206 protein-coding genes, 1 tRNA gene and 2 pseudogenes are annotated in these 229585 nt (G+C 71.5%); 103 read left to right on the forward strand and 106 right to left on the reverse strand.

The window, feature by feature from the left end; translation table 11 throughout:
* The first annotated feature begins 397 nt into the window (after positions 1 to 397).
* Genes BC793_RS16965 through BC793_RS16980 form a run of 4 tightly spaced genes read left to right on the forward strand, consistent with a single transcriptional unit; the run spans position 398 to position 5164 of the window.
* A complete protein-coding gene (locus BC793_RS16965; protein WP_109593522.1) occupies positions 398 to 1033 on the forward strand; it encodes a TetR/AcrR family transcriptional regulator in 636 nt (211 codons plus the stop codon).
* On the forward strand, positions 1030 to 2394 hold the full coding sequence (locus BC793_RS16970; RefSeq protein ID WP_109593523.1) for a patatin-like phospholipase family protein: 1365 nt from the start codon (positions 1030 to 1032) through the stop codon (positions 2392 to 2394). Before BC793_RS16965 ends, BC793_RS16970 begins: the two co-directional genes overlap by 4 nt.
* The gene (locus BC793_RS16975; protein ID WP_109593524.1) at positions 2391 to 4010 is read left to right on the forward strand and encodes an acyl-CoA dehydrogenase family protein; all 1620 of its coding nucleotides are present in this window, start codon (positions 2391 to 2393) and stop codon (positions 4008 to 4010) included. The genes BC793_RS16970 and BC793_RS16975 overlap by 4 nt, the downstream gene beginning before the upstream one ends.
* A complete protein-coding gene (locus tag BC793_RS16980; protein ID WP_239170097.1) occupies positions 4010 to 5164 on the forward strand; it encodes a barstar family protein in 1155 nt (384 codons plus the stop codon). Before BC793_RS16975 ends, BC793_RS16980 begins: the two co-directional genes overlap by 1 nt.
* A 10-nt stretch (positions 5165 to 5174) precedes the next feature.
* On the opposite strand, the gene BC793_RS16985 is transcribed toward BC793_RS16980, so the two are convergent.
* The 3 genes from BC793_RS16985 to BC793_RS16995 are packed head-to-tail and all read right to left on the reverse strand — an operon-like array spanning position 5175 to position 8670.
* Positions 5175 to 6338 (reverse strand): pyridoxal-dependent decarboxylase, encoded by a 1164-nt coding sequence (locus BC793_RS16985; RefSeq protein ID WP_109593525.1) that lies wholly within the window; start codon positions 6336 to 6338, stop codon positions 5175 to 5177.
* Complete coding sequence (locus BC793_RS16990) at positions 6335 to 7195, reverse strand: hypothetical protein (protein ID WP_109593526.1); 861 nt, start codon at positions 7193 to 7195, stop codon at positions 6335 to 6337. The genes BC793_RS16985 and BC793_RS16990 overlap by 4 nt, the downstream gene beginning before the upstream one ends.
* Positions 7192 to 8670 carry an APC family permease gene (locus tag BC793_RS16995; protein WP_146246316.1) on the reverse strand — a complete coding sequence of 493 codons (1479 nt, stop codon included), beginning with the start codon at positions 8668 to 8670 and terminating at the stop codon, positions 7192 to 7194. Before BC793_RS16995 ends, BC793_RS16990 begins: the two co-directional genes overlap by 4 nt.
* Positions 8671 to 9061: 391 nt before the next feature.
* Here BC793_RS16995 and BC793_RS17000 point away from each other — a divergent pair, with 391 nt between their 5' ends.
* From BC793_RS17000 to BC793_RS17010, 3 genes are all read left to right on the forward strand, one after another.
* A complete protein-coding gene (locus BC793_RS17000; protein ID WP_239170096.1) occupies positions 9062 to 10579 on the forward strand; it encodes a glycoside hydrolase family 5 protein in 1518 nt (505 codons plus the stop codon).
* A gap of 95 nt (positions 10580 to 10674) precedes the next feature.
* On the forward strand, positions 10675 to 11205 hold the full coding sequence (locus BC793_RS17005; protein WP_109593529.1) for a hypothetical protein: 531 nt from the start codon (positions 10675 to 10677) through the stop codon (positions 11203 to 11205).
* Positions 11206 to 11346: 141 nt separating this feature from the next.
* Entirely contained in the window at positions 11347 to 11676 is a 330-nt protein-coding gene (locus BC793_RS17010) for a hydrogenase maturation nickel metallochaperone HypA (RefSeq protein ID WP_109593530.1), read from the forward strand.
* On the opposite strand, the gene BC793_RS17015 is transcribed toward BC793_RS17010, so the two are convergent.
* The gene (locus BC793_RS17015; protein WP_109593531.1) at positions 11654 to 12328 is read right to left on the reverse strand and encodes a DUF4386 domain-containing protein; all 675 of its coding nucleotides are present in this window, start codon (positions 12326 to 12328) and stop codon (positions 11654 to 11656) included. The genes BC793_RS17010 and BC793_RS17015 overlap by 23 nt on opposite strands.
* Positions 12329 to 12371: 43 nt before the next feature.
* On the opposite strand from BC793_RS17015, the gene BC793_RS17020 reads away from it, so the two are divergent.
* The 10 genes from BC793_RS17020 (at position 12372) to BC793_RS17065 (ending at position 27978) form a co-directional block, all read left to right on the forward strand.
* Complete coding sequence (locus BC793_RS17020; RefSeq protein WP_239170095.1) at positions 12372 to 13013, forward strand: TetR/AcrR family transcriptional regulator C-terminal domain-containing protein; 642 nt, start codon at positions 12372 to 12374, stop codon at positions 13011 to 13013.
* A 37-nt stretch (positions 13014 to 13050) separates the two neighbouring features.
* Positions 13051 to 13123, forward strand: a tRNA-OTHER gene (locus BC793_RS17025).
* Positions 13124 to 13158: 35 nt separating this feature from the next.
* The gene (locus BC793_RS17030) at positions 13159 to 14253 is read left to right on the forward strand and encodes a leucine-rich repeat domain-containing protein (protein WP_109593533.1); all 1095 of its coding nucleotides are present in this window, start codon (positions 13159 to 13161) and stop codon (positions 14251 to 14253) included.
* The gene (locus BC793_RS17035) at positions 14250 to 15824 is read left to right on the forward strand and encodes an ankyrin repeat domain-containing protein (RefSeq protein ID WP_109593534.1); all 1575 of its coding nucleotides are present in this window, start codon (positions 14250 to 14252) and stop codon (positions 15822 to 15824) included. Before BC793_RS17030 ends, BC793_RS17035 begins: the two co-directional genes overlap by 4 nt.
* Positions 15825 to 15867: 43 nt before the next feature.
* Positions 15868 to 17706 carry an ankyrin repeat domain-containing protein gene (locus BC793_RS17040; protein WP_146246317.1) on the forward strand — a complete coding sequence of 613 codons (1839 nt, stop codon included), beginning with the start codon at positions 15868 to 15870 and terminating at the stop codon, positions 17704 to 17706.
* 362 nt (positions 17707 to 18068) lie between these two features.
* Positions 18069 to 19247, forward strand: coding sequence for an AAA family ATPase (locus tag BC793_RS17045; protein ID WP_109593536.1), 1179 nt, complete (start codon positions 18069 to 18071; stop codon positions 19245 to 19247).
* Between the two features lie 418 nt (positions 19248 to 19665).
* A complete protein-coding gene (locus BC793_RS17050) occupies positions 19666 to 20895 on the forward strand; it encodes a vWA domain-containing protein (RefSeq protein ID WP_239170094.1) in 1230 nt (409 codons plus the stop codon).
* 881 nt (positions 20896 to 21776) lie between these two features.
* Positions 21777 to 24107, forward strand: coding sequence for a beta-L-arabinofuranosidase domain-containing protein (locus BC793_RS17055; RefSeq protein ID WP_109593970.1), 2331 nt, complete (start codon positions 21777 to 21779; stop codon positions 24105 to 24107).
* Positions 24108 to 24142: 35 nt separating this feature from the next.
* Positions 24143 to 25558, forward strand: a complete 1416-nt coding sequence (locus BC793_RS17060) for an endo-1,4-beta-xylanase (protein WP_249037381.1) — start codon at positions 24143 to 24145, stop codon at positions 25556 to 25558.
* Positions 25559 to 25653: 95 nt separating this feature from the next.
* Positions 25654 to 27978 (forward strand): ricin-type beta-trefoil lectin domain protein, encoded by a 2325-nt coding sequence (locus BC793_RS17065; RefSeq protein ID WP_239170093.1) that lies wholly within the window; start codon positions 25654 to 25656, stop codon positions 27976 to 27978.
* Positions 27979 to 28055: 77 nt separating this feature from the next.
* Here BC793_RS17065 and BC793_RS17070 read toward each other — a convergent pair whose 3' ends face one another.
* Complete coding sequence (locus tag BC793_RS17070) at positions 28056 to 28820, reverse strand: FadR/GntR family transcriptional regulator (protein ID WP_109593539.1); 765 nt, start codon at positions 28818 to 28820, stop codon at positions 28056 to 28058.
* A gap of 60 nt (positions 28821 to 28880) precedes the next feature.
* Between BC793_RS17070 and BC793_RS17075 the strand changes: the two genes are divergently transcribed.
* The 4 genes from BC793_RS17075 to BC793_RS17090 all read left to right on the forward strand — a co-directional run bounded on the left by BC793_RS17075 (position 28881) and on the right by BC793_RS17090 (position 34532).
* The gene (locus tag BC793_RS17075) at positions 28881 to 29696 is read left to right on the forward strand and encodes an oxygenase MpaB family protein (protein ID WP_109593540.1); all 816 of its coding nucleotides are present in this window, start codon (positions 28881 to 28883) and stop codon (positions 29694 to 29696) included.
* A 115-nt stretch (positions 29697 to 29811) separates the two neighbouring features.
* Entirely contained in the window at positions 29812 to 30357 is a 546-nt protein-coding gene (locus tag BC793_RS17080; protein ID WP_109593541.1) for a PadR family transcriptional regulator, read from the forward strand.
* Between the two features lie 12 nt (positions 30358 to 30369).
* Positions 30370 to 32076: an acyl-CoA dehydrogenase family protein gene (locus BC793_RS17085; RefSeq protein WP_109593542.1), complete on the forward strand. Its 1707-nt coding sequence runs from the start codon at positions 30370 to 30372 to the stop codon at positions 32074 to 32076.
* Positions 32077 to 32207: 131 nt separating this feature from the next.
* Positions 32208 to 34532: a putative bifunctional diguanylate cyclase/phosphodiesterase gene (locus tag BC793_RS17090; RefSeq protein ID WP_109593543.1), complete on the forward strand. Its 2325-nt coding sequence runs from the start codon at positions 32208 to 32210 to the stop codon at positions 34530 to 34532.
* Positions 34533 to 34536: 4 nt separating this feature from the next.
* Here the strand turns inward: BC793_RS17090 and BC793_RS17095 are convergent, their stop codons facing one another.
* Both BC793_RS17095 and BC793_RS17100 read right to left on the reverse strand, forming a co-directional pair.
* Positions 34537 to 34905, reverse strand: coding sequence for a hypothetical protein (locus BC793_RS17095; RefSeq protein WP_109593544.1), 369 nt, complete (start codon positions 34903 to 34905; stop codon positions 34537 to 34539).
* Between the two features lie 36 nt (positions 34906 to 34941).
* Positions 34942 to 35343 carry a nuclear transport factor 2 family protein gene (locus tag BC793_RS17100; protein WP_109593545.1) on the reverse strand — a complete coding sequence of 134 codons (402 nt, stop codon included), beginning with the start codon at positions 35341 to 35343 and terminating at the stop codon, positions 34942 to 34944.
* A gap of 156 nt (positions 35344 to 35499) precedes the next feature.
* Here BC793_RS17100 and BC793_RS17105 point away from each other — a divergent pair, with 156 nt between their 5' ends.
* A complete protein-coding gene (locus BC793_RS17105) occupies positions 35500 to 36087 on the forward strand; it encodes a TetR/AcrR family transcriptional regulator (protein ID WP_109593546.1) in 588 nt (195 codons plus the stop codon).
* Here the strand turns inward: BC793_RS17105 and BC793_RS17110 are convergent.
* A complete protein-coding gene (locus tag BC793_RS17110) occupies positions 36076 to 36807 on the reverse strand; it encodes a YwiC-like family protein (protein WP_239170092.1) in 732 nt (243 codons plus the stop codon). The genes BC793_RS17105 and BC793_RS17110 overlap by 12 nt on opposite strands.
* A gap of 111 nt (positions 36808 to 36918) precedes the next feature.
* On the opposite strand from BC793_RS17110, the gene epsC reads away from it, so the two are divergent.
* Positions 36919 to 37470, forward strand: coding sequence for a serine O-acetyltransferase EpsC (gene epsC / locus BC793_RS17115; protein ID WP_109593547.1), 552 nt, complete (start codon positions 36919 to 36921; stop codon positions 37468 to 37470).
* Positions 37467 to 38387 carry a cysteine synthase A gene (gene cysK, locus BC793_RS17120; RefSeq protein ID WP_109593548.1) on the forward strand — a complete coding sequence of 307 codons (921 nt, stop codon included), beginning with the start codon at positions 37467 to 37469 and terminating at the stop codon, positions 38385 to 38387. Before epsC ends, cysK begins: the two co-directional genes overlap by 4 nt.
* A gap of 49 nt (positions 38388 to 38436) precedes the next feature.
* Here cysK and BC793_RS49625 read toward each other — a convergent pair whose 3' ends face one another.
* Positions 38437 to 38928 carry a hypothetical protein gene (locus tag BC793_RS49625; protein ID WP_158319284.1) on the reverse strand — a complete coding sequence of 164 codons (492 nt, stop codon included), beginning with the start codon at positions 38926 to 38928 and terminating at the stop codon, positions 38437 to 38439.
* A gap of 132 nt (positions 38929 to 39060) precedes the next feature.
* On the opposite strand from BC793_RS49625, the gene BC793_RS17135 reads away from it, so the two are divergent.
* From BC793_RS17135 to BC793_RS17145, 3 genes are all read left to right on the forward strand, one after another.
* The gene (locus tag BC793_RS17135) at positions 39061 to 40191 is read left to right on the forward strand and encodes a hypothetical protein (protein ID WP_146246318.1); all 1131 of its coding nucleotides are present in this window, start codon (positions 39061 to 39063) and stop codon (positions 40189 to 40191) included.
* 123 nt (positions 40192 to 40314) lie between these two features.
* Positions 40315 to 42678, forward strand: coding sequence for a putative bifunctional diguanylate cyclase/phosphodiesterase (locus BC793_RS17140; RefSeq protein WP_109593552.1), 2364 nt, complete (start codon positions 40315 to 40317; stop codon positions 42676 to 42678).
* 673 nt (positions 42679 to 43351) lie between these two features.
* The gene (locus BC793_RS17145) at positions 43352 to 43819 is read left to right on the forward strand and encodes a hypothetical protein (protein ID WP_109593974.1); all 468 of its coding nucleotides are present in this window, start codon (positions 43352 to 43354) and stop codon (positions 43817 to 43819) included.
* A gap of 117 nt (positions 43820 to 43936) precedes the next feature.
* Here the strand turns inward: BC793_RS17145 and BC793_RS48825 are convergent, their stop codons facing one another.
* Positions 43937 to 44485, reverse strand: coding sequence for a hypothetical protein (locus BC793_RS48825; protein WP_146246319.1), 549 nt, complete (start codon positions 44483 to 44485; stop codon positions 43937 to 43939).
* Between the two features lie 39 nt (positions 44486 to 44524).
* Here BC793_RS48825 and BC793_RS17155 point away from each other — a divergent pair, with 39 nt between their 5' ends.
* Positions 44525 to 45721 (forward strand): MFS transporter, encoded by a 1197-nt coding sequence (locus BC793_RS17155; RefSeq protein ID WP_109593553.1) that lies wholly within the window; start codon positions 44525 to 44527, stop codon positions 45719 to 45721.
* 172 nt (positions 45722 to 45893) lie between these two features.
* Here BC793_RS17155 and BC793_RS17160 read toward each other — a convergent pair whose 3' ends face one another.
* Positions 45894 to 47156 carry an alpha-hydroxy-acid oxidizing protein gene (locus BC793_RS17160; RefSeq protein ID WP_109593554.1) on the reverse strand — a complete coding sequence of 421 codons (1263 nt, stop codon included), beginning with the start codon at positions 47154 to 47156 and terminating at the stop codon, positions 45894 to 45896.
* 285 nt (positions 47157 to 47441) lie between these two features.
* Here BC793_RS17160 and BC793_RS17165 point away from each other — a divergent pair, with 285 nt between their 5' ends.
* Complete coding sequence (locus tag BC793_RS17165) at positions 47442 to 48053, forward strand: TetR/AcrR family transcriptional regulator (protein ID WP_109593555.1); 612 nt, start codon at positions 47442 to 47444, stop codon at positions 48051 to 48053.
* A gap of 128 nt (positions 48054 to 48181) precedes the next feature.
* Here the strand turns inward: BC793_RS17165 and BC793_RS17170 are convergent, their stop codons facing one another.
* Positions 48182 to 48817 carry a GNAT family N-acetyltransferase gene (locus tag BC793_RS17170; protein ID WP_109593556.1) on the reverse strand — a complete coding sequence of 212 codons (636 nt, stop codon included), beginning with the start codon at positions 48815 to 48817 and terminating at the stop codon, positions 48182 to 48184.
* A gap of 570 nt (positions 48818 to 49387) precedes the next feature.
* Positions 49388 to 49801: a VOC family protein gene (locus BC793_RS17175; RefSeq protein ID WP_109593557.1), complete on the reverse strand. Its 414-nt coding sequence runs from the start codon at positions 49799 to 49801 to the stop codon at positions 49388 to 49390.
* Positions 49802 to 49888: 87 nt separating this feature from the next.
* On the opposite strand from BC793_RS17175, the gene BC793_RS17180 reads away from it, so the two are divergent.
* Positions 49889 to 50872, forward strand: coding sequence for a helix-turn-helix transcriptional regulator (locus tag BC793_RS17180; protein ID WP_109593558.1), 984 nt, complete (start codon positions 49889 to 49891; stop codon positions 50870 to 50872).
* A gap of 3 nt (positions 50873 to 50875) precedes the next feature.
* Here BC793_RS17180 and BC793_RS17185 read toward each other — a convergent pair whose 3' ends face one another.
* The gene (locus BC793_RS17185; protein WP_109593559.1) at positions 50876 to 51832 is read right to left on the reverse strand and encodes a LacI family DNA-binding transcriptional regulator; all 957 of its coding nucleotides are present in this window, start codon (positions 51830 to 51832) and stop codon (positions 50876 to 50878) included.
* A 177-nt stretch (positions 51833 to 52009) separates the two neighbouring features.
* Between BC793_RS17185 and BC793_RS17190 the strand changes: the two genes are divergently transcribed.
* The 6 genes from BC793_RS17190 (at position 52010) to BC793_RS17215 (ending at position 59699) form a co-directional block, all read left to right on the forward strand.
* A complete protein-coding gene (locus BC793_RS17190) occupies positions 52010 to 55624 on the forward strand; it encodes a nitrate reductase subunit alpha (RefSeq protein WP_109593560.1) in 3615 nt (1204 codons plus the stop codon).
* Positions 55624 to 57126, forward strand: coding sequence for a nitrate reductase subunit beta (gene narH, locus BC793_RS17195; protein WP_109593561.1), 1503 nt, complete (start codon positions 55624 to 55626; stop codon positions 57124 to 57126). Before BC793_RS17190 ends, narH begins: the two co-directional genes overlap by 1 nt.
* Entirely contained in the window at positions 57126 to 57737 is a 612-nt protein-coding gene (gene narJ, locus BC793_RS17200; RefSeq protein ID WP_239170091.1) for a nitrate reductase molybdenum cofactor assembly chaperone, read from the forward strand. Before narH ends, narJ begins: the two co-directional genes overlap by 1 nt.
* Entirely contained in the window at positions 57734 to 58468 is a 735-nt protein-coding gene (gene narI, locus BC793_RS17205) for a respiratory nitrate reductase subunit gamma (RefSeq protein WP_109593976.1), read from the forward strand. Before narJ ends, narI begins: the two co-directional genes overlap by 4 nt.
* Positions 58469 to 58478: 10 nt before the next feature.
* A complete protein-coding gene (locus tag BC793_RS17210; protein ID WP_109593978.1) occupies positions 58479 to 59033 on the forward strand; it encodes a cysteine hydrolase family protein in 555 nt (184 codons plus the stop codon).
* A 69-nt stretch (positions 59034 to 59102) separates the two neighbouring features.
* A complete protein-coding gene (locus tag BC793_RS17215) occupies positions 59103 to 59699 on the forward strand; it encodes a class I SAM-dependent methyltransferase (protein ID WP_109593563.1) in 597 nt (198 codons plus the stop codon).
* Here BC793_RS17215 and BC793_RS17220 read toward each other — a convergent pair.
* Positions 59683 to 60006, reverse strand: a complete 324-nt coding sequence (locus BC793_RS17220) for a DUF6232 family protein (RefSeq protein ID WP_109593564.1) — start codon at positions 60004 to 60006, stop codon at positions 59683 to 59685. The genes BC793_RS17215 and BC793_RS17220 overlap by 17 nt on opposite strands.
* A 237-nt stretch (positions 60007 to 60243) precedes the next feature.
* On the opposite strand from BC793_RS17220, the gene BC793_RS17225 reads away from it, so the two are divergent.
* Positions 60244 to 61449: an MFS transporter gene (locus BC793_RS17225; RefSeq protein ID WP_203896272.1), complete on the forward strand. Its 1206-nt coding sequence runs from the start codon at positions 60244 to 60246 to the stop codon at positions 61447 to 61449.
* 30 nt (positions 61450 to 61479) lie between these two features.
* On the opposite strand, the gene BC793_RS17230 is transcribed toward BC793_RS17225, so the two are convergent.
* From BC793_RS17230 to BC793_RS17270, 9 genes are all read right to left on the reverse strand, one after another.
* Positions 61480 to 62346 (reverse strand): alpha/beta fold hydrolase, encoded by an 867-nt coding sequence (locus BC793_RS17230; RefSeq protein WP_109593980.1) that lies wholly within the window; start codon positions 62344 to 62346, stop codon positions 61480 to 61482.
* Between the two features lie 96 nt (positions 62347 to 62442).
* Positions 62443 to 62940 (reverse strand): hypothetical protein, encoded by a 498-nt coding sequence (locus BC793_RS17235; protein ID WP_146246320.1) that lies wholly within the window; start codon positions 62938 to 62940, stop codon positions 62443 to 62445.
* A 113-nt stretch (positions 62941 to 63053) separates the two neighbouring features.
* A complete protein-coding gene (locus tag BC793_RS17240; RefSeq protein WP_109593567.1) occupies positions 63054 to 63620 on the reverse strand; it encodes a GNAT family N-acetyltransferase in 567 nt (188 codons plus the stop codon).
* A gap of 66 nt (positions 63621 to 63686) precedes the next feature.
* On the reverse strand, positions 63687 to 64532 hold the full coding sequence (locus BC793_RS17245) for a helix-turn-helix transcriptional regulator (RefSeq protein ID WP_109593568.1): 846 nt from the start codon (positions 64530 to 64532) through the stop codon (positions 63687 to 63689).
* A gap of 55 nt (positions 64533 to 64587) precedes the next feature.
* Entirely contained in the window at positions 64588 to 65214 is a 627-nt protein-coding gene (locus BC793_RS17250) for a 4Fe-4S single cluster domain-containing protein (RefSeq protein ID WP_109593569.1), read from the reverse strand.
* Positions 65192 to 65902 carry a helix-hairpin-helix domain-containing protein gene (locus BC793_RS17255; protein ID WP_109593570.1) on the reverse strand — a complete coding sequence of 237 codons (711 nt, stop codon included), beginning with the start codon at positions 65900 to 65902 and terminating at the stop codon, positions 65192 to 65194. Before BC793_RS17255 ends, BC793_RS17250 begins: the two co-directional genes overlap by 23 nt.
* Positions 65883 to 66101, reverse strand: coding sequence for a DUF2997 domain-containing protein (locus BC793_RS17260; protein ID WP_109593571.1), 219 nt, complete (start codon positions 66099 to 66101; stop codon positions 65883 to 65885). Before BC793_RS17260 ends, BC793_RS17255 begins: the two co-directional genes overlap by 20 nt.
* Positions 66098 to 66532 (reverse strand): hypothetical protein, encoded by a 435-nt coding sequence (locus tag BC793_RS17265; RefSeq protein ID WP_239170100.1) that lies wholly within the window; start codon positions 66530 to 66532, stop codon positions 66098 to 66100. The genes BC793_RS17260 and BC793_RS17265 overlap by 4 nt, the downstream gene beginning before the upstream one ends.
* A 49-nt stretch (positions 66533 to 66581) precedes the next feature.
* A complete protein-coding gene (locus BC793_RS17270) occupies positions 66582 to 68135 on the reverse strand; it encodes an AAA family ATPase (RefSeq protein ID WP_109593573.1) in 1554 nt (517 codons plus the stop codon).
* A gap of 81 nt (positions 68136 to 68216) precedes the next feature.
* On the opposite strand from BC793_RS17270, the gene BC793_RS17275 reads away from it, so the two are divergent.
* Positions 68217 to 68591, forward strand: a complete 375-nt coding sequence (locus tag BC793_RS17275; protein ID WP_109593574.1) for a DUF2203 domain-containing protein — start codon at positions 68217 to 68219, stop codon at positions 68589 to 68591.
* Between the two features lie 432 nt (positions 68592 to 69023).
* Here BC793_RS17275 and BC793_RS51320 read toward each other — a convergent pair whose 3' ends face one another.
* Both BC793_RS51320 and BC793_RS17285 read right to left on the reverse strand, forming a co-directional pair.
* Positions 69024 to 70091, reverse strand: coding sequence for a proprotein convertase P-domain-containing protein (locus BC793_RS51320; protein WP_109593575.1), 1068 nt, complete (start codon positions 70089 to 70091; stop codon positions 69024 to 69026).
* A 65-nt stretch (positions 70092 to 70156) separates the two neighbouring features.
* A complete protein-coding gene (locus BC793_RS17285; protein WP_239170090.1) occupies positions 70157 to 70951 on the reverse strand; it encodes a carbon-nitrogen hydrolase family protein in 795 nt (264 codons plus the stop codon).
* A 39-nt stretch (positions 70952 to 70990) separates the two neighbouring features.
* On the opposite strand from BC793_RS17285, the gene BC793_RS17290 reads away from it, so the two are divergent.
* On the forward strand, positions 70991 to 73891 hold the full coding sequence (locus tag BC793_RS17290; RefSeq protein ID WP_109593577.1) for a DUF4132 domain-containing protein: 2901 nt from the start codon (positions 70991 to 70993) through the stop codon (positions 73889 to 73891).
* Positions 73892 to 73903: 12 nt separating this feature from the next.
* Positions 73904 to 76975 carry an ATP-binding protein gene (locus tag BC793_RS17295; RefSeq protein WP_109593578.1) on the forward strand — a complete coding sequence of 1024 codons (3072 nt, stop codon included), beginning with the start codon at positions 73904 to 73906 and terminating at the stop codon, positions 76973 to 76975.
* Between the two features lie 10 nt (positions 76976 to 76985).
* Here BC793_RS17295 and BC793_RS17300 read toward each other — a convergent pair whose 3' ends face one another.
* Genes BC793_RS17300 through BC793_RS17315 form a run of 4 tightly spaced genes read right to left on the reverse strand, consistent with a single transcriptional unit; the run spans position 76986 to position 80853 of the window.
* Positions 76986 to 77726 carry an ABC transporter permease gene (locus tag BC793_RS17300; RefSeq protein WP_109593579.1) on the reverse strand — a complete coding sequence of 247 codons (741 nt, stop codon included), beginning with the start codon at positions 77724 to 77726 and terminating at the stop codon, positions 76986 to 76988.
* Positions 77723 to 78646 carry an ATP-binding cassette domain-containing protein gene (locus BC793_RS17305; protein WP_109593580.1) on the reverse strand — a complete coding sequence of 308 codons (924 nt, stop codon included), beginning with the start codon at positions 78644 to 78646 and terminating at the stop codon, positions 77723 to 77725. Before BC793_RS17305 ends, BC793_RS17300 begins: the two co-directional genes overlap by 4 nt.
* A gap of 36 nt (positions 78647 to 78682) precedes the next feature.
* On the reverse strand, positions 78683 to 79702 hold the full coding sequence (locus BC793_RS17310; protein ID WP_109593581.1) for a zinc-dependent alcohol dehydrogenase: 1020 nt from the start codon (positions 79700 to 79702) through the stop codon (positions 78683 to 78685).
* Positions 79702 to 80853 carry an MFS transporter gene (locus tag BC793_RS17315; RefSeq protein WP_170167248.1) on the reverse strand — a complete coding sequence of 384 codons (1152 nt, stop codon included), beginning with the start codon at positions 80851 to 80853 and terminating at the stop codon, positions 79702 to 79704. The genes BC793_RS17310 and BC793_RS17315 overlap by 1 nt, the downstream gene beginning before the upstream one ends.
* A gap of 919 nt (positions 80854 to 81772) precedes the next feature.
* Between BC793_RS17315 and BC793_RS17320 the strand changes: the two genes are divergently transcribed.
* The gene (locus BC793_RS17320; RefSeq protein ID WP_109593984.1) at positions 81773 to 82387 is read left to right on the forward strand and encodes a phosphatase PAP2 family protein; all 615 of its coding nucleotides are present in this window, start codon (positions 81773 to 81775) and stop codon (positions 82385 to 82387) included.
* A 192-nt stretch (positions 82388 to 82579) separates the two neighbouring features.
* Here BC793_RS17320 and BC793_RS17325 read toward each other — a convergent pair whose 3' ends face one another.
* Positions 82580 to 83341: a hypothetical protein gene (locus BC793_RS17325; protein WP_109593582.1), complete on the reverse strand. Its 762-nt coding sequence runs from the start codon at positions 83339 to 83341 to the stop codon at positions 82580 to 82582.
* Positions 83342 to 83772: 431 nt separating this feature from the next.
* On the opposite strand from BC793_RS17325, the gene BC793_RS17330 reads away from it, so the two are divergent.
* Complete coding sequence (locus BC793_RS17330; protein WP_109593583.1) at positions 83773 to 84519, forward strand: SDR family NAD(P)-dependent oxidoreductase; 747 nt, start codon at positions 83773 to 83775, stop codon at positions 84517 to 84519.
* Here the strand turns inward: BC793_RS17330 and BC793_RS17335 are convergent.
* Together BC793_RS17335 and BC793_RS17340 are read right to left on the reverse strand one after the other, a co-directional pair.
* A complete protein-coding gene (locus BC793_RS17335; RefSeq protein ID WP_109593584.1) occupies positions 84500 to 85216 on the reverse strand; it encodes a hypothetical protein in 717 nt (238 codons plus the stop codon). The two genes, BC793_RS17330 and BC793_RS17335, sit on opposite strands and share 20 nt — an antisense overlap.
* 17 nt (positions 85217 to 85233) lie before the next feature.
* On the reverse strand, positions 85234 to 86394 hold the full coding sequence (locus BC793_RS17340; RefSeq protein WP_109593585.1) for an alkaline phosphatase PhoX: 1161 nt from the start codon (positions 86392 to 86394) through the stop codon (positions 85234 to 85236).
* Between the two features lie 202 nt (positions 86395 to 86596).
* Between BC793_RS17340 and BC793_RS17350 the strand changes: the two genes are divergently transcribed.
* Positions 86597 to 87478 carry an alpha/beta hydrolase family protein gene (locus BC793_RS17350; protein WP_109593586.1) on the forward strand — a complete coding sequence of 294 codons (882 nt, stop codon included), beginning with the start codon at positions 86597 to 86599 and terminating at the stop codon, positions 87476 to 87478.
* On the opposite strand, the gene BC793_RS17355 is transcribed toward BC793_RS17350, so the two are convergent.
* Together BC793_RS17355 and BC793_RS17360 are read right to left on the reverse strand one after the other, a co-directional pair.
* Entirely contained in the window at positions 87468 to 87938 is a 471-nt protein-coding gene (locus BC793_RS17355; protein ID WP_109593587.1) for a QsdR family transcriptional regulator, read from the reverse strand. The two genes, BC793_RS17350 and BC793_RS17355, sit on opposite strands and share 11 nt — an antisense overlap.
* 133 nt (positions 87939 to 88071) lie before the next feature.
* The gene (locus BC793_RS17360) at positions 88072 to 88545 is read right to left on the reverse strand and encodes a MarR family winged helix-turn-helix transcriptional regulator (protein WP_109593588.1); all 474 of its coding nucleotides are present in this window, start codon (positions 88543 to 88545) and stop codon (positions 88072 to 88074) included.
* Positions 88546 to 88617: 72 nt separating this feature from the next.
* Here BC793_RS17360 and BC793_RS17365 point away from each other — a divergent pair, with 72 nt between their 5' ends.
* Together BC793_RS17365 and BC793_RS17370 are read left to right on the forward strand one after the other, a co-directional pair.
* Positions 88618 to 89640 carry an LLM class flavin-dependent oxidoreductase gene (locus BC793_RS17365; protein WP_109593589.1) on the forward strand — a complete coding sequence of 341 codons (1023 nt, stop codon included), beginning with the start codon at positions 88618 to 88620 and terminating at the stop codon, positions 89638 to 89640.
* 89 nt (positions 89641 to 89729) lie between these two features.
* Positions 89730 to 90767, forward strand: a complete 1038-nt coding sequence (locus tag BC793_RS17370) for an LCP family protein (RefSeq protein WP_239170089.1) — start codon at positions 89730 to 89732, stop codon at positions 90765 to 90767.
* A gap of 73 nt (positions 90768 to 90840) precedes the next feature.
* On the opposite strand, the gene BC793_RS17375 is transcribed toward BC793_RS17370, so the two are convergent.
* Complete coding sequence (locus BC793_RS17375) at positions 90841 to 91896, reverse strand: hypothetical protein (protein WP_109593591.1); 1056 nt, start codon at positions 91894 to 91896, stop codon at positions 90841 to 90843.
* A gap of 126 nt (positions 91897 to 92022) precedes the next feature.
* Between BC793_RS17375 and BC793_RS17380 the strand changes: the two genes are divergently transcribed.
* Both BC793_RS17380 and BC793_RS17385 read left to right on the forward strand, forming a co-directional pair.
* Positions 92023 to 92283 (forward strand): hypothetical protein, encoded by a 261-nt coding sequence (locus BC793_RS17380; protein ID WP_109593592.1) that lies wholly within the window; start codon positions 92023 to 92025, stop codon positions 92281 to 92283.
* A 339-nt stretch (positions 92284 to 92622) separates the two neighbouring features.
* Positions 92623 to 93603 carry a LacI family DNA-binding transcriptional regulator gene (locus BC793_RS17385; protein WP_109593987.1) on the forward strand — a complete coding sequence of 327 codons (981 nt, stop codon included), beginning with the start codon at positions 92623 to 92625 and terminating at the stop codon, positions 93601 to 93603.
* Here BC793_RS17385 and BC793_RS17390 read toward each other — a convergent pair.
* Entirely contained in the window at positions 93600 to 97010 is a 3411-nt protein-coding gene (locus BC793_RS17390; protein WP_146246321.1) for a TIR domain-containing protein, read from the reverse strand. The two genes, BC793_RS17385 and BC793_RS17390, sit on opposite strands and share 4 nt — an antisense overlap.
* A 194-nt stretch (positions 97011 to 97204) precedes the next feature.
* Complete coding sequence (locus BC793_RS17395) at positions 97205 to 98740, reverse strand: UxaA family hydrolase (protein WP_109593594.1); 1536 nt, start codon at positions 98738 to 98740, stop codon at positions 97205 to 97207.
* Positions 98741 to 99197: 457 nt separating this feature from the next.
* On the opposite strand from BC793_RS17395, the gene BC793_RS17400 reads away from it, so the two are divergent.
* From BC793_RS17400 to BC793_RS17410, 3 genes are all read left to right on the forward strand, one after another.
* Positions 99198 to 99485: a tetratricopeptide repeat protein gene (locus BC793_RS17400; RefSeq protein WP_275416195.1), complete on the forward strand. Its 288-nt coding sequence runs from the start codon at positions 99198 to 99200 to the stop codon at positions 99483 to 99485.
* 155 nt (positions 99486 to 99640) lie between these two features.
* Entirely contained in the window at positions 99641 to 100567 is a 927-nt protein-coding gene (locus BC793_RS17405; protein ID WP_109593596.1) for an ATP-binding protein, read from the forward strand.
* A 117-nt stretch (positions 100568 to 100684) separates the two neighbouring features.
* The gene (locus BC793_RS17410; protein ID WP_109593597.1) at positions 100685 to 101371 is read left to right on the forward strand and encodes a hypothetical protein; all 687 of its coding nucleotides are present in this window, start codon (positions 100685 to 100687) and stop codon (positions 101369 to 101371) included.
* Positions 101372 to 101387: 16 nt separating this feature from the next.
* On the opposite strand, the gene BC793_RS17415 is transcribed toward BC793_RS17410, so the two are convergent.
* Positions 101388 to 102272 (reverse strand): NAD(+)/NADH kinase, encoded by an 885-nt coding sequence (locus BC793_RS17415; RefSeq protein WP_109593598.1) that lies wholly within the window; start codon positions 102270 to 102272, stop codon positions 101388 to 101390.
* Positions 102269 to 103327, reverse strand: coding sequence for an SPFH domain-containing protein (locus BC793_RS17420; RefSeq protein ID WP_109593989.1), 1059 nt, complete (start codon positions 103325 to 103327; stop codon positions 102269 to 102271). The genes BC793_RS17415 and BC793_RS17420 overlap by 4 nt, the downstream gene beginning before the upstream one ends.
* A gap of 60 nt (positions 103328 to 103387) precedes the next feature.
* Here BC793_RS17420 and BC793_RS17425 point away from each other — a divergent pair, with 60 nt between their 5' ends.
* From BC793_RS17425 to BC793_RS17435, 3 genes are all read left to right on the forward strand, one after another.
* Positions 103388 to 104065 (forward strand): NUDIX hydrolase, encoded by a 678-nt coding sequence (locus BC793_RS17425; protein ID WP_109593599.1) that lies wholly within the window; start codon positions 103388 to 103390, stop codon positions 104063 to 104065.
* Between the two features lie 140 nt (positions 104066 to 104205).
* Entirely contained in the window at positions 104206 to 105768 is a 1563-nt protein-coding gene (locus BC793_RS17430; RefSeq protein ID WP_109593991.1) for a methyl-accepting chemotaxis protein, read from the forward strand.
* Between the two features lie 175 nt (positions 105769 to 105943).
* Complete coding sequence (locus BC793_RS17435; RefSeq protein ID WP_109593600.1) at positions 105944 to 106561, forward strand: DivIVA domain-containing protein; 618 nt, start codon at positions 105944 to 105946, stop codon at positions 106559 to 106561.
* Here the strand turns inward: BC793_RS17435 and BC793_RS17440 are convergent.
* Positions 106497 to 106949 (reverse strand): MarR family winged helix-turn-helix transcriptional regulator, encoded by a 453-nt coding sequence (locus BC793_RS17440; RefSeq protein WP_158319286.1) that lies wholly within the window; start codon positions 106947 to 106949, stop codon positions 106497 to 106499. The genes BC793_RS17435 and BC793_RS17440 overlap by 65 nt on opposite strands.
* Before the next feature lie 100 nt (positions 106950 to 107049).
* Here BC793_RS17440 and BC793_RS17445 point away from each other — a divergent pair, with 100 nt between their 5' ends.
* Positions 107050 to 108117: an alkene reductase gene (locus BC793_RS17445; RefSeq protein ID WP_109593602.1), complete on the forward strand. Its 1068-nt coding sequence runs from the start codon at positions 107050 to 107052 to the stop codon at positions 108115 to 108117.
* On the opposite strand, the gene BC793_RS17450 is transcribed toward BC793_RS17445, so the two are convergent.
* The 3 genes from BC793_RS17450 to BC793_RS17465 form a co-directional block, all read right to left on the reverse strand.
* Positions 108041 to 108577 (reverse strand): MarR family transcriptional regulator, encoded by a 537-nt coding sequence (locus BC793_RS17450; RefSeq protein WP_109593603.1) that lies wholly within the window; start codon positions 108575 to 108577, stop codon positions 108041 to 108043. The two genes, BC793_RS17445 and BC793_RS17450, sit on opposite strands and share 77 nt — an antisense overlap.
* A 282-nt stretch (positions 108578 to 108859) precedes the next feature.
* Positions 108860 to 109354 carry an RICIN domain-containing protein gene (locus tag BC793_RS17460; RefSeq protein ID WP_158319287.1) on the reverse strand — a complete coding sequence of 165 codons (495 nt, stop codon included), beginning with the start codon at positions 109352 to 109354 and terminating at the stop codon, positions 108860 to 108862.
* Between the two features lie 242 nt (positions 109355 to 109596).
* Positions 109597 to 110625: a LacI family DNA-binding transcriptional regulator gene (locus tag BC793_RS17465; protein ID WP_203896271.1), complete on the reverse strand. Its 1029-nt coding sequence runs from the start codon at positions 110623 to 110625 to the stop codon at positions 109597 to 109599.
* Positions 110626 to 110732: 107 nt separating this feature from the next.
* Here BC793_RS17465 and BC793_RS17470 point away from each other — a divergent pair, with 107 nt between their 5' ends.
* The 8 genes from BC793_RS17470 (at position 110733) to BC793_RS17505 (ending at position 119117) form a co-directional block, all read left to right on the forward strand.
* Positions 110733 to 111764 carry a LacI family DNA-binding transcriptional regulator gene (locus BC793_RS17470; protein ID WP_109593605.1) on the forward strand — a complete coding sequence of 344 codons (1032 nt, stop codon included), beginning with the start codon at positions 110733 to 110735 and terminating at the stop codon, positions 111762 to 111764.
* Positions 111765 to 111867: 103 nt separating this feature from the next.
* On the forward strand, positions 111868 to 112794 hold the full coding sequence (locus tag BC793_RS17475) for a carbohydrate ABC transporter permease (RefSeq protein ID WP_109593606.1): 927 nt from the start codon (positions 111868 to 111870) through the stop codon (positions 112792 to 112794).
* Positions 112787 to 113680 (forward strand): carbohydrate ABC transporter permease, encoded by an 894-nt coding sequence (locus tag BC793_RS17480; protein ID WP_109593607.1) that lies wholly within the window; start codon positions 112787 to 112789, stop codon positions 113678 to 113680. The genes BC793_RS17475 and BC793_RS17480 overlap by 8 nt, the downstream gene beginning before the upstream one ends.
* A gap of 23 nt (positions 113681 to 113703) precedes the next feature.
* The gene (locus BC793_RS17485) at positions 113704 to 114984 is read left to right on the forward strand and encodes an ABC transporter substrate-binding protein (protein WP_109593608.1); all 1281 of its coding nucleotides are present in this window, start codon (positions 113704 to 113706) and stop codon (positions 114982 to 114984) included.
* Positions 114985 to 115181: 197 nt separating this feature from the next.
* The gene (locus BC793_RS17490; RefSeq protein ID WP_109593609.1) at positions 115182 to 116249 is read left to right on the forward strand and encodes a Gfo/Idh/MocA family protein; all 1068 of its coding nucleotides are present in this window, start codon (positions 115182 to 115184) and stop codon (positions 116247 to 116249) included.
* Positions 116246 to 117139, forward strand: a complete 894-nt coding sequence (locus BC793_RS17495) for a DUF6807 domain-containing protein (protein WP_109593610.1) — start codon at positions 116246 to 116248, stop codon at positions 117137 to 117139. Before BC793_RS17490 ends, BC793_RS17495 begins: the two co-directional genes overlap by 4 nt.
* Positions 117136 to 117828 (forward strand): cupin domain-containing protein, encoded by a 693-nt coding sequence (locus BC793_RS17500; protein ID WP_109593611.1) that lies wholly within the window; start codon positions 117136 to 117138, stop codon positions 117826 to 117828. The genes BC793_RS17495 and BC793_RS17500 overlap by 4 nt, the downstream gene beginning before the upstream one ends.
* A complete protein-coding gene (locus BC793_RS17505) occupies positions 117825 to 119117 on the forward strand; it encodes a Gfo/Idh/MocA family protein (protein ID WP_109593612.1) in 1293 nt (430 codons plus the stop codon). Before BC793_RS17500 ends, BC793_RS17505 begins: the two co-directional genes overlap by 4 nt.
* Before the next feature lie 27 nt (positions 119118 to 119144).
* Here the strand turns inward: BC793_RS17505 and BC793_RS17510 are convergent, their stop codons facing one another.
* Both BC793_RS17510 and BC793_RS17515 read right to left on the reverse strand, forming a co-directional pair.
* Entirely contained in the window at positions 119145 to 120158 is a 1014-nt protein-coding gene (locus BC793_RS17510) for an LLM class F420-dependent oxidoreductase (protein WP_109593613.1), read from the reverse strand.
* Positions 120159 to 120412: 254 nt separating this feature from the next.
* Complete coding sequence (locus tag BC793_RS17515) at positions 120413 to 120811, reverse strand: tyrosinase family oxidase copper chaperone (RefSeq protein ID WP_109593614.1); 399 nt, start codon at positions 120809 to 120811, stop codon at positions 120413 to 120415.
* A gap of 346 nt (positions 120812 to 121157) precedes the next feature.
* On the opposite strand from BC793_RS17515, the gene BC793_RS17520 reads away from it, so the two are divergent.
* Together BC793_RS17520 and BC793_RS17525 are read left to right on the forward strand one after the other, a co-directional pair.
* A complete protein-coding gene (locus BC793_RS17520; protein WP_109593615.1) occupies positions 121158 to 121601 on the forward strand; it encodes a tyrosinase family oxidase copper chaperone in 444 nt (147 codons plus the stop codon).
* An 89-nt stretch (positions 121602 to 121690) separates the two neighbouring features.
* The gene (locus BC793_RS17525; RefSeq protein WP_239170088.1) at positions 121691 to 122470 is read left to right on the forward strand and encodes a tyrosinase family protein; all 780 of its coding nucleotides are present in this window, start codon (positions 121691 to 121693) and stop codon (positions 122468 to 122470) included.
* 341 nt (positions 122471 to 122811) lie between these two features.
* Here BC793_RS17525 and BC793_RS17530 read toward each other — a convergent pair whose 3' ends face one another.
* The gene (locus BC793_RS17530; protein WP_109593617.1) at positions 122812 to 123273 is read right to left on the reverse strand and encodes a hypothetical protein; all 462 of its coding nucleotides are present in this window, start codon (positions 123271 to 123273) and stop codon (positions 122812 to 122814) included.
* A 78-nt stretch (positions 123274 to 123351) separates the two neighbouring features.
* Positions 123352 to 123549, reverse strand: a pseudogene (locus tag BC793_RS17535) (transposase); the annotation flags it as partial.
* Between the two features lie 146 nt (positions 123550 to 123695).
* Here BC793_RS17535 and BC793_RS51325 point away from each other — a divergent pair.
* The gene (locus BC793_RS51325) at positions 123696 to 123869 is read left to right on the forward strand and encodes a hypothetical protein (protein WP_239170103.1); all 174 of its coding nucleotides are present in this window, start codon (positions 123696 to 123698) and stop codon (positions 123867 to 123869) included.
* An 88-nt stretch (positions 123870 to 123957) separates the two neighbouring features.
* Here the strand turns inward: BC793_RS51325 and BC793_RS52275 are convergent.
* Both BC793_RS52275 and BC793_RS17545 read right to left on the reverse strand, forming a co-directional pair.
* Positions 123958 to 124110 (reverse strand): annotated as a pseudogene (locus BC793_RS52275) (winged helix-turn-helix domain-containing protein); the annotation flags it as partial.
* Positions 124107 to 124691, reverse strand: coding sequence for a TetR/AcrR family transcriptional regulator (locus BC793_RS17545; RefSeq protein WP_109593618.1), 585 nt, complete (start codon positions 124689 to 124691; stop codon positions 124107 to 124109). The gene BC793_RS17545 and the pseudogene BC793_RS52275, both read right to left, overlap by 4 nt.
* A gap of 66 nt (positions 124692 to 124757) precedes the next feature.
* On the opposite strand from BC793_RS17545, the gene BC793_RS17550 reads away from it, so the two are divergent.
* Positions 124758 to 125240 carry an LIC_13387 family protein gene (locus tag BC793_RS17550; RefSeq protein WP_109593619.1) on the forward strand — a complete coding sequence of 161 codons (483 nt, stop codon included), beginning with the start codon at positions 124758 to 124760 and terminating at the stop codon, positions 125238 to 125240.
* Between the two features lie 228 nt (positions 125241 to 125468).
* On the opposite strand, the gene BC793_RS17555 is transcribed toward BC793_RS17550, so the two are convergent.
* Together BC793_RS17555 and BC793_RS17560 are read right to left on the reverse strand one after the other, a co-directional pair.
* Positions 125469 to 126095, reverse strand: coding sequence for an NAD(P)-dependent oxidoreductase (locus BC793_RS17555; RefSeq protein WP_109593620.1), 627 nt, complete (start codon positions 126093 to 126095; stop codon positions 125469 to 125471).
* Positions 126092 to 126979, reverse strand: coding sequence for an EamA family transporter (locus tag BC793_RS17560; protein WP_203896269.1), 888 nt, complete (start codon positions 126977 to 126979; stop codon positions 126092 to 126094). The genes BC793_RS17555 and BC793_RS17560 overlap by 4 nt, the downstream gene beginning before the upstream one ends.
* Positions 126980 to 127057: 78 nt before the next feature.
* Here BC793_RS17560 and BC793_RS17565 point away from each other — a divergent pair, with 78 nt between their 5' ends.
* A complete protein-coding gene (locus BC793_RS17565; RefSeq protein WP_109593621.1) occupies positions 127058 to 127972 on the forward strand; it encodes a LysR family transcriptional regulator in 915 nt (304 codons plus the stop codon).
* Positions 127973 to 128218: 246 nt separating this feature from the next.
* Here BC793_RS17565 and BC793_RS17570 read toward each other — a convergent pair whose 3' ends face one another.
* The 5 genes from BC793_RS17570 to BC793_RS17590 form a co-directional block, all read right to left on the reverse strand.
* Complete coding sequence (locus BC793_RS17570; RefSeq protein ID WP_146246322.1) at positions 128219 to 128875, reverse strand: thioredoxin domain-containing protein; 657 nt, start codon at positions 128873 to 128875, stop codon at positions 128219 to 128221.
* Positions 128876 to 128888: 13 nt separating this feature from the next.
* Entirely contained in the window at positions 128889 to 130118 is a 1230-nt protein-coding gene (locus tag BC793_RS17575; protein WP_158319290.1) for a cation:proton antiporter, read from the reverse strand.
* The gene (locus BC793_RS17580) at positions 130115 to 130660 is read right to left on the reverse strand and encodes a DUF6218 family protein (RefSeq protein ID WP_109593624.1); all 546 of its coding nucleotides are present in this window, start codon (positions 130658 to 130660) and stop codon (positions 130115 to 130117) included. The genes BC793_RS17575 and BC793_RS17580 overlap by 4 nt, the downstream gene beginning before the upstream one ends.
* 196 nt (positions 130661 to 130856) lie before the next feature.
* Complete coding sequence (locus BC793_RS17585; protein ID WP_109593625.1) at positions 130857 to 132608, reverse strand: AfsR/SARP family transcriptional regulator; 1752 nt, start codon at positions 132606 to 132608, stop codon at positions 130857 to 130859.
* A gap of 293 nt (positions 132609 to 132901) precedes the next feature.
* Positions 132902 to 133468, reverse strand: a complete 567-nt coding sequence (locus BC793_RS17590) for a helix-turn-helix domain-containing protein (protein WP_239170087.1) — start codon at positions 133466 to 133468, stop codon at positions 132902 to 132904.
* A gap of 100 nt (positions 133469 to 133568) precedes the next feature.
* On the opposite strand from BC793_RS17590, the gene BC793_RS17595 reads away from it, so the two are divergent.
* Positions 133569 to 134810 carry a benzoate/H(+) symporter BenE family transporter gene (locus BC793_RS17595; protein ID WP_109593626.1) on the forward strand — a complete coding sequence of 414 codons (1242 nt, stop codon included), beginning with the start codon at positions 133569 to 133571 and terminating at the stop codon, positions 134808 to 134810.
* Positions 134811 to 134826: 16 nt separating this feature from the next.
* Here the strand turns inward: BC793_RS17595 and BC793_RS17600 are convergent, their stop codons facing one another.
* The 15 genes from BC793_RS17600 to BC793_RS17670 all read right to left on the reverse strand — a co-directional run bounded on the left by BC793_RS17600 (position 134827) and on the right by BC793_RS17670 (position 150567).
* Entirely contained in the window at positions 134827 to 135942 is a 1116-nt protein-coding gene (locus tag BC793_RS17600; protein WP_109593627.1) for an acyl-CoA dehydrogenase family protein, read from the reverse strand.
* Complete coding sequence (locus BC793_RS17605) at positions 135939 to 137510, reverse strand: amino acid adenylation domain-containing protein (protein ID WP_109593628.1); 1572 nt, start codon at positions 137508 to 137510, stop codon at positions 135939 to 135941. The genes BC793_RS17600 and BC793_RS17605 overlap by 4 nt, the downstream gene beginning before the upstream one ends.
* Positions 137503 to 138258 (reverse strand): thioesterase II family protein, encoded by a 756-nt coding sequence (locus BC793_RS17610; protein WP_109593629.1) that lies wholly within the window; start codon positions 138256 to 138258, stop codon positions 137503 to 137505. The genes BC793_RS17605 and BC793_RS17610 overlap by 8 nt, the downstream gene beginning before the upstream one ends.
* Before the next feature lie 4 nt (positions 138259 to 138262).
* Positions 138263 to 138547 carry an acyl carrier protein gene (locus BC793_RS17615; RefSeq protein WP_109593630.1) on the reverse strand — a complete coding sequence of 95 codons (285 nt, stop codon included), beginning with the start codon at positions 138545 to 138547 and terminating at the stop codon, positions 138263 to 138265.
* Complete coding sequence (locus BC793_RS17620) at positions 138544 to 139515, reverse strand: chlorinating enzyme (RefSeq protein WP_109593631.1); 972 nt, start codon at positions 139513 to 139515, stop codon at positions 138544 to 138546. Before BC793_RS17620 ends, BC793_RS17615 begins: the two co-directional genes overlap by 4 nt.
* 104 nt (positions 139516 to 139619) lie before the next feature.
* Positions 139620 to 140768: a hypothetical protein gene (locus tag BC793_RS17625; RefSeq protein WP_109593632.1), complete on the reverse strand. Its 1149-nt coding sequence runs from the start codon at positions 140766 to 140768 to the stop codon at positions 139620 to 139622.
* Positions 140761 to 141726 carry a pyridoxal-phosphate dependent enzyme gene (locus tag BC793_RS17630; RefSeq protein ID WP_109593633.1) on the reverse strand — a complete coding sequence of 322 codons (966 nt, stop codon included), beginning with the start codon at positions 141724 to 141726 and terminating at the stop codon, positions 140761 to 140763. Before BC793_RS17630 ends, BC793_RS17625 begins: the two co-directional genes overlap by 8 nt.
* A 17-nt stretch (positions 141727 to 141743) precedes the next feature.
* Positions 141744 to 142553, reverse strand: a complete 810-nt coding sequence (locus tag BC793_RS17635; protein ID WP_109593634.1) for an HAD-IA family hydrolase — start codon at positions 142551 to 142553, stop codon at positions 141744 to 141746.
* A complete protein-coding gene (locus BC793_RS17640) occupies positions 142550 to 143383 on the reverse strand; it encodes a class II fructose-bisphosphate aldolase (protein ID WP_109593635.1) in 834 nt (277 codons plus the stop codon). Before BC793_RS17640 ends, BC793_RS17635 begins: the two co-directional genes overlap by 4 nt.
* Complete coding sequence (locus tag BC793_RS17645; protein ID WP_109593636.1) at positions 143383 to 144306, reverse strand: EamA family transporter; 924 nt, start codon at positions 144304 to 144306, stop codon at positions 143383 to 143385. The genes BC793_RS17640 and BC793_RS17645 overlap by 1 nt, the downstream gene beginning before the upstream one ends.
* A complete protein-coding gene (locus tag BC793_RS17650) occupies positions 144303 to 145532 on the reverse strand; it encodes an ATP-grasp domain-containing protein (protein WP_109593637.1) in 1230 nt (409 codons plus the stop codon). The genes BC793_RS17645 and BC793_RS17650 overlap by 4 nt, the downstream gene beginning before the upstream one ends.
* Positions 145529 to 146986 carry an FAD/NAD(P)-binding protein gene (locus BC793_RS17655; RefSeq protein WP_158319291.1) on the reverse strand — a complete coding sequence of 486 codons (1458 nt, stop codon included), beginning with the start codon at positions 146984 to 146986 and terminating at the stop codon, positions 145529 to 145531. The genes BC793_RS17650 and BC793_RS17655 overlap by 4 nt, the downstream gene beginning before the upstream one ends.
* A 247-nt stretch (positions 146987 to 147233) precedes the next feature.
* On the reverse strand, positions 147234 to 148052 hold the full coding sequence (locus BC793_RS17660) for a transglutaminase-like domain-containing protein (RefSeq protein ID WP_109593639.1): 819 nt from the start codon (positions 148050 to 148052) through the stop codon (positions 147234 to 147236).
* Between the two features lie 396 nt (positions 148053 to 148448).
* A complete protein-coding gene (locus BC793_RS17665) occupies positions 148449 to 149342 on the reverse strand; it encodes a sulfotransferase domain-containing protein (RefSeq protein WP_109593640.1) in 894 nt (297 codons plus the stop codon).
* 250 nt (positions 149343 to 149592) lie between these two features.
* The gene (locus BC793_RS17670) at positions 149593 to 150567 is read right to left on the reverse strand and encodes a GlxA family transcriptional regulator (RefSeq protein WP_109593641.1); all 975 of its coding nucleotides are present in this window, start codon (positions 150565 to 150567) and stop codon (positions 149593 to 149595) included.
* Between the two features lie 71 nt (positions 150568 to 150638).
* Here BC793_RS17670 and BC793_RS17675 point away from each other — a divergent pair, with 71 nt between their 5' ends.
* From BC793_RS17675 to BC793_RS17695, 4 genes are all read left to right on the forward strand, one after another.
* Positions 150639 to 151583 (forward strand): saccharopine dehydrogenase family protein, encoded by a 945-nt coding sequence (locus tag BC793_RS17675; protein WP_109594001.1) that lies wholly within the window; start codon positions 150639 to 150641, stop codon positions 151581 to 151583.
* A gap of 205 nt (positions 151584 to 151788) precedes the next feature.
* A complete protein-coding gene (locus BC793_RS17680; protein WP_109593642.1) occupies positions 151789 to 153870 on the forward strand; it encodes a serine/threonine protein kinase in 2082 nt (693 codons plus the stop codon).
* A 113-nt stretch (positions 153871 to 153983) separates the two neighbouring features.
* A complete protein-coding gene (locus BC793_RS17685; protein WP_109593643.1) occupies positions 153984 to 154661 on the forward strand; it encodes an enhanced serine sensitivity protein SseB C-terminal domain-containing protein in 678 nt (225 codons plus the stop codon).
* A gap of 699 nt (positions 154662 to 155360) precedes the next feature.
* Entirely contained in the window at positions 155361 to 156014 is a 654-nt protein-coding gene (locus tag BC793_RS17695; protein WP_109593645.1) for a hypothetical protein, read from the forward strand.
* Positions 156015 to 156387: 373 nt separating this feature from the next.
* On the opposite strand, the gene BC793_RS17700 is transcribed toward BC793_RS17695, so the two are convergent.
* Both BC793_RS17700 and BC793_RS17705 read right to left on the reverse strand, forming a co-directional pair.
* Positions 156388 to 157389: a LacI family DNA-binding transcriptional regulator gene (locus tag BC793_RS17700; protein WP_109593646.1), complete on the reverse strand. Its 1002-nt coding sequence runs from the start codon at positions 157387 to 157389 to the stop codon at positions 156388 to 156390.
* Positions 157390 to 157484: 95 nt separating this feature from the next.
* A complete protein-coding gene (locus BC793_RS17705) occupies positions 157485 to 158534 on the reverse strand; it encodes a serine hydrolase domain-containing protein (protein ID WP_109593647.1) in 1050 nt (349 codons plus the stop codon).
* Positions 158535 to 158617: 83 nt separating this feature from the next.
* Here BC793_RS17705 and BC793_RS17710 point away from each other — a divergent pair, with 83 nt between their 5' ends.
* A complete protein-coding gene (locus tag BC793_RS17710) occupies positions 158618 to 159640 on the forward strand; it encodes a BUD32 family EKC/KEOPS complex subunit (RefSeq protein WP_203896268.1) in 1023 nt (340 codons plus the stop codon).
* On the opposite strand, the gene BC793_RS17715 is transcribed toward BC793_RS17710, so the two are convergent.
* Positions 159630 to 159968, reverse strand: a complete 339-nt coding sequence (locus BC793_RS17715) for an STAS domain-containing protein (protein WP_109593648.1) — start codon at positions 159966 to 159968, stop codon at positions 159630 to 159632. The two genes, BC793_RS17710 and BC793_RS17715, sit on opposite strands and share 11 nt — an antisense overlap.
* Before the next feature lie 153 nt (positions 159969 to 160121).
* Between BC793_RS17715 and BC793_RS17720 the strand changes: the two genes are divergently transcribed.
* On the forward strand, positions 160122 to 160913 hold the full coding sequence (locus BC793_RS17720) for a DUF6807 domain-containing protein (protein WP_109593649.1): 792 nt from the start codon (positions 160122 to 160124) through the stop codon (positions 160911 to 160913).
* Positions 160914 to 161028: 115 nt separating this feature from the next.
* Here BC793_RS17720 and BC793_RS17725 read toward each other — a convergent pair whose 3' ends face one another.
* On the reverse strand, positions 161029 to 161598 hold the full coding sequence (locus BC793_RS17725) for a barstar family protein (protein WP_109593650.1): 570 nt from the start codon (positions 161596 to 161598) through the stop codon (positions 161029 to 161031).
* Positions 161599 to 162090: 492 nt separating this feature from the next.
* Here BC793_RS17725 and mptB point away from each other — a divergent pair, with 492 nt between their 5' ends.
* The 3 genes from mptB to BC793_RS17740 are packed head-to-tail and all read left to right on the forward strand — an operon-like array spanning position 162091 to position 166014.
* The gene (gene mptB, locus BC793_RS17730; protein WP_109593651.1) at positions 162091 to 163665 is read left to right on the forward strand and encodes a polyprenol phosphomannose-dependent alpha 1,6 mannosyltransferase MptB; all 1575 of its coding nucleotides are present in this window, start codon (positions 162091 to 162093) and stop codon (positions 163663 to 163665) included.
* A 36-nt stretch (positions 163666 to 163701) separates the two neighbouring features.
* Positions 163702 to 165060 (forward strand): CotH kinase family protein, encoded by a 1359-nt coding sequence (locus BC793_RS17735; protein WP_158319292.1) that lies wholly within the window; start codon positions 163702 to 163704, stop codon positions 165058 to 165060.
* A gap of 60 nt (positions 165061 to 165120) precedes the next feature.
* Positions 165121 to 166014 (forward strand): NAD(P)-dependent oxidoreductase, encoded by an 894-nt coding sequence (locus tag BC793_RS17740; RefSeq protein ID WP_275416194.1) that lies wholly within the window; start codon positions 165121 to 165123, stop codon positions 166012 to 166014.
* Here BC793_RS17740 and BC793_RS17745 read toward each other — a convergent pair.
* Positions 165954 to 166844: a DMT family transporter gene (locus BC793_RS17745; protein ID WP_109593653.1), complete on the reverse strand. Its 891-nt coding sequence runs from the start codon at positions 166842 to 166844 to the stop codon at positions 165954 to 165956. The two genes, BC793_RS17740 and BC793_RS17745, sit on opposite strands and share 61 nt — an antisense overlap.
* Before the next feature lie 73 nt (positions 166845 to 166917).
* Between BC793_RS17745 and BC793_RS17750 the strand changes: the two genes are divergently transcribed.
* The gene (locus BC793_RS17750; protein WP_109593654.1) at positions 166918 to 167805 is read left to right on the forward strand and encodes a LysR family transcriptional regulator; all 888 of its coding nucleotides are present in this window, start codon (positions 166918 to 166920) and stop codon (positions 167803 to 167805) included.
* Between the two features lie 167 nt (positions 167806 to 167972).
* On the opposite strand, the gene BC793_RS17755 is transcribed toward BC793_RS17750, so the two are convergent.
* Positions 167973 to 168491: a MarR family winged helix-turn-helix transcriptional regulator gene (locus BC793_RS17755; protein WP_109593655.1), complete on the reverse strand. Its 519-nt coding sequence runs from the start codon at positions 168489 to 168491 to the stop codon at positions 167973 to 167975.
* Between the two features lie 116 nt (positions 168492 to 168607).
* Here BC793_RS17755 and BC793_RS17760 point away from each other — a divergent pair, with 116 nt between their 5' ends.
* Positions 168608 to 169231 (forward strand): FMN-dependent NADH-azoreductase, encoded by a 624-nt coding sequence (locus tag BC793_RS17760; protein ID WP_109593656.1) that lies wholly within the window; start codon positions 168608 to 168610, stop codon positions 169229 to 169231.
* A gap of 153 nt (positions 169232 to 169384) precedes the next feature.
* On the opposite strand, the gene BC793_RS17765 is transcribed toward BC793_RS17760, so the two are convergent.
* On the reverse strand, positions 169385 to 170254 hold the full coding sequence (locus BC793_RS17765; protein WP_109593657.1) for a LysR family transcriptional regulator: 870 nt from the start codon (positions 170252 to 170254) through the stop codon (positions 169385 to 169387).
* A gap of 70 nt (positions 170255 to 170324) precedes the next feature.
* Here BC793_RS17765 and BC793_RS17770 point away from each other — a divergent pair, with 70 nt between their 5' ends.
* Entirely contained in the window at positions 170325 to 171194 is an 870-nt protein-coding gene (locus BC793_RS17770; protein WP_109594007.1) for a dihydrodipicolinate synthase family protein, read from the forward strand.
* Here BC793_RS17770 and BC793_RS17775 read toward each other — a convergent pair.
* Positions 171087 to 172049: a LysR family transcriptional regulator gene (locus BC793_RS17775; protein WP_109593658.1), complete on the reverse strand. Its 963-nt coding sequence runs from the start codon at positions 172047 to 172049 to the stop codon at positions 171087 to 171089. The two genes, BC793_RS17770 and BC793_RS17775, sit on opposite strands and share 108 nt — an antisense overlap.
* Before the next feature lie 72 nt (positions 172050 to 172121).
* On the opposite strand from BC793_RS17775, the gene BC793_RS17780 reads away from it, so the two are divergent.
* Positions 172122 to 173117: a DMT family transporter gene (locus tag BC793_RS17780; protein WP_109593659.1), complete on the forward strand. Its 996-nt coding sequence runs from the start codon at positions 172122 to 172124 to the stop codon at positions 173115 to 173117.
* Between the two features lie 164 nt (positions 173118 to 173281).
* Complete coding sequence (locus BC793_RS17785; protein ID WP_109593660.1) at positions 173282 to 174031, forward strand: WD40 repeat domain-containing protein; 750 nt, start codon at positions 173282 to 173284, stop codon at positions 174029 to 174031.
* 253 nt (positions 174032 to 174284) lie between these two features.
* Here the strand turns inward: BC793_RS17785 and BC793_RS17790 are convergent, their stop codons facing one another.
* Complete coding sequence (locus tag BC793_RS17790; RefSeq protein ID WP_239170086.1) at positions 174285 to 176066, reverse strand: ABC transporter ATP-binding protein; 1782 nt, start codon at positions 176064 to 176066, stop codon at positions 174285 to 174287.
* An 88-nt stretch (positions 176067 to 176154) separates the two neighbouring features.
* On the opposite strand from BC793_RS17790, the gene BC793_RS17795 reads away from it, so the two are divergent.
* The gene (locus BC793_RS17795; protein WP_109593662.1) at positions 176155 to 176709 is read left to right on the forward strand and encodes a TetR/AcrR family transcriptional regulator; all 555 of its coding nucleotides are present in this window, start codon (positions 176155 to 176157) and stop codon (positions 176707 to 176709) included.
* Between the two features lie 18 nt (positions 176710 to 176727).
* Positions 176728 to 177594 (forward strand): hypothetical protein, encoded by an 867-nt coding sequence (locus BC793_RS17800; RefSeq protein ID WP_109593663.1) that lies wholly within the window; start codon positions 176728 to 176730, stop codon positions 177592 to 177594.
* Between the two features lie 4 nt (positions 177595 to 177598).
* On the opposite strand, the gene BC793_RS17805 is transcribed toward BC793_RS17800, so the two are convergent.
* The 7 genes from BC793_RS17805 to BC793_RS17835 all read right to left on the reverse strand — a co-directional run bounded on the left by BC793_RS17805 (position 177599) and on the right by BC793_RS17835 (position 186158).
* A complete protein-coding gene (locus BC793_RS17805; RefSeq protein ID WP_146246325.1) occupies positions 177599 to 179050 on the reverse strand; it encodes a GGDEF domain-containing protein in 1452 nt (483 codons plus the stop codon).
* 30 nt (positions 179051 to 179080) lie between these two features.
* Positions 179081 to 180511, reverse strand: coding sequence for a PH domain-containing protein (locus tag BC793_RS17810; RefSeq protein WP_109593665.1), 1431 nt, complete (start codon positions 180509 to 180511; stop codon positions 179081 to 179083).
* The gene (locus tag BC793_RS17815) at positions 180508 to 181005 is read right to left on the reverse strand and encodes a PH domain-containing protein (RefSeq protein WP_109593666.1); all 498 of its coding nucleotides are present in this window, start codon (positions 181003 to 181005) and stop codon (positions 180508 to 180510) included. Before BC793_RS17815 ends, BC793_RS17810 begins: the two co-directional genes overlap by 4 nt.
* 23 nt (positions 181006 to 181028) lie before the next feature.
* Complete coding sequence (locus BC793_RS17820) at positions 181029 to 182588, reverse strand: FMN-binding glutamate synthase family protein (protein WP_109593667.1); 1560 nt, start codon at positions 182586 to 182588, stop codon at positions 181029 to 181031.
* A 71-nt stretch (positions 182589 to 182659) separates the two neighbouring features.
* Positions 182660 to 184717, reverse strand: a complete 2058-nt coding sequence (locus BC793_RS17825; protein ID WP_109593668.1) for a xanthine dehydrogenase family protein molybdopterin-binding subunit — start codon at positions 184715 to 184717, stop codon at positions 182660 to 182662.
* Positions 184714 to 185691: an FAD binding domain-containing protein gene (locus tag BC793_RS17830; RefSeq protein ID WP_109593669.1), complete on the reverse strand. Its 978-nt coding sequence runs from the start codon at positions 185689 to 185691 to the stop codon at positions 184714 to 184716. The genes BC793_RS17825 and BC793_RS17830 overlap by 4 nt, the downstream gene beginning before the upstream one ends.
* Entirely contained in the window at positions 185688 to 186158 is a 471-nt protein-coding gene (locus BC793_RS17835) for a 2Fe-2S iron-sulfur cluster-binding protein (RefSeq protein WP_109593670.1), read from the reverse strand. The genes BC793_RS17830 and BC793_RS17835 overlap by 4 nt, the downstream gene beginning before the upstream one ends.
* Positions 186159 to 186244: 86 nt before the next feature.
* On the opposite strand from BC793_RS17835, the gene BC793_RS17840 reads away from it, so the two are divergent.
* Positions 186245 to 186862 carry a M23 family metallopeptidase gene (locus BC793_RS17840; RefSeq protein ID WP_239170085.1) on the forward strand — a complete coding sequence of 206 codons (618 nt, stop codon included), beginning with the start codon at positions 186245 to 186247 and terminating at the stop codon, positions 186860 to 186862.
* A gap of 26 nt (positions 186863 to 186888) precedes the next feature.
* Here BC793_RS17840 and BC793_RS17845 read toward each other — a convergent pair whose 3' ends face one another.
* On the reverse strand, positions 186889 to 187530 hold the full coding sequence (locus BC793_RS17845) for a TetR/AcrR family transcriptional regulator (protein WP_109593671.1): 642 nt from the start codon (positions 187528 to 187530) through the stop codon (positions 186889 to 186891).
* A 59-nt stretch (positions 187531 to 187589) separates the two neighbouring features.
* On the opposite strand from BC793_RS17845, the gene BC793_RS17850 reads away from it, so the two are divergent.
* The 3 genes from BC793_RS17850 to BC793_RS17860 are packed head-to-tail and all read left to right on the forward strand — an operon-like array spanning position 187590 to position 190147.
* Positions 187590 to 187844: a hypothetical protein gene (locus tag BC793_RS17850; protein ID WP_170167249.1), complete on the forward strand. Its 255-nt coding sequence runs from the start codon at positions 187590 to 187592 to the stop codon at positions 187842 to 187844.
* A gap of 37 nt (positions 187845 to 187881) precedes the next feature.
* The gene (locus BC793_RS17855; protein ID WP_109593672.1) at positions 187882 to 188862 is read left to right on the forward strand and encodes a hypothetical protein; all 981 of its coding nucleotides are present in this window, start codon (positions 187882 to 187884) and stop codon (positions 188860 to 188862) included.
* A gap of 34 nt (positions 188863 to 188896) precedes the next feature.
* On the forward strand, positions 188897 to 190147 hold the full coding sequence (locus tag BC793_RS17860; protein ID WP_109593673.1) for an exo-beta-N-acetylmuramidase NamZ family protein: 1251 nt from the start codon (positions 188897 to 188899) through the stop codon (positions 190145 to 190147).
* Here BC793_RS17860 and BC793_RS17865 read toward each other — a convergent pair.
* A complete protein-coding gene (locus BC793_RS17865; protein ID WP_158319293.1) occupies positions 190132 to 190749 on the reverse strand; it encodes a TetR/AcrR family transcriptional regulator in 618 nt (205 codons plus the stop codon). The genes BC793_RS17860 and BC793_RS17865 overlap by 16 nt on opposite strands.
* Before the next feature lie 90 nt (positions 190750 to 190839).
* Between BC793_RS17865 and BC793_RS17870 the strand changes: the two genes are divergently transcribed.
* From BC793_RS17870 to BC793_RS17885, 4 genes are all read left to right on the forward strand, one after another.
* A complete protein-coding gene (locus tag BC793_RS17870) occupies positions 190840 to 191760 on the forward strand; it encodes a nitrilase-related carbon-nitrogen hydrolase (RefSeq protein ID WP_239170084.1) in 921 nt (306 codons plus the stop codon).
* The gene (locus BC793_RS17875; RefSeq protein ID WP_109593675.1) at positions 191757 to 192752 is read left to right on the forward strand and encodes an agmatine deiminase family protein; all 996 of its coding nucleotides are present in this window, start codon (positions 191757 to 191759) and stop codon (positions 192750 to 192752) included. The genes BC793_RS17870 and BC793_RS17875 overlap by 4 nt, the downstream gene beginning before the upstream one ends.
* A complete protein-coding gene (locus tag BC793_RS17880; RefSeq protein WP_109593676.1) occupies positions 192749 to 194101 on the forward strand; it encodes a flavin monoamine oxidase family protein in 1353 nt (450 codons plus the stop codon). The genes BC793_RS17875 and BC793_RS17880 overlap by 4 nt, the downstream gene beginning before the upstream one ends.
* 92 nt (positions 194102 to 194193) lie before the next feature.
* Positions 194194 to 195273, forward strand: a complete 1080-nt coding sequence (locus BC793_RS17885) for a hypothetical protein (protein ID WP_109593677.1) — start codon at positions 194194 to 194196, stop codon at positions 195271 to 195273.
* Here BC793_RS17885 and BC793_RS17890 read toward each other — a convergent pair.
* From BC793_RS17890 to BC793_RS50610, 3 genes are all read right to left on the reverse strand, one after another.
* Positions 195264 to 196733 carry a multicopper oxidase family protein gene (locus BC793_RS17890; RefSeq protein WP_203896266.1) on the reverse strand — a complete coding sequence of 490 codons (1470 nt, stop codon included), beginning with the start codon at positions 196731 to 196733 and terminating at the stop codon, positions 195264 to 195266. The two genes, BC793_RS17885 and BC793_RS17890, sit on opposite strands and share 10 nt — an antisense overlap.
* A 268-nt stretch (positions 196734 to 197001) precedes the next feature.
* Entirely contained in the window at positions 197002 to 197664 is a 663-nt protein-coding gene (locus BC793_RS17895; RefSeq protein ID WP_109593678.1) for a response regulator, read from the reverse strand.
* Positions 197657 to 199339, reverse strand: a complete 1683-nt coding sequence (locus BC793_RS50610) for a sensor histidine kinase (protein WP_203896265.1) — start codon at positions 199337 to 199339, stop codon at positions 197657 to 197659. Before BC793_RS50610 ends, BC793_RS17895 begins: the two co-directional genes overlap by 8 nt.
* Before the next feature lie 312 nt (positions 199340 to 199651).
* On the opposite strand from BC793_RS50610, the gene BC793_RS17905 reads away from it, so the two are divergent.
* Positions 199652 to 200290, forward strand: a complete 639-nt coding sequence (locus BC793_RS17905; RefSeq protein ID WP_109593679.1) for a TetR/AcrR family transcriptional regulator — start codon at positions 199652 to 199654, stop codon at positions 200288 to 200290.
* Between the two features lie 138 nt (positions 200291 to 200428).
* On the forward strand, positions 200429 to 200707 hold the full coding sequence (locus tag BC793_RS17910) for a hypothetical protein (RefSeq protein ID WP_109593680.1): 279 nt from the start codon (positions 200429 to 200431) through the stop codon (positions 200705 to 200707).
* Here BC793_RS17910 and BC793_RS17915 read toward each other — a convergent pair.
* From BC793_RS17915 to BC793_RS17925, 3 genes are all read right to left on the reverse strand, one after another.
* Positions 200696 to 201775 (reverse strand): hemolysin family protein, encoded by a 1080-nt coding sequence (locus BC793_RS17915; RefSeq protein WP_109593681.1) that lies wholly within the window; start codon positions 201773 to 201775, stop codon positions 200696 to 200698. The two genes, BC793_RS17910 and BC793_RS17915, sit on opposite strands and share 12 nt — an antisense overlap.
* Positions 201772 to 203112 (reverse strand): hemolysin family protein, encoded by a 1341-nt coding sequence (locus BC793_RS17920; protein WP_109593682.1) that lies wholly within the window; start codon positions 203110 to 203112, stop codon positions 201772 to 201774. Before BC793_RS17920 ends, BC793_RS17915 begins: the two co-directional genes overlap by 4 nt.
* A gap of 718 nt (positions 203113 to 203830) precedes the next feature.
* A complete protein-coding gene (locus tag BC793_RS17925; protein WP_203896263.1) occupies positions 203831 to 204466 on the reverse strand; it encodes an FMN-dependent NADH-azoreductase in 636 nt (211 codons plus the stop codon).
* A gap of 90 nt (positions 204467 to 204556) precedes the next feature.
* Here BC793_RS17925 and BC793_RS17930 point away from each other — a divergent pair, with 90 nt between their 5' ends.
* From BC793_RS17930 to BC793_RS17950, 5 genes are all read left to right on the forward strand, one after another.
* Positions 204557 to 204988 (forward strand): MarR family winged helix-turn-helix transcriptional regulator, encoded by a 432-nt coding sequence (locus BC793_RS17930; protein ID WP_109593684.1) that lies wholly within the window; start codon positions 204557 to 204559, stop codon positions 204986 to 204988.
* Positions 204985 to 206181 carry an MFS transporter gene (locus BC793_RS17935; RefSeq protein ID WP_109593685.1) on the forward strand — a complete coding sequence of 399 codons (1197 nt, stop codon included), beginning with the start codon at positions 204985 to 204987 and terminating at the stop codon, positions 206179 to 206181. Before BC793_RS17930 ends, BC793_RS17935 begins: the two co-directional genes overlap by 4 nt.
* A gap of 771 nt (positions 206182 to 206952) precedes the next feature.
* Complete coding sequence (locus BC793_RS17940; RefSeq protein ID WP_239170079.1) at positions 206953 to 207915, forward strand: LacI family DNA-binding transcriptional regulator; 963 nt, start codon at positions 206953 to 206955, stop codon at positions 207913 to 207915.
* A 547-nt stretch (positions 207916 to 208462) separates the two neighbouring features.
* Positions 208463 to 211261 carry an AfsR/SARP family transcriptional regulator gene (locus BC793_RS17945; RefSeq protein ID WP_109593687.1) on the forward strand — a complete coding sequence of 933 codons (2799 nt, stop codon included), beginning with the start codon at positions 208463 to 208465 and terminating at the stop codon, positions 211259 to 211261.
* A gap of 23 nt (positions 211262 to 211284) precedes the next feature.
* Positions 211285 to 213531 carry a hypothetical protein gene (locus BC793_RS17950; RefSeq protein ID WP_109593688.1) on the forward strand — a complete coding sequence of 749 codons (2247 nt, stop codon included), beginning with the start codon at positions 211285 to 211287 and terminating at the stop codon, positions 213529 to 213531.
* Between the two features lie 16 nt (positions 213532 to 213547).
* Here BC793_RS17950 and BC793_RS17955 read toward each other — a convergent pair whose 3' ends face one another.
* The gene (locus tag BC793_RS17955; RefSeq protein ID WP_109593689.1) at positions 213548 to 214963 is read right to left on the reverse strand and encodes an MFS transporter; all 1416 of its coding nucleotides are present in this window, start codon (positions 214961 to 214963) and stop codon (positions 213548 to 213550) included.
* Between the two features lie 48 nt (positions 214964 to 215011).
* Between BC793_RS17955 and BC793_RS17960 the strand changes: the two genes are divergently transcribed.
* Positions 215012 to 215572 carry a TetR/AcrR family transcriptional regulator gene (locus BC793_RS17960; RefSeq protein WP_109593690.1) on the forward strand — a complete coding sequence of 187 codons (561 nt, stop codon included), beginning with the start codon at positions 215012 to 215014 and terminating at the stop codon, positions 215570 to 215572.
* 204 nt (positions 215573 to 215776) lie between these two features.
* On the opposite strand, the gene BC793_RS17965 is transcribed toward BC793_RS17960, so the two are convergent.
* From BC793_RS17965 to BC793_RS51335, 5 genes are all read right to left on the reverse strand, one after another.
* On the reverse strand, positions 215777 to 216886 hold the full coding sequence (locus tag BC793_RS17965) for a substrate-binding domain-containing protein (protein ID WP_109593691.1): 1110 nt from the start codon (positions 216884 to 216886) through the stop codon (positions 215777 to 215779).
* A gap of 8 nt (positions 216887 to 216894) precedes the next feature.
* On the reverse strand, positions 216895 to 218190 hold the full coding sequence (gene mmsB / locus BC793_RS17970; protein ID WP_109593692.1) for a multiple monosaccharide ABC transporter permease: 1296 nt from the start codon (positions 218188 to 218190) through the stop codon (positions 216895 to 216897).
* A complete protein-coding gene (gene mmsA, locus BC793_RS17975) occupies positions 218187 to 219701 on the reverse strand; it encodes a multiple monosaccharide ABC transporter ATP-binding protein (protein ID WP_109594017.1) in 1515 nt (504 codons plus the stop codon). Before mmsA ends, mmsB begins: the two co-directional genes overlap by 4 nt.
* Before the next feature lie 241 nt (positions 219702 to 219942).
* A complete protein-coding gene (locus BC793_RS17980; RefSeq protein ID WP_109593693.1) occupies positions 219943 to 220503 on the reverse strand; it encodes a SigE family RNA polymerase sigma factor in 561 nt (186 codons plus the stop codon).
* Positions 220500 to 221123 carry a permease-like cell division protein FtsX gene (locus BC793_RS51335; protein ID WP_109593694.1) on the reverse strand — a complete coding sequence of 208 codons (624 nt, stop codon included), beginning with the start codon at positions 221121 to 221123 and terminating at the stop codon, positions 220500 to 220502. The genes BC793_RS17980 and BC793_RS51335 overlap by 4 nt, the downstream gene beginning before the upstream one ends.
* A gap of 140 nt (positions 221124 to 221263) precedes the next feature.
* On the opposite strand from BC793_RS51335, the gene BC793_RS17990 reads away from it, so the two are divergent.
* Positions 221264 to 222442, forward strand: a complete 1179-nt coding sequence (locus BC793_RS17990) for a cytochrome P450 (protein WP_239170078.1) — start codon at positions 221264 to 221266, stop codon at positions 222440 to 222442.
* On the opposite strand, the gene BC793_RS17995 is transcribed toward BC793_RS17990, so the two are convergent.
* Positions 222396 to 223226 carry an alpha/beta fold hydrolase gene (locus BC793_RS17995; RefSeq protein WP_109593695.1) on the reverse strand — a complete coding sequence of 277 codons (831 nt, stop codon included), beginning with the start codon at positions 223224 to 223226 and terminating at the stop codon, positions 222396 to 222398. The genes BC793_RS17990 and BC793_RS17995 overlap by 47 nt on opposite strands.
* A gap of 100 nt (positions 223227 to 223326) precedes the next feature.
* Here BC793_RS17995 and BC793_RS18000 point away from each other — a divergent pair, with 100 nt between their 5' ends.
* Positions 223327 to 224490, forward strand: a complete 1164-nt coding sequence (locus BC793_RS18000) for a TetR/AcrR family transcriptional regulator (protein ID WP_109593696.1) — start codon at positions 223327 to 223329, stop codon at positions 224488 to 224490.
* 18 nt (positions 224491 to 224508) lie between these two features.
* Here BC793_RS18000 and BC793_RS18005 read toward each other — a convergent pair whose 3' ends face one another.
* Together BC793_RS18005 and BC793_RS18010 are read right to left on the reverse strand one after the other, a co-directional pair.
* Positions 224509 to 225723 (reverse strand): oxygenase MpaB family protein, encoded by a 1215-nt coding sequence (locus BC793_RS18005; protein WP_109593697.1) that lies wholly within the window; start codon positions 225721 to 225723, stop codon positions 224509 to 224511.
* Between the two features lie 329 nt (positions 225724 to 226052).
* Positions 226053 to 227222, reverse strand: a complete 1170-nt coding sequence (locus BC793_RS18010; protein WP_109593698.1) for an MFS transporter — start codon at positions 227220 to 227222, stop codon at positions 226053 to 226055.
* Positions 227223 to 227306: 84 nt separating this feature from the next.
* On the opposite strand from BC793_RS18010, the gene BC793_RS18015 reads away from it, so the two are divergent.
* Positions 227307 to 227864, forward strand: coding sequence for a TetR/AcrR family transcriptional regulator (locus tag BC793_RS18015; protein ID WP_109593699.1), 558 nt, complete (start codon positions 227307 to 227309; stop codon positions 227862 to 227864).
* A gap of 6 nt (positions 227865 to 227870) precedes the next feature.
* Here the strand turns inward: BC793_RS18015 and BC793_RS18020 are convergent, their stop codons facing one another.
* Positions 227871 to 229577: a polysaccharide deacetylase family protein gene (locus tag BC793_RS18020; RefSeq protein WP_170167250.1), complete on the reverse strand. Its 1707-nt coding sequence runs from the start codon at positions 229575 to 229577 to the stop codon at positions 227871 to 227873.
* Positions 229578 to 229585: the final 8 nt, after the last annotated feature.

Raw genomic sequence — 229585 nt, forward strand, 5'->3', positions numbered from 1 at the left:
GGGACGTGAACGCGGCCCGCAACATTCTGGCCGCCGGGCTGGCGGTGACGGCCTGTGGAGCTGATGCAAGACCTCAACGGGGAACCACCTCCCGGGCGGGCGATCGGCGATGAAGCAGGAACGACTCTGGGGCGACCCAGTGGAATCCCCGTCCCTTCAGGGCGGGGAGATGTCAAGTGGGTGATCCATGCCCGGTTCGGGGTGGGGTCAATCGGATCGCCTCGGCCCGGCGGTCGCGCCGCGGCCGGGACGTGGCACTCTGCTCGCGGGGTGGCCCGGGGGCGGGGTGGCTGCGGTCGATGGGGTGTGGCTCGTACCCCGGTTGCGATGTTGATTTGAATCGTGCTTCACTCCTTTCCTTCAGTTGAATCCGGATTCAGAGTTTGGGGGTCTCCGGATGCCATACCGGCCGACCGCGTTGACCAGGCAGAACGCGCTGGACAAGCGAGACGGGTTCCTGCGTGCGGCCCGAGGGCTGGTGGCCGCCGACGGCTTCAAGGCCGCCACCGTCGCCGCGATCGCCGCCCGGTGCCAGGCCAGCGTCGGCTCGGTCTACTCGTATTTCGACAGCCGCGACCGCCTGCTCGCCGAAGTGTTCCGCAGTGCCGCAACTCACGAGATCGACCTGGTCCGCGCGGCCGTGTCGGACGCCGGGCAGCAGGCCTCGGAGCGGATCGGCGAGCTGATCCGGATCTTCAGCGGGCGGGCGCTGCACGGCCGGCGGATGGCCTGGGCGCTGCTGTTCGAGCCGGTCAGCCCGGTCGTCGAGGCGGAGCGGCTGGTCTATCGCAGCTCCTACACCGACATCGGCGAGCAGATCATCCGGGACGGGCTGGCCAGCGGGGCGTTCGTGCCGCAGGACGCCCGGCTCGCGTCGTCGGCGGTGATGGGTGCGGTGTCCGAGGCCCTGGTCGGGTGGATCCGGCCGGACAGCCCGGAGCCGTCCGCCGGTGAGCTGGAGAGCGTGATCGAGGGGATCCGGTCGTTCTGCTTCCGGGCCCTCGGAGTGTCGTCTACGGGGGGAATCCGATGACCGTGTCGCCGACCTTGGCCACCGCACAACAGGTGCTCGCCGACCAGTCCGTCACCCGGATGCTGGGGACCCGTCTCGTCGCCTTCGGCCGGGGCAGCGCCGTCGTCGAACTCGACATCCGGCCGGACATCAGCAACCACCACGGCGCCGTGCACGGCGGCATCGTCGCCTACGCCGCGGACACCGCGATCGCGTTCGCCGGCGGGGCGGCCCTCGGGCCCGACGTCGTCACGTCCGGTCTGACGATCGACTATCTCGGGCCGGCGCGGGGCCGGACCTTGCGGGCGACCGGCACGGTTCTGCAGGCCGAAGGGCGGCGGGCCGCCTGCCGGTGCGAGCTGCACGCGGTCGCCGAGGACGGCAGCACGACCCTGGTGGCCGTGGCGCAGGGCACGATCATCGCGCCCGTCGCATCCGCCGTCGTCCGGGCGCCGGTGACCCGGGGCCGTCGCGGGCCCACCGTCCAGGAGGTGCTCACCGCACGCCGGCGCACCGGGAGCAACGACGACGGCGCCACCGTCGCGCTGGTCATCGAGGGTGGCGGCATGCGCGGCATCGTGTCCGCCGCGATGGCCGCGGCGATCGAGGAGGAGGGCTTCCTCGACGCGGTGGACCTGATCGTCGGCACCTCGGCGGGCGCGGTCAACGCCACCGCGGTGGCGGTCGGCGCGGCCGGCCCGATGGCCGACTCGTACGCCGAGATCTTCTCCTCACCCGAGTTCATCGACATGCGCCGGTTCGTCCGCGGGCGGCCGGTGATCGACGGGCCTCTGCTGGTGCAGCGGGTCGATGAACTGTTCGGCTTCGGGTCGCTGGCCGGCACCGCCCAGGCCGAGAGACTCGTCATGGTGGCCACCGACGTGGCGACCGGCCGGGCCGAGGCACTCACCGACTTCACCGACCGGGACGACCTGGTCGGCTGCCTGCACGCGTCCGGCCTGCTGCCGCTGCTCGCCGGTGACCCGGTCGAGCTGCGCGGCCGCCGCTGGCTCGACGGCGGCATCGTCGAGGCGGTACCGGTCCTCACCGCGGCGGCGCGCGGCGCCACCCACGCGATCGTGCTGGCCACCCGGCCGCCCGGCACCCAGCCGGTCTACGGTGCCGCCGACGTGGTGGTCGAACGCTACCTGCGCCGGCTCAACCCGGAGCTGGCCGCCGCCTACCGGGGCCGGCCGCACCGCTACCGGGAGACGTTGCAGCAGGTCCGCGACGGCTGGTCACACGGGCTGAGCACCCTGTGCCTGGCCCCGCGCATCGACGACCCGCTGCCGGGCCGGCTGGAACGCGACCAGACCGCACTGCGTGCCGCCCGGGACGCTGCGGCCGCCGTCGCCCGTACCGTCCTGAAGGAGCTGCGGTGACCCACGACGTCGTCAACCAGGCACCGCCCCGGACCGGCCTGAACGAGTACCTGATCAACCCGGCGCTGACCGAGGCGGTCCAGCGCTACGGCGCATCGTGGGCGGTGCCGTCGCTGACCGGCGTCGGTGACCTGGTCGGGCGCGCGGACTTCCAGCGCGACGCGGAACTCGCGAACATCCACCCGCCCGTCCTCGCCGTACACGACCGCTGGGGCCATCGGGTCGACGCGATCGACTTCCACCCCGGTTATCACCGGGTCATCGGTGCGGCCATCGAGCACGGCGCGCACACCGGCTGCTGGTCGGCGCCGCAACCGGGCGCCCACGTGGCCCGGGCCGCGACCTTCATGCTGTTCGCGCAGATCGAGCCCGGCCACGCCTGCCCGGTGAGCATGACCCACGCGGTGGTGCCGTCGCTGCGCTTCACCCCCGCGCTCGCCGACGAGTGGCTGCCCAAGGTCTATTCGCGGGTCTACGACCCGGCGTTGCAGGACCCCGCGGTGAAGACGTCGGCGATCTTCGGCATGGCCATGACCGAGAAACAGGGCGGATCAGATGTACGGGCCAACTCGACCCGCGCCGAACCACTCCGTGACGGAACGTGGCATCTGACCGGGCACAAGTGGTTCTGCTCGGCGCCACAGTCGGACGCGTTCCTCGTCCTCGCGCAAGCCCCCGGCGGGCTGTCCTGCTTCCTCGTCCCCCGGGTGCTGCCCGGCGGCGACCGCAACGTCTTCCGCATCCAGCGGCTCAAGGACAAACTCGGCAACAGGTCCAACGCGTCCAGCGAGATCGAACTCGACGCGACCGTCGGATGGCTGCTCGGCGAGGAGGGCCGCGGCGTCCGCACGATCATCGAGATGGTCGCGCAGACCCGGCTCGACTGTGTACTCGGCAGCGCGGCCGGGATGCGCCAGTCCGTCGCCGAGGCGGCCTGGCACGTGCGGCACCGCAGCGCGTTCGGGGCGGTGCTGATCGACCAGCCGGCCATGACGTCGGTGATCGCCGACCTCCAGTTGGAGGCCGAGGCCGCCACCTGGACCGCCCTGCGGCTCGCCGCCGCCTACGACCAGGACGACGACGAGTCGGTGGCCTTCCGGCGGCTGGCCACGGCGGTCGGCAAATACTGGGTGTGCAAGCGCGGGCCGAACCACGCGTACGAGGCGCTGGAATGCCTGGGCGGCAACGGGTACACGGAGAGTTTCCCACTCGCCCGCCGCTACCGGGAACAGCCGGTGATGGCCGTGTGGGAGGGCTCCGGCAACGTCATCGCGCTCGACGTGCTGCGGGCCATGTCCCGCGAGCCCGCGTCGGTGGAGGCGGTCGACCGGGAGCTGTCGTCGGCCCTCGGCGTGCATGCGGCGTACGACTACCACGTCGCCGCCACCCGCAAGCTGATCGCCGGCGTCGCCGCGGACCCCGCCACGGCGGCCGGCTCGGCCCGCCGGGTCGTCGAGGCCCTCGCCCTCGGCCTGCAGGGCGCCGTGCTGATCCGCCAGGCCCCGGCCGCCGTCGCCGACGCCTTCGTGGCCGGCCGCCTCGGACCGGACCGCAGCCTGGAGTACGGTGCCCTCGACCCCCGCCTGGCACTGTCCACCATCGCGGGCCGCGCCTGATGGCGGATCGGTGGCTGCTGCGCGGCACCGTCGGCGGCGGCGGCGATGATGACGACGGCGAGGTGCCGATCGCCGAGTGCAGGGAGATCGACGGCCTGTTCGTCGACCTCCCACCCCGCCCGCGAGAGTCGTTCACCCTGATCGGGTGCATGCCTGAGGGAACGCTCGCGACCTGCTCCGACGGCGACCGGCTCGGCAACATCTGGCTGGCGGCCGGCCCGATCGACGGCGAGGAACTCTGCGACGTCGTCGTCCGCGGCCGGCGGCCGGGCGGCACGGTTCCGGATGCGGTGGACATCGACCTCGACGGGTTCGTCGACGTCTACGACCGCACGGCCGCGGTCCATCGGCCCCGAGACGTCACCGAGTTCCTGCTGACCGGCCCGGATGACATGGCTTACGGGCGATGCGCGGACGTCGTCGGGGTGTTCCGGGCGGCCGGGCCGTCGCTGGTTCCGGAGGTACGGCTGCTCGGCTGCCGGCCGGAACCCGTGCTCTCCGCCGCACTCGAAACGATCGGGCGCGCCAGCAAGACGGCGACCCACCGTCGCATGATCCACTCCGAGGTCGAGTGGATCGGGGCCGACGGCACCACCCACCCCGTCATTCTCGGCGGTGTCGTCGGGACCGTCAGCGCTGTCGAGCCGTCGCCGTTCGGTGAGGGCCTGGTCGACGTTACCGTCGACAGCAGTGCCGGTGACCCACTACCGACCGGCTACCTCGACATCCTGCGGCACTGGGAGGCCGGCCGGCCCACCGAGAAGAACCTCTGGGCGGGGTACGGCCGGGAGTTGCGATACCACTGGTGTGGCGTCGCGCTGGCCAACCGCGCCAGCCGGCCGGATCGGCCGCCTGGTGGTACGTACCATTTGGACGGCCGGTTCGTCACCGATGTAGAGGGTTTCTACGCGGCGCTCGGCGAGGCGGTCAACGGTCCCGGCGGGTACTTCGGCTGGAACCTTGACGCCGTAGACGACTGTTGCTGCGGCGGGTTCGGTGCCACCACCCCGTTCCGGGTCGTGTGGCACGACTCGGCGGTGGCCCGATCCCATCTGGTCGCCGGCTACGACCACCGGCGGTTACGCGCTGCCGTCACCCTCGACTACCTTCTCGACCTGCTGACCCGGCGAAGGGTCGAGGTCGAACTGCGCTGATGCCGCCGGCTCAGGTGGCCGCCCTCTCCGGCCGGGCCCCGTGGCTGTCGTGGCGCGGGACCGGGATGTGGATCCGGCCGTGGAGCCGGGCGTCCAGGTCGGCGACGAGTTCGTCGATCCAGGCCCGGTCGACGCCGGGCATGCAGATGATCCGGCCGGTGCGCTCGTCGCCGCCGAGCACCCACGGCCGCGGCAGCAGGTCCGGCTGGGCGAGGGTGATCGTGAACGCGTCCGGCAGCCGCCGGGTGGGCCAGCCGATCCGGCGTAACGCGCCGTGGGCGTACGCCGCCAGGTCGCGGGATCGCTGGGCCCGGCGCCGGTGCCCGTCGCGGCCCTGCCCGAGCAGTGAAGCGGCGAGCAGCAGCGGGGTGTGCCCGGAACGCGAACCGCTGATCGTCGTGTCGGCGGAACCGATGTAGGGGATCTGCTCCTGGTCCTGTACCGACGGACGGCGCGGATAGAGGATCACCGCACACGGTGTCAGGGTGGACAGGAACTTGTGCCCGCTGACGACCAGGCTGGTCGCGCCGGCGTCGAAGCCGAAACCGGGCTTCGCGCCGTCGGACAGCAGCGCCCGGGGTACGCCGGCCAGCGCCGCGTCGACGTGGATACGCCGGCGGGTGATCCGCAGGTCGTCGCAGAGCCCGGCGATACCGGCGACGTCGTCGACCGCCTCCCGTTCGGTCGTGCCGACCGTGGCGACGATCATCGCGGCCCGGCCGGTGTCGGCCAGCAGCCGCTCGCGCAGGTCGTCCAGGCTCATCCGGTCGTGCTCGTCGGTGGCGACCCGGACCAGGGGTGCACGGACCAGGCGGGCGGCCTTGGCGATCGAGTAGTGGGCGGCGGCCGAGGCGTAGACCGTCACATCGGGATGGGCGGTGGCGGCTTCGTCGACGGCGTGCAGGGTCCCCTCGGTGGCGCCGCTGGTCACGTACCCCCAGACGTCCGGACCGGCATCGAACAGGTCGCCGAGCCAGCGCACCACCTGGACCTCGGCGTCCTTGGTGTGGTTGTGGCCGTGCCCGTGCTGAAAGGGGTCGCCGACGTTGTTGAGCAGCCGGCCGGTGACGAGTTCGGCCAGGTACGGGTAGGTGAGATCGGTGGCGCCGGGGAATGCCAGCTCGTAGCGGCGGTCCCCGAAGTCCGGCCCGCGGGCCGCTGTCCGCATCGTCATCGGTCGCCTCGCCGCTCGGCCGCCGAGGTCCGCCGTTGCTCGTCCGCGGCGTGGATCTCACGGTCGAGTTCGGTCATCACCTGAAGCACCCGGCCGTACCCGGAACGCTCGTACAGCAGCGAGAGGGCCACCCGGGTGTACGGCCACCGGGAGAGGATGACCGGTGTGCTGAGCGCCTCGTGACTGGAGATGGTCAGGGCGTTGTGGCCGTCGGCGCCGCGCCGGTCGGCGACCAGCGCCCGCTGTCCACCCGGCATCGCCGGATCATCGGCGAGGTAGAGGATGGTCCCGGGGATCTGGAGTTCCGAGCGGGCGTCCGCGCAGGCCTGGGCGAAGGTGCCGGTGCGGGTGTCGAGGCTGGAGAACGCCAGGCCGGTGTAGACGGCCTGATCCGGCACGTCGTGGCGGTTGGCGATGGCCGTCCGGACGTCCCACGGCCGCCGCGGATCGCGTGCGCGGGCCAGATCGACGAGCGCGGACAGCAGGTCCACCGGATCGGACGGGTCCGGCCCGGCCAGCCACAACCGGGTGGCCGCGGTGACCACCATGGCGTTGCCGTCGCCGGCGCGCTGCCGGAACAGGGCCGCCAGGGCGTACGGGACGAGTGGACGGTGGAAGCGGCGTTCCCACGCGGCCGACGCGTGCCGGGCGCTCAGGGCGTGCGCGCGCTCGAACAACGCCCACTCCAGGTTCTGCCGGACGAGAGTCTCGGCGTCGGCCGCTTCACGCGCCCGGTTCTGTTCGGCCGGCGGCTGCCAGCCGATCGCCGCCGCCGGGGAGCGGTAGGGGGTACGGGGTTGCGGGATCCCGTGGTGCGGCTGATGAGCCCCGGATTGAGGCTCGGCCAGGGCGGTCATACCTGAATGTCCTCCAGTGCCGGGTCGAGCACCGTGCGCCCGTCCGGGATGCCACGGCCGATGCCCTGATAGACGTGCGGACGGGTCCGTCGTAGGTAGAGTCCGGCGAGCGTCGCGGTCAGTGCGCCCGCGCCGATCACCGCGGCGACCAGCCACGGCAGCGACGAGCCGGGTTCGGTGCCCAGCAGCGTGCCGATGCTGCCGGCCATGAAGAACAGGGCCAGCACGCCGAAGGTCCCGCCGGCCACCGGGCACACCCGCCGGATGAACGCGCTCTCACCGCCGCCGAGCCCCTTCTCGAAGAAGGTGAACGCCGACCAGGACGTGGCCGTCAGCAGCGCGAGTACGCACACCGCGCCGATGGTCGACAGCCACGGGAAGATGGTGGCCATCGGATCGGCGCCCGCGAGCGCCATCGTGGTCAGCACCACCGCCGAGGTGACGGCCTGCACGGCGGTCCCGCCCAGTGGGGCGCCGCCCTTGGCGCCCGGGCTGACCTTCTGCCATGCGGCGGGGAGCACGCCTTCGCGGGCCAGCGCGAACACGTTGCGGGCGATGGCGGCACCGAACGAGGACTGCGCGGCCAGGATGCTGGTGACCAGCAGGAGGGTGGACAGTTCGGCGATCCCGGAGCCGTACACCTCGTCGAGCAGCGCCAGCGGCTGCCGGGCGGCGTCGGTGGCTCCGGCCCGCACGTCGGCGAAGCCGATCCACGCGCCGTACGCCCAGGACGCGACGCAGTACAGGAGTCCTCCGCCGCCGATCGCGACGGCCGAACCGACCGCCATCGCGCGGTGCGAGGTCGCCTCCTCGGCGTAGGTCATCGCCGTCTCGGTGCCGGCGAACGCGGCGGCCGCGTACACCAGCAGGGTCGAGGTCGCGCCCGCGACGATCAGGCTGGACGGGGCGAACGCGAGACCGGCGCCCGCCGCGGTGCCGGAGCCGGGCGCCGGGTGGGTGAAACCGGCGAGGATGAACAGCAGGACCACCGCGATCTCCAGGGCCAGCAGCACCCCGAGCACCCGCGCCCCGACCGCACCGGGGTACTGGCCGAGCAGCAGCACGATCAGCCAGGCGGCCAGCGCCCACATCCACCAGGCGCCGGCTCCGACCAGGTCGGCGACCGTGGCGCCCAGCAGGGGATACAGGCTGGCCTGGAGCGCGCAGTAACCGATGAGGGTCACCGCGGCCCCGATCAGGCCCCCGACCGGGCTGCCGCCCCGGGCCAGTTGTGCGTAGAACGGGGCGCCGTGCGGCACGTACCGGCCGACCGCCACGTAGGGGACGGCCAGGATCGCCATCACCGACATGATCACCAGGAACGACAGCGGCACACCGGCGGCACCGGTCACCGCGTAGGTCGCCGGGATGCCGCCGTTGAGCACCGTCTGCGGCGAGGACGCCACGATCGCCGCTCCGGCCAGCGCCGCCGGGCCCATCGAGTAGCGGGCGAGCACCGTCATCGCGGGTTTCACCGGCTCACCGCCATGGCGTCGAAGCGGTGTTGCGCACCAAACGATCCGCGCATGGCGGAGCCTCCCGAGAGGTTGAATGCAGGAAGAACGAACCGGGACCTGTACGCGGGTCCACCGTGCGTCGGCGTCGGCATCGGCGGAGCCGCGGGGGTTCGTCGAGTACGCCTTGGGCCCTCATCACCGGGCCGTACGCAACACTTCCACACCGGGTATCACCAACACCCGCAACGTCACGACATCGAGCGACGACGTAACCGTCCAAAGACCCCGAAACGCCTTGCAGCTATCGAAACCGGCAAAAGCGTCTTTCGGCGTACGGCACAAGCCGTTGATCCGATATGGGAGCGCTCCCGTATAGCCGGGCGTACCGCAGGCTCAGGGGAGGCTCCCAATGTACAGATCGCGTTTCGACATGTCCCGTCTCCGGTCGCGCCGGTGGCAGCTCGGCGCGGTGGCCGGTGTCACCGTCATCGGTCTCGGTGTCGGACTGGGTGTCGCCTCCGCCGGTGAGGCCACCCCCACGGTCAGCTGCCCGGCCGTCCGGATCGGTGTCGCCGTGCCCGCTCAGCAGCGCGCCGACGTGCAGCGCAACCTGGAGCTGCTCAACACCCAGATCGACGAGGCCAACAAGCGGATCGTCAGCACCCGGGGGCAGGGCGGCCCGAACTTCGTCCAGAACGCCATCCTGGGCCCGCTGAAGGACAAGCGCTTCGCCACCATCGAACGCATCGAGACGGCGATCGCCCGCAACGCGAAACGCCCCGACCTGAACGCCGACGGCCTGGCACCCTGCACGCTCGACACGAAGGGCGGCACGCCCGCGAAGCAGCCGACCGCGGTTCCGGCCACCGCCGCCCCGGCCGCGACCACGAAGCCGCCGGCCGCCCCCACCAAGGCGCCCACCAAGGCTCCCACCAAGCCGTCCGCCACCACCGCGCCCACCGCCGCACCCACCACGGCCGCCCCGGCGACCGGCACGCCGGTCGCCGTCAACGGCCGGCTGCGGGTCTGCGGGGTGAACCTCTGCAACCAGGCCGGCCAGCCGATCCAGCTGCGCGGCATGAGCAGCCACGGCCTCCAGTTCTTCCCGAACTGCGTGAACCCCGGCTCCCTGAACGCGCTGCGCAACGACTGGAAGGCCGACTTCATCCGGCTCAGCATGTACGTCCAGGAGGGCGGCCTGGAGACCGACCCGGCCGGCTTCACCGCCAAGGTCAACGGGCTGGTCAACGAGGCCACCAGACTCGGGCTGTACGTGATCGTCGACTTCCACACCCTCACGCCCGGCGACCCGAACGTGAACACCGCCCTGGCCAAGAAGTTCTTCGCCGACGTGACCGCCGCGCACCGCGCCAAGAACAACGTGATCTACGAGATCGCCAACGAGCCCAACGGCGTCAGCTGGGACGGCATCCTCAACTACGCCAACCAGGTGATCCCGGTGATCCGGCAGAACGCGCCGGACAGCGTGGTGCTCGTCGGCACCCGCGGCTTCTCGTCGCTCGGCCTCACCGACGGCAGCGACGAGACCGAGATCCTCAACGACCCGGTCGAGTTCGCGAACATCATGTACACGTTCCACTTCTATGCCGCATCGCACGGCGCCGACCGGCGGGCCGTCGTGGCCCGGGCCGCGAAGAAGCTGCCCCTGTTCGTCAGCGAGTTCGGCACCCAGACCTTCACCGGCGACGGCGGCAACGACTTCGCCAGCACCGACGCCTGGCTCGACCTGCTGAAGGCGAACAGGATCGGGTACGGCATGTGGAGCCTCTCCGACGGCCGCGAGACCAACTCGGCCTTCAAGCAGGGCACCTGCGCGGGCTCCACCTTCGCCGGCACCGGCGTCCTGACCGAGGCGGGCCGCTACATCCGCAGCCGCATCCTCACCGGCGCCGGCAGCCCCCGCTAGGGACCGGCCTGGCGAAGAGCCGCCGGGATGCTGCTGTCCGGAGCATCCCGGCGGTCGTCCGTCCGGGCTGGACGGGTGCGCCTAGCCTGTGACGAATGCGGGAGTCCCTGGGGTGGCGTGGTGCGGCGGGACTGGTGGCTCTGTCGATGCTCGCCGGCTGTGCCGGCCGGCCGGCCGCCGGGCCCGTGTTCCCCGCGCCGGAGCCCTCGGTGACGGTGTCCGCGTCAGCGCCGGTGGATCCCCGGCCGCCCGGTGACGGCCCGCCCCACTACACCGACAACAGCAACTGGAAACAGCGTCACGAGTTGACGGCCGCCGAGCGGAAGGAAGGCGACCGGCTCGCCGGCCGAATCCGGCCGGCTCTGGCCGAGCTGCGTGCGGCCGGGGACTTCGCCCCCGAATCCACCCGCCGGGCGCTGCTCGGGCTCGGCCTGGCGGCGGACCGGGTCGGCGTCACCGCGATGCGGAAACCGTCCTGGTCGGACGAGGTGCCGGTGGGCGCGGTGTTCGAGGTCCGGTTCGGCACGGCCGGGTGTGTCACCGGTGACGTACGCCCGGAGCGCCTCCTGGTCGACGTGAGCGGCGCGGCCGCTGAGTTCGGGTGCCTGGAGCCGTACACCCATTGAGAAGCGGGTCGCGGTCGCGCCCATCGCGACCGCGACCCACCGATGTCCCTTTGGTGTGACGCCGGTAACAGGGTTCTCGCAGGCGTGGGAGACTGTCAATCCGCGCCACCTGACCGGGGTACACAGCCGGGGAGGGTTCCCATGCACGAGCTGGCGATTGCCGAGAACATCGTCGACACGGTCTGCACCCGGGCCGCGGGCCGGCCGGTCCGGCGGGTCATCCTGCGGATCGGGGCCCTGACCGCGGTGCTGCCGGACCACATGCGGTTCTGTTTCGAGCTGGCCGCCACCGGGACGGCCGCGCACGGTGCCGCCCTCGACCTGGACCTGCGCCCGGCAGTGGTGTTCTGCCGGACGTGCCGGATCGAGCAGCGGCTACCGGACCGGATCCCGCTGTGCCCGTGCGGCAGCGCCGACGTCACCGTCACCACCGGCCGGGAGCTGGACATCATCGCAATGGAGACGGCCTGACCTCGGCGGTCTTACGGACGCCGACGAACAGCAGGTAGCCGATCATCCAGAACTCGCCGATCGACGCCGCGATCGTCAGCGGGGCGAAGTGGACGAACGCGTTGAGCACGTAGCCGACGCCACCCACGATCAGCACCCAGCCGAGCGCACGGGGCATCCAGCCGGTACGCAGCACGGCCGTGCCCATCGGGATCAGCCACAACCCGAAGAAGACCGCCCCGGCCGTCCACAGCTCGCCGCTGGTCAGGAACAGCAGCTGGACGGTGTTCGCCGCGTCGCCGAACGGCGCCGAGGCGATGGTGTCCGCGGCTGACAGCAGTGCCGCGCTGACCAGGATGACAGCGGCGTTGACCAGGCCGAACGCACCGATGCCGAGAGCCGACACCGGGTCGCCGGGCCGGAACAGGCGGTAGAACCAGGCCGCGGCCAGCGCCTGGGTGAGAACGATGAGCAGCTCGAACACCACCAGCGCGGCGGCCAGACCCGGCTGATGGGTCAGGTTGCTCAGGGTGGCACCGGGATCGCCGCTGTCGAACAGCCGGGGGCGGGTGACCAGGAACCCGAGCATGCCGGCGACGGCCAGGCCCAGGTAGAGCGATCCGGTGATGCGGGCGGTCCGGACTAGGTGCGATCTATCGGTTTGGTGCGGCATGTCTGCTCCTGACTGGGCTACCTTACGATGTAAGGTAGCTCCTGTGCGCAAGGCAGAGAGGGAGCCGCTGAACCGCGAGCGGGTGCTCACCACCGCGGTCACGATTGCCGACCGGGACGGGATCGCCGCGGTCACCATGCGCCGGCTCGGCGCCGAGCTGGGCGTCGAGGCGATGTCGCTCTACTACCACCTGCGGGGCAAGGACGCGCTGCTCGACGGCGTCGCCGAGACGCTGATCGAGGAGGTCCTCGCGGCGGTCGCCCGGGCCGGCGGCGAGGGGGAGTGGCGTGCCGTCCTGCGGGCGCGGTTCCTCGCGGCGCGGGAGGTGATGCTGCGGCACCGATGGGGGCCGGGCGTACTCAACTCGCGCACCACGGTGCCGCTCGGCGTCCTGCGGTATTACGACTCGATCATCGCCGTGATGCGGGACGCCGGGTTCTCGTACCGGATCGCCCACCGTGCGCTGCACGCCTTCGGCAGCATGCCGCTCGGTTTCGTCCAGGAGGTCTTCAGCCCGTCCGCCGACGAGGGCACCGACATGAGCGCCGTCGCCGACCTGGTGCCCCACCTCGTCGCGATGGTCACCAGCGAGGCACACGATGCCGATCTCGGCTGGTGCGACAGCCAGGTCGAGTTCGAGTTCACTCTGGACCTGCTGCTGGACGGCCTTGATCGGGCACGCTGAAGAAATGTCGGTGGGCTCGCGTAAGCTCCGGCGCGGCGAGGTCGTAGCGCAGAGGTCGTCGCGCCTTGGCATCGAGCAGGAGGACGCCGGTTCGAATCCGGCCGGTCTCGCCGCCCTACTTCGCGAGCCCGGGGGAGGCGGCGACATGCAGGTGCGGTGCCCGGCCATCACCGACCCGGACCGTGGGCTGGCCGACCCGGCCGACTTCGACGGCATCCTCGGCCGGCTCGCCACACCCGGCCCGGTCACCGCCACCGAGGAGTTCGCGCGGGGCCTGCTGCGCCCCGACGGCCGCGTCGACCTGTGCAAACAGGGCCTCGGCCCGGTCCAGGCAGCCCGGGTCGTCGAGGTCGCGGCCGGCTCACCACACGCCACTCATCTGCTGCTCGGCACCAACGGCCTCGGCACCGAGGGGGCCCGCGCGGTTGCCGGCGCCCTGCCACCCGGGCACCGCATCAGCACCGTCTACCTGGGATGCAACCGGATCGACGCGGCCGGCGCCGGGGCGCTCGCCGACCGGCTGGCCGGCGACGACGCCGTCCGGGCACTCTGGCTCAAGCGCAATCCGATCGGGAACGAGGGAGTGGCCCGGCTGGCGTCCGCGCTGCCGGGCAACCGTGCTCTGCGTACCCTCGATCTGGTCAACACCGGCCTCACCGCCGCCGGCCTGGAACCGCTCGCCGACGCCCTCGCCGCCCGCCCGGCCGGGCTGGAGCGTCTCTTCCTCGGCGGCAACGGCCTGCGGCCGGACGCCGTCCCGGTCCTCGCCCGGCTCGTCCGCGAGGGCGGGGTCCGCGAGCTCTACCTGGCCGTCAACCACCTGGGCGACACCGGCCTCGCGGCCCTCGCCGACCACCTCGGGGGGTATGCGATGACCCTCGGCCTGGGCGGCAACGGCATCACCGACGTCACCCCGCTGGCCGCGAACCTCCACGAGTGGACCGCTCTCGACCTGTCCCGCCCGCCCTCCGAGCGGGCCCTCGGCGGCCGGCCCAACCTGCTCGGCGACACCGGGGCCGCCCTGCTCGCCGACGCCCTGCCGGGCAGTGCGCTGCGCCGCCTCGACGTGCGGTTCACCGGCATCGGCGGGCGTGGCGCCAAGCTGCTGCTCGCGGCCGGGGCCGGCCTCGAGCACCTGGGCATCAACGGCGGCGTGCCCCGCCGCATGCGGCGACTCGCCCCGCGATCGGCGGCCGCGCCCCACGAGGACATCACGGCCATCGTGAGCGTGTACCGGTGAGGCGTTCCCTGTTCCTGTCCGACTGGCGGCAGATCCGCAGGTACGCGGTGCCGGCCCGGATGATCGCCGAGTGCACCGCGGCACGCGGGCGCGGCGACTGGCGGGCCGCCTGCGCGGCCGCCCGCATCGACGTCGACATCGACCCCGCTCTGGCCGCCGAGGCTCCGCTCGCGCACCTCGCACCCGACCTGCTGCGCTGGCACCTGCCGCGGGCCCTGCACGGCTCCACCGGATTCGCCGCCGGGCACCTCTACCTGCTGATCCCCGACGAGCCGGTCCGGCCGGACACGGTGCTGCTCACCGTGCGGTCACCCGACACCCCGGAGGGACGGCAGCGGCTCCGGCTCGGCGCCGTGCGGGGAGCGGCCGGGCTGCACGACGGCCGGGCGGCGCCGGTTCCGGCGTACCTCTGGGATGTCCGGCACGCCGCCGGGCTGCGCACCGCGCTCGGCGGCTCACCGCAGCGCCTGCCGCTGCTCACCCCGGCCGGGGAGCCCCGGCCGGAGGACGCCCTCGGCGCCGGTGACGACCTGCCGGCCCGCGCCGAACGGGTGTGGCGGGCGCCCCGGCGGCGGCAGGCGTTCGTCGAGGCCGGCTTCCAGCCGGCCGCCGGGCAGGACCAGCAGTGGTCGACCGCCGACCACAGCTGGCCGCTGGAGCCGCTCGACCCGCTGCGGCTCGCCCACGACGTCCGCTGGCTGGTGGCCCGCCTCGGCGAGCCGGCCTGGACGCTGCTCGGCAACTCCTACCGGCAATGCGAGGTGACCATGGACGGCGACGCGATGCGGGTCTCCTGGACCACCGGATCCGACCGGACCGCGAGCACCCGGATCGACCTGGTCCGGTATTGCGCCGACCTCGAACTGATCCGGCAGGGCCGGCTCGCACCGGGCGCCCTGCACCCGCTCGTGCGCGACGTTCTCTTCCCCGGGGCTCCGGCGGCCCCGTTCGTGCCCACCGACGGCGAGCTGGTCCGGGTCCGCTGCGGTGGCGTCTGGCACGAGATCGAGGCACGGCTCGGGCGGCTCGATCCACTCGCGCACACCGTCGACGAACGGCTGCGGGAACGCGCGGTGCGCGCCTTCGGCGGACCGGTCACCGGCTGTTTCGCGGTCGAGCATCTGTGGTACGGCGCGCTCGGCCGGCTACCACGTCGGCTGCGCGCCTACCGGGCCGACCTGTGGCAGCACCTGTTCCACGGCGGTACCCGTACCCTGCTCGAACTCCTCGACACCGGTCTCGACCCGCAGCTGCGCGACGGCGCCGGCGGCACCCTCATCCACCGGATCGCGGCGTTCGACCACCGGGAGCTGCTGCCCCGCCTGCTCGCCGCCGGCATCGACATCGACACCGCCGACAAGGAGGGCAACACCGCCCTGCACCGCATCGTCCTCCAGCACGGGCCGGCCGACGTGATCACCACCCTGCTCGACGCCGGTGCCGACCCCCGGATCCGCAACCGCAACGGTGAGACGGTGCTCGACTACGCGAAGAAGACGCTGAGGTATAGCAGCCGCCTGCGCCCCGACTTCCAGGAGGCGCTGGAGCAGCTGCGCAAACAGGCGCGGTGACGGACGGTTCGCGTATGCTCCGGTCGGTTCGGAAGGGGTTGTGGTGAGCGGTCACGATCCACTCGCGCTCGCCGAGTGGCAGCGCATCCGCCGCTATGCCGTACCGCAGCGGATGATCACCGAATGTGCCGCGGCCCGGCAGCGCGGTGACCAGCGGGCCGCCTGGACGGCCGGCCGGATCGACGTGACCGACGCCTTCGCGGAACTGACCACCCACCTCGCGCCCGACCTGCTGCGCTGGCACCTGCCGCGGGCCCTCGGCGGGTACACCACGCTCGCCGTCGACCAGCGCTACGTACTCGTCCCGGCCGGCGCGGTGATCGACCCGGAAACCGAGGTGCCCGTCCTGGACGCGCTCTCGTCGATGTTCGGTTCCCAGCGGCTCAGCCTCGGCACCGCCCGCTGGGGAGAGCTGAACCCGGCAGAGGTGTCACTGCTGCCCGCCCACCTGTGGGACGCCCGCCACGCCGATGAGCTGCGGACCGCGATCGGTGGCTCCGCCGAGCGGGCGCCCGGGTTCACCGCCGACGGTGTCCCGCTGCCGGCTGAGGCGCTCGGGCGCGGGAACGACCCGGCGTCGCGGGCCGAGCGGGTGCGCCTCGCGCCCACCCTCTCCGCAGCGTTCGCCGAAGCCGGGTTCGTCATCGGTGACGAACCCGGGGTGCCCTGGCCCGGCTATCCGGACGAGACGACCATGCGGTCCGTCGACCCGACACGGCTGGCCGATCACGTACGGCGGTTCGCCCGGCAGTTCGGCATGAACACCTGGATGCTCTGGCTCGGCTATCCCGCGTACCTGCGATGCGACGTGGACGGCGACACCGTGCGGGTCACGCCGCAGACCGCCGGCGGCCATCGCTACTCGGCTACGCGGGGCCTACCCCGCCTCCTGCCGGACCTGGTCCGCTATCAGGTCGACCTCGACCTGATCCGGGCCGGCCGGATCACCCCGGCTGAGGTGCATCCGATCGTCCGTGCCGCGTTGTTCCCCGGCGTTCCCGGGTCGGCGGTCGTTCCGGCTCCCGTGACCGGTCTGGCATCGGCGGTGGATCGGGCTTCCGTGGCTGGCCCGGCGTCGGCGGTGGTTCGGGATTCCGCGGCCGGTCTGGCGTCGGCGGTCGTTCCGGCTTCCGTGGCTGGTCCGGCGTCCGCGGTGGTCGGGGATTCCGTGGTTGGTGGTTCGGTGCCGTCGGGGGTCTGGGGTTCCGTGGCCGCCGGTTCGGTCTCGGCCGGCGCTTCGGATCTCGTCGCCGAACCGGTGCCGGTGGTCGTTGTCGGGGCCGTCCGGGTCCGGTGCCGCGGCGAATGGCACGAGATCGGAGTCCGGCTCGGGCGGCTCGACCTGGTAACGCACACCGACACCGAGCGGCAGCGCGAACGTGCGCTCAGCGCCTTCGGCGGCACCGTCAGCGGATGCTTCGCCGCCGAGCAGGCGTGGCACGGCGCACCCGGCCGCCTACCCCGTCGGCTCCGCGCACACCGCGAGGACCTGTGGCAGCTCATGATCCACGGCGGTACCCGGACCGTGCTCGAACTCCTCGACGCCGGCATGGACCCGCACCTGCGTGACAGCCGGGGACGGACGCTGATGCACCGGATCCGCTCCTTCGACCATTCCCGTCTGCTACCGCGCCTGCTCGCCGAGGGCCTCGACATCAACGCCCGCGACAAGGAGGGCAGCACACCGCTCTACCTCGCCGTGGTCCACCAGTGGCCGGCCGGCCTGATCATCGCCCTGACCGAAGCCGGCGCCGACCCACACCTGCCCAACCAGGACGACATGTCGGTGATCGACCACTGCGACGAGATCCTCAACTACCACGAAGACCTCGACCCCGACTTCGAGGCCGCCGTGGCTCACCTGCGGAAACGCTCAGCCTGAGCCGGTCCACCGCCCGGCGCGAAATCGTGGCCGGAAATGTCGGTGGGCTCGCGTATGCTCCCGGCCACCGCCTACCTCCGGGGATCTTGTCGATGTTCTTTCCAGAGAGAGTGCATGACCGCCGGGCTCGTTCCTGGGAGTCTGCAGGATCGCCGGGCTCCTTCCTGGGAGTCCGCATGCCTGGCGGGCTGATTCCTGGGAGTCCGCATGCCTGCGGGGCTCAATCCCGGGAGTCCGCAGGACCGCTGCGCTTGTTCCAGGGGCCGTGTGACCGGCCGCGTTCATTTCAGGAGACGTGCGTGACTGCCGGGCTCATTTCAGGGGAGAGCACATGACCGCCGGAATCGACCCAGGGAGTGTGCATGACCGCCGGGCTTGAGGCCGCCGACGTTCTGCTGCGCCGGATCCGGGTCACCCGGACCGAGCCGGTCACCGACCACCGGGCCGCCGCCCTGTCGCTGTGCGTAGCCGCCAACCTGCCGGTGCTGCTCTGGGGCGAACCGGGCATCGGCAAATCGGCGACCCTGGCACAGCTCGCCGACGGTCTCGGCCTGCCGTTGGAGACGGTGATCGCCAGCGTGCACGAGCCGTCCGACTTCGCCGGCCTGCCCATCGTCGGCGACGACCCGGCCGTCCAGGGCGTCCCGATGGCCCCACCCGACTGGGCGGTCCGGCTCGCCCGACACGGCCGTGGCCTGCTCTTCTTCGACGAGCTGTCGTCCGCACCGCCCGCCGTGCAGGCCGCCCTGCTCCGCGTCGTCCTGGAGCGCCGGGTCGGTAGCCTCACCCTCCCCGACGAGGTCCGGATCGTCGCCGCCGCCAACCCGCCGTCCTCCGCCGCCGACGGTTGGCACCTGAGCCCACCCCTGGCCAACCGTTTCGTCCACCTGCACTGGATCCACGACCCGCGCGTCGTCGCCCGCGGCCTGGCCGGGGTGTGGCCGCGTATCGACGTGCCGACCGTCGACCCGGACCGGGCCGCCGGCGCGCTCGCCCGGGCCCGTGGCGTGATCGCCGGCTTCCTCACCGCCCGGCCCGGCCTCACCCACCACCTGCCCACCGACGCCGAGGCCCGCGGGGGAGCCTGGCCGTCCCCGCGCACCTGGGACATGGCGTTGCGCCTGCTCGTCTTCCACTTCTGCGCCGGCACCAGCCGGGAGGCACTGGCCACCGCCGTCATCGGCGCCGTCGGCGACGGCGCCGGCCTGGAACTCACCACCTACCTCGACGAGGTCGACCTGCCCGATCCCGAGCGCGTCCTCGCCAACCCGGCGGCCTTCGCCCTTCCCGATCGCGGCGACCGTCAGCTGGCGTTCCTCACCGCGGTGATCGCCGCCATCGAAGCGCGGGTGACGCGCGAACGCTGGGAAGCCGGCTGGACGGTCCTGGCCAAGGCCGTCGACGCCGGTGTTCCCGACGTGGCCGCCCGGGCAGCCTTCGACCTGGCCCGCATGCGCGACCCGTCCTGGCCGGTCCCGGCGTCGATCGACGCGTTCCTCGAGGTGCTCACCGCTTCCGGATTGCTGACCGGTGGCTCCTGACCCGCCCCCACCCATCCCGGCCGACTCCGGCCCGGGGGCCCGGCCACACCCGGTACCGCCTCGACGTGATTCCCCTGACGGGCCGACCGTCCCGCTGTCTTCCGCCGCCCCGGACGGCCCGGGTGGCCCGGCCGCGGTGGCCTCCCCGGGCAGCCCGCCGGAGCCGGCGACAGCTCGAGGTGCGTCCCAGGTGGGGCCCGTGCCGCCGCTTCAGCGGGCTTCTTCCCAAGTGGGGCCGGTGGTGCCGTCTCGGCCGGCTTCTTTACCGGTGGAGCCGGTCGTGCCGTCCCAACGAGCCTCTTCGCCGAGGGTGCCGGTCGTGCCGTCTCGGCGGGCTTCTGTACCGGTGGTGCCGTCTCCGCAGGATTCTGCCCCGGTGGAGCTGGATTCGCCGTCGCTTGAACGGGCTTCGTCCCGGGTGGAGCCTGGAGTACCGGCTGAGGCCCGGGCCGAGCGGCCGGCCGACGCCGGCCGGGTTCTGGACCGGACGAAACTGCTGGCCGCGCGTCTGAAAGCGGCCGGCTCCCAGCCCTACCTGGCGTCCGCCCTCTACAGCCTGACCGTGGTGCCCAGTTACGGAGTGCCGAGCATGGGCGTTGACCGGCACTGGCGCTGCTACGTGAATCCGGCGTTCGTCGATGCCACACCGGTGTTCGAGCTGGCCGCGGTCTGGGTGCACGAGGTCGCTCACCTGCTGCGCGACCATCACGGCCGGGCCGGCCTGCTGGCGCCGGAGCTGCGCCACGATCACCATCGGATCAACATCGCGCAGGACTGCGAGATCAACGACGACATCTCGGCACTGCCGTCGAACGCGTTGCGCCCGAGCATGTTCGATCTGCCGGACGGGCGGATGTTCGAGCAGTACCTGCCGGGTATCCCACCGTCCCGGCACCAGCCGGAGTGCGGTTCGGGGGCGCACGGCCACCGGATGCCGTGGGAGGTGTCCGACGCGGCCCGGGTCAGCCCGGTCGAGGCGGCGGCGATCCGGCGCCAGACCGCCAACGAGATGCGTGCCCACGCCAAGGCCCGGGGACGGATCCCGGCCGGTTGGCGCCGCTGGGCCGACGAGATCCTGGAACCCACCGTCGACTGGCGACGGGCTCTCACCGGTGCTGTCCGGGAGGCCGCGTCCTGGGCTTCCGGGGCGGTCGACTACACCTATCAGCGTCCGTCACGGCGCGGGTCGGCCGTACCCCGTGTGGTCTTTCCGAGCCTGCGCCGCCCGATGCCGAGGGTGGCCGTCGTCGTCGACACGTCCGGTTCGATGGGTGACGGCGAGTTGCGCGCTGTTCTCGGTGAGGTCGCGGGCGTGCTGCGTACCGTTGGCATCGGCCGTAATCGGGTCACCGTCCTGTCCTGTGACGCCGACGTCCACGCCGTGCGCCGTGCGAACACGGTCGGTGACGTGGTCCTGGAGGGTGGCGGCGGCACCGACATGCGGGTCGGCATCGAGCAGGCGATGCGTACGCAGGAGCGCCCGCACATCATCATCGTCCTGACCGACGGTTACACCCCGTGGCCGGAGTCCCGTCCCGGCAACGTTCGCGTGATCGCAGGCGTGGTCGGCGAAGGCGCCGACCCCCCACCGTCCTGGATAGAGACCGTCACCATCCCCCTCGACCAGGTGTCCGCCGGCCAGCATTAGGGCGGCTCGCCCCCTTTCCGGCACATGCCGACGGCCGCCGATCCAGCTCGGCTGGTCCTCACCGTCCTCTCAACGGCCTTGAGACAGCGGTGGGGTCCAGCCGGCAGGGTTCGGCTGGTTGTCACCGTTGTCTCGGTGGCCTTGAGGCAGCGGTGGGGTCCAGCTGGGAGGGTTCGGCTGGTTGTCACCGTTGTCTCGGTGGCCTTGAGGCAGCGGTGGGGTCCAGCCGGGAGGATGCGGCTGGCTGTCACCGTTGTCTCGGCGGCCTTGAGGCAGCGGTGGGGTCCAGCCGGGGGTGACCCAACGGTGCGCCGGACGGGGCCTCGTGCGGCCGGTGCGGGGCGGGTGCGGGTGCCGTCGCCGGGGTTGCCGCCGCCACAGGTTCGCATGATCGCGGGGTGCCGTGAGCGTCGAGGCTGGGGTCGGCGTGGGTGACGGCGCCGTCGGGGTTGAGGTCGCCGGCGTGTCGGCTGTCCGTGGTGACGGGGCGCCGGAGGGGTCCACGGGCTACAGGCGCCGTCCTGTCCTGTGGTCGACACGGCCAGCATGGAAGCGTGCATTGCCCATTGTCAACGCGACTATTCCGAACGCGCCGGCGTGACAGATTTTCGGACATCATCTTGTTCACATTCCGCATTCATTGATCGACCGCCTTCGCTTGACATGGTGGAAACGCCGCCTTAACGTCGGCCGAGCAAAGGTCATACGTCATACGCAGGCAGGACGGCCCCGCCGGCCCGTCCCGCGATCCCCACTGCGCTGACGCCGCCCCCACGTCGAGCGGATCGATCTCCAACCGGCCCGACCACGTCGCCGACGTGTCCGAACCGGTGACGAGCCGATCGGACGCCGACGTCATCCCCCCTGCGCTGGAGTTCCCCATGTCCTCATCCCTGAGCCGCCGTCGCCTGCTGCAAGCCGCCGGTCTCGGTGCGGCTTCCGCCGCCGGTGGTGCCGGTGTCCTCGGGACCGGGCCGGCCGCCGCGGCGGTCGTCCCACCCGTCCGGTCCGACATCGGCGTTTCGGCGTATCCGTTCGAGCTGGGCCAGGTCCGGCTCACGGCCGGCCGGTTCATGGACAACCAGAGCCGCACCCTGAACTATCTGCGATTCGTCGACGTCAATCGCCTGTTGTACGTGTTCCGCGCCAACCACCGGCTGTCCACCAACGGCGCCGCCGCCAACGGCGGGTGGGACGCACCGAACTTCCCGTTCCGCAGTCACATGCAGGGTCACTTCCTGACCGCCTGGGCGCAGGCGTACGCGGTGCTGGGCGACACCACGTGCCGGGACAAGGCCGCCCTCATGGTCGCCGAGCTGGCCAAGTGCCAGGCCAACAACGCGGCCGCCGGATTCAACGCCGGTTACCTGTCGGGGTTCCCGGAGTCCGATCTCAACGCGGTCGAGGCCGGCACGCCGGTCGCGGTGTCGTACTACTGCATCCACAAGACGCTGGCCGGGCTGCTCGACGTCTGGCGTTACACCGGCAACACCCAGGCCCGCGATGTCCTGCTCCGATTCGCCGGCTGGGTCGACTGGCGTACCGCCCGGCTGAGCTACAACCAGATGCAGACCGTCCTGAGGACCGAGTTCGGCGGGATGAACGAGGTGCTCACCGATCTGTACCAGCAGACCGGCGACACCCGCTGGCTCGACACGGCCAAGCGTTTCGACCACGCGGCGATCTTCGACCCGCTGGCCGCCAACCAGGATCAACTCAACGGCAAACACGCCAACACGACCATTCCGAAGCTGGTCGGCGCCGCGCGGGAGTACAAGGCCACCGGCACCACCCGCTATCGCGACATCGCCGGCAACTCCTGGAACATGATCACCGGCGCCCACACGTACGTCATCGGCGGCAACAGTCAGGCCGAGCACTTCCGGCCGCCGAACGCGATCGCCGGGTATCTCACCAACGACACCTGCGAGCACTGCAACACGTACAACATGTTGAAGTTGACCCGCGAGTTGTGGCTGCTGGATCCGAACCGGACCGACTACTTCGACTACTACGAGCGGGCGCTGCTCAACCATCTGATCGGCGCGCAGAACCCGGCCGACAGTCACGGCCACATCACCTACTTCACCCCGCTGCGGCCGGGCGGGCGCAGGGGCGTGGGACCCGCGTGGGGCGGCGGTACCTGGTCCACCGACTACAACAGTTTCTGGTGCTGTCAGGGCACCGGCATCGAGACCAACACCAAGCTGATGGACTCGATCTACTTCCACAACGGCACCACGCTAACGGTGAACCTGTACGTGCCGTCGGTGCTGAACTGGACCCAGCGCGGCATCACGCTCACCCAGGCCACGACCTACCCGGTCAGTGACACCACCACGCTGACGCTGTCCGGCTCGATGAGCGGCTCGTGGAGCATCCGGCTGCGCATCCCGTCCTGGACCGCGAGCCCGGTGATCAGTGTCAACGGCACCGTGCAGAACGTCACCGCGACACCGGGCAGCTACGCGACCGTCACCCGGACCTGGGCGGCCGGCGACACCGTGACGCTGCGCCTGCCGATGCGCGTGATCATGAGCGCGGCCAACGACAACGCCAACCTCCAGGCCGTCACCTACGGTCCCGCGGTGCTGTGCGGAAACTACGGCAACACGGCGCTGTCCACGGCGCCGTCGCTGACCGTCTCGTCGATCACCCGGACCGGCACCGGCAGCCTCGCGTTCGCCGCGACCGCCAACGGCACGACGGTGAACCTCGGCCCCTTCCACGACGCCCAGGGCTTCAACTACGTCGTCTACTGGAACGCCAACAGTACCGGCGGCGGCGACGGGCCCACCTACAAGCTGGTCAACGTGGGCACCGGTCTGGTCCTCGGCGTGCAGAACATGTCCACCGCCGACGGCGGCCTGGCCGTGGTCTGGGGTGACACCGGCACCGCCGACCACCGCTGGGTCAGGATCACCGACGGCTCCGCGGTCCGGTTCCGCAACGTCAACAGCGGCAAGGTGCTCGGCGTCGAGAACATGTCGACCGCCGACAACGCCCGCGTCCTGCAATGGGGCGACACCGGCACCGCCGACCACCGCTGGACGCTGGTGGCCAACAGCGACGGCTCGTACCGCATCCGCAACGTCAACAGCGGCAAGGTCCTGGCCGTCCTCAACGCCTCGAGCACCTGGGGTACCCAGGTCGTCCAGGAATCCGACAACGGCGGCGCCGACAACAACTGGCGACTGGTCCAGGTCGGCTGAGCGCCGACCACCTCCGGATGGAAGGGAGCGAACAGGTGAACGAGATCTCCGTACGCGTGCGGCGCCGCACCCCCGGTCGCGGCCGGCTGCTCGCCGGTGTGCTGACCGTGGCGACCGTGATCGCGTCGCTGGCGGTGACCACCCTGGCGCGGGCCGAGCCCAGTGGGCCGCCGGGAACCACGCTGAAGGCGGCGGCCGAGCGCAGCGGCCGGTATTTCGGCGCCGCCATGGGCCGCGACCGGCTCAGCGACACCGGTTTCCTGGCGATCGCGAACCGCGAGTTCGACATGATGACCGCCGTCAACGAGATGAAACCCGACGCGACACAGCCCAACCGGGGCCAGTTCGACTTCCGGGCCGGTGACGCGATCTACAACTGGGCGGTCCAGCGCGGCATGCGGGTTCGCGGGCACACGCTGGCCTGGCACGCACAGCAGCCGCGATTCTGGGCGACCCTCAGCGGCGGCGCCCTGCGCACCGCGATGATCGATCACATCAACGGCGTGATGACCCACTACCGGGGCAAGCTCGCCGCCTGGGACGTGGTCAACGAGGCCTTCGCCGAGAACGGCAGCCGCCGGTCGTCCAATCTGCAGTCCACCGGCAACGACTGGATCGAGGTGGCGTTCCGCACCGCGCGCAACGCCGACCCGTCGGTCAAGCTCTGTTACAACGACTACAACATCGAGAATTGGACGTACGCCAAGACGCAGGGCGTCTACAACATGATCCGGGACTTCAAGGCCCGGGGCGTGCCGATCGACTGTGTGGGCCTGCAGACGCACTTCACCGGGGGCAGCTCGCTGCCGGGCAACTTCCAGACCACGCTGTCCAGCTTCGCGGCGCTCGGCGTCGACGTGGCGCTGACCGAGGCGGACGTCACCAACGCCTCGGCGAGCCAGTATCAGGGACTCACGCAGGCCTGCATGAACGTCCCCCGGTGCATCGGCATCACGACCTGGGGCATCCGGGACAGCGACTCCTGGCGTGGTAACGAGAATCCGCTGCTGTTCGACCGCAACAGCAACCCCAAGGCCGCGTACACCTCGGTGCTCAACGCTCTCAACGCCGCCTCGACGACGGTGCCCGGCACCACGCCGAGTTCTCCCGGCCCCTCGTCGAGCACGCCGCCGGCCAGCGAGCCGTCCGGCCCGTGCACGGCGACGTACCGCATGACCAACAGCTGGGGCGGCGGTTTCCAAGGTGAGGTGATCGTCACCAACACCGGATCGGGCACCCGCAACGGCTGGACCGTGACCCTGACGCTGCCCGGCGGGCAGACCCTGGTCAACGTCTGGAACGCCGTCAACACCGGTACCAGCGGCACGGTCACCTTCCGCAACGCCGCCCACAACGGCTCTCTCGGCGCGAACGCCTCGACCAGCTTCGGGTTCGTGGCCAACGGAAGCGGCGGCACCGCGCCCGGCAACCTCGGCTGCACCAGCCCCTGACCCCCGCCGTGCCCGTCAGCCCACGCCGTCCTTCCACCAGACAGGGGACCCCGGTGTACGTACCGTCATCGTCAGCACTCAAGAAAAGGTGGGTCGTGGCCGCGGCGGCGGCCCTGACCGTCGCCGGCACCACCGTCGTCGCGGGTCCCGCGTTCGCGGCCACCACCACCCTCTACGCCGCCCCGTCCGGGACCGGTACGAGCTGCACCGCGGCCCAGCCGTGCTCGCTGACCGGGGCACAGACGGCGGTGCGATCGCTGGCCGGTTCGATGTCCGGCGACATCGTCGTCCAGCTGGCCGACGGGGTCTACCGGCAGTCCGCGCCGTTACGGCTGACCGCCGCCGACTCCGGCACCAACGGCTACCGCGTGGTGTGGCAGGCGGCGCCGTCGGCGCGTCCGGTGATCAGTGGCGCGCGGGCGGTGACCGGGTGGTCGCTGGCCGACTCCGGCCGCAACATCTGGCGGGCGAATGCGGGCGCCGGGATCGACAGCCGGCAGCTGTACGTCAACGGCGCGGTCGCCACCCGGGCCCGCACGCAGGTCAACCGCGCGGACTTCACCGCCGACAGCACCGGTATGCGCTTCACCAACGGCGCGCTGTCCTATCTCAACAATCTGGCCAACCAGAGCCGGATCCAGCTGGAGAGCGTGGGCTCCTTCACCGACCGGTACGTCTCGGTGCAGCGGATCAGCGGCAATCAGATCACCATGCAGCAGCCGGGCTGGGGCAACAACAACTTCGGGTTCGACACGTTCGCCCGGCCGCACCGGGCCGGGCCGCTCTACCTGACCAACGCGTACGAGTTCCTCGACGCGCCGGGGGAGTGGTACCTCGACCCGTCGACCGGTGCGCTGTCGTACATCCCGCTCGCCGGCCAGAACATGGCCAGTACCGCCGTGGAACTGCCGACGCTGCCGTCACTGGTTCAGGTCGGCGGCACCTACGACGCGCCGGCGCACCACGTCACCTTCAGCGGCATCACCTTCACCGGTACGAGCTGGCTCGGCCCGAGCAGCAACCAGGGGTACGCCGACCAGCAGACCGGCGCGTACATCACCGGTGACTGGAGCCGGCCCGCCTTCGACTCCTGTCACCAGGGCTGCCCCCAGTTCGAGGCCACCCGGCCGAACTGGCTCCAGTCGCCCGCCGCCGTGCAGGTCTCCGCCGCGAACAACATCACCTTCACCGACTCCCAGTTCGTCAACCTGGGACAGACCGCGATCGGCATCGGCAACGACGTCTCCGCCCATGGCAGCGGTGTCGGGCTGGGCGCTAGTGGCATCACGGTGACCCGCTCGGAGATCGCCCGCAACGTGGCCGGCGGCATCATCGTCGGCGGTGTCCGGGCCGACGCCCACCATCCGGGCGATACGCGCATGGTCAACCGGAACATCACGATCAGCAACAACCGCCTGCACGACCTGGGTCTGGAGCACCGCGGCATCGTGTCGGTGCTGACCACGTACGTCACCGGCGCCACCGTGTCGCACAACGAGGTCTACAACCTGCCGTACACCGGCATGTCGATCGGCTACGGCTGGGGTTCCAACGACGCCGGGGGCAGCAACCACTACGCCGACCGGGGGCTGTACAACTACCAGCCGCGCTACTCGACGGCCACCACCGCCTCCGGTAACCAGCTGACCGGCAACTTCATCCACGACGTCATGCAGCAGATGACCGACGGTGGATGCATCTACACCCTCTCGGCGAACCCGGGCGCGCTGATCAACGACAACTACTGCCTGCGCAGCAACGGGTTCGGGCTCTACTTCGACGAGGGCTCGCGGTATTACACCGCCCGCAACAACGTCTTCTCGTCCACCGGCACCTGGGCCACGGCCAACTACTGGTACGCCGAGAACATGGGCAACTTCACCGTCACCGGCAACTGGTCGACCAACGGCAGCACCAACGTCACCAACGGCGACCGGGGCAACGTGGTGTCGGGCAACGTGACGGTGACCAACGGCAACTGGCCCGCGGGCGCCCAGGCCGTGATGGCGGCCGCCGGCCCGCAGTCCACCGGGACCGAACAGCCCGTGCAGCTGAAGGGTGTCCAGTCCGGCCGCTGCATCGAGGTCGCCTCCGCCACCAACGGGGCCCAGGCACAGCTGGGCGACTGCGGAACCGGTGCCAACCAGCGGTGGACCTACACCACCGGGAAGCAGCTGCGGTCGAGTGGCAACAAGTGCCTCGACGCCTCCGGCCAGGGCACCGCGAACGGTACCGCGGTGATCGTCTGGGACTGCAGCGGACAGGCCAACCAGCAGTGGAACCTCAACGCGAACGGCACCGTCACCGGTGTTCAGTCGGGTCTGTGCCTGGACGCCGTCGGCAACGGCACCGCGCCCGGTACCAGGATCAACCTGTGGGCCTGCCACGGCGGTGCCAACCAGCAGTGGACCAGGTCCTGACACCCTGCTGACGACCGCCTCCGGGCGGTGCGGTGGTCCGGGGCCGGACGTTCGGACGGGGAACGTCCGGCCCCCGATCAGCCGGCCGGCCGGCTGTCCGCCCCGGGCCGGGAGGGTTCGAACCGGCGCTGCTGCCAGGACCCGATGATGTGCGTGCGCATCGCCTGCTCCGCCGCGGCGACGTCCTGGCGCGCGATCGCGTCGACGACCACGGCGTGCTGGTCGAGGGTGGAACCGAACGCTCCCTCGTACATCATCCCGTGGTATCGGTTGCTCTCGAGTGCGCGGCGGTAGAGGCGCTTGGTGATGTTCTCGGCGAGGCGGATCCGGGAGAGCTCCATCACCGTGAGGTGGAAGACCACGTCCGCCTGACGGAAGGAGTCGCTCTCGTGCTGCATCTCGCGCATGACCTGCAACGCGTGCTCGATGCGGGTCAGTTCCTCCGCGGTGCGGTGCGCGGCGACGGCACCGGCCATCGCGGCCTCCAGGTTTCCCCGGACCACGGTCAGCTCGTCGAGCACACCCAGTGACTCGTCGTTGTCGATGAGCGCGGACAGCACGACCGGGTCGAGCATGTTCCACGAACCGGACTGGGCCACCTGGGTACCCCGGCCCTGGCTGATGATCAGCAGCCCCTTCTCCTCCAGTCGCTTGGCCGCCTCGCGGATCACGGTCCGGCTGACGCCGAAGTGCTCGCTGAGTGGTCCCTCGGGCGGCAACAGCGTCCCCTCGGCCAGCTGACCGGTGACGATCAGCTCGACCAGTTCGGACACGACGGCGACACTCAACCGCTCGGCACGCCGGCGGGGAGGCAGCTTGAAGGCGTCGGGGTAGGCCGTCATGGCTGGTACCTTACTCAGCGCTCCGGAGGCGCCGGTGAGGTCGTGGTCTACCGTCGCGACATGGATGAAGGTCTCTTCGACGACGGCGCGGTGATTCGGCGCGTGGCCCGCGAGGGGCTCCTGCTGGCCGGGGGCGGCCGGGCCACCCTGCTCCAGATCGCCCACCCGCGGGTCGCTCAGGGCGTCTACCACCACAGCGACTTCACCGAACGTCCTCTCGACCGGCTGCGGACGACGTTGAGTTACGTGTTCGGCGTGCTCTTCGGCACCGTGGAGGAGGGCCGCGCGATCAGCCGCGCCGTCGCCGCGATGCACCGGAAGGTGACCGGGCCGGGTTACTCCGCCGACGACCCGGACCTGCAGGTCTGGGTCAACGCCACCCTCTACGACACCGCTGTCCTGCTCTATCAGCGGGTGTTCGGCCCGCTGTCGCCGACCGAACTCGACGAGTGTTTCCGGCAGTACGGCGTGCTCGCCACCTCGATCGGCTGCCCGCCGGACGCCTGGCCGGCCGACCGGGCCACGTTCGGTGCCTACTGGGAGGACACCGTCCGCACGCTGCGGGTCGGCGACGAGGGCCGGGAGATCGCGGCCGCGCTGATGCGGCCGGAGAACATCCCGCTGGTGATGCACCCGGCCAAGCCGCTGAACCGGCTGGTCACCGTCGGCCTGCTGCCGAAGCCGATCCGGGCGCAGTTCGGCCTCCCCTGGTCCCCGCGGCATCAGCGGCTGTTCGACGGCTTCTTCGGCGTGACGAAGCTGGTCTACCCGCGCCTGCCGGGGAGGCTGCGCGACGCGGTGAAGGACCACTACCTCGACGACCTGCGCCGGCGGCTGGCCCGGCGGCGCAACCCGCTCAGCACCGACGGCGGCTAGCAGGACTTTCGCCGTCCCGCCGCACGGCCCCGCCGCGGACGGCATCCTGGGACGAGAAGACGCTGGGAATATGCAATTAGTTGCACAGCAACGAGGTGCATAGCATGATGCGAGGATGGCGCTGGAGCACGCGATCCTGGTCTCCCTGCTGGAGCGGCCCGGATCCGGATACGAGCTGGCCCGGCGTTTCGAGCGCTCGATCGGCCGCTTCTGGACCGCCACCCACCAGCAGATCTACCGCGTCCTCAGACGCATGGAGGCGGACGGCTGGGTGACCGCCGAGGAGATCGGCCAGGACGGGCGGCCCGACAAGCGCAGCTTCTCCGTGGCGGGGGAGGGCCTCGCCGTGCTGGCCGAGTGGCTGCGCGCGCCGGTGCAGGCGGAGGCGGTGCGGCACGAGCTGGCCGTGAAGATCCGCGGGGCGGCGTTCACCGACGACGCCGGGCGGGCCGCGCTGATCGGCGAGGTCGAACGTTACCGGGCCGACCACGAGACCCTGCTTTCCACGTACCTCAATGGTGAGAAAAGGGATTTTCCTGATCTTGATGGCCGGGACGCCGGGCAGCGGCTCCAGCACGTGGTGCTGCGCGGCGGCATCGCCTACGAGCGGATGCTGCTCGACTGGCTCGACGACGTCCTCGACACGCTCCGAGCACTCTGAAAGGACCGTTCCGTGCTCTTCAACCCGAACACCTACGACCCCGCGCACCTCGACGACGAGAGCCGCCGGCTGCTGCGGGCGCTCGTCGCCTTCTTCGAGGAACGGGGTAAGAACGCGCTCGTCAAGAGCTACATCGACCGCGCCTGGTACGACGACTTCCTCGCGTTCTCCGCCAAGGAGGGCCTGTTCGCGACGTTCCTGACGCCGGCCGCCGACGGTAGCGGGGACAAGCGCTGGGACACCGCCCGCAACGCCGCCCTCAGCGAGATCCTCGGCTTCTACGGACTCGACTACTGGTACACGTGGCAGGTGACCGTCCTGGGCCTCGGGCCGGTCTGGCAGAGCGCCAACGAGCGGCAACGACAGCGGGCCGCGGAGTTGCTCGACGAGGGCCACGTGATGGCCTTCGCGCTGTCCGAGCGCAGCCACGGCGCCGACATCTACGCCACCGACATGATCCTCACGCCCACCGGCGACGGCGGCTTCACCGCGAGCGGCACCAAGTACTACATCGGCAACGGCAACGTGGCCGGTCTGGTGTCGGTGTTCGGCCGCCGGGCCGACGTCGAGGGCCCCGACGGCTACGTGTTCTTCGCCGCCGACAGCCGGCACGAGAACTACCATCTGATCAAGAACGTCGTGAACAAGCAGATGTACGTGAGCACGTTCGAGCTGCGCGACTACCCGGTGCGCGAGCAGGACGTCCTGCACACCGGCAAGGCCGCCTTCGACGCCGCGCTGAACACGGTCAACGTCGGCAAGTTCAACCTGTGCACGGCCGCGATCGGCATCTGCGAGCACGCCATGTACGAGGCCGTCACCCACGCCCACCAGCGCATCCTCTACGGCAAGCCGGTCACCGCGTTCCCGCATGTGCGGCGTGAACTGACCGACGCGTACGCCCGGCTCGTCGCCATGAAACTGTTCAGCGACCGCGCCGTCGACTACTTCCGCAGCGCCGGCCCCGACGACCGCCGTTATCTGCTGTTCAACCCGATGACGAAGATGAAGGTCACCACCGAGGGCGAGAAGGTCGTCGACCTGATGTGGGACGTGATCGCGGCCAAGGGCTTCGAGGCGGACACCTACTTCGACAAGGCCGCCATGGACATCCGCGGCCTGCCGAAGCTGGAGGGCACGGTGCACGTCAACCTGGCCCTGATCCTCAAGTTCATGCCGAACTACCTGTTCAACCCCACGACGGAGTACGCGCCGGTGCCGACCCGGCACGACCCGGCCGACGACGCGTTCCTGTTCCGGCAGGGGCCGGCCCGCGGGCTCGGGGCCATCCGGTTCCACGACTGGCGCACCGCGTACGACACCCACGCGACCGTGCCGAACGTGGCCCGCCTCCGGGAACAGGCCGACGCCTTCTGCACCCTGCTCCAGAAGCACGCCCCCACCGGGGAACAGCAGAAGGACCTGGACTTCCTGCTGTCGGTCGGGCACCTGTTCGCGCTGATCGTCTACGGGCAGCTGATCCTGGAGCAGGCCGCGCTCACCGGCGTCGGCCGGCCGCTGCTCGACGAGATCTTCGCGATCCTGGTGCGCGACTTCTCCGCGTACGTCACCGAGCTGCACGGCAAGGCCGCCACCACGCCGGAGCAGGCGGAGTGGGCGCTCGCCGCCATCCGCCGCCCGGTCGTCGACGAGTCCCGCGACACCGCCGTGTGGGAGCAGGTCCTCGCGCTGGCCGGCGCCTACGAGATGCGTCCCTGAGCACCCGTGCGACGGCCACCCCGCCCCATGGCGGGCGGGGTGGCCGTTATCAGCTGTTCACCTGCGGAGTCCTCGGGATCCCGGTCCCGTCGTCCGATACAGCGGGGACGCACCCAGGGAGAGGACCATCGGTGACCCAGACGCAACCCGCCGGGCGGCCGATCGAGCACCTGCGCCGGGACCCGGTGCTGCGGGGGCTGATCGGGTTCACGCTGCTCGGCTGCGTGCTGTTCGTCCTGCTCGACGGGCAGCCGATGCGGCAGGTCCAGGTCTTCTGGCTGGTGCAGGTACCGCTCGACGCGGCACTCGCGCTCGGCGGATGGCGACTGCGGCGGCTCGCCCACGTGCGCTACCGCCGCTTCTGGTCGATGATCGGCTTCGCCGGGGCGTCGTTCACGGTCGGCGACGCGTACCACGCCCTCGAGGTCCTGATCCGGCCCGGTGAGCCGTCGCTCACCGGGGGAACCGTGCAGACGGTGTTCTTCGCCATCGGCATGAGCAGCAACGTCATCGCCTGCCTGATCTTCCCGCAGGGTCTGCGGACCGCCCGCGAACGGTTCGTCTTCTGGCTCGACGCGACCACCGTGCTCGTCGGCGGCGGAGTGGTGGCCTGGTGTTTCGCGTTCAACCCGCTCGACGGCGGCACCGACCGGGTCAACGCGAGCGTCACCGCGGCGCTGGTGCTGGTCGCGACGTTCTCCGCGACCAAGGTCGCGCTCATCCGCAACCCCCCGATGGCGCGGGTGGCGGCCTGGCCGATGGTCTCCGCCGCGATGGTCCAGGGCGTCAGCACCCTGCTGCCCGGCGACTTCCAGAGCCTCGATCACGCGTACGTGTACGCGATCCGCCTGCTGCCGAGCGTCCTCATCGCCGTCGGGCCGTGGATCCAGGTCATCGTCGTGCGCGCCGGCGACCCACGGCACACCGTCAAACGCCGCCCCTACAGCCTGCTGCCGTACGGGATGATCGCCGTCACCTTCGTGGTGTTCTTCCTGATGCTGCCGGACACCGCGTCCTCGCAGCTGGTCGGGGCCACGGCCGGCGTCGTGGTGATCACCTGCCTGGTCGCCGGCCGGCAGCTCATCGCGTTCCACGACAACATGAACCTGATCACCCGCCTCGACGTGGCCCTCGGTGACCTGCGCGACCAGGAGGTGCAGCTGCGCGAGCAGGCATCCTTCGACGGGCTGACCGGGCTGGCGAACCGCACCCACTTCAGCGCCGAGATGACCCGCCTGCTGTCCGCCGATTCGTCGCTGCTGCTCATCGACCTGGACGACTTCAAGACGGTCAACGACACGATGGGCCACGCGGCCGGCGACGCGCTGCTGGTGATCGTGGCGTCCCGGCTGCGCGACGCGGTCCGCGGCGGCGACCTGGTGTGCCGGCTGGGCGGCGACGAGTTCGCGGTGCTGCTGCCGGACACCGGCCCGGCCGGTGCCGAGGTGGTCGCCGAGCAGATCCTGCGCCGCCTCGCCGCGCCGATCGTGCTGCTCCAGCACACCCTGGTCACCCGGGCCAGCATCGGCCTGACCGGCGCCCGCCCCGGCGAGGACCCCTCGACACTGCTCGCCAACGCCGACATCGCCATGTACGAGGCGAAGCGCCGCGGCAAGGGGATGTGGATCGCGTACGCCGACGAGATGGGTGCCCGGATCGGCGCCGAGGCGGTCCTGATCCGCCAGCTGGACGTGGCCGTCGAGCAGGACCAGTTCACCCTGCTCTACCAGCCGATCGTGCGGCTCTCCGACGGCCGGCTGGTCGGCGTCGAGTCCCTGATCCGCTGGAACCACCCGGTCCGTGGCCTGGTGCCACCGGTCGACTTCATCCCGGTCGCCGAGCGCACCGGCCAGATCGTGGCGATCGGCCACTGGGTGCTGCGGCAGGCCTGCCGGCAGGGTGCCGCCTGGCTCGCCGAGTTCCCCGGCGAGGTCCCGCTGCAGGTCGGCGTCAACGTGGCCGGCCCGCAGCTGCGCGACCCGGGCCTGGTCGCCGACGTCGCCGCGGTCCTCGCCGAGACCGGCCTGCCCGCCGGAAGCCTGGTCATCGAGGTCACCGAGACCGCGGTCCTGGACGACGAGCAGTCGCACGCCACGATGATCGCGTTGCGGGCCCTCGGCGTGAAACTCGCCCTCGACGACTTCGGCACCGCCGCGTCGTCGCTGGGCCTGCTGCTCACCTGCCCGGTCAGCTCCCTGAAACTGGACCGCTCGTTCGTCGAGTCGATCACCACCGTCAGCCGGCAGGCCGCGGTGGCGACCGCCGTCAGCCAGATGGCGGCGGCCCTGGAGTTCGGGTCGGTGGCCGAGGGCATCGAGACCGAGGAGCAGCGTGATCTGGTCCGCGAACTCGGCTACGAGCACGGCCAGGGCTACCTCTGGTCACGGCCGGTCCCGCCGGAGCGGATCAGCGAACTGCGCACGCACGACCTGACGCCGCTGACCGTCGCACCGTAGCCGGTCACCTTTCGGGCGGGACGTAGCCGCGCCCGCCGGGCTGGGTCTCTTTCCACTGAGTGATGAGCGCCCCGCCGAGAATCGTCACCGGGACGACCGAGCTGCCGACGACCAGGGCCATGCCGAGCGCCGCCGCCGTCCAGGCCCGGCCGGTGCTGCGGGCCCGCCGGGCCCGGACCCACAACCAGACCGCCAGCGGGTACGCGATCAGCGCCGGCAGCCCGAGCACCAGAACGTAGGGGTGGATCGACTCCGCGTTGACGGCGAGCATGGCGAAGAACAGGGCGGACGGCAGCCCGCAGACGCCGATCACGCCGACGGCCGTGATCAGGAGCGCACCGGGCAGTCGTGACGGCCGGACATCAGGATCCACGCGGCGACCGTAACGGCCGCCCGCAATGTCCCTGCGTCATGCGGCCGGGCTGTCGAACTCCCAGTACGCCCGGAGTGCGGCGATCCGGCCGGCGCCGTCGGTGCGGTACGTGAAGACGCCGTGCACCTGCGTGGCGTGGCCGCCGGGCATGGTGAGGTGGATGGTGCCGACGTCGGCGACCTCGTCGCCGCACAGGTAGGAGCGTTCGATCGCGAAGTGCATCCGGTCGACCTGGCCGATCACGGTGTCGTAGAAGCCGGCGATGGCCTCGGCGCCGTGATGACCGCGGCCGTCGGGGCAGAGCGGGGACGGACCGACCGGATCCTCCACCACCGCGTCCTCGGCGAACAGGGCGAGCCAGGACTCGCGGTCCTTCGCCCCGGCCGCCGCCTGGGATCGGCGGGCCAGGTCGCGGGCGGTCGGAACGGTGGACTCCATGACGCCGAGACTAGAACACGTTCTAGTTGGGGGCAATCCGTTCCGGTGCCGTGCCGCCTCCGCCCGAGAGGCGCCCTGGTGGGCCGCACGGCCCGCCTGCGTCGCGGTGTGGCCACGGTGCTTCGGGTGGCCGTACGAAATGATTAGGGTTTCGGGGTGCCCCGCGTCTCCGAAGCCCACCTCGCCGCCCGCCGCCGGCAGATCCTCGACGCCGCCGGGCGGTGTTTCGTGCGCAACGGGTTCCACCAGACGTCCATGCAGGACGTCATCAAGGAGGCCGGGCTGTCGGTCGGCGCCTTCTACCGGTATTTCAAGAGCAAGAACGAGCTGATCACCGCGATCGCGAGCGAGAAGATCACCGCGGTCACCGGCGTGCTCGACGGACTGCTCGCCCTCGATCCGATGCCGTCGATCCCGGAGATCCTCGAACGGCTGCTCGAACGCGTCGATGTGGCCGTCGTCGAGGACGGCACCGTGCGCATCGCCGTGCAGGTGTGGGGCGAGGCGGTGCACGACCCGGAGGTGGCCGCGGTGGTCGCCGAGATCTACGGGCGGGTCCGGGACCGGGCGGTGCACACCGCGGAACGCGCCCAGGCCGCCGGGCAGATCCCGCCGGACGCCGACCCGGCCGGCATCGGAGCGGCGTTCTTCGGCCTGGTCCAGGGCTACATCCTCCAGCGGATCCTGCTCGGCGGCACCGACCGGCAGACCTACATGAACGGCGTCCGCGCGCTAATGGGCTAGCGCCGCCGCGGCCAACACCAGCACACTGGCGCCGATCTCCACCAGACCCACCTGCTTCGGCGTCATCGGGCGGCCGGGCAGCAGCCAGGCCCGGGCCAGCAGAGCGCCGGAGACCACCGCGGCGAAGGCGCCGATCAGCGTCGCCGCGGCGAGTGCGGCCAGGTGATACCCGATCGAGGCCCGGCGGTACGCGACGGAGCCCCGCTCCCGGATCATCGTCTTGACGAACAGCACCGTGCCGGTGAAATAGAGCAGAACCACGGCGAACGGCTGCCAGCGCGGCGTGACCTCGGCGACCACCGCCACCACGGGGACCATGAGGCAGCCCTGCACCACCGACGCGAGATCGTTGAGCAGGGCACGCTCGCGGCGCCGCCACGCGAACCAGGCGTTGACCGCGAGCAGCACGGCGTAGGCGGGGGCGAACCACAGCACCGCGGGGCGGGTCACCACGACCGGCACGGCCAGGGCCACGGTGATCGGCGCGTACAGCAGGATCTGCGGCCGGAACCGGGTGAACCGTCCCGTCTTGATCGCCTGGAGCAGGTAGTACGACAGCAGATACCCGCCCACCCAGGCGCCCAGCAGCGGGGCCGCCGGCCAGGCGAACCCGGAGACCAGCAGCCCGGCCAGGTAGGGCAGCAGCAGCATCGCCCACGCACCGTGCTGCGGCGGGACGAACTGCCGCACGGTCCGGCGGCGGGCGGTCGCGGTGGTCACGGCATCGACGTTAGGCGCCCGGACGGCGGCGGTGACAGGGCGAAAGGCCCCTGAACGGCCGGCGCATGATCGGATAGCCTGGCCACTCCCCGCTCTCTCGAGGAAAGCTCCGTGCTGGAAGACATCCGCGCCTACTGCCGGCGCGACCCCGCCCTGTACGGGATCAAGGTGGCCGAGGTGCTGCTCTATCCCGGGCTCTGGGCGCTCTGGGGTCACCGGGCCGCCCACCTGCTGCACCGGGCCCGCATCCCGTTCCTGCCGCGCCTGCTCTCCCAGCTGATGCGGTTCTTCACCGGCATCGAGATCCACCCGGGCGCGGAGATCGGCCGGCGGCTGTTCATCGACCACGGGGCCGGAGTGGTGATCGGCGAGACCGCCCGCATCGGCGACGACGTCACCATGTACCACCAGGTCACCCTCGGCGGACGGGGCTGGCAGCGCGACACCAAGGGCAGCCGCCGTCACCCGCAGGTGGGAGATCGGGTCACCCTGGGGGTGGGCGCCACCGTCCTCGGCCCGGTCAGTATCGGCGACGACGCCGAGATCGGCGCTCTCGCGCTGGTCGTGGCGGACATTCCGGCCGGGGCCCGGGTGCGCGCCCCGGCTGCCGAGACTGTTGCATCAACACCGAACGCCGGCATCAACCCAGGAGCGAGGAAATGATCTACAACGACGTCACCGAGCTGATCGGCCGAACTCCGATGGTGCGGCTGACCCGTTTCGAGCCCGGCCTGCCGGCCAAACTGATCGCCAAGCTCGAGTCCGCCAACCCGGGCGGCAGCGTCAAGGACCGGATCGCCCTCGCCATGATCGAGGCGGCCGAGGCCACCGAGGAACTGCGCCCCGGTTCGGCGATCGTCGAGGCCACCAGCGGCAACACCGGCATCGGCCTGGCCCTGGTGGCGGCCGCGCGAGGCTACCGCCTCACCCTGACCATGCCGGACAGCATGAGCGCGGAGCGGCGGGCACTTCTTCTGGCGTACGGGGCGAAGCTGGTCCTGACCCCCGCCGCCGAGGGCATGAAGGGCGCCGTCGCCAAGGCCCTGGAGATCGCCGAGGAGCAGCGGGCCTGGCTGCCGATGCAGTTCGACAACCCGGCCAACCCGGACGTGCACCGCCGCACCACCGCACTGGAGATCTGGAACGACACCGACGGCGAGGTGGACCTGTTCATCGGCGGTGTCGGCACCGGCGGCACCCTCACCGGTGTCGGTCAGATCCTCAAGGAGAAGCAGCCCGACCTGCGGGTCTACGCGGTCGAGCCGGAGGAGTCACCGGTGCTGTCCGGTGGTGTGTCGGGACCGCACGGCATCCAGGGCATCGGTGCCGGATTCGTACCGGAGGTCCTCGACCCGACCATCTACGACGAGGTCTTCCGGGTGACCGTGGAGCAGGCGCGCGACGCGGGGCGGCAGCTGGCCCGTACCGAGGGCATCCTCGCCGGGGTGTCGAGCGGCGCCACCCTGCACGCCGCGCGGGAACTGGCCTGGCGGGCCGAGAACGTCGGCAAGACCATCGTGGTCGTGCTCCCCGACACCGGCGAGCGTTACCTGAGCACCCCGCTGTTCTCCACACCCTGACCGCGCGATGACGACCCGGCGTGCGATCCACGCCGGGCCGTACGGCGCATCAGTACCGGGTGGTGACGCCGGCCTTCTTGCACGCGGCGTTGACGGCCTTGCCGGACTTCTCCGACTCCGGGGTGTCCAGTGCGGTCGTCGGGTCCTTGGCCGCGGCCGCCTCGGTCGCCTGCGAGGAGATGAGCCGCACGGCCTTCGCCACCGCGGTGTCGCTGCCCTCGGCGGCCTTGTCCAGCTGCTTGGCCAGGTCGGTCAGCATCGCCTTCTGGTCGGCGGCCGAGATGTCGCCGGTGGTCTGGAAGAGGGTCGTCATGGCCTTCTTCAGCGACTCGTTCGCCTTGTTCGCGGCCTCGCAGATCTCCTTGTCGGAGGCGCCGGCGGCGGCCGGCGGGGTGGTCGCCTCGGCGGTGGCCGCGGGAGCCGCGGCGGTGGTGGCGGCGGGCGGCTGGGCGGAGGTGGCGGGCGCCTCCTCCGAACAGGCGGCGAGGGACAGAACGGAGACGCCGGCAAGCACGGCGGTGAGGATTCGCGTGGTGATCACCGCGAGAAGCTAGTTGATCAACTTCCGGAGAATCAACCCCATAGGCAACGCCTTGGTCACGACAGCCCGCCCGTCCTGGTCGCCGATACGGTCATGGAGCACGATCGATCACACGAACGGTACGGGGGTGTCGTGCGCAAGAAATGGTCGATGCTCGTCACGGTGCTCGCCGGGCTCCTGCTCGCCGGGTGCCCGGCCGGTTCCACCGAGCCGCTGGAATACCGGATCGGCGTCGCCCGGATCGGCGACGACTACCACCTGTTCGCGCCGGTCTGCCCCGGCGACGCACTCGCCGGGGTGCGCGTCAGCGACACGGAGGGCGACCTGTCCGGCGCCGACGACCCGTCCCTGCCCGACGCCTCGGTCACCTGGTGGGCCGCCGGCGGCCCGAAGGACCCGGCCGGCCGGCCGCACGAATTCGTGCGACTCGGTGACGACGGCCCGTTCCACCACATCGCGGTGGCCGCCGGCGGCCACCAGCGGATGCCCGGCGACTTCCGGGCCACCACCACCTACACCGACGGCCACGGGGGAGAGCTCGACAAGTCGATCACCCTGCGACTGTCCGCGGTGCCCACCTATCCGGCCGGAACCGACCCACGGCAGGTGCTCTACCTGACCCGGCCGCTCGGCGACATGGGCGACCTGGCCCGCCCGGAACAGATCCGCAGCCACTCCGACTGTGCGGACCCCACCGAGACCCCGCTCCGGCAGACGGCCGGCTCGCTGCGATCCGAGGCACCCGGCCGGGTCGACGGCGCGATGCTCGAATCCGGCGCCGTCAGCTGGCTGGTGCCCGTCGCGCCCAGGGCGGCTCCCGCCGAGGACGTCGCCGGGCACCTCTGCGGCAACGGACCGGGATTCGGGGCGCTGGTGGCCGCGTTCGGGCGCGAACAGGTCTGGCGCGAGCCGGAATTCGACGTGGAGACCGGCGCGGAGGTCCGGCAGTTCGCCGGGGCGTACGGGCGGATCACCGCAGCCGAGGCGATCGACCAGGTCGACGGCCGGTTCGGGTGCACCCGCTACACCGACGGCACGACCGGCTACACCGGGACGCACCGGATCGGCCTGCCCGCACTGCCGGGTGCCGACCGGCACCTGCTCTACTGCGAGGAGTCGGAGCACGGCGCGGGCCGCTGCACCCTGCTGCTGGCCCGCGGTGACATCCTCAGCCGGCTCGTCGTGCACGCCGCCACCGGCGAGCTGGCGCAGACCTCGGCGCGGGCGCTCGCCGACGACGCGGCCGCCGCACTCGCCGGCTAGGGCCCGTTTCGTCGGGGAAGTCGAGCTGCCCCTACGGGAACGGGCCCTGGCGTCATCACCTCAGCCGGGCCCGATTCCGGCCGATCTGGGTCCCGGAAGGTGCCGACGGGCGAGAGGCCGACGATGCGTGGATCCGACGACACCCCGGGTCCGCCACCCCGGGACCGGGTGCTGGCCGTACTCCTGAGCGTGGGTCTCGCCGTCCTGGCGGGCGTGCTCGGCTGGCTCGCCTGGCGCGACCCGCGGGACGTGCTCCTCGGTAACGCCTTCGGCACCGTGATCGCGGCGTGCGCCGCCGCCGCGTGCTACCGGGTCAGCCGGCTCGCCACCGACCGCGCGGTCCGCTCGTTCTGGTGGCTCTGGGCCGGATCGGCGGCCGCCCTGCTGGTCAGCACGCTCTCCTCCACGGTCGCGGCGATCCGCGGCGACGCCGACATGCCGCCCTACGAGGCCGCGTCGAACGTGCTCAGCCTGGTCCTCGGAATGATCGCGTTCCGGCACGTGCCGATCACCTCCCGGACCCGTCTCGACTGGGTGCGGCTGCTGCTCGACGGGGCCGCGGTGATCGTCGCCGGCTCGGTCTTCTTCGGGTACGTCGTGCTGCGGACCGTCCCCGACGGGACCCCACTGGCCACCCGTGCCGCGGCCGGCGTGGTCGGCATCTGCTGCCTGCTCGGCCTGGTGATCTTCAGTCGCGCGGCGATCATCCCCGCCGGGCGCGTCGACCCGCTCGCGCTCGGCATCCTGGCCTTCGCACCGGTCGTCGGCCTGGCCACGGTGCTCGCGTTCCTGATCGGCAACGACCTGAGCGTGACCCTGGTGTCCTACCTCGGATACCCGCTCGTCGGCCTCGGCATGTCACTGGGCGCCTACCGCCAGGGCCGGGTCGTCAACCTGCCGCCACGGCACCTGCGCTGGTCGTTCGCCGACCCGCTCCAGTTCCTCTCGGTCGCCGTCACCGCCGTACTCGTCATCATGGTGTCCGCCCGCGACCTCGACCTCCGCGGCCGCGCCGTGATCGTCGGCGCGGTCCTGATCGCCGCGATCATCGTGGCCCGGCAGCTGCTCAGCCTCCGCGAGAACAACCGCGCCCTCCGCGGCATCCGCCGCCAGCAGGCCGAACTCGAACGCCTCGCCCTCACCGACAACCTCACCGGCCTCGCCAACCGCACCGGCTTCCTCGTCGAACTCACCGAACGCCTCGACGCCGGCCGGCCGGCCACCGCCATGTTCCTCGACATCGACGACTTCAAGATGGTCAACGACACCCTCGGCCCAGCCGCCGCCGACCAGCTGCTGCGCCAGATCGCCCAGCGCCTCCAGGACAGCGTCGGCGGCGACGAGTGCGTGGCCCGGCTCGGCGGCGACGAATTCGCGGTCCTGCTGCCGACCGACCGCCCCACCGTCGCCGAGGCCGCCGCCACCCGGTTCCAGACCACCGTCGGCCGGCCCGTACACACCGCGGAACAGCAGTTCCTCCTGCACGCCAGCGTCGGCATCGCCGTCGCCGAGACCGGCGAGACCGCCGACGAGGTGCTCCGCAACGCCGACATCGCCCTCTACGCGGCCAAGGAGTCCGGCAAGGCATCCTGGGTACGGTTCGAACCCCGCATGCGCCAGGACATGACCGCCCACGCCCGTCTCGCCGGCGAACTCCACGACGCCATCCTCGGCGGGCAGCTACGGTTGCTCTACCAGCCCGTGTACGACCTGGTCACCGGCCGGATGCACGGCTGCGAGGCGCTGGTCCGGTGGCAGCATCCCGAACGCGGGTTCATCTCACCCGCCGACTTCATCCCCGTCGCCGAACGCTCCGGGCTCATCGTCCCCCTCGGCGCGTGGGTGCTCCGGGAAGCCTGCGCGCAACTCGCCGAATGGCGCGCCACCCTCGGCGCCGACGCCGTCGAAGCGGTCAACGTCAACGTCGCCGTCCGGCAGCTCCGGGAGAGCGGATTCGTCGACGAGGTCGCGGCCGTCCTCAGCGACACCGGCCTCCGACCACGCCATCTGATCATCGAGGTGACGGAGTCGTCGGTCGCCGACGGGCCCCAGGTCACCGAGGCGCTGGAAGCCCTCCACGAGATGGGCGTACGGTTGGCCCTCGACGACTTCGGCACCGGACAGTCCTCCCTCAGCCTGCTCCGCGCCTTCCCCGTCGACGTCCTAAAACTGGACAAGTCCTTCGTCGACGGCATCGCCGACGGCGCCGACCGGGGCCGCCTCGCCGTCGCTGCCGCGGTCGCACAGCTGGTGGAGTATCTGCAGCTCAAGGCGGTGGCCGAAGGTATCGAAAGCCAGGCCCAGCTGGAACGGCTCCGGGACATGGGCTACCGGTACGGCCAGGGCTACTTCATGGCCAAACCGCTGCCGCCGGCGGAGTGCGGCACGCGGATGGCCGACGCTATCTGGTACGGACCACCGAACGGCCCCGTGCCGGTCCCCGCGACCGTCTCCCCAGCCCGGACCGAAACGCGGCCGCCAGGCTGACCCCGCCGTGCGGGGCGCATCTATCTGTCCCTTCGGCCGGATACCCGGCTTGCTGTCCTCGGCCGGATACCCGGCTTCGTTCTCCAGCGGTCGGGCGGGCGATGCGGTACCCGCACCACAGCCGGAGCTGCGGTCGGAGGTCTTGTTGATCGCCCGGCTGTGGGCGAGGAACGCTAAAACGGCTGGGAGACAGCCATATCGCATACCCCACTGATCAGAAGGGCCCCGAAACAGGGCCGACCTGTGGCTTATCGCTGTTATCAACGGACGCGCACCGCTGGCGATGGCCACGCCGCTCGTAGATCCGGTTCGGTGGCGCGACGACGACGGTGTGGGAGGCGTTGTCGTCATCGACCGGATGCCGATGGCGTGGCGTGTGTGGGACCGGCCCGAATCCCGACCGAGGAAGTTCCGGCGCCGAGGTCTGCAGCCCATACCGCGATCTTGCGGAGTCCCGCGATGACGGTGCGCCGGAAATCAATGGGACCGCGGGCGTGGACCCCGTAGTCGAAGGTCTTCGGGAGTGGGACTCATCGCGCCCGCTATTCGTGCTCCAGATCCGGTGTCTCGCATCCTTCGTCGGTGGATGCACTCCTACTTCGCCCGGCCGAAAGTGTCAGAGGGTGTCGGTAGCCTCGCCCCGACCGATAGCCGACGACCGGTGGTGGCCCTGATGTCCGATGTTCCCACGACCGATGATCGCGATCCTGCCGCCGTGGTGACCGGCATGATCAACCAGGTGCTCGACCTGGCGTCCACCTGGACCGCCTGGGACGGGAAGCCGATCCCGATCGACGACCGTGTCTACACCCCGCACAAGGCTCTACGCCGGGTCACCGACCACCTGATCGACCACCTGGCTGAGATCGAGGCCCGCGTGGCCGGTGCCCCGACCATCCCCGATCACTGGCAGGCTTCGGCGAGCACCACGGCCGCCGACCTGGCACCCTTCACCACCGAGGACCTCGACGAGGCCCGCAGCCGACTGGGCCGTCTGGCGCAGATCTTCGAACTACGCCTCGGCAAGCTGACCGTTCCCGAGCTGGACCTTCGCGAAGGCGACGCATGGTCCGTGCGCCAGATCGCCTTCCACCTGGAGATCTCGCTCTACTACGCCACCGCTGTCGGTCGCCTTTCCTGACCTGGCAGAGGAGGCGCTGAAACTCGTCGCCGAGGGTCACCCGTCGAAAGAGATCGCCGACCTGCTGATGATCAGCGTCAAGTACGGGGCGCATCCCGCGGTCAGGGCCGGAGGACCTCAGCCGCCGGGCCGGCTGCACGGTGCGCCGATCGACAGCTCGGCCGTGGCGTCGCCGCCGGTGGCCGTGGTGATCCGGATCGGGACGCAGTCGGCCTCGGCCACCCAGGTACCACCGGCGAAGACCGACCAACCGGCGCCGTCCCGGCACGCGGTCACCCGGACCGCGGCGGCCGGCCCGGCATCGGTGTCTCCCCAGCCCAACCGGGCCCGATCGGCCCAGCCCGGTAGCAGGCTGACATCGACTACCGCACCGGCGCGAACCAGCAGCCCCCATTTGGCGAACAGACGGGTCGGGCCCTCACCCGAGGTCTGAGGGGCCGGTTCCAGCACCCGGTCGGCCGCGGGAACCGCCACCACGTCGGCGACCACCTGATACGTGTCGCGGGGAGCGTCCTCCTGACCGATCGCGTCCGGGCAGCCGACGACCGGGCCGGCCGTGACGAGCCCGCCCGACGGCGCCGGTGGGTCCGGGATGCCGGGATCGTCACCGCAGCCGGCGGCGCCGGCCACCATGAGCAGGGCGATCACCTTCCGTACGATCGGCATGCCCCGATTTTGTCAGAGGGTCCGTCTAATGTGCCCGGCATGGACCCCGCGCGCCGTGGCCGGATCGCCACCTCCCTCGTCTTCCTGATGTTCGGCGCCGCTCTCGGCGTGTGGACGGCCCGGATCCCGGCGGTCAAGGAGAGTCTCGGCCTCAGCGACGGCCGGCTGAGCGTCGCGCTGCTCGCGTTCGCCGCGGGCTGCATCACCGGGATGGCACTGATCGGTCGTCTCACCGACCGTTTCGGCAGCTCACGGGTTCTCGTCCCGGCCGCCCTGCTGGAGGGCCTGCTGTTGATCCCACCGGCGTTCGCGGGCGGGCTGGTGACGCTCAGCCTGGCCCTGTTCGTGTTCGGCGCCGTCCACGGCACGCTCAACATCGCGATGAACGCCAACGCCGCCGAGGTCGAGCGGGCGCACGGGCGGCCGATCATGGCCTCGTTCCACGCCCTCTACAGCATCGGCGGGTTCCTCGGCGCGATCGCCGGCAGCCTGTTCGCCCACGCCGGGCTCTCCGTGGCGACGACCCTGATCAGCGTCGGGCTGCCGGCATTCGTGCTGGCCGCCGGAGCGTCACGGTGGGTGCTGCGGTCGCCGGCGGCCGAGGCGAACCTGACCGATTCCGACGAGCGGGGTGCGGCAGCAGCGCGCCGCCCTCTGCTCGTCCTCTTCGGGATCGTGGTGCTCTGCACGCTGGTCGGCGAGGGTGCCGCCGCCGACTGGAGCGCGGTCTACCTGCGCGACGATCTCGGTGCTTCCGAGGGCTTCGCGGCGTACGGCTACGCCGCCTTCGCGATCATGATGACCGCCGGGCGGCTCGTGGGGGACCGGATCGCCGGCCGATTCGGGTCACCCGCGCTGATCCGGGCCAGCGGCCTCGTCGCGGCCGCCGGGCTCGGGCTCGGTCTGCTGATCGACCACCCGCTGGCCGGGGTCGCCGGCTTCGGGCTGCTCGGGCTCGGGCTGTCGTGTGTCGCCCCGCAGTTCTTCTCGGCGGCCGCCGCCGTCGACCCACGCCGGGCCGGGCAGGCGCTCTCGACCGTGGTGAGTATCGGCTACCTCGGCTTCCTGCTCGGGCCGATCGCGATCGGCGCCGCCGCCACCGTGGTCGGGCTGACCACGGCGCTGTGGATCCCGGTGGCGCTGGCCGTCTTCGTCGCACTGAGCGCCGGCAGCATCCGGTCCGCGATCCGGCCGTCCGCCGCCCACAGCGGCGAGCGACCAGCCACGGCTTCCTGATCCACAGCCGAGTGGGCGGCGGGTGGCGGCTGCACTGGCTAGCGGCCGGGTGGGCGACGGCGGCCTGAACTGCGGGCCGCACGCCGCCATCCGGTCGCGGTTGGGGTCAGGCGTGGCCGGGCGGCTGTTGCGGTTGGGGTCAGGCGTGGCCGGGCGGCTGTTGCGGTCGGGATCAGGCAGTGGTCAGCAGGCTCCGGGTGATCGCGGCGACGTCGCGGGCGCCGGCCAGGGCCATCGTCAGGTCCAGTTCGGCGATCACGTTGCGGATCACGTCCTCGACACCGGTCTGACCGGCGAGAGCCAGGCCGTACATGTAGGGGCGGCCCAGCAGCACGGCGTTCGCGCCGAGGGCCAGCGCGGTGAAGACGTCGGCGCCGGTGCGGATGCCGCTGTCCAGCAGCACCGTCGGGTCCGGGCCGAGTTCGGAACGAATGGCGACCAGCGCGTCGAGGGAGGCGATGGCATTGTCGATCTGGCGGCCACCGTGGTTCGACACGACGATCGCGTCGGCGCCCAGGCCGAAAGCGCGACGGGCGTCGTCCGGGTGCAGGATGCCCTTGAGGACGATCGGCAGGCGGGTCCGGCTCCGGAGCGTGGCCAGATGATCCCAGCTCAGGCCGGGGTTGGAGTAGATGTCGAGGAACGTCTCCACCGACGCCTTCGGCAGCGGCGAACGCAGGTTCGCCCAGAAGCGGCCCGGATGGTTGCGGGTCATCGCCAGCAGTGTCCGGACGGCCCCGAGCGTCACCTCCGGCTTCGGCGACGGCTGCCCGGCCCGTTCGGCGGCGATCTGCTGAAAGCGGGGATCCGAGGTGTACTGCGCGATGCCCTCACCACGGCTGAACGGCAACGAGCCCAGATTGAGATCCTGTGGGCGCCAGCCGAGCACCGTCGTGTCCAGGGTGACGACCAGCGCGCCCGCCCCGATCGCCTCGGCCCGGGCGATCAGGCTGTCGACGAGTTGCTCGTCCTTGCTCCAGTACAACTGGAACCACCGGGCGGCGTCACCCATCGCCGCCGCGCAGTCCTCCATCGGATTGCAGCCCTGATTGGAGAAGACGTAGGCGGTGCCGGTGGCGGCCGCGGCGCGGGCGATCTTCAGGTCGCTGTCGGCGGCCATCAGCGCGCCGGCCCCGACCGGCGCGAGCAGCAGTGGGGTCGTGTGGCGGGCGCCGAGGAGATCCACCGAGAGGTCGCGGTCCACGGCACCCGACGCCATCCGCGGCACGATCGCCCGGCGGTCGAAGGCCTCCCGGTTGCGGCGCATGGTCCGCCCCTCACCGGCGCCGCCGGCCACGTAGCCCCAGGCGCGGGTGCTGCTGGCCCGGCGGGCACGGCGCTCCAGCTCGGCGAAGTCCGCCGGAACGACGGGCCGGCGACCGAGGACGCCCTGACGGTAGATCGTGCTCAGGCGGGCAAGGCCGGCTCCGGACATCGGCTCCTCCGAGAAGGTTGTTCAGGTGCTGCTGGTTCAAGGCTGAAACGAGACCCACGGCGATGGCCGGCGATCCGGGAACGGCGCCCAGGGGATTTGCCGGCAGAACGGGACCCGGGGGACTGCCGGAAGAACGGGATCTGGGGATTGCGGGCAGAACGGGGAACAGGCTGCACGGGTTGGTGGAAGGGATGGTGGCGGCGGGCACCGTGGGGCGTGGCTGACACGCTAAACCAAGTCATCTGACTTGAGAAGTCAGCTGACCGGGAAAGTTAGGATCGAGGGGTGACACAGGGTGGCGGGGTTCGGGCGGCGCGGCGTGAGCAGGCGGTCGAGGCCCTACTCGACGCGGCCCTGGAGAGTCTCGTCACCGTCGGGTTCGCCGCCACGACGACCCGCGGTGTGGCTCAGCTGGCGGGCGTCAGCCAGGGCCTCCAGCAGCACTACTTCCCGACGAAGGCGGCACTCATCGACGCCGCGATCAACCGCCTGGCCACCAGACTCCTCGAGGAGGCATCCCGGCCGGTCGAGGGCGCCACCGAGCGGCAGCGGGCCGAGCTGTTGCTGCGGCGGTTGTGGGACAGCTTCAGCTCGCCGGTGCTCACCGTCGTGGCGGAACTGCTCGTTCTGGCGCGCATCCACCCGGACACCGCCGAGAAGACGGCTGCCACGCTGGTGGCGGTCACCGATCGGGTGGTCGCCGTCGCCGAGGAGGCACTGCCGACCTACGCCCGCCGGCCGGGATTCCGGGATGCGCTGCTGCTCGCGCTGAGCGCCATCCGCGACACCACCACCGTGGCCCGCATCCCCGGCACCGAACGCGCCCTCCCCACCTGCGAGACGATCACCGCCGGTTTCCTCAGCGCGTTCAACGAGAAGCCCCACCGGCGGCGTTGACGGCGGCGCGTTCAGCAAGAACTTCACCAGCGGGTTGCGGTGGGACGTTCAGTGAGAAGTTGCACCGGCGGCGTTGACGGCGGCGCGTTCAACGAGAGGCCCCACCGGCGGCGTTGACGGCAGGGCGCTCAGCGAGAAGCTCCATCGGTGGCGGTGCCCTTCCGGCCGGCGGGGGTCCGGATGCCCAGGTAGGTGAGGGGACCGGGGTCCGGGACGGGGAGGACGGTGAAACCGAGCCGATCGTAGAAGCCGCGTGCCTTGACGTTCGCGGTGAGCATGCCCAGATGAACGCCAGGCGCGTCGACCGTCGTCAGGAAGCGGTCGATGAGGCGGCGGCCGAAACCGCGCCCCTGGTATGCGGGCAGCAGGTCGATGTGCAGGTGCGCCGGGTAGCCGTCCAGCCCGTCGACGAGCATGCGTTCCGGGTCGTAGTGCAGGGCGACCATGTCCTGCTCCAAGGTGCGCGGTGGCGGTGGCGGCTCCGGGTACCTGTCACCGACCAGCGGAATCCACTCGGCGCGGTAGCGGCGGACGAATCCGGCGGTGTCAGCCGTGCCGACGACGTAGCCGACCACCTCGCCGCCGTCCTCGACCACGAACGCCAGATGCGGGTCCAGCCAGGCGTAAGGGCCGGCGAACAGGTCACCCATCAGGTCGTCGCTGGAATACCGTCCGCGGGCGTCGCCGCCGGCATCGGCGGTGCGGACACAGATGTCGTAGAGGGCGGCGCGGTCGGCGGGCCGGTACAGGCGAATCTCAGGCACGCCGCACGGTATGCGGTGAAAGCGCTTGCACCGCAACCCCGCCCGAGAATGAGCGATCGGTGAGGCCGTGACCCGCGGCCCGAAGACGTGGGCGATTCGACGGCGGCCGGGCGGCTGCGGCCCGGAGGCGTTGCGATTCGACGGTGGCCCGGGGGCTGCGGCCAGGAGAGGTGGGCGATTCGATGGTGGCCGGGCGGCTGCGGCGCGGAGGCGTTGCGATTCGACGGTGGCCCGGGGGCTGCGGCCAGGAGAGGTGAGCGATTCGATGGCGGCCGGGCGGCCGGGTGGCTGCGGCCCGGAGGCGTGGGCGATTCGATCGTGGCCGGGGCTGCGGCGGGGAGACGCGAGGGCAAGAGCGAAGGCCCTGACCGAGAGGCGGGCAGGTGCGGTGCCGCCGCGATGTGCGGCGGTGCGATGTGCGGTGCCGCGATGCGGTCGGCTTCCCGTGCGTTGTCGGCCATTTCAACCCTTGCCGGTACGAGCCAGGCCGCCCCCGACCGCAACCATTCGTCCCGTCGGCTTCCTCGGCGACGGGGCTGCCTGGTGGCGGCCGGAGCGGCGGCGCCGGGCTCATGAGCCGGGCGAGGCGAGGACCTCCAGGTAGTGCTGGTTGTACATGACGCCGAGGATGTTGCCGAACGGGTCGGTGACGGAGGCCGTGATGAAGCCGGGACCGCGTTCGGTCGGCTTGTCGTGGGTGGTCGCGCCGAGGTCCAGCAACCGCCGGTAGGCGGCCTCGACGTCGTCGACGGCCCAGTAGATGATCGCCCCGGACGGGCGCCCGGCCGGCTGGTGTGGCGCGAACCTGCTGTTGAGCACGCCGAACTCGTGCTGGTAGTCACCGGCTCGCCATTCCAGGTAGGCGTGTTCGGGGCCGGCGTCCCGGACGAAGTAGGGCTCTGCCTCGAAGACCTCGGTGTACCAGGCGCGGGCCGAGGCCATGTCGTCGGCGAAGAACGTGACGGTGGTGAATCCGCGGAGCATGTCGGTGTCCTCTCGTGTCGCTGTCGAGGACCATCTTTCCGGGTTAAGTGCTCACCTTCTGAGCACTTTCTCTGCGAACCTGACGGCATGCGTGCGGACCGGCTCGTCGCCACCCTCCTGTTCATGCAGACCCGTGGGCGGGTGACCGCCGCCGAGGTCGCCGCCGAACTGGAGGTGTCGGTCGCGACCGCCCGTCGCGATCTGGAGGCGCTGTCCACGGCCGGGGTGCCGGTCTATCCCCAGCCCGGCCGGCACGGCGGATGGTCGCTGGTCGGCGGCGCACGGACCGATCTCAGTGGGCTGTCAGCGGCCGAGGCGCGGGCGTTGTTCCTGCTGGCCGGCCCGACCGCGGTGTCCGCCGAGGCGAAGGCGGCGCTGCGCAAACTGCTGCAGGCGCTGCCCGCTCCGTTCCGGACCGAGGCGGAGGCCGCCGCCGGGGCGACCCTCGTCGACCCGGCCGGCTGGGGGGAACGGGCGAAGCAGCCACCCGAGGTGGTGGGCCTGCTCCAGGAGGCGGTGGTGCGCCGCCACCGGATCCGGTTCACCTACCGGAGCCCCGGCCGCGGAGACCGGGGTGCGGCCGGGGCGACCGGCGGGGATGACGAGCGGGTGGCGGACCCGTGGGGCGTGGTCGACAAGGGGGACGTGTACTACCTGGTCGCGGGCACGGCGAAGGGCCGGCGGACCTTCCGGGTGGACCGGATGTCGGCGGTGACGGCGACCGGGGAGACGTTCGGGCGCCCGGCTGACTTCGACCTGGACACGGCCTGGGGCCAGGTGGTCGGCGAGGTCGAGGGGATGCGCTCCCGGACCTGGGCGACACTGCTGATCGCCGACCGTTTCGTCTGGGTGCTGCGCGACCACTTCGGCCGGCACTGCGAGGTGCTGGAGACCCTCGCCGACGGCCGGGCCCGGGTGCGGGTGGGCGCTCCGGAGGCCCGGGACATCGCCCGTACCCTCTCGGGCTGGGGTGCCGCCGTGGAGGTCCTCGACCCGCCGTCGGTCCGTGCCGAACTCGGTCGCATCGGCGCCGAACTGGTCCACCTCTACCCGGCTGCGCCGCCGGCCTGACGGTCAGGCGGTGGCCCGCAGGACCGGCCGGCTCGGGAACAGGCGGTCGCGGGGTGCGGCGCCCAGGGCGGCTTGCGCGGCGGCAGCGGCGATCAGTTCGACCGGGTGGGTGGCAGTGGACAGGGCGGGGACGGCGCAGGCCGCGAACGGGACGTCGTCGAAGCCGGTGACGGCCACGTCGTGGGGGACCCGCACACCGGTCTCGGCCAGGGTCTGGAGGACACCGAGTGCGGTGGCGTCGCTGACCGTGGCGATGGCGTCGGTGTCCGGCCAGCGGCGCAGGACGGTTCGGGCGGCGGTACGGCCCCGGGCGGTGGTGAAGTCGCCCGGAACCACCCGGATCGGCAGGCCGGCCTCCCGCATCAGCCCGGTGTAGGTGTGCAGCGGGGCGCGGGCGGCGGCGAGCCACGGCGGGCCCCCGATCAGCGCGATCCGTCGCCGGCCGGTGGTGTGCAGATGCCGCAACAGGGCGCCGATGCCGGCCGTGCTGTCCACGTCCAGCCCGCCGGCGCCGATCGCGGCGAAACGGCCGCGCAGGCCGGTGGGCAGATGGTCGAGCAGGTCGCCGTCGTGACCGGCCAGCACCACGGCGGCGACACTGCGGTCGGCGGCGATCCGGTCCAGCTCGGCGGCCGCGTCCAGGGGCAGGCGGCGCAGGCAGACGCCCAGCCCGTCCGGGTCGGTGGCGGCGGCCATCGCGGTGGCCGCCCGGGTGACGAACGGGTCGGAGAGGATGTCGGTGCGGCGGTCCCGGACCGCGAAGAGGAGCCGGGTCCCGGTGCCGCGGGCCAGGCGGCTGGCCACCGGATGCGGCACGTAGCCGAGGTCGGCGGCGGCCCGGAGGACGGCGGCCCGGCTGTCCGCGGAGGCCGGCCCGCGCCCGGACAGCACACGGGACGCGGTCGCGGCGGACACTCCGGCGAGCCTGGCCACCTCAGCGAGTACCGGACTGCTGCTCATGCGGCAAATATGCAGGATCCGTGGATGCCCGGCAATCACGCCCGAGGGGGCCGGAGGCGGGACTTTGGTCCCGGGCAGAGGGGGACCGCGGCTCAGGCGGCCCGGCACGTCTTCGGACAGATTTGAGGAGCGCCGGGCAGCCGCCCGGCCGATCGTCCACCGGCGAAGGAAACCACCGTGTCCCTGGACCCCGGAACCGCCCCTCTCCTGGGCGCACGCCGCTTCCTCACCCGCGAGACGGTCGGTGACCACGGGCGCACCCTGCACCGGGTCGACGACAGTGAATGGGACGCGTTCTACCGGGACCGCTGGCGCTACGACAAGGTCGTCCGGTCGACCCACGGCGTCAACTGCACCGGCTCCTGCTCGTGGAACGTGTTCGTCAAGGACGGGCTGATCACCTGGGAGCACCAGGCCACCGACTATCCGACGACCGGGCCGGACACACCCGACTACGAGCCGCGGGGCTGTCCCCGCGGTGCGAGCTTCTCCTGGTACGAATACTCGCCGTCGCGCGTGCGTCACCCGTACCTCCGTGGTGTTCTGGCCGAGATGTTCCGTGAGGCGCGGCAGCGTCTCGGTGACCCGGTCGCCGCGTGGGCGGAGATCGTCGAGACGCCGTTGAAGGCGCGGGCCTACAAGGCTCAGCGTGGGCGTGGCGGGTTCGTGCGGGCCTCCTGGGACGAGGCGATCGAGCTGATGGCGGCGGCGCACGTCTACACCGTGAAGGCGTACGGCCCGGACCGGGTCGTCGGTTTCTCGCCGATCCCGGCGATGTCGATGGCGTCGTTCGCGGCCGGCACCCGCTATCACGCGCTGCTCGGCGGCACCCTGCTGAGTTTCTACGACTGGTACGCGGACCTGCCGATCGCGTCGCCGCAGATCTGGGGTGACCAGACCGACGTGCCGGAGGCGGGCGACTGGTGGAACTCGACCTACCTGATGATGTGGGGGTCCAACATCCCGGTGACGCGTACGCCGGACGCGCACTTCCTCACCGAGGCCCGGTACAAGGGCACCAAGGTCGTCGCGGTGAGCCCGGACTACGCGGACAACGTGAAGTTCGCCGACGACTGGCTGGCCCCGCACCCGGGCACCGACGGCGCGCTGGCGATGGCGATGGGCCACGTGATCCTGACCGAGTTCTTCCGCGACCGCGAGGTCCCGTACTTCACCGACTATGTTCGTCGATATACGGACCTGCCGTTCCTGGTGACGATCGTGGACGGCAAAGCGGACCGCTTCCTCACCGCCGCCGACCTCGGCCACGAGGACGGTGAGCACAAGACCGTGCTCATCGATCAGGCCGGGGACCTGCGAGTCCCCCACGGCTCCCTCGGATACCGCTACTCCGAGCCGGGGCAGTGGAACCTCGACCTCGGCGACGTCGTTCCCGCACTGGGTATCGACAGCGACGAGGCCATCGAGATCGAGATGGCACGGTTCGACATCGGCGACACCGAGGGCGGCACCACGATCCGCCGCGGCGTCCCGGTCCGCCGGGTCGGCGAGCACCTGGTCACCACCGTCTTCGACCTGGTCATGGCCCAGTACGGCGTCCGCCGCGGCGATCTCCCCGGTGACTGGCCGGCCGGCTACGACGACGCGGACTCCCCGAACACCCCCGCCTGGCAGGAGAGGATCACCGGCGTCGACGCCAAGCTGGCGGCCCGGATCGGCCGCGAGTTCGCCCGTAACGCCGAACGCAGCAACGGCCGCTCGATGATCGTCCTGGGTGCCGGCGCGAACCAGTGGTTCCACTCCGACATGACCTACCGCGCGTTCATCTCCCTGGTCACGCTGACCGGCTGCCAGGGTGTGAACGGCGGCGGCTGGGCGCACTATGTCGGCCAGGAGAAGGCCCGCCCGATCACCGGCCAGCAGCACATGAGCTTCGCCTTCGACTGGCAGCGGCCGATGCGCCACCAGGCGTCGACACCGTTCTGGTACCTGCACACCGACCAGTGGCGCTACGAGCGTGTCCCGGCCGACGAACTGGCGTCCCCGCTGGGCAGTGGCCGGTTCAAGGGAATGGCGTTCGCCGACACGGTCGCGGCCGCGCAGCGGATGGGCTGGAGCCCGGGCCACCCGTTTTTCAACCGCAACCCGCTCGACCTGGCGGCCGAGGCTGCCGAGGCCGGTAAACCGGTGCAGCAGTACGTCGTCGAGTCGCTCAGGGACGGCTCGTTGACACCGGTGGCCGAGGATCCGGACGACCCGGCCAACTTCCCGCGCTGCCTGACCCTGTGGCGGGCCAACCTGCTCGGCTCCTCGGGCAAGGGCAACGAGTACTTCATGCGGCACCTGCTCGGTGTCGAGGGCACTGCGACCGCCACCGAATGCGGCGCCGGCGAGCGCCCCCGCGACGTGACCTGGCGCGACGAGGCGCCGGTCGGCAAGCTCGACCTGCTCACCACCATGGACTTCCGGATGACCAACACCGGTCTGCACTCCGACCTGGTCCTGCCCGCCGCCACCTGGTACGAGAAGCACGACATCTCGACCACCGACATGCACCCGTTCGTGCACGCGTTCAGCCCCGCGGTCCCGCCGCCCGGTGACGCGCACACCGACTACGACACGTTCCTGGCCCTGGCCGACAAGGTCAGCGAACTGGCGGTCGTCCACCTGGGCACCCGTACCGACGTGCTGGCCGCGCCCCTGCAGCACGACACCCCGGACGAACTGGCCATGCCCGGCGGACGGGTGCGTGACTGGAAGTTCGGCGAGTGCGAGCCGGTGCCCGGCAGGACCATGCCGAAACTGATCGAGATCGAGCGGGACTACACCCTGATCGGCAGGAAGATGCGTACGGTCGGCCCGCTCATGGAGAAGCTCGGCACCACCACGAAGGCGATCACCGTCGACGTGAAGGCCGAGGTCGCCTACCTGAAGCACCAGAACGGGGTGATCGACGGCCGGCCGTCGCTGGCCACCGCCGACCGGATGTGCGAGGCGATTCTCAGCTTCTCCGGGACCACGAATGGGCGGGTCGCGCGAGCCGGCTTCGAGGAACTGGAGAAACGCACCGGCCGGCGGTTCACCGACCTGATCGAGGGACACGAGACCGACCGGGTCACCTTCCAGCAGACCCAGGAGGCGCCGCAGCCCGTCTTCACCAGCCCGGAGTGGTCCGGCTCGGAGAAGGGCGGCCGCCGCTACTCGCCGTTCACGATCAACGTCGAGCGCCTCAAGCCGTGGCACACCGTCACCGGCCGCCAGCACTTCTTCGTCGAACACGACTGGGTGGCCGAACTCGGCGAGCAGCTGCCGGCCTTCCGGCCGCCGCTCAACATGGCCCGGCACTTCGGCCGGCCCGGCGACGCGGTCGACGGGGGAGTGACGGTACGGTTCCTGACCCCGCACGCCAAGTGGTCGATCCACTCGATGTACCACGACAACGAGCTGATGCTGGCCCTGTCCCGGGGCGGTCCGGTGATCTGGATGAGCGTCCCGGACGCCGCGAAGATCGGGGTCCGCGACAACGAGTGGATCGAGGCCCACAACCGCAACGGCGTCGTCGTGGCCCGTGCCGTGGTCTCCCACCGGATGCCCGAGGGCACCGTCTTCCAGTACCACTCGCCGGAGCGCACGGTGAACGTCCCCAAGGCCGAGAAGTCCGGCAGGCGGGGCGGCTACCACAACTCGATGACCCGGCTGCTGATCAAGCCGACCCACCTGGCCGGCGGGCACGCCCAGCTCACCTATGCCTTCAACTACTACGGCCCGATCGGCAGCCAGCGCGACGAGATCACCGTGATCCGCCGCCGCACCCAGGAGGTGGAGTACTGATGCGCATTCGAGCGCAGGTCGCCATGGTGATGAACCTGGACAAGTGCATCGGCTGCCACACCTGCTCGGTCACCTGCAAGCAGACGTGGACCAACCGCGAGGGCACCGAGTACGTCTGGTTCAACAACGTCGAGACGAAGCCGGGCATCGGCTACCCGAAACACTACGAGGACCAGGACCGCTGGAAGGGCGGCTGGAAGCTCGACGGCAAGGGCCGGCTGGTGCTGCGCGGCGGCGGCCGGGTCAAGCGCCTGAGCCGGATCTTCGCCAACCCCGACCTGCCGAGCATCGACGACTACTACGAGCCGGCCACCTTCGACAAGGACATCCTGGTCAACGCACCGGCCGGGCTGAAGGACACCCCGGTCAAGCAGCCCTACTCGGCGCTCACCGGCGAGCCGATGGCCATCACCTGGGGCGCCAACTGGGAGGACTCCCTCGGCGGCGACACCTTCGACCAGGACCCGAACCTGAAGAACCTGACCGAGAAGGTCACATTCGAGTTCGAGAAGACCTTCATGTTCCACCTGCCGCGGATCTGCGAACACTGCCTCAACCCGGCGTGCGTCTCGGCCTGCCCGTCCGGCGCCATGTACAAACGCGAGGAGGACGGCATCGTCCTGGTCGACCAGGACCGCTGCCGCGGCTGGCGGATGTGCGTGTCGGCGTGCCCGTACAAGAAGGTCTACGTCAACCACGCCACCGGCAAGGCCGAGAAGTGCACCCTCTGCTTCCCGCGGATCGAGGCCGGGCAACCCACGATCTGCAGCGAGACGTGCGTCGGCCGCCTCCGCTACCTGGGCATTCTCTGGTACGACGAGGACGCCGTCCTCGCCGCGGCATCGGTCGGGGACGAGGACCTGCTGGACGCCCAGCGCGCCGTCTTCCTGGACCCCTTCGACGAGACCGTGCAGCGGGCCGCCCGCGACGCCGGCCACCCGCAGGAGTGGATCGAGGCCGCGCAGGCGTCCCCGGTGTGGAGACTGATCAGCGAGTACCGGATCGCGCTGCCGTTGCACCCGGAGTACCGGACCCTGCCGATGGTCTGGTACGTGCCGCCCCTGTCGCCGGTCCTGGACGCCGCGGGCGCCGCCGGCCGTGACGACACGAACGCCGACGACATCTTCCACACCATCGACGACCTGCGGATCCCCGTCGAATACCTGGCGTCGCTGTTCACCGCCGGCGACACCGCGGCGGCCGGTGGCGTGCTGATGAAACTGGCCGCGATGCGCGCCTACATGCGGGCCCGCACCCTGGACGGCACCGTCGCGCAGGAGTTGCTCGACGGCATCGGCATGACCGGCGAGCAGGTCGAGGCCATGTACCGGCTGCTGGCGATCGCCAAGTACGACGAGCGCTACGTCATCCCCGCCGCGCACCGGGCCCAGGCCGCGGCGCTCGACGGACTCGGCGGCTGCTCCCTCGACGGCGAGGGCGGGCCCGGCATGGGCGGCAGCGGCGCGGTCCCGGTCACCATCACCACCGGACGGAGCCGATGATGGACCGCTCCCGCCTCTTCCAGCTGGCGTCGCTGCTGCTCACCTACCCCGACGAGGAACTGCGGGCGGCCGGCGGCGAGTTGCGCGCGGCCGCGGCCGGTGTCGGCGAGTTCGAGCGGTTCGTCGAGTGGCTGCTCACCGGCACCCTGACCGAGGTGCAGCGGCACTACGTCGAGACGTTCGACCTGCGCCGCCGGTCCGGGCTCTACCTCACCTACTACCTGCACGGCGACACCCGCCGGCGGGGGATGGCGCTGCTCATGCTCCAGCAGCGGTACCGGGTGCACGGGCTGCGCGTGGCCGACGGGGAACTGCCCGACCTGCTGCCGATCGTGCTGGAGTTCGCCGCCACGGCCGGGCCCGGCGACGGGGAGGCCCCGCTGCGCCAGCACCGGCAGGGCATCGAACTGCTGCGGGCGGCATTGCACGACGCTCGTACGCCGTACGCGCTGATCCTCGATGTCGTCTGTGCCGCCCTGCCGCGACTGACCGAAGAAGATCTCACCGCGCTGACGTCCCTGGCCGTCGACGGGCCACCCGTCGAGACCGTCGGCCTCGCCGAGGTGGGCCTCGGGCCCGACCTCGCCCCCTACCCGGAGGTGTGCCGATGAGCACCCTGGTCTGGATCGTGCTGCCCTACACCTGCCTGGTGGTCTTCGTGGCCGGGCACGTGTGGCGGTGGCGGCACGACCAGTTCGGCTGGACCACCCACACCAGTCAGCTGCTGGAGAACCGGCTGCTGCGGCTCGGCTCGCCACTGTTCCACCTGGGCGCCTTCGGGGTGATCGGCGGGCACGCGATGGGCCTGCTGATCCCCGCCTCCTGGACGGCGTTGCTCGGCATCTCCGGGCACACCTACCACCTGGTGTCGGTCACCGGCGGCACGATCACCGGAATCATGCTGGTGGTCGGCCTGGCGCTGCTGATCGCCCGCCGTTTCATCAGCGGCCGGATCCGGCGGGTCACCACGACCATGGACCGCATCCTGTACGCCGCACTGACGGTCATGGTCGCGCTCGGCATGAGCGGCACCGTGGCCGTCAACCTGCTCGGCGAGGGCTACGACTACCGGGAGACCATCGCCGTCTGGTTCCGTGGCATCTTCTGGTTGCAGCCCGACCCGTCCCTGATGAGCGGCGCCCCGCTGGTCTTCCGGCTGCACGCGATCGGTGGATTCCTGTTCCTGGCGCTCTGGCCGTTCACCCGGCTCGTGCACGTGTGGTCGGCACCGCTGGCCTACCTGTGGCGCCCGTACGTCGTCTACCGCCGCCGTCGCACACCCGCACCGCAGCCGCAGCCGGCTCCGGCGGCGGCCCGGAAAGTTGTCACACCCTCGTCCTAGGGTGGGAACCATGACGACTCTGACCGATCGGCCCCGCACCGCCCTGCTCGTCATCGACGTCCAGGTCGGTGTGGTGGCCGGCGCGCCCCGCCGCGACGACGTGATCGCCAACATCAACACCCTGGTCGACAAGGCCCGCTCCGAGGACGTCCCGGTCATCTGGGTGCAGCACTCCGACGACGGCCTCGCCCGCGACAGCGACTCCTGGCAGTATGTTCCGGAGCTCAGCCGCCGCGACGACGAGCCACTGGTCCACAAGAACTACGGTGACTCCTTCGAGGCCACCGGCCTGGAGGCGCTGCTCGCCGAGCGCGGCGTCGGCCGGCTGATCGTCACCGGTGCGCAGAGTGACGCCTGCATCCGCTCCACCCTGCACGGCGGGTTCGTCCGGGGCTACGACGTCACACTCGTCTCCGACGCGCACACCACGGAGGATCTGTCGGCCCATGGTGCACCCGCCCCCGAGCAGGTCATCGCCCACACCAACCTCTACTGGCAGTTCCAGAGCGCTCCCGGGCGCACCGCCGGCACCGTCGAAACCGGGAAGGTCGAGTTCACCGCGTGACCACCGTGAGGGCATGATCGGGATGCATGTCGCCGCACCCGGCTGGACGGAAGAGGTAACCACCGCACCATGAGCACCACCGACAACCTCTGGCTACAGAAGATCGCCGCCGACCCGAACCACTCCCGGTGGTATATCGACCGGTTCCGTCAGATGGCCGCCCGCGGCGAGGACCTGGCCGGCGAGGCCCGCATGATCGACGCCATGGTGCCGCGCGGCGCCCGGATCCTGGACGCCGGCTGCGGCACCGGGCGGGTCGGCGGCCATCTCGCCGCGGCCGGCCACGAGGTCACCGGGGTCGACCTCGACCCCGAGCTGATCGCCGAGGCCCGGTCCCAGCATCCCGGGGCGACATGGCAGGTCGGCGATCTCAGCGTCCTGGACCTGCCGGCCCGGTTCGACGTGATCGTCTGCGCGGGCAACGTGATGGCGTTCGCCGGGCCCTCCACCCGCGGCGAGATCCTGTGCCGGTTCCGGGCACACCTCGCCGACGGCGGCCGGGCCGTGGTCGGGTTCGGGTCGGGCCGCGGTTACGAGTTCGACGCCTTCCTCGCCGACGCCGCCGCGGCCGACCTCACGCCCGACCTGCTGCTCGACACCTGGGACCTGCGGCCACGCACCCCCGGCGCCGACTTCCTCGTCGCCGTCCTCAGCCCCACGGCCTGAACGGGGTGCCCCCGGCCTGCGGCGGCCGGGGTCGCTCGTCCAGGGCCCTGCGCAGAGCACGGGTCACCATGTTGAAGACGCGTGGTTCCCGGCTCTCGTAGAGGGTGACCGTACGTCCCTGGTAGCGGGCCTGCAGCACCCAGACCTGCTTGGTACGCCACGGCTCCCACCAGTTGCGCTCGACGACCTCGACGGTGACGTCCCCGATGTCGGCGATCGCATACGTCTCCGGCGTCCCGCCGGTCTCCCGGATGAACGCCTCACTGGTGACCTCGGCGTCGTAGCTGCGGTAGTAGACCCTCCTCAACCAGGACTCCTCTCGGAACGCTTCCCGAGGTCAATGTCCCACGGGTGTCGACGCACCTCAATCCGTCAGACGCCCCACCCCACCCCCGCCGCGCCGTTCCCCCGAACTCGATGCCATCGCGACGCGGGACGGGGGCCATGCGGGAAGGGGTCCAACGTCCCTGTCGGCGTGGGCGGGACGGCGGCGAGGCTGGTGACGACCCGCAGACCGGGCCACCACCGGACGATGGAGTGGAACATGAGCACACCGCAGACCCCGACCGCCCGCACCGGAGGCCGGGCCGGACTGATGCTCGCCCTGGCAACCCTCGGCTTCGCGGTCAACTTCTGGGCATGGGCCCTGCTCAGTCCGCTCGCCACCAGGTTCCAGACCGCTCTGCACCTGACACCGTTCCAGCAGGCGCTGCTCGTCGCCGTGCCGGTCGTCGTCGGCTCGGTCGGCCGGATCCCGGTCGGCGCCCTCACCGACCGCTACGGCGGCCGCGTCATGTTCCCGCTGATCTCACTCACCACCATCGTGCCGGTCCTCTACCTCGGCCTGTTCGGCCACGACGCCCTCACCGCACTGCTGGTCGGCGGATTCTTCCTCGGCATCGGCGGCACCGCGTTCGCGGTCGGTGTCCCGTTCGTCAACGCCTGGTTCCCGCCGGAGCGGCGCGGACTCGCCGTCGGCGTCTTCGGCGTCGGCATGGGCGGCACCGCGATCAGCGCCCTGACCACCGTCAAGCTCGTCGACGCCGGCGGGACCGCCACCCCGTTCCTGATCACCGCGGGGGTGCTGGCCGCGTACGCCGCCCTCTCCTGGCTCGTCCTCCGGGACGCGCCCGGCCGTTCCGTGCCCACCGCACCGCTCGCGCGGCGGCTCGCCGCCGTCCTCCGCCTGCGGATCACATGGCACGCGTCCGCGCTGTACGCCGTCGCCTTCGGCGGATACGTCGCCTTCTCCGTCTACCTGCCCGCCTACCTGAAGACCGCCTACGGCCTCACCCAGGCCGACGCCGCCAACCGGATGGCCGGATTCGTGCTGCTGGCCGTGGTCATGCGCCCCGTCGGCGGCTGGCTCTCCGACCGGTACGCCGCCGGCCGCGTCCTGGCCGTCGCTCTCGGCGTCGTCGTCCTCGGCGCCGTCGCACAGTCCTTCACCCCGGGCCTGGCCCCGGTCGGCACGATCGCCTTCCTCGCCATGGCCGCCGCCCTCGGCACCGCCAGCGGCGCCACCTTCGCCCTCGTGGCGCAGACCGCCCCCGGCGACCAGGTCGGCGCGGTCACCGGGATCGTCGGCGCGGCGGGCGGCCTCGGCGGGTTCATTCCGCCGCTGGTGATGGGCGCCATCTACGGGCGGTTCCAGTCGTACGCCCTCGGCCTGGCCCTCCTCGGGGTCGTCGCCCTGGCCGCCCTCCTGCTCGACGTCCTCTCCGTCAGCCGCCGCCGGGTGACCGCCTGAGCCGCGGCCCCGGTGCGCGGCCGGTGAGGGTCAGGCGGCGGCCAGGAACTCCCGGATGGCGGTGGCGACCGGGATGGGCGCCTCCTCGGCCTGGTGATGACCGCTCCTGATCACGACGTGGCGCAGCGGGACGGTGAGCCAGGGAGCCCAGATGGATGCCGGGTCGCCGTGGATGTCCAGGTCGTCGTCGGCCGACTCCAGCAGCATCGTGGGGCACTGGACCCGGCGGCCCGCCGCGCGGTCCTCCTCGTCGTGGCGGCGGTCGATGCGCAGGTTGGCCCGGTAGTCCTCGCACATGCCGTGCACCACGGCGGGATCGCGCAGCGCCGCCCGCACGTCCTCGTGATTGCCCTCGCCCATCTCGGCGGGGGACGCCAGGCGGTACCACGCGTCCGGATCGGCGTTGATCACCCGCTCGGCGGGCTTGTCGGTCTGGCCCAGGAACCACCAGTGCCACCAGGCCAGCGCGAACGTGGCGTCGGTGCGCTCGAGATGTTCGACCGCGGGCAGGCCGTCCATCACCACCAGATGCGACACCCGCTCCGGGTGGTCCATCGCGGTACGGAACGCGGCCACTGAACCGCGGTCGTGGCCGACGACCGCGAACCGGTCGTGACCCAGGTGGGACATCAGGCGGACCACGTCCAAGGCCATGGCCCGTTTGCTCGACTGGGCGTGGTCGGGCTGGTCCGGTGGGAGCGTCGACTGCCCGTACCCTCGAAGGTCGGGTGTCACCACGAAATGGTGCGTGGCCAGGCGGGGAGCGACGTCGTGCCAGGTGGTGTGGGTGCGGGGATGACCGTGCAGCAGCACCACCGGGCTACCCGCGCCCCCGTGCCTGACCCGCAGCGTCACGTCGCCGACGGTGACGTGTTCCAGCTGAAATCCGTCGAACATCGGCACCACGCTACCCCGTTCCCGGACGGGATCGCCGGCCTCCACGGGCAGGCCATGTTCGATACGGCGCCCTCGGGGAGATCGGGTGAGCGGGCGTCAGACGTTCCCGCCGGGACCGGATCCGATCACCAGGAACGTGTTGTCCGGCCACGGCTGCTCGGGGTCGGGCTCCGACGGCGGGCGGAGGAACACGATGCGGACTTGACGGGGCCACCATTCCACCGGCTCCGTCCACGTGCACCAGAGCCGTCGGCGGCCGTTGTCGAGGCAGTCGCCGGCCTGGTCCCAGCCGCTGAGCTGGGCGGCCACCGCCGACTGCACCTGCTCCCACGTCGTGCCGGGCGGCATGGCGTAGGTGCGCACGTCGGCCCGGCCCCGATCGCTGCCGAGGTCCTGGTGCAGCTCGCTGAAGCGGAGGTCGACGACCGGTTCGTAGGCGCCTTCCGGCAGCGTCTCGGTGGCCCCGGGTGGCGCGGTGACGGTGACCGGCTCACCGGCGGTCAGCCATCGCGCGCCACTGACAATCGCCGCGGCGAGGACGATGATGGCCACGGTGGCGATGACTGCGGCACGTATTCGTCGATCGATCTGCACGCCCGCAGTCTAGGAAGGGCGGACGACATGCGGCGCGACCCGATTCGGATGGTGGTATACCGGCCGGAGTGGGCCGCCGAGTTCGAGCGCGAACGGGCCCGGACGGCTGCCGCTCATTCAGGCCGTGCTGGCGCGGGCCACTCGGGAGCGAGGATCGACATGACCGTGGCGTCGATCCAGTCGTCGCCGGCCCGCAGCGCCTGCCGCAGCACGCCCTCGGCGACGAAGCCGACCTTCTCGTAGACGCGGCGGGCGCGGGGGTTGTGCGCGTACACCTCGAGCGAGATCCGGTGCAGGGCCAGCCGCTCGAAGCCGTAGCCGACGATCAGGCGTACCGCTTCGGTGCCGAGCCCCCGGTTGCGGCCGGCCGCCACGAACAGCGTCCGGAAGTTGCAGCTGCGGTTGTACGGGTCCCACTCGTTGAGGACCACCTCGCCGACGCACGCGCCGCTCGCCCGGTCGACGACGGCCAGATCCAGGCGGTCGTCCCGGCTGTTGCGGCTGCCGTACCAGGCCCGGGTCCGGTCCTCGTCGGGCGCGTCCCCCGGCGGGCTGCCGGTCAACCGGGCCACCTCGGGGTCGGCGATCGCCTCCAGGAACACCGGGACGTCCTCGTCGACGAACGGCCGGAGGATCACCTGGTCGCCGGTGAGCACCGGCTTGATCGAGAAGTCGGACATCCGCTGATCCTCCGGCCGCCGGGTGGAGCCGTCAAAGGAAATAGCCACGGCGGTTGCGGGCAGCGGTCAGGACGGGGTCAGGCTCTGGGTGCCGATCACGGTGAGCAACTTGAGCCGGTCGGCGGCGTCGCTGCCGACCGGCGCCGAGTAGGCGACCATCTTCACGTCGCTGCCCGGCGCGGTCAGCACATCACAGTCGACCACGAACATGCCCACCTCGGGATGGTGCACCGTCTTGCTGTTCGACTCGTGGACACCGACGACACCGCTGTCCCAGAGCCGCACGAACTCGGGACTCGCCGACCGCAGGCCGGCCACCAGGTCCCGGAGCCCGGGATCGGCGGGATACCGGGCGGTCGCCGCCCGCAGATCGGTGACCAGCGTCGCCCGGAACAGCGCGTTGTGCTCGGGGCTGCACCGGATCCGGCTCGGCATGCCGGTGAACTCCCGCCACGCGACGTTGCGCTCCCGCCCGCGGAACATCGACAGATCACCGATCAGGGCCGCGGCCAGCGGGTTCCACTCGATCATGTTCCACGCCGCGTCACAGACGGTGAGCGCGACACCGTCGAGCTGGTCCATCAGGCGGCGCACCCCGGGCGGGAGATCGACCGGGATCCGGCCCGCGCCGGGCGCCGTCTGGCCGGCGAGAACGAACAGGTGCTCCCGCTCGGCGGTGGACAGCCGCAGGGCCCGGGCCAGCGCCGACAGCACCTGCACGGACGGCGACGTCGCCCGGCCCTGCTCCAGCCGCACCACGTAGTCGACCGACAGCCCGGCCAGTTGAGCCAGTTCCTCGCGCCGCAGCCCGGCGGCCCGCCGCACCCCGCCGGCGGGGACGCCCGCCGCCTGCGGTGTCGTGCGGTCACGCCAGCCCCGTAGTGCCCTGCCCAGTTCCCGCGATCCACTCACCCGTCGAGTATCCCCGGGCCCGGCCCCGACAGCCTGGTACTGCCGGTACCACCGATCAGCGGGCCCGGCGGACCGGAAGACCGTCCAGCAGGGCGTCCAGCGTCTCCGGATCGGCCCAGCCGTTGAGGGCCACGTCACCGGACGAGGTCACCGTCACCTCGAGCCGGTCCGGTGCGCTCACGTCACGCAGACGGTCGGTGAGGTGCACGAACTCCTGGTTCGTGGAGCCCGCCCACGGACGGGCGTGATCCAGCAGATCCTGACGGAACGGGCCGGCGACCAGCAGATCCGTGGCCTCCAGCAGGGCGGCCACGGGACGGTCGCCGGCGCCCGCCCGGTCGAGGAGATCGGCGTACCCGTACCCACTGAAGGTCATGACCGTGAGACCCGCCCGGCGCACACCGGAGGCGACCACGGCGAGGCCCGCCGCCTGGTCGAAGGGTTCGCCGCCGAGCAGGGTGACGCCGTCCGTGCCGGCCGCGACGATCCGGGCGACCAGCTCGTCCGCGCCGACCGGCGTGCCGCCGCGGGTGGTGAACAGGTGCGGGTTGAAACAGCCGGGACAGCGGATCGAGCAGCCCTGCACCCAGACCGCGGTGCGAACGCCCGGCCCCTCGGCCACGGTCCGGTCGAGGAACCGGGCCACCCGGACCGTCGGCTCAGATGTCGACGATGCGGCCATACGGATGCTCCCGTTCGGACAGCCGCTCGGGCTCGGGCGCCGGCGGCCGGCAGGTCAGGCGGTCCCGGACGGCCGTGAACTGATGCGGTGCCAGCTCGGCGGCGGCCGCGAACTCGGCGACGGTGGCGAAGCCGTTGCGCTCCCTGCGGGCCGCTACGGCCCGGGCGGCCCGTTCCGGCCCGATCGACGGCAGGGCGGCGAGCTCGTCCAGGCCCGCGGCATTGACGTCGAGCAGCAGCGGTACGGCCGGAGGCGGCACCTGGAGCGCCTGCTGAACCGGCGCCGGCAGCGGAGGCGTCGGCGGTGGCGCCTTCCACGGCTGCGGCTCCTGCGGGTAGGCACTACCCCGCCGCTGCCGCACCAGCCACCGCAGCCACGACGAATTGATGGCGACCGCGTGACCCACCGACACCACCCACGTCAGCACCCAGAGCAGCGCGGTCAGTGACGCGAGATCCGAGTCCTTCGGCAGGCTGTCGCTGATGAAGAGCAACGCCATCGCCGCCACGCTGTAGACGATGCCCGCGATCCACCAGGCCGGCCGGCGCGCCCGCAGACCGACGTAGAGGAACCCGCCCACACTGCCGCAGCCGAACGTCAGGAACGGCGCGAGCAGCCACGCGCTGTGGCCCAGCTTCCAGGCGAGTCCCGGACGGTACGGGACGGGCTCAGGCGGGGTCCACGTCACGGTTCACCTGCTGTTGCCACGCGGTCTGCTGCTCACGCGTGTAGTCCGTCGTATAGGCGCTGTCCTCGACCCGGCCGTCGACCAGGTCCTCCAGCACGGCGATCCAGTCGAGGCAGCGGTCCCCGACGATGTCCAGCGTCTCGGCGGTGACGGTGCCGTCGGGATGGACGGTCACCTCGATGCGCGGCCGCTCACTCATGCCCGCTCCCGCTCCACCTCGAACACCAGCCGCACCGAGGCGTCCTCACCGACCGACTCCGACTCCAGCCGCAACCCGGCCGCCGGCGCCTGACCGCGCAGGCGCTCCAGCACCGCCCGCTGCACCTGCCGTCCATACGCGGCGTCCACCGACGACACCTTCTCGACCGCGCCGGTCTCACCCGTACCACTGAAATGGGCTGACCAGAGGCCGTCGGCCTCGCGGGCGAAGGTGGCCGTGACACCGTCCGTCCAGCGGGCCGTCACGCTGTCGTCCGCAAGACGGACGTCGGCGCCGGTGTCGCGCAGCGCGTCGCCGAGCATGCCGGCGTCGCGCATGCGGGTGGCGACCCGGCAGACACCGTCGGCACGCCGGTCGGCGGCGGCCTTGAACGCGGCGGCACCGGCCATCGCCAGCGGCACCAGAAGCATCGTCACACTCACCGTGAACCCCCGTCCCCGTGTGTGGGTGGGTCACACCCTATCGTTCGGTGAGATCCCAGTCGTCGTTGCCGGTCGCCGAGACCGCACGGTTACGCGCCCACTCCCGCAGCGCGCCGATCCGCTCGGCCTGCGTGACACTGAGCGGGACGATACTCATCACCGCGCGGACCAGATCGTCGCGGCGCACCGGCCGCCGCTCGGAGAACGCGTCGAACAGCGCGGCCGTCACCGCCTGCTCGATCTCGGCGCCGGAGTACCCGTCGGTGAGCCCGGACAACTCGGCCAGCAGATCCTCGGCGAACAGCAGATCCCCGGCGGCGCGCGGATGGGACAGCGCCCGCCGCAGATGCACCCGCCAGACCGCGGCCCGTTCGGAGCGGGTCGGCAGATCGACGAAGAACGTCTCGTCGAACCGTCCCTTGCGGAGCAACTCGGACGGCAGCCCGTGGTAGTCGTTGGCGGTCGCGGTCACGAACACCGGCAGCCGCTTCTCCTGCAACCAGGTGAGGAACGTGCCGAACACCCGCGCGCCGGTGCCGGAATCGCCGGCCGCCGACCCGGCGAAACCCTTCTCGATCTCGTCGATCCACAGCACGCACGGCGCCAGGGCCTCGGCGGTCCGCAGCGCGGTGCGCATGTTGTGCTCGCTGGACCCGACCAGCCCGGCGAAGACCCGGCCGATGTCGAACCGCAGCAGCGGCAGACTCCAGGCGGCGGCCATCGCCTTCGCGGTCAGCGACTTGCCACAGCCCGGAACCCCGGTGATCAGCACGCCGCGCGGCGCCGGCAGCCCGTAGTCGGCGGCGTCGGCCAGCCAGGATCCGTTGCGTTTGAGCAGCCAGTATTTCAGCTTCTCCAGGCCACCGACCTCGTCCAGGGGGATCTGCGCGGAGACGAATTCCAGAAGACCCGACTTGCGTACGGTCTGCCGCTTCTCGTCGTGGATGACGTCCAGCGCGCCGTCGTCCAGGACCGGGCCGCTCACCATGGCCCGCGCGTACGCGTTCTCCGCCTCCTGCATGGTCAGCCCGGCCGCCGCCGTGGCGAACCGCTCCCGGCCGGCCTCGTCGAGATCGACCCGCAGCCGCCCGTTCGCCGTGTTCGACCGGATCATCGCGTCCAGCAGGGCACGCCGCTCGGCCGCACCCGGCAGCGGGAAATCCACGATCGTGACGTCCTTGGTCAGCTCCGGCGGCAACTCCAGCACCGGCGACATCAGAATCAGCGTGCGCGGATGGCGACCGGTGCGGAACGCCTCGGCGACGTCGCGCAACAGCCGGACCGTCTCGGCGTCCGGGAAGTTCGGGTGCAGGTCACGGAAGACGAGGACGGCCGGCTCGTCGATCCGCTGCACCGCCCGCAGCGCGTCAGTGGCCCGCTCGGTGCCGGCGCGGACCTCCCCACCGGGCTGGACCAGGCCGGCGGTCCTCGTCCACGACCAGACCGGGCGCGGCACCCGGACGAGATCCGGGTTCCCGGCCACCGCGCCGATCTTGTGCAGGGCCCGCTGCTCCTCGTACGTCTCCAGGTAGAGCAGGGGGAAGCGGGCCTTGAGCAGTTGCGCCAGCGTCTCCGGGAACGACCTCTCCATCGGGCTGAGGGTAGTGGGAGGCGCAAGGTGACCCGGACGCTCCTCGTACCCCGCCCGACCGCGTTTGACAGACTCTGCGGTATGGGGTTGTTCACGCTGACCGAAGCCCGCGCCGAGTTGACCCGCCTCCGGCCGGTCCTCGACGAGATCGTCACCATCCGGGCCGACCTGGTGGAACTCTCCGCGGCCCTGACACCGGGCGGCGCACCCACCCCGCTCGGCGGCCTCCCGGAACGCAAGGCCGCCGAGGCCCGCCTCAACGAGCTGATGGCGACGGTCCAGGAGACCGGCGCCGACCTGAAGGGCGTGGCCCCGCTGCTGGTCGACTTCCCGGCCACTCTCGACGACGTCCCGGTCCTGCTCTGCTGGCTCGAAGGTGACCCGGACATCACCTGGTATCACCGGGCCGACCTCGGCTTCGCCGGCCGCCGCCCCCTCCCGGCCGAACCCCGGTAGACCCACCGCCCCGCCAAGCCACCGTTCTGCGGTGGTCACCGCCCGAACCGCAGCGCCCAGAACCACCAGCCGGCTCGTGCATCCCGGCCCCCGCCCACCAAACCGGCTGGTCCCCACCGCTGTCTCACGGCTTTCGAGACAGCGGTGACGACCAGCCGGGGACGTTCGGCTGGCTGTCAGCGTTGTCTCGCGGCGCTTGAGACAGCGGTGGGGACCAGCCGGGGACGTTCGGCTGGCTGTCAGCGTTGTCTCGGAGTGCTTGAGGCAGCGGTGGGGGCCAGCCCGGGGTGGGCCGGTGTTGTGCGGGCGGTCGCTGATGTTTGTGGCGGTGAGGGACGGATTCGGCCCGGCGGTCGCGGGGCGGCCGGGACGGGCCGCCTGGCTTGCGGGGTAGGCGCGGTGCTTCGAGTGGCCGTACCGCATGGGTGTGTTTCAGACCGTCAGGGTCCAGGTGTCGAGGTAGCCGGTGTCGCCGGAGTAGTCGTCCCGGATGCTCAGGCGCCAGGCGCCGTTCGTGGTCTCCGCGGACAGGTTCGCGGTGAACGTGGTCCTGACGTCGGCGGCGCTGTCGGTGCTGTTCGTGGCCTTGAGGACGTAGTAGGTGTTGTCCGGGGCGTAGAGGTAGACCGATACGTCACCGCGGAACGGGTGGACGATGTCGACGTAGATCGCCGACGTGCTGGACGGGGTGGCCCGGGAGCAGCCGGAGATGGTGATCGTGCTGGTCACGGCGGCGCCGGCGTCGGGGATGGTGACGTTCGTGCCGTTGGTGCCGGTGCAGGTCCCGCCCGGAGGGGTGGGCGACGTCGTCGGGGGTGTGGTGCCGCCGCCGAGCACCGTCTCCACCGTCACCGTGCTGTTGGTGCAGGCCGCGGCATAGGTGGTGAGGGCGTTCTTCTCGGCCGTGTCGACGGTCAGGCCCCAGCGGGTCTTCACCGCCGTCCACTCGGTGATGTAGCGGCAGCGCACGCCCGCCACCGACGGGATCCACTCGGCCGGGTCCCGGTCGCCCTTCGACTGATTGACGTTGTCGGTCACCGCGGCCAGGGCGCGGGCGTCGCCGAGATCGTTGGCGTACGCCTCGCGCTGCGCCGACGTCCAGGTGCGGGAACCCGAGTCCCACGACTCGGCCAGCGGCACCAGGTGGTCGATGTCCAGGTCGGCAGGGTCGGTCCAGGTGGCGCCGTCGAAGTAGGAAAGCCAGCGGCCGCCGCTGAGGGCGCATCCGGAGCCGACGCCGGGGGCCGTGGTCGCCTCGGTGATCAGGACCTCGTAGCGGGTGTTGCAGCCGTCGCCGTCGGTGTCGATCCAGTGGTTGAACAGGTCACGGTCGTAGCCGGTGCGGACCTCGGTGGCGACCGGCAGGTTGGCGACCATCGTGCGCAGCGGCTGGGACACCGTCGCCGCCCGGGCCGGCCCGGCGGTGGTCACCACGGCGATCAGACCGCCGGCCAGGGCTGTCGTGGCCGCGACGGCGAGTGTCATGCGTTTCCGGATCATGGGGGTCTCCGGGTTCTTCGGGGAGTTTCTGAGATTCTCGGCGCCCCGGAGCCTCCGGATCACATTTATGAATGCCAATGTTGCATGCCAGCTGGGTAATCGGCGCGGTGGTATGCCAGGCCGACCACGTCCTGCCGGCGCTGGTCGAGGTACCAGCTGCCGGACTCCGTCAGATCGATCGTGTGCCGCAGGATCCCCGGGCGGTCCATCGGCAGTTCGGCGAGGACCTCTCCGCGCGGGGAGACGATCATGCTCGGGCAGTGCTGGTACGGGTCGGGGATGTTCGCGGCGAGGACGAACCGCTGGTTCTCGGCGGCCCGGCTGATCAGGTGACTGCGCCAGACGCCCGCCGGCTCGCGCGGGTTCGCGGCGTTGGTCAGGTAGGCGAAGAACGCGGCTCCCTCGGCGGCCAGGTGCTGCCACTGCTCGGGGAAGCGGATCTCGCGGCAGAGCTGCACGCCCGCGGTCCGGCCGTCGACGTCGAACGTGGGCAGGTGATCGCCCGGCTCCAGGTGGGCCCGTTCGTTCACGGCCAGGTTGATCTTGCGGTAGATCCGGGGCTCGCGGCCGGGGGAGAGCAGGACGGCGGCGTTGCACCAGCCGGTCGCCGTCGGGAGAAGGGAACCGAGGAAGACCTGCGCCCGGTTGCCGGCGGACAGGGCGGCCACCGCGGCGCGCAACCGGTCCGGATCCACCGTCCGCAAGGGTGTGAGGTCCTCGGCGTAACCGGAGAGCATGCCCTCCGGGAAGATCACCACATCGCCGGGGTGGGTGCTGTCGAGGACCTCGCGCACGGCGGCCAGATTGGTGTCGACGTCCCACACCGCGGGGATCTGGGCGATCACGACCGAGAGCTGCACGGGCGCCATTCTGTCGTACCCCGTGACTAGGGTGTCGGCATGCTCATCGACGAGGATGCCTGGGGGTTCCCGGACGACTGGTGGCACGGCGTCCATCCGCGACGCGGTGGCCGCCGGGTGCCGCCGCCGGCCGAGAGTGACCCGGAGCAACGACTGCGGGAGCATCTGGCGGGTGACCGGGGCCGGACCCGCCGGGAGCGGATCATGGGCCGCCTCATCGAGTATGACCGGGGGCTGCTCGCCGTCGGTGACGACACTCCGGTCGGTGCCGCGGTGATCGCCCTGACCACCGGTGCGGAGCCCTTGGTCGACGCGTGGGTCGCCCGGTTCGGGGTGCCGTTCGCCGTCAGCGCCGTCGGGGAGGCGTTCCGATTGGTCGACTCGGGCGCGCTCTGGCGTTCCCGCGATGGTGGGTTCGAGCGGTTGTGGCGTTCCGAGGACTTCGGGCGGGCCTGGGCGGTGGCCCGTCAGGTGCGGCGTCATCTCGCGGCGGCGCCCGATGACGTCGACGCGATCCTCGCCGGGTTCCGGACCTGGCCGGCCGGGCGGATCCTCACCTCCTATCTGATGCCGACCCGGGTCGACTGGGTCGACGAGGACTGCGCGGCCGCCGCCGGCTGGGACGAGGGCCCGGAGGAGTGGCAGTGGGCTGATCACCGCCATCTGCGGAGCGCGCTCGTGCTCGCGGCGGGCCACACCGGGCATCTGGAGCTGTTGCGCGACGCGATCACCGACGCGATGCTCGGCTACCGGGACCTGGGCGCCGTGGCCACCGTGCTCGACGGGGTCGGGCCGTCCGCCGTCGAGTATCTTGCCGAGCCCTTCTACCTGCGGTTGTTCCGGTTGCTGGACGACGGGTCGGACAACCGCGAGCGGCTCGGGGAGCCCGCGATCCGGATCATGGCGGCGACGCCGGATGACGACGCCATGCGGATCCTGCTGCGTCACACCCTCGACGGGGAACGACCCCGGCCGGGGCAACTGCTCAGGTCCGGTGCGATGAGACGCTATCCGGCTCGGGCGCTGCGGGTGCTCGCCGAACGCGACGACGCGGTTTCCCGTGACCTGGCCGGTGCCATCGTGCTCGACCGGCCGGAGCTCGCCCCGGCCCTTGCGGAGCCGGTGCGTGCCGGGCTCGGCAGCGGCTGGGCCGCCCTCCTCGACGCGAACGCCCGGCACCGTCCCCTCGACAGCGCCGACGACGTGAAACGGGCGGTCGGTGCCCTGGCCGCGATCCCGACCGAGGAGGCGTTCGGCCTGGTTTTGGACCGGGTGGAGCGCAAATACTTCCGGCAGGCGCTGCTGGCCGCGGCCAAACGTGCCCCGGATCGCGCCGTTCGGGTGCTCGCGGCCCGCGACACCGATCCGGCGGTCTCGGAGCTGTTGCGCGACCATGTGCTCCGATATCCGGCGTCACTGGCCGCCCTCGACGAGACCGACCGCGCCCGGGTCCGGGCCCGCATCGGCGTTCCGGCTCGCACCGCCGTGGCCGGTGCCGTCCCGTCCCCCGGTGGGGTCACGTCCGCGGGCCGGGTCCCGGCCGTGCTCGCGCCCGCCTCCCGGGCCGGCGGCCTGCCGGAGTGGCTGGTGCCGGCCCGGCTTCCGGCTGTCACGCTGCGCGACGGCGGCGAGGTGCTGGCTCCCGAGGCGGTGCGCCGGCTGTGTCAACTGCTGGCCGCCTCCCGGATCGGGCGGATGAAACCCGAGATCGACCAGGTTCGGCAGCTCGGGGACTTCGCGGCGTTCGCGTGGGAGATCTTCGAGCAGTGGCGGGCCGCGGACTGTCCGCCGAAGACCACCCTCGCCATGACCGCGCTGGCGGCGTTCGGTGACGACACCACCGTCCGGGACCTGATCGCCCTGCTGCCCGGCTGGTCGTCGGTCAGCAGCCGGGTGCGCGCCGGCATGGACGTGCTCGCCGCCATCGGCACCGACGCCGCTCTCACCCAGCTCGACCGGCTCAGCCGTACCGCACGGACCGCGGGGTTCCGGCGGGCCGCCACGGTCCGTCTGACCGCCGCCGCCGAGGGCCGCGGTCTCCGGCCCGAGCAGCTCGCCGACCGGATCCTGCCGGACTTCGGCCTCGACGCCGACGGGCGGACCACACTGGACTACGGGTCACGCCGGTTCACCGTCGGCTTCGACGAGCAGTTGCAGCCGTGGATCGCCGACGCGACCGGGCGGCGGCTGACGCGGCTGCCCCGGCCCACCGACGACGTCTCCACGGCCGCCCACAAGCGGTTCGCCGAGATGAAGAAGGAGGCGAAGACGGTCGGCGCCGACCGCGTCCGGGCGATGGAGGCGGCCATGGTCACCGGGCGCCGCTGGACCCCGGAGGAATTCCGCCGCCACCTGATCGGGCACCCACTGGCCTGGCAGCTGACACACCGGCTGCTGTGGGCGGCGTTCGACGGCGACACCATGGTTGTCGATGCCGGTGCGGCTTTTCAGGGCGGCCGCGCGGGGGTCACGGTCTTCCGGATCGCCGAGGACCGGACGCTCGCCGACCTCGACGACAAACAGTGGACTCTGCCGGAGGGCGCCACCGTCGGTGTCGCGCATCCGTGGCACTTCGCCGGGGACCGGGCCGTGTGGGCGTCACTCTTCGCCGACTACGCGATCATTCAGCCGTTCCCGCAGGTCGGCCGGGAGCTGACCGGCCGGTCCGAGGCCGACGTGCCGGCGTTCACCGGCCGGCCGGTGCAGGGCCGCCGGCTGTTCGTGCTGAGCGCGCGGGGCTGGCAGTTCTCCGACGGCCACCACTCGCTGCTGCGTGACTTCCCGGGCGGGCACACTGTGGAGATCGGGTACTCGCCCGGATACCACTGGCAGGAGCCGGATCTGCCGAAGCAGTTCGACGGTGTGACCGGTCTGGACGATCTCGGCCCGATCGCGTTCTCCGAGGTGATCCGGGACATCCGGTACCTGACGGGCCCGTGACAAAATCGGCGCGTGCAGATCGGGATATTGGGGCCGTTCGAGGTCCGGACAGACGGCGGTACCCTCGCCGACGTGCCCGGCGCCCGACTGCGCGGGCTGCTGACCGCGCTCGCTCTCGAGCCCGGCCGGGTGGTCTCGAAAGCGATGCTCGTCGACCGGATCTGGGGTTCGGCTCCACCCGCCGACGCCACGAACGCGCTGCACCGCCTGGTCTCCCGGCTGCGTAAGACCCTGCCGGACGGCACGATCGAGGGCCTGGCCGACGGTTACCGGCTGGCCGTGGAGCCGGGCGCGGTCGACGCCGTCCGGTTCGAGCGTCTGCTCACCGCGGGCCGAGCGCGTCCCGGCGACGACCCGGAGCGGGTGCGGCTGCTGCGCGAGGCCCTCAACCTGTGGCGGGGCGCCGCCCTTCAGGATGTGGATCCGCCCGACCATGCGGCCGTCGCCCGCCTGGAGGAGATGCGCCTGGCCGCCCTGGAGGAGCGGTTCGAAGCCGAGATCCGCCTCTGCCCGGCCGGCGACCAGGCCGCCCTCATCGCCGAACTGACCGGCCTGGTCACCGAGCATCCGCTGCGGGAACGGCTGGCCGCCGCCCTGATGCGGGCTCTCGCGACGGCCGGGCGCGGCAACGAGGCGCTGCAGGTCTACCAGCGCACCCGGGAGGCTCTGGCCGGCGCGCTCGGCGTCGACCCGTCCCCGGAGCTGGCCGCCCTGCACGTCACGCTGCTGCGCGGCGACGGGGACGGCCGGGCGCCGGCCCGCCGGACCAATCTGCGGGCCGAGCTGACCAGCTATGTCGGCAAGAGCGCCGACATCGCGGCGGTCCGCGAGCTGGTCACCGGGCATCGGCTCATCACGCTGATCGGGCCGGGTGGAACGGGGAAGACCCGGTTGGCCGTCGAGTCCGGGCGTACCCTCGTCGACGATGTCGCCGACGGCGTCTGGCTGGTGGAGCTGGCGCCGCTCGGCGCCGGTGGCGACGTGGCGCAGGCGACCATCGCCGGGCTGGGTCTGCGCGACGCACTGCTCGGCGCCGCACCGAACGCCGACCTGACCGACCGGATCGTCGCCGCCGTCCGCGACCGCGAGATGCTGCTGATCCTGGACAACTGCGAGCACCTGATCGACCAGGCGGCGGCGTTCGCGCACCGGATGCTCGGCGAGTGCGCCCGGCTGCGGATCCTGGCGACGAGCCGCGAGCCGCTCGGCATCACCGGTGAGACCCTGTGGCAGGTCGAACCGCTCGACATGGGGTCGGCGGTCCGGCTGCTGCGCGACCGGGCGGCCGCCGTCGGCCGGCCCGGTGACGACGACACGGCGACGCCGGCCCGGGTCTGCCGGGCCCTGGACGGCATGCCGCTGGCGATCGAACTGGCCGCCGCCCGGCTGCGCACGATGACCCTCGACCAGCTCGCGCACCGCCTCGACGACCGGTTCCGTCTTCTCACCGGTGGCAGCCGCACCGCCCTGCCCCGGCACCGCACGCTGCGTGCCGTCGTCGACTGGAGCTGGGACCTGCTCACCGACGACGAGCGGACCGCCCTGTGCCGGCTGTCGGTGTTCGCCGGCGGCGCGAGCCTGGAGGCGGCCGAACGGGTCGGCGCCGACCTCGACCTGCTCACCTCGCTCGCCGAGAAATCGCTGCTGGTCACCGTGGGCGGCGACGCGCCGCGTTACCGGATGCTCGGCACCATCAGGGAGTACGCCGCGCAGCGTCTCGCCGAGGCCGGGCAGTCCGAGCCGGCCCGGCTGGCGCATCTGGCGTACTTCACCGAGCTGGCCGAGACCGCGGAACCCCGTCTGCGCCGCGCCGACCAACTGGAGTGGCTGGCCCGGCTGGAGGCCGACCACGACGACCTCGGGGCGGCGATGCGGGGCGCGCTGGCCGCCGGGGAGACGGTGGCGGCGATGCGTCTCGCGGCAGCCGCCGGCTGGTACTGGTGGCTCAGCGGCCGCAAGACCGAGGGCAGCGAGTTGCTCCGCGCGGCCCTGTCGATGCCCGGCGAGGTACCCGACCGGATCCGCGCCACCGTGTACGCGCTGATGAGCATGTACGTGAACTCGGGCATGGGCGACGAGCACCAGGCCGCCGAGTGGATCCGCCAGGCGTACCGGTTCAGTCGTGGCGTCGACGGCGGGCACCCGCTGATCGGGTTCGTGGTGCCGCTGGAACGGATGCTGCGGGAGCCGGGCGTCGCCCTGTCCGCCTTCGAGCCGCTGCTGCACGACGACGACCCGTGGGCCCGTGCCCTGGCCCGGCTGCACCTGGGGAAGATGCGGATCGTGCTGGGGCACGACGGGCCGGACACCGACGTGCACCTGAAGACCGCGCTGGCCGAGTTCCGGGCGCTGGGGGAGCGGTTCGGGATCTCGTTCGCCCTCGGTGAGCTGGCCGAGCGGCTCGCCGGGCAGGGTGAGTTCGCCGAAGCGTGCGGTCACTACGAGCAGGCCGTCGAGGTGGTCACCCAGGTCGGCTCCACCGAGGACGTGATCCGGCTGCGGGCCCGGCAGGCGCAGCTGTACTGGCTGATGGGCGACCGGGACACCAGCGCGGCCGCCCTCGCCGAGGCGCAGCGGCTCGCCGAGCAGGTCACCTGGCCGGGAGCGCTGGCCGTGCTGGCGTTCGGCAAGGCGGAGCTGGCCCGCTGGAGTGGGGACCGGGCGGAGGCGTACCGGCAGGTCGACGCCGGGACCGCGCTGCTCGGCGACGAGGCGCAGTGGCCGAACATCCGCGCGGGCACCCACGACCTGCTCGGCTACCTCGCCGAGGATCCGGCCGGGGCGCGGGCCGAGCGGGTGGTGGCGTACCGGTCGGCGGTCGAGGCGGGACATGCGACGTTGATCGCGCAGGTGCTCGTCGGAGTCGCCGACCTGGCACTGCGCGACGGTGATCACGCGCAGGCGGCCCGGCTGCTGGCGGCCGCTGTGGCCGTACGCGGCCGGCCGGACCGCTCCCATCCGGAAGCCGGGAGAATCGAGGAGACCGCACGCCGCCGCCTCGGCGAACCGGGGTTCGCCGAGGCGACCGAGGAGGGCGCGGCGGCCGACTGGCGCCGACTGGCCGAGGCCACCCTCGCCGGATGACGGTGCGGGGTCAGGCTCGCCGGTTGAAGGTGCGGATCGCCCACACGTAGCCGAGCAGGGCGATCCCCGCGCACCAGGCCACCGACGTGATCAGCGCGGTGGTGTCCGGTGTTCCGGCCAGCAGCGACCGCAGCGCCTCGATGATCGGTGTGAACGGCTGGTACTCGGCGAACTGTGCGACGCCGGTGCCCACCTTCTCGGCCGGCACGATCGCGCTGCTGAAGAACGGCAGCATGACCAGCGGCACCGAGCCCAGCCCCGCGGTCTCCGGTGACTTCGCGGACAGGCCGAGAGCGACCGTGAACCAGCTGACCGAGAAGCTGAGCAGCAGGGCGAGACCGATCACGCCGAGCCAGCCGGTGAGCCCGGCCGGCGAGCGGAAGCCCAGCAGCAACGCCACCCCGATGATCGCCGCGACCGCGATCACGTTGTTCAGCATGCTCGCGACGACGTGCCCGGTCAGGACCGCGCCCCGGGAGACGTCCATGACCTTGAACCGGTTGATGATGCCCTTGGTCATGTCCGAGTTCACGGCCGTCGCGGTGGCGCTGAGCCCGTAACAGACGGCCAGCAGGATCATCCCCGGCGTCGCGTAGTCCACGTAGTCGACGCCGACGTCGAACGCCCCGCCCATCACGTAGACGAACATGACCATGATGACGACCGGGAACAGGACCGAATTGAACACCGCGGCCGGGTTGCGCAGTGTGTGCTTGAAGTTGCGTCGCAGCATGATCGTCGAGTCGCTCATCGGGTGCTCACCTCTCGCCCGGTCAGGGCCAGGAAGACGTCGTCGAGGTCGGGGGTGTGTACGGACAGTTCCTCGGCATGGGCCCCGTGGTCGTCGAGCCGGTTCAGCAGGTCCCGCAGCGACGCGGTGCCGCCGTCACCGGGAACCCGCAGCGTCACGCCGTCCTCGTCACGGGTCGCGCCGGGGAGGAGCCCTGCCGCCGCCTCGGCTTCGGGCGCCGCGCTGAACCGGAGCCGGACGTGACTGCCCGGAATCTGCCGCTTCAACTGGGCCGGGGTGCCCTGGGCGACCAGGCGACCCTGGTCGAGGACTGCGATCCGGTCGGCGAGCTGGTCGGCCTCCTCCAGATACTGGGTGGTGAGGAAGATCGTCACCCCACCGGCCACCAGGTCACGGATGATGTCCCACATCGTGCGCCGGCTGCGCGGGTCCAGACCGGTGGTCGGCTCGTCGAGGAAGATGATCCGCGGACCGCCGACGAGCGTCATCGCCAGGTCCAGCTTGCGGCGCATGCCCCCGGAATAGGTGGCGACCGGCTTCCGCGCCGCCCCGGTCAGGTCGAACCGCTCCAGCAGCCCGGGTATCACGGCGCTGTCGGCGCGCTTCAGATCCACCATCAGTTGCAGGTTCTCCTGCCCGGTCAACAGGTCGTCCACCGCGGCGAACTGGCCCGTCACGCCGATGTGTGCCCGTACCCCCTTGGCGTCTCTGATCACGTCCCGGCCCGCCACCCGGACCGAACCGCCGTCGGCCTGGATCAGGGTGGTGAGGATGTTGACCGTGGTGGTCTTGCCAGCCCCGTTCGGGCCGAGAAGGGAGAAGACCGTGCCGGCCGGGACCTGCAGATCGATGCCGTCGAGCACGACCCTGGTCCCGAAGGCCTTACGCAGGCCGGACACCTCAATCGCCGAATCACTCATGCGAGAAGATTCGAGGCCCGCGCTGACAGCCCCCTGTCACGCCTCTGACACGGCGCCCACGGGATCGATCAGCACCTTGGGACCCGCTCCCGCCGACGAGGGGCGCCACCCGGACAGCACACCGGCGGCCTCGTCGAGGGAGACCGTCGCGGCCACCAGCGGCCGCGGATCCACCGCCCCGGACGCGAACGCGGCGATCGCCGGCGCCAGCCCCGCCGACGCGCCGAGGATCCCGACGGCGGTCACGTCCTTGAGCACCACGTCGCGGGTGTCGATCGTGCTCGGTGTGCCGGACAGACCGATGTAGACCAGCCGCCGGCCGGGTTCGACCAGCTGGACCGCCAGCCCCGGCAGGGACGCGGCGTTGGTGGCGTCGACGACCGCGTCCCACGGCAGCGACGGCAACGAGTCCCGCGTCCACACGTCGCCGAACCCGAGCGACCGGGCGAACGTCAGCTCCTGCCCGAGCAGATGCACCTCGATGCCGCGGGCCCGGGCCAGCATCGCGGTGAGCAGCCCGATCGTGCCGGTACCCAGGACCAGCAGCCGTTCCCCGGTGGACAGTGCGGCCGCGTCCACACATCGCTGCGCGTTGCCGGCCGGCTCGACCAGAGCACCGGCGACGGCGTCCACCCCGTCCGGCAGGGCGTGCAGGTAGGCCGCCGGAAACGCCAGCCGCTCGGCCAGCGCACCGGCGAGCCCGTCCCGGATGCCCAGCTCGTGCCGTTCCGGGCAGACGTGGTGCCGCCCACCGGTGCACCGCCGGCAGTGACCGCAACCGATCATCGTGTCACCGGTGACGCGCCGGCCCAGCCACGAAGCGTCCACCCCGGCGCCGACCTCCCGGACGGTGCCCGACCACTCGTGGCCGGGGCGCAGCGGATACGACGAGACGCCGCTGTGCAGGTAGCTCATCTCGCCGGTGAACAGTTCCACATCGGTGCCGCAGACCCCGGCACGCGCCACGTCGACGACCACCTGCCCCGGCCCGGCGACCGGTGCCGGAACCTGCCTGACCTCGGCCCTTCCGGGGCCGGTCAGCACCAGTGCGCGCATCAGGATCCCTTCCGCCCGGCCGCCGCGCCCGCCGCCGTCTGGAGCACGCCGAGCCCGATGATCATGACGAGGGTAGCCTCCCAGGCGCCGGTGCGTTCGGCCAGCACACCGGCCGCCACCGGGCCCGCCGCGGCCAGCAGGTAGCCGAGCGACTGCGCCATCCCGGACAGCCGGGTCGTCTCCGAGGCCGTACGCCCACCGAGACTGATCAGGGTCAGCGCCGCCACCAGCGAAGCACCCTGCCCCAGCCCGGCGATCGCCGCCCACAGCACCGCCAGCCCCGGCGCGGCCAGCAGCCCACCCATCGCCACCACCACCGGCAGGCTCGCCGCGATCGCGCCGAGGGCCCGCGTCGCCGGGTCCCGCAGCAGCAGGGGAACCGCGAGCCCGCCCAGGATCCCCATGCCCTGAATCAGGAACAGGTGCAATCCCGCGGTCCGCTCGGACACCCCGTGACTGATCTCGATCGTCGGCAGCCAGGTCACCAGCACGTAGAAGCAGGTGCTCTGCAAGCCCATGAACGCGGTGATCAGCCACGCCCTCGGCTGCCGCCACACCGGTGCGCCGGCACCCGGCACGCTCACGTCGGCGACCGGCTCCGGCTTCGCCCGCGGCGCCCACACTGCCGCCACGACCAGCGTCGGGATCGCCCACAAGGCCAGCGACAGCCGCCAGTCCACGGCATCCGCGACCGGAACGGCCACCGCCGACGCGGTACTCGCCGCCAGCGTGATGAACGCCGTGCAGAACCCGGTGGCCCGCGACACGTTCGCCGCGAAGTCGCGCTTCACGATCGCCGGCACCAGCACGTTCCCGACCGCTATCGCACACCCGATCACGGCGGTGCCGGCCCACAGCCCCGCCGTGCCCGTGTAGGACCGCGCCACCGAACCCGCGGCCAGCACCAGCAGCGCCAGCAGCACCGCCCGCTCCATCCCGAACCGCCCGGAAAGCCGGTGCACCTGCGGCGACACGAACGCGAACGCCAGCAACGGCAGCGCACCGAGCAGGCCCTGCGCCGCCTCCCCGAGCCCGGCATCCGCGCTGATCTGCGGAAGCAGCGGCCCCACCGCGGTGATCGCGGGCCGCAGACAGAGGGCGACGAGAAAGACCGTCGCAGCCGCGGACGCGGCCGGCAGTAGGCGCTTCACGTCCGCGAGCCTCTTACGGTCCGCTCCCCACGGTCAAGATCCCCTCTCCGGTACGAACCACCCGCCCCCACCCCACGCAAGAGGCCCCTCCCGCGCCCCCGCCGCACAAACCTCCCGCCCTCCGGCGCCCGGCCCCGCCACTGCCGCCGACAGCAGCGGCTCACGCCCGCCAGCTGGTCCTCACCGCTGTCTCAAACGCCCCGAGACAGCGGTGACAGCCAGCCGGTCCTCCCCGGCTGGTCCTGGCCGCTGTCTCAAACGCGCTGAGGCAGCGGTGGCAGCCAGCCGGTTCTTTCGGGCTGGTTCTGGGCGCTGTCTCAGACGCGCTGAGGCAGCGGTGGGAGCCAGCCGGTTCTTCCTGGCTGGTCCTGGGCGCTGTCTCAGACGCGCTGAGGCAGCGGTGGGAGCCAGCCGGTTCTTCCTGGCTGGTCCTGGGCGCTGTCTCAGACGCGCTGAGGCAGCGGTGGGAGCCAGCCGGTTCTTCCTGGCTGGTCCTGGGCGCTGTCTCAGACGCGCTGAGGCAGCGGTGGGAGCCAGCCGGTTCTTCCTGGCTGGTCCTGGGCGCTGTCTCAGACGCGCTGAGGCAGCGGTGGGAGCCAGCTGGCTCTTCCGGGCTGGTCCGGGGCGCTGTTTCGGGGGTCGTGAGGCAGCGGTGGTGGCCAGCTGGGCGAGATCGGCGGCGCCGGAAGGCGGACACGAGCCGCAGCCGCCCGCGGTCCTGTGGGGCTTCGGCGCGCCGGTGTCGCGGAACTTCACGGGATCGGGGTGCGGAGAAGGTCATTAGCACCTGGTGGGTGGTGTGTCTCCGGATCGACGGAAACGGGGAGAGTGGCCGCCCGGTTGGGGAAGGTGGAGTGGTCGGGAGACGGACGGGAGCCGTGCCGGGGGCCGGGATCGGGGATTTGCGATGATCGACGTCATGGCGACGTCAGGCACCGAGCAGGCCGTGGTGGCGGACCGGGTGGCGCGGCTGTTCACCGAGATCCTGTCGCCGGCGGTGCTGGTGGCCACGGTGCTGTTCGCGGTGGCCTGGGCGTCTGCTGATTCCCCGATGTCCGCGCTGGTCACCGGCGTGATCGCAGCCGCCGCGGCCAGTTTCCTGCCGATCGCCTACATTCTGCACGGTGTGCGCCGTGGCTCCTGGACCGACCGGCACGTCGGCGTCCGCGCCCAGCGAACGCTGCCGATGCTGGTCTGTCTGGGTTCCACCGCCTCCGGCACCCTGGCCCTGGCCGCCGCCGGTGCGCCCCGCGACCTGCTGGCCCTGATCGCCTGCATGGCCGCGGCCCTGGTGGTGGCCACCCCGATCACGTTGCTGGCCCGCTGGAAGATCTCCATCCATTCGCTGGTGGCTGCCGGGACCGCGGTGACCTTCACGGTCGTCTTCGGGTGGGTCCTGCTGTTCACCTGGCCGCTGGCCGCAGCCGTCGGCTGGTCCCGGGTCCACCTCCGTGACCACACCATCGCGCAGGTCCTGGCCGGAGCCCTGGTGGGAGCCTGCGCCACAGGCCTCCTCTACCCGACCCTGCGCTGACGCCCGGCTCCGCACGCGCTGGCAGGCCGGGCAGGTTGTCAGCGTGGGGCCGGGTTGGCAGGCGGGCGGAGGCGGGCTGGGCCAGCGGGCGGGTGAGCGGGCGAGCGGGTTGACCTGGCACGCGGCCTCGGACCGGTCGGCGTATCGGTGACGGGGCGGGGAACGGGCGGCGACTCGACGGGCGGGCGCGGTTCAGCCGGGCAGGGTGAGCAGGTAGATGGCTGAGGGGACGGCCAGGAGCAGGCCGATCGCGGTGAGCCAGACGACCGCCGTTCCGCCGATGCGGACGTCCTCCCGGCGGGTGGTGATGGTCGTGGCACGGGAGTCGGTGGTGAAGACGGTCAGGCCGGTCCGGTTGGGGAGCAGGCCCCGTGTGGTGACCCGGCCCATGGCGAAGACCGTCCGACCACGGGGGACCCGGATCTCGGTGAGGTGGAGACGTTCGGACTTGCGGAGGCCGTCGATGACGTCGGTGGGAACGATCGCCGGCAGCGGGACCGGCTTGGCATGGCTGTGTTCCAGCTCGGTGACCGTGTAGGCGGGTGTCCCGCTCATGATCGGGTCGTAGAGGGCCCGGCTCGGGGAGACCAGCCGCGGGTCGACCGGGATCCTCCGGCTGTGGTCGGTGAGGGCGGGCCAGGACGGTGACTCGGCTTCCAGGATCACGTCGTGGTCGGGGCCGTCGCCGGTGGAGAAGGCGCGGCTGGGTTCACGCAGCAGGAGCACCCGGTACCAGGTGCAGTCCTCGCCGGTGACCGGGGCGATCTGACGGCCGGCGGCGCCGTATTCGGTGGTTCCCTCCAGGGCGACCCGGCCGCGGGTGCCGATGGGGGACGGGCGGAGGCGCAGCAGGATCCAGAGAGCCCGCAGATCGCCGAGGATCAGCAGCACGAAGATTCCGGCGCCGGCCACGAGGAGAATGCCGAGGCAGAGCGTCACAGTCGCGACGGTCATCACGGTGTCACCATACGAGGCCTCGGCGAGCGTCGATGTCGGGCGAGGCGGCCAAGGCCAGCGAAGCAGGTGAGGCCAGCGCGGCGCGGCGAGGCGGGCAAGGCCAGCGAAGCAGGTGAGGCCAGCGCGGCGCGGCGAGGCGGGCAAGGCCAGCGAGGCGGCGGGGCGGGCCGTGGCGTACAGGATCCGTATTCACGGCGGCGGAGGCGCGCACCATCACCCGGCCTGATCGCTGCCATGTCGACGAGTGATTTCCGGGATGGTCCCGGCTTTGGTTGGCTCCTTCTCAGCCGGTGACGGCGCTCATATCACTGTTGATCCGAAGGAGCCGTCCATGTTCCGGGGAGCCCCGACCCGTCCCCGACGGGTGCCTGCGCTGCGCAGAAAGACCGCCGTCCGATGAAGCTCGATCACCACCCGAGGGAGGCGCCGTGAGGTGCTCGGGCAAGATCGTGGTGATCACCGGGGCGGCCCGGGGTCAGGGGTACGCGGAGGCCGCCGCCCTGCGGGCCGAAGGGGCGACCGTGATCGCCACGGACGTGCTGGCGGGTGACGACGTCCGCCCGCTGGACGTGCGGTCGCTGTCGCAGTGGACCCGGCTGGCCGACGAGCTGCGTTCCAGCTACGGCCGGGTCGACGCGGTGATCAACAACGCCGGCGTCACCGGTCGCGACCGGCTGCCCGACATCGACCTGGCCGCCTGGGAGAACACCCTGGCCGTCAACCTGACCGGTCCGATGCTGTCGATGAAGACGCTGGTCCCGCTGATGCCGCCGGGTTCGTCGATCGTCAACGTCTGCTCGGTCGCCGCGGTCTCCGGGCACGCGGCCGCCGCGTACACGGCCAGCAAGTGGGCGCTGCGCGGCCTGACCCGTAGTGCCTCCCTGGAGCTCGGCGTCCGCGGCATCCGGGTGAACGCCGTGATGCCCGGCCTCATCGACACCCCGCTCATGGAGTCCGCGCCGCGGGCGTTCTTCGACGCGGCTCTGCCGGAGATCCCGCTGGGCCGGATCGGTACCCCCGCCGACGTGGCCCCGCTGATGGTCTACCTGGTCTCCGACGAGTCCGCCTATGTCAACGGCGCCGAGATCGTGGTCGACGGCGGCCTCACCGCCCACGTCTCGCACAAGGCGATCGCCGACGCCACCCGGCCGGGCGTCAGTGCACCGCCGGGGTGAGCAGGTACTCGACCGGCGCCTGACCGGGCAGGTGCAGCATCCGCCGGGGGCCGGTTCCGCGGATCATCGGCAGCGGGTGCGCCGGGCCGAAGTCCTCGATCAGGCCCCACTGGGAGTGGACGGTCTCCAGGAGCCGCCGGTTGGCCGGGGCGCAGTCCTCCGGGAAGGTCCACACGTCGACGGGATCCCAGCTTTCCGGGCCGGGCCGGGGATCCGTGACGTGCCGGACCGTGCCGTCGCGGCGGAACTGGAGTGCGCCACCGCGGGGCAGGGTGTCCCAGGCCTCGGTGGCCGCCGCATACTCGGGTGTCTCGAGCTGGACGAGGATGTCGCCGGTGCCGACCCAGGTGAGCGACTCCGTGCCCGGGACGAGCATGATCCCGTGCTCGGCCGGGACGTCGCCCAGGTCGATCAGCGGGTGCCGCAGCCAGCGGTCGAGGTGTTCGCGTTCCGGTGGGCGGGGCACCCACGGGTGGATCCACTGGCGGGCGTTCCGGCGTACCTCCTCGTCGGGGTCCGTGTCGGCGATCTCGGTGATCCGGGCGACGTCGGCCGGGTCGGCGACCGCCTCCTCCGCGATGCGGGTGAGGCGGTCGACCAGGGCGTTCCACTTGCGCGGACCGGGACTCGCGGTCCAGTCGTGCCGCCAGGCGGCCAGTTGCCGCCAGCCGTCCAGCAGTTCCGTGACCCGGTCCATCCGCCGAGCATATGCGGTTATGTCCGGAACGGTCCGGTGATGCAGTAGGTGATGCCGCCTGACGTCGAACCGCTCGTTCCCCGCTGCGACGAGAAATAGAGGCGGTTGCCGGCCGGGGTGAACGCCGGCCCGCACAGTTCCGACGAGCCCTGCCCGGTGACCCGCAGGAACACCGAGATCCGGTCGTCCGGCGTGATCATGCAGATCTCCATGTTGCCGCCGTCCTCGGCGACATAGAGATCGCCGTACGACGACCCGGTCACGTTGTCGACCCCGGTGAGCGGCGCGCTCCCGGGCGTGACCAGGTTGTCGTCGTAGGCCAGCTCGTACGTACCGGTCAGCAGGTTGACCTGCCACACCCGGTTGTCGCCCTTGGTGGTGAACCACACCGTGTCGTTGGCGTAGTGGCAGCCCTCGCCACCGTTGAACGACTTCGAGCCGGAGACCTGGCTGCGGGTCCGGGTCGGCGAGCCGTCCGGGTCGGGCACGGTCGCCCAGGTGTACGAGCCGGAGGTGCCGGATCCGGCGACGAACACCTGGAGCGTGCCGGAGGACAGGTCGCCCCAGGTGGTGGGCACGAACCGGTAGAACCGGCCGTTCGTCTCGTCCTCGGTGAGGTAGATGACCTTGCGGACCGGGTCGGCGGCGGCCGCCTCGTGCTTGAACCGGCCCATCGCCGGGCGGGCCACCGCGGTCCCGCCGAGCGGGTAGGTCTCCCAGACCCGGCCGAGGTCGATCTCCTCGCAGCTCAGCCAGGTGTTCCAGGGGGTCCGGCCGCCCGCGCAGTTCTGGTTGGTTCCGGAGAGGATGCGGGACGCGCCGACGATCGTGCCCGCGGAGTCGAACAGGATCCGGGACGCGCCGCCGCCGGCCGACGAGCTGACCTCGGAGTTGGAGACGTAGATCCAGCCGGACCCGTTCGGGATCACCGTGCCGCCGTCGGGGGCGTCGTGCCAGACGTACGACGTGTTCGGCACGGTCTGCCGGGAGCGGGCGATCACCGTGCTGGTGAAGCCGGCGGGCAGCTGGATGCCGTTGGCGTCGGCGGCCTGGAGCGCGCCGTACGGTCCGGTGGCGTTCTGGGCCGGCGCGGCGTAGGCGGCCGACCAGGCGGTGAAGGGCAGGGCCAGGCCACCAGCGCCGGCCACAGTGGTACGCAGAAGAGTTCGCCGATCCATGGGCGCCGACCGTATTCGCGCATTGAAGACAGTCGCTGAACAGCAGGCGTCGAATCGCTGACCATCAATCTTCGTCCGTTTCGGGCAATTTGCTGCCGGATGCCCGGACCCCCGTCTCACGTATCGCCGAACCATTGTCGGCGCCTCCCCGGCGATTCAAGAATCGATCGCAGATAACGTTTCATCCAGTGGGGAGAAAGAAATGGGCAAGGTCATCCCGAAGTTATTCGGAATCGCGGCGGCGGTTGCTCTCGGTGGTGCCGGAATCACGCTGATCCCGGATGCCGACGCGGCCACCGCGTCGTTCGCGAAGGGCCCGGCGCCGAGCAACAGCAGCATCGAGGCGGTCCGCGGTCCGTTCGCGATCGCCGAGTCCACGGTGTCCCGGGCGTCGGTGTCCGGCTTCGGCGGCGGCGACATCTACGCCCCGACCGACACCGGCGCCGGCACCTTCGGCGCGGTGGTCATCGCACCCGGCTTCACCGCCCGCAAGTCGAGCATGGCCTGGCTGGCACCGCGGCTCGCCTCGCAGGGCTTCGTGGTCTTCAACATCGACACGCTGACCACCTCCGACCAGCCGGCCAGCCGTGGCCGCCAGCTGCTCGCGGCCGCCGACTTCCTGACCCAGCGCAGCAGCGTACGGGCACGGGTCGACCCGAACCGGGTGGCGGTGGTCGGGCACTCGATGGGCGGCGGCGGCACCCTGGAGGCCGCGCAGAGCCGGCCCGCGTTGCAGGCCGCGATCCCGTTGACGCCGTGGAACCTGAGCAAGTCGTTCAGCCGGGTGACCGTGCCGACGCTGGTGATCGGCGCCGAAGCCGACACCATCGCGCCGGTACGCAGCCACTCCCGGCCGTTCTTCCAGAGCCTGCCGGCCGCGCCCGGCAAGGCGTTCCTGGAGCTCAACGGCGCCAGCCACTTCGCACCGAACACGCCGAACACCACGATCGCGAAGTTCAGCATCTCCTGGCTGAAGCTCTTCGTCGACGACGACACCCGCTACCGGCAGTTCGTCTGCCCGGGACCGGGCACCGGCGCGGCGGTGCAGGAGTACCGCGCGACCTGTGACCAGATCAGTCAGTGAGCAACGCCCGCAGGGCCGGCTCCGCCGACTCGAAGGCGATCGGCCCGCTGCCCAGCAGCGGACCGTAGAGAACACCCTCCAGGGTCCGTAGGTAGAGGGCGGCGCGGCGGCGCAGGTCCGCCGGGTCGCCCTTGATCCCCGACTCCACGAAGATCCGCAGCTGGGCGTCGATGGCGTGCTGTCGCAGCTCGGCGGCCGCGGTGAACAGCACCCGGGCCGCGGTCTGCGGCTCCGCGGCGACGAACTGCCGCATCTGCTGGGCCGAGTCGAGCAGCTCGGAGAAGACCCGGGACACCTGGATCACCCGGTCCGGCCCGGTGCCGCCGGCCTCCCCGGCCGCCTCCGCGATCAGGACCTTGGCGATCGCCCAGAACACCTCGCCGAGCAGCGCGTCCCGGCTGCCGACGGCGCGGTAGAGCGTCGCCCGGCTGATCGCCAGCTCCCCGGCGAGAATATCCATGTCTATCGTCGAATGCCGCAGATAATGGTATGCCGCGCCCCGTAGAAGAACCTCCGGGGCGATGACGCGCCGCGCGGTGGGAATGGCTGTTCTCCTCCCCCGAGAAATGCATCCTGGCCGTAGTGGATACGTTTCAGAGGGCGCCGCGGTTCAACGTTTCCGGAAGTTGGTCCCGAAGTGCCGCGGTAATCTCCGCCACGGCGCCGAGTTGTTCCGGGGTGAGCGCGTCGACGAACAACTCGCGAACGACCGTCAGGTGCGGCACGGTCGCGGAGTGGAACGCCGTCGAGCCGGCCTCCGCCAGGACCACGGAGGCGCCCCGGCTGTCGCCGCTGAACCCCTCCCGCCGGATCAGGCCGCGCCGCTCCATCCGGCCCAGGTGGTGCGACAGGCGGCTGCGTTCCCATCCGATCGCGACGGCCAGGTCGGATGGGCGCAGCCGGGTCTGCGGGGCCTCGCTGAGGGCGAGCAGCACCACGTAGTCGCCGGGGGAGAGGCCGGTCTCGGCCTGGAGGCGTGCGGCGACGACGCCCCGCAGCGCCTCGACCGTCTCGATGAAGTCCCGCCAGATCCGCAGCTCGGCGGATGTCGGAAGTCTCCTGGGCATAAACCTCGACCCTCCACTGTTTGACGTGTCGATCAGCCTAGTTGACACGTCAATCAGTATGGAGGAAGCGCCATGATCCTCGGCCTCGACACCTTCGGTGACGTCCCGGTCGACGACGCCGGGCAGCCGATCTCACAGGCGGCCGCCATCCGGCAGGTCGTCGACGAGGCGGTCCTCGCCGACCAGCTCGGCGTCGACGCGATCGCGCTCGGCGAGCACCACCGCCCGGAGTACTCGATCTCCACCCCGGAGACCGTCCTCGCCGGCATCGCGGGCCGCACCGGGCGCATCAAGCTCGGCTCCGGCGTCACCGTCCTCAGCTCCGACGACCCGGTCCGGGTCTTCCAGCGGTTCGCCACCGTCGACGCGCTGTCCAGCGGCCGCGCCGAGGTGATCCTCGGGCGGGGCTCGTTCACCGAGTCGTTCCCGCTGTTCGGCTACGACATGGCCGACTACGCCGTGCTCTTCGAGGAGAAGCTCGACCTGTTCGTGCAGCTGCTCGACGAGAAGCCGGTCACCTGGTCCGGGACGACCCGCGCCGCGCTCACCGACGCCGACGTCCACCCCAAGACCGAGTCCGGCCGGCTGGCCACCTGGGTCGGCGTCGGCGGCTCCCCGGAGTCGGTGGTCCGCACCGCCCGGTACGGCCTGCCGCTGATGCTCGCCATCATCGGCGGCCCGGCAGCCCGGTTCGCGCCCTACATCGACCTCTACCGGCGGGCGACCGAGCAGCTCGGCACCGCGGCCCACCCGGTCGGCATGCACTCGCCCGGATTCGTGGCCGACACCGACGAGCAGGCCAAGGAGCTGTTCTACCCCGCGTACAAGATCCAGCGGGACCGGATCGGGGCGCTGCGTGGCTGGCCGCCGCTCACCCGCGCCGAGTTCGACCGCGAGGTCGAGTCCGGCTCGTTGTACATCGGCGCCCCGGAGACGGTGGCCCGCAAGATGGCCGGTGCGATCCGCACCCTGGGCGTGGGCCGATTCGACCTGATCTACACCGCCGGAGCGCAGTCGGTCAGCGCCCGTACCCGCGCGGTCGAACTGTTCGGGGCGAAGGTCGCCCCGATGGTCCGCGACCTGCTGGCCTCCTGAGGATTTCCGGAATAAAGCCCTCATACCACCTCATAACGTGCAACCATCCCCTTCGGTTCATCAACGGGAGGTATGAGGTGGCCCAGTCCGTGCAACGCCGTGCGCCGTGGTGGGCCCGGCTCGCCATCGCCGTAGGGATCCTGCTGCTGGTGCCCGCCGCGGTCACCGTGCCGTCCGTGGCGGGCGTGCCGCGAGCCGTGCCGGCCGGGCCGCTCAACATCCTGCTGGCCGGCATCGACCCGCGCGGCACCCACGTCCGGCCGCTCGCCGACACGATCATCGTGGCGCACGTACCGGCCGACCGCAGCGGCGTCTACCTGTTCTCGCTGCCCCGCGACCTGGTCGTGTGGATCCCGCCGTTCACCCCCACCAGAACCGCCGGCCGGTACGCGAAGGTCAACGCGGCGATGGCGCTGGGCAGCGAGGTCGGCGTGAACCGCTACGACCCGGCCCAGGGCTACGAGCTGCTCGCCACCACGGTCGGCCAGGTCACCGGCCTCCGGTTCGACGCCGGAGCGGTGATCAACTTCGGCGGATTCAAGCGGATGGTCGCGGCCCTCGGCGGCGTCCGGCTGACCGTCGACCAGGACGTCGTCTCCGAGCACCTCAAACCCGACGGCACCCGCCGCGACCTGCTGCCCGGCTGCCGGACCGGGGGCGACTGCCTGCGGCCGTACACCGGGCCGCAGAAGACGTACCCGAAGAGCACGACGCCGGTGCGCCTGCGCCCGTGGGAGGCGCTCGATTTCGTCCGGCAGCGCTACGGACTCCCGCGCAGCGACTACGACCGGCAACGCCACCAGCGGCAGTTGCTGCGGGCCGTCGCCGCGCAGATCACCGACCCGGCCCGGCTGATGCGGGTGCTGACCGCCATCGGCGACGACCTCACCTTCGACGGCGGCGGCCACGACATCACCGACTGGCTGATCGCGCTGAAGGACGTCGACACCACGACCGTCACCACCATCACCCTGCCCGGCGGCCCGCTCTTCGACGGCGACCGCTACCTCGGGGAACGCTTCGACGCCGGCGTCACCGACTTCTTCGCCGCCGTCAAGGAGGACCGGGTGGCCCGCTACCTCCTCGGCCACCCCACGCTGGTCGACCCCGTCGGCCGTAGCCGGTGACCCTTGGTGCCCGCCCTGACACGGTGGAACGACACGCTCGGATCAGCCCGGCGCGGCGGGACCGAAGGGCGGCTCAGCGGGACCGGCGGCGGCGGGCGATGACCAGCCCGAGCAGCAGGGCCGCGGCGATCAGTGCGCCGCCGGCGGCCAGCGCCCCCACCGGGAGACCGCCCTCGCCGGCCGCCTCCGCCGCGCTGGTCCGGTTCTTCTTCGTCCCGGCTCCCGGCGACGTCGACGACGCGGCGACCGCCGCCGGGGCGTCCGGCAACGGGTAGCGCAGCATGTCCACGTCGTCGGCGCCGTCGGTCATCTCGGAGATGCTCAGCAGGGCCGTGCCGTCGGCCGAGTAGGCGATCGACTCGCCCTGCGGCTCGTCCGGCAGGGCGATCCTGCGAGCCGATCCGGCACCGATCGCGCGGACGACGGCGTCCGCGGTCCCGCCCGGTTCGACATCGAATTCAAACGCGTCGGCGTACGTCCGGAGCGCCACCTTGCTGCCGTCGGGGCTGGCGGCGGCACCCGTGACCACGAACCGGCCCTTCAACCCGTACGGATTGTCGGTGTTCGTCACCGGGATCCGGAAGTCCCCGGCCCGGCGCAGCGGCACCGTCGCCGACGCGTTCAGCGGCTTCGCCGGCACATACACCCCCGCGGCCAGCGGGTCCTTCGTGACCACGATCGGTGTGCCGTCGCCCGCCACGAGCAACGCCTCCGCGTCGTGCGCGCCGTCGGGGTAGGACAGCCGGAACAGGGTCGGCGACTTCGCGCCCGGCGCCAGCCGCCACACCCCCACGGTCTCCCGGTTGCGGTCGTTGTCGCCGATGTCGCCGATCCACAGGGTCCCGTCGGCGCCGCGGGCCATGTCCTCGGTGTCCTGTGGCTGCGACGGGAACGACACCGTACGGGTCACCTTGCACTTGCCGGACAGGTAGAAGATCTTGCGCCCGGACTCCTTGTCGGCCCCGTCGTTGACGGCCACGTAACCGTCGCCGTCGGTGACCAGCCCGGAGATCTCCACGAGCCGGTCGTCCTTCACCCGGCAGAGTGTCTCCGGCGCCGCGACCACCGGCACACCGGTCATCGGAACCATCACGGCGATCAGCGCCGCGCCAGCGGACAGCATCGTCATCTCACTCCCAGCGTCGGCACCGGATCCCACCCTGTCATGACGCCGCCATCACGGCTCGACAGCAATCCCACAGGACGCTCATGGGATGGACAGAAACTGGCAGGTCAGGCTCGTTTCATGACTCAGATGACGTTCCCCGTCGCATTTCCGACCATCCGCGGCGCCGCGATCACCGCGCCCGCCGGGCAGCCCCGCCTGCTGCTGCGTGGCGCCGAGTTCGCGGCCGCACTCGCCGTCCACCTGGGCACCGGTCCGACGGCCGTGCCCGCTCGCGCCGACCGCGGCGTCATCGCCGCCGGCCCGCGTGTACCGGCGACCGCGGCCCGCTCATGGATCGCCTCGTGGAAGATGTCACAGCTCCCGCATCGTGGTCGGCCGGGCCGCTGATCACCGGGTCGGAGCAGCGATCGGGGGCATGGCGCGGACCCGGGCCCACGGGCACGCAGGGGACGGCTGGTGGCGTCCACGGCCGCGGTCAGCCGGAACCGGCTGGGATCGGCCCGGAGCGGCTCTTCGCGCTGAGCCTGCTCGCCTTCGGCGTGGTCAGCGCGCTGACCTGGAACGCGTCGCGGCCGGCGCCGCCTGGGCGCTGCTGGTGTCCCGGCGTTCCGCCGCGGGCCGGTAGCCGTCGCCTATCGGTCCCTCCTGCGCGGCCCCTGCGGTGACGATACTCAGCGGCGACTTATGCTGGCGCGGCAACAGGACACAGCGTGAGGAGCCGGGTTGGTGCGCACGACCGTGCAGGATGTCGCGCGTGCGGCCGGGGTCTCCGTGTCGACCGTGTCCCGTGCCCTGACCGGCGGCAGTGTCAGCCCGTCCACCCGCGAGGCGGTGATGGCGGTCGCGCACCGGCTGGGCTACCAGCCCAACCGGGCGGCGCGGGGGCTCATCACCGGGCGTACCGGAAATCTGGGGTTGATCGTCCCCGACCTGCGTAATCCGTTCTTCGCCGACGTCGCCAAGGGGGTGACGGCACGGGCCCGCGCGGTGGACTGCGGCGTGTTCATCAGCGACACCGACGAGGACCCGGTCGCCGAGCTGGAGGCGATCGCGACGCTGCGGCACAACACCGACGGGATCCTGCTGTGCTCGCCGCGCTCCCGGGACGCCGAGCTGCTGGCCGCCGCGGACCCGCAGAACACGGTACTGCTGCACCGGCGGGTGCCGGGCCTGTCGTCGGTGGTCGCGGACATCGTCGACGGCACCCGGCAGGCGATCCGGCATCTGCGTGCCCTCGGGCACCGGCGGATCGCGTACGTCTCCGGGCCGGAGGACTCCTGGGCGACCCGGCAGCGGCTGGCCGGGCTCGCCGAGTTCGGGTCCGACGCCGGCCTGGAGATCCTGTCGGTCGGCTCGGTCGCGCCGACGTTCGACGGCGGTGTGCTCGCCGGTGACCTGGTGCTGGCCGGTCCGGCGACCGCGGTCCTCGCCTACAACGACCTGGTCGCGACAGGGCTGCTGCACCGGCTGGCGGCCCGCGGCGCGGTCGTTCCGGAGCGGATGAGCGTGGTCGGCTACGACGACATCAGCCTCGCGGCGATGAGCCATCCGCCACTGACCAGCGTCGCCGTGCCCAAGGACCGGGCCGGCGCGATCGGGCTCGACCTTCTGCTGGGCCGGGCGGGCAGCATGACGGCCGCCCAGGGCGCCGAGGTCATCCTCCCCACCACCCTGGTCGTCCGCGCGTCCTCCGGCGCGAGACACTAGCGGCGAGCCGTCAAGCCGGTGCAGGTACGCCGGTACGGAACCTCGGGAATGTAGCGGGCCCATTCGTCGGCACGGAGGCCGCGGCCGGTGATGGCGCAGGCGTATGCGGCCGGGTCAGCGCGGAGCTTGTTCAGCTTCGCGTAGTCCCACAGCGTGACGGTCGCGCGTTGGCGGGCGGAATGGGCGGCGACGGCAAGGGTGCGCCCGTCGCCCTTGAACAGCACCGCCTGCGCCCTGCCACCGAGGCCGAGCATCGAGACGAGCCGGATCGGCCCGGCCGGGTTGGCGGTGTCCCACAGGAACAACTCGGAGCCCCCGTCCCCGGTTGCCAGGGTGCGCCCGTCGGGGCTGAAGGCCACCGTGGTGACCGTGTCATAGTGGCCGTTCAGCGTGGCGAGCCGGAGTGGACGGGCCCGGTCGGTGATGTCCCACAGTATCGCCAGGGTGTCGGAGCCCCCGCTCGCCACGGTGTGCCCGTCCGGGCTGAAGGCCACCGTGGTCACCGTCTCGTTGTGGCCGGCCATCGTGCCGAGTCGTACGGGGGCGGTGCGGTCGGTCACGTCCCACAGCACCAGGCCGCGCTCGCCGACGCCGGTGGCCAGCGTGCGCCCGTCGGGGCTGAAGGCCACCGTCGCCCCGAAGGTCTCGCCGCTCAGCGTGGCCAGCAGGGCGGGGCGGGTCCGGTCGGCCACGTTCCACAGCAGCAGTCGGTTGGGGCCGGCAACGACGGCGAGGGTACGCCCGTCCGGGCTGAACACCATCGCGTTGGTCCCTGCCACGGCCTCGGTCAGGCCCGGGAGCACGACCGGCTGGTCCGGGCGCGTCACATCCGTCAGCGTCAACTGCCCGTCCTGGCGCCCGACGGCCGCCGCCGTACGGCCGTCGGGACTGAACGCCACCGCCCGCACCTCCGCGCCGCGGATGGGCAGGTCGGCACCCTGGACGGGCCGGGCGGGGTCGGTCACGTTCCAGGAGTTCGCCGTGCCGCCGGGGCCGGCGGCGACCAGGGAACGTCCGTCCGGCCGGAACGCCGCCGCCTGAATCCGCCCACCCTGGACGGGGAGCGAGGCGAACTGGTCCGGAGTCCCGACGGGCCTGACGTTCCAGAGCGTCGCCGTCTCCGAACTGTCGGCGGTGACCAGTGTTTCCGCGTCCGGGTCGAAGGAGACGGTATTGATCGCGCCGTTGGCCCGCACGGTGATGACCCGCCCGGGGCCCTCCACGTACCTCATGTCCCACACCATCGCTGTGCCCTGATCGCCACCGGCGGCCAGATAGTGCCCGTTCGCGCTGTAGGCGATCGCGTCGACTGCACCAGCAAGGCCGTCCATGCGGTCGAACGGATCGGTGCCCGGTTCGTCCGTCGGCAGGGGCGGCGGCGGGCTCCGGTCCGGCTCGCCATCGGGGGTGTCCGGTCCGTCCGGCGGCAGGGGCGGCGGCGGAGTCGGGTTCGGCTCGCCATCGGCGGTGTCCGGTCCGTCCGGCGGCAGGGGCGGCGGCGCCATCCGGTCCTGCTCGCCATCGGCGGTGGCCGTACGCCTCATGTCGTAGAGACTCACCAAGCCGCCGAAGTCCCCTACGGCCAGTGTTGATCCGGTCGGATCGAACACCGCCGACGCCATCTCGAAGCTGGGCAACCCGCGGAGGAAGACGGGATCGGTCCGATCGCTCAGGTCGAAGGCCCCTGCGAATCGGATCTTGTTCACGACCAGGGTGGCGCCGTCCGGGCTGAACGCCAGACCGACCACCGGATACGGGGACCAGTCGTCCATCGTGGCGAGCTGTTGGGGCCGGGATCGGTCGGCCATGTCCCACAGGGTCGTGATCCCGCCGCCGCCGCCCGTGGCGAGGGTCCTCCCGTCTGCGCTGAATGCCACCGCTTGTACGAAGCCGGCCGGCGCCACCGTGGCGAGCCGGACGGGGCGGGGCGGGTCGGTCACATCCCACAGGACCGCGTCGCCCGCCCCGTCGACAACCACCAGGGTCCGTCCGTCCGGGCTGAACGTCAGGGGTGTGTCGTCCGTGACCGGGTCGCGGAGTGTGGTGATCCGGGCCGGATTCGTCCGGTCGGTCGTGTTCCACAGCGACACCTTGCCGTCGGTGCCGAGGGCCGCCAAGACGCCGTTCGACCCGTAGACGGCCGATGTCACGTCGTTGATCGTGCCGGCGTAGCTCGTCGCTGTGACGACACCGGTGACTTCGCTGCGCGTCGCGGCGTCGGGCAGCAGCTCCTGGGCTGCGGCCCCCAGCATCAGGGCCGTCTTCGGATCGCTGCCGACCGTCGCCTTGCCCTGCGTCGTCAGCCGTCGACTGATCGCGATCCGCTGCTGGTGGTCCGCTTTGGCCTGTTGCCTGGCGGCTTCGGCGGTCGCCTCTTCGGCCTCCTGCTGCTTCTCCTCGGCGATGTTCGTCAACCGCCGCGCCTCCGCCTCGAGTTGCTGCGCCTCCTGCTCCAACTGCTGCGTCCGCTGGCCGGCCTTCTCCGACAGCCGCTGCAGTTTCCGGGTCCGCTTCGCCGCCTGATCGGCGATCCGCTGCTGCCGCCGGGCCTCGGCGGTCGCCTGGTCCGCCAGCCATTGCTGTTCCTGCGCCGACTGCTCCGACCGCTGCGCCTCAGCCGCCGCGGACACGGCCAGGGCCTGCTGCTCCTTCGCCACCTCCTGCTGCCGGGTCGCCTCCTGCGCGAACCGCTCGGCGCTGCCGCGTTGCACCTCCGCCACCTGCTGCTGATGCAACGCGTCGGCTGCCGCGGCCGTCGCCCGGTCGGCGTTACGCACCGACGACACGCTGGTCAGCACCGCCCACATGGTCAGTACCACCAGCATCACCAACGCCCCGGACCCGAGCCGGCGCGCCCGGCGATGGTGCCGGACGTCCTCACCCTCCAGTTCGTCCTTGCTCACCCCGTGCATCGGGGCGGCCAGTTGGGCGATCGCGTCCCGGAAGCGGGAATGCTGCAGGCTGAGATGTTCGCTGTCCCGCGCCCACCGCAGATCCAGGAACAGTGGCTCCTCGGTGAACACCCCCCGCAGCGCCGCGGGCACCGCCGTCGAGTCCTCGGTGAAGTCGTGACGCTCCTGGTCCCACGTCCACTCCCCGTCGGTCACCACGGGCAGGATCCGATTCGCCGCCTTGGTGGCGATCCAGTGCTCGATCTCCCGGTTCACCCACCGCGATTGCGCGGCCTCGGGCGAGGCGAGCAGCACGAAGTACTCCGAGCCGTCCAACGCGGTCTGGATGGAGGACCACAGCCCCGGGGTCACCGCCAGTCCGGTCTGATCCCGGAAGATCCACAGGGCGCGCCGGCGATGCCAGGGTTTGGCCAGGCGGTGCAGGCCCCGCTGCACGGCGGGAGCCAGCCGGCCGTCCGCGGCATGACTGTACGAGATAAAACCGTTGAAGGTCACTACGGGTCCCCCGGCGATCAAAGACGTTCGGCGACCACAGATTGTCGCCTGTCTTTGCCCTATCAGGAAGGCGGAAGATCATTGGGTCACAGTGCCGCCCGACCGTGACGGGCGCTGTCGCAGGGAGCGATCGGGTGCTTTGATGCCGGTGGGCCAGGTGACCGGGCACTGTCGACCAACGCCCCGGCGACCGCTCAGGTCACCGCGCCGAGCTGCCACGGGATGAACTCGTCGCGGCCCAGGTCGAGGTCCTCGCTGCAGGTGACCCGGCCCGACGCGACCGCCAGGATCGCCTCGAAGATCTGCTCGCCGGCCCCGGTGATGGTGAGGGAACCGGTGACGATGCCGCCGGTGTCGATGTCCATGTCCTCGCGCATCCGCTGATAGGTCTCCGAGTTGGTGGCGACCTTCAGCACCGGTGCCGGTTTGCCGCCGAGGACCGATCCGCGGCCGGTGGTGAAGACGACGACCGTGGCGCCGCCCGCGACCAGGCCGGTCACCGACACCGGGTCGTAGCCGGGCGTGTCCATGAACGTGAAACCGGCGTCGGTGATCTTCTCCGCGTACTCGTAGACCGCGGTCAACGGTGCCGAACCGCCCTTCGCGACGGCGCCGAGCGACTTCTCCAGGATCGTGGTGAGCCCGCCGGCCTTGTTACCGGGGGAGGGGTTGTTGTCCAGGGTGCCGCCGCCCGCCTCGACATACCGGTGCCACCAGGCGATCCGGTCCAGCAGCTTCTGGCCCACCTCCTTGCTGACCGCCCGCCGGGTCAGCAGATGCTCGGCGCCGAACACCTCGGGTGTCTCGGCGAGCACGGTCGTCGCGCCCTGCGCCACGAGCAGGTCGGAGGCGTGGCCGAGCGCGGGGTTGGCGGTGATCCCGGAGTAGCCGTCGGAGCCGCCGCAGTTCAGGCCGACCACCAGTTTCGAGGCGGGGAAGGTCTCGCGGCGGCGCTCGTTCAGACGCTCCAGGAGGGTACGGACCACGTCCGCGCCGGCCCGCACGGTCGCCCGCACGCCGCCGGTGTCCTGGATGGTGAGCCGCTCCACGAGGGTGTCCGAGTCGTCCGGCAGGCCGGCGAGCAGCGTGTCGACGCCGATCATCTCGCAGCCCAGCCCGAGGACGAGGATCCCGCCGATGTTCGGGTGACTCGCGTAGCCGCGCAGGGTCCGCAGCAGGATCTGCCCGCCCTCGCTGGCCGGCACCATGCCGCAGCCGGAGTCGTGGGCGAGCGCGACCACCCCGTCCACGTTCGGATAGACGTCCATGATGGGGCCGCGGAACTGGTCGGCGATCATCCGGGCCGTCGACGCCGAACAGTTGACCGAGGTGACGATGCCGACGAAGTTGCGGGTGCCGACCGAGCCGTCGGCGCGCCGGTACCCCTGGAAGGTGCGCCCGTACTCGGCCCGCGGGATCTCGGTGATCGCGGTGCCGAACTCGTATTCGTGATCGACCGCGGCCATGCCCAGGTTGTGCGCGTGCACGTGGTCACCGGCCGGCACGTCCACGGTGGTCCGGCCGATGACCTGGCCGTACTTGTGGATCGGCGTGCCGGCCGCCAGCTCCCGCAACGCGATCTTGTGCCCGCGCGGTACGGGGTTCACCACGGTCAGCTCCCGGCCGTCGTGCCGCAGCTCCTCCCCGGCGGCGAGGTCCCGGGTCGCCACGGCGACGTCGTCGTGCTCGCGCAGCAGCAGTGCCACTTCGCGCAGGTCGGATTGCGGCATGGGGCTTCCTTGACGTTTTGTGGGAACGTTTGCATAACATCCTGACACGCCCGCCGCACCGGGTCGAGACCGCGAGTCCCGCCGCCCCGGCACATCCGGCTGGCTCCCACCGCTGTCTCAGCGCCGCTGAGACAGCGCTGAAAGCCAGCCGGTCCGCTCTGGCTGGTTCCCACCGCTGTCTCAGCGCCGCTGAGGCAGCGGTGAGAGCCAGCTGGTCGGTTCTGGCTGGTTCCTGCCGCTGTTTCAGCGCCGCTGAAACAGCGGTGGAGACCAGCCGGAGTTGATCTACGCCCCGTTACCCAGCCGAGGCCATTTGTCGTCGCGGATGCCGGGGGTCCCGTCGATGATGGACCGATGTGGACTCGGCGGTGGGTGATCATCGGTACGGGGACGGTGGCGGTGGCCGCGCTGGTCACGGCGGCGGCAGCGGGTCCTGGGCGAGCTGCATCCGGGCACGCTGCGGACCGCGGGGTCGCTGGCGCGGGCGTACTGGGCGGTGGGCGCCGTGGACCGGGCCGTCCCGTTCGGTGCGCAGGTGCTGGCCCGGCAGCGCGCGGTGCTGGGCGACGACCATCCGGACACGCTGACGTCGATCGGCAACCTGGCGCTCTATCACGCGCACACGGGTGACCGGGCCGGCGCGGTGCGGCTGTTGTCGGAGGCCCTCGAGGCGCGCCGGCGGGTCCTCGGGGACGAGCATCCGGCGACCCGGGCCACGGCCGCCAACCTGGAGTCGTTGCGGTGACCATGGCCCGCGGGGGCGGGTGAAGTGACCGCGGCCACCGCATACAGCCCGGCGGTCGCGCTGTCGGCCGGGACCGGCCGCCCGCGTCGCGGTGTAGCCCGGGTACCCGGCGTGGCTCGTACCGAATGAAGGCCTTTACCCTTATCTTCATGCAAATGAAAATCGCTTTCACTGGCAAGGGCGGTAGTGGGAAGAGCACCCTGGCGGCGCTGTTCGTGCAGCATCTGCGGGCGGCCGGGCACCGGGTCCTCGCCGTCGACGCCGACGTCAACGTGCACCTCGCGCCGCTGCTGGGGGTGACGGCCCGCGCCGAGGACGCGCTGTCGCACCCGGAGAACACCCGGCGGGTGCGCACCCATCTGCTCGGTGACAACACCCGGATCGCCGGGGTCGAGCACTTCGTGGCGACGACCCCGCCGGGGCCGGGCTCGCGGCTGGTGACGCTGGACGCCGGTGACCCGGTGCTGGCCGGGCACGCGACCGCCCTGGACGAGCGCTCTCACGTCATGCACGTCGGCACCTACGAGGTCAAGGACATCGGATCCGGCTGCTACCACGGGCACCTGGCGATCCTGGAGAACCTGCTGTCCCACCTGGACCCCGCCGACGACGGCTGGGTGGTCTGCGACATGGTGGCCGGGACCGACGCGTTCGCCAACTCGCTGCACGCCCAGTTCGACACGATCGTGGTGGTGGCCGAGCCGACCCCCGAGTCGGTCTCGGTGGCCCGCCGCTACCGGGAGCTGGCCGCGGCCGCCGGTGTGCTGGACGCGGTCGCGATCGTCGGCAACAAGGTCGCCGACGCCGCCGACCTGGAGTATCTGGAGCGGGAGCTGGGGGTGGCGCCGATCGCGGTGCTCGGCGCGCAGACCGGGCTGCGCCGGGCCCGGCAGGCGGGTGTGCCGCCACGGCCGGAGGATCTGGACGACGCTTCCGCGCTGACGCGCGTCGCCGAGCACGCCGCGGTCCGGTCACTGTCCGCCGAGGACCGGGCGGCCCTCATGCGTACGCTGCACCTGCGCCTGTCCGGCAAGGGCTGGGTACGGGCCGCGCACGGCGACGTGTCGACCCAGCTGGTGTGACCGCCGCGCCGCGCCGCGCCCCGCTCGGTCGCCGGCCGCGGTGCACGCCGTGCGGTGCCGTTATCGGCGACGCATTACCATTTGCCGCGATCTTCTTGGCGGCTGAGACGAGGCGACATGCGGTGGTTCCGGTTCGGGGCGGGTAGGCGACAGGCCGAGCGGGACCCCGGTCGCCAACAGGAAATCTATCGTGAGCTGCGGCAACGGTTCGGTGGCCATGTGCCGGGCCGGTTCGCCGACCAGGCCGCGGAGGCCACCCGGCTTCTCGACGGCGACGACGGGATCGTCGTCGCGGCGCATCTGCTGCGCGAGTTCGCCGACGCCGCCTTCGCGGCCACCGCGGGACAGGGCTTCCAGGCGGATCGCCGCAACTACCGATGGACCTGGCAGGGTGCCGGGCCGCGGCTCCGGTCACCGCTGGCCGGTGGCCCGGGTTTCTCGCTTCATCCGTACGTCCATGTCGCGGCCGCCGCGGCGGTGGTCGCCGGCCGGGCCGGGCAACTGGTCAAGGTGACCGCCGCCGAACCGGTCCTGACCCACGTCCTGGAGATCCTCGACCTGATCACGGCCGGTTGGGAGTACGGCGGTGTCGCCCCGGACGCCGACGCGGCGAACCTGGCCTCGGCGCTGATCGCGGCGGCCAGGGAGTTGCGGGCCGCGATGCCGGACGCGCCGCCGCTGCCGTCCGGCATCCGGGACCAGATGCGCCGCAACAACACCGTCGACGTGTGGGACCCGGCCGCCAACCGGATCGTCGGCGGCTTCAACCCCGGCCGGGCGATGCGTGAGGCACTGCTCGCCTGACCGGGTCGCGGCCCGCCTAACCGAGTCGCAGCTTCCTGGCCGCCACGCCGATCCGGATCCGCTGGCCCCAGGACAGTTCCAGGGCGTCCGACTCCAGGCCGTCGGCGAACACCACCAGGCGCTCCGACTCGCTGGTCAGCTCCAGCTCGGCGCCGCCGGTGAGCAGCCCGGACGTACGGGTGACACCGGTCGCGGGGGAGGGCCACGCCTCCCGGACGAACCAGCACAGCGCCGGGTCGTCCGGGGCCGGCAGCGCGGGTACGGTGGCCCGTTCCCGGGCGATCGACGCGCACCAGCCGGTCGCCCCGGTGCCGGTGCCGATGATCAGGCCGGACGACGACTGCCGCTCCCGGGCGCCGTCGGGGGTGGTCAGCACGTAGCGGGCCGACTGGTGGCCGGCGTGGCCGATGTAGACCTCGTTCAGGCCGTACAGCTCCTGGCCGTCGTCCAGCCGTGCCACCACCATGGTCCGTTCCTGGCTGTGCTGCCGCGGGTCCCGCAGCCGGGCCGCGACCCCGCCGGCCCGGTGCCGGGCCAGCACCCCCGGATTGCGGCCCGGCTCCGGGTCGACCCCGATCACCGGCTGGCCGTCCAGATACTTCGCCACGTTCGCCACCAGGCCGTCCTGGCCGACCGCGACCACCACGTCCTCCGGCGCGAACAGGAACCGCGGCAGGTCGCCGCGTTCGACGTGACCGCGCCGCCAGTCGGCCGGGACGGCCGCACCCACCTCGGTGAGCGCGGCCTTCAACGCCTCGTGCCGGGCCGTCACCTCGTCCAGGTCGCGGCCCCGCTGGCGCAGGAAGTACGCCGCGGCGCCGAGCGTGCCGTGCCGGGCGAGCAGCTCGTCGAGCTCGCTGCGCCGCGACACGATCACGATCCTCGGGGTGAGGGTGCTCATTGCCCGAGCCGCCCGACCAGTTTAGTGAGCACGTCCGGGGTGATGGTGAGCTCGTTGACCGACGGCAGGTTGCCGGCCAGTTCCTTGAGCGCCAGCGCCTGGAGGACGGCCGGCGGCAGGTCCTGGTAGGCGGCCAGGCGCGCGGCCTCGGCCTCCGCCTCGGCCAGGCCGACGATCCGGGTGCCGGCCGCGCGGGCCTCGTCGCGGACCCGGGTGCCCTCGGCCTCGCTCGCCGCGATGCGCTTCGCCCGCTCGGCGGCCGCGATGCTCGCCACCTCCTTGCGGCCGGCCTCCGCCTTCGCCGCGACCAGCTGTGTCTCGGCGTCGAGCTCGGCCTCCCGGCGGGTGTTGGCGCCGTGCTGCTCGACCAGCTCCTGCTGCCGGCGGGCCAGCTCGATCTTGGACTGCAGCTCGTTCTCGGCGATCTGCCGCTCCTGCTGGACGGCGTGGGCGCGGCGGGCGTACGTCGCCTTGTCGGCGTCCTGCTGCACCTGCTCGCGGGTCGGCGTCTGGAGGGCCCGCTCCAGATCGGGCTCCGGGCGGATCGCGACCACCCGGGCGCTCACCACCGACACGCCCGTCTCGATCAGCCGCGGATCGGTCGCCAGCGCGTCGGCCACCGACTGCCGGATGCCGGCGATACCGGTGGTCAGCGCCTCGGCCAGCGGAACCCGGGCCAGCAGGTCCAGGGCCGGCTGCTGGGCCAGCTCGGCCAGGAGCGTGGCCACCTGGTCGAGCGGCTGGCCGCGCCACCGCCCCCGGTACGGGTCGATGGAGAAGTCGAGGCGTCCCGCGGCCGCCGCCGGGTCACTGATCCGGTAGGTGACCGTCGCCTGCACGGTCACGTCGGCGAAGTCCTCGGTGCGGGCGTGGAAGAGCAGTGGCAGCTCCCGGTCGTCGACCGGCACCTCGGAGAGGACCGCGGTCAACGGCCGGTACCAGAACGAGAGCCCGGTGCCCGAGCGCTTCTGCCGGCCCTTGACGGTGTGGCTGACCCAGCTCGTCGGAGCGCCGCGCAGGTGCCGCAGGTGGAGGCGTCGCGTCACGTCAGCCATGGTGGATCCCTTCATTTTGTCGTCACCATGACGATAAAGGAGGTGGGTATTATCGTCAACATGACGACAAGCGTGGTGTCGGTCACCGTGGACCTGGTGCTCCTGACCATCCGGCACGGGGCGCTCCAGGTCCTCCTCATCCGGCGCGGCATCGAGCCGTACCTCGGCAGATGGGCCCTGCCCGGTGGTTTCGTCCTGGCCGACGAGAGCCTCGAGGAGGCGGCCGCCCGGGAGCTGCGCGAGGAGACCGGCCTCGACCCGCGCGCCGGGCACCTCGAACAACTCGCCACCTACGGCGCCCCCGGTCGCGACCCCCGCGGCCGGGTGATCACCGTCGCCTACCTCGCCCTGCTGCCCGACCTGCCGTCACCGGTCGCCGGCAGCGACGCGGCGAGCGCCTCCTGGCATCCGGTCGACGACGTCGAGCTCGCCTTCGACCACGACCGGATCCTCGCCGACGGCATCGAACGCGCCCGGGCCAAGCTGGAGTACACCCCGCTGGCCACCGCGTTCTGCCCGCCCGAGTTCACCGTCGCCGAGCTGCGGGCGGTCTACGAGACGGTGTGGCGTACCCGCCTCGACCCCCGCAACTTCCATCGCAAGGTCACCGGCGCGGAGGGCTTCGTCGAGCCCACCGGGGGCACGGTGATCCGTGACCGCGGCCGGCCGGCACAGCTCTTCCGCCGCGGGCCCGCCACCCTGCTGCACCCGCCGCTGTTGCGCTCCGCCGCCGGGTGATCATCGTGCCGGTCGGGCCGGGGTCCGATGGTGCCCGGGTGGTGGCCGGGGCCGGCGGGATGAACGTTGCCCCTCAGTCCGGGCGGTTTCGGGCCGATGCGGGTAGTGAAGGCCCGATTCCACCTGCCCGGGAAGTGTTCATGCCTCGTCTCGCGGATCTCAGTGTCGCCCAGCGGCTGTCGTCGATCGTGGTGACCGGTGTGCTCGTCGCCGGTGCGCTGACCGGCATCGGCCTCTGGTCCCAGGAGGAGCTGAGCGACAAGCAGGAGGGCCTCAACAGCTTCACGGTCACCAAGGCCGCGCTCAACCACCTGGACACCCGCGAGGCGGAACTGAAGGTGGACGCCTACCGGTCGACGCACGGTGACGACGTGATCGGGGACGCGGCCGACGACGTGGTGTCGGCGAACGAGGCTCTGGCGGCGGCGAGTGCCCAGGAGATCGGCGCGATCAGCGACGCGATCGATGCGCTGGGCAGCAAGGTCGAGGCGTTCAACGTCTTCGTCACCGACTTCGTGGCCGCCGCGGCCAAGGATCCGCGCAGCGTGACGGCGGAGGAGTACGAATCGATCGCCGAGCAGAACGGGGTCGTGGACGACGCGATCGGCGCGATCCACGAGACCCTGGACGCCCAGATCCTGGAGCGGCAGGCCGAGATGGAGTCGACCAAGAGCTCGGCGATGTGGTGGATGCTCGCGGTCGCCGCGGCCGGCCTGGTGATGCTGGTGGCGCTGTCGGTGCCGCTGGTCCGGTCGATCCTGGGCCCGGTACGGCGGGTCGCCTCGGTGGTCGGTTCCCTCGCGCAGGGTGACCTGACCCAGCGGACCGGGATCGTGGCCAAGGACGAGCTGGGTGTGATGGCGGCGGAGCTGGACGCGGCGGTGGACAGCATCAACGCGACGATGCAGCGGATCGCGGAGAACGCCGGGACGCTGGCCGGCGCCGCCACCGAACTGGCCGCCACGAGCCAGGAGATCGCCGGCGCGGCCGACCAGACCGGCCGGCAGACCTCGACGGCGTCGACCGAGGCGGAGGAGATCTCCCGCAACGTGCAGACGGTCGCCGCGGGCAGCGAGGAGATGGGCGTCTCGATCCGGGAGATCTCGGAGAACACCAACCGGGCCGCGCAGATCGCCGGGGAGGCGGTGTCCGAGGCGGCGCTGGCCACGAAGCAGATCGAGCAACTGGGCGCGTCGTCGGTGGAGATCGGCAACGTGGTCAAGCTGATCACCCAGATCGCCGAGCAGACGAACCTGCTGGCCCTGAACGCCACGATCGAGGCGGCCCGCGCCGGTGAGATGGGCAAGGGCTTCGCGGTGGTGGCCAGCGAGGTCAAGGACCTGGCCCAGGAGACCGCCCGGGCGACCGAGGACATCAGCAGCCGGGTCGCGGCGATCCAGCAGGAGACCGGCGGCGTGGTCGAGGTGATCAGCCGGATCAGCGAGGTCATCGCGAAGATCAACGACTACCAGACGACGATCGCGAGCGCGGTCGAGGAGCAGACCGCGACGACGGCGGAGATGAGCCGGAGCATCAGCGAGGTGGCGGCGGGCAGTGGCCGGATCGCGGTCAGCATCGCCGAGGTGGCGCAGGCCAGTTCGATCTCGGTGGCCGGCACGAGCCAGACGAACCTGGCGAGTTCCGAGGTGGCCCGGACGGCGGAGGAGCTCAGGGCCCTGGTGAGTTCGTTCCGGCTCGCCTGATTACTGTCGGCCGTCGCGCCCGTAGCGCGATGTTGACATTGAACGGGCGTTCGCGTCTACTTCCTGACGTCGATCGGACCGCACTTCACCAGGCCCGTCTGCCGGCTCCCCAGGTGCGATGGGAACGTGCACGGTCCGCCCGTCCGAGCCGCCCGGGAAGGTAGTAGGTAACGCGATGTCTCTCACCGCAGCGCAGGTCGGCAGCATCGCGTTCCGGGAGCCGCCCGAGGGCGGGCACGGTTACCACGACGCGGAGGTCGACGCCTTCGTGGTCGAGGCGGCCGGTGAGATGCACCGGCTGGAGGCGGAGAACCAGGCACTGGCCGAACAGTTGCGACAGGCCGACCCGGCCGAACACCTGCGCAGTCTGGAGCAGGACCGGGACCGGGCGCTGGAGCGCGTCGAGATGCTGCGGGCGGAGCTGGAGAAGGCCAGGGCCCGGACGCCGTCGACGCCCGGTGAGGCGCCTCGTCTGCTGGAACTCGCCGAGCAGACCGCCGAGCAGCACATGACCGAGGCCCGCGGGGTGGCGGAGGAACTGCTGCGCAAGGCCTCCACCGAGGCCGCCCGCCTCACCAGCGACGCCGAACTGCGGGCGTCGACGGTGGTGGCCGACGCCCGGCACGCGCACGCCGAGCGGATCTCCGGCCTGGTCACCCGGCGCAGCGAGGCCCTGGCCAGGATCGACTCCCTGTGCCAGGAGGCCCGTGAGCTCCGGGCCGCGCTGATCACCGAGCTGGAGCATCGTCTCCGCGGCATGGACCCGAAACCGTCTCGCCGGTCACCGCGGTGACCAGCTCCTGAAAGAGCTGCCGGTCGGCGGGTGACAGGTGGTCGACGATGCCGGGCAGCCGGGCGGCCACGTCGGCGTAGAGCGCGTCACCGATCTCCTTGCCCAGCGGGGTGCTGGAGACGGTGCAGGCGCGCCGGTCGTGCTCGGAGGCTCCCCGCCGGACCAGGCCGCGCCGCTCGGTGCGATCGACCAGGCCGCTCATGCCGGGTTTGGCCAGGCTCAGCAGGTGGCCCAGCTCGGACATGCCGCGCGGCTGGTCCTTGACCAGGCACAGCAGCTGCGCCTGGGCGGTGGTCAGGTCGTGGTCGGCGCAGATCTGCAGGTAGCGCCGCTGGATCAGCACGGACAGGCACACCAGGGTGTTGCCGAATCCCGGGCCCTCTGTCATGGACGTCATCCTACCTTGCATAAGTTCGTGCCGCGAACTAGTTTAGTTCGTGTCGCGAACTTACGTTTCGTGCCGCGAACTCCATGGAGGGGCATTTCTGATGGCTGACGCCTTCGACTCGTACGACCTGGCCGGCATCAAGCTGGCCAACCGCATCGTGATGGCGCCGATGACCCGCAGCCGCGCGTACGGTGCGGGCAACAGTCCCACCGAGCTGACGGCGACCTACTACGCCCAGCGCGCCTCGGCCGGCCTGATCGTCACCGAGGGTGTGCAGCCGTGCGTCGTCGGCCAGGGCTACACCAACACGCCCGGCCTGCACTCCGCCGAGCAGGTCGAGGCCTGGCGCAAGGTCACCGACGCCGTGCACGCTGAAGGCGGCGTGATCTTCGCCCAGCTGATGCACAGTGGCCGGATCGGCCACCCCAGCCTGCTGCCGGACGGCCTGATCCCGGTCGCGCCGTCCAGCGTCAAGGCGGCCGGGCAGGTGCACACCCACGACGGGATGCAGGACCTCGTCGAGCCCAAGGAACTCACCGACGAGGAGATCCGGGCCACCGTCGCCGACTTCGCCGCCGCCGCCCGGAACGCGATCGCCGCCGGCTTCGACGGTGTCGAGATCCACGGGGCCAACGGCTACCTGGTCCACCAGTTCCTGTCCGACAACGTCAACCGGCGCACCGACGCCTGGGGCGGCTCGGTCGACGGCCGGATCCGGTTCGCCGTCGAGGTGGCCACCGCGATCGCCGCGGCGATCGGCGCGGAGCGCACCGGCATCCGGCTCTCCCCGGCGAACCCGTACAACGACATCACCGAGACCAGCGCCGAGGAGGTCTACCCGGCCCTGGTCGCGGCACTGGCCCCGCTCGGCCTGGCCTATCTGCACCTGGTCGAGGGCGACCGGGAGCTCACCAGGAAGCTGCGCGCCGCCTGGCCGGGCACCTTCATCCTCAACCCGGCCACCCACCCGCAGCCGACCGGCCCGGACGCGCTCGCCCTGATCGAGGACGGCACCACCGACCTGGTCTCCTACGGTGCGCTCTTCCTGGCCAACCCGGACCTGCCGGCCCGCCTGGCCGCCGGCGGCCCGTTCAACACCCCGGACTTCGCCGCGGCCTTCGGCGGCGACCACCGCGGCTACACCGACTATCCGACCCTGGCCGCCTGAGGCCGGCGCCCGCGGCGGTCGCCGGCGACAACCCGGCGGCCGCACCGGTCTCTTGGCCGGACCTAGGCTCCCGAGCCGCCTGAGTCGAGCGGTGCGGCCGCTTTGAGCAGCAGTCTGTAGAGGACCTCCCGCTCGTCGGCGTCGAGCCGCCCGAGGGACTCGGTGGGACGCCGTCGACCGCCTCGCCGCCGGCTTTCCGGAGTTCCTCGCCGGTCGCGGTGAGCTCGTGCTGGACTTTGCGGCCCGCTCCCTCGACTCGTTCGAGGAGCCCGCGGTCGACCATCCGCTTGGCGAGTTCACCCATGGACTGGCCGGTCTGGAAGGTCAGCTCGGCCAGTCGGTGCAGCGAGGCGCCGGGGTTGGCGTGCAGGTGGCGCAAGGTGTCCCACTGCACCAGCGACAGTCCCTCGAACTCACCGTCGCCGAGCGCGGGCAGGGCCACCCCGTCCTGCTGCTGCACGGTGGCGGAGGCCCGCTCACCGTCACCGCCTGGGCCGACCCCGGATCGGCGACCCCGACTTCGGCCGGGCCTTCGCCGCCGCGATCCCCGGCGCGGAGTTCACGATGCTTGCCGGAGCCGGGCACCTGCCCCAGGTCGAGACCCCCGACGCGCTCATCGGGACCATTTGGGCCTTCGCCGACGCGCACGCCGCCAGGAGGCCCGCACACCCTTCGGTGTAGACCCGCGGTGACCGCCTCCGTGCCGACGGGTGATCAGTCGGACCTTCAAGGCGTCAAGGAATCAGACCGACTGGAAGTCCCAGCGCTGGTTCGCGGCCCCCTCGTCCTTGCACTTCCACAGTCCGATGGCGTCACCCGCGCCCAGGTCGAGGCAGAAGCCGCGGACGTCGATCGGCTGCAATTCGAACACGTCCTCCTCCTCGTCGGTCCAGACCCAGGTCCAGTGGTTGGACACGCCGGTCAGGTTGCACGCGGCGACGTGCACGGGCTGGCCGTCCGTGTCGCCGAACACGGTCAGGCACCGTTTCGTGGCCGCGTTGACGAATCGCTGGTCCTCGTGTTCGCCGTCGAAGTCCCACTGTTGCCGGCGGTCACGCGGGTCGCAGGTGGCCTGGGTGGCCCGGTGGTCGGGCCCGCCCGCGTCGGTCAGGCACTTCCGCGACTGCTGGTTGATGATCATATCGAAGTCGGTGCCGGCCCGGGCGGGTGTGGCCCAGAAGGCGCTGGTGAGAAGCCCTGAGGCCACGACGGCACGGGCGAGTAGGTGTTTACGCACGGCTTCATGCTCAGCGACGGACCGGGTGATGTTGGTGTTTCCTGGGAACCGCCGTCCGCAAGCGGTGGAGCGGAATACGGTTTCCCTACGGCGCGGTCGCGCGGTCGCTGTGGTTCCCTGTACCGCTGTCGACCATTTTCCCTGCAAGCGGGCCTTATCAGACAGGAAGCACATAGGCGAACGCAAATGAATCGAGCGACCGAGCCTGCCTGAAGCGTTTCACGGTTGTAGCCGTGCGCTGATCAGCGGGGCGGAGTGCTGTCCCGCAACACCACCTCGACCGGCACGTCGACGGCACCGGGCTCGCCGGTCAGGGCCAGCTCCACCGCCCGCCGGCCCAGATCGCGCAGCGGCACCCGGACCGAGGTCAGCGTCGGGGTGACGTCGCGGGCCGCGTCGATGTCGTCGAACCCGGCGACCGCCACGTCGCGGCCCGGCCGCAAGCCCGCCTCCCGGATCGCGGTCATCGCGCCGATCGCCATCACGTCGTTCACCGCGAAGATCGCCTCCAGATCGCGGGCACCTCCACTGAGCAGGGCGGCGGCGGCCCGGTGGCCACCGTCGCGGTGAAGGTCGGTGGCGATCACGTGGCGATCGTCGAGAAGGATGCCGGCCTGGCGCAGCCCGTCGGTGAAACCACGGCCGCGGTCGTGCGACATCCGGATCCGGTCGTCGCCGTGCAGCAGCGCGAACCGCCGGTAGCCGAGCCCGGCGAGTGCCTGCGCCAGGCGGAACGCGCCACCGTGGTGATCCACGGTCAGGGTCGGGAAGTCCAGGTCGTTGCGGCTCAGCAGCGCCACCCGGCCGCCGGCCCGCCGGTACTGGTCCAGTTCCTCGGCCAGGGCGGCGTAGACCCCGTCGTCGTCGACCCGGCTGCCGGCGATCAGGATCACCCGCGGGCGGCGGCCGCGCAGGGTTCGTACGATATGCAGGCCCATGTCGGGGGAGCGGTCGGTGACCGCCGCGGTCAGGGTGAGGCCGGCTGTGGCCGCGCCCTCGGCGACACCGTCCGCGATCGAGGCGAAGTAGGGATCGTCGACCGCGCCGACGACCAGCGCGACCGTGTTGCTGGAGCCGCGCGCGATGGCCTGCGCCGACACGTGCGGCATGTAGCCGAGCCTTGCCGCGGCGGCCCGCACCCGGGCCACGTTCTCCGCGCGCACGCTGCGGTCGCTGCCGTTGAGCGCCCGGGACGCGGTCGCGTAGGAGACCCCGGCCTCCCGGGCCACGTCGTGCAGCGTCACGGCCGCCGTCCGCTTCTGGTCGGTCACGCCGTGATTCTGGCACGACGGGATACGGTTTCCGTCGCCCGCGTTATCCTTTCGGCTCACGAACCCCTCACGCGGCGTGCCCGTCGCAGTCGGAGAGGACGCCCGGATTGCCGCACCGCGCCAGGGATACCGTCACGCTTCGTGACGTCGCCGCGGAGGCGGGGGTCTCGTTGGCGACGGCGTCGCGGGCCCTCGGCGGCGGCCGGTCGGTCGCCCCGGAGAACGCCCGCAAGGTTCTGGAGGCGGCCACCCGGCTGCGTTACACGGTGGACGCCTCGGCCCGGGCGATGAACCGGGGCAGTGACGCGATCGCCCTGATCGCCGACGACCTGGCCACCCCCGCGGTGGCGGCGGTGGTGGCCGCGATGGAGCGCCGGGCCCGCACGGTCGACGCGTTCGTGACCGTCTCGTCCACCCGGGGTCTGCCCGAGTTGCAGGCCGCGACCATCCGCAACCTGGCCGGGTTCCGCCCGCGGGCGCTGGTGCTGACCAGCACCCGGATCAGCCAGGATCCGGCGGAGACGCGGGTGCTCGACGAGCTGCTGGCCTTCGAGCGCAACGGCGGCCGGGTGATCCTCTACGGCAGCGGCAGCGTGCACCTGCCGTTCGACGCGATCGCCGTCGACGACCGCGGCTCGGCCCGGCTGATGGGCGAGCACCTCGCCCGGACCGGGCACCGGCGGGTGATCATCCTGGCCGGGACGCGGGAGCGGGCGTACGCCGCCGCGCGCACCTCAGGCTACGTGGAGGGCCTGCTCGCCGCGGGCGCCGACGTGCAGGACATCCGGATCGTGAACTGCGAGGTCAGCCGGCAGGGCGGGTTCGACGCGACGGCCCAGCTGATCCGCGAGGGCCTGGGCGGTACGGACGTGCTCGTGGCGATCAACGACACGGTGGCGATCGGGGTGCTGTCCGCCTGCCGGGCGGCCGGGATCGACGTGCCCGGCCAGGTGTCGGTGACCGGGTTCGACGACGTGCCGCTGGCCCGTGACCTGATGCCGGGACTGACCACGATCGCGTTGCCGTTCACCGACATCGGCGTCCGTGCGATCGAGATGGCGATGCGGGAGCGTCCCGCCGAGCCGGCCCGGGAGACCTTCCGGGGCACGCTCACGGTCCGTGGCAGCACCTCGGGGTAAGCGCTTTCCTGCTGGGTGAATTCATCGACCCGAAACACTTGACCGTCCCGTCGTAACGCCGCAGACTCCGGAATACGGTTTCCAAGCCACGAAGGGGGGTCGGGTGAGCGCCATCGGCGAACTCCAACGGCTCAACACCTCCACCGGCGGCCCGCCGCGTAAGCGGGACACCAAAGCCGCCCTGCTGTTCCTCCTGCCCTGGTTCGCCGGGATTCTGCTGATCACCGCCGGCCCCGTCGCGGCGTCGTTCGTCCTGGGCTTCACCGACTACAACCTGATCCAGCCGCCGGAGTTCAACGGCCTGGAGAACATTCAGCGCATGCTCACCGACGAGCGGCTGCACCACTCGCTCGGCGTCACCTTCACGTACGTCTTCGTCTCCGTCCCGCTGCAACTCGCCGCGGCGCTGGGGCTGGCGATGCTGCTCGACCGGGGGATGCGCGGCCTGCCGTTCTACCGGTCGGCCTTCTACCTGCCGTCGCTGCTGGGCTCGAGCGTCGCGATCGCGGTGCTGTGGCGGCAGATCTTCGGTGCCGAGGGCCTGATCAACCAGATGCTCGGCTTCTTCGGCATCGAGGGCACCGGCTGGATCTCCGACCCGGACACCGCACTGTCGACCCTGATCGTGCTGAACGTGTGGACCTTCGGCGCCCCGATGGTGATCTTCCTGGCCGGGCTCCGGCAGATCCCGGTCATGTATTACGAGGCGGCGCAGATCGACGGCGCCGGCCGGTGGACCCAGTTCCGGCGGATCACCGTGCCCCTGCTGTCGCCGATCATCTTCTTCAACCTGGTGCTCCAGATCATCCACGCCTTCCAGTCGTTCACCCAGGCGTTCGTGGTCTCCGGCGGCACCGGCGGTCCGTCCGACTCGACCATGTTCTACACGCTCTACCTCTACCAGCGCGGATTCCACAGCTTCGACATGGGTTACGCCTCGGCACTGGCCTGGCTGCTCCTGCTGATCATCGCCGCGTTCACCGCGGTCAATTTCTGGGCCGCCAAGCGATGGGTCTTCTACGATGACTGACCTGCGAGAGCGCACTCATGAGTTGCCGGCGCCCGTTCCGGAGAAGGCGGTCAAGCTGCCCGGCGCCGGTCGCAGCATCGCCAAGCACACCGGCCTGATCCTGCTCACCCTGGTGATGCTCTACCCGGTGATCTGGATGGTGGTCAGCTCCCTGCGCCCCAACGAGGAGATCTTCCGCTCCCCGGGTGTGCTGCCCGACAGCTTCCGGTTCGAGAACTACAGCGAGGGCTGGACCGCGCTGGCCTCGCCGTTCGGCCACTACCTGATCAACTCGGCGATCGTGGTCCTCGGCTGCATCCTGGGCAACCTGGTCTCCTGCTCGATGGCCGCGTACGCCTTCGCCCGCCTGGAGTTCACCGGCAAGAAGCTGTGGTTCGCGATCATGCTCGGCACCATCATGCTGCCGATCCACGTGATCATCGTGCCGCAGTACGTGATGTTCTCCCAGTTCGGCTGGATCAACACGTTCCTGCCGCTGATCGTGCCGAAGCTGCTGGCCACCGACGCGTTCTTCGTGTTCCTGATGGTCCAGTTCATCCGCGGCCTGCCCCGTGAGCTGGACGAGGCGGCCCGCATCGACGGCGCCGGTCACCCGCGGATCTTCCTCCAGGTCATCCTGCCGCTGATGCTGCCCGCCCTGGCCACCACCACGATCTTCACGTTCATCTGGACGTGGAACGACTTCTTCAGCCAGCTCATCTATCTCACCGACCCGGAGATGTACACCGTTCCGGTCGCCCTGCGCTCCTATGTCGACGCCACCGTCTCGACGTCGTGGGGATCGATGTTCGCCATGAGCGTCGTGTCGTTGCTGCCGATCTTCCTCGCCTTCCTGGTCGGCCAGCGCTTCCTGATCAAGGGCATCGCGACCACAGGTATCAAGTGACACCTCACCCCCGGAGGAATGACATGAGAAAAGTCCTTGTAGGAGCATTGGCCGCACTCCTGCTCGCCGGCTGCGGCGGCAGTGGCGGCGGTGCGGCCGACGGCGACCTGACCAGCGACAAGATCGAGCTGCGCTTCACCTGGTGGGGCTCGGACGCCCGCCACCAGCGCACCCAGCAGGTCATCGACCTGTGGCAGAAGGACCACCCGAACATCACCGTCAAAGGCGAGTTCAAGGAGTGGAACGGCTACTGGGACAGCCTGGCCACGACGGTCGCCGCCAACGACGCGCCGGACGTCATCCAGATGGACGAGCTCTACCTCGCGTCGTACGCCGAGCGCGGCGCCCTGCTCGACCTCGGAACCGCCGGCAAGAACCTGGCCATCACCGACTTCGACGCCAAGGCGCTGGCCACCGGCGCCATCGACGGCAAGCAGTACGGTCTGCCCACCGGCGTCACCACGTACTCCCTGATCGCCAACACCGACCTGCTCGCCAAGTACAACGTCACGCTCCCGGACGACGCGACCTGGACCTGGGACGACCTCAAGAGCGTCGGTGACAGGATCTCCAAGGCCAGCGGCGGCGAGGTCACCGGCCTCCAGTCGTGGGGCTTCGACATCGGCGGCGTGAACATCTGGGCCCGGCAGAACGGCGCGTCCCTCTACGCGCCGGACGGCAAGGTGGCCATCCCGGCCGACATCCTCGCCAAGTACTGGCAGTACCTGCTCGACATCTCCAAGCAGGGCATCGCCCCGCCCGCGTCGGTCAGCGTCGAGCGCGCCGGCGCCGGCCTCGACCAGTCCGGCACCGCCACCAACAAGTCGGCCATCGGCACCTGGTGGAACAGCCAGCTCACCTCCCTGGCCAAGGCCTCCGGCCAGAACCTCAAACTTCTCCGGATCCCCGGCGAGGGTACGGCCACCGGCGCGTACTACAAGCCGTCGATGTTCTGGTCGATCTCGTCGCGGTCCAAGCACCCGGCCGAGGCCGCCGCGTTCGTGAACTTCCTGGCCAACAGCCAGGAGGCCGCCGACATCATGCTGACCGACCGGGGCATCCCGGCCAACACCAAGATCCGTGCCGCGCTGACCGGCAAGCTGGAGGGCACCGACAAGGCCGCCGCCGAGTTCCTCGACTCGGTCAAGGTCGGCGAGGCCCCGCGGGTCACCCCGAACGGCGCCAGCGACGTCGAGGCCATCCTCAAGCGCCACACCGAGTCGGTCCTCTTCGAGCGCGAGACCCCGCAGCAGGCCGCCGAGGCCTTCATCTCCGAGCTCCAGGCCGGCATCGACGCCGCCTGACCCCGGCCCCATCCCCGGCTGGTCGCCTCCGCTGTCTCACAGCGGGTGAGACAGCGGTGAGAGCCAGCCGGTTCTCGTCACCCCGGGGCGGGAGCCAGCCGGTCCTCGTTACCCCCGGCTGGTCGCCACCGCTGTCTCACGGGACGTGAGACAGCGGTGGGAGCCAGCCGGGTTTTCGACTCCAGGAACAGGGAGCCATGTCTCAACCTCGTTACCGCGCGGCGATCGTGGGCGCCGGAGCCATCGCCACCGCGCATGCGCAGGCTCTGCACCACCACGCCGACCGCGTCGCCCTCACCGCCGTCGTCGACGTCGACCCCGACCTGGCCCGGCACTTCGCCGCGAAGTGGAACATCCCCCGCGCCCACTCCGACCTGGACGCCCTGGAGCGGGTCGACCTCGTCCACCTGTGCACCCCGCCGGCCACCCACGCCCCGCTCGCGCTGAAATGCCTCGAGGCCGGCGCGAACGTCCTGGTGGAGAAGCCGCCGACGCTGTCGCTCGCGGAACTCGACAGCCTCGCCGCCGCCTCCGCACGGACCGGTGCGCACGTCGCCACCGTCTTCCAGCACCGGTTCGGCACCGGCGCCCACCGGCTGCGCGACATGATCGCCGCCGGCGACCTCGGCCGCCCCCTGCTGGCCACCTGCGAGACCCAGTGGTACCGCGACGACGACTACTTCCGGGTCCCGTGGCGCGGCCGGTGGGAGACCGAGGGTGGCGGCCCCACCATGGGACACGGCATCCACCAGTTCGACCTGATGCTCTCCATCCTGGGCCCGTGGCAGCAGGTCACCGCGGTCACCGCCCGCCGCGCCCGGGACGTGGAGACCGAGGACGTGTCGATGGCCCTGGTCACGTTCGCCGACGGCACCCTCGCCTCCGTGGTCAACTCGGTCGTCTCACCCCGGCAGACCTCCTCGTTGCGGTTCGACTTCGAGCGCGCCACCGTCGAACTGTCCCACCTGTACGGCTACCGCGACGCCGACTGGACGATCACCCCGGTCCCCGGCCACGAGGACCTGACCACCCGCTGGAACCGGGGCCGCTCGGACTCGGTCAGCGGGCACACCGACCAGCTCGCCGCCGTCCTCGACGCCCTCGACGCGGGCGCCGCGCCGCCGGTGTCGCTGCCGGACACCCGTACCACCATGGAGTTCATCGCCGCCCTCTACGCCTCGGCGGCCACCGGCCGGCCGGTCCGCCGCGGTGAGATCGACCCCGGGCATCCCTTCGCGGGTGCCATGAACGGAGCCGCCCGATGAGGACCCAGGTCGATCACCGGCTGGGCGGTTCGGTCACCGTCTCCGCCGGGCCGGTCACCCTCTTCACGTACGTCTACCGGCCCGGCACCCCGCAGCGGGAGTCGCCGAAGCCGTACCTGCATCCGATCCGCACGCTGTCCGGCGACCTGGTGTCGCTGTACCGCCCGCACGACCACGTCTGGCACAAGGGCATCGCCTGGTCGCTGCCGCACGTCGGCGAGCACAACTTCTGGGGCGGCCCGACCTACGTGCACGGCCGGTCGTACGTGCAGCTGCCCAACAACGGCAGCGCCCTGCACCGCTGCGTCGACACGCTCACCGGCACCGAGTTCGGTCACACCCTGGACTGGGTCTCCGAGCAGGGCGATCCGGTCATCACCGAGCGGCGCACGCTCACCTGGGCGATCGCCGGCGACGTCAGCTGGATCCTCACCTTCACCACCACGATGACCAACGTGTCCGGGGCGACGCTGGCGTTCGGCTCACCGACCACGAAGGGACGGGAGAACGCCGGATACGGCGGGCTGTTCTGGCGGGGGCCGCGGTCGTTCACCGACGGGCTGCTCCAGTCGCCGGCCGGGACCGGGGGCGACGAGTTGCGGGGGAGCCGGGGGCCGTGGTTCGCGTTCCGCGGGCGGCACGACGGCGTGGACCGGGCGTCGACCGTCGTGATCGTGGACGACACCGCCAATCCGCACCATCCGCCGCAGTGGTTCGCCCGTACCGAGGAATTCGCCTGCCTCAACCCCGCGCCCTTCTTCAGCGCGGAGCTGGACCTCGCGGCGGGGGAGTCCGTCACGTTCCGCTATGCCGTCGTGATCGCGGACGGTGACCACGGCGACGCCGGCACCGAGCGACTCGCCGCGCTCGGCGCGGAGGCCCTGACATGACGACCTTTCCCGGCGGTACGTCGGTGAGCCGGCTGGCCGTCTACGCCGACGGGGGCACCCCGCACCTGCACACCGTCTCGACCGAGGCCTACGTGGTGACCGGTGGCACCGGAACCCTGCTGACGCTGGACACCAACGGGCTGCGCGAGACGCCGCTGGCCGCCGGCTCGACGGTCTGGTTCACCCCGGGCACCATCCACCGGGCGGTCAACCACGACGACCTGCGGGTTCTCGTGATCATGTCGAACGCGGGGCTGCCCGAGGCCGGGGACGCGGTGATGACCTTCCCGACGGAGATCGTCGCCGATCCGGATCGCTACCGGGCGGCGGCGCGACTGGACGGCGACCCCGCGGAGGCCGTACGCCGTCGCCGGGACCTGGCCGTCGAAGGGTTCCAGCGGCTGGCCGCGGCGGCCGAGAAGGGCGACCCGCAGCCGTTGGAGGAGTTCTACGACGCGGCGGCCGCGCTGGTCCGGCCGCTGATCGACGGCTGGCGGCGGACCGTCGACGCCACCACCCGGCGGGCCACCGGCATGCTCGACGCCCTCGGCTCCGGCGACGGGGGCCACCTGCGCACCTCGGCCGTGTTCGGTTCACCGCCCGCCGATCCGCCGCGCTGGGGTATGTGCGGCCGGCTCGGCGCCCACGACGTCCACCACCCGATCGTTCTCTCGGAGGGAAATCGATGACCCGTCGCCACGCCGTCGTCGGCCTCGGCCACCGCGCGCAGCTCTACATCGACGCGTTGCTGGGGGAGTGGAGCGACACCGGGGAGATCGTCGCGTTCTGTGACCCCAATCAGACCCGGATGGCGTACCACAACGACCGGATCGCCGCGGCCGGCCGCGCCCCGGTGCCCACCTTCCACCCCGACCGGTACGCCGAGGTACTCGCTCTCGCCGACGCGGTGATCATCACGACGGTCGACGCCCGGCACGCCGACCACGTGTGCGCCGCCCTCGACGCCGGGGTCGACGTGATCGTCGAGAAGCCGCTCACCGTCGACGCCGAGAGCTGCGCCCGGATCGCCGCCGCGGCCGAGCGCAGCGCCGCCCGCCTGATCGTCACGTTCAACTACCGCTACTCGCCGCGCAACAGCGCCGTACGGCGACTGCTCGCCGAGGGCCGCATCGGCCGGGTCACGTCGGTGCACTTCGAGTGGCTGCTGGACACCATCCACGGTGCTGACTACTTCCGGCGCTGGCACCGGGTGAAGGCGAACTCCGGCGGCCTGCTCGTGCACAAGTCCACCCACCACTTCGACCTGGTCAACTGGTGGCTGGGCAGCAGCCCGGAGACGGTGTTCGCGCAGACCGGGCTGCGGTTCTACGGGCCGTCCGGAGCCGGAGCCGGAGCGGGGGTGGCGGCGGCCGGGCTGCCGCGGTCGGCGCGAGCCCACGGCGCGCCCGGTCTGGGCACCGACCCGTTCCTGCTCGACATCACGGCCGACCCGCGGCTCAAGGCGCTCTACCTCGACGCCGAGCACGAGGACGGGTACCTCCGTGACCGGGACGTCTTCAGCGAGGGGATCGACATCGACGACACCATGTCGGTGCTGATCCGCTACGCCGACCGGACGACGCTGACCTACTCGCTCACCGCGTACTCGCCCTGGGAGGGTTACCGGGTCGCGTTCAACGGAACCCGCGGCCGCCTCGAATTGGAGGTGTGCGAGCGGGCATGGACGCCGGCGCACGGGGCGATCGACCCGAGCGCGCTCGACGACACCGGAGGCTTCGAACGACTCACCGTGCAGGAGCACTGGCAGAAGGCCGAGGAGGTGCCGATCGTCAACGGGGCCGGTGGGCACGGCGGAGGCGACAAGCTCCTGCTCGACGACGTCTTCCGTGGAGCAGGCGATGATCCGCTGGCCCGGCAGGCCGGCTATCGCGATGGCATCCGGAGCGTGCTGACCGGAGTGGCGGCAGACCGGTCCGCGCGGACCGGCCTGCCGGTTTCACTGTCCGAGCTGATGTGACGCTCTACTCGGTCGGTGGCTCCGGCCCTACTTGACCAGCGGCTTGAGGGCCGCACCCACCGAGGCGACCACGCCGGGGCGGTGGCCGTTACGGATCAGGTTGATGGTGATGCCGCCGATACCGGCACCGAGCACCCGCTCCTGGATCTGATCGGCCACCTGCTCCGGCGTACCGATGAAGGCCCGGTTGCGGCGATCCTCCGGGATCGTCTCGCCGAGCTCCGCGGCCTCCTTCTCGTTCTCGCCGACCATGCCCATCACCAGGTAGCTGGTGGCCAGCGTGGCCGGGTCGCGGCCGATCTCCTCGCACCGCTCGCGCAGCACCGACACCTTGCGGGCCAGGTCGTCGATGTCGCAGATGATGTTCATGTGGTCGGCGAAGCGGGCCGCCAGCCGGAACGTCTTCTGCTCGCCCTGACCGCCCAGCATCACCGGGACGTGCGGGCGCAGCCGCGGGTTGTTCATCGCCGACCGGGCGGTGTACCACTTACCGTCCAGGCTGGCCGGCTCGCCCTTGAGCATCGGGGTGATGATCTTCAGCGCCTCCTCGAGGCGCTCGAACCGCTGCCCGAAGCTGCCGAACTCGAAGCCGTAGGCGTCGTGCTCCAGCTCGAACCAGCCGGCCCCGATGCCGAGGATCGCCCGGCCCTTGGAGACCACGTCCAGCGTGGTCACCGTCTTGGCCAGAAGAGCGGGATTGCGGTACGTGTTACCGGTGACCAGCGTCGACAGCTGGATCGTGGAGGTCGCCGACGCCAGCGCGCCCAGCGTCGTGTAGGCCTCCAGCATCGCGTTCTCCGCGGGGCCGATGCCCGGCAGTTGATAGAGGTGGTCCATCACGAGCACGGTGTCGAAACCGTTGGCCTCGGCCTCGCGGGCCTGCGCGGCGACCGTGTCGAACAGGTTCTCGACGCCGATGCCGGGGTAGGTGAAGTTCGGGATCTGGTACCCCAGCTTGATGACCGAATCGTGTTTCGGCTGGCCGGAAGGCCCTTCCGCCTCAGTTCGATCTTGTCGCTGGTTTTCGTTCAGGGACACCATGGGTGCACCGTACCCCCATCGAAAGGCCGGTAACGACTCTCACCGCCCTACCGCGATCGCCCTCGACACCGCCGACGAATACACCATGGGCGGACGAGGCGCGGTCGACGGCCCGTCGCGGCGGTGGTGCGCGAGACGGGGAGAAGTCCACGATGATGCATGCCCGGGGTGAACCGGTCTGCCGGATGATTCGAGCCTGCGTCCGTTCATCCGGCCGGCCCGGCCGCGCACGAGTACGGCATGCACTGCGTCAGTCAGCGACCTCCGGCGGCGGTCACGAATTCGGGACAGTGCGGGACCGGGTCCGCCGGAGGGACGATGTCGAAATCGCCGAGTACGCGCACCGAAGCCTCGGTGATCGCTCGGACACCGCGCTCCTCCTTGAATGCCTGGAGAGCGCTCAGGTACCGATCGGTGCCGAGGGGGTAGAGCACCAGCTGCACGCCGTCGATGTAGGCGCAGGCCCGGTCGTCACGGCCCCATCCCATGATGTGGTGGCCCCGATAGTGCGTGACGAAAGCGCCGGTGCGGTGGGACCCGGCTGTTGTCACGTCGGCCCGCGCGGCCGGGTGGGTTGCCGCACCGGCCGGAACGGCGGTACTCATCAGGCAGGCGGTGGTGGCCGCCGCGGCCAGCGTGACGATGACTCGCATGACTTCTCCTCATCCGTGCCGGGCCCCGCGCCTGCGCGGTGCTCTGCCCCATCGTGCCCGAAGCAAGTTACATCCGTCGATGCCTTGTTCGTGCCGACCCGGCATTCCGGCTCCGACACATTGATCGTGGCGAACGGTGCGGAACATTCCCCGGAACCGTCAGTGCGAGCGGCGAGGCACTTACTCCACTGTTCTCGGCATCGCAACAGCTACGGCGGTCGGTCATTGCACAGCACTGTCATGTAGTGACCATGTCGCGGCTTGGCTACCGTCGAATGGAACCGCCGTGGCCGACATCGGGAGCCACGAAACGGTGCCGTACCGCCTCCGTTAGAAAAGGACATTCATGGCCATCACAAGTCGTCGTGACGTCTTGCGCTACAGTGCGGCAGGGGTCGTGACCGCAGCGACCGCAGCAGTCGGCGTGCAAGGCGTGACCAGCGCTGATTCCGCGGCCGCGCCACAATCTGCCGCAGCCGACCCCCGCGACTTCGACGAAACCTACAAACGCAAGAAGATCAAGGGCAAGCACAACGCCGGCGGCAAGCACGAGTTGCAGATCAACAACAGGAAGCTCGCGTTGACGAGCATCAGCACGCTGTTCTTCCCGGAGGACGGGTCAGCCCCGCACGTGGGGGTCGGCTACATCAGCGCCGTCAACCATTACGACCCTGTGGAGATCGACGAGACGGCTAATCGCGACGGTCTCAAGAAGCTGGCCAAGAAGATTGTCGACATCCTGGGAGACGCCGAGTTGAGCGATGAGGCCGCGCAGGAGCACCGCCACTGATCCCCGCGCCGGCCCGCCCTCCTTCCATTCCACTCCCTCGCATGTGAAGGGTTTCATCAATGGCTGTCGTGCGCAAAAGTGTCGCCGCTATGACCACGGCGGAGAAGACGGCGTTCATCAACGCTCTCCGCCAATTCAAGACCACGTCCGTCAGTGGGCGTAGCTACAACGCGTACATCGATCTGCACATCACCTTCTTCGCGCGGACCTCCGACGGCATCAGTCACGCCCACCAGTCGGCGTCGTTCCTGCCGTGGCATCGCGCATTCCTGACCATGCTGGAACTGGACCTGCAGACCGTCAGCGGCAATCCCGACATCTTCATCCCGTACTGGGACTGGACCGGCGGCGCCAGCCCGTTCACCGCCGACTTCCTCGGGTCCATCACCAACGGCAGCGTTTCCAGCGGCAACTTCAGTCCCTCCTGGGGGTGGTCGATCTATCGCAGCAGCATCGCCACCAGCTTCCTGCAACGCCGGCTCGGCATGAACGCCTCCAGCCCGAGCGCCGCCACCGTGACCACGGTCCAGGGCGTGACGGTGTACGACCAGTCGCCATGGGACCCGACCGTGTTCAACAGCTACCGCAACCGCAACGAGATCGAGCTGCACAACCGGGTGCACAACTACGTCGGCGGCCACATGGGCACCCGTGAGGCACCCAACGACCCGGTCTTCTGGCTGCACCACTGCAACATCGACCGGCTGTGGTGGCAGTGGCAGGCGACTCGCGGCATCGACACCTACCAGCCGCGGACCGGCTTCACGTCGGGCGTCATCGACAACACCGAAACGATGCGCCCGTTCAGCACCGCGACAACGCCGTCGGCGGTGCGCGACATCAGCAACCTGGACTACAGCTACGCCTGAAGTCCGGCGTCGCGGCGACCCACACCTCTGCGGGGGAACTCCGGCCGCCGGCGGTGAGGACGGCTGCCGTACCGCGCCTTCAGGTCCTCAGCGTCGGCGGCTGCAACGGCCGGTCGGTGGTGTTGTCCCCTGGTCCAGGCGGTGACGTGCCTCGGGGGTCTGCTCGTCGCAGATCCGAGAGCGGCGCCGCGCCTGGCCTCACTCCGAATCGGCTTGCCCGGAGGCGCAGGCGTTGCGGTCGGCAACACGTTCCCGCCAGTGGGCCAGTGGTTTTGTTCGCGAGTTCGGGGCTCTGGCGCGAAAATGGTGAAGTCGGCCGCGCGGTTGAGCGCAAGGAGCGCCTATGGGCGTTCGCTCCGTAGCAGGGCCAGTTCCTGGCTTGGGAACGACATGTTTCGCCACGCCTGTTTGTAGCCGGTCTCGCCGTACTGATCGAGCACTGCTTGGGCCATGTTCGCCGCGGCTGTGAGGAAGGCGTGGACCGGAATCCGGGCAGCCCATCGGCGCTTCGCGCCGATCCAGGGGTCCTCCGCGTACTCGTCAGGCAGGAGAAGGATCTGGACGTAGACGTGTTCGGCAGCACCGGTGAAGACAAAGACATGGGCATGGGGCTCGTCGGACAGCCAGGCGAGCGAGGACCCGGATCCGAGGTGGAGATCGACTGCGGTCCGAAGGAGGTCCTGAAGCCCGTGGCCGGTGTAAGACGTGATCACTTGCAGCTCGTCGTCGTCAGCGATCCAGGTCAGCTTGGCCCAGCCGGAACCGACGATCTCCCAGCGCATGTCGAATGAGGTGACGTCCACGAGCAGTACTTATACCGGAACTGGATCCGGCCATCGCCAGGGCCGGCCTCTCGAGCGTGCGAGGTCCTGGCATGGGAATCATGACAGGAGTATTCGCTTCCTGAGCAGATCGAATCCGGCTCGGCCGTACATCTGTCGTTTGATCATCTTGATGCGGTTGACGTTGCCTTCGACGGGGCCGGAGCTGAAGGGCAGGCTCAGCCCGGCGCTGACCGCGGCGATGTCGGCGTTCAGGCCGGTGGCGAAGCGGCAGATTCCGGGCAGTCCGGCCGTCCGGGCCGTCGGGGCCCGCCTCGCGGTGGCCACCGCAACGGGGGCCGATTACGCACTCCGGCATCCACGCGCTGCGCCGTTTACGGCTAGATCAGGGGCATGAGCTGTGATGATGCAGGTTTCAAAGAGTTGCGGGAAAGGAGCGGGTCATGACTACGCAGGAGCCGATCTCGGACGAGGACGACGACGGCCAGCGAGTCGGCGAGTCGGCGGCGCCGCAGGCCACAGGGGAGTGGGGAAGCATCCTCGACGAGGATCTTCCGCCGGTCGTGCCGGACGCGGAGGTGGAGGTGCCGAAAGGTGTGATAACGACCCCTGAGTGAGTGCGGCGCTGTTGCATTGAGCGATCGTTGCTGTGATGCCGGCGGGCCGGGTGAACCGATTTAGCGCCGGCCACCGGTGCCAGTGGGCAATTGCGTCCTCGTCACGTTCGATCGCCCGGTGCACCGGCATCTGGGCGGTGTAGCCCTGCCGCTGCATCGCCTGCCACGCCATGGTCACGCTGACCCACAGACGGAACAGGGCCGCGATTGACCACCACCCTGTGGGACCAGTGCTCTTCAGCCGTCGCCGGGGTTGGCGAGCGCCGCGCCGACGAGGGCTGCCGCGAAGGCGCGTAGGTCGGCTCGGGACATCCGACGCCGAGCCGGACCGGTGAGCTGGTCGAGCACCACACCATCGATACAGCTGACGAACCAGACGGCGGTGGATGCCGGCTGGGCGCAGTTTTGAGCGTCGAGCATGGCGGCGATGGCAACCCTCAGCCTGTCTCCGGCGTCGACCAGTTCCGCCGCCAGCTCCGGGCGCCGGCGCGAGTGCAGCAGCAGTTCATAGCGGGCGAGATGGCGGTGGGCGTCAACGGTGATCCAGTGCCACATCAGGTCGGCGCCCATGTCCGCGAGCTGGTCGGCGGTCATCACACGCCCGGCGATGCCGGTAGCCGCGATCTCGAGCAGATCGATCTCGACCAGGCGCCGCACGCACGCGGTCACGAGGTCGTCGCGCTTGCGGAAGTAGTAGCTGGTCGACCCGGCAGGCAACCCGACCTCGACATCGACCGCCCGGTGCGTCAGGCCACGGAGCCCTTCTCGCGCGATCAACCGCAGTCCCGCGTCGGCGATCGCTGACAGTCGCTCAGTTGACATGGCGTCACTCTACAAGAGTAGAGTTGACTCTACTGATGTAGAGTCTCATGGCGGGAGGGCGACCCGATGACTGTTCAAGACAAGGTGCGTCGCGAGAGGATGGCGGCGCGCGTCGGCGGGTGGGCCTTCGCGCTGACCGGGGCCGGCCACCTCACCCTTGCGAGCCTCATGCCGGCCACGGATGACATGCTTGCCGTCGAGCGTCAGATGGAGCAGGCACGCTTCCCGATGACGCCGAGCCACAGCGTCGCCGATCTGATGCAGGGCTTCAGCCTCGTGATGGCCGTCCTGCTGGTGGCCTGCGGCATTTCGGTCTTGCTCATGACGCGCCATGGCCGGGCCCCGGAGCGGGCACAGGTCGCTCTCATGCTGGCGCTGTCGCTTGCTCTTCTGGGCATCGCGCTGCTGCTGCTGCCTGCTCCTCCGATTGTCCTCATGACGGTTGCGTGCGCAGCGTTCGCAGTGGCGCTGCACGCATCGCTTCGTACGGTCACGCCAGCGAGCACGGCGAGTTCTTCCGATGCCAGCCCGACGGCGGCAGGACGCTAGATCAACCGGGCTGGCCGCCACGGGGTGTGTTTTGGCTGTTGGGGAGGCACTCGGTCGGTCGGTTTGTGTTGTTCTGACTCCTGCACCTGTCGACGCATTGATCAGGTTCGGGTGAGGGAAGAGTGCCAACGCTGCGTGCCGTGCCCATGCGGCTGCCATCGGATCTTGAGCCGTAGCGAAGCCCACATTCACGGCGGGGCAAGAAGGCAGCATCGGACAGTGTTGCTGTCAATAGCCGACAGAGAAGTGCCGTTCTTCCGCCGGTTGTTCCAGTTCGTCGAGCACGGCGACGGCGAGGTCCTCCGCCGAGACGCGTGACGTACCGTCCGGTGCCACTACCAGAGACGTGCCGCCGCGCCGGTAGTGGCCGGTCCGGACGCCGGGCTCGAAGAGGGCTGCCGGGCTGACGTAGGCCCAGTCGGCGGTATGCGGGCGGCAGGCGGCCAGTTGCGCAATGCTCGCGGCGGCGATGGTGCGCCAGGCCGGCGGTACATATTCGGGAGTGTCGAATACCAGTCCGCCGCCGGGCGCCAGCAGCGGCGCGGACCCGCCGATGAACAAGATCCGTGTCTTTGCCGCGGCGGAGGCGTCAAGCAAGGCGGTGGTGACTGCGGTGACGGTGTGTTCCGCGCCAGGCGCAGGCCGGGTGGCGCCTACGACCGCGTCGGCGTCGGCGAACACCTTGGTCATGAGTTCGACGTCGGTGGCGTCACCGCGTACGTCGGTGACCTCGAGAGGCAGGGTGTCCGGGCGGGGACCGGGCAGGACGGCGGTGACGTGGTGTCCTCGACGGCGGGCCTCGGCGACGATGCGTGATCCGGCCATCCCGGCGGCACCGACAACAGTGATCTTCAACGGTTGATCCTTTCCAAGGAGGGTTGGGGGTTCATATTGCGAGGGGTGAGCTGGGCCGCGACGATCGCTGCGAGAGCCAGGGCGAAGCCGAGCAGTTGTACCGGACGCAGCAACTGGCCGAGCAGCACCGCGCCCAGCAACGCGGCCACCATCGGCGACAGCAGGCCCAGTACGGCGACGGAGGTGACCGGCAGCGTGGTGATGCCGCGGAACCACAGGATGTAGGCGATCAGGCCGCCCGGCAGTCCCAGCCACAGATGGCCGAGCGCGGCAGGTCCGTCGATCGCGGGCGGGGCGCCCTCGAATATCCAGGTCAGCGGCAGCAGAAACAGCCCGCCTGCGGTGAGTTGCCAGCCCGCGTACGCCGTCGGGCCGACCCCGGCCGGGCGGCCCCAGCGCTTGGTGAGGATCACGCCGAGCGCCATCGCGCTCGTCCCGGCGAGACCGGCCGCGATACCGATCGGGTCGAAGCCCGCGGCCGGTCCGATCACCACCAAGCCGACACCGGCCATGCCCACGATCCCCCAGGCGAAGTGCCACGCCGACGGGCTCTGTCGCAGCACCGCCACCGCCAGGACCGCCACCAGCAGCGGCTGCGCGGCGCCCAAGGTCGCGGCCACACCACCGGGAAGCCGTTCGGCGCTGACGAACAGCAGGGGCAGGAACACTCCGATGTTGAGGAGCCCCAGCATGGCGGCCTTCAGCCACCAGTTTCCCCGCGGCGGCGTACGGGTGAGAGCGATCGCGATCAGCCCGGCCGGCAACGACCGTACGAGCGCGGCGAACAGCGGATGGCCCGGCGGCAGCAGTTCGGTGGTTACGACGTACGTCGTTCCCCACACCAGGGGTGCGAGGGCGGTCACCGAGGTAACCAGGATCTTCATGCGTTCAGCCTCGCCGCACGGCAGCGATGAGTCCAACACATCGTTGTCACGCCAGCCATCGTGAATCACGATGAATCAATGGAACTTCAGCAGATGCGGTACGTGGTCGCCGTCGCGCAGACGAACAGCTTCACGCGGGCCGCCGAACGGTGCCTCGTCGTGCAGTCCGCCCTCAGCCACCAGATCGCCCGCTTGGAACGCGAACTTGGCACCCGGCTTTTCGAACGCACCAGCCGACGGGTCCGGCTGACCCTCGCGGGCCAGGCCTTTCTGCCGGTGGCGCAGCAATGCCTTGACGCTGCCGAGCGTGCCGTCGCCGAGGTCGCCGCCGCCGTCGGCGAGGTCCGGGGGCGGCTCACCGTCGGCCTGATCCCCACTGTCGCGGCGGTCGACATCCCATCCGCGCTACACGCCTTCCACCAGAAGCACCCGCAGGTCCGAATCGGCCTACGCGTCGGCAGTAGCGAGCAGCTCATCGAACAGGTCAAGGCCGGTGCGATCGACCTCGCCTTCCTCGGCCTGCCCGTGACCATCCGACCCGAAGGAGTCGCCAGCAGACAGCTGGCCGAAGACCGGCTGGTCGCCGTGGTGGCCCCCGATCACCCCCTCGCCGCGGAAACCGAGATCGAATTGGCCCGGCTGGCTACGGAAGCATTCGTGGACCTCCCCGCGGGAACAGCCGGACGAGCCCAGTCCGATCTCGCTTTCGCCGCCGCAGGAGTGCACCGGCAGGTCGCATTCGAAGTCACCACCGTCGACATCCTGATGCTCCGACTGATCCGGCAGAACCTCGCCGTCGCCCTGCTCGCCTCGATGTACACCCCACACCTGACCGGCGTGGTCACCGTTGACGTCCGCGACGCTCCCACCCGAATCGAGCACCTGGTCTGGAACCGCTCCTCTCTCGCCCCGGCAGCGAGAGCATTTCTCACCGAACTGGCTCTCTCCGTCGACGACGCGGGGCCTCAACCGCTGTTCACGCCAGGCCCGTGATGCGGCCAGGCTCGCCAACGTCTCATCGACACCATCGAGAGCTCCGGCCGCCTGACTCCTGGTGTCTCACGAGACCCCGGGATTCTGGAGACGACGGCTGGCGCGCCGCGGCAGCGCTGGAGGCCGGTCCGAGGAGAAGTTCGGGATCTGGTACCCCAGCTTGATGACCGAATCGTGTGCCGATCGGTCCTGTTGCTGGTTCTCGTTCGAGGACACCATGATTCACCGTACCTCCGTCGAGATGGATCAAGCGGGCTCTGGAAGTTCTGCGCCCGGTTGCGCGCAGGAACCCGGTCGCCGGCAGTCCCCGGCGAGCGGCGCGAGTGCGGACCGGCCACGGCCGGCCGCCTCGACCAGGGCGACGGCCGCGGCCGGGCTGATGCCCCGATGGAAGACACCGGACGGCAGGCACACCAGATTGGCGGCGAAGCGGCACCCGCCGACGTGGGTGGTCTCCCACGTGTGCCGCCCGGCGACGGCGGCCACGGCCCGCGCGACGGCCCGGCCCTGCCCGCCGCAGACCGGGCTGCGCACCTCGTTGGTGCACACCAGATACATCGGCTCGGCGACCGGCGTGGCCAGCCCGGACGGCCGCCCGGCGGCGACCGCCTCGGCGACGGCGGCGAACCGGTCGGCGACCCGGACCGCCGGCAGCTGTTCGAGCAGCTGCCGGCCACCGGCCGCCGACGAGACGAAACAGCGTTCGCGACCCGGCCGGGGCGACCGCCGATACTGCCGGATGAGATTGATCCGGAAGCCCAGCGCGGCCGCCGCCGCCCGGACGTCGGCGGGCAGTCCCGGAATGTCGGCGCCGGCCGAGAACCCCCACGGACCGGGATGTTCGATCAGCAGCCAGCCGCGGATCGGCGGTACCTCGACCCGGGTGGGCGGTGATGATGTCATCGCGGCCGCCCGTTCAGCGCCGGGCTTCGGCGCGGGGCCGGACGGCGGTGGCCGCGGAGACCGCACCGGAGCGGGACAGCAGGCGCAGCAACGGCGCGGCCATCGCCGTGGTCACCAGCGCCATGATCACGAGTACGGTGAACAGCCTGGTGTCGATGACGCCCAGTTGCAGGCCGACGCTCAGGATGACGATCTCGGTCAGCCCGCGGGTGTTCATCAGGACGCCGATCGACAGGGCGGCCGGCCAGCGTTCGCGTACCAGCCGGGCGCCCAGGGTGGCGCCACCCAGTTTGCCGGCGATCGCCACGGCCGTGGCCAGCGCCACCACCCCTGCCGACTGCCAGGAGTCGAGCTGGTCGAGGTGCGTCGACATGCCGACGACCACGAAGAACATCGGCAGCGCGAAGTCGTCGACGACGCCGGTCAGGCGTACCCGGACCTGTTCCTGCCACTCCGGCCGGCGCGGCATCACCAGCCCGGCCAGGAAGGCGCCGAAGATCGCGTGGATGCCGATGACCTCGGTTGCCCAGGCACTCAGGAACGCCACCACGAGCGTCACCCAGAACGGTAGATGCGGCACCCGGGCCAGCAGCGGCCGGACCACCTTCACCATGAACAGCACGAACACGACCGTGCCGGCGATGTGGCCGGCGACCTCCGCCGGCCCGGCGGCACCGGCCGCCGCGACCACGACGGCGAGCAGGCACCAGGCGATGACGTCGTTGATCGCCGCGCACGCGATCGTGATCGCGCCGACCCGGGTGTGGTACAGCCCCGTCTCCTGGAGGATCCGCACCAGCACCGGGAACGCCGTGATCGAGACTGCGGCGCCGATGAACAGGCAGAAGGCGGTCTGGTCGTGCCCGTTGCCGAACTGCGGGTAGAGCAGAAGGCCCAGCCCCAGGCCGAGTCCGAACGGGACGGTCACCGACGCCAGGCTGATCACCGCGGACCGGCGGCCCTCCCCGCGCAGCAGCCGGCTGTCCAGTTCCATGCCGACCAGCAGCATGAACAGGACCAGGCCGAACTGGGCGAGCACCTGGAATCCGGCGATCACCCCGGGCGGGAACAGCAGCTCCCGGGCCGACGGCCAGACCAGTCCCAGGACGCTCGGCCCGAGCAGGATGCCGGCGACGATCTCGCCGATCACCCGTGGCTGGCCGAGCCGGGCCACCAGCCAGCCGGCCAGGCGTACCACGACGATGACCAGCCCGGCGGCAAGCAGCACCTGCGCGGTGCTCATGAGAGCCCCGCCGGGACGGGCGCCTGCCGCAGCCACTGCGCCACCGGGGAGGGGCCGGGCTCCGGCGCCGCGGCCCATGCCCGTGTGGCCCAGCCGACGAGGTCACACGTGGCGAGCAGTTCGGTCACCACCGGGCAGCGGCGCGACCCGTCGGTGTCCCGCGGCGCGGGGGTCCTGCCGGTGCGGCGCCGGACACCGGCCACCAGATCGTCGACGTCCAGCACGGCGGTTGCCGGCCGGACGTGGCCGGTGGCGTCGGCGAGGCGGGCCAGCAGGGCCCATCCGGTGCCGTCGCGCCGCTGTGCCGCCCGGCCGTAGGTGGCGGCGAGCAGCAGCCGCCCGGCCACGCGGGGGTCGCGCTCGGCGCGTTCCTCGGGGAACAGCCAGCCCGCTTTCGGCTCGCCGGACAGGTCGGTCCACCACAGCGCCACCGACGGTGTGCCGGTCTCGTCCGGGCCTGTGGCGCACAGCACAAGTCGGTCACGGGCGCCGGGCAGGAGCGGCGCCGCCAGGACGGTGCCGACCGGGGACTCCCTTTTCACCGATTCGGCCCGGCCAGGCTCGGAAAGGCTTGGCACAACGGACATCTCGCCTCCACAATGTGGTTCCGGGGAAGTGCCGGCAGTGGCGGCACGAAATCACCGTGGAAACTGTGCGCCACGACGTCCTCGGATGGTCCTCAGCGAGTCCTCGGACCAATTATTCAGGCTTGGGAAATCTATTCCGAATGATTATCCGCTACACGAGCTGGAGCGAATATGCGTGAACCAGCTCATTCATCCGGTATCGTCCCGGCCCGGTGGCCAGGAGCATGTGGGAGTCGACGAGACCCTCCAGCAGCCGTGCGGTGTGGTGCACCGGGAGGCCGGCCAGCGCGGCGGCCCGGTCGGCGTCGATGTCATGGGCGGCGATGCTGCTCAGCAGCCGGAACAGCCGCTGATGCTCGGGGTCGAGCCGGTTGAAGGACATGTCGAAGGCCTCGGCCAGGCCCGTGCTGTCCGTGCTCAGCTCGGCGAGCCGGGACCGGCCGTCGGCCAGCCGCGAGGCCAGGTAGGACACACTCCAGGCGCTGCGGTGGCGCAGTCGTACCGCGGCGCTGCGGATGGCCAGCGGCAACTGCCCGCAGTGCCGCAGGATCTCGTCCACGGCCGCCGACTCGGCCTGCGGCCGGCCGTCGCCGACCACACTGCCGAACAGGTCCCGGCCGGCCGCGATGCTGAACTCCGACAGCGACAGTTGAAAGGTCGAGTGCAGGCTGGACAGCCGCCGTCGGCTGGTCACCACGGTGAGGCAGCCCGGCGCGTGCGGCAGCAGCGGCGCTACGTGGGCGGCGGCCGCCGCATCGTCGAGGATGATCAGGACCCGCCTGCCGGCCAGCCGGTGGTGCCACGTCGCGCGCCGGCCCTCCAGATCCGCGGGCATCGACCCGGCCGGCAGGCCCGCCGCGCGCAGGAGCAGCGCGAGCGCGGCCGACGCGTCGAGCCGGGGGCCGGCGAGGCCGTGGGCGCGCAGATCCACGTAGAGCTGGCCGTCCGGATAGGCGTGCGCCAGTTGACGTCCCAGATGCAGCGCGAACGCGGTCTTGCCGACCCCGGCCATGCCGTCGACGGCCACCACCGCCGGGGTGGCGCCGGGCCCGTCGGCATGCCCGCGCAGCGCCCGCCGGACCAGCTCCTGCTCGCTGTCGCGACCGGTCAGGGGCGCGGCGTCGCCGGGCAGGTTGTTCCAGGGCAGCTCACTGTCTCCGACGGCGTCGGGCCGGGTGCCGGCGAGGATGCGCAGGTGCAGGTCGCGCAGTGCGGGTTCGGGGTCCACGCCGAGCTCGTCGCGCAGCCGGCGCCGGGTGTCGTCGAAGACCTTGAGCGCCTGGGCCCGCGATCCGGAGCGGCACAGCGCCGTCATCAACTGGGCCACGAACCGTTCCCGGAAGGGGTGCTCGGCGACCGCGGCGGTCAGCTCGCCGATCAGTGAGGCGTGCATCCCGAGTTCCAGCTCCAGCTCGACGCGCTGTTCCAGGGCGGCCAGCCGCAGTTCCTCGATGCCGGCCAGTTGTGAGCGCAGCGCGGGGTTGGTCAGCCCCGCCAGCGGGCGGCCGCGCCACAGGGACAGGGCGGACCGCAGCGCCTCGGCCTTGTCGGCCGGGTCGCTCTTGAACGCGGCCAGCTCGGCACGGCGGGTGAACTCGTCCAGGTCGAGGGCCGACCCGGCGCGGTCGAGGCGGTATCCGTCGCCGCTGGCCAGGATGGACACGCCGGTGTGTGCCAGCGCGTGCCGTAGGTCGGAGACGGCGTTGCGGATCTGCTTGGTCGCCGTGGACGGGGCCGGGCCGTCCCACACCGCGTCGATCAGACGCGGCAGTGCCACCGGCTTCCCGCCGGCCAGCAACAGTATCGCCAGCACGGTCTGCTGTTTGGCACCCCGGATTCGCACCGGGGTGCCGTGCGCCTGGCATTTGAGTGGTCCGAGCAGATGAAAACTGATTTTCGACATCGGTTACCCCCGTAGCTGCGAATGGTCACCGGCGGTCTGCGCGACAGCGTCGTCGACAATTTCCGAAAATGGTCGGCGCGGCAAAGCGGCCGGCGCCGCAGCGGCTACGTTAGGTCAGCCCATCGGCCGCCGTCAACGCAATCCGTCACATTCCAGAGTGTTGTCGACACGGAGAGTGACAAAATCGCGTGCAAGTTGCAGGTCGGCGGCGCGCTGGAGTTCACCGTCTGTGCGACAAGCCGGCCCCTCGATCCGGTTTTCACAGGCTTCTGTCTCAACATCTGAGAAGTGCTTCAGGATGGCGTGCCGGTGCGCGGCGAGCGGATCAGCAGCACCGCCGCGGCCTCGTCGGCACCCAGTGCCTCGTAGACGTGCGCGGTGTCGGCCCGCCAGGAATGGTGCTCGCCGGGGTGCAGGAGCACCGGCGCCGTGGCCGGGCCGACGCGCAGGACGCCGCGGGTGACGGTGAGATGCTCGGTCACCCCCGGCGCGTGGGCCGGGGAGTGCTGGAGCACGCCCGGGCGCACCAGGATGGTCAGCAGCTCGAACGTCACCTGCGGCTCGTGGAACACCTCGATCAGGCTGGGAGTGACCGCCGACCCGTGCACGTCGGCCATCTGGGTGGGCGGGGCGCCCGGCTCCAGCACCAGCGCCGTGATCGGCACGCCGAGGACGCCGGCCACCGCGTGCAGAGTCTCCAGAGTGGCGTTGCGGGTGCCGTGCTCCAGGCCGGACAGGGTCGCCTTGCCGATGCCGGCGGCCCGGGCCAGCGCCGACAGTGAGGTGCCCTGGGCCATGCGCAACCGCCGTACACGCTGTCCGACCGCCAGTCCGGCCTCGCTTGTCTGGTCCGCGCTCACCCGGCTAGTCTGGCATTCGTCGATCGTTCCGTTTACGGAACGGTTGATCTGAGGGACAACGGTTGATCTGGGGACGATGTTCCGGCGGAGAGGCGACGTGATGGGCAAGCCACGATGGGACACGGCCCAGCCGGCGCTGGCCGGCCTGGTCAGTGCGGTGGTCGGCTACGCCAGCTCGTTCGCCGTCGTGCTGGCCGGGTTGCAGGCCGTCGGCGCGAGTGCCGGCCAGGCGGCGTCCGGGCTGCTCGTGCTCTGCACCGGCATCGCGGTGCTGGCCATCGGCCTGAGCCTGCGCCACCGGATGCCGATCAGCATCGCCTGGTCCACTCCCGGCGCCGCGCTCCTGGTCGCCACCGGCACCGTCCCGGGCGGCTTCCCGGCCGCCGTCGGCGCCTTCCTGATCTGCGGTGTCCTCATCGTGCTCGCCGGGCTGCTGCCCTGGCTGGCCCGTGCGATCGACGCCATTCCCCGCCCGATCGCCGGCGCGATGCTCGCCGGGGTGATCCTCAGCCTGTGCACCGCACCCGTGCGCGCCGTCATCGACGTGCCCGCACTGGCCATCCCGGTGGTGCTCACCTGGGCGCTGCTGATGCGCTTCGCACGGCAGTGGGCGGTGCCCGGCGCGCTGGCGGCCGCGATCGTGGCGATCGCCGTCCGCGGCGTCGACGGTGGGCTGTCCCAGGCGTCGCTGCGCCCGGACCTGGTGTTCACCATGCCCGAGTTCAATCTGTCCGCCCTGATCAGCCTGGCGGTGCCGCTGTTCCTGGTCACCATGGCGGCGCAGAACGTGCCCGGCATGGCCGTCATGGCGACGTACGGATACGTGGTCCCCCTGCGTACCGTGCTGGTGACCAGCGGCGCGGCCACCGTGGTGGCCGCCCCGTTCGGCGGGCACGCGCTGAACCTGGCGGCGATCACCGCCGCCCTCACCGCCGGCCCGGACACCCATCCCGACCCGGGCCGCCGCTGGACGGCCACCGTGGCCCTGGGTCTGGGCCAGCTCACCCTCGGCCTCGGCGCCGGCCTCGCCACCGCCCTGGTGCTGCTCTCGCCGCCGGTCCTGGTCATCGCCGTCGCCGGGCTGGCGCTGATCCCGGCGCTCGGCTCGTCGCTGGCCAGTGCCGTGACCGAGCCCGACGGCCGGGAGGCCGCCGTGGTCACCTTCGTGGTGACCGCCTCCGGCATGACGATCCTCGGCGTCGGATCGGCCTTCTGGGGCCTGGTGGCCGGAGCCTTGACCGCCCTGGTGCTGTATCGCCGCCCCGCCCAGGCGCGACAGCCCGCCGCCGGCACCGCCACGACCGCCGAGCCGGTCGTGGCGGTGTCGCGCAGCGATTCCTGACCCGCTTCCGGCACGGTCATCCCTCGAAGATCATTTCACGCATCAGCTCACTGGCCCCGGCGGCGATCGTCCCGGCCATCGCATCGCGGTAGAGCCGGGCCGCCGCCGAGTCCTCCCGGTATCCCCGCGCCCCGTGAAACTGCACGCACGTCTGCGCGGCGCTGACGGCCAGCTCGGTGGCCTGCAACTTCAGCACCGACGCGGTCCGGACGTCCAGTTCACCCCGGCTGTGTGATCGGGCGGCGTGATACCCGTACTGCCGGACCAGGTCCAGCTGGGCGCGAAGGTCGGCGATGCGATGGCGCACACTCTGGTTGGCGCTCAACGGCGCGTCCTTGATCTGGTGCGAGCGGGCGAACCGGTCGACGAGATCGACGCAGTGCATCACCCCGCCGACCGCGAGCAGCCCGGCGACCATCCGTTCCATGTTCAGCGCCTGCATCAGGTAGAGCAGGGTGCGCTCCGGCCGGCCGATCAGCCGGTTCCCGGCCACCGGGACATCGGTGAGACCGATCCGGCACACGTCGGCCGCGTGCCAGCCGATCATCGGCTCCGGTTCCCGGGTCACCCCGGGCAGGCCGGCGTCGACCAGCAACAGCGCCGCACCGGTCAGGCCGCTGCCGGCGACCGGTTCACCGATCCGGGCCAGCACCACGAACAGGCCCGCCCGGGACCCGTTCGCGACGTGACGTTTGACGCCGGTGACCCGGTAGCCGCCGGTGCCGTCCGGGGTGGCGACGGTGCTCAGCCGGCGCAGGTCCGAGCCGGCCGCGTCCTCACTGATGGCCAGCGCCGCAACCGTCGTGCCGGCCAGCATGCCCGGCCGGTACGCCGCCCGCTGCTCCGGCGAACCGAACATCTCCAGATAGGAGGCCGCCATGTAGGCGTGCACCCCGACGGCCGCGCGGATCCCGGCGTAGCCGGTGTTCCCGAGTTCCTCCAGCAGCACCGCGCTGTCGAGGAAACCGGGGCCGGTGTGCGGATGGCTGAACAGCCCGGCGCGGCCCATGTCCCGCCAGCCAGTGGCGCTGATGTGCCGTTGTCGTTCCCACTGCCCGGCGTACGGCAGCACGTCGCGCGCCAGCACCTCCCGGATCCGCGCCCGGACGTCCACGGCGGTCGGGGCGCTCACCGCGACTGCGCCCCGGCCGTGGCGAGCAGCGCCCGCCGGTCCACCTTGCCGGTCGGCGACAGGGGCAGCTCCGCACAGAACCGGATCTGGCCGGGCACCATGTAGCCGGGCAGCAGCTCGCTCAGATAGTCGCGCAGCCCGGCCGGCGTGCACTGCGGCCCCTCGGCCACGACGAACGCCGCCAGCGACTTCTCACCCGCCGCGGTCTCCACCACCGTCACGTAGTTCTGCCGCACGTCACGGTGCCGGCCCAGGTGGTAGGAGATCTCACCCAGTTCGATCCGGTAGCCGTTGATCTTCACCTGGTCGTCGACCCGGCCGTGGAACATCAGCACACCGTCCTCGCGCAGCGCACCCCGGTCCCCGGTCCGGTACAACCGCTCGGGTACGCCGTCGACGTCACGGACGATGAACCGGTCCCGGTTGAGTTCCGGCGCCGCCAGATATCCCGGCGACAGTCCCGGCCCGGCGAGCAGGATCTCCCCGGCCCGGCCCGGGGCACACAGTTCGTCACCGTCGACCACGTACACCCGGGTGTTCTGAATGGGCAGCCCGATGGGCAGCGACTCCTCCCCGGGGCCGAGTGCGTCGACCGGGTGGAACGTCGCGAAGGTCGTGCACTCGGTCGGGCCGTAGACGCTGACCAGCCGGCCGGGGCCGTACCGGGCCAGGGCCGCGCCGATGTGCCGCAGCGAGTGGGCCTCCCCGCCGGTCAGGACGGTACGCACACTGTCCAGCGTGTCCGGCGCCTCGTCGAGGATCGTGTTGAACAGCGCGGTGGTCAGGAACACCACCGTCACGCCGTGCCCGGCCAGCACCGTGCGCAGCTCCGAGCAGCGCAGACGCTCCGACGGGTAGAGCACGCAGACCCCGCCGTGCAGCAGCGGCCCCCAGATCTCGAACGTCGCCGCGTCGAACGTCACCGGTGCCATGTGCAGCACCACCGCCCCGGAGTCGAGGTCGGCGTACCGGGCCCCGAACACCAGCCGGGTGACGCCCCGGTGCGCGATCGGCACACCCTTGGGACGGCCGGTCGACCCGGAGGTGAAGTTGACGTAGGCCAGGGCGCCGGGATCGATCCCGATCCCGGGGTCGGGGGCGTCGTCGCCGGGCGCCGTAGCGACCGCGACGACTTTCGCCGGGGGGAACCGGCCGGTCAGCTCCTCGACCCGATCGGTCAGCAGCACGCCGACCCCGGCCTGCTCGAACAGGCCGGTCAACCGCCCGTCCGGCCAGGACGCCTCGAACGGAACGTAGTGGGCGCCGCACTTGAGCACCGCCAGCAGTGCCACGACCAGGTCGGTCGACCGGCGCACACACACTCCGACCGGGTCGCCGGGCCGGGTCCCGTGCGCGGCCAGCCGGGCGGCCACCACGTTGGCCGCCCGGTCGAGCTCGCGATAGGTCAGGCGGTCCCGCCCGTGCACCACCGCCGTGGACTCCGGCGACCGGGCCACCTGCCGGGCGAACAGAGCCGGCACGCTCTGGTCCGCCGGGTACGGCGCCGTCGTCCGGTTGATCCGCCGATGCGCCTCGCGTGCCGCGTCGCCGGCGTGCAACCTATCCATCGTCTTCCTCCAACCGGGTGTTGATGATGTGCACGAGCTCCGGGCCGTGGCTCGTCATGAAGAAATGCCCGCCGGCCAGTTCGACGACCTCGCCGCGGCCACGGCTGAACCGGGGCCAGTGGCGCATCTCGCGGTGGCTGTCGATCGGGTCGTCGCGCCCGTAGACGGCCGTGATCGGGGCGAGCACCCCGCCGGGATGCCAGTCCTGCCACATCTCGGCGAGCCGGATCTCGCCGCGGATCGTCGGCAGCAGCATCGCCATCAGCAGGTCGTTGCGCAGCACCTCGGCCGGGCTGCCGCCCATCTGCTCCAGCGCGGCCCGGAAGTCCGCATCCGTCCGGGTGTGCAGCAGCGGCGTCTGCTGCGGGACGTCCGGGCTGCGGCAACCCCCGACGAACAATCGCCGGGTACGGTCCGGAAAGCGCGTCTCGGCCAGGTGGGTCAGCTCGTACGCCAGCCGGCCGCCGAAACTGTGACCGTAGAAGGCGTGCGGCTCCCGGAGGTAGGGCTCCAGCGCGGCGAACGTGTCGTCCAGCAGCGGCTTCCAGTCCTCGTACAACGGATGCCGCAGCCGCGCGCCGCGCCCCGGCAACTGGACCGCGAGCAGCTCCACGTCCGGGGCCAGGCCGGATGACCAGGCCCGGAACGCTTCGGGACTGCCCCCGGCGTACGGAATGCAGATCAGCCGTACGCGCGGGGACGTCTCCGCCCCGCGTAGCCGCAGGACCCACCTGTCCGTGACGGTCACGCGATCACGCCCGGGATTCGCCCGGTGTTCCGGTGACGGTCGCGTTGCGGCCGATCGACGCCGCGATGCCGTGCATGCTGCTCTGGGTGAACAGGTCGTCGGGCGGCAGCGCGCCGTCGCCGTACCGCTCCTCGGCCTTGGCGATCAGTTTGATCGCGGTCAGCGAGGTGCCGCCGGTCTCGAAGAAGTCGTCGTCGGGCCCGGTGGCCCGTAGGCCGAGGTCCCGGCACGTGCCGAGCAGCCATTCCTGGATCGCTGCCAGATCGGGCCTGGTCACCTGGTCGGTCATCGCTGCGCCTCCCCGTCACGCGTCGGGAACCGGAAGCCGTTGACGGTCCGGTCGACGAACCGGTTGTGCTGGTAGGTGTCGGTGCCGGAGACCAGCACGTTGCCGAACTTCTCCAGGCTCGCTCCGCCGCCGAACTCCTCCAGCGAGTCCGAGTACGGGTACACCCGTACCGACGTCGGCAGGTAGCGGGCCGCGAACCCGAGCCGCATCTGGTCGGTGAGGCCGGCGTGCGGGTGCGACGCGTGCATCAGCGTCGACCAGAAGATGATGAACTGTCCCTGCCGCATCACCTGCGACACGGCCTTCGACTCGTCCGGGCTCCAGTTCGGGTCCTTCTGCAGCTGGCGGTAGTCGTAGCCGAAGAATCCGCGGCGTACGCCGTCCTTCTCCACCTGGTTGACCGAGTCGGCGTCGTAGGTCATCGTCTTCGACTCGTCGTAGTTCATCGTCTTGTGCGAGCCGGGAATGAACTGCAGGCAGCCCATGTCCTCGGTGGCCGGGGTGAACGCCGTCCACACGGTGATGGTGCCGCCGAAGTCGGCGTCCTCGGGCCAGACGATCTGCGGGTGCTTGGAACCGGCGACGTTGGAGAAGTTGTCGGCCTGGTGCCAGTCGGTGCCCTCGTCGCCCGGGTACTTCGGGAAGAACTCGGTGCGCCAGCACAGGGTGTCCGGACCGAGGATGCTGGACACCCGGTCGACGATCTCCGGCCGGGTGATGTGCTCGGCCAGGAAGTCGACGTCGAGGTGCCGGTCGTAGTTGGCCAGGTTGGTGACACCCGAGACCGCCTTGCCACCGCTGTAGATGGCGGACCTGGTGTCGATCAGCTTGGGACGCAGGGCCTGGAGGTCACGCTGCATCTCGTCCGCGTCGTACAGGTCGAACGGGCCGATGTAGCCCTGCTTGTGGAACAACTCCAGTTCGCTGCTCGTGAGGGAGAACCGGGTCTGCTGTTGCTGCGTCGTCACGTCACTACCGCCTCATGGTCGATGTCCGTCGGAAAGCCGGCCGAGAAGGAACAGCGAGGTGGGCCGGAGGGGCGCGGGTACGCCGCGGCGTGCGGCGGCCGGTGTCAGGCATGGCGACTCGCGAACTCGCGGTAGCGGGCGCCCAGTTCGGCGGCGTGGTCGGCGGCCTCGGACAGCTTCATCGTGCGGCAGTGGTAGCCGAGCATCCGTTGCATGATCGCCATCTCCGGCTCGGCGAACGTCACCGTCCCGGTGGTGGCGTCGATGTGCTCGATGCCGTCGGCCAGCAGCCCCGCCTCGTTGACACCGATCGCCTCCGCCACCGTCACACCGGCCGGAAGGTCCAGCTCGACGCCGCGCGCGCCGACCCGGACCGGATAACCACCGGGCAGGCCGCCGGGCGCGGGGGCGTGCACCAGCCGTCCGGTGTCACCGGCGACGGCCGCCAGCACACTCATCGCCGACGAGGCGGTCAGCAACTGGCCCTCCACCCCGCCGAGCCGTTTCAGCTGGCCGGTGAGCATCGCGAACAGCTCGTCGGCCTCGACCGCCACCGGACGGTCCCCGTCGACGGTCGTCGCCGAGAGCCGGTAGGTGTCCGGCCGGCCCGTCCCGAAACGGGGCACGAAGTGGCTGAAGTAGTGCTGCGCCACGAGCCGGACCCGCACGTCGGCCGGCGACAGCCCGGCCTGCGCCGCGGCCGCGAAGGTCAGCGCCGGGACGATGTTGGCGACGTTGCCGATGCCGAGGTCGGGCGCCAGGCCGACGGCCTTCAGCACCGGGCCGACGGCGTCCGGGAAGGCCGCGTTCACCGTCGTCGCGGTGATCCCGGACTCGCGGACCGCCTGCATCAGCAGGTGGTTCAGCGTCAGGTGCATGGGCAGCCAGGGACCCAGCTGCGCCTCGTCGAGTGCGGCGAAGACGTCGGCCGGCAATCCGGTGATCACCCGCCAGGACTGCAGGGAGGCGCCCATGAAGATGATGTCGGGCCGGATCGACGCCAGCGTCGCGGCGGTCCGGGCCACGTCGGTCAGGTCCACCTCGGCCGTGTCGACACCGGCCACCACACCCAGGTTGGCGGCGGTGAACCGGGCCAGGTTGGCGCGCAGGCGCAGCGCGGCGGCGTCCCGGCCGGCGAGCACCACACGGGACGTCCGCTCGCCGGCCAGCAGCATGGTCAGCAGCCGGGCCGACAGGTCGCCGTTGCCGATGACCATGATCAGGGGCTGGTCTGCCGGGTTCTTGTCAGTCACGGGCTCTGCCTTCCGGTCGGCGCGTCTCCGGCCCGGCGGGCGCGAAGATGTCGTGCAGGTGACGGTCGCCCCGGTCCGGCAGCACAGCGGCCACCCGTACCGGGCGGGGGAGCAGCGGCAGGATCCGGTCCAGGGCCGCGACCACGGCACCGGAGGCCGGGCCGGCCAGGATCGCCTCGGTCTGCAGCAGCCGGCGGCAACCGGCGATCGTCTGCGCCTCGGTGACGTGCACGACCCGGTCGATCTCGGCCGGCTCCAGCAGTTCCGGCCGGGGACCGCAGCCCGCCGTACGCCACCGGTTGACTCCCGGCGGGCCGCCGAACAGCGTCGAGCCGACCATGTCCACCGCGACCACGGCCAGCGACGGGAACTCCGCGCGCAGCCGGCGGGCCGCTCCGATGAGGGTGCCGCCGGTGCGTACCGCGGCGACCAGCACGTCGAGCCGGCCGCCGACCGCGTCGGCGATCTCCCGCGCCGTGGTCCGGAAGTGGGCGTCCGCGTTGAGCGCGTTCGCCGTCTGATTGATCCACCGGCTGCGCGGATCGGCGCGCAGGATCTCCTGCACCCGTTCGACGCGGCGGCGGGCGGTCACCGCCGGATCGTCGCCGGCCGCGACCGTGTCCACCGTGGCGCCCAGCAGCCGCATGATCGCCACGTCGGCGGCCGGGACGGTGGTGTCCACCACGGCCGTCAGCGGCAGCCCGCAGATCCGGGCCACCATCGCCAGGCCGGCGCCGGTATCCCCGCAGACACTCTCCACCAGATGGGTGTCCGCGGTGAACACCCCGTCACGCAGGCCCTGCTCGATGATGTGCCGCGCGGCCCGGTCCGTGCCGTTGCCGCTCGGATTGAGCGCCTCCAGTTTGGCGATCACCTCGACGCCGGGGCCGGGGAACAGGCGGGCGAGCCGAACCAGGGGAGTAGCGCCGACGCAGTCGACGACCGAATCGCGGATCATGACGTCTCTCCTCACCGCTAGCGGCCCACGGTCTCGGGCAACCGGAATCCGGAACCGGCGCCGGTGAGGGCCGCGAGGTCGTCGAGGCTCAGGTACGGGCGAGCGCCGGGCCAGCAACGGCCACCGATCACCACCTCGGGCGGGCCGCCGGGGTCCCCGAGACCGGTCACGACCAGGGCCGCCGCGTCGAAGTCGTCGTGGAACGTCAACCAGGTCGGGGTGATCACACAGGTCATCCCGGCGGCCACCGCGGCGCGCATGCCGTTGCGGGTGTCCTCGACCACGACACAGTCCGCCGGGTTGACGCCCATCCGTCGTGCCGCCAGTTCGTAGACCTCCGGCGCCGGTTTCTTGGCGCTCACGTCCTCGCCGGTGACCAGCGACAGGGCGGCTGTCATGTCCGGGCCGACGGCACACCGCAACACGGCCAGTACCGAGGTGCGGGCGCCGGCGGACGCCACCCCCACCTGCCATCCGGCGGCCAGGGCTTCGGCGGCCAGGCGCCGCACCCCGGAACGGGCCGTCACGCCGGTACGCACCAGGGCGGCGTAGATCTCCGTCTTGCGGGCGTGCCATCCGGCGACCGTGGCGGCCCACACCCGTGGATCCGACGGCACCTCGTAGACGGCCCGGAACGCCGGATCGTCGCGCAGTGCCGCCAGCCGTTCCCGGCCACCGGAGATCGCCAGCGCACGGGCGTACTGCTGCTCGCTCCACTGCCAGCCGACGCCGTGCTCACGCCACATCTGGTTGAACGCCCGCCGATGCCGGACCGTCTCCAGATCGACGATCACACCGTCGCAGTCGAAGATCAGCGCGCGGGTCATGCCTGCCTCCCCTGGCTGCCCGAGCGGCGGATGTACGTGCCGCAGACCGCACCGACCCGGGCCCGCAGTGCCCGCGGCAGGTCCAGCGGCTCACCGGCCGACCCGGCGACATCCCGGACCGTCGCCAGGTACTCGGACTTCACCGCCGACGAGAAGTTGATTTTCGACACCCCGGCGGCGACCGCGCCCGCCAGCGCGGGCGCCGACAGCCCACTGCCGCCGTGCAGCACCACCGGCACGCTCGCGGCCAGCCGCCGCGCCAGCTCCAGGCGGATCTGCGGGTCCGCGTCGTAACAGCCGTGCCGGGTTCCCAGATCCGGGCTCAGGCAGGCCACTCCCGTCGCCGACACGAACTCTCGAGACCGCTCGAACGACGACGTGGCACCCGACGGCGGCGCCTCGCCGATCGCCGCGATCCGCTCGAACTCGCCCTCGATCTCCGCGCCGTACCGGGCGGCCTCCACGACCACCCGCCGGGTCGCCGCCACCGCCTCCACGAACGGCCGGTCCGACGCGTCGAACAGCGCCGACTCCCAGCCCGCCCGCACACAGTCGAGCACCTGGCCGGCATCCGCACAGTGGTCCAGGTGCAGCACCGCGGCCACCCCCGACGAGGCCCGGCGGGCCTCGAACACGGCCCGCAGCGCGGTCGCGCCCCAGAACGCGGCGGTACGGGCCGAGGTCTGCACCACCACCGGCGATCCCATCGCGGCCGCCGTGTCCAGCACCGCCGCCATCGTCGCCTCGTCCACCACGTTGAACGCCGGGACCGCGTATCCCCCGGCCCGGGCTCGCCGCAGCAGCGCCCCCAGAGTGTGACCCGACGTCATCAGTCCCGTCCCTTCGCCGACGGCCCGGCGGCGGCCGGCACCGGCGCGACCCGGCGCGGCACCCGGGCGTACCCGACGGCGATCACGGTGATCACCACGGTCAGCGCCAGCGCCCACGGGTCGAAAGCGGCGCCGAACAGCACCTGGGCCAGATAGGTCAGGCCCGGCATCGTCGTGATCAGCGTCATCGCGCTCAACGGCTCGGCACGCTGGAGGCCGACCTGGAGCAGGTAGAGCGGCACCACCACGGCCACCACACCCACCAGCACCAGCAGCGGCACCAGGGAGCCGACCTGCTCGACTGCCGGCGGATCCAGCGCCAGCAGCACCAGCGCCGACAGATAGGTCAGATGGAACCGGTTGGCCGTCACCGTCACCGGATCCACCGCCAGCCCGCCCAGCCGTTTCGAGAGCAGGGCCAGCCCCGCCGCGCCGACGCCCGCCAGCAACGCCAGGCCGACACCGGTGGCCAGCGTCCCCACCGGGATCGCGCCCGCCGCGTCGCCGGACAACCGCCAGGCCAGAGCGCCGGAACAGGCGATCAGAGCCCAGCCGACCAGATGGTCACCGGTCCGCGCCGCCCGCCCCGCCGCCACGGCGATCACCAGCGGCCCGATCGCCGTCTCGATCGACACCGCCAGCGCGGCCGGAACGTACACCAGACTCAGATAGAAGCCGATGAAGGTGACGGCGGTCAGCACGTTCGCCGCCACCATCAGCCGCCCGTGAGCCCGTAACACCCCGGGGCCCCGCCCGCGGCCGCGGCGCGCCCGGTCGATCACCGTGAAGACCAGCGTGGCCAGGGCGAAGGCGATGGTCGAGAACAGCAGGCTCTGCGAGCCGTCCAGCCGACCGGACAGAAAACCGCTGCTACCGGCCTGCAACATCACGGCCACGCCGATCAGAACCAGTGGCGCGTTCATCCGTCCACCGGTTCCAGCTCGTAGAACTGCCCGGCGTCCTCCAGCTCGTGCAGCACCCGCAGCGCGTTCTCGATCGTCGCCGGGTCCTCGTGCACGAAGAACGCGATGCCGGACGCGCCGGTGGTCAACAGCCGGTCCGGGACGGGCCGGCCGATCTCGGCCAGCCGCGCCACACTGTGGAACCCCGGCAGGCGCCGCAGCAGATCCAGCCCCGGCACCGCGCGGACCACCCCCTCCCGGTGCGCCCGCAGGAACACCTTCGCCACATGCCGGTCCGGGCCGTACCCGGAGGCGTCGCGCAGCGCGAACACGGCCGGATCCACCAGGCTCTCCACCACCAGATGCTGGTGGGAGTAGCCGAACGCGGCGAAATAGGCGTCCGGCGCCAGGCACGGGCCCATCACCCGCGCGTTCACCTCCACCAGGCACGGGCCGTCCGGAGTCCGGCGTACCTCGGTGTGCGCGGCACCCTCGGACACCCCGAGCGCGTCGAGGCAGTCGAAGACGTACCCGACCAGCTCCTTGTCCGGCCCGTCCAGCGTCCGCACCGAGGTCATGTGCCGGAACACCGGCGCCCCGCCGGCCTGACGGTCGATGCGCGCCGAGTACAGCTCGCCGAGTGTGTGCCGGCCGCCGGCGCTGACCGTGTTGACGATGAACTGCGGACCGTCGAGATACTCCTGTACCAGCACCGCGTCGTTGGTGCGCCCCATCAGGTTGCGCTCGTGGATCACCTGGGCGAACGCCGCCCGCGCCTGCTCCGGGCCGGAACACACCCGGCAGCCGTCACTGCCGGCGCTGTCCCGCGGCTTCACCACCAGCGGAAACGGGAAGCCGGCCAGCGCCTGCTCCAGCTCCTGCTCGGTCCGTACGATCGCGGTCCGGGTCGCCCGCAGGCCCCGCTGCCGCAGCTGCTCCATCATCAGCGACTTGTCGCGGCGCGCCTCCGACAACGCATAGGCGTTGCCCGGCAGTCCCAGCCGGTGCGCCAGCTCGTCGGCCGGCAGCACACCGAACTCGCTGGCCGCGACCACAGCCGACACGCCCAGCGCGCGGAGTTCCCGCTCGACCACCGCGACGTCCGAGTAGGAGATCACCGGTACCCCCGCCGGGCGCGCCCCGACCGGCACGCCGGGACTGTACACATGGACACAGGCGGTTCCCCGCTCGTGGAAGGCGCGGGCCAGTTCGGCGCCGCTGGACACGGGATTCACGAGGGCGATCACACCGGTGCTCCGACCTGGTCGAGGAAGTTGACGAAAACCGTGCCGGCCTGCCCGGCGGCGGCATGCAGATAGTTCGTGATCGGGTTGCGGGCATGCGTCGTCGGCCCCACCAGCCAGATCCGCTCCCGCACCGGCGGCCGGATCATCACCCGCAGGTCCTCCGCCGGCCGCAGGGGCCCGGCGACCGACGTGCCGTCCAGGTGCAGCGCATCCCCGTCCACGTGCAGTGTCAGCCGGTGGTTGCCGGCCGCCGCCACGACCGCGTCGAAGTGCCGGGACGAGTCCTCCCACGTCGCCGTCCAGCCGCCGGCCACGGTCGGTTCGATGCCCGCCGGATACGTGCGCACCCGCAGGCGCCCCCGGTCGATCGCATCCAGCAGCCGCCGCGCGCTGTCCAGCGGGATCGCCGACACGTACCGGCCGATCAGCGACCGGTGCCGTTTCATGAACGCCGCGGCCCGGTCCGGGCCGGCCAGCGGCAGCCACTCGTTCAGCCCGTCGATCACCCCGGCCACCACGTCCTGCCACGGTGCGTCGTCGGCCTCCGCCAGAGCCGTCTCCCGCCGCAGCCGATCATGCGGATCGCCGTCACCGACGATCTGCCGCCGCAACGCCAGCGGCTTGACCCGCCGGATCGCCCGGATCAGCAGGCGGGCCGCCTCACGATCCATCGCCGCATCCGGCAGGTCCCCGGGGAGCCCGCCCAACTGCGCCGCCAGCAGCGCCGCGGGACCGGTCCGGGCCAGCCGCGTCCGCACCGCCGGCAGCTCGCCGGACGGTGAACTGATCACCACCCGCCGCCCCGAATCGATCAGCACCAGCGCCGTCTCGATCGCCGACAACCGGCTGCCCAGCACCAGCACGTCTCCGCCCGGTTCCACCGCCCGCAACATCGACGCCGCCGGGTACGGGGTGGGCACGAACGTCGGATGCCCCACGTACGGGGTCATCAGCATCGGGACGATCGGCTCGCCGAGGCCGACACAGACCAGCACCTCCGACGCGGGCAGCGTGCCACCGGAGGCCAGATGGACCAGATAGCCGCCGTCCGGGCCGACCGCCACCCGCAGCGCCCGCTCCCGCACGTGCCGGGTGGTGATGCCGCGCGCCTGTGCCATCCGACGGTGTTCCAGGAACCGGGTCCTGGCGTACTGGGCGGCCTGGAAGCGCGGCACGAACGCGGCACGGTCGTGCGGCCAGCCCCGGCCGCGCAGGTAGTCACACAGGTCGTCGGGCTGGTCGGGCAGCAGCGAGGTGTCGCCGGCGGGCGTGTTGCACAGGGCATGCACGTGCGCCGAACCGAACGCCGGCCCGAAACCCGGCTCGTGCGGATCGACCAGCGTGACACCGCGGACGCCGCCGTGCCGGACCAGCTGGAGGTAGGCGCTCACACCGGTCATCCCACAGCCGATGATCACCACCTGCTCGCCGGGCGTGGTCGATGACAGTCTCACTGGCCGCTGCTCCCGTGTCGTCATGGCGGTGCGGCGCCCACCGGGCGCCGCCGTTGCTGCCATGACTCTCGCGGGGGTCGTCCTTGTCGCGTCCTTGCCGAGTCCTCAGGGCCGCGCGCGCCCTGGAAAGCGGCCGAGACCTCCTCTTACGCCGGCTCGCCTCCCTGGACGGCAAGGGGGACTGACCGAGCGAACGCCCGGCGTCCGCGCGGCGGTGCCCCCGGCCGTGCTCGCTGATCGGCGCGGGTCAGGCGATCAGGGCGGATGGCACCCGCAACTCCTCGGACTCGTAGAGGGCGGCCACCTCGGCCGGACCGCCGGCGGCGCACACCGAGGCCACGGTGTCGAGCAGGGCGTCGTAGTCGGCGCCGGTCCGGCCCTGGTAGGAGGCCTCCATACGGCCCCACTCGTCCCAGGGGAGGGTCTCGACGCGGTTGAGGGAGGCCAGGTCACGGATGGCGTTGCCGCGGATCTCGGCCGGCCCGAAATTCTCGGTGCCCCGCACCCCGAACTTCGCCGGGTCGAGGCGACCGGCCCGGAACTCGGCCCACGCCTCGCCGCCGGTCAGGAACTGCCCCGGGACGAGCGCCTCGGGAGTGGGCAGAACGGGCAGGCCCATCGCCTCGGGGTCGGCCCGGACCCACGACCCGTCGGACGAGAACTCGACCACCCAGTGATCGAGGCCGAGGCCGGGCTGGAAGTAGGTGGCGAACCCGCAGCGGGCGCGGGCCGCGATGCCGCGGTGGCGCAGCAGGGCGCAGGCCAGGACGGCGAAGTGCCGGCAGGTGCCGATCACCCGGCGCTCGGGTGGCCGTGGCACGGTCAGCGGGGACGGGTCGAGGGTGAGGAGCGTGCCGACCAGGCGGGCGGCGGGCCGGATCTGGTTTTCCCCGAAGCGGCCCGGTGGCAACTCGACGCGCTCGGCGTCATGTGGCTGGATGACCAGCTTGTGCACGAGCCGGCAGATGGCGACCGGATCCTCCGGAAGATCGACGAACGCGCCGGAGCTGATCGTGGAGAGGTCGGTCAGGGGCCCGCCTGCCGTGTAATCGATCGTCGCCGTCATGCCTCGCATCGTAGGGGCCGGGTCCGACATTTTCCGGCCCGCCGGAGGCGCGTGCGGGTGGGCCGCCTCCGTGGAGCCGTGCGGGGCCGCCGGTGCTCCCGGCGGCCCCGCACGGTCACTTCTTCTTGTCCTTCTTGGACTTCTTGTCCTTCTTCGACTTCTTCGACTTCTTGGCCATGTCGAGCTCCCTCCGCTCCTGGAACCTCCGGCGGTCCAAGCCCCCGCCATAACCCTCCGGGCACGCTGCGTGAGCGTCAGGTTCACCGAGCGTTCACTTTAGTGGCTTCGGCGAAGACCCGGCCTCCTCATCCGCGGATGAATCGGCCGCCTCGCGGAGCTCCGAGACAGCCGTGCCGGAACCTGAGAGCCGGTGCGGGCGGCGGGAAGGGCCCGCTCCTACCTGGTCGACGGGCCCGTGGACCGGGTGCGCGCGGTCGCCGGCTCCGCATAGCCGAGGATGTCCAGCAGATTTCCGGTGGCGTTGCGGAAGGCCTGCTCGATGTCGTCGTCGAAGTGGTTGCGCCAGTCGCCGGACTTACCCTTGCGATAGTGCGAGATCTCGCCGGCCTTCTTGCGTTCGTTCATCCGCGAGAAGCTGTACTTGTCGAGCAGGGTGGTGAGTTCCTCCGGCGGGATGGCGATTCCACAATGCCGCATCAGCGCGTCCATCTCGGCGAACTGCCGCTCACCGGTGAGGTCCTCGTAGCGGACCAGCCGGATCGTCTCCGAGGGCGGCGCCTCGACCCACGACCGGACCGCGTTGAACATGCCTTTGCGGGTGAGATGCTCGATCAGGTAGAGCATTCCGTCCTTCGGCGACCGCTCCCGCAGGGCGGACCGGACCTCCAGCACGTCACCCATCGGCGTGTGCGAGTCCCGGGTCGAGAAGTAGCTGGAGACCAGCAGGTCACGCGGGTCGCGGTAGATGAAGAAGGTTCGGTGCTCCGCCGGTTTCGGCATTTTCAGGTAACGCTTGTACGGAAAGTACAGCGAGAGCCCGATCCGCTGCGGCGGGCACACCCGCGGGTCCTTCCAGCCGTAGTAGCGGGGGTCGTAGGTGACCAGCCCGGAACGGCGGTAGACGATCGGGTCGCTGAACACCGATTTCACCCACTGGCTGGCGGTCTTGCGAACCGCGCAGTGGTAGACGTTGACGAATGGGCTCCGGTCCTCGACCGGCACGGTCACCCGGAGTTTCGCGTTGTGTGCCTCGAGCAGGGCGCGGCGCGCGAGCACGCGCACGGAATCGGGCGTGTGCTGTTTCGCGAACATCACGGTGCGATTGAGCATCGTCAAAGTCCAATTCCTTGCCAGGCGGAACGGCACGCCGACGTCGCGCACGCCGTCGTGCGTTTGGGGGGCACTTTACAAGAACATTGACTCCGTTACGAGAGTGTCTCGCCTCGGTCACGATCCCCGGACTGTGAGATCGCTGGGAGGGCGCTGTGCCAGATCGTCGCCGGGTCCAGCGCAAGCGCTTCTCACCTGCACAAACGATCGACAGCCCGGTCCGTCACGTCCAGCCGGAACCTGAATGAACTCACAGCTTGACCTGTTGCGGCGGTGTCAACACCGGTCCGGGTGCCCGAAAGGTCCGGCGGTATGTCTCCGGCGGCACACCCAGCTGCTGACTGAAGTGGCGCCGCAGCGTGGTGGCCGTACCCATGCCCGTTCTGGTGGCGATCTGCTCGATGCTCAGGTCGGACAGCTCCAACAGCTCCTGCGCACGCCGGACCCGCTGGTCGTGCAGCCAGCGCAGCGGGCTGCCGCCGGTGACGGCATGGAAGTGCCGGGCCAGATTGCGGGAGCTCATACCCGCCTCGCGGGCCAGATCGCGCACCGACAGCGGCTCGCCGAGCCGGGCCAGCGCCCACGCCATCACGCCGCTCAGGACGGGGTTGCGCCCGTGCCCGACCGCCGCCGGGATGAACTGGGCCTGCCCGCCCGGCCGGTGCGGGGGCACCACGAGGGTACGGGCCAGCGCGTTCGCCACCGCCGTACCGTGATCCAGACGCACCAGGTGCAGGCACAGGTCCATGCCGGCGGCCTTCCCGGCGGAGGTCAGCACGTCACCGTCGTCGATGTAGAGCACACCCGGGTCGACGGTCACCGACGGATAGCGGGCCTGCAGCAGATCGGTGTGCGCCCAGTGGGTGGTCGCCCGCCGCCCGTCCAGCAGCCCGGCCTCGGCCAGCGTGAACGCGCCCGTGCACAGCGACGCCACCCGGGCCCCCCGCGCGTGCGCGGCGCGAACGGCCTCGACCAGGGCCGGCGCCGGCGGTTCCTCGGGGTCACGGCAGGACGTGACGATCACGGTGTCGGCGGTCGCGAGCGCGTCCAGCCCGTACCGGATCCCGGCGGTCAGCCAGCCTCCGACCGCCGCACCGTCCTCGCCGCAGATGACCAGCTCATACCACCGATCGGCGAGCCCCCGGTCGGCGCCGAAGACCTCACACGCGGCGGCCAGCTCATAGAGCGGGGTGCCGTCGCTGACCGGCAGGGCGACGCGATGCATGTCCGAAACTGTACGGGGTGTGTCACTGCGGACACTGTCCCGCCGGAACGCGGAACCACAGGATGGACGACATGAACAAGCGCATCGCGGTCCTCGGGGCCGCCGGGCACACCGGCCGTTTCGTCGTCGCCGAACTGGAGCGCCGCGGCCTCACCCCGATCCCGTGCGGCCGCGGCACTGATCTCGGCCAAGCCCTCCGCGACGCCGACGCGGTGATCAACTGTGCCGGGCCGTTCCACACGACGGCCGGGCCGGCGATCGAGGCGGCGATCCGGGCCGGGATCCCCTACCTGGACGTCACCGCCGAGGTCGAGGTGGTCGGCGACACCCTCACCGCCTTCGCCGGCGCCGGCATCCCGATCGTGCCGGCGGCCGCCTTCTTCGGCGGCCTCGGCGACCTGCTGGCCGCCGCGGCCACCGCACGGTTCCCGTCAGTCGACGAGCTGACCATCGCGTACGCCCTGAGCAGCTGGCATCCCACGAGCGGCACCCGCCGTACCGGCAAGGTCTCGGCATCGCGCCGCGACGGCAACCGGATCGCCTTCGTCGACCACCGCCTGCGGATCCGTGACGGCGAGGCGCCCCGCGCCGAGTGGGAGTTCCCCGCCCCGATCGGCCGCCGCGCGGTCGTCGGCGAGTTCGTGACCGCGGACAGCGCCACCATCCCGACGCACATCGCCACCCCGGTGATCCACTCGTTCATGACCGCGAACGCCGTCGCCGACCTGCGCTCCCCGGACGCCCCGGAGCCGGTCGCGACGGACGGGGCGGGCCGGTCCGCGCAGACCTTCCTGGTCGAGGTGGTGGCCCGCTCCGGTGATCAGGAGCGCCGGGTGACGGCGAGCGGCCGGGACATCTACGCGATCACCGCGCCCCTGGTCGTCGAGGCGGCCGTCCGCATCCTCGCCGGTGAGGGCGCGATCACCGGCGTCGCCACCCTCGGTGCCCGTTTCGACCCGGCCGGCTTCCTGGCCGCGCTCGGCCCGGACACGCTGGAGGTCAGGGAATCCCGATGACCGGCCGGCCCGGCGTCTCGTCCGTCCGCCCGAACAGGTTCGGGTCCTGGCGGTCCACCGGGTGTTTACGGCGGGCACTCCACGGTGGATGGTCCGGACGGGCGGCGCGGCACGGAGGAGGTGCTGGTTCGCCACGGCTTACCACCTGGACCGGCCGTGAGCATCGGGAGCGGGCGGTGCGTGGGGGGCCGCTATCCTGCCCCGTGTGACCCATCCCATGATGCCGAACGATCCACGGTGGCTCGGTCAGTATGAGCTGCTCGGTCGTCTCGGCGAAGGCGGTATGGGCACCGTCTTTCTCGGACGGTCGCCGGACGGCCGGCTGGTGGCGGTCAAGATGTTGCGGGCCGAGCACGCCTGGGACACCGAGTTCCGGGGGCGGTTCCGCAGCGAGGTCAACCGGGCCCGTGAGGTGCCCGGCTTCTGTACGGCGGCGGTGCTCGACGCCGACCCGGATCACCAGACGCCGTATCTGGTGGTCGAGTACGTCGACGGGCCGAGCCTCTCCGAGGTGATCCGGGAGCGGGGGCCGCTGGACGGCGGCACCCTGCACAGTGTGGCGGTCGGGGTGGCCACGGCGCTGGCGGCGATCCACGGCGTGGGGGTCATCCACCGGGACCTGAAGCCGCAGAACGTGCTGTTCTCGCTGGGCACACCCAAGGTGATCGACTTCGGGATCGCGCGGGCGCTCGAGGTGACCAGCCGGCACACCAGGACCGACCAGATGGTCGGCACGGTGGCGTACATGGCGCCGGAGCGGTTCGACAACGACGCCGATCGTACGGTGGGCCCGGCGGCGGACGTGTTCGCGTGGGGTGTGGTGGTGGCCTACGCGGCGACCGGGCGTACCCCGTTCCGGGCGGATTCGCCGGCCGCCACGGCGGCTCGCATCCTGACCCAGCCACCCGACCTGACCGGGCTCGACGGGCCGTTGCGTGACCTGGTGGGCCGCACGCTGGCCAAGGATCCGGGCGAGCGGCCGACCGCCTATCAGCTGCTCGACCTGCTGCTGGAGGCGGAGACCGGGGGAGCGCTCGCCCACCGGCCGGAGCTGCTCAAGGCCGCCGAGGCGGCACAGCACACCGGCCGGGTGCGGCCTTCCGTCGTACGCGAATCGGCCGCTCCCGTTCGTCGGCGGGTGAGGCGCCTGGTGGCCGTGGCCGCGGTGGCGACCGTCGTGTGTGCCGGCGTCGGCTTCGCCCTGTCGCGTCACCGGCTGGATGAGGCGCTGGCGTCGTTCGCGCCCGGCACGTCGCCGTCGGATGCCGTGGCGTCGGCCGCACTCCCGTCGACGGAAGCCGTCCCGGGCGAGCCGCGGATCCAAGGGCCGCGGATCGCCGACCAGCTCGACCGGCGCGGCCTGTGGAAGGCGGACCGGGTCTCCGACAGCGCCGCCGGGTGGTGCACCTTCGACCGGCGGATGCTGGCCACGACCCACATGTCCACCCTCCATCGGTGCAAGGGGCCGCAGGACTCGTTCGCCGGCGACCAGGCGATCGCGGTCGACGTCGGCATCGTCACCGAGGGCGCCTGCGCGGTGATCTGGTTCCGGTCGGTCGACCAGCGCGGTTACGTAGCGTCGTTCTGCGAGAACGAGGTCCGGCTGGGGATCGACGAGAGCGCGGGGAACGGCTTCAACTCGGAGCAGCGGGTCGCCGTGAGCGCGTTCCAGGTCGGGCAGACCCACCGGGCCGGCATCACCGTGCGCAACGGCACCGCCCAGGTGACGGTCGACGGCACGCCCGTTCTGAGCATGCCGGTCACCGACCCGCAGCTGGTCGCGGGCCGCGTCGTGCTCGGCGCGCTCAACGAGGCGAGCGAGGAGGACGCCACCGTGGCCTTCGCGAACGTCGATCTCCGGTCGCCGGTCGTGGGCCGGCCGGCGCACTTCACCGACCCGACGACCGGCTCCAGCCAATCGGTGGTGGAGCTCTACTCGTACGATCCGGTCGCGCATTCCGCGGTGGCCCAGCCGATTCTCCTGATGGACAGTGCGGAGTACTGCAGGCAGTTCAAGATCGACCCGGACGACATCAGGTGCAGCGACCCGTTCCAGATCGTCGAGAGCCACACGAAGGTGACGATCCCGGTCCGGTCCGCGCCGAAGCTGACGTCGTGGCAGACCCCCGGCAACTGGGACGGCATCGTCGCGGTGCGCGCCGGCGACGGCAAAGCCATCTCCGCGTCGAAGTTCACCAAGTGGCTCGCCGGGAAGGAAGGTGGCCTGGTAGCGGTCGCCACCACCGACGGCGAGGTCACCACCCTGACCAGGATCGACAACTTCTGACCCGGTGGCGTCCGCCGGCCGGAACATGCTTCACGGCGCCATCTGAAAACGTGAACCCTCCGGTCCTGTGCCGCGTACCTCCTGGTGGGGATGCCGACAGGACGGAGTCGACCATGTTTCCCACGAACACTCTGGAAACCACGCTCCTGCACGTCCGGCGGGGCCAGTCTCCACCCGAGGCGCTGCTGAGCGCCCTCGCCGACCAGCCCGTCTGGGTTCCGCTGCCGGCCGGCGGCCCACTGCCGTTGACCACGATCGGCGGCCATCCGTACGTGACCGTCTACACCTCCGCCGAACAACTGGCCCGAGCCGGAGCCGGAAACCGCCGGCAGATCCGCCTGACCGGCCGCCAGTTGGCCGAACGCCTCCCCGTCGACCTGGGTTTCGCCGTGAACCCCGGTTCCGCCTCCAGCCTGCCGGTGACCGCCGAGAGCATCGCCCGCATCCGTGACCATCACACTCCCGCCGATGCCCGTGTCCTGCTCGGCGTCCCGCACCCCGAGCCGTACCACCTGCTGCAGGCCCTGGCCGGCGGTTTCCAGGCGGTCCCCGGAGTCCTGGAGGCGCGCCGGGCGCTGCGCCGCATAGACGACGGCCCGGAAACCCTGATGATCGGCATCCGCCCCGACCGTCACGTCCCCACGTGGCCGCGAGAGGTGCGAGCCGCCGTCGAACAGGCCGCCCGCCTGACTCCGATCGCCCACGACATCGAGATAGTCCTGCTGGACGAGCAGTCCTCGACGGCGAACTGGATGCTGACCCGGACCGCCCCCTTCTACGCCCGCCACTGACCCGCCGCCGAACGCGGTGCTCCTCGACGGGCGACCCCGGCCACGTGAAGTTCCGCGATGACGGCGTGCCGCAATGCCACAAGTCGTACGCGAGCAAGCTTGTTCACCGCCGTACCACCGTGGCTGTGAACTGCGGTTTTGTCTTGATCGTCCGAGTCACTCCCGGGCTGGGGTCGGCGGATACGGGAACCGCCCGCGCGCCCGGGGCCTGGGCATGCCGGCGCCGACAGCGTGGCCCGCTTTCAACGGGCTGCGGGACGGGACCGAACAGCCTGCCGAACCGACCCGCGCCCGCCCGAGCGACAACGCCATCACACGCAACGCGATCGTGTGACGGGGCCGTCGTGATGGCGATGACGGACGCTCACGAACACCTGATCGTGCGACCCCAGCAGGGCGATAGCAAAGGCCAGCCTTCACGATCACGGATTGTGCGCCGCCATCGTCGCCCATGCGCCCGCTAGACCCCGGCCGAACGTCTGTAGAGAACCTCCGAATCAGGTGCTGCGAAGTTCCGCAACGGTGTGCCGCAAAATCCCACAAGGCCGCTTATGGATCCGTCTCCGAAAGGCCGTTGAGCGGACTTGTGGCAGCGGTGCGGGCCGTAGGCTTCGTCGCCGGCAACCGACCGGCACGGCAGCCCACCGGTGACCGCGGCCTCGATCAGGCGGCGTGCCAACGTGGTGGCATTGATCGATTATGGTCCATTACATGTTGATCAACAGGCTTAGTGCCGCGCTCCTCTCCACAATGGCCGCGACAGCCGTTGTCGCGGGGACCAGCACGCCGGCTCTCGCGGATCCAAGCTTGGACGTGCCCCTGGTCGTCTCGGCCGAGCTGCTGTCGACGGCGGGTGACGGATGTAGCCAGCCCGCCATTCACCTGGGCGACAACTGGCTCGACGTCCAGGCACAGACTGGCGGGGACGCGTCTCTACTGCTCAGCGCGTACACCGCCGTCGGCCAGCGGAGTGTTGCCACCGAATGCGAGCTGCGAGTGCGCCTCCAGCTCGACCAGCCGGCCGAGCTGAAGCCGGCCCAGTACCTGATGAGTGGATGGCTCACCACCGCGGCTGGGACGAAGGCCGGCCGCTACTTCGAGAGCTCATTCGACGGAACAGACTGGTACGGCCAGCGGACCGGCCACTCGGCCGGCGCTACCGGCCCGTTCTACCAGGGCGGCGGAAGCCGCTTCGACCCCCGGTCGGCCTGCTCGACCGAGATCGATCTGTCCTTCCGGGTCGGTCTGTCCCTGACCTCGACGGATGGTTTGGCGGTCGGCGATGCCATCGGTCTCGATGGCACCAGCGGTGCCGGCGTCGAGTTGAACACCGCGTTCGGCCCCTGCGCCTGACGTGGGCACGGGGCTGGGCGGGCCAGGCGGCCCGCCCAGCCCTCTATGCACCACCACAGCGGCGACCGCGGGGCGGCTGCGCGAGCAGATCACCCTGCCGCAGACGAAACTCACCCGCATCGACCGTGAGCGGGTTGACCTGGCCACCACCGACACCAGGCCGCAGCACCTCGCCGCGACCGAGTTCACCGCCGACGACCCACCATCGTCAGTTCCGCCTACCAGCGGATCCTCACCAACCGGTCGGGTCTGGCTGGTTGTGGCCGCTGCCAAAAGGCACGTGAGACAGCGGTGGGAGCCAGCCGGGCGGGTCGGGCTTGCTGTCCAGCGGTGGGTCCGTGCTGACGGCGCCGCCAAGGCCTGCGCTGACTGCTCAGCGCAGCGGCGCGGTGGACTCGCGGGTGATCAGGCGTACCGGGAAGGTCTCGACCCCGGAGGTGGGCGTGCCCTCCATGGCGGCGGACAGACGCTGCGCCGCTATCCGGCCGAGATGTTCCAGGTTGAGGTCGATGGTGGTCAGCGGCGGCCGGGAGTTGACGGCCAGGACGCTCCAGTTGTCGAAACCGATGACGGCGACCCGGGACGGTACGTCGATGCGTTCCTCGTGGAGGACGTCGAGGACACCGCGGGCGATCTCGTCGGAGCCGGCGAAGATGGCGTCGACGTCGGGGCAGCGGTCGAGGAGCATGCGGGTCGCGCCGCGGCCCCACGCCTCCGACCACATGCCGAACCAGACTTCGCCGCCGGCCAGGGTCAGGCCCTCTTCGGTGAGGCGGTCGACGGCTCCGCGGGCACGGTCCTGTGCGGCGCTGTAGCTGGGATCGCCGGTGATGTGGGCGATGCGGCGCCGTCCACAGCGGATCAGATGGTCGACGGCGGTGCGGCCGCCGCCGGTGTTGTCGGTGATCAGGGACAGGTCGGCCGGGTCGTCGGACGGCGCGTACGCATACACGACCGGCACCGGCAGGTCGCCGAGGGACGTGCGGGTGTCGGGACGGGCACCGACCACTATCAACCCGTCGACCCGGCGGGACAGCAGCGCCCGGAGATGATGTTTCTCCCGGATGGTGTCGCCGCGCGCGTCGCAGAGGAACACCGAGGTCTGATCGGAGCCGAACGCGTCCTCGGCGCCCATCAGGATCGGGATGGAGAACCGTCCCTCCAGGTCGGACGTCAGCAGCCCGACGGTGCCGCTGCGCTGGGTGATGAGACCCTGGGCGAGCGTGTTCGGGGAGAAGGAGAGCTGTTCGGCGGCGCGGACGACGCGTTCGCGGGTCTCGGCGCGGACCTGCGGCTGGCCGTTGAGCGCTTTGGAGGCGGTCGCGACCGAGACGCCGGCGAGTTTGGCGACGTCGCGCAGAGTGGCCCTTGACAAGAATTATCTCCCGCATGACGTACGTGAAAACCTTTTCGGCCCGCTGACCGTCAGGTCAGACTAGCTCAGCGGCTTCAAGTCCGAAACATGCGTTCTCAGCACAGCGCCCCTTCGACGAGCGTGTCGGCCGCCTGCTGTTGCCGGAGGTGATCGTCCGGCGCGTCACCGAGCACGCTGTTGACCGACAGCACCACACTGCGCCGGCCGTCGGGGGTGACGCCGTTGTCGGTGATGTACCCGCCCCAGCCGCCGGGATGACTCCAGTACGTGCCACCGCAGGGTAGGGGACGCTGGAAGATGCCCAGGCCGTACCGTGCGCCGGGCATGCCCGGCACGTCGACCGGGACGGTACGGGTCATCTCGGCGAACTCTGCCGGCCGCAGCAGCCGCCCACCGAACAGCGCCCGCAGGAAGATGGTGACGTCCCGCGTGGTGGAGACGATCGCCGACCCGGTGTCGGCCGGTGCCTGATCGGTGACGTCGACGGCGAGCCGGTACGCGCGGGCGTGCGGCCGCGGCATCACCGGTGAGCCGCCCGGCCAGGACGTTCCGGTGAGCCCGAGCGGCCGGACGATCCGGCGTTCCACCTCGTCGTACCAGGGCCGCCCGGTGACCCGCTCGATGATCATGTCGAGCAGGATGTACCCGGTGTTGGAGTAGCTCCAGGCGGTACCGGGCGGGGCGTCCGGCCGGTGCGTCATCGCCCGCCGTACCAGCTCCTCCGGGGTGAAGGTGCCGTGGTCCGGGATGTCGTCGTGGAGGCCGCTGGTGTGCTGGAGCAGCTGGCGTACGGTGATGCGCCGCCCGTCGTTGCCGTTGCCCCGCACCATGCCGGGCAGCCGGCGCTCCACCGGCTCGTCCAGACTCAGGCGTCCCTCGCCGGCGAGTTGCAGGATCACGGTGGCGGTGAACATCTTGCCGGTGCTCGCGATGCGGAAACGTCCGTCCGGTGGCACCGGGAGCCCGGTGCGCAGATCGCCGGTACCGCTGGTGGCCACGTGGCCGCGGCCGTCCCCGGCGACGAAACGGGCCTGCGCGCCGACGATGCCGAGCGCGTGGACGGCGTCGGTATGCCGCTGCAACTCGGCGGACGGCACCGGCGTCCCGGTCACGGCCAGGAGTGCGGAGATCAGGAGTGAACGCATGACGACACGCTAGGCCGGGTCAAGGGGCCGGCTCGATCCTGCTGACCACCGGAGAGAGGGTAGGGCTGGCTAGAGTGTGGACAGTGGAAGACGATCTCGAACGGGTCGGCCGGCACCGTGCGCTGTCGGCGCGGTTGGCCGCCCTGGACGACGCCGGCATCACGGCGCTGCTGGGGGAGACGACGGCCGGTTTCGGCGGGCGGACCGCGACGACGACCGTCGACGGTGTTCCGGTCTTCGTCAAACTGGTGCCGTTGACCGACCTGGAGCGGCGCCCGGAGAACGTCGGCTCGACGGCGAACCTGTTCGGCCTCCCGCCGTTCTACCAGTACGGCATCGGCTCGGTCGGGTTCGGCGCCTGGCGGGAGCTCGCCGTGCACACCATGACGACCGCGTGGGTGCTGGAGGGCCGGTACGCCGGTTTCCCGCTCGTCCACCACTGGCGTGTGCTGCCGCAACCGCCGAACCCGGCCGGCCCCGGTGAGGTGGAGCAATGGGTGCGGCACTGGGAGGGCGACGAGACGATCCGTGCCCGGCTGGAGGCGATCGACGCGGCCACGGCCGCCGTGGTCCTGTTCATGGAGCACATTCCGCTGACCGTCGACGCGTGGCTGACCGGGCGGGTCGCGGCCGGCGACCAGGAGGCGTACGCCGTCGTCGACCGCGCCGTTCAGGAGGGTGTGGCGTTCCTGGGTTCGCAGGGCCTGACCCATTTCGACGCGCACTTCCTCAACCTGCTGACCGACGGGCGCCGCGTCTACTTCGCCGATTTCGGGCTGGCCGCCCACACCGGGTTCGACTTCGACGCCGCCGAGGCGGACTTCCACCGGCGGCACCGCGACTACGACCGTGCCTACACGGCGGCCCACCTCGCCCGGTGGCTGATCAGCAAGCTACTGGAGGTGCCCTGGCCGGAGGTCCTGGATCGGCTCCGCGCGTTCGCCGCGGATCCGGCCGGCCTGGGCCTCCCCGGGCCGGCCGCCCGCATGGTCCGCTGTCACCTGCCGGCCGCGCTGGTGATGGGCGAGTTCTTCGAGGAGCTGTGGCACGTCAGCAAGCGCACGCCGTTTCCCGCCGAGATGCTCGCCGCGGCGCTCAGGCGCTGACGGCGCCCTTCTCCACGGACAGTATCCCGGCGACGCCGGCGGCCCGGAGCGTGTCCCGGACGATGCCCTGCGCGTTGGCCACGCTGAGGGCCCGGCCGTGCCGTAGCGCCACCTGCCGGCCGGTGAGCAGGCATCGCACACCCGCCGCGCCGAGGAACGGCACTGCCGCGAGGTCGACCACCACGTGGCGGACCCCGGTCTGCTCGGCGGCGTTGATCAGGATGAGGCTGAGCGCCTCACCGACGTCATGGTCGATCTCGCCGCTGACCATGATCCGCACGACGCCGTCACCGTCGTCGTGTTTGCACACCGTGAACGGGCCGGTCATTTCACTTCCCCTCCGTCGAAGCCCTGATTCTCCGGCACCGTGGCCGGTTCCGGGCCCGGATCACCTGGTTGGTGGAGAACTTCTCTCGCTTGCCCGTTCGCGGTCGGGGCCACTAGGCTGCTGGAAAGCGCTTTCCTGGAGGTGGGGGATCGGATGACCGAGCTGCACGTGGACGGAACCCGGGTGGCCACCTATGTGGACGCCCCCGAACTCGACATCCGTCTCGCGCCCCGCCCCTACCTGCACCCGGTGCGCACCCTGGGCGGCACGGTCGTCACCGCCGAACTCCCGGAGGACCACCCCTGGCATCTCGGGGTGTCGGTCACCATGCAGGACGTCGACGGTATCAACGTCTGGGGCGGCCGCACCTACGTGCGCGATCAAGGCTACATCTGGCGCGACGACCACGGCCGCGTCCTCTCCGAGGGCCGCACGCCGCTTCCCGGCGGCTTCACCGAGAACCTGCGATGGGTCGACGCGGGCGGCCGGCTCCTGCTTCGCGAGCAGCGTTCGGTCACCGCCCGCCCGGGCCCGCGCGGTTGGCGGCTTTTCTTCCGGTACGCGCTAGGGGCCCCCGCCCAGTCAGAGGTGACGATCGGGAGCCCGGCGACGAACGGGCGCACCGGGGGAGCGGGCTACGGCGGCTTCTTCTGGCGCGCCACCGAGGGCGCCGCGGTGGCGTTCACCCCGTCCGGTGGTGAACCGCACGGTTCCACCGACCCCTGGTTGGCACTGTCCGTCGAGGATGCGTACACCCTGGTCTTCACCGGTCTGGACGGCGACGACCGCTGGTTCGCCCGCACCGGCGACTACAACGGTGTCTGCGCCGCCCTGGCCTGGGAGGACCCGCTCACCATCAAGCCGGGCATCCCCCTGACCCGCGAGATCACCGTCCTGATCGCCGACGGCCGCCTGACCCGCGACGAGGTAGCCGCCGCCGTGTAGCCGCCCGCCCGCCCGGTGGCCGCCGGCTCAGTGGCGGGCCGGCTCAGTGGCCGCTCGTCCCGTGGCCGCCGGCCCGGAACGGCCGGTGTGCTCAGGGTCCGCGAACCCTGACCGCTCACCGTTCCCTGGGCGCGGCCGGCCACTCCTCGCCCGTGTTGCTCGCGGTGAGCCGCCCGTCCACCAGCTCCACCCAGACGTCCTCGTCGGTGGCCGCCGGCCCGGCGAACTCCGCCGGGTCCGTCTCGTCCAGCAGGAACACGACGTGCAGGGCGTTCCGCTCGTTGTAGTCGACGTCGAGAGACCCGTCGCCGTCGATCCGCAGGTTCGCCTGCCAGGCCCCCTGACACAGAACCGCCACGAACAACCCTAGATGATCGGCGCCCAGCAACGGGTCCGCGTGCTCGATCAGAATCGCCAGATCAGACGTCGCCGCCGTATGACTGTGCCGCTCGTGCAGACTGGCGGCGAGCGAGTCCCAGTTGTGGCTGAAATACGCCGGCAGATCCACCTCCCGCGCGAACGCCGCCATCAGCGAGCCCGGCTCCAGCAGCTCCCGCCCGTCGAGCCGCACCACCGCCCCACCCGCGTCCCTCAGCCGCTGTGCCTCGCCGTCGACCCAGGGATCATCGGCCCGGGTGAAGATCACCCAAGGCTCCCGGCACTCGGTCAGTGATGGTTCCGTCATGCCGCCGATCTTCGCAGGCCCCCATCTCGGCCCTCATCGGGTTCCATGATGACGGCGTGCCAGACCTCGACACGAGCACGAGTGAACAGACCGTTGTGAGACCGGGACAGCGGTCGCGGCTCTCGACTTTCGCCGGACGGCAGCGCCGGCGACGTCGATCAGCGCCCACGATCGCTCAACGTGGGCTACCGCTTCGTTCTGGCACGGATGAACGCACACGATGGCCGGATCGTGTGCGTGGAACCACGTCATGGCAACGACCAGAGCCCACACAACTCTTGTGTGCGTCCCTGCCCTCGCTCGCACCCCGACCCCACACGGAACGAGACCGTGACCGCGAAAGCTCTCCAAGATGGCCGTGCGCCCGCCGACCATCCGAGACACCTGACCCGAGGTGATCACGCCGAGATCGGTCAGCCCACCACGGCCGCAACACCTTCGGCCCGACCCTGGTGCACCGCGCCGCCCCCCGATGCGCGAAGCTCGACGGCTATGGGGCTGAGTATTCTCCGGTGGCTGGGGCTGGCCGGTTCATTGATGCTGGCGGGCGCCGGATGGCTCGGCGGCGCACTACCGGGCGCCGATCTGGAGGCCACCCCGCTCAGCGTCGCCCGCAGTACCTACGGGCCGGTCATTCTCGGACTCTGGCTCGTCGGGACAGCCCTGGCCGCCTACGCCTGGTGGTCCGCGCGCGACCGGGTTCCGTCGCTGCGGTGGGCGATTGGGACAGTCTTCCTCTGGCTGCTGCCGTTCCTGTTCGTGCCGCCGATGGGCAGCCGCGACGTGTACTCCTATGCCTGCCAGGGTGAGATGTTCACGCACGGGCTGGACCCGTACCGGCTGGGCGTCTCGGCGCTGCCGTGCACCTGGCTGGACACGGTGGCGGAGATCTGGCGGGACACCGTCACCCCGTACGGCCCCCTGTTTCTCCTGATCGCCGGCGCCGCGGTCGCGGTGGGCCAGTCGCTGACCGGCACCATCGTCGTCTTCCGCCTGGTCACCCTGGCCGCGATCGTCGTGGTCGCCGCCTGCCTGCCGGCGCTGGCGCGCCGGTGCGGCATCGCGCCGGAACGCGCCGTCTGGGTCGCGCTCGCCGGGCCGCTGATCGGCGCCCACATGCTGGCCGCGCCACACAACGACGCGGTCATGATCGCGTTGCTGGTGGCCGCTCTCTTCCTGATCGTACGAGCGGACGCCCGCCCGATCCCGCTGCTCACCGGTGGTGTCCTGCTCGGATTCGCGGTCGCCGTGAAAGCGACCGCGATCGTGGTGATCCCGTTCGCGGTCGTGATCGCGATGCGCCGCCTGACCACTCCGGATCGGCCCGACCCGCTGTCATCCGCGACCGTTCCGGATCACCCGGACCCGCTGTCGTCCGCGACCGTTCCGGATCACCCGGACCCGCTGAACTCCGCGGCCGGCCCGGGTCGGCCGGACCGCTGGCGGGGCCTGCGCGCCGAGATCGGCCCGCTGGCCAGGGCGGCAGCGCTGGTCGGCGGATCATCGGTGGCAGCGCTGCTGGCGGTGACCGTGGCGAGCGGCCTCGGCTTCGGCTGGGTGCCCGCGATGCGGGGCAGCACCACGATCATCCAGTTCACCTCACCCCCGACCGCGATCGGCATGACCCTCACCTACGCCGGCCAGGCGCTGTTCCCCGGGTTCGACGCGGTGCCGCCGGTGCGGGCGCTGGCGCTGGTGGCGCTCACGACCGTACTCGTCATGCTCTTCGTCGCCGCGCTGCGTGCCGCGGACCGGGTCACGGCCGCCCTGCGGGGAGCCGCCTTCGGGATGGCCGCCCTGGTCCTGCTGTCGCCGGTCTTCCACCCCTGGTATCTGATGTGGCCGCTCACCCTGCTCGCCGCCGTCACCGTGCGGACCAGCGCGTTCATGTGGATCACCATGGTGGCGGCGTTCTCGGTGCTGCCGGACGGTGGCGGCCTGCCCCGCTTCGTGAAGTTCCCGGGTGCGCCGCTCATGACGATCCTGCTGATCGTGCTGGCGGTCCGGTTTATCAGGCGGCGCACAGCCGTGCCACAAGCAGATCCTCAGGAGGCGACCTTTCCTTGAGTCGTCCAGCTCCCGTGGCGACGAAGGATGGCCCGCATGCCCGCTCACACCCTGTCCCGCCGGTCCTTCGGCGCGGCCCTGCTCGGGGCGGTCGGCCTGGCCGTCGCCGGCGGTTGCTCGCCCGGTTCGAGCGGTGCCGCCGGAAGCACGGCAGCCACCGCGGGCAGTGGGCTCTTCGACGCCACCCAGGTGCATGACATCGAGTTGACCTTCGATCAGGACGCCTACGACAAGGTGATCGACGCCTACCTCGCCGATCAGTCCAAGGAGTGGCTGGAGGCGACCGTCACCATCGACGGGACGACGTTCGAGAAGGCCGGTCTGCGGCTCAAGGGCAACTCGACCCTGCGCGGGCTCACCCGGTCGGGTGCGAGTGCGAGCACCGGCAACCGGGGTGGCGGCGGCCCGGGCGGCAGCATCTCGGCGGACGATCCCCAGGATCTGCCGTGGCTGGTGCGGCTCGACAAGTACACCGACGGCCAGGAGCTGGGCGGATACACCGAGTTCGTGGTCCGTTCCAACAACACCGACAGCGCCCTCAACGAGGCCGTCGCCCTGGAGCTGCTCGCCGTCGCCGGACTGGCCACCCAGAAGTCGGCGTCCACCCGGCTCAGCGTCAACGGCGGCAGCGAGGTGCTGCGGCTCGTCATCGAGAACCCGGCCGACAAATGGGACGCCGACAACTTCGCCTCCGCCGGCATCCTCTACAAGGCGGAGAGCGGCGGCGACTACTCGTACCGCGGCGACGACGCGGACAGCTACCAGGACGTCTTCGACCAGGAGACCGACACCGACCATCCGAACGTGGCCCCGCTCGCGGCGTTCCTCAAGTTCATCAACGAGTCCGACGACGCCACCTTCGCCGCCGAACTCTCCCGGCACCTCGACGTCGCCGCGTTCGCCCGGTACCTGGCATTCCAGGAGCTGGTCAAGAACACCGACGACATCGACGGGCCGGGCAACAACTCCTACCTGCGATACACGACCGGCAAGGATCAGTTCACGGTGGTCGCCTGGGACCACAACCTGGCGTTCGGCGGCATGGGCGGCGGTGGCGGCAACCGCGGCGGCGGCGCACCGGCCGACGGCCAGACCCCGAGCCGGCCGCCGGGCGACGGGCAGGCTCCGGCGGGCGGCGGCCAGGAACGGCGCGGCGCGGGCGGTGGTCCCGGCGGGCGCAGCAACATCCTGGTCACCCGGTTCAACGCCGACAAGACCTTCAAGGCGTCGTACGACAAAGCGCTCACCGACCTCAAGGCCACCCTCTACACCAGCGGGAAGGCGGCGTCGATCCTGCAGACCCGGGCAGCCGTCCTGACCGCCGGGGCCGGCGACCTGATCAGCGCCGAGACCGTGAGCACCGAGTCCGACGCCATCAAGGGTCACTTCGTCTGACAGCCGAACCCGGGCCGGCCCCGCCGACGGTGGCCAGGAGGTGCGGATTGGACTGCGGTGGTGCCGGCCGGCGGCCGTAACGTCGGGGGCGTGACCGTGGGATTCGTCGGACTCGGGGTGATGGGCCAGCCGATGGCGCTCAATCTCGCCCGCGCCGGTACCGAGTTGATCGTGTGGAATCGGAGCCCGGAGCGGGCCGGGCCGCTGCGGGAGGCCGGCGCGGCGGTGGCCGGCGATCCGGCGGAGGTCTTCGCCACGGCCGGGACCGTCATCCTGATGCTGGCCAACGACCGGGTGATCGACGACGTGCTGGGCCGGGGAACCGATACGTTCGGGAAACTGGTGGCCGGCCGGACGGTCGTGCACATGGGCACCACCGCCCCGGCATACTCGGCCGGGCTCGGCGCCGAGGTGATCGGGGCCGGTGGGGCGTACGTCGAAGCTCCGGTCTCGGGGTCCCGCGGCCCGGCGGAGACCGGTGACCTGGTGGTGATGATCGCCGGAGGGGATCCGCGGATCGAGGATCTGCTGCGGCCGATGTGCCGGGAGATCGTGCGCTGCGGCGACGTGCCGGGGGCGCTGCTGATGAAGCTGGCCGTCAACACGTTCCTGATCAGCATGGTCACCGGGCTGGCGGAGGCGTTCCACTTCGCCGAACGGCACGGGCTCGACCCGGCGACGCTGTCGGCGGCACTCGACGCCGGCCCCATGGCCAGCACGGTGTCCCGGGTCAAGGCCGGCAAACTGCGGGACCGCGACTTCGAGGTGCAAGCCGCGATCCGCGACGTGCTCTACAACAACGAACTCGTCGTGGGCGCCGCCCGGCAGGCGGGCTTCGCGACACCGCTGCTGGACGTGTGCCGGGCGCTCTACACCGAGACCGACCGCGCCGGCTACGGAGGCGAGGACATGGCGGCGGTGATCCGCGCGTTGGAGGCCCGGTCCGCGAGCTGAGTGGTGCGGTGCCGGCGTTCGACCCGCTGGCCCCAGTAGGTTCCGGCCAGGACCAGGGCGATGCCGAGACCCGCGAGGACCGTCAGGTGCTCACCACCGAGACTGATTCCGATCAGCACCGCCCAGACCGGTTCGGTGCCGAGCAGGAGACTCGCGCGGGCCGGTGACGTCCGGCGGATCGCCCACAGCTGGACCACGAACGCGAAGACGCTACAGCCCAGCGCCAGGTAGAGGACGCCGAGCCACTCACCGGTTCCGAGGCCCCCGGTGGCCAGCGGCCACGCCGCGACGGTGAACACCACCGCGCCGACCACCGTCTGCAACGTCGTGAGGGTCACCGTGTCGAAGGACGGCCGGGCCAGTCGCGCGGAGAGGTTCACGTGCACGGCGCGGACCACCGCGGCGGCCAGCATCAACAGATCACCGACCGAGGGGGTACGCAACCCCGGCCCCGCCACCAGCAGGATCACCCCCGCGGTCGCAACCGCCGCGGCCAGCAGGAACCGTGCCGGCAACCCGCCCTGCATCAGCGGCGTGAGCAGGATGGTCAGGCTGATCAGCACCCCGGCGTTGGTGGCGCTGGTCAGCGACACCCCGTAGGTCTCCAGCACCAGCACCGACGCCTGCGTGCAGCCGAGCAGGACCCCGACGGCGAGTTCCCGCCGCTGCACCCGCCGGCCGATCATCAGCGGCAGCATCGCGAGCATCGACACCAGGTAGCGCAGGGCCAGGATGACGAGCACGCCGGCCGCCGCCACCAGCGTCTTGGCGGCGAGATAGCTGCTGCCCCAGACGGCGGCGACGGCCAGTAGAAGAAGGTCTCCGGTCACAGCAGGAAGCCTGCGGCCCGCCGATACGGTAGACAAGAGGCCAACCGGTGAACCGACGATGTAGCGAGGCCTTATGGATCCGCATCACCTGAGGCTGTTACGGGAACTCGGCGAGCGCGGCAGCGTCGCCGCGGTCGCCCGTGCGATGCACATCACCCCCTCCGCGGTGTCCCAGCAGCTGAACACGCTGCAGCGCTCGGCCCGGGTCCCGCTCACCGAGCGCCGCGGCCGCCGGTTGGCCCTCACCGGAGCCGGCCGGGCCCTCGCCGCGGCCGCGGTCGACGTGATGACCGCCCTGGACCGGGCCGCACGGGCGGTCGGCGACCATCTCGACGCGCCGGGTGACCCGGTCAGCGTGGCCGCCTTCCACAGCGCCGGGCTGAGCTGGTTCGCGCCGCTGATCACCCGGCTGGCCGAGATCGGCGGCCCGCCGGTGCGGTGCGCCGACGAGGACGTGGCGCACGCCGACTTCCCCGCGCTGGTCGGGGACTACGACCTGCTGGTGGCGCACCGGTTGGCGTACAGCCCGCCCTGGCCGGCCGACCGGCTCACGGTGATCCCGTTGATCGAGGAGCCGCTGTACGTCGCGATGTCCGCGGACCATCCCCTCGCCGCGCGGGACCGGCTCGCCGCCGCCGACGTCGCAGGGTGGCCGTGGATCAGCGTGCACGAGGGGTTTCCGCTCGCCGAGGTGCTGACGGCGATCGCCGCGGCGGCCGGGCGGCCGCTGGAGATCCGGCACCGGATCAACGAGTTCACGGTCGCCGCCTCGGTGGTCGCGGCCGGCGAGGTGCTGGCGCTGCTGCCGGGCCGTACGACCAGCCCGGACCCGCGATTGGCGTTGCGGCCGCTCGCCGGCATACCCGCCGCCCGGCACATCGACGTCCTGGCCCGGCCGGAGACACTGCACCGGGCGGCGGTCCGCACGGTCCTCGACACCCTGACGTCGATCGCCACTTGACGGTCTGGCCCGGTCTGGCCCGGTCTGGCCCGGCCCGGTCTGGCCCGGCCCGGTCTGGCCCGGCCCGGTCTGGCCCGGCCCGGTCTGGCCCGGCCCGGTCTGGCCCGGGCCGGCCCGGCTTGGCTCGGCCTGATCTTGGGTGAGCAGAGCGCGGTGCCGGCGGCTGGTCAGCAGGCCGCGGACGGGGTGGTTTCGTCGCCCATGCAGGCGGTCAGGTGCGGGGCCGCGGCGCCCAGGAGCTGCCGCCCGATCTTGGCGAGCTGGGTGACCTGATCCTCGGTGAGGACGTCGAAGACCAGGCGGCGGGCCTCGCGCACGTGCCGCGGTGCGGCGGCGGCGACCGCGTCCCAGCCGGCGTCGGTGAGGACCGCCTCGATGCAGCGGGTCTCGTTGGCGTCGATCGAGACCCGACGGGCGACCCAGCCGTGTTTCTCCAGGCGGGAGACGGCGTGCGAGAGGCGCGAGGGTGATCCGGCGGCCAGGTGGGCGAGGTTTCCCATGCGTACGGCACGACCCGGCGCCTGCGACAGCGACGACAGGATCGTGTACTCGAAGAAGTTGATCCCGGCGTCCCGTTTGAGCTGCGCGTCGATGGCGGGCGGCAGGCTGGTGAGCACCATCGTGAGCGCGATCCAGGCGCTCGTCTCGTGGTCGGAGAGCCAGGGGACGGGTGTGGGGTCGCTCACGGTTCAGAAGAATACGCGACGAACCCCTTGAACGTTCAACACTTGCGGTGTCATGCTTCGCCTTGAACGTTCAAGTTCAACACATTCGGACTTGACACCGAAATTTGGAGAATTCGATGGCCGTTCTGCGTGTCGACGCCAGCATCCTGGGCCCGAACTCCGCGAGCACCGAGCTCGCCGACCTCGTCGAGCAGGAACTCGGCGGTGCTCCGATCGTCCGCCGCCACATCGGTGCCAGCCCGCTGCCCGCCGACGCCTGGGCCACCGCCATCCAGGCCGCCTATGTTCCCGCCGAGCACCGCAGCGAGGCCCACCACAGCGCCGTCGCCCTGGCCGGCGAGCTGGCCGACGAGCTGCGTGCCGCCGACGCCGCGATCCTGGCCCTGCCGTTCTACAACTACGGTGTCTCCCAGCACGTCAAGACCTGGTTCGACCTGGCCATGGCCGGCGGCGAGAACGGCGAGAAGTTCCTCGACGGCAAGCCCGTCGTCGTCCTGACCACCCGCGGCGGCTCGTACGGCCCCGGCACGCCCCGCGACGGCTGGGACCACAACACCGACTACCTGCGCCGCGTCGTCGGCGACATCTGGGGCGCCGACCTCACCCTGGTCGAGCGCGAGTTCACCCTGGTCGGCGTCAACCCGGCCCTCGACGCCTTCACCGAGACGGCCGCGGTCATGCGCAAGTCCGCCCACGAGGCCGCCATCGAGGCCGGCCGCACCCTCGCCGCCCGCGTCTGAACCCGCCGCCACGGGGCGCGGTCCGCGAGCCGGTGAGACGCCCGCGGCGCGACGGTGCCCGGGCTGGTCAGGCGGCCGGGCCGGGGCGGCGCCCGGGTTGGTCAGGCAGCCGGTTGGGGACGGCGTCCGCGCGGCGCGAGTCGTTCGTGCAGCTCAGATCAGTGACGGGAGCGCCGCGATGAAGGCGGCGACGGCCGGATGGCCGGCGGCGCCCTGCCGGAACGCGACCCGGGTGCGGCGGCGGGTCGGCAGGGGCAGCAGTCGTACGCCGGGCGGCAACCGGTCGGTGGCCAACTGCGGAACGAGCGCGACACCCTGACCGGCGGCGACCAGGGCCAGGACGGTGCCGAAGTCGTCGACCCGATGCCGGGCCCGTGGCGTGAACCCGGCCGCCGTACAGAGAGTCAGCGTCGCGGTGTGACAGAGCGTGCCGGGGCTCGCCAGGATCCACCCGGCCCGGCTGACGTCGCGCAGCCCGCTCACCTCCGGCCCGGCGGCGAGGGCCAGATGGACCGTCTCGTCGAGCAGCGGGACGCTGTCCAGGCCGGGGCCGGTCTCCATCGGCACCACGTCGTAGTCCTGGATGAGGCCCACGTCGAGGCGGCGGTCCCGCAGTGCGGCCGGGACCTCGGCCGGATCCAGCTCGGTGAGTTGCAGGTCGAGTTCGGCGTGCCGGTCGCCGAGCGTGATCAGCGCCGGGGTGAGCAGGGCACGGATCGCCGACGGGAAGGCGCCGATGCGCAACTCGCCGGAGAGGCCGGTCCGGGCGGCGGCCAGTGCGGCATCGGTCTGCTCCAGCGCGGCCAGGATCGTCTCGGCGTGCTGGACGAGCAGCCGGCCGGCGGCGGTGAGGGCGACCCGGCGGCCGGTGCGTTCGAGCAGGGGGAGACCGGCTTCGCGTTCCAGTGCGGACAGCTGCTGGGAGACGGCCGACGGGGTGTACGTGTGGGCGGTCGCGACGGCGGCGATCGTGCCGAGGCGGGCCAGATCGCACAGGAGACGGAGCCGGCGCACGTCGAGCATCAGTTCAGCTTACGCATCACCTCAGAAAGGTGAACTGGACCTGATGCTCGAGCAGGTGGAGGCTTTCGGCATGGAACTGCACGGGATCTTCGTACCCCTGATCACGCCCTTCGCCCCTGATGGTGCGGTGGCCCTTGACGTGCTGGAACGGCTGGCCCATCAGGTCCTCGACGACGGCGCGGCCGGCCTGGTCGCGCTCGGGACGACCGGGGAGCCGGGGTCGCTGAGCGCCGCGGAGCAGGAGGCGGTCGTCGACGTCACCGTCCGGGTGGCCCGAGAACGCGGGGTGCCGCTGATCGTCGGGGCGCGGCCCGACCTGGCCGCGCGGCCGGGAGTGACGGCGGCGCTGAGCCTGGTGCCGCCGTTCGTGCGGCCGGGCGAGGCCGGGGTGGTCGCGCACTTCGAGGCGCTGGCCGGCGACGTGCCGCTGGTGATCTACCACGTGCCGTACCGGACCGGGCAGGAGCTGTCGATCACGAGTATCCGGCGGTTGGCCGCGATTCCCGGGGTGGTCGGGATGAAGTACACGACCGGGACCGTCGAGGTGATCGACGAGCTGCCGCCGGGGTTCTCGCTGCTCGGCGGGGACGATCCGCTGATCTCGCCGATGCTCGCGATCGGTGCGCACGGCGGGATCCTCGCGTCCGCGCACGTGGCGACGCGGTCGTTCGTGGAAATGGCGGCGGCCTGGCGCGACGGCGACGTGCAGCGGGCCCGGAGTCTCGGCGGGCGGCTCGCGGAGCTGTCGCGGGCGCTGTTCGCCGAGCCCAACCCGACGGTGATCAAGGGGATGCTGTGCGCGCAGGGCCGCATTCCGACCGCATCGGTACGCCTACCGCTGCTCCCCGCCACGCGGGAGAGTGTCGACGCGGCCCTGGCCGGAGGCGAGGCGGCCGACCTGGTCGGTCACCACGCGCAGGAAGGCGGTCAGCGCCGGTGACATCGGCCGGTCGCGGGTCACGGTGAACAGGCGGCGGCCCAGGTCGGTCTCCGCCACCGGGCGGTAGGCCAGGGTGGGGTCCTCCGGCGGCAGATTGAGCAGGGGCAGCAGGGCGACCGCCGCCGCCTGCCGGACCACCGCCAGCTGCACGTCCGCGTCGTTGGAGTGGTGCCGTACGTCCGGCTCGTAACCGCCGATCGACCGGCAGTTGCCGACGATCATCGCGTGGTGGCCGGTGGTCTCGTCGGAGGACACCCACACCATGTCCCGCAGGTCGGCCAGCGCCACCGGCCCGCCCGGCGCGGCGAGCGGATGGGCCGCCGGAAGCACGATGAACAGCCGCTCGGACAGCAGCGGCTCGAACCGCATGCCGGCCGGCCGGGGACGGGGATGGCCGTCGTAGTCGTCGCTGATCACCAGGTCGACCGAACCCAGTCGCAGACCGGGCAGCGCCTGCTCCAGCTCCAGCTCGGACACCTCCACCCGGACCAGCGGATGATCCGACGTCATCCGGGCCAGCGACGGGACCAGCAGATGGCGGGCGGCCGACTGGACGCCGCCGGCCCGGACCGTACCCCGGACCTCCTCGCCCAGTGCCGCCAGGTCGGACATCGCCGCTTCCGCCGCGGCGAGCAGCACCCGGGCGTGCCGGGCCAGCAGCCGCCCCGCGTCGGTGAGCCGCACGCCACGGCCGGCCCGCTCCAGCAACGGCGTGCCGACCTCCTTCTCCAGGACGGTCAACTGCTGGGAGACGGCGGACGGGCTGTACCCGAGGGCGGTCGCGACCGCGCCGAGAGTGCCGCGTTCCTCGAACTCCCGCAGGAAGCGGAGACGGCGCAGATCCAGCGTGACCATGCACGAATCCTAATCATTCAACTCCAGTAATCATCACTGGACCTGCATGGTTGCAGGCTCGATGCTTTCCCTATGGGTCCCCTGCTCTGCCTGCTCTCCGCTGCCGGCTTCGGCGCCATGTCGATCTTCGGGAAGTTCGCGTACGACGCCGGAGTCTCCCCGTCCGCGCTGCTCCTGGTGCGGTTCGCCCTGGCCGCACTGATCCTCGCCGGGTTCCTGGCGATCCGGCCCGCCCCGCGGATCGGCGCCCGGATCGTGGTCACCGCGCTCGCCCTCGGGGCGGTCGGGTTCGCCACCCAGGCGACGCTCTTCTTCGAGGCGCTGCGGGTCATGGACGCGTCGCTGCTGTCACTGATCCTCTACACGTACCCGTTGATGGTCACCGTCGCCGCGGTGCTGCTGCGCCGGGACCGGATGACCCGCAACCGCGCGACCGCCCTGACCGTCGCCTCGGCCGGAACCCTGCTCGTCCTGCTCGGAGCAGGTACCGGCACGATCGACCCGGTCGGCGCGGCCCTCGGCTTCGGGGCCGCCCTGACCTACACCGTCTACATCCTCGTCTCGGACCGTGTGCTGCGCAGCGCGTCCCCGGTGCTGCTGTCCACTCTGGTGATGACCGGCGCGGCGGTCGCCCTAGCCGGGAAGTCGGTGGTCACCGGGGGAGTGGACCTCGGGTTCGGTGCGGTCGGCTGGTTCTGGGTGGCATGCATCGCGGTCGTCTCCACGGTGCTGGCGTCCCTCACGTTCTTCGCCGGCCTGCGCCGCACCGGCCCCTCGACGGCCGCCATCCTCTCCACCGTCGAGCCGGTCGTCACCACCGCCCTGGCCGCCGTCACACTCGGCGAGTTCCTGACACCCGCCCAGCTCGCGGGTGGGGTGCTGGTGCTCGCCTCGGTCGCCGTCGTCCAGCTTCGCCCCCGCCGCTCCACCGTCCCGTCCCGCACCGCAATCCCGGCCCCGGCGGCGATCCCGGCCGCGGACCCGGCCCCAACCCCGACTTCGGTCGTGAACCGCCGCGCGACGCCGGACCTGGCGAACCCGGCCGGATCACCTGTGGACAGTCGCTGATCGGCGGCCGGGCGGGTCTACGATGGGGCTCGTCACTTCACCGGGGAAGGGCGGCACCGTTGCGGCAGACGCTGGTCAAGGATTCCCCCGAGGCGGTCTCGAGCCCGCCCACATGCTGGCGGCAGGCCTGGAGCACCGGCCCCCGACCACCCGCGGACGGTTTCGTGACGGCGATCGCCTGCGCGCCGGGAGCCGACGTGATGGCGGTCGGGGACCGGAGCGGATGCCTGCGCCTCTACCGGCGCAGCGGTGAGCTGCTGGCATCGCGGCACACCGACCGCACGGCCGACCTGATGGAGATGGCGTTCGGCCACCATGCGGGCCGGCTCTACCTGGCCTCGATCGACCGCGGCAACGTGCTGCGACTCTGGGATGCCGTCGACGGTTCGCCGTTGTCCTCGGTGGCGCTGACCGGCCGCCGCGGCTCCCACCTGGGCCTCTTCTCGATCGGCGGCCGTCTGGTGGCCTCCCTGACCGGAGACCCGTGGCGGGGCGTTCTGATCGACCTGGTCTCCGGCCGGAAGACCGCCAAGGACGAGTTCGGCGAGCACCCGACGGCCTACCTCAACGGTCGCCCGGTGACCGTGACGGCAGACCGGGCCGGCGATCTCCAGGTGACCGCCACCCCGGGTGCCCCCACCCCGAGCGTTGCCGCACCGGGTGTCGCCGCACCGGGTGTTGCCGAGTCGGCACCGGAGCGGCCGGTGGTCTGCTTCCACTCGGGCGATCGCCTGCTGGCCGGAGTGATCCACACGCATGAGGTGGCGATCTGGGACGTCGCCGAGCACCGGATCGTCGACGTGCTGTCGGCGCGGAGTCAGGTGGCAGACCTGGCGGCCACCACCGACGGCGACCTGTTCCTTCTTGCCGGCGGTGAGGCCGGCTTCCTGGAGCACCGGCCGCCACCGGGCTAGGGAGCCGCCCCAACCGAGGGCCGGGCCACGGAGCGGTCCTCGACCGAGGGCCGGGCTACGGAGCGGTCCTCGACCGAGGGCCGGGCCACGGAGCGGTCCTCGACCGAGGGCCGGGCCACGGAGCGGTCCTCGATGGGGGCCGGACCAGGGAGCCGGCCCCCATCGAGGGCCCGGCCGTAGCTGACGCTGCGCGATCGGGCCGCCGCCGCCGACGACGGCGAGGGTGACGGCCACGGCGACGGCGCGGTGCGACTCAGACGTATGAGGAGGTGTCGGCGGAGATCCGGAGGGCCTCGACCAGGCGGCGGTACAGGTCGTCGGAGTGGTACAGGTCGGTGTGGGTGCCCTGGGCCCGGACCCGGCCGTCCTCCAGGACGATGATGCGGTCGGCGTCCAGGACGGTGGACAGGCGGTGGGCGATCGTCACCACCGCGCCGGTCGCCGCCCGGGACCGGATGCAATCCTGCACGGCGGCCTCGGTCAATCCGTCCACCTGGGCGGTCGCCTCGTCCAGCAGGAGGATGTCGGGGGTGCGCAGCAGCGCACGGGCCAGGGCGATCCGCTGCCGCTGGCCGCCGGACACGTCGGTGGCACCGAGGGCGGGGTCGATGCCTTCGAGTCGAACGGCGGACAACACCGTTCGTACCTCATCGTCGGTGGCGTCGGGATGGGTGAACCGCAGGTTGTCCGCAATCGTGCCCGGCAGCACCGGGGTCTCCTGCTCGACGTAGGCGAGCCTGCCCCGGACGTCGGAGTGGCTCCACTCGGAGTAGGGCCGGCCGTTCAGCAGGATCCGGCCGGCTTCCGGCTCGAGGAAGCGCAGCAGCAGCGAGAACAGGGTGGTCTTGCCGGCACCGGACGGCCCGACGATGGCGGTGTGGCCGTGCCGGGGGATCTCCAGGTCGATGCCGCGGACCGCGGGCGGCACGTCCGGCCCGTAGCGGGCGGTGACACCCTGTAGGACCAGAATCGGCCCCGCGGGTGAATCCGCCGGCGGCTCCGAGCGCGGGGACGGGAACGCCGAGGCGGTCACCGGCAGCGGGGTCGGCCCGGCGGTCGAGGGCGACGAGGGCGACGCCGGGTGCGGGCCGGCAGACGGGGCCGGGTGCGGGTCGTCGGGTTCCAGGCCGATCGTGTCGAGTTCGTTGATGCGGCCGGCGGCGGCCATGCCGGACTGCAGGGCGGTGAGGTTCTGGGTCAGCTCGCTGATCGGGCCCATCAGCTGGAAGACGTAGAGCAGGAACGCCACCAGCGTGGAGACCTCCAGCAGGCCCTGGCCGGCGCGCCAGGCGCCGATGGCGAGGATCAGCATCACCGAGAGCTGGACGCCGGACCACGAGATGGTCCAGACGACGGCGGAGACCCGGGCGGCGCGGACGCTGTGGGTGGCGGCGTCGCGGGCGTTGCCGATGATCTCCTCGCTCTGGCGGGTCTCGGCGCGGCTCGCCTTGACGGTGCGGATGGCCCGCAGTGACCCCTCCAGGTTGGCGCCGAGCCGGCCCACCGACTCCTGCGCGGCCGTCTGCGCGGCGCCGATGCGGGGCAGCAGGCGGCTCATCAGCAGGCCGACCACGACGACCGCGGCGAGCGTGCATCCGAGCAGAGGCAGGTCGAGCACGGCCATCAGGATCAGGGTGCCGACCAGGCCGACACCCGCATTGATCAGCCCGACGAGGCTGCCGGACGCGGCGTGCAGCAGGGCGGTGTCGGAAGTGACCCGGGTGACCAGCTCGCCGGTCGGGCGACGCTGCAGGTCGAGGACCCGGGCCCGGAAGTAGCGCCGGATGACCGACGTGCGGGCGTCCAGCACGATCTGCTCGGCGAGGGTGCCCATCAGGATCCACTGCCAGAGGCCGATGGCCGCGCCGATGACGACGAGGCAGGCCAGGACGGCGACCGGGCGGGCCAGGTCGACGCCGCCGGAGAAGCTGTCGAGCACCCATTTGGTGACCATCGGTGTCGCGAGCCCGGCGGCGTTGGCGGCCAGGCCGAGGGCGAGGCCGAGCAGCATGGTGCGGCGATGTGGGCGGAGCACGGTGAGGAGTGTTCTCAGTCGCGTGGAATCCGGCATTCCCATAGTGGAACACTGCTGTTCCGTTCTGGGCAAGTGCTATTCTGCGCCGGTGACGAGCGTCCACACCGGCAGCCGGGCACGGACCCGGCAGGCGATCCTCGACGCGGCGATCGAGGTGCTGGCCCGCAACCCGGCCGCGTCCCTCGGTGACGTCGCGGAGGCGGCCGACGTCGGGCGCACCACGCTGCACCGCTACTTCCCGGAGCGCGGCGAGTTGCTCACCGCCCTGCGTGCCGAGGCCACCGCCCGTCTCGACCGGGCCGCCGTCCGCGCCCGGATCGACGAGGGCCCCGGCGCCACCGCCCTGGCCCGCCTCTGCCAGGAGTATTTCGATCTCGGTGACGTGCTCTCGTTGCTCTTCCTCGAGCAGGTGACGTTCGAGGGCGAGGAGGGTGGCTGTGACGAGGGGTTCGACGCCATGGTGCGGCGCGGGCACGCCGACGGCAGCATCGACCCGGAGCTGCCGCCGGTCTGGGTGCAGAATCTGCTCTGGTCGCAGCTCTATGCCGGGTGGAACTATCTGGCCGAGCACGGCGCGTCCCGGCACGACACGCTACGGCTGGTGCTGCGGTGCGTGTCCGGCGCTGTGCGCCCGCATCCCTGACCGGGCAGGATCAGGGGCATGAGTTTCGATCTCGACCGCGCGGCCAGGTTCGTCGCGATGAACGGCCGTGCCCTCGACTGGCGCCGCATGCGTCACCTGCTCGGCGGGGCCACCTCCGAGCAGGTGCTGACGGCGCTGGACGCCTACCGCAACCCCGACGGCGGCTACGGCTGGGCGCTGGAGCCCGATCTGCGGTCGGTGACCAGCCAGCCGGTCGCCGCCATGCACGCTCTCGAGGTGCTGGCCGAGGTCGGTGACACGAGTTCGCGTACACCGCGGCTGTTCGACTGGCTGGCCGAGCACTCGCTCAGCGACGGCGGCATCCCGTTCGCGCTGCCGTTCGCCGACATCGAGGGCAGCGCCCCGCACTGGACGACCGCCGACCCGGACGCCTCGTCGTTGCAGATGACCACCCAGCTCGCCGCCCAGGCGCACCGGCTGGCCCGGGACCGTCCCGACCTGGCCGAGCATCCGTGGCTGACCGGCGCCACCTCCTGGTGCCTGGGGGTGATCGACGGGCTGACCGGGGCGCCCAGTGCGTACTCGTTGATGTTCGTCATGCAGTTCCTGGACGCCGTCCCCGACCCCGGCCCGCTGCTGGAACGTGTCGCCGGGCACGTGCGGACCGACGGTCCCACGCCGGTCGGCGGTACGGACGGTGAGGTGCTGCACCCGCTCTCCTTCACCCCGTACGCCGACGGACCGTCCCGGGCGCTGTTCAGCAAGGAGGCCGTCGCCGCCGACCTGGACCGGCTCGCCACGAGCCAGCAACCGGACGGCGGCTGGACCGTCGACTTCCCGGCCTACAGCCCGGCGGCCGCCCTCGAGTGGCGAGGGTACGCCACCGTCGGCTCGGTCCGGATCCTGCGCGCCGAACCCCGGTGAGGGGTCAGGCCGCGAGCGCCACGCGGTCGCGGCCGGCCCCCTTGGCCTCGTAGAGTGCGGCGTCCGCGCGGGCGAAGAGCCCTTCCGAGGACTCCTGGCCGTCCCACACGGCGATACCGGCGGAGAACGTCTGCCCGGACGGGGTCAGCGGGCGGAGCCGGTCCAGCAGGTCGCCGGCCAGCGCGGCCCCGCCGTCCGGGATGATCAGGGCGAACTCCTCCCCGCCGTAGCGGGCCAGCAGGTCGCCGGATCGCAGGCCGCCCGCCCACGCCGCGGCGGCCTCCTTGAGCAGCCGGTCGCCGGCCTGATGGCCGTACTCGTCGTTGAACCGCTTGAAATGGTCGAGATCGAGAACCGCCAGGGCCAGGAGGTTCCCGTCGCGGCGGGCGTGGTCCAGGGCCAGCGGCACCGACTGCTCCCACGCCCGCCGGTTGGGCAGACCGGTCAGGGTGTCCCGCTGGGCCAGCTCGGTCAGTTCCTCGGCCTGGCTCTCCAGCACCGACGCCTGCCGCTCGACCTGCCGGATCAGCACCGTCATCCGTGCCACCACCAGCAGGAACATCCCGACGCACCCGGCCGCGATCGCCTGGGCGTCGGGCACGTGGTTGTCGGCGAACCACGCCTGCTCGACGAGCAGCGCCGGTGCGATCATCGTCGCCGTGGTGAGGAGCCCGAGCCGCCATCGGGAGAAGCGGCGGTCGGTCAGCCGGACCGGTTCGGCCAGGTCGCGGATGCCCGGGTGCAGGCCGGCCGCGCCGTACAGGCCGAAGGCGAGCAGGTAGCCGGCGTCCATCAGGTGGCTGGCGAAGGTGCCCGCCTCGAACTGGAAGTGGTCGGTGAAGGCCCAGGCGTAGTCGGCCGCCAGGTAGCAGGTCATGCCGCAGGCGAGCAGCCGGAACGCGCCGTTGCGGGCGCCGCCGCCGACCAGCATGCGGGCCAGCAGCGTCAGCAGCAGCAGGTCCACGACCGGGTAGCCGATGGCGACCAGCCGGCCGGCGGCGGTGAGCTCGTCGTCCTGGGTGACCGGTTTCATCAGATACACCCACGCGATCAGGGCGCACGAGCCGGTGAGGATGACGGCCTCGATGATGCCGGCCGCGTCCCGTTCGGGCAGCCGCCGCCGCAGGATCCGGACCAGGACCACCACCTCCAGGGCGCCGGCGAGCAGATAGAACCCGTCGGCGGGCCCGGGGTAGGGGGACAGGTGCAGGTGCCGCGCGTACCAGGCGTACGTGAAGTCGCCGCAGATCGCGAGCAGCTGGCAGCCGGCGAACATCATCCACAGCCGGGCGGCCGGGGCCCGGTTGCGCCGGACTCCGATCACCATGGCGACGACACCGGACAGCGCGATCGTGTCGTAGACGATGGTCTGCAGCCAGGTGTCGGGTGTCCAGAAATACCCGGTGACCGCCAGCGCCAGGATCAGCACGTACCAGCCCCACAGTGGTGGCCTCACCGCGTCATTCAAGCAGCCCGGGGTGGCCGCTCAGGGGGATTCGGGCCCGAGGGCTCCGGCCGTCTCGGTGAGGAACGTGACCGCCTGCCGCACGCTCATGTCCGGTGCCTCGTAGTGGCGGGCGCCGGCCCCGGTCGGGATTCCGACGGTCATCCGGCCGCCCCAGCGCTGGAAGATCGACTGGGAGGCCGTCCATCCGATCACCGCCCGCCGTTGCAGGGCGACCGTGCGGCGGTGGAAGACCCCGGTGCGCACGACCACGTAGTCCCCGGACACGGTGTGCCCCAGCGACCGGTACGCCACCACGGCCAGCGGGACCGTGACCGGGATCAGCGCCAGCGGCAGCAGCCACCACCGGCCGGGGATCGCGCCGCTGAGGGTGAACAGCAGCCCCGCGCCGGAGGCCAGCGCCGGCCCGTAGAGGGCCAGGCCGAGCCGGCGTGTCAGCGCGCCCCGGGGATGCCGGCGCAACACCGCCTCCAGGGGCCGGGCGCCGTCCGGCAGGATCCGGGGCGCCAGCTCCCGGGCCTCGGCGAGCCGGGTGCGCGGCAGGATGTCGGACACGGCGGCCTCACCGCCGGCGCCCTGCCCGGTGGAGAGCACCCGGGTGCGGGTGAGCTGCAGCCAGCGCCACAGCAGCGGCTCGTCCAGGGCGATGCCGCGGATGCGCCGGTCGGCGCGCTGCACGGTACGGGTGGTGAGCAGCCCACGGCGGGTCACCAGGGCGCCGCCGTCGCGCAGCAGCGTGAAGCCCCAGTTCTCGACGATGAACGCCCCGGCGCGGACCGCGGTCCCGGCCAGGTACGCGACGACCAGCGCGACGGCGACCGCCCATCCCGGAAGCGGCCCGCCGAGCAGCCCACGCGCCGCCCCGAACAGGTCGACACCGAACGGCCGTAGTGCCCAGTGCAGGGCGAACACCGGGCCGGCGACCGCGAACACCGACCACGGTGAGATCACGTTCAGCGGGATCCAGGCGTGCCGGAAGCGGGCGATGGCCGTACCCTCGCCGGGGTCGCGGTCCGGGGTGGCGCCCGGCATCAGTTCGAGCTGGAGCCCGGCCGCCTGCCGCTCCCGCAGGCCGTTGAGGTCGAACGAGGCGCCGGGGTCGCCGGAGCCGATGTGCACGGTCCGCAGCCGGAGCACCCGTTGCAGGAGGCGGGCCGACACGTCCACGGTCCGGATCCGGTCCCGGGCGACGATGCGATGCCGGCGGGCGAGCCAGCCGGTGTGCATCTCCACCTGCTCGCCGGTGATCCGGAACCGGGTGGTCCGCCAGGTGACGAGGGTGGACAGCGCGCCGAGCACGCCCGCGCACGAGCCGGCGACCAGTGGCCAGACCGGATCGTCGCCGACGGTGACGCCGACGACGCCGAGCGGCAGGGACAGCGCCACCCGGATCAGGGCCTGGTAGACGAGCCGGACGTCGAGGCGCTGCCACGGCTCGCCGGCGGTGGTCATGTGGCGTCGCCGGCGGTCGCCGCGGTGATCCGCCGGAGCCGGTCGACGGCCTCCTCGGCGGTGGCCGTGCCCACCCCCTCGATGGTGATCTTCCCTTCCGAGGAGGCGGTGGTGACGCTGATCGTGGCGAGCCCGAGCCGCCGCTGGAGCGGGCCGATCTCGGTGTCGATGCTCTGGATCCGGGAGACCGGGACCACCTGCCACCGGCGGGTGAGCCAGCCGGTCAGCGCGTAGACGGCGTCGTCGGTGGCCTCCCAGCGGTGCACCCGGTACCGCCACGTCGGCATGATCGTGATGTTGACCGCGTAGAGCACACCGGCGACCAGCAGGACCGGCCCGATCCACGGGCGGGTCACCTCGGCGTACCCGTAGATCGCGGTGAGCACGCCCAGCACCCCGGCGCCCCAGAGGATCGCCTGGATCGTGCGCCAGAGCACGAAACGGCGATCCAGCCGGTGGCGCGGTGGCCGGAGCGGGAGGGTGGTGACGGGCATGCCGCCATGGTGACCGAGTGCCGCTACCTCGACGGCGGTGCGCTGCCGCCCTGGGGTTCGTCGAGCATCAGCGCGATGACGGCCTCCTGGTCGGCCTTCGACGGCAGGCCCCAACCGGGCTCGTAGTCGTAGACCCGGTCGAGGGGGGTCGCCGCGGTGCGCCCGTCGAGGATCTCCACCGACGACGTCTCGATCAGGCCCGGGTGCTCGACGCCGCACGCCTCGGCGACCTTGAGCAGGTCACGGCGCAGCGTCTGGACGTAGTTGGCGGCCCGCACCGACTTCAGGGCCGGGTCCAGGCCACGGGTCAGCCACCTGTTCTGGGTGGCGACGCCGGTGGGGCAGGTGTCGGTGTGACATTTCTGGGCCTGGATGCAGCCGATCGCCAGCATCGCCTCGCGGGCCACGTTGACCATGTCGCAGCCGAGCGCGAACGCGACGATCGCGTTGTCCGGCAGTCCGAGTTTGCCGGCGCCGATGAAGACCACCTGCTCGTGCAGGCCGCGTTCGGCGAACAGCCGGTAGATCCGGGCGAACCCGATCTGGAACGGCAGCGACACGGAATCCGAGAAGATCAGCGGTGCGGCTCCGGTGCCGCCCTCACCACCGTCGATGGTCACGAAGTCGACGCCCCGGCCGGTGGTCGCCATCAGGGTGGTCAGCTCGTCCCAGAAGTCCAGGTCGCCGACGGCCGACTTGATGCCGACCGGCAGCCCGGTCTCGGCGGCCAGCAGCTCCACCCAGTCGAGGAGACTGTCGGTGTCGGAGAACTCGGCGTGCCGGGACGGGCTCACACAGTCGACACCCTCCGGGATGCCCCGGGTCGCGGCGATCTCCGCGGACACCTTCGCCCCGGGCAGCAGCCCGCCGAGGCTCGGTTTGGCGCCCTGACTGAGTTTGATCTCCAGGGCCCGGACCGGGTTCGCCGCGACCAGGTCCTTGAGTCGTTGCATGTCGAACCGGCCCTGCTCGTCGCGGCACCCGAAATACGAGGTGCCGATCTGGAAGACCAGCTCACCGCCGTGCCGGTGGTGCGGCGAGAGCGCGCCCTCGCCGGTGTTCTGCAGGCAGCCGGCGATCGCGGCGCCCCGGTTCAGCGCCTCCACGGCCGCGCCGGACAACGATCCGAAACTCATCCCGGAGATGTTGACGATCGAACCCGGCCGGAACGCCTTCGCCCGCCCGCGCGCGGCCCCCAGCACCTTCGCGCACGGCACCGACGCCTCATACCCGGCCTCCGGATGCGATCGCGGCACCGCCCGCCCGAACGTGCGGTGCTTGATGATCGGATACCCGGCGGTGAACTCCATGTCGTTGTCGGTGCCGAACCCGAAGTAGTTGTTCTCCTTCTTCGCCGACGCGTACACCCATCGCCGCTGGTCACGCGTGAAAGGCCGCTCCTCGTCGTTGGCGGCCACCACGTACTGCCGAAGCTCCGGCCCGATCGCCTCGATCAGGTAGCGGCCGTGCCCGATCACCGGGAAGTTGCGCAGCAGCGCATGCCGGCGTTGTGTCAGATCCCGCACGGCAACGGCCGCCACCGCTGCGGCGGCGGCCCCGGCCGCCCAGAAACCCCGTCTCATGGTCGAACAGTTTGCCTCCGGCACCGACGTCAAAACCTTCCGGGGGTACGGTCCACCCGCCCCGTCCGCGCTCAAGAGGCCGGCAGCCCGTCGAGGATCTTGTCGAGGCGCACCGGCAGATCCCGAATCCGGATGCCCGTCGCGTGCCACACGGCGTTCACGATCGCCGCCGGGGACCCGACGATCCCGATCTCGCCGATGCCCTTGGACCCCATCGGGTTGATCCGGTCGTCGGTCTCGTCCAGCCACGCCGCCTCGATCGACTCGACGTCCGCGTGCACCGGGACGTGATAGCCGGCCAGGTCGTGGTTGACCCATTCACCCATCGCCGGATCGAGGACGCCCTCCTCGTGCAGGGCCATCCCCATCCCCATGATCATGCCGCCGAGGAACTGGCCGCGGGCGGTCCGCGCGTTCAGGATCCGGCCGGCCGCGTACATCCCGAACAGGCGGGACACCCGGACCTCACCGGTGACGGCGTCCACGCGTACCTCCGCGAAATGCGCGCCGTAGGCGTGTCGCCCCTCGGTCTCCTGCCGCTGCACCAGCTCGGTGCTGTCGAAGGTGACCTCGTCACGCCCGGTGTCGCGCAGGGAACGGCACGCCCCGGTGACCGCCCAGCCCCACGACGCGCTGCCGGAGGAGCCGCCCGCGACGGACGCCCGCGGCAGGGTGCTGTCGCCGATCCGGATCCGCACCCGCTCCGGCGCCACGTCCAGGGCGTCGGCGGCGATCTGCACGAGGATCGTGCGGGCACCGGTCCCCAGGTCGGTCGCGCCGATCGCCACCTCGAACGTCCCGTCCGGCAGCGCCCGCACCCGGGCGGTCGACGGCTGCGCCATCGTCGGGTACGTCGCGCCGGCCACCCCGGTGCCGATCCACCAGTCGCCCTCGCGCCGCCGCGCCGGCCGGGGATCGCGGCCGGACCAGCCGAAACGCTCCGCCCCCCGGCGCAGGCACTCGACGTAGTGCCGGCTGGTGAACGCGACGCCGGACTCCGGCTCGGCGGACGGCTCGTTACGGATCCGCAGCTCGATCGGGTCCATGCCCAGCTTCTCGGCCAGCTCGTCGATCGCGCACTCCAACGCCAGCATGCCGGGCGCCTCACCGGGGGCACGCATCCACCGCGGCGTCGGCATGTCGAGTCGCAGCAGGTGGTGGCCGGTACGGCGGTGCGGGGCGGCGTACATGTGCCGGGTCACGACGGCGGTCTGCTCGGCGAACTCGTAGAGGCGGCTCGTCTGGCTGTACGCCTGATGGTCGATCCCCGACAGTGTGCCGTCCCGCCCGGCCGCCAGCCGGACCCGCTGGAGGGTCGGGGTCCGGTGCCCGACCATGCTGAACATCGCCTGCCTCGGCAGCACCACCTTGACCGGCCGTCCGGTCACCCGGGCCGCCAGAGCGGCGAGGACCGCGTTGGGCCGGGCCGTGCCCTTCGATCCGAATCCGCCGCCGACGTGCTCGGTGATCACGTGCACCCGGTCCACGCCGAAGATCTCACCCACGGTCGCGGCGACCCCGGACGGATGCTGGTTGGAGTCGTACAGGGTCAGGTCGTCGCCGTCCCAGCGGGCGATCGTGGCGTGCGGCTCCATCGGGTTGTTGTGCAGCGCCGGCGTCGAGTAGGTGACGTCCACCGTCACGTCGGCAGTGGCCAGCGCCGTCTCGACGTCACCGTGCACCGTCGCGGCCGGATATCCGGGATTGACCGTCTCCGGTTCGTAGACGCCGGGATGGTCGGCGCGCAGGACGGTCTCGTGCTCCTCGGCCTCGATCTCCAGGTGCAGGACCTGGGCGGCGCGCCGGGCCGCTTCCAGGGTGTCCGCCACGACCAGCGCGATCGGCTGCCCGCGGTAGCTGATCCGGTCGGACTGGAGCACCGCCAGCTCCGGATCGTCGACGGCGGCCAGCGACGGGGCGTTGCCGTGCCACAGCACCGCCATCGTGTCCCCGGTCGGGTCGGCCACCACCGCCGTCAGCCGGCCCCGCGGCACCGGCGACGGCACGATCCACCCGTGGGCCACGCCGTCCACCGGATACTCGGCGGCGTATCTCGCCCGCCCGGACACCTTCTCCGGACCCTCGATGCGGGCCAGCGGCGCACCGACGGCCTTCGTGGTCGTGGTCATCGGCGCGCACCCTCCGCGAGTCGCTCCAGCACCGCGGTGGTCATCCGCCGCAGCAGATTGATCTTGTACGCGTTGTCGCGCAACGGTTCGGCGGCGGCCAGTTCCACGTCCGCGGCCGCGGTGAACTCCGCACGGGTCGCCGGCCGTCCGCGCAGCCGTTCCTCGGCGGCGAACGCACGCCACGGCCGGTGCGCGACCGCGCCCCAGGCCAGCCGCACGTCCCGGACCACGCCGTCGTGGACGTCCAGGGCGGCGGCGACCGAGCCGACCGCGAACGCGTACGACGCCCGGTCCCGGGCCTTGCGATAGGTGGACCGGTGCGCGAACGGCAGGGGCGGCACCTCCACCGCGGTGATCAGCTCCCCGTGCTCGAGGACGGTGTCGCGTTCCGGGGTGTCACCGGGCAGCCGGTGCAGCCCGGTGACCGGGATGACGCGTCGCCCGGCCGGGCCGTCCACCCGTACGGTCGCGCCGAGGGCGGCGAGCGCCACCGCCATGTCCGACGGGTGGGTCGCCACGCACGACGCGGAGGCGCCGAGGATCGCCAGGTCGCGGTGGTCGCCGTCGCGGGCCGGGCAACCCGAGCCCGGGGTGTGCTTGTTGCACGGCTTCGAGGCGTCCATGAAGTACCGGCAGCGGGTGCGCTGAAGCAGATTCCCGCCGGTGGTGGCCACGTTGCGCAACTGGCCGGAGGCGCCCGCCAGCAGTGCCTCGCTGAGCACCGGGAAGTCCCGGCGCACCCGCGGGTCGGCGGCCACGTCGCTGTTGCGGGCGCCGGCGCCGATCCGCAGTCCGCCGCCGGGCAGGTCGGCGATCTCGTCGAGCGGGAGCTTGTTCACGTCGACGAGCACATCCGGGGTGGCGACGCCGAGTTTCATGAGATCGACCAGGTTGGTGCCGCCGGCCAGGAACACCGCACCCGGCTCCAGTCCGTCGGCGGGCGTGACGGCTGTACGGTAGGCGAAGGTCTTCATCGGCCGGCCGCCTGCCGGATCGCCGGAACCATGTGGGGATAGGCGCCGCACCGGCACAGGTTGCCGCTCATCCGCTCCCGGATCTCCGCGTCGCTGAGGGGATCGTCGTCGGCGGCCGCGCTCGGCCAGCCCCGGTCCACCTCGTCGAGCATGCCGACCGCCGAGCAGATCTGTCCCGGCGTGCAGTAGCCGCACTGGAAGCCGTCGTGCTCCAGGAAACCCCGCTGCACCGGATGCCCGTCGAGCCCCTCGATCGTGGTCACGTGGGAGTCCTGGTGCGCGATCGCGAGCAGCAGACAGCTGTTGACCCGGCGGCCGTCCAGCAGGACCGTGCAGGCCCCGCACTGGCCGTGGTCGCAGCCCTTCTTGGCACCGGTCAGGCCGAGATGTTCGCGCAGCGCGTCCAGCAGGGTGGTCCGGGGATCGAGGTCGAGCACGTGCTCGGTTCCGTTGACGGTGAGACGCATGAGCGCCCGTTACCCCTTGCGCCGCCGGTCAACCACCGCAGGTGGCGGCGTGGCCGATGTTGCCACGCTCTGCCAGGATCGGCCGGGTGACCGACCGCCCCACCCGGACCCGAGCCGGACTCCTCGTGGCCGTCGCCACCCTCGCCCTCGTCGCTCTCATCGTCGTGCTCGTGCCCCGGCTGCGCACCCCCGGCCCGCGTCCCGCCTTCCAGTTGCCGGTGGCCTGCGGCGAGACGTGGATCCTCGGCACCTACCCCGGCCACGACGACTTCGACATCGACTTCTTCCCGTCCTCCGGCAGCGCGTGGGGCCGCCCGATCCACGCCTCCTTCGCGGGCACGGTCGTGGCGGCCGGCGTCAACGGGACGCTGGGCTCCCGTACCCCGGACAACCCGAAGGGCCCGCACGGCACCGGCGCCGGGTACTGGGTGAAACTCGACCACGGCGGCCTGTGGGAGACCCAGTACCTGCACATGCTCGAACCGCCCCTGGTCGCCGAGGGGGACCGCGTGGAGCAGGGGCGGCAACTGGGCCGGATCGGCAGCACCGGCAAGTCGGGTGCGCCGCACCTGCACTACGAGCAGCGGGCGGCCGGCCGCAAGATGGAGGCGCATTTCGCCGGCGAGCCCTCCGGCATCACCACCGACGACCGGGAGTACTCGGTCCGTCGTGTGAGCCGCAACTGCCTGCCGCCGGCCGCCTGACCTGACACCCGCCGCCTGTCCGGCCGTCACCCGGCGGCGGCGAGGATCGCGTCCAGGCCGCGGGTGAAGAGGAGGTCGTCCGGCCAGCGGGACGTGTCCAGATGGCCGGAGCCGACCAGGTGCGGATAGGCGCCCGGATCGGCGGTGATCCGCAGCCGGGCGCCGTCGCCGTCCGGCTGCCGGGTGGCCTCGGTGACCGCCGCCCCGATGACGAAGTTGGCGATCAGCCGGGTGGTGACCGCGAGGTCCTCGCCGGTGAGGCCGCCGCGCACCAGGGCGGCCTGGAGGAACTCGGTGCGGGCCAGCACGTTCGGCCCGATCAGGGGCCGGCCGATCAGCGCCGGTGTCCACGGGTGGGCGAGCATCGCCGCGCGCCAGCCGTGGACCAGCGTGCGCACGTCGGCTGCCCAGTCGGCGGTCGGGCCGGGCAGCGGCACCTCACCGAAGACCTCGTCGACGGCCAGGTCCAAGACGTCGTCCTTGCTGCGGACGTGCCAGTACAGAGCGGTCGAGGTCACCGCGAGTCGCTCGGCCAGGCGGCGCATGGTCAGGGTCTCCACGCCGGAGCCGTCGAGCAGCTCCACGGCCGCCGCGACGATGCGCTCCCTGGTCAGTTGCGGGGAGCGGCGGGGCCGGTCCGGTTCGGTGCGCAGCCAGATCGAGGTCACCGGACCATCTTAGGTTAACGTTGGTAAGTCAGCTTACCGGTGTTCAAGGAGGTGGCCCGGTGCCGGTGTTCCGCGTCCAGCTGGACAGTGATCGCAGGACCGCCCATAAGGTGATGGAGCTGCATCTCGCCGGCCGGGCGCATCGGGCGTCGGTGGACGCCGCGCGGGAGGAGGTCTGGCGCCGTGGCCGGACCCCGGCCGCCGATCCGGTCTTCGTCGGCGTCACCAACGGCGCCCCCGTCCGCCTGCTCTACGACGTCGAGGTGCACCTCGACACGGATGACGGCAACCGTCGGGGCGTTCGTTGCGTCTGAGCGGGAGACCTGGTGGTTACACGACGGGAGAAGACTCATGCGCGTACACGCGACGGTGGCGACCGTAGCCCTGTTCGCCGTCCTTGCCGGCGGGTGTGCCCGCACCGGCGTCGATTCCGGCGCGGTCCCCGGCCCGGTGCGGAGCGGGCCGATCGCCGAGGTGCACGAGCGCTGGGAGTCCTGTGACGCGGCGGCACCGGCCAAGACGAACGAGTGGTATGACAACGCGCAGGACGCTCTCGGCCTGCCGCGACTCGACGGCACGTTCCAGCCGGTCGCCGCGCTGATCTGCCGTAACGGCATCCAGGAGCGCCCGGGCGGCGGCACCGAGATGACCGCCGAGGAGGCCCGCGCCGACGACCTGAGCGCACTGCTGCCCGCGTTGCTCCTGCCCGACGAGGCGGCGACCGCGCAGGCCTGCACCGCCGATCTGCCCGGGGTGCCGTGGCTGGCGCTCGTCGACCGGGACGGCCGCTGGGTGCGCCCCGGCATCCCGATCGACTCCTGCTCCAAGCCGCGCACCGAGTTCCGTCAGGCCTACGAGAAGCTGGTGACGGTGACCGTGAAGAGCCGGGTGCTCCGGCAGATGGAGTCCGACGAGGCCGCCACCGCCGGGTGCTCGCAGTCCTACGGTGACATGACCTGGGCCAGCGGGGGTGCCGAGAACGTGCGGGAGAACACCCTCGCGCCGCTGCCGGTGAGCACGTCGGCGCGCCGCTGCGTCTACGACGTCCCGGTGGGGGAGCGGGGCAGTGGCAAGCCGGCCGGTGAGTTCCGCGACGGGGGGCCGCTGTCCGCCGCCGACTGGGCGGCGATCCGCACCGAGATCGAGGCGTCCGCACCGGGGAGCGCGGTCTGCCGTACCCCGGCGGCCGCATTCGCCGTCATCAATCTGGAGCCGGGCGGCACCGTGAACATCGAGGCCGACGGGTGCCGGCGCATCCTGGCCGAGACGGGGAACGGGCCCGGTGTGTACCTCAAGAGCAGCGAGCGCCTCACCGAGCTCGTGTTCGGGTGAGTCGTATGTCCGTATAATACTATTTGCACCCGTGATGAGACGAAATCTATTGTCCGCGGCCGGTGGTGTGCTGGCCGGCATGGCGGCTCCGATCACGGCGGCACGAGCGGATTCCGCACCCGCCCGCAAGCGGGTGCGGACCGGGATGGACCGGCTGGCGGCGACGAAATGGGCCGCCCTGGACGGCGAGCGGGTCGGCGTCGTGTCCAACCTGACCGCCGTCGACCGCGACTACCGGCACCTCGTGGACCGGATGCACGCCGACGGCGTACGGATCGCGGCGATTTTCGGGCCCGAGCACGGCTTCCGCGGTTCCGCGCCGGTGGGCGGCGGCGGCCGGCGCACCGACCGGCGGACCGGCCTGCCGGTGTACGACGGATACCTCGCCACCCTGGACGGCTGGAAGTCGATGCTGACCGAGGCCGGGGTGACGACCGTGGTCTTCGACATGCAGGACATCGGCGCGCGGTTCTACACCTACATCTGGACGCTCTACGACTCGATGGCCGCGGCCGCCGAACTGAAACTGCGCTACCTCGTGCTGGACCGGCCGAACCCGATCGGCGGCCGGGCGGACGGCCCGATGCTGACCCCGGCGTTCGCGTCCGGGGTCGGTAAGAAGGAGATCGTCCAGCGGCACGGCATGACCGTCGGTGAGCTGGCCGGCCTCTACCGGGGCGAGTGGCTGCCGGCGGTACGGCTCGAGGTGCTGGCCTGCGAGGGCTGGCACGGCGGCCTGTTCGCCGCGGACACCGACGTGCCGTGGGTGATGCCGAGCCCGAACATGCCGACCCCGGACACCGCGCTCGTCTACCCGGGGACGTGCCTGTTCGAGGGGGTGGCGTCGCTGTCCGAGGGGCGCGGCACGACCCGGCCGTTCGAGCTGGCCGGCGCTCCGGGCCTGGACTTCCGCTGGCGCGACCGGCTGGCTGGGCTCGATCTGCCGGGAGTCGGGTTCCGGGAGGCCTACTTCGAGCCCCGGATCGGTAAGTTCGTCGACGAACTCTGCGTCGGCGTGGAGGTCCGGGTCGATGATCCCGCGAGCTTCGACCCGATCGGTACGGCCACCGCGATGCTGATCGAGGCGAAGAGGTATCCGGGTTTCGCCTGGCGCGAGGATCCCGGCCCGCGCCCGTACTTCGTGGACAAGCTGGCCGGCTCGGACCGTTTCCGCACGATGATCGACGCCGGCGCACCCCTGGCCGAGGTGACCGGGGCGTGGCGGGACGAGCTGGCCGCCTTCGTCCGCAGGCGCACGCCCCACCTGCTCTATCCGCGCCCCTGACCGGCGGCGAACGTCGTCAGTGCGCCGAGGATGAGACCCAGGCCGAGGGTGAAGGCCCGGTCGGCGCGTGCCCGGCCGTGGCCGGCGGCCTCGATCGCGGCGACCAGGACCGGGGTGCGGGCCTGCGCCGGGTCCCATACCTGGTCGGGTGCGGCGATGTCGAGGGCCGCGCCGATGACGAAGCTGTCCAGCACGGTGATCACGTCCAGGAGCTGCGCGGCCGGGATGCCGGCCGTGTGCAGCACGGTGGCGATGTCGTCGTACATGTGCATGACGTCGGGGGAGGAGACGGTGTGCGCGGTCAGCATCGGGATGAGCCGGGGGTGGCGGGCGAACGCGTCGCGGTAGCGCAGCAGCAGGGCCCGTAGCGCCTCCTGCCATGCCCCGGAGGTGTCGGCGGGCGGCTCGGTGCTGAAGATCAGCGCCCGCATCGCCTCGATGATCTCGGTCTTGCCGCTCAGGTGGTTGTAGATCGAGGAGGGGCGCACCGACAGCGCCGCCGCGACCTCGCCGATGGTGAACTCGCCCCTGGTGTCGACCAGGGCGAGCGCGGCCGCGGCGATCTTCTCGACCGACAGCTTCGGTACGGCGGGACGGGCCACCGGTGAACCCCCTTGCGTTCTGGCGAGGTGGACCACCATAGTAAAACGAATGCCGTTCGTTAACGCGTGGTGCAACGCCGGGAGTCGAGGATGGCCATGGAACTGATCCGGTCCGCGGTGTACGACTCGCCCGCCCGCGTCGACGAGCCGACACGCCCGCCGCTGCGGGTCGGCCTGGTCCAGCACCACTGGCGGTCCGACCCGGCCCAGTTGCGGGAGGTGCTGCTCGGCGGGATCGCACAGGCCGCCGCGGCCGGGGCGCAGGTGGTTTTCCTGCCGGAGCTGACGCTGTCGCGGTATCCGGCGTTCGAGGAGCCCGCCGGCCGGCCGGTCGACCTGGCCGAGGACCTGCTCACCGGGCCCACCGTGGCACTGGCGGCCGAGGCGGCGCGGCGGCACGGGATCCTGGTGCACGCCTCGCTCTACGAGAGGGTCGACCTGGGCGACGGGCTCGGGTTCAACACCGCGGTCCTGGTCGACCGATCGGGACAGGTGGTGGCCAGGACCCGCAAGACGCACATCCCGGTCACCGAGGGCTATGTCGAGGACCGGTACTTCCGGCCCGGCCCCGCCGACGACGCCTACCCGGTCCACGATCTGCTCGACGCGAAGGTCGGCCTGCCGACCTGCTGGGACGAGTGGTTCCCCGAGGTGGCGCGCTGCTATGCGCTCAAGGGCGCCGACCTGCTCGCCTACCCGACCGCGATCGGCTCCGAACCCGACCACCCCGACTTCGACACCCAGCCGCTCTGGCAGCAGGTCATCGTCGGCCACGCGATCGCCAACGGCCTGTTCATGGTCGTCCCCAACCGCACCGGCGACGAGGGCCGGATCACCTTCTACGGCTCGTCGTTCATCGCCGACCCGTACGGCCGGATCCTCGCCCAGGCGCCCCGTGACACCGAGGCCGTCCTCGTCGCCGACCTGGACCTGAACCAGCGCAGGGACTGGCTGACCCTCTTCCCGTTCCTGCGCACCCGCCGCCCCGACACCTACGGTGGGCTGGCATGAGCACCTGGCGGATGCCGGCCGAGACCGAGCCGCACACCTGCACCTGGATGGCCTGGCCCTCCTCGGGATACACCGACGGCGACGACGCCCGGCACGCGTGGGCCTCGGTGGCCCTCGCGGTCGCCGAGTTCGAGCCGGTCCGCATGGTCGTCGACCCGTCCGCGATCCGCGACGCCAGAAACTGGCTCGGCGGCGCCGTCGAGTACTTCCAGGCCCCGCTCGACGACGCCTGGATGCGCGACATCGGCCCGACGTTCGTGGTCGGCCCGGCCGGTCTGGGCGCCGTCGACTGGGTGTTCAACGGCTGGGGCGCGCAGAGCTGGGCCACGTGGGAGAAGGACGCCCGGATCGCCCGGCGGGTCGCCGAGTGGGCCGGCGCCACGATCGTCGGCTCGGAGATGGTCAACGAGGGCGGCGGCATCCACGTCGACGGTCACGGGACGGTGCTGGTCACCGAGACGGTCCAGCTGGATCCCGGCCGTAACCCCGGGTGGACGAAGGAACGGGTCGAGGGTGAGCTGCGCCGTACCCTGGGGGTCCGGGAGGTGGTGTGGCTGCCGCGCGGCCTGACCCGTGACTACGAGGAGTTCGGCACCCGCGGGCACGTCGACATCGTGGCGACCATGACGGCGGAGAAGACGGTGCTGCTGCACGTCCAGCACGCGCCGGAGCATCCGGACCATCTGCTGGACGCGCCACTGCGACGGGCTCTGCCGGCGGATTGGACGATCATCGATCTACCCGCGCCGGCGGGCGTCGAGGACGGGCACGGGCCAGTTGATCACTCGTACGTCAATCACCTAGTGTGCAACGCCGGTGTCGTCGCCTGCACGTTCGACGATCCCCGGGACGCCCAGGCACTGGAGATCCTGGCCGCCGCCTACCCCGGCCGCCGGGTCGCCGGCGTCGACGCCCGGGCGATCTTCGCCCGCGGTGGTGGCATCCACTGCATCACCCAGCAGGAACCCGCTATACCTGGAGGAGAGTCGTGACCGACTTCGACGTAGTGGTGGTCGGGGCCGGTGTCACCGGGCTGACCGTCGCCAACCGCCTGCACGCGGCCGGCCGCAGCGTGCTCGTGCTGGAGGCCCGCGACCGCGTCGGCGGCCGGCTGCTCACCGAGGACGTCGAGGGCGTCCGTCTCGAGGTCGGCGGCCAGTGGGTCTCCCCGGACCAGACCGCCCTGCTCGCGCTGATCGACGAACTGGGCCTGGAGATGTACCCCCGCTACCGGGCCGGCGACTCGGTCTACATCGGCCGTGACGGGGTCCGCCGTACCTTCGAGGGCGAGAAGTTCCCGGTCTCCGAGACCACCGCCGCCGAGGTGGACCGCCTGGTCGAGGAGCTGGACCGGCTCGCCGCACAGATGGACCCGCTGAGCCCCTGGGAGCACCCGGACGCCGAGGTTCTGGACCGGATCTCGTTCGCCGCGTGGCTGGCCGGGCAGACCGACGACCCCGAGGCGCGTGACAACGTCGCCCTCTACGTCGGCCCGGCGATGCTGACCAAGCCGGCACACTCGTTCTCGGCGCTGTCGGCGGTGCTGATGGCGGCCAGCGCGGGCGGATTCAGCCACCTGGTCGACGCCGACTTCATCCTCGACCGTAGGGTCGTCGGCGGCCTGCAACGGGTGCCCCTGGCGCTCGCGTCCCGGCTGCCGGCGGGCACCGTCCACCTGGACGAGGCGGTCACCAAGATCGAATGGGCCGACGAGGGGGCGACCGTCTTCACCGGCCGGGGCAGCTACCACGGCCGCAACGTGGTCCTGGCCGTCCCGCCGACCCTGGTCAGCCGGGTGCAGTACATTCCCGCGCTGCCGCCGGTCCAGGCCCAGATGCGCCAGCACATCTCGTTCGGCCTGGTGATCAAACTGCACATCACCTACGAGACCCCGTTCTGGCGCGACCTCGGGCTGTCCGGGACGGCGTTCAGCCCGTACTCGCTGGTCCACGAGGCGTACGACAACACGAACGAGGACGTCGAGGGCGAGACCCGCGGCACGCTCGTCGGATTCGTCTCCGACGTCAAGGCCGACAGCCTGCTGGCACTCACCCCGGAGGAACGGCGGAGCCGGGTCCTCGAGGCACTCGCCGCCTACTACGGCGAGCAGGCCCTCACCCCGGTCCACTACTACGAGAGCCCGTGGATGGCCGACGAGTGGACCGTCGGCGCCTTCGGCACCTCCTTCGACATCGGCTCGCTCACCCGGTACGGCCGGCATCTGCGCGCCGACGTCGGCCCGCTGGCCTTCGCCAGCAGCGACATCGCCGGACTCGGCTTCCAGCACGTCGACGGGGCGATCCGGATGGGCGAGGCGGTCGCCGCCCGCATTCTCGCTTAAAACCATATTTTGTACGGCCACCCGCTCCCGAACAGTCCGAACACCGCCGGGGCGGGCGGTGGATGGGGAGATGATCGTCTAGATTCCGGGGTATGCCCGAGCGCACGCACATGGTGGACGCCGTCAACTGGGTTTCCCTGACGCGCGACCCCCGCGCCTCCACCGGGGTGCCCGACGCCCTGCACGCGCTCTGGTCCGGTGACGAGTTCCTGCGGCGCAGCGCCTACAACTACCTGGCCGGCACCCTGGTCCAGCAGGGCAGCCGGTTCCCGACCAGCATCGCGGCGATCCCGTTCCTCACCGACGTGATCGCCGACCCGGCGGCCGGTGACCGATTCGGCGCCTGCCAGCTGCTGCGGCTGATCGCGATCGGCGACGAGACGTACTGGCTGATCGAACGGCCCGATCCGGCGGTGCTGCGGGCGACACCCGCCCCCGACCAGTGGGACATCGCCGCCTACGACGCGGTCCGCGCCCGGATCCCGGCGTTCCTGACCGCACTGCACGACCACGACCCGGCGGTGCGGATGCACACCGCCCACCTGCTGTCCTGGTTCCCGGAGGAGCGCCACGTCGTGGTGCCGGCCCTGACCCGCGTGATCGGGTCGGAACCCGGCGAGCACGCCGAGGTCGCCGCCGTCGCGTCGGTCGCCGCCGCCCTGGCCGGCGGACTGGCCGCCGACCGCACCCTGACCGGCGCGCTCGCCATGCGCCTGGCCGGGCCGCTGCCGACCGAGCGGTGGGCCGCGGCGATCGCGGTGGCCACCCTGTACACCCGGCCGCCCCGCGAGGTGATCGACCAGGTCTACGAGTGCCTGCTGGAAGCCCCCGACCCGGTCCCGAACTGGCCGTTCCTCGACGGCGACATGCGCACGCTCGCCGCCCTGACACTGTCCCGGCTCGACCCGTCGACGGCCCCCGAGCGGGTGGAATTGCTGATCCGGCGGCTGCGCCAGACCCGCCCCGGCCAGGAGCGCACCACTCTGATCGGCGCGCTCGTCGACTCGGTGTTCCCGCGCACCAACAAGCTGGTCAGCCGGTTCACCGACCTCCAGCTCGCGGTGGTGCGGGCGCTCATCGAGGCCGACGCCTGGGGTGACGGCCCGTACGTGGTGTCCCTGCTGGCCGCCGCCGGACTGCCGAAGGACGGGCCGGGCGGCTTTCAGTCATGATGATGGCCGGCCGGGATGGTCCGCGGCACGAGCTGCTCGGTACCCGGCTCGACGACCACGAACTGGCCCATCATGCCCTTGTCCTCATGCCGTAACAGATGACAGTGGTACATGTAGGGCGTGACCGGGTCGGTGTACGGGCCGAACCGGACGAGTAGCCGTACCTTCGCCTTCTTCGGGATGAACACGGTGTCCTTCGGGCCGGCCTGATAGGCGGGCGGCGGCTGCCCGTTCACGTCGAGGATCCGGAACGCCACCTCGTGAATGTGGAAGTTGTGGGCGTACGTCGTGTTGTCGATCTCCCAGATCTCGACCGCCCCCGCCGCGACCACCTCGTCGATGCGCGACATCTCCATGTCCCGCCCGTTGATCTCCGAGCCGGACAGCTCGAACCGGCGCACCCGGGCCCCCGGCGGCGGTGTCTCACCCGCCGGGCCGCCGAGCGCCGCCGGGAGCTTCACCGCCGGTTCGAGGGTGGCCGCGGCGGTGAACCGGACCAGGTCGAAGTCGTCCTCCTCGATGTCGTTGGCCTGCTTCCGCGGCTCACCCACACTGTTCATGACGACCGTCTCGCCCGGCGCGAACCGCACCACGATCTCCACCCGCTCGCCGGGACTGATCTTCACCCGGTCGGCCGTCGCGGGCCGCTCCAACATCCCCTGATCACCGGCGACAACATCGAAGCGGCGGCCGTCGGCGAACCCGATCCGGTAGACGCGCGCATTCGACGCGTTCAGCAGCCGGAACCGGACCAGCTCGGCACCCACCTGATGGAACGGGCGGTACGTGCCGTTGACCAGGATCGTGTCACCGAGCAGCCCGAACGTGCCGCTGTCCACACCGCCGGTCGCCAGGTCCGCGCCGTCGAACACCTTGTCCTGCACGATCAACGGGATGTCGTCGACGCCGTACTCGTCCGGCAGCTCCGGCCCATCGGGGTCGTCGATCAGGAACAGGCCGGCCAGACCCCGGTAGACATGCATGGCCGTCTTCTCGTGCGGGTGCGGGTGGAACCATCCGGTGGCCGCGGGCTGGTCGATCGTCCACTCCGGGGTCCAGGTGGCGCCCGGCTCGATCATCTGGTGCGGGCCGCCGTCCATCCGGGCCGGAAGCCGCATGCCGTGCCAGTGCAGGGTGCTCGCCTCAGGCAGCCGGTTCGTGACCGCCATCCGGACCTTCTCACCCCGTTTCGCCCGCACCACCGGCCCCAGATAGTCACCGTTGATCCCCCAGGTCTCGGTCACCTTTCCGGGGAAGAAACCGGAACGCCCGTCGGCGCGCAGGGTCAACGCGAACCGCCGCGCCCCATCCGGGTCGATGGTCGACGTGGCCGGAGCCGGAATCCGCAGCCGGTTGCCGTCACCGCCGGCGCCACTGCCGCCGCCGGGCGCGTCCTCGTCGGAACAGGCGCTCAGAAACGTGGAGAAAACCGCAAGAGAAAGAAGAGTTCGCCGTTTCACGAATTCAATTCTGACGACCTTACGAGCCAATGGTAATCAGTTGTTTCCCCCGCCCGAAAACACATCCCGAGATGTATTTCGCTGCCTACCGCGTACATCCCGGGAAGTACGGCCCGGCCGCGCGTCGGCCCGGCTGAGCCGGCCGGCGGGGAGCCGGTGGCTGCGCCGGCTGGTGGTGCTGCGCTGCCTGGTGGGCGCCGGGATGGCCGTGCGGCCGGTCTGCCCGGCGGCGCTACGGCTCCGCCCAGCCGGCCCGGCTCGCGGTTCGTCAGGGGAGCCAGCCTGGTATCGCCCGGCCCGATTCGTAGGCCCACACCACCAGCTGGGCGCGGTCCCGCAGGCAGAGTTTGGTGAGGATCCGGCTGACATGGGTCTTCGCGGTCGGGTAGCTGATCGCCAGGGCGGCGGCGATCTCCTCGTTGGAGTGGCCGGCCGCCACCAGGTCCAGGATCTCGGTCTCACGGGCGGTCAGGGCGGCCAGTTCCGGGGCGGGCGGCGGTTTCAGCCGGGCGGCCATCTCGGCGATCAGACGGCGGGTCACCGACGGTGCGAGCAGGGCATCGCCGCGGGCCACCACCCGTACCGCGTGGATCAGCTCGGCCGGTTCGATGTCCTTGAGCAGGAACCCGCTCGCGCCGGCCCGGATCGCGCCGTAGACGTACTCGTCCGATTCGAAGGTCGTCAGAATGATCACCCGCACGCCGTCGAGGGTCTCGTCGGCGCAGATCTCGCGGGTCGCCGTCAGGCCGTCGGCGACCGGCATGCGGATGTCCATGAGCAGCACGTCCGGCCGTAGCCGCCGGGCCAGCCGGACAGCCTCCTCACCGTCGGCGGCCTCACCGGCCACGGTCATGTCCGGCTCACCGGAGAGGATCGCCCGGAACCCGGCCCGAACCAGCGCCTGGTCGTCAGCGAGAACGAGGTTAATCATCGCGCTCCGTTCTGATCGGGGGACAGGCGCACTCCGGGGAGTTGGCCGGCTTCGCGCTTGCCGGAGGGGGAGGGGCTCTGCGCTCGCCGGAGGGCGAACCGGGCTCGATCGCGTCGGAGGGCGGATCGCCTTCGCCTTCGCCTTCGCCTTCGCCGGAGTGTGGGCCAGCCTCGGTCATGTGCGTGGGCGGACAGGGATCGGGTCGGTCGGAGGGGGGAGGGTTTTCGCCCTTGGCGAGGGGCGGGCCCGCCTCGATCCTGTCCGAGTGTGGATCGGTCTCGATCTTGTCGACGGGCAGGCGGGCCTCGACCCGGAAGCCTCCGCAGGGTCGGGGGCCCGCGGTGACGTTTCCGCCGAGTGCGGCCGCGCGCTCCGCCATACCGCGAATGCCGTTACCCTCCGCCATCGTGGCGACCTCCGCGCCGTCGTTCTCCACGACAGCCACCAACCAGCGGTCCGACGCAGACCCACAAGATCGCGGCGACAGGTGGGGCCCGGTATGGGTCGGCTCGTGGGGCTTGGCATCGGCCCGCCCGTGAAGTTCGGTGTGGGGCGACTCGTCAGGCGTCGGATAGGGCGACCCATGACGCGAGGAGTGACTTTGCGTGCCTGGTGCGGGGTGGGCCGGCGGGTGCGATGCGGCGGGGATGGGCGTCAGGTGGATCGCGACGTCGATGGTGGTCGCGGCGGTGGCGTGACGGACCGCGTTGGTGATCGCCTCCTGGACGATGCGGTAGGCGGCCTGCTGGACCGCGGCCGGGGGTGGGTCCGGTACCTCGATCGCGGACCGGACGGTCAGACCGGTGGCCGAGGTGCGGTCGAGGAGTTCCGGAAGAGCGGCGAGGGCCGGCCGGACCGGTTCGCGGAGGACACCCAGGACCTCCCGTAGCTCGCGGAGGGCGTCGCCGCTCGCGGTGCGGATGGCCTGGAGCGCCGCGAAGGCCCCGTCCACCGAGCGGGTGTGCAGTGCGGCACCGGCCTGGACGCTGATCAGGGACAACTGGTGGCCGAGGGCATCGTGCACCTCACGGGAGATCCGCAACCGTTCCTCGGTGGCTCGCCGTAGTGCCTCGGCCTCGCGGGACGCCTCAGCGCTGCGGCGGGCGGCCTCCGCGTTCTGCCGGGCCTCGTCGGCGTTCCGCTGAGCGGTCTCGGCGTTGTTCCGGGCGGCTTCGGCGTTGTTCGCCGCCGCTTCCGCGTTGTTCCGGGCGGTTTCGGCGAGAGTGGCGCGTTCCTCGGCCTGGGTGGTCTGGTGGGCCCGGCCGCGGATCACCTCGCCGAGCACCACCGGCAGTGCCAGGAGTGGCGCGACCGAGGCGGCGGTCGGCAACGGTGCCGAGGCGGTGGCGGTGACGACCAGCAGCAGGCCGGCGGCCGCGGCGCCGGACGGGACCGGGCCGCGTTCGCGGGCCACCGTGTAGAGGGCCACGACCAGGCTCACCGCGATCGGCGTGTCGGGGAAGCCGAGCGGATAGTAGGCGACGCAAGCGGCTCCGGTGACGAGCAGGACCGGGATCGGGTGGCGCCGCCGCCACAGCAGGGCCGCCGCGGACGTCAGGATCAGCGCCCAGCCCCAGGGCGCGAGCGCCCGGTCGTCACTGTCGGCGCCGGCGAGCGCCACCGCGGCCACGACGGCGGCCAGCCCGGTGGGGAGGGCCGCGTCCCGGATGCGCATGCCGACCACCCTATGGCGTGACCGGTGGCCGCCGCGCTTGAGCGGTCGCTCAAACAGCGCTAGGTTGGCGGTTGAGCGAGCGCTCAAACGGGGGGAGACCGGTGACGGCGACAGGGTTCACACCGGGGACGGCCGGTCACGGCCGATCGCCGTCACCGGTCTCAGGGGGCTGCTCCGGGCGTACACCCGAGGGTCGTTCCGGGCGTACATCCGGGGGTTGCTCCGGGCGTACATCCGGGGGTCGGTGGTGAAGAACGCGCCCGGTGCCCTGATCGCGCCCTCGCATGCCGGGCTGAGGCAGAATGTCGCGTCATGAGTGACACCAAGCAGCGACTGCTCGAAGGCGCCCTGGCCGCGCTGCGCGAACACGGTGTCACCGGCGTATCGGCCCGGACCATCGCAGCGGCCGCCGGGGTCAATCAGGCGCTCGTCTTCTACCACTACGGTTCGGTCGACGAGTTGCTCGGCACCGCCTGTGAGCAGGCCACCCGGCAGCGGGTGGCGGCCTATGCGGACCGTTTCGCCGCCGTCACCTCGTTGCGGGAGCTGCTGTCGGTGGGCCGTGAGCTGCACGAGTCCGAGCTGGCGGCGGGCAACGTCTCGGTGCTGGCGCAGATGCTCGCGGCCGCGCAGACCGGGGAGCGGCTGGCCGCCCCGACCGCGGCGGCGCTGCGGATGTGGTCGGACGAGATCGAGTCGGTGCTGCACCGGTTGCTGGCCGGCTCGCCGGTGGCCGAGGTCGCCGACCTGCCCGGCCTGGCGCGTGCGGTGGCGGCGGCGTTCGTGGGCCTGGAGCTGTACGAGGGTGTGGACCACGAGGGCGGCCGGCAGGCGATGGCGGCCCTCGACCAGCTCGCGGTCCTGGTCGAGGTGGTGGACGAGCTGGGACCGCTGGCCCGGCGGGCGCTGCGATCCCGGATCCGCAGCCACCTGAAAGAGGGAGCCACCTGAAAAAGAGAGCCGCCTGAAGAGGGGCCACCGGAAAGACGGAGTCACCTGGAAGACGGATCCCGGGAACCGCTCGGCCGACAGGAGCGACCAACAAGCGTGTCTCTTCCCGATTTGACCACCTATGCCCCACATCGTTCAGTGCCGGACGCCGAGTTCGGGGGCACGATCGTTCCCGGTCTGCGTGCCGACTTCTACCGACGGCCCGACGGCGACCGGATCGCCTCCGTGGGCCGGTACTCCTACCGCGGCCGGGACGTGCTGATGGCGTGGGGCTACGTCGACGAGAAGCATTGCCGCCGGCACGCCGTCCACTCGGCGGGCCGGGGCTGGAGCGCGGTCGTCGACGGCTGCCCCGACGTCCGGTTCGACGACGGTTTCGAGGTACGCACCCCGGACGGTGAGTGGCTACGCGCCTGACCGGGACGTCCGGCCGGCCCGGCGCGCCGCGTCGATGACCGGGTCGGTCTCGTCGTCGAACTGGCCGATCACCTGTTCCAGAAGGTCCTCCAGGGCGACCAGCCCGACCACCTCGTCCGCCTCGGTGACCAGTGCGACCTGGTTGCGTTCCCGGCGCATCGCCGCGATCGCGTCCAGGCCGCTGGTTCCGGCCGGCAGGCGCAGCGGCGAGGTCATCAGCTGTCCCGCCGAGGCGCCGCTGCGGGTGCCGACGGCCTTCGCCGCCTCCCGTACGTGCACGATCCCGGCGATCGCCCCGTCCCCAGACGTGACCGCCAGCCGGGAGCGGCCCGCCTCGAGGCTGCGCAACTCCACGTCGCGGGCACCGGCGCCGTCGGGCACCGACACGATCCGTGCGGTCGGGGTCATCACGTCGCGTACCGTCGTCGACTCCACCGCGAGCATCGCGGTCAGCAACTCGTGCTCGGCGTCCGGGATCGTCCCGTGTTCCTTCGACGTCTCGAGCAGCATCCGCAGCTGCTCGGCGCTGTGCACCTGGGCCAGCTCGTCCTGTGGGGTCACCTTGACCAGCTTGAGACAGGCGTTGGCCAGTCCGTTGAGCGCCGCCAGCACCGGCCGCAGGACGGTGGTGAACCCGACGAACGGGATCGCCAGCAGCTGCGCCGACGACTCCGGGTGGCTGATCGCCCACGACTTCGGGGCCATCTCGCCGACCACCACGTGCAGGAAGCCGACCAGCGCCACGGCGAGTACGAACGCCACCGCGTAGGCGGCTTCCTCGGGCAGCGGGGTCGCCGCGAACACCGGTTCCAGCAGGCGCGCGACGGTCGGTTTGGCGAGCGCGCCGAGGCCGAGGGTGCACAGGGTGATGCCGAGCTGCGCCCCGGCGAGCATCATCGACAGTCGCCGGGTGCCGGCCAGAGCCGCCCGGGCGCCCCGCGAGCCCTCGGCGGCGGCCGTTTCCAGGCGGTGCCGTTTCGCCGCGACCAGCGCGAACTCGGCGGCCACGAAGAAACCGTTCAACACCAGCAGCGCCAGCGAGATCAGCAGGGCGGGGGTGGTGCTCATGCGCCGTCCTTCACCGTCAGTGCGATCCGTTCCGGAATGCGCCGCCGGATCGACAGCACGGTCAGCGTCGCGATCCCCTGCGGCAGCGGTTCGCCGTCCTCGTCGAGCAGCGGCGGCAGCTCCAGGTCGATGCTCGACCGCACGGCGGGCAGCCGGCCGAGGCGGGCCATCAGCAGCCCCGACACCGTGTCGTAGTGGTCGTCCTCCGGCAGCCGCACACCGGTGGCCTCGGCGACCTCGTCGATCCGGGCCCGGCCGGGGACGAACCAGCCGTCACCGTCACGCTCGATCACCGGCTCGGGCAGATCGTCCTCGTCGCGGATCTCGCCGACCAGTTCCTCGGCCACGTCCTCCAGGGTGATGACCCCGGCGAACCCGCCGAACTCGTCGACCACCACCGCCATCTGCCGGTGCGCCGCCTTCAGCCGGTCCAGCACCACCGGCAGCGTGCACGACTCGGGCAGCGCCACCGGGTCCGCGGCCAGTTCCCGGACGGGGGTCGTCGACCGTACCGCCGGATCGAGGGCGACCACATCGTTGATCGACACCACGCCGATCACGTCGTCGAGGCCGTCGCCGGTCACCGGGAACCGGGAATGGCCGGTGTCCAGCAGATCCACCACCCGGGAGGCGGGCTCCGACGCGTTGATCGACGTCACGTCCATCCGCGGCCGCATCACCTCGGCGGCCGTCCGGCTGCGGAAGTCCAGCCCGTGATCGAGCAGCCGGGCCGCCCGCGCGTCCAGCGCCCCGTGGCTGCGCGACGTCTCGATGATCCGGTCCAGGTCCTCCGGGGTGGCACCCTGGGGCAGTTCCTCCACCGGTTCGATGCCGACCGTGCGCAGCAGCCGGGTCGCGGTCGCGTCGAACACCCGGATCAGCGGCCCCATCACGGTCAGGTAGATCACCGTGGACCGCGACAGTGCCCGGGCCACCGCCTCCGGCCTGGCGATCGCCAGGTTCTTCGGCGCCAGCTCACCCAGCACCATCTGCACCACCGTGGCGAACAGCAGAGCGAACACCGTCGAGATCGACGCGGTCACCGTCTTCGGCAGACCGGTCGCCCCGAGCAGCTCGGCGGTGCCCGCACCCAGGTAGGGCTCGGCGACATAACCGGCGAGCAACGCGGTCACCGTGATGCCGACCTGGGAGCCGGACAACACGAACGACAGCCGCTGCGTCACCCCCAGAGCCCGCCGGGCCGCGGCGTCACCCTCGTCGGCGAGCACCCGCAGGCGCTCCCGGTCGACGGCCACGTAGGCGAACTCCTGGGCCACGAAATACCCGGTCGCCGCAGTCAACAGGACGATAGCCAGAATGCCGATCGTGATCAGCACGAACAGTCACCGCTCCAACGATCAAACACGCTCGGTAACCTAGCAGGCCCCCGGGTGGACCCGAGACCGCAGGCATTACCCGCCGCGCCACCCCTCACACCAGGTCGTCGTTTCTCTCACCCATCCGAACCGATCTCTTGTACGGCCACCAAAGGCACCGTGAGCCACACCGCGACATCCGCCCGCGGCCCGGCCGCAGCGCGACCGCCGGGCGGATGCGGTGCTCACCGCCTGCCACGTCGCCCACAACCCGCCGAAGGGCCCCCCGCAGAATCGGATCCGGCCCCTTCCCGATCCGACAGAGAGCCGCCCTCCGGCTGGCCGCCACCGCTGTCTCAGGCCCTCCGAGACGTTGGTGGGAACCAGCCGGACTGCCCGACGTACCGGGCTGCCGGGCTCGGCTGGCTGTCACCGCTGTCTCGCGGCCTTTGAGACGTTGGTGGGGGCCAGCCGGAGTGCCGGGCTGCCGGGCTCGGCTGGTTGTCACCGCTGTCTCGCGGCCTTTGAGACGTTGGTGGGGGCCAGCCGGAGTGCCGGACGTGCCGGGCTGCCGGGCGCGGCTGGTTGTCACCGCTGTCTCAGGCCCTCCGAGACGTTGGTGGGAACCAGCCGGACTGCCGGACGTGCCGGGCTGCCGGGCTGGCGGGTGCGGCTGGTTGTCACCGCTGTCTCGGGGGCTTTGAGACAGCGGTGACAACCAGCCGGGGGTGGGGGGTGGTTACGGGGCTGCGGTCAGCAACTTGGCGGTCTCTGCTGCCTGGGCGTGGGCCGAGCGGCGGGCGGCGTCGGCGTCGGCGGTGGCCAGGTTGGGGCGGAAGTGGACCGGGCTGATGTCGGTGACGCCGGCCCAGCGGAGCCAGTCCTCGAAGTAGGGGGCCTGGAAGTCGGCGCCGAACGTGGGCGGGCGCCCTGGCCCGTACACCGCACTGGTGTAGACGACCGCGGCGCGTTTGCCCCGCAGCAACCCGGTGTAGCCGCTCTCCGGGTCGAAGCCGAAGGCGAGGCCGGGCTGGCTGACGACGTCGATGAACTGCTTCAGGATGTACGGGACTCCGGCGTTCCACATGGGCACGCTGAACAGGTAGGTGTCGGCGGCGTCGAAGCGGCGGAACGTGGCGATGGCCGCGTCCCAGGCCCGGGCCGCGTCACCGGAGGGCTGCCGGCCGGCGAAGACGGTCATCTTCGCGGCGACCGCGTCGGGACCAAACGGCGGTAGTGCCCCGTCCCACAGGTCCCACTCGTCGATGGATGCGTCGGGGTTCACCTCCCGGACGGTGTCGAGGAAGGTGCGGGCGACGGCCAGGGACTCGGAGTCGCGGCCGCGCGGGGAGGAGGAGATGTGCAGAAGCTTCACGGTGGTTCTCCCGTTGAGAAGTGAATGCGTGCGCACGCACATTCCTACTCCGTTGCGTGCGCACGCACAAGAATTCGGTAGGCTCCGGTGATGAGCGACACCGACGTGGCCGCGTGGGCGGCCCTGCTGCGGGTTCACGCCGCGGTGGTCCCGGCTCTCGACCGGGAGCTCCAGGCCGCCTGCTCACTGCCCCTCACCTGGTACGACGTTCTGCTCGAACTGAACTACGCACCCGAGCGGCGGCTCAGCATGGGCGAACTCGGCCAGCGGGCGGTGGTCAGCCGCACCCGGGTCAGCCGGGTCGTCGACGCCCTCGCCGAGGCCGGGCTCGTCACCCGGGAGAGCAACCCCGACGACCGGCGGTCCGCGTACGCGACACTCACCGACGCGGGACTGGAACGATTCCGGGCCGCCGGACCGGTCTACCTGGACGGGATCAGACGGCACTTCACCAGCCTGATCACGGCGGACGAGTCGCGTACGATCGCTGCTGCCCTGCAGAAAGTCCTCGACGCACGGTGACCGGCGTCTCCTACCGGGAGGTGCTGCGCAGCGGGCGGCTCGCCGGGGTGATCGCCGGCGACGCGGTCGGCAAACTCGGCGACGGCATGCTGTTCGTGGCGCTGCCGCTGCTCGCCCTCCAGATGCACGGGAGCCTGCGCCCCGCCGCCGCCGTCTCGATCATCATCTCCGCGCCGTACGTGGTGGCCATGGCACTGTCGCTGTACTTCGGCGCCGGCCGCCGACGGTTCCGGGCCCGGCTCGTCGTCGGCGCCGACGGGATCCTGCGTGCGGTCACGTTCGCGGTGTGCGGGCTGCTCGCCGACAGTGGCCGGATCGCGTTCGCCCCGCTGATCGTGGTGCTGGCCGCCGGATCCGCGCTGCGCCTGATGTCGGCGAGCGGGCGACGGCTGCTGGCCACCGGCATGGCCGGCGAACGGGCCCGGCTGTCGGTGAACGGCCTGCTCGGCACCTCCGACAGCCTCGCCATGTACGTCGTCGGCCCAGCCGTCGGCGGGGTGCTGGCCGCGGTCACCCGGCCCGGGATCGCCGTCGCCGTCGGCGGATGCGCCTACCTGTCCCTGATCGTGTGCGCCACGCTGGCCCGCAGCGCCGCCGCCGACCCGGCCGCACCGACCCGATCCGGGTGGTCGGTGCTGCGCCGCAACACCGTCGCCTACCGGCTGCTCGTGGTGGACTTCCTGTTCAACCTGTTCTACGGGCCGGTCGAGGTGGCGCTGCCGCTGCTCGTGACCGGTGACCTCGGGGCCGGGGCCGGTGCGCTCGGCACCCTCTGGACCTGCTTCGGCGCGGGCGCGCTCGGCGGTGCGGTGCTGACCGGACGGCTGCAACGGTTCCGTCCACAGGCGACGGTCGTGGTCATCATCGGCGGGTGGGCGGTCGCGATGGTGCTGCTGGCCTTCGCGCCCACGGTTCCGGTCGCGGCGGCGGCACTGATCGTCGGCGGGGTCCTGTACGGTCCGTTCCTCGCCGTCGCCTACACCCTCCTTCAGGACAACCTGGAGGAAGCGGACCAGCAGCCGGTGCTCACCATCTACGCCGCCGGGATCGCCCTGGCGGCGCCACTCGGTCTCGGGGTGGGTGGGCCCGTGGTGACGCTCCTCGGCGCCCGCGGCGGAGTGTTCGCGTCGGCGCTGGTCACGGCCGTCCTCGCCCCGGCCGTGTGGTGGTGGATCCGCCCCCGGTCGTCCTGAATATCTTGCGGGGAGCCGGTCGCTCTTGTGCGGCGTGGCTGTCCCCTCGCGTCTGCCGACGGGATCCGTTCGCTTCTGCGGACCGGTCCCTTCGCCTCGGCGGACCGGTCCCTTCGCCTCGGCGGACCGGTCCCTTCGCCTTGGCGGACCGGTCCCTTCGCCTTGGCGGACCGGTCCCTTCGCTTTTGCGAACCGGTCCCTTCGCTTCTGCGGACGGATTCCTTCGCCTCGGCGGACGGGATGCCGGCGACGGTGGGGTCGCACAGAGCGCGATTGTGTGTCCGGGCCGTCGTGATAGCGACGATGAACGACCACGAATGGCCGATTGTGTGTTCCTGTCCCGCTCCAGACGAGGGTGAGAGCACACGTTCGCTGATTGTGTGATCTGAGCGAGGGTGGCCCACCTGTTCGCTTGCGGGGGATTCGAGTGAGGGTGGCGCACCCGTTCGCTGGCGGGGTGATTCCGTCGGCATGTCGGCACGGGTTCGAGGGGGATGGCGGCGCGGGGAGGGGCGGTTTTGGGGACGGATTATCGGTGGTGGGCGGGAGTAAGGTGAGCGACGAGACGGCTGTCGTCGATGCGGCTGTCCTGATGCGACCGGGAACCACGGAGAGCGTCGACCCGCGCCCCCAGCCCGGCGGCCGCGCTGGAGGGTGGGAGTGGGCAGCCTCTCGCGTGGTGGCTGCGGGACTGTCGGCGTTGGGCGGGACGGCTCCGGGCGTACCGGGAAAGGGGTGATGGTGGATCCCACCTCGAGTGACCGCCCGACGATGGCCGAGATCGCACATGCCGCGGGGGTTTCTCTCGCCACCGTGTCGAAGGTGTGGAACGGGCGCGCCGACGTCTCCGACCGCACCCGGGACCGGGTCGAGGAGCTGTTGCGGGTTCATGGCTACCGGGGCCGGCGGCAGTGGCACACCGAGGCGGCGGGCACCGTCGACGTGATCTTCTCGGAGATCGACTGCGCGTGGGAGGGCGAGCATCTGCGCGGCATCGAGGCGGCCGCGCACGAGGCCGGGGCCCGGGTCGTGGTGTCGTCGCTGGACCGTGGGGAGACGGCGCGGCGGCAGCTGCTGCAGCGGTTGCGGGCCGGGCGCACCGACGGGGCGATCCTCGCGACGATGACCGCCGCCGGGCCGCTGGTGGCCGCATTGAACAGGCTGAATGTTCCGGTGGTGGCGCTCGATCCGCTGCGCGCGCCGGCCGGGGATCTGCTGAGTGTGGATGCCGCGAACTTCGCCGGGGCGCGGGCGGCCACCGCGCATCTGCTGGAGCTGGGGCATCGGCGGATCGGGCTGGTCGCCGGGCTGGACCAGTTGCTGTGCAGCCGGGCGCGGCTGGACGGGTTCCTGGCCGCGCACGACGAGGCCGGGGTTCCGCCGGATCTCGATCTGGTCGAGCACGGTGAGTTCGACTTCCCGTCCGGGATCGCCGCGGGTGGCCGCCTGCTGGACCGCAGTGTTCCGCCGACGGCGGTGTTCGCGATGAGCGACTACATGGCGATCGGGGTGTATGAGGCTGCTCGGCTGCGCGGAGTGTCCGTTCCTGATCAGTTGAGTGTGGTCGGGTTCGACGATCTGCCGGGGGCGCGCTGGGCGGCGCCGCCGCTGACCACCGTCCGGCAGCCGTTGCGGGAGATGGGCGCGCTCGCCGTCCGCACGGCGCTCGGCCTGGCTGGGGGCGGGGTACTCGACACCCAACTGGTGGTCCGGGAGAGCACCGCGCCGATCTGACGCCGGCGGGCGCGGGCAGGAGAGAGCCGCGAGGCGGGAACGGCTGCGGGGCCCGCGGCGCGGGCACGGGCGAGGGCCGACGGAGCGTGAGTCGCGGGCGGGGCGTGAAGCGAGGGCGGGGCGCGAAGCGAGGGCGAGGCGCGAAGCGAGGGCGAGGCGCGGGCCGGGGGTGAAGCGCGGGCGGGAGCGGGGGAGAAGCGAAACGAGAGCGGAGTGAGAGAGCGATCCGCCATGCTGGACGGACATCGCACCCGAGGGAGCGGTGGGGGCCGGCCCGCTGCCCACGGGGACCCTTCGCATGACCGGTGGCCGAGCAGGTGGGGACCCGCTCGCGTAACGCGCAACGGCCCGGGACTGTGTTGAGGGTGGCAGGCCGGTCCGCCCCACCGCCGCAGACGCGACGAGCCCGGCGCGAGCGCGCCGACGAGCCGGGCCACCGCAAGCGCACGACGACCCGGTGCCCGCCGCAGGCGCGCGACGAGCGGGGCCCACCGAAGGCGACGAGCGGGGCCCACCGAAGGCGTCGTAAGGGCTACGCTGAGCGACCGTGCGCTACCGCATCCTCGGTCCCCTCTCCATCATGGACGGTGAACGGCAGGTGACGGCCGGACGGGACCGGGCCGTGCTCGCGACCCTGCTGCTGCGCCCGAACCGGATCGTCGCGCTCCGCGAACTGGCCGAGGCGGTCTGGGGCCCGCAGCCGCCCGCGACCGCCCGCAACCAGTTGCAGAACTGCGTGTCCCGGCTGCGGCGGGTGCTGCCGGCCGACGCGATTCTCACCGATCCGGCCGGCTACGGGATCCAGGCCGGACCGGACGATCTGGACAGTGTGGTCTTCCGGCGGCTCGTCGCGGCGGCGCGGGCCTTTTCCGACGAGGCGGCCGCGCGGACGGCGTACCGTAGGGCTCTGGGTCTGTGGCGCGGCGAAGCCTGCGCCGGCATCGACGCGCCGGCCGTGCGGCAGGCCGCCGCGACGCTCGACGAGGAGCACACGCTCGCCGTCGAGGACTGGATGGATCTGGAGCTGGCCGACGGGCACGCCGAGGAACTGGTGGCCGAGCTGGCGTCGCTGGTCGAACGGTTCCCGCTGCGGGAACGGCTGCGCGGCCGGCTGATGCTGGCGCTGCACGGCGCCGGACGGCAGGACGACGCGCTCGCCGAGTTCCATCGGGCCGCCGGCACTCTGCGTGATGAGCTGGGCATGGAGCCCGGGGAGGAACTACGGGCGGCACACCGGGAGGTCCTGTCCGGCGCGCCTTCCGGCGCTCACCGTCCGATTCGATGCCTTCCCCGTACGGTCGTCGACTTCACCGGCCGACATGAGGTGGTGACGCGTCTTCGAACCGTGGTCCGGGCCGGCGATCCGGCGGTGGTGGCGGTCGACGGGATGGCCGGTTCCGGCAAGACCACCCTGGCCCTGCACCTGGCGCTGCTGGCCGGCGACCGCTACCCCGACGCGCACCTCTTCGTCGACCTGCACGGTCACAGCGAGCAGGCCCCGGCCGAACCGTCCGCGGCCCTGCACATGCTGCTGCGCCAGCTGGGCCTGCCCGCCGACGCCATCCCCGCCGATCCCGCCGGCCGGGCCGCCCGGTGGCGGGCCGAGGCCGCCCGTCGCCGGCTGCTCGTCGTGCTCGACAACGCCGCCTCGATCGCGCAGATCGCCGGCCTGCTGCCCGGTACCCCCGGCAGCCTGACCGTGGTGACCAGCCGCCGGCGGCTGCCCGGTCTGGCCGGCGCGCACCGGGAGTCGCTGCCACTGCTCGCCACCGGGGAGGCGGTCGCGCTGCTGGCCCGGATCGCCGGTGACCGGGTGCATGCGGAGCCGGCGGCGGCCATCGAGGTGGTGCGGCGTTGTGGTGGTCTGCCGTTGGCGGTCCGGCTGGCCGGGTCACGGCTCGCGCACCGGCCGCGCTGGCGGGTCGCCGACCTGCTGGCCCGGCTGACCACGGCGGCGCTCCCCGAACTGGCCGTGGAGAACCGCACCGTGATCGGCGCGTTCGCGCTGTCCTACCAGGATCTCACCGAGCCGGCGCAGCGGTTGTTCCGGCTGCTCGGCGCACATCCGGGCACGACCGTCGACGCGCTCGCGGCGGCCGCCCTCACCGGGCTGTCGCTTTCCGAGGCGACCACGCTGCTCGCCGAACTGGCCGACGCCCGTCTCGTCGACGAGCCGGAACCGGGCGTCCACCGCCTGCACGAGTTGCTGCGCGAGTACGCGGCCGCGCTGCCCGGCCCGACCGGTGCCGCCGTGCTGGGGGTGCTCAATCTGGAGACGCACGTGCTGATGGCGACGATGACCGAGTCGTACCGGACGTTCGTCGAGCGTGACCTGGAGGCGATGCCGCTGCTGCGCCCCGACCTGGTCCGGGCGGTCGGTGACCCGGTGGCCCGGCTGGAACGCATCCGCGGCGACCTGGTGCGGTACCTCGACGCGGCGGTCCGGTCCGGGCAGTGCCAGTACGCCTGGTGGATCCCGCGGGCCGCCTGGTACGCCCTCTACTACCGCGGCTGGAACGACGACGTCGCCACCCTCAACGACCGCGGGCTCGCCGCCGCCCGGGAGCACGGTGACGAGGAGGCGGTGGCGCAGATGTCCAACCTGGTCGCCTCGTCCCACTACCGGGCCGGGTCGTACGGACTGGCGCTGCACCACCTGCGCCTGGGCATCGAGATCCGGCAGCGGCAGCGGAACCTGCGGGCCCTGTCGGTGCTCACCGGTAACCTCGCCGCCCTGCACATCGCCATGGAGCGGTTCTCCGAGGCGGTGGAGGCGGGGCTCGAGTGTCTGCGGCTGCGCAGTCTCGCCCGGATGCGGGTCGGCCCACCGGTCACCCTGCAGATGTCGATCGCCTACCAGCGGCTCGGCCGGTGGCGGGAGGCGCTGCGGATGGACCGGCTCGGGCTGCTCGGTGCGCTGCGCCCGGGTGACGAGCATCTGCGGGCCGGGTCCCTGGTCGGCATCCAGCGCAGCCGGCGGGCGCTCGGCGAGATCACCCCGCAGGTTGCCGAACGTTATCTGGGGGTGGCGCTGCGACTGGCGCTGCGCCAGGGGCTGACCCTGTTCGAGGCGGAGACCCGGATGGAGATCGGCAACGTCCTCACCGAGCAGGACCGGTACGGGGAGGCTCTGGACCAGCATCGGCGGGCGCTCGACGTGGCCCGGCGGGCCGGTGAGGTCAACTACGAGGCGGACTTCCGGCACGACTACGCGACCACGCTGCTGCGCTCCGGGGACGTGGCGGCCGCGCGGGCGGAGTACGAACGGTCGCTGGCCGTGGCGCGGAAGCGGGGGCAGCCGTACGCGGTGGCCCGGGCCACGGCGGGTCTCGCCGGATGTAGTTGACAAACCCGCTTAAACTGGACCTTATGGACGATCCGCCGATTGTCGAGCTGCGCGTACACGGGGTCGGTGGCACGTCCCCGGCCGCTCTGCTGGGCACCCCGGTCTACCGGCAGGTGTGGGGCGACCGGATCGCGGGCTTCTACGCCGCCGCCACACCACGCCGGGGCCGCAACGTCGAGGCGTACTGCTGGGGCGGCATGACCTCGCGCAGCAGCTCCCGCGTCCTGTGGCTGCTGCTGTTCCCGTTCATGCTGGTCAACGTCGCGGGCTGGACCTGCTCGGCGCGGATCCGCCGGGACCGGTGGATGTTCGCGGTGCACCGGGCGTGCGCGCGGCTGACCGCGCTGGCGGTCACCCTGAACCTCCTGCTGATCGGCGCGATGGCCGCCGTCGACGTGTGGGCGTACCAGTTCTGCGGCCAGGACCTGCCCGGGTCGGCACTGTGGATCAAACGGGTGCTCCACGCACCGGCGCATCATCCGGATCCCGGCCGACGGGTCGTCATCGGTGCCGGTCTGGTGCTCGCCAATCTGCTGGTGATCGCGTTGCTGGCGCAGCGGACGCGCAGTCGCTACGAGGACGTCTCGCCGGTCGGTGCGCCGGCCCGGACCCCGATGCGGATCAGCGCGGCCGCCCTGCCGGACGGCGTCGCCGACCCGCGGTTCTACGACGGTCAGGCCAGCGTCCGGCGGCTCGCCGGCCTGCACCTGGGCGCCGGGCTGGCGTGGCTGGCCCTGTTCCTGGCGTTCGTCGGCGGTGGTGGCCGGTTGCACGTCGCGGTGGTGCCACCGGCCGTGGTTCTCGCCGTCGTGCTGGTGCTGGTCGCGTGCGAGTCGGCCGGGGAGCGGCTGGTGTATCCGCTGATCGTGGTCGCCGCCGTGGTGGCCGCCGGGGTCGCCGGATGGGTGTGGATCGGGGCGCCGATCGGTGCGGTCACCGGTCACCTGCCGGGCATGCTGCAGGTGGTACGGGCGACCTTCGGCCTGATCCTCGTCCTGGCCGTCGCGCGGGTGCTGCTCATGCCGGTGATCGTGCTGCTGCGAGTGCTCGGTGTCCGGCGCGGCGCGGACCGGGGCCCCGGCGTCCGGGTGCTCCGGAAGTGGCATGTGGCGCCGTTCGTGGTGGCCGTGCTCAGCCTCGTCAGCATCAACGCCGTCGGACTGGGCTTACTGATCGCCATCGGTAAGGGGCTCGGATCGGTGAAGTGGACCGCCGTCGGTCCGGTGGGCGCCGACCGGCTGGCGATGTTCCCGTTCCTGCCTGCGGCGACCCCGTGGCTCACGCTGGTCCCCGGAGCGGTGCTGGCGGTGTTTCTGCTGGTCGAGGCGGTGCGGTGGGCATTGGCCGGTCGTGGCGGTCTGACCGGGCCGATCATCGCGGAGTTCGCCGGGCGCGCCGACGCCGGACCGCCGCCACAGCCGCCCTGGGACACGTGGCGCCGCAGCGCCCTGCCGACGCATCCCGGCCAGTCGGCGGAATGCCGGGAACGGGGGTGGGAATGGGTCCGCACGATCGCCCGGGCCCGGCGGATGGCCGGCTTCCCCTCGGGCGCCCGCTACCTGACGGCCGGCATCGTGGTGAGCGTCCTGCTGGTCCCGGCGCTGTATCTGGCCTCCGGGGCCCGGCGCGCCCCGGAAAGTCTGACGGACGCCGACGACACGGCCGTCTGGCTCGCCGTGATGATCCCGGTAGCCGGGGTGCTGATGCTACGACTGGGCTGGCAGCGCCCCGGCGCACGCCGGTGGCTCGGCGTGCTGTGGGACGTCGGCACGTTCTGGCCGCGGGCCTTCCACCCGTTCGCCCCGCCCTGCTACGCCGAGCGGGCCGTCCCCGATCTCCAGCGCCGCATCCGCTGGCTGCACGACAACGGTGCCCGGGTGCTGCTCGTCGGGCACAGTCAGGGCAGTGTCCTGGCCGCGGCCGCCCTGGCCCAGCAACGCGACACCGCCGACACGGTGCTGGTCACCTTCGGTTCACCGCTGAGCACCCTGTACGGGTGGGGGTTTCCCGCCTGGATCAATCGCGACCTGTACGACCGGGTCAAGGGGCACTGGGTCAACTACTCGTACCGCACCGACTACATCGGCGGTCCGATCGGGGACGGCGAGGTCGACGTTCCGCTACCGGATCCGGGGACGTCCTGGTACCTGTGCGGTGAGCCGCTGCCGCCGCTGCGCCGCCACACCGGCTACTGGTCCGACGACGCCATGTGGGAGCGCATCGACAAGGTGGCGGCCGCACCCCGCGCCGACATCCCGGTCCTGTTCTGACTCCGGCGCCGCCGTTTCAGGCACTCGCCAGGGCCGGGGTGCTCTCGACGGGTGCCGCCGCCCGGCCCGGCACCAGCAGTGACACCCCGAACGCCGCCGCACTCGCGCCCGCCAGCATCAGGAACGCCATCGTGTAGCCGGTCTCCGCGGGCAGGCCGTGCGGGCCCGGGTGGGCGGTGACGATCGCGCTGACCAGAGCCGTGCCGATCGACGCGCCGATCGTGCGGATGTTGGTGTTCATGCCGCTCGCCGCACCGGTCTGGTGCCGCGGGACGCTCTGCACGATCAGGTTGATCATCGATGAGTAGATCAGGCCGAGACCGATCCCGAACACCGCCGCCGCCAGCGCGACCGTCCATTTCTGATCATGTGCCAGGGCCAGCGTGAGGCAGGCCAGGGTGCCCATCGCCGAACCCCACAGCAGCTGCGCCTTGTTGCTCACCCACCGGGTCAGCGGACCGCTCAGCGACCCGAAGACCGCCATCGCCACCAGCATCGGCGCCATCAGCAGGCCGGCGCCGGTCACGGTCGCGCCGAAGCCGTACCCGGAGACCGCCGGCACCTGCATCAGCTGCGGCAGGAACGCGAACACCCCGAACATCGCGGCCCCGAACAGCATCGCCGCCAGGTTGGTGGTCCAGACCGCGGGCAGCCGCATCATCCGCATGTCGATCAACGGCTCCGCGGCGCGCAACTCGGCCGCCATCCATCCGGCCAGCAGGACCACGGCCAGGGCGAACAACGCGATCGTACGCCCGGAGCCCCATCCCCAGACGGCGCCCTTGCTCAGCGGCAGCAGCAGTGCGACGAGCCAGCCGGCCAGCAGGAACGCCGACAGGATGTTGATCCGCCCCGGGCTGCGCACCGGTGACGCGGGGACGACCCGCCAGGCCACGGCGCCGACGACGGTCACCACCGCCATCGGGATCCAGAACAGCCAGCGCCAGTCGAGGAGCCCGACGATCGGGCCGGCCAGCACGATGCCGACGCCGCTGCCGGTGGCGATGACCGCGGCCATGGTGCCGATCGCGGACGCCACCCGGTCCGGCGGGAACTCGTCCCGGATGATCCCGAACGAGACGGGGAAGACGGCGGCGCCCAGCCCCTGGAGCACGCGGGCGCCGATCAGCACGCCGATGGTCGGGGCGAGCGCGGCGACCAGACAGCCGAGGGCGATGGCGGCGAGCGCGACCAGCAGGGTGCGGTCCTTGCCGATGATGTCGGCGACCCGGCCCATCAGCGGGGTGGCCACCGAGGCGGCCAGCAACCAGGCGGTGAGCACCCAGGTGACCGTGCCGGTGGAGGTGTGCAGGTCCTGCTGGATGGTCGGCAGCACCGGGGTGAGCAGGCTCTGCATCAGCGCGAACGCGGCAGCGGCCGCGGCCAGAACCGCGAAGGTCGCCCGTGGTGTGGCCTGATAAAGTCGAGGCATGCCTCCACATTACCGGAGGCATGCCTCCGCTACACAAGGGATATTCGGATGACCGAGACGCCGATCACCGTGCGCCGGCCCCAGCGAGCCGACGCACGGCGCAACTTCGACGCCCTCCTCGCCGCCGCCCGCGACGCGTTCGCCGCCAACGGCGCCGACACGTCGCTGGAGGAGATCGCGAAGAAGGCCGGCGTCGGCGTCGGCACCCTCTACCGCAACTTCCCGACCCGGCAGGACCTGATCGAGGCGGTGTACGTGGAGGAGGTCACCCGCCTCAGCGAAGCCGCCGAGGCCGTCGCCGGCCGGCCGCCGTGGGAGGCACTGCGCGCCTGGCTGGAGCGTTTCGTGGACTACGTGGCCACCAAGCGCGCCATCATCGACCTGCTCAACCGCGATTCGGAGATGTTCGGCGCCTGCCGCGCACTGATGTATGCGGCCGGTGAGCCCCTGTTCGCCCGAGCCCAGCAGGCCGGCGAGGTACGCCCCGACGCCGCCTTCGACGACGTCCTGCGCCTGGTCTCCGGCCTGAGCTCGGCCGCCTTCGTCGACGACGCCCAGCGCCACCGCGTCCTCGACATCGCCCTCGACGGCCTCCGCACCCACCGCTGACAACACCCCGAGACGACCCGGCCGACTGCCTCCGCTGTCAGCGCCCGAGACGAACCGGCCGACTGCCGCCGCTGACCGCGGCCGAGACGGACCCGGCTGGCTCTCACCGCTGTCAAAAGCGTGCTGAGACAGCGGTGAGAGCCAGCCGGTAGGGACGGCGACGGCCCGGCACCCGCAGCGGGGCACCGGGCCGGACCGTGACGGTCACTTGGTGAGCGGCGCCAGCTTCGGGTCGTCGGCGTACGCCTCGGCGGCGGAGTCCTTGGTGACGATGACCGGCGGCAGCAGGTACGCGGGCACGACCTTGACCCCGTTGTCGTACGACTTGGTGTCGTTGACCTGCGGCGTGGCACCGGTCTGCAGCGTCTTGACCATGTTGATGGTCTCGGCGACGAGCTTGCGGGTGTCCTTGTTGATCGTCGAGTACTGCTCACCCGCCATGATCGACCGCACCGACTCCACCTCGGAGTCCTGTCCGGTGACGACCGGGATCGGCTTGCCGGCGCCCTTCACCGAGGTGATGATCGCGCGGGCCAGGGTGTCGTTGGGCGACAGCACGCCGTCCAGGGTCTTGCTGCCGTAGGTGGAGGTGAGCAGCGCGTCCATCCGGCTCTGCGCGTTCTCCGCCTTCCAGCCCTGCGTCGCGGTCTGCTTCACCTCGGTCTGCCCCGACCCGACGATCACGTCACCGGAGTCGATGGCCGGCTTCAGCACCTCCATGGCGCCGTTGAAGAACACCCCGGAGTTGTTGTCGTCGGGCGAGCCGGAGAACAGCTCGATCGTCCACGGCCCGGTCGCCTTCTTGGCCTTCATGCCGTCCAGCAGCGCCTGACCCTGCAGCTGGCCGACCTTGAAGTTGTCGAAGGCGATGTAGTAGTCGATGTTCGGCGTGTTGGTGATCAGCCGGTCGTAGGCGATGACCAGGGCGCCGGACTGTTTGGCCTGCTCGACCTGGGTGGACAGCTGCGCGGCGTCGGTCGCGCCGATCACGATGACCTTCGCACCCTTGGTCACCATCGCGGTGATCTGGGCCTGCTGGTCGGCGACGGTGGTGGAGGCACCGGCGTACTGGACGTCGGACTGGAACCCGGCCTCCTTGAGCCCGTTGGTGAACAGGTCACCGGCGAGCACCCAGTTCTCCGAGGTCTTCGACGGCAGCGCCACACCGATCAGCGCGTCCTTCGCGAACCCGGCGGCCGGCGCTCCGGACGAGCCGCCGGCGGGGGTGGAGCCTTCCCGGTCGTTGTTGCAGCCGGCGGCCACCATGACCGCGGCAACACCTACGGCAAGGACCTTTACCAGAGTTGTACGCATCGAACAGCTCACTTTCTCGCAAGGGAACCGGTGGGGCTGGGTGCCGGGGGAGCGGCGGGGGCGGGCGGATCCTCGCGACGGAACCGCCGCGTGAGCGAACCGATGATCGAGAAGCGGCCCTGTTTCTTGTTGTAGACGTCGAGCGCGACGGCGCCGAGCAGGAACAGGCCCTTGATGATCTGGACCATGTCGGCGCCGGTGCCGATGAGCTGAAGCCCGTTGTTGAGCACGGCCATGACCAGGCCGCCGACGATGGAGCCGCTGACCGTGCCGAGACCGCCGGAGACGGCCGCGCCACCGATGAAGACGGCCGCGATGGCGTCGAGTTCCCAGCTGAGACCGTCCTGCGGGCCGGAGGCCGTGGACCGGGCCACGAAGATCATTCCGGCGAGCGCAGCGAGCACACCCATGTTGGTCATCACCAGGAAGTTCACCCGGCGCAGCTGGACACCGGAGAGTTCGGCGGCGCGGGCGTTGCCACCGACGGCGTAGATGTGGCGGCCGCCCGCGGTGTTGCGGGTGTAGAAGGAGTAGGCGATCACCAGGATGGCGAGGATGATGCCGGAGACCGGGAAGCTGGTGCCGACCCGTCCACCGGCGAACCGCAGCGTGGCGAAGACGATGACGCCGAGCATGATCGCCAGCCGTAGCACCGAGATCCACACCGGAGCGGGCTCGGCGCCCTCCATCTGCGAGCGGACCCGCCGGGATTGCCACTCCCGCCACGCCACCGCGGCGCACAGCAGCAGACCGAGCAGCAGGGTCAGGTTGTTGTAGCCGGTCTCCGGGCCGAACTCGGGCAGGTATCCGGCGCCGATGGTCCGGAACCCCTGGGGAACCGGGACGGTGTCGGCGTTACCGATGTACTGGTTGCCGCCACGGAACAGCAGCATGCCGGCGAGCGTGACGATGAACGCCGGCACGCCGATGTAGGCGACCCAGAAGCCCTGCCAGGCGCCGATCAGGGCGCCGACCGCCAGCCCGAGGACGATGCCGGCCGGCCACGGAACGTCGTATTCCTGCATGGCCTTGGCCACGACGATGCCGACGAACGCGGCCACCGAGCCCACCGACAGGTCGATGTGACCGGCGACGATCACCATGAGCATGCCGATGGACAGGATCGAGATGTACGCGTACTGCTGGGTGAGCGCGATCAGGTTGCCCGAGGTGAGGGTCAGCCCGTTCGTGGCGATCTGGAAGTACACGATGATCGCCAGCAGCGTGAAGATCATCCCGAACTGGCGGGCGTTGGAGGTCGTACCCCCGAAGAGGTTCTTCTGCAGGTCTCGTATGCGGCTCATGCGTTGCTCCGGGTCGAGGTCATCCGCTTCATCAGGAGTTCCGGGTCGGCGTCGCGCCGGGCGACCTCACCGGTGATCGTGCCCTCGGCGACCGTGTAGATCCGGTCGCAGAGGCCGATCAGTTCGGGCAGCTCGCTGGAGATCAGCACGACGCCTCTGCCCTCGTCGGCGAGCCGCTGGATGATCCCGTAGATCTCGTACTTGGCGCCGACGTCGATGCCCCGGGTCGGCTCGTCGAGGATCAGCAGGTCCGGATCGGTGAACATCCACTTCGCGAGGACGACCTTCTGCTGGTTGCCGCCGGAGAGCCGGGTGACCGGCTCGTCCACGGTCGGCGTCTTGATCCGCAGGCTGCGCCGGTAGCTCTCCGCCTCGTGGTACTGGGCGGCCTCGTCCAGCACCCCGCGCCGGGTGATCTTCGACAGCTTCGCGGCCACCACCGAGGTCTTGATGTCGTCGAGCAGGTTCAGACCGATCGCCTTGCGGTCCTCGCTCACATAGGCGAGACCGTTCCTGATCGCGTCGGCGACCGTCCTGATGTCCACCTCACGACCGTCTTTGAAGATCTTTCCCCCGAGGTGTACGCCGTACGAGCGCCCGAAGACACTCATCGCCAGCTCGGTGCGCCCCGCGCCCATCAGACCGGCGAACCCGACGATCTCCCCACGCCGGACCGTGAAGCGGGAGTTCTTGCACACCAGCCGCTCCGCCGAGATCGGATGCCGCACCGTCCAGTCGCGTACCTCGAAGAACACCTCGCCGATGTTCGGCTCGTGCTCGGGGAACCGGCTCTGCAGGTCACGGCCGACCATCCCGCGTACGATCCGGTCCTCGTCGACGTCTCCGCCGGCGACCGTGATCGTCTCGATGGTGCGCCCGTCCCGCAGGATGGTGATCGCGTCGGCGACCGCCTCCACCTCGTTGAGTTTGTGCGAGATCATGATCGAGGTGATGCCGCGCTCCTTGAAGCCGCGCAGCAGGTCGAGCAGGTGCCGGGAGTCGTTCTCGTTGAGCGCGGCCGTCGGCTCGTCCAGGATCAGCAGCTTGACGTCCTTGGCGAAGGCCTTGGCGATCTCGACGAGCTGCTGCTTGCCGACGCCGATGTCCTTGACCAGGGTGTCCGGATCCTCCCGCAGCCCGACCAGGTTCATCAGCTCGATCGCCCGGTGGTTGGCCGCCTTCCAGTCGATGCGGCCCCATCGGCGCGGCTCGTTGCCGAGGAAGATGTTCTCGGTGATCGACATGCCCGGGACCAGCGCCAGCTCCTGGTGGATGATCACGATGCCGGCGTGCTCACTGGCCCGGATGTCGCCGAACCGGCACTCCTGTCCCTGGTAGACGATCTCGCCGGAGTACGTCCCGTGCGGGTGCACGCCGCTGAGCACCTTCATCAGCGTCGACTTGCCCGCACCGTTCTCTCCGCAGATGGCGTGGATCTGGCCGGACTCGACCACCAGGCTCACATCGGACAGTGCCCGGACCCCGGGGAACTCCTTGGTGATCGACCGCATCTCCAGCAGCGCGTTGCCCACGTGTACCCCCGGTACAGCCGAAAAGATCAACTTCAGTGAAGCCGATGTTTCCGCACTGTAAATCTCCCGGGCAGTTCCCGCTATCCGGGCAAGGCCTTTCCTGGTTCCGGAACTTGATCACAAACAGGAAACGGCCCGGTCACCGGGCATGCCGCCAGGGGTGCGGCCGGCGGCACCGGTACGGTCCACCGGCCGCGCACCCCTGGCGCCACAGCGCGGGTCAGCGGTTCAGGAAGTCCTCGCCGAGCTGGGCGCGCAGCCTCTCCAGAGCACGGGCGTTGCGCATCTTCACCGCCGACACCGACAGGCCCAGGATGGCGGCCACCGTTTCGACACTGTGGTCCTCGGCGTGCCGCAGCACCAGCACCGCACGATCACGCACGTCCAGACGGGCCAGCGCGTCCACCAGGGTGACCCGCAACTCCGGCGCCCCCGTGGTGCCGGCATCGGGGCGGTCCGGCAGGTCGGCCAGCACGATCTCGGAGCCGCTGTGCCGCCGCTGCTGATCGAAGACCACGTTCATCAGGACCCGGCGGCTGTACGCCTCCACACTCGCGCTCGTGCGGACGCGGTCCCAGGACGCGTACATCTTGGCGAGGGTGTGCTGGGTGAGGTCCTGGGCGAGATGCCAGTCCCGGCACATCAGATAGGCACTGCGGCGCAGCCGGGTGCCGGCCGCCTCGACGAAGGCCGTGAACTCCTGGTCGCGGGCCTCCTTCGTGCGCCGCCGTGCCCGGCTCCACACGGCCGGGCCCGGTGCCACGGTGGAGGTGTCCGTCACCGGAGCCCTCCGACCGGGGCGTCCGTCGGGCAGCGGTGACCGAGGATCTGCGCGACACCCGGCATCGCCGCGAACCGCGCGCGCAGCGCGGCATCGTGCTCCGGATCGGTCAGCCGCAGCCGGAACGACTCCGGGAGGTCGTCGGCGTTGATCGCCGCGACGAAGTCCGGGCTGTCCGCCCACAGGGTCGCGAACCGCTGGTAGGCCTCCGCACGGCTTTCGAAGACCACCGCGTCCACCCGGGCGTCGTCGCGCACCGCGGCCGCCACCGCGTCACGCTGCCGGTCGGTCGCCTCGGTGGCGAGGAAGACGGCCAGATCGGTGGCGTGGTCCTCGACCGGCGACTGCGAACACGACGGGGCCGACACCGGCACCATCGCGGCGGCGATCGTCACCGGAGGCGTCGCGGTCCGGTCCGCCGCACCCCACGGCAGGTTCGCCGCGGTCAGACCGCCGGCCGCCAGGACCAGGCCGGCCGCCACACCGGCCGCGACGAGGCGGTGCCGCCGACGGCGGATCCGGCCGCCCTCGGTGATGGCCGCCAGCGCCAGCTCACCGGGCGGCGCGCCCGGGTCGCCGGCGGTCGCCTGCTCGAACCGGTCCCGCAGATGTCCGTCCACAGTCGCTCTCCCTGATTCGTCGTTCGCTCTCTGCCGGGTATGACCGGGTGGGGCACGGATCCGGTCACATCACCACAGAATCCTCACGGGGAGTGGGGAACAGGCAGCGGACGGTGGTGGTGGCGGGCGAGGATGACGGGATGCTGGACACTGCGCGCCGCCACGAGTTCCGGGTCCTCGCCGCCGCGAAGCCGAGTCTGCCCGTCCTGCTGACCGCCGGTCGACTGGCCGGACGGCTGAGCCGGGTGCCCCGCATCGGATGGGTCACCGCCGACCCGGTGGTGGCCCGGCGCATCCTCAACGACCCCGCGCACTTCACCCTGCTCGGGGAGGGCGGCGTCGGACACCTGTGGGCTCAGGTGCTCGGCGACTGGGTGAACGAGATCTTCGACGGGCCCGGCCACCACCAGCTGCGGAAACGGACCCGGGACCTGTTCACCGACGACAACGCCCAGCAGCTCACCGACCGGGTGGTCGGGCCGCGGCTCGCGGTGGCCGGGGCCGAGCTGGCCGCCGGCCGGGCCGTCGACGTCGCCGACCTCGCGCGGGTGCTCGTCGGGCGGATCGTCGCCGACCTGCTGCAACTGCGGGTGGCCGATCGCGACGACGCGTACCGGGAGATCTTCGCCGTCGGGGAGGAACTGGCCGCCCTCGCGCTCGGCACCACCACCTCCACCCGCCTCGCGCCGGAGACGATCGCGCGGGCCAAGGCGATCGTCGCCCGGCTCACCGTCAACGTGGCCGAGGCGTGGCGGACCGCGGCGCCGGAGACGGTCCTCGGCCGCTGCCGGGACCTGGGACTCGAACAGCGCCAGGCGGAGGGGCTGTCGACACTGCTCATGGTCGCGGGCACCGAGACGGCGGCGAGCGCGATGGCCCGTACCGTCGCGATCCTGCACGACACCGGTGCCCAGCACCGGCTCCGCGCCGAACCGGAGAGGCTGCCCGACGCGGTCCGGGAGGGTCTGCGGGTCACCTCGCCGGCACCGGTGATCGGCCGGGCGGTCGCCGCCGACGTCGACGTCGCGGGCCGGCGGCTGCGGGCGGGGGAGCGGGTGCTGATGCTGACCTGGACCGCCAACAACGCGGCCGGCGCCTTCGATCTGGACCGCGGCTACCAGCCGGACCAGCGGCAACTGTGGTTCGGGGCGGGCCGGCACCTGTGCCTGGGTGCGCCGGTCGCCCGCGCCGAGATCAGCGGCCTGCTCCGGACCCTGCTCGGCCCCGGCCGGGCCTGGCGCATCCACCAGCGCCGGTACCGCCGCAACGTGCTCATCCCCGCCTATGCCCACCTGCCGGTCCGCCTCGCCCGCCACTGAGGAACGCGGTCAGGGCGGCGATCCAGGCGTCGTGCCGCTCCAGGTGCGCGTCGTGCCCGGCGCCCGGGATGACCACCTGCGAGACATCGGGCCGCGACGCCAGCATGCGCCGCGCCTCCGGTTCCGCCATGGTCCCGTTCGCACCCCGCACCAGCAGGGTCGGCACCCGCACCGACGCCCACTCCGTCCACCTGGCGGTCTCGGCGACCGCGGCGATCGCCGCCCGCATCACCTCCGGCTCGAACCGCGGCCGCAGCCCGTCCGCGCACTCCTGGAGGTCACGGATCCACGCCCGGGCGATCGGCGTCGACCCGAGGAAGGCGGCCGCGGCCGGCACGTCGGCGAACGGCACCGGCCACGACGCGAACCAGTCACCGAGCTTCGCCGGGTAGTCCTCGCCGCCCTCCCCGCCGACCCCCGCCTCCAGCAGCACCAGCCGGCCGGCGAGGTGCGGATGCCAGGCGGCGGTCAGCATCGCGGTGTGCCCACCCATCGACTGACCGACCAGCGTCACCGGCCGGCCGCCGGCCAGCCGCTCCACGACCGCGGCGACGTCGTCGGCGTACGCCCGGCGGGACAGGTCGGGTGGGCGGCGCGTGGAGTGACCGTGCCCGCGCTGGTCCACCACGATCACCCGGTGCCCCGGCAGCAGCGCCGTGGCCGTCGGCCGCATCTCCTCCGCGCTGCCGGCCAGGCCGTGCAGCAGCACCACGACGTCGTCGCCGTGGCCGCCGTCGAGACACGACAGAACGGCGTCCGGGCGGTGCACTTCGACTCTTCTCACCGGCGCATTCAACCCCGGCCGTGTCACGGGGGCGTCATCCGTACTGTGGTTGACTGGCGTTCATGGTCCTGCGCGTGCCCTCGTCCGCCGAGGTGTCCCGGTGACCGCTGGGCCCACCTCGGCCACCCGGCCGCACAACCGCAAGCAGCTCATCGTCGAGGCCGCCGGACAGGTCTTCAGCGAGCGCGGCTACCACGCGGCCTCGATGGAGGAGATCGCCGCCGGGGTGGGGATCAGTGCGGCCGCGCTGTACCGGCACTTCCCGAACAAGTACGCGCTGTTCGCCGAGTGCGCCGACGTCCTGGTCGACCGGCTGGTCGCGGCCCTCGACGAGTGGCCGCCCGAGGCGGCGCTGCCCGACGTGCTGACCGCCCTGGCCCGGGTGACGGTCGCGCACCGGGCGTCCGGCGGGCTGTACCGGTGGGAGGCCCGCTACCTGGACCGCGACGACCGGCGGCTGCTGCGGGCCAAGTTCGGCCAGGTGGTGCGGCGGGTCACCGAGTCGGTGGCACGCGAGTTCCCGTTGCCCGACGCCGGCCTGCGGGCGGTGGCGGCCCTCGGGGCGATCGGGTCGATCACCATGCACCACACGTCGATCGCCCAGCGCCGGGTCGAGGAGATGCTGGTGGCGGCGGCGCTGCGGGTGGCGGCGACCGATCCGGCGTCCGCCGCGGGCAGCGCCGCGCTGGTCGAGTTGCCGGCCCGGCCGGTCCCGCGGACCCGCCGGGCCGAGATCCTCGCGGCGGCCGTCCCGCTGTTCGCCCGGGACGGCTTCGCCAACGTCACGAACGGGCAGATCGCCCAGGCGGTGGGCCTGGCCCCCTCGGCGATCTACCGGCACTATCCGGGCAAGGTCGACATCCTGGTGGCCGCGTGTCTCCAGGCGGCCGGGCTGCTCGCCCAGGCCGTCGACCGCAGCCTCCACCAGGCGAGCGACCCCCATCAGGCGGTGGTGGCGCTGACCGCGGCGTACGTCGCCTACAGCTTCGAACACAACGCGCTGACCAGCGTCGCCGAGGCCGAGATCGTGGGCCTGCCACCGGGCCTGCGCGGGCCGCTGATCCTCGCCCAGCGCGAGCACATCGCCGTCTGGGAACAGCAGTTGCGGCTGGCCCGCCCGGACCTCGACCGCCGCCGGGCCCGGTTGCTGGCACACGCCGGGTTCGGTGTGGTGGTCGAGGCCGGGCGGGCCCTGCGCTGGCGCGACACCCCCGCCCATCGGGACGCCGTCACCGCCCTGGTCCTCGGCGCCCTGACGGGCTGACCGGCCGCCGGTCGCGCGTCAGGTGCCGGCCCGGTTGCCGGTGGGGATGGTGATCGGGGTGTACGTCGGTGAGGTGCCGTTGTTGAGGAACAGCATCGCCAGACCGCGGATGAACCGGTCGAAGATCGAGAACGTGGTCGGGACGACCGGTGACAGGCCCTCGCGGAACGCGACGTACGCCGGCCAGCCGACCTCGATGACCGTCCGGGAGGCGTAGTCACGCGGCAGTCTCAGCCAGTCGCCGACCTCGTCGCCGAGCAGGTAGCGGGCGAACTCGCGCTGGAACCCGCGGGTGACACCCAGGTCGACCGCCGACGTCAGGCTGAGCAGGACGTCGGCCAGATCGATGCCCTCGGGTGTCGGCGCGAGCAGCGGAGTCAGCGCGTAGGCCGACTGTGCCTTCGCGGCCGCCCACGTCGCCGGGATGAAGTCGTCACGCACGCCCAGCAGGTGCAGGGCGACCTGCCACATGTGCAGGAAGGCCTCCTCCTCCGCGGCCGACATGCGGATGCCCCAGGACTTCAGCTTCCCGTGGACGAACGTGCCGAGACTGTGGAACGTGATCAGGATGTCGCCGTTGCTGATCGGGATGAAGTCCTGGTCGTCGGTGACCGCCCGCCAGTGCGACGACTGCGGCAGCAGATGCCGGACCGCGGCGTGGGTGAGCCGCGTCTTGTTCGACGTGACGACGAAGTGCCCGGTCGGCTGGAACGCGTCGGCGGCGCTCAGATCGTACCCATAGGTGAAGGTCTTGGCCGCGCGTGACTTCATCACCGCGCCGCCCTCGGACCAGTAGACGTTGCGGGCCTCGCGCGGGATGACCGTGCTCATGATGCCGCTGCCGAGACCGTAGAGCAGGAACAGATACATGCTCATGCGCTTGTTGAACCGGGCGGCCCGGTCCAGTTTCGTCGGGTCGGCCCAGGACGGCAGCCGGTTGTGTGCCTGCATCCACGTGGTCAGAGCCGCGGGGACGCCGGCGGGCAGCGCGTCGCCGTTGTTCACCCAGGACTCGAAGGCGGTGTTGACCGCCGGGATCCGCCCGTTCTCCAGGAGCGAGGCGAGCAGCGGGTCGGTCGCGTCGTCCCAGACGCCCCACGGGTCGGTGATCGTGTCGGTCGCCGCGATCGAACCGGTCGACGACCAGGCCCAGGCTCTCGCGGGGTCCACCGCGCCGGCCAGGCCGAGTGCGGCACCCAGCGTCAGAACGCCTCGTCTACTGAGATTCTGCATTCGCTTACCCACTTCCTGGACGGCCACGGTTGGGCCTCGAACACCGGCTCGTGGTGCGGCTACGAGCATGTTTCCAGGTTCTTCGGTGTGTGATTTCCCATTAACATAGCGGCCGCCTCGTCCATCGGCAAGGCTGAATGCCACAGGCAAACCGGCTGGCTCTCACCGCTGTCTCAACTGGCGTGAGACAGCGGTGAGAGCCAGCCGGGCTCGGCGGCGAGCCGGCGGCGGGCGCCGGTGAGAGCCGACCGGCCGGCCGGCTCTCACCGGCCGGCCGGGTCGGCGGTGAGGGCGGCGGGTGGCGGCGGTGAGCCGGGCGGACGGGTGGGTCAGCGGGAGAGGGCCGGGGTGGTGGTGCGGCGGAGCGTCGTCGCGGCGACCGCGGCGACCGCGAGCAGGACCAGGACGGTGATCATGGCGGCGCGCAGGCCGTAGTGCTCGCCGAGGAAGCCCAGTGCCGGCGGGCCGACCAGGAACGCCACGTAACCGGCCGTGGCGACGAGCGAGACCCGGGCGGTCGGATGGTCGCCCGAGTCGCCCGCGGCCGACAGTGCGACCGGGAAGCCGAGCGCCGAACCGAGACCCCAGAGCAGCACCGCGGCGCCGGCCACGATCTGGTTGTCGACGAAGACGACCAGGGCCACGCCGATCGCGCCGATCACCGCGCTGGCGGCCAGGACGGTGGCGCGGCCGTACCGCTCCAGGAACCGGTTGCCGGTGAACCGGCCGATCGTCATGGCGGCGGCGAACACCACGTACACCGCCGAGCCCAGTGCCGGGTCGACACCGTGACCGTCCACCATGATCAACGGTAGCCAGTCGTTGGCCGCGCCCTCGGCCAGTGCCATGGCCAGCACGATCGTGCCGATCAGCAGCAGCACCGGATCGCGCCAGACCGGCTCGCCCCCGACCGCGGTCGCGGCCCTGCGCCCCACCCCGGCCGGGAGGCGGCTCGCACTGATCAGTGCCACCGGGACGCTGATCAGGCCGATCAGGAGCAGATGCCAGACGACCGGGAACGTCACCGCCGTGAGGACCATGCCGATGGCCGCGCCCACGACCGTGCCGAGGCTGAAGAAGCCGTGCATGGTGGGCAGCACCGGGCGGTCCAGGAGGCGCTCGACGTCGGCACCCTCGATGTTCATGGCGACCTCGCCGCCGCCCATGCCGATGCCGAACAGGAACAGCCCGGCCGCGACGAACAGGCTCTGGTGCAGGGCCGCGCCCGCGCCGATCACCGGGATGCTGACCGTGGTGGTGACGATCCCGACGGTCGCCACCGGGCGGGTGCCGAAGCGGGTGACCAGCGCGCCCGAGCCGAGAATGCCGATCATCGAGCCGACCGAGATGCCGAACAGGATCAGGCCCATCTCAGCGGTCGAGGCGCCGAGCAGATCGCGGATGTCCGGGGTGCGGGTCACCCAGGACGAGATGCCGAGCCCGGGCAGGAAGAACAGTGCGAACAGCGCGAGACGGCGGCGGGCGGTGCTGTGGTCCATGACTTCCCCTTCTGAGTGCGTACGAACGTACACACTTCTCGGGGGTTTCTAGAATGGGCCCGACCGGTAGGCGAGGAGGATCACGTGGGCGGAGCGCGCAGGGTCGCCAACGATCCGTTGCGCAAGCAGCGCATCCTCGACGCGACCCTGACCGTCATCGCCGAACACGGCGTGCACGGCACCACCCACCGGCGGATCGCCGGTGAGGCCGGGGTGCCGCTCGGCTCGCTCACCTACCACTTCGACGGTCTCGGTGACATCATCGAGCAGGCGTTCGCCCGGATGGCCCGGTCGATGTCGGAGCGCTACCACGCGGCGCTGACCGCGGCGCCCGATCAGCCGGCCGCCTGCGCCGCGGTCACCGACCTGATCTGCGGCGAGGAGTACGCGACACCCCGCACCCTGGCCCTGCTGCACGAGATGTACGCCTACGCCAACCACAACAGCACCGTCGCCGAGACGCTGCGGCAGTGGCTGCGCCGCAGTCGGGCCAGCCTGGCCCGGCACTTCTCCGAACGGGCGTGCCGGGCCATCGACGCGCTGATCGAGGGCTGGCCCATGCATCAGGCGTGGGAACGCGAGCCGCTGGACCGTGACCTGGTCCGCGAGACGGTCACGGCCGTCGCCCAGCGCCTGGGCTGAGGCCGCCTACCCCAGGGTCCTCAGGTGGGTGGTGAGCGCCGAGGCCAGCAACCGGTGGTCGCGGGCCGACGGGTGCCAGTCGCAGCCGAGCAGATCCAGGCCGAGGGCCGCGTTGTCGTAGTGCAGCGCGGTGATCCGGCGGTCGCCGTCGGCGGTGCGCTGGGCGACCACCTGCTGCACCGAGTCGGCCAGCGCGGTGGTGTTCCACAGCGACGGATACGTCAGCACGAAGGAGGTGCGGTGGCCGTACCGCTGCCGGAGTTTCTTGAGGAAGTCCAGGTAGGCGGCCCGGAAGTCGGCGGCGAGTGCCGCCTCGTCGGGCCACCGCTCACCGGCGTGCAGCGGCGTGGAGAAGTCGTTGATGCCCAGCCCGATCACCACGGTCTGTGGCCTCCAGGTCGGCGGGCGCTGCCAGACGGCCTCGTCGGCGGCCTGGAGGACACGGTCGTAGTAGGTGAGGTAGTCGACGCCGGGGTCGCTGCCGTCGTAATTGCGCACCAGACCCCTTCCGGACCAGGCGTTGAGCTGGTAGTCGGCGCCGAGCGTGCGGGCGGTCAGGGCGCCGAAGGCCTGGTCGGCGTTGGAGTTGCGGTCGATGCCGGTGGCGCTGCAGTCGCGGCCGGCCGACATGTTGCCGTAGCCGGCGGTCCAAGAGTCGCCGATGAACTCGATCTGCCGGCTGCGGGCGGCCGGTGCGCCGAGCAGGTCGCCGGCGAATCCGCCGAACTGGCCGGGCGTCCACGGGCTCTCGGTCCGCTTGGCCAGCCGCACGGTGTGGACGCCGGGCGCCAGGTCGCGGATCCAGTGGGTGGTCCGCCCCGGGGTGACCAGCGTGGCCGCGGCCCGGCCGTCGATCTGCACCTCGTAGTCGTTGACCGCGTCGTCGAGCACGATCCCGACGCTGGTCCCGCGGAATCGGCTCTCGAAGTAGACCCCAGGCCAGGTGTACCGCACGCCGGCGCCGCGGTCGTCGAGCCGGCCGACGGTGTGCACCCCGGCCAGGGCCCGGGCGTGCGGGGCGACGGCCCGGCCGGTGACCGGCGAGATCTTCCCGGCGCACAGACCCCGCTCGCGCAGCGTGGCGGCGATCCGCGGGATGGCCGCCACCGTGTTCGGCGGCCAGTCGTGCATCAGGATGACGTCGCCGTCGCGGAGCCGGCCGACAGCCGAGACGATCTCGTCGACCGACGCGTCGCCCCAGTCCTTCGCGTCGACGTCGGCGTTGATCTCGGTGAGGCCGAACCTCTTCTCGACCGCCCGCAACGCGTCGTCGGTGTCCAGGTAGGGCGGACGGAACAGCGCCGGCGTCACGCCGGTGACCCGGCGGATCGTGTCCTGGGTGCGCGAGATCTGGTCGGCCTGCCCGGCCTCCGGCAGCCGGGTCATGAACGGGTGGTCCCAGCTGTGGTTGCCGATCCACATGCCGGCCGCGACCTGGGCCTTGGCCAGCTCCGGGTGGGCCTCGACGTTCTGGCCGGTGTTGAACATGGTCGCCCGTAGCCGGGCGCGTTGCAGAGCGTCGAGCAGGGTGGCGGTGTTGCCGGGGGTGGGGCCGTCGTCGAAGGTGAGCCCGACGTATCCGGCGCAGGCCCGGCCGGCCGTGGCGGGTGCGGGGGCGACGGCGACCAGCGCGGTGGCGGCGACGAGGGCGGCGAGGTGCTTCATCGACTTCCCTTCCGGGAGCGCTCCCAGATCGGTGGCAGGGAGGCTCATCCGTTGAT

The sequence above is a fragment of the Actinoplanes xinjiangensis genome (assembly GCF_003148685.1).
In the GTDB taxonomy this organism is placed as follows: domain Bacteria; phylum Actinomycetota; class Actinomycetes; order Mycobacteriales; family Micromonosporaceae; genus Actinoplanes; species Actinoplanes xinjiangensis.

What these genes read in the sequence shown, in the direction of transcription:
- BC793_RS16965 (WP_109593522.1), top strand. Translation starts at nt 398, where the DNA reads ATGCCATACCGGCCGACCGCGTTGACCAGGCAGAACGCGCTGGACAAG.
- BC793_RS16970 (WP_109593523.1), top strand. Translation starts at nt 1,030, where the DNA reads ATGACCGTGTCGCCGACCTTGGCCACCGCACAACAGGTGCTCGCCGAC.
- BC793_RS16980 (WP_239170097.1), top strand. Translation starts at nt 4,010, where the DNA reads ATGGCGGATCGGTGGCTGCTGCGCGGCACCGTCGGCGGCGGCGGCGAT.
- BC793_RS16985 (WP_109593525.1), bottom strand. Translation starts at nt 6,338, where the DNA reads ATGACGATGCGGACAGCGGCCCGCGGGCCGGACTTCGGGGACCGCCGC.
- BC793_RS16990 (WP_109593526.1), bottom strand. Translation starts at nt 7,195, where the DNA reads ATGACCGCCCTGGCCGAGCCTCAATCCGGGGCTCATCAGCCGCACCAC.
- BC793_RS17000 (WP_239170096.1), top strand. Translation starts at nt 9,062, where the DNA reads ATGTACAGATCGCGTTTCGACATGTCCCGTCTCCGGTCGCGCCGGTGG.
- BC793_RS17005 (WP_109593529.1), top strand. Translation starts at nt 10,675, where the DNA reads ATGCGGGAGTCCCTGGGGTGGCGTGGTGCGGCGGGACTGGTGGCTCTG.
- BC793_RS17010 (WP_109593530.1), top strand. Translation starts at nt 11,347, where the DNA reads ATGCACGAGCTGGCGATTGCCGAGAACATCGTCGACACGGTCTGCACC.
- BC793_RS17015 (WP_109593531.1), bottom strand. Translation starts at nt 12,328, where the DNA reads ATGCCGCACCAAACCGATAGATCGCACCTAGTCCGGACCGCCCGCATC.
- BC793_RS17030 (WP_109593533.1), top strand. Translation starts at nt 13,159, where the DNA reads ATGCAGGTGCGGTGCCCGGCCATCACCGACCCGGACCGTGGGCTGGCC.
- BC793_RS17045 (WP_109593536.1), top strand. Translation starts at nt 18,069, where the DNA reads ATGACCGCCGGGCTTGAGGCCGCCGACGTTCTGCTGCGCCGGATCCGG.
- BC793_RS17055 (WP_109593970.1), top strand. Translation starts at nt 21,777, where the DNA reads ATGTCCTCATCCCTGAGCCGCCGTCGCCTGCTGCAAGCCGCCGGTCTC.
- BC793_RS17070 (WP_109593539.1), bottom strand. Translation starts at nt 28,820, where the DNA reads ATGACGGCCTACCCCGACGCCTTCAAGCTGCCTCCCCGCCGGCGTGCC.
- BC793_RS17075 (WP_109593540.1), top strand. Translation starts at nt 28,881, where the DNA reads ATGGATGAAGGTCTCTTCGACGACGGCGCGGTGATTCGGCGCGTGGCC.
- BC793_RS17080 (WP_109593541.1), top strand. Translation starts at nt 29,812, where the DNA reads ATGGCGCTGGAGCACGCGATCCTGGTCTCCCTGCTGGAGCGGCCCGGA.
- BC793_RS17100 (WP_109593545.1), bottom strand. Translation starts at nt 35,343, where the DNA reads ATGGAGTCCACCGTTCCGACCGCCCGCGACCTGGCCCGCCGATCCCAG.
- cysK (WP_109593548.1), top strand. Translation starts at nt 37,467, where the DNA reads ATGATCTACAACGACGTCACCGAGCTGATCGGCCGAACTCCGATGGTG.
- BC793_RS17140 (WP_109593552.1), top strand. Translation starts at nt 40,315, where the DNA reads ATGCGTGGATCCGACGACACCCCGGGTCCGCCACCCCGGGACCGGGTG.
- BC793_RS17145 (WP_109593974.1), top strand. Translation starts at nt 43,352, where the DNA reads ATGTCCGATGTTCCCACGACCGATGATCGCGATCCTGCCGCCGTGGTG.
- BC793_RS48825 (WP_146246319.1), bottom strand. Translation starts at nt 44,485, where the DNA reads ATGCCGATCGTACGGAAGGTGATCGCCCTGCTCATGGTGGCCGGCGCC.
- BC793_RS17155 (WP_109593553.1), top strand. Translation starts at nt 44,525, where the DNA reads ATGGACCCCGCGCGCCGTGGCCGGATCGCCACCTCCCTCGTCTTCCTG.
- BC793_RS17160 (WP_109593554.1), bottom strand. Translation starts at nt 47,156, where the DNA reads ATGTCCGGAGCCGGCCTTGCCCGCCTGAGCACGATCTACCGTCAGGGC.
- BC793_RS17175 (WP_109593557.1), bottom strand. Translation starts at nt 49,801, where the DNA reads ATGCTCCGCGGATTCACCACCGTCACGTTCTTCGCCGACGACATGGCC.
- BC793_RS17180 (WP_109593558.1), top strand. Translation starts at nt 49,889, where the DNA reads ATGCGTGCGGACCGGCTCGTCGCCACCCTCCTGTTCATGCAGACCCGT.
- BC793_RS17185 (WP_109593559.1), bottom strand. Translation starts at nt 51,832, where the DNA reads ATGAGCAGCAGTCCGGTACTCGCTGAGGTGGCCAGGCTCGCCGGAGTG.
- narH (WP_109593561.1), top strand. Translation starts at nt 55,624, where the DNA reads ATGCGCATTCGAGCGCAGGTCGCCATGGTGATGAACCTGGACAAGTGC.
- narJ (WP_239170091.1), top strand. Translation starts at nt 57,126, where the DNA reads ATGGACCGCTCCCGCCTCTTCCAGCTGGCGTCGCTGCTGCTCACCTAC.
- narI (WP_109593976.1), top strand. Translation starts at nt 57,734, where the DNA reads ATGAGCACCCTGGTCTGGATCGTGCTGCCCTACACCTGCCTGGTGGTC.
- BC793_RS17210 (WP_109593978.1), top strand. Translation starts at nt 58,479, where the DNA reads ATGACGACTCTGACCGATCGGCCCCGCACCGCCCTGCTCGTCATCGAC.
- BC793_RS17215 (WP_109593563.1), top strand. Translation starts at nt 59,103, where the DNA reads ATGAGCACCACCGACAACCTCTGGCTACAGAAGATCGCCGCCGACCCG.
- BC793_RS17225 (WP_203896272.1), top strand. Translation starts at nt 60,244, where the DNA reads ATGAGCACACCGCAGACCCCGACCGCCCGCACCGGAGGCCGGGCCGGA.
- BC793_RS17230 (WP_109593980.1), bottom strand. Translation starts at nt 62,346, where the DNA reads ATGTTCGACGGATTTCAGCTGGAACACGTCACCGTCGGCGACGTGACG.
- BC793_RS17240 (WP_109593567.1), bottom strand. Translation starts at nt 63,620, where the DNA reads ATGTCCGACTTCTCGATCAAGCCGGTGCTCACCGGCGACCAGGTGATC.
- BC793_RS17250 (WP_109593569.1), bottom strand. Translation starts at nt 65,214, where the DNA reads ATGGCCGCATCGTCGACATCTGAGCCGACGGTCCGGGTGGCCCGGTTC.
- BC793_RS17260 (WP_109593571.1), bottom strand. Translation starts at nt 66,101, where the DNA reads ATGAGTGAGCGGCCGCGCATCGAGGTGACCGTCCATCCCGACGGCACC.
- BC793_RS17265 (WP_239170100.1), bottom strand. Translation starts at nt 66,532, where the DNA reads ATGCTTCTGGTGCCGCTGGCGATGGCCGGTGCCGCCGCGTTCAAGGCC.
- BC793_RS17270 (WP_109593573.1), bottom strand. Translation starts at nt 68,135, where the DNA reads ATGGAGAGGTCGTTCCCGGAGACGCTGGCGCAACTGCTCAAGGCCCGC.
- BC793_RS17275 (WP_109593574.1), top strand. Translation starts at nt 68,217, where the DNA reads ATGGGGTTGTTCACGCTGACCGAAGCCCGCGCCGAGTTGACCCGCCTC.
- BC793_RS51320 (WP_109593575.1), bottom strand. Translation starts at nt 70,091, where the DNA reads ATGATCCGGAAACGCATGACACTCGCCGTCGCGGCCACGACAGCCCTG.
- BC793_RS17290 (WP_109593577.1), top strand. Translation starts at nt 70,991, where the DNA reads ATGCTCATCGACGAGGATGCCTGGGGGTTCCCGGACGACTGGTGGCAC.
- BC793_RS17300 (WP_109593579.1), bottom strand. Translation starts at nt 77,726, where the DNA reads ATGAGCGACTCGACGATCATGCTGCGACGCAACTTCAAGCACACACTG.
- BC793_RS17305 (WP_109593580.1), bottom strand. Translation starts at nt 78,646, where the DNA reads ATGAGTGATTCGGCGATTGAGGTGTCCGGCCTGCGTAAGGCCTTCGGG.
- BC793_RS17310 (WP_109593581.1), bottom strand. Translation starts at nt 79,702, where the DNA reads ATGCGCGCACTGGTGCTGACCGGCCCCGGAAGGGCCGAGGTCAGGCAG.
- BC793_RS17320 (WP_109593984.1), top strand. Translation starts at nt 81,773, where the DNA reads ATGGCGACGTCAGGCACCGAGCAGGCCGTGGTGGCGGACCGGGTGGCG.
- BC793_RS17325 (WP_109593582.1), bottom strand. Translation starts at nt 83,341, where the DNA reads ATGACCGTCGCGACTGTGACGCTCTGCCTCGGCATTCTCCTCGTGGCC.
- BC793_RS17335 (WP_109593584.1), bottom strand. Translation starts at nt 85,216, where the DNA reads ATGGACCGGGTCACGGAACTGCTGGACGGCTGGCGGCAACTGGCCGCC.
- BC793_RS17340 (WP_109593585.1), bottom strand. Translation starts at nt 86,394, where the DNA reads ATGGATCGGCGAACTCTTCTGCGTACCACTGTGGCCGGCGCTGGTGGC.
- BC793_RS17350 (WP_109593586.1), top strand. Translation starts at nt 86,597, where the DNA reads ATGGGCAAGGTCATCCCGAAGTTATTCGGAATCGCGGCGGCGGTTGCT.
- BC793_RS17355 (WP_109593587.1), bottom strand. Translation starts at nt 87,938, where the DNA reads ATGGATATTCTCGCCGGGGAGCTGGCGATCAGCCGGGCGACGCTCTAC.
- BC793_RS17360 (WP_109593588.1), bottom strand. Translation starts at nt 88,545, where the DNA reads ATGCCCAGGAGACTTCCGACATCCGCCGAGCTGCGGATCTGGCGGGAC.
- BC793_RS17365 (WP_109593589.1), top strand. Translation starts at nt 88,618, where the DNA reads ATGATCCTCGGCCTCGACACCTTCGGTGACGTCCCGGTCGACGACGCC.
- BC793_RS17375 (WP_109593591.1), bottom strand. Translation starts at nt 91,896, where the DNA reads ATGACGATGCTGTCCGCTGGCGCGGCGCTGATCGCCGTGATGGTTCCG.
- BC793_RS17380 (WP_109593592.1), top strand. Translation starts at nt 92,023, where the DNA reads ATGACGTTCCCCGTCGCATTTCCGACCATCCGCGGCGCCGCGATCACC.
- BC793_RS17395 (WP_109593594.1), bottom strand. Translation starts at nt 98,740, where the DNA reads ATGCCGCAATCCGACCTGCGCGAAGTGGCACTGCTGCTGCGCGAGCAC.
- BC793_RS17405 (WP_109593596.1), top strand. Translation starts at nt 99,641, where the DNA reads ATGAAAATCGCTTTCACTGGCAAGGGCGGTAGTGGGAAGAGCACCCTG.
- BC793_RS17410 (WP_109593597.1), top strand. Translation starts at nt 100,685, where the DNA reads ATGCGGTGGTTCCGGTTCGGGGCGGGTAGGCGACAGGCCGAGCGGGAC.
- BC793_RS17415 (WP_109593598.1), bottom strand. Translation starts at nt 102,272, where the DNA reads ATGAGCACCCTCACCCCGAGGATCGTGATCGTGTCGCGGCGCAGCGAG.
- BC793_RS17420 (WP_109593989.1), bottom strand. Translation starts at nt 103,327, where the DNA reads ATGGCTGACGTGACGCGACGCCTCCACCTGCGGCACCTGCGCGGCGCT.
- BC793_RS17425 (WP_109593599.1), top strand. Translation starts at nt 103,388, where the DNA reads ATGACGACAAGCGTGGTGTCGGTCACCGTGGACCTGGTGCTCCTGACC.
- BC793_RS17430 (WP_109593991.1), top strand. Translation starts at nt 104,206, where the DNA reads ATGCCTCGTCTCGCGGATCTCAGTGTCGCCCAGCGGCTGTCGTCGATC.
- BC793_RS17435 (WP_109593600.1), top strand. Translation starts at nt 105,944, where the DNA reads ATGTCTCTCACCGCAGCGCAGGTCGGCAGCATCGCGTTCCGGGAGCCG.
- BC793_RS17440 (WP_158319286.1), bottom strand. Translation starts at nt 106,949, where the DNA reads ATGACAGAGGGCCCGGGATTCGGCAACACCCTGGTGTGCCTGTCCGTG.
- BC793_RS17445 (WP_109593602.1), top strand. Translation starts at nt 107,050, where the DNA reads ATGGCTGACGCCTTCGACTCGTACGACCTGGCCGGCATCAAGCTGGCC.
- BC793_RS17480 (WP_109593607.1), top strand. Translation starts at nt 112,787, where the DNA reads ATGACTGACCTGCGAGAGCGCACTCATGAGTTGCCGGCGCCCGTTCCG.
- BC793_RS17485 (WP_109593608.1), top strand. Translation starts at nt 113,704, where the DNA reads ATGAGAAAAGTCCTTGTAGGAGCATTGGCCGCACTCCTGCTCGCCGGC.
- BC793_RS17490 (WP_109593609.1), top strand. Translation starts at nt 115,182, where the DNA reads ATGTCTCAACCTCGTTACCGCGCGGCGATCGTGGGCGCCGGAGCCATC.
- BC793_RS17495 (WP_109593610.1), top strand. Translation starts at nt 116,246, where the DNA reads ATGAGGACCCAGGTCGATCACCGGCTGGGCGGTTCGGTCACCGTCTCC.
- BC793_RS17500 (WP_109593611.1), top strand. Translation starts at nt 117,136, where the DNA reads ATGACGACCTTTCCCGGCGGTACGTCGGTGAGCCGGCTGGCCGTCTAC.
- BC793_RS17505 (WP_109593612.1), top strand. Translation starts at nt 117,825, where the DNA reads ATGACCCGTCGCCACGCCGTCGTCGGCCTCGGCCACCGCGCGCAGCTC.
- BC793_RS17510 (WP_109593613.1), bottom strand. Translation starts at nt 120,158, where the DNA reads ATGGTGTCCCTGAACGAAAACCAGCGACAAGATCGAACTGAGGCGGAA.
- BC793_RS17515 (WP_109593614.1), bottom strand. Translation starts at nt 120,811, where the DNA reads ATGCGAGTCATCGTCACGCTGGCCGCGGCGGCCACCACCGCCTGCCTG.
- BC793_RS17520 (WP_109593615.1), top strand. Translation starts at nt 121,158, where the DNA reads ATGGCCATCACAAGTCGTCGTGACGTCTTGCGCTACAGTGCGGCAGGG.
- BC793_RS17525 (WP_239170088.1), top strand. Translation starts at nt 121,691, where the DNA reads ATGACCACGGCGGAGAAGACGGCGTTCATCAACGCTCTCCGCCAATTC.
- BC793_RS51325 (WP_239170103.1), top strand. Translation starts at nt 123,696, where the DNA reads ATGACTACGCAGGAGCCGATCTCGGACGAGGACGACGACGGCCAGCGA.
- BC793_RS17545 (WP_109593618.1), bottom strand. Translation starts at nt 124,691, where the DNA reads ATGTCAACTGAGCGACTGTCAGCGATCGCCGACGCGGGACTGCGGTTG.
- BC793_RS17550 (WP_109593619.1), top strand. Translation starts at nt 124,758, where the DNA reads ATGACTGTTCAAGACAAGGTGCGTCGCGAGAGGATGGCGGCGCGCGTC.
- BC793_RS17560 (WP_203896269.1), bottom strand. Translation starts at nt 126,979, where the DNA reads ATGAAGATCCTGGTTACCTCGGTGACCGCCCTCGCACCCCTGGTGTGG.
- BC793_RS17565 (WP_109593621.1), top strand. Translation starts at nt 127,058, where the DNA reads ATGGAACTTCAGCAGATGCGGTACGTGGTCGCCGTCGCGCAGACGAAC.
- BC793_RS17570 (WP_146246322.1), bottom strand. Translation starts at nt 128,875, where the DNA reads ATGACATCATCACCGCCCACCCGGGTCGAGGTACCGCCGATCCGCGGC.
- BC793_RS17575 (WP_158319290.1), bottom strand. Translation starts at nt 130,118, where the DNA reads ATGAGCACCGCGCAGGTGCTGCTTGCCGCCGGGCTGGTCATCGTCGTG.
- BC793_RS17585 (WP_109593625.1), bottom strand. Translation starts at nt 132,608, where the DNA reads ATGTCGAAAATCAGTTTTCATCTGCTCGGACCACTCAAATGCCAGGCG.
- BC793_RS17595 (WP_109593626.1), top strand. Translation starts at nt 133,569, where the DNA reads ATGGGCAAGCCACGATGGGACACGGCCCAGCCGGCGCTGGCCGGCCTG.
- BC793_RS17605 (WP_109593628.1), bottom strand. Translation starts at nt 137,510, where the DNA reads ATGGATAGGTTGCACGCCGGCGACGCGGCACGCGAGGCGCATCGGCGG.
- BC793_RS17615 (WP_109593630.1), bottom strand. Translation starts at nt 138,547, where the DNA reads ATGACCGACCAGGTGACCAGGCCCGATCTGGCAGCGATCCAGGAATGG.
- BC793_RS17630 (WP_109593633.1), bottom strand. Translation starts at nt 141,726, where the DNA reads ATGATCCGCGATTCGGTCGTCGACTGCGTCGGCGCTACTCCCCTGGTT.
- BC793_RS17635 (WP_109593634.1), bottom strand. Translation starts at nt 142,553, where the DNA reads ATGACCCGCGCGCTGATCTTCGACTGCGACGGTGTGATCGTCGATCTG.
- BC793_RS17640 (WP_109593635.1), bottom strand. Translation starts at nt 143,383, where the DNA reads ATGACGTCGGGTCACACTCTGGGGGCGCTGCTGCGGCGAGCCCGGGCC.
- BC793_RS17645 (WP_109593636.1), bottom strand. Translation starts at nt 144,306, where the DNA reads ATGAACGCGCCACTGGTTCTGATCGGCGTGGCCGTGATGTTGCAGGCC.
- BC793_RS17660 (WP_109593639.1), bottom strand. Translation starts at nt 148,052, where the DNA reads ATGACGGCGACGATCGATTACACGGCAGGCGGGCCCCTGACCGACCTC.
- BC793_RS17665 (WP_109593640.1), bottom strand. Translation starts at nt 149,342, where the DNA reads ATGCTCAATCGCACCGTGATGTTCGCGAAACAGCACACGCCCGATTCC.
- BC793_RS17670 (WP_109593641.1), bottom strand. Translation starts at nt 150,567, where the DNA reads ATGCATCGCGTCGCCCTGCCGGTCAGCGACGGCACCCCGCTCTATGAG.
- BC793_RS17675 (WP_109594001.1), top strand. Translation starts at nt 150,639, where the DNA reads ATGAACAAGCGCATCGCGGTCCTCGGGGCCGCCGGGCACACCGGCCGT.
- BC793_RS17685 (WP_109593643.1), top strand. Translation starts at nt 153,984, where the DNA reads ATGTTTCCCACGAACACTCTGGAAACCACGCTCCTGCACGTCCGGCGG.
- BC793_RS17695 (WP_109593645.1), top strand. Translation starts at nt 155,361, where the DNA reads ATGGTCCATTACATGTTGATCAACAGGCTTAGTGCCGCGCTCCTCTCC.
- BC793_RS17705 (WP_109593647.1), bottom strand. Translation starts at nt 158,534, where the DNA reads ATGCGTTCACTCCTGATCTCCGCACTCCTGGCCGTGACCGGGACGCCG.
- BC793_RS17715 (WP_109593648.1), bottom strand. Translation starts at nt 159,968, where the DNA reads ATGACCGGCCCGTTCACGGTGTGCAAACACGACGACGGTGACGGCGTC.
- BC793_RS17720 (WP_109593649.1), top strand. Translation starts at nt 160,122, where the DNA reads ATGACCGAGCTGCACGTGGACGGAACCCGGGTGGCCACCTATGTGGAC.
- BC793_RS17725 (WP_109593650.1), bottom strand. Translation starts at nt 161,598, where the DNA reads ATGACGGAACCATCACTGACCGAGTGCCGGGAGCCTTGGGTGATCTTC.
- mptB (WP_109593651.1), top strand. Translation starts at nt 162,091, where the DNA reads ATGGGGCTGAGTATTCTCCGGTGGCTGGGGCTGGCCGGTTCATTGATG.
- BC793_RS17735 (WP_158319292.1), top strand. Translation starts at nt 163,702, where the DNA reads ATGCCCGCTCACACCCTGTCCCGCCGGTCCTTCGGCGCGGCCCTGCTC.
- BC793_RS17750 (WP_109593654.1), top strand. Translation starts at nt 166,918, where the DNA reads ATGGATCCGCATCACCTGAGGCTGTTACGGGAACTCGGCGAGCGCGGC.
- BC793_RS17760 (WP_109593656.1), top strand. Translation starts at nt 168,608, where the DNA reads ATGGCCGTTCTGCGTGTCGACGCCAGCATCCTGGGCCCGAACTCCGCG.
- BC793_RS17765 (WP_109593657.1), bottom strand. Translation starts at nt 170,254, where the DNA reads ATGCTCGACGTGCGCCGGCTCCGTCTCCTGTGCGATCTGGCCCGCCTC.
- BC793_RS17770 (WP_109594007.1), top strand. Translation starts at nt 170,325, where the DNA reads ATGGAACTGCACGGGATCTTCGTACCCCTGATCACGCCCTTCGCCCCT.
- BC793_RS17775 (WP_109593658.1), bottom strand. Translation starts at nt 172,049, where the DNA reads ATGGTCACGCTGGATCTGCGCCGTCTCCGCTTCCTGCGGGAGTTCGAG.
- BC793_RS17780 (WP_109593659.1), top strand. Translation starts at nt 172,122, where the DNA reads ATGGGTCCCCTGCTCTGCCTGCTCTCCGCTGCCGGCTTCGGCGCCATG.
- BC793_RS17800 (WP_109593663.1), top strand. Translation starts at nt 176,728, where the DNA reads ATGAGTTTCGATCTCGACCGCGCGGCCAGGTTCGTCGCGATGAACGGC.
- BC793_RS17810 (WP_109593665.1), bottom strand. Translation starts at nt 180,511, where the DNA reads ATGACCACCGCCGGCGAGCCGTGGCAGCGCCTCGACGTCCGGCTCGTC.
- BC793_RS17815 (WP_109593666.1), bottom strand. Translation starts at nt 181,005, where the DNA reads ATGCCCGTCACCACCCTCCCGCTCCGGCCACCGCGCCACCGGCTGGAT.
- BC793_RS17820 (WP_109593667.1), bottom strand. Translation starts at nt 182,588, where the DNA reads ATGAGACGGGGTTTCTGGGCGGCCGGGGCCGCCGCCGCAGCGGTGGCG.
- BC793_RS17825 (WP_109593668.1), bottom strand. Translation starts at nt 184,717, where the DNA reads ATGACCACGACCACGAAGGCCGTCGGTGCGCCGCTGGCCCGCATCGAG.
- BC793_RS17830 (WP_109593669.1), bottom strand. Translation starts at nt 185,691, where the DNA reads ATGAAGACCTTCGCCTACCGTACAGCCGTCACGCCCGCCGACGGACTG.
- BC793_RS17835 (WP_109593670.1), bottom strand. Translation starts at nt 186,158, where the DNA reads ATGCGTCTCACCGTCAACGGAACCGAGCACGTGCTCGACCTCGATCCC.
- BC793_RS17855 (WP_109593672.1), top strand. Translation starts at nt 187,882, where the DNA reads ATGCGCGTACACGCGACGGTGGCGACCGTAGCCCTGTTCGCCGTCCTT.
- BC793_RS17860 (WP_109593673.1), top strand. Translation starts at nt 188,897, where the DNA reads ATGAGACGAAATCTATTGTCCGCGGCCGGTGGTGTGCTGGCCGGCATG.
- BC793_RS17870 (WP_239170084.1), top strand. Translation starts at nt 190,840, where the DNA reads ATGGCCATGGAACTGATCCGGTCCGCGGTGTACGACTCGCCCGCCCGC.
- BC793_RS17875 (WP_109593675.1), top strand. Translation starts at nt 191,757, where the DNA reads ATGAGCACCTGGCGGATGCCGGCCGAGACCGAGCCGCACACCTGCACC.
- BC793_RS17885 (WP_109593677.1), top strand. Translation starts at nt 194,194, where the DNA reads ATGCCCGAGCGCACGCACATGGTGGACGCCGTCAACTGGGTTTCCCTG.
- BC793_RS17895 (WP_109593678.1), bottom strand. Translation starts at nt 197,664, where the DNA reads ATGATTAACCTCGTTCTCGCTGACGACCAGGCGCTGGTTCGGGCCGGG.
- BC793_RS50610 (WP_203896265.1), bottom strand. Translation starts at nt 199,339, where the DNA reads ATGCGCATCCGGGACGCGGCCCTCCCCACCGGGCTGGCCGCCGTCGTG.
- BC793_RS17905 (WP_109593679.1), top strand. Translation starts at nt 199,652, where the DNA reads ATGAGTGACACCAAGCAGCGACTGCTCGAAGGCGCCCTGGCCGCGCTG.
- BC793_RS17915 (WP_109593681.1), bottom strand. Translation starts at nt 201,775, where the DNA reads ATGAGCACCACCCCCGCCCTGCTGATCTCGCTGGCGCTGCTGGTGTTG.
- BC793_RS17930 (WP_109593684.1), top strand. Translation starts at nt 204,557, where the DNA reads ATGAGCGACACCGACGTGGCCGCGTGGGCGGCCCTGCTGCGGGTTCAC.
- BC793_RS17940 (WP_239170079.1), top strand. Translation starts at nt 206,953, where the DNA reads ATGGCCGAGATCGCACATGCCGCGGGGGTTTCTCTCGCCACCGTGTCG.
- BC793_RS17950 (WP_109593688.1), top strand. Translation starts at nt 211,285, where the DNA reads ATGGACGATCCGCCGATTGTCGAGCTGCGCGTACACGGGGTCGGTGGC.
- BC793_RS17955 (WP_109593689.1), bottom strand. Translation starts at nt 214,963, where the DNA reads ATGCCTCGACTTTATCAGGCCACACCACGGGCGACCTTCGCGGTTCTG.
- BC793_RS17960 (WP_109593690.1), top strand. Translation starts at nt 215,012, where the DNA reads ATGACCGAGACGCCGATCACCGTGCGCCGGCCCCAGCGAGCCGACGCA.
- BC793_RS17965 (WP_109593691.1), bottom strand. Translation starts at nt 216,886, where the DNA reads ATGCGTACAACTCTGGTAAAGGTCCTTGCCGTAGGTGTTGCCGCGGTC.
- mmsB (WP_109593692.1), bottom strand. Translation starts at nt 218,190, where the DNA reads ATGAGCCGCATACGAGACCTGCAGAAGAACCTCTTCGGGGGTACGACC.
- mmsA (WP_109594017.1), bottom strand. Translation starts at nt 219,701, where the DNA reads ATGCGGTCGATCACCAAGGAGTTCCCCGGGGTCCGGGCACTGTCCGAT.
- BC793_RS17990 (WP_239170078.1), top strand. Translation starts at nt 221,264, where the DNA reads ATGCTGGACACTGCGCGCCGCCACGAGTTCCGGGTCCTCGCCGCCGCG.
- BC793_RS18005 (WP_109593697.1), bottom strand. Translation starts at nt 225,723, where the DNA reads ATGCAGAATCTCAGTAGACGAGGCGTTCTGACGCTGGGTGCCGCACTC.
- BC793_RS18010 (WP_109593698.1), bottom strand. Translation starts at nt 227,222, where the DNA reads ATGGACCACAGCACCGCCCGCCGCCGTCTCGCGCTGTTCGCACTGTTC.
- BC793_RS18020 (WP_170167250.1), bottom strand. Translation starts at nt 229,577, where the DNA reads ATGAGCCTCCCTGCCACCGATCTGGGAGCGCTCCCGGAAGGGAAGTCG.